The sequence below is a fragment of the Oceanithermus desulfurans genome, assembly GCF_014201675.1.
In the GTDB taxonomy this organism is placed as follows: Bacteria; Deinococcota; Deinococci; order Deinococcales; family Marinithermaceae; genus Oceanithermus; species Oceanithermus desulfurans.
The window spans coordinates 50102-275966 of record NZ_JACHEZ010000001.1 but is presented as its reverse complement, the minus strand read 5'-3'; the positions used below and the strand labels follow the sequence as shown (position 1 = coordinate 275966).

The 225865-nt window shown below is 69.4% G+C and carries 221 protein-coding genes, 5 tRNA genes and 2 pseudogenes (2 of these 228 cut by a window edge); 127 read left to right on the top strand and 101 right to left on the bottom strand.

Annotation, left to right across the window (positions count from 1 at the left end; genetic code table 11):
* From rplS to ffh, 7 genes are all read right to left on the bottom strand, one after another.
* Positions 1 to 313, bottom strand: partial view of a 50S ribosomal protein L19 gene (gene rplS / locus HNQ05_RS01515; protein WP_246104074.1) — the 5' portion only. Its footprint begins 146 nt before the window's first position; the window shows 313 of its 459 coding nt (coding positions 1–313); it begins with the start codon at positions 311 to 313; its stop codon lies off the left edge, out of view.
* A gap of 169 nt (positions 314 to 482) precedes the next feature.
* Positions 483 to 1967 (bottom strand): RCC1 domain-containing protein, encoded by a 1485-nt coding sequence (locus tag HNQ05_RS01510; RefSeq protein WP_147145361.1) that lies wholly within the window; start codon positions 1965 to 1967, stop codon positions 483 to 485.
* A gap of 97 nt (positions 1968 to 2064) precedes the next feature.
* Positions 2065 to 2799, bottom strand: coding sequence for a tRNA (guanosine(37)-N1)-methyltransferase TrmD (gene trmD / locus HNQ05_RS01505; protein ID WP_147145438.1), 735 nt, complete (start codon positions 2797 to 2799; stop codon positions 2065 to 2067).
* Positions 2800 to 2804: 5 nt separating this feature from the next.
* Complete coding sequence (rimM, locus tag HNQ05_RS01500) at positions 2805 to 3281, bottom strand: ribosome maturation factor RimM (RefSeq protein ID WP_147145359.1); 477 nt, start codon at positions 3279 to 3281, stop codon at positions 2805 to 2807.
* Positions 3278 to 3496, bottom strand: a complete 219-nt coding sequence (locus HNQ05_RS01495; protein ID WP_013457962.1) for a KH domain-containing protein — start codon at positions 3494 to 3496, stop codon at positions 3278 to 3280. The genes rimM and HNQ05_RS01495 overlap by 4 nt, the downstream gene beginning before the upstream one ends.
* Positions 3496 to 3792, bottom strand: coding sequence for a 30S ribosomal protein S16 (rpsP, locus tag HNQ05_RS01490; RefSeq protein WP_147145357.1), 297 nt, complete (start codon positions 3790 to 3792; stop codon positions 3496 to 3498). Before rpsP ends, HNQ05_RS01495 begins: the two co-directional genes overlap by 1 nt.
* Positions 3793 to 3799: 7 nt before the next feature.
* Complete coding sequence (ffh, locus tag HNQ05_RS01485) at positions 3800 to 5104, bottom strand: signal recognition particle protein (RefSeq protein ID WP_147145355.1); 1305 nt, start codon at positions 5102 to 5104, stop codon at positions 3800 to 3802.
* A gap of 223 nt (positions 5105 to 5327) precedes the next feature.
* On the opposite strand from ffh, the gene mgtE reads away from it, so the two are divergent.
* Together mgtE and HNQ05_RS01475 are read left to right on the top strand one after the other, a co-directional pair.
* Positions 5328 to 6680, top strand: a complete 1353-nt coding sequence (mgtE, locus tag HNQ05_RS01480; protein ID WP_371862318.1) for a magnesium transporter — start codon at positions 5328 to 5330, stop codon at positions 6678 to 6680.
* A complete protein-coding gene (locus HNQ05_RS01475; RefSeq protein WP_147145352.1) occupies positions 6677 to 7066 on the top strand; it encodes an inorganic diphosphatase in 390 nt (129 codons plus the stop codon). The genes mgtE and HNQ05_RS01475 overlap by 4 nt, the downstream gene beginning before the upstream one ends.
* On the opposite strand, the gene HNQ05_RS01470 is transcribed toward HNQ05_RS01475, so the two are convergent.
* The 3 genes from HNQ05_RS01470 to HNQ05_RS01460 form a co-directional block, all read right to left on the bottom strand.
* Complete coding sequence (locus HNQ05_RS01470) at positions 7050 to 8375, bottom strand: hypothetical protein (protein ID WP_147145350.1); 1326 nt, start codon at positions 8373 to 8375, stop codon at positions 7050 to 7052. The genes HNQ05_RS01475 and HNQ05_RS01470 overlap by 17 nt on opposite strands.
* A 106-nt stretch (positions 8376 to 8481) precedes the next feature.
* A complete protein-coding gene (locus HNQ05_RS01465; protein ID WP_147145348.1) occupies positions 8482 to 9354 on the bottom strand; it encodes a hydroxymethylglutaryl-CoA lyase in 873 nt (290 codons plus the stop codon).
* A 9-nt stretch (positions 9355 to 9363) separates the two neighbouring features.
* The gene (locus HNQ05_RS01460) at positions 9364 to 11025 is read right to left on the bottom strand and encodes an acyl-CoA carboxylase subunit beta (protein WP_147145346.1); all 1662 of its coding nucleotides are present in this window, start codon (positions 11023 to 11025) and stop codon (positions 9364 to 9366) included.
* A gap of 431 nt (positions 11026 to 11456) precedes the next feature.
* Here HNQ05_RS01460 and HNQ05_RS01455 point away from each other — a divergent pair, with 431 nt between their 5' ends.
* Entirely contained in the window at positions 11457 to 14057 is a 2601-nt protein-coding gene (locus tag HNQ05_RS01455) for a valine--tRNA ligase (RefSeq protein WP_147145344.1), read from the top strand.
* 42 nt (positions 14058 to 14099) lie between these two features.
* Here HNQ05_RS01455 and HNQ05_RS01450 read toward each other — a convergent pair whose 3' ends face one another.
* From HNQ05_RS01450 to hisA, 15 genes are all read right to left on the bottom strand, one after another.
* Positions 14100 to 14669, bottom strand: a complete 570-nt coding sequence (locus HNQ05_RS01450; protein WP_147145342.1) for a DUF6812 domain-containing protein — start codon at positions 14667 to 14669, stop codon at positions 14100 to 14102.
* 30 nt (positions 14670 to 14699) lie between these two features.
* A complete protein-coding gene (locus HNQ05_RS01445; protein WP_221266614.1) occupies positions 14700 to 15131 on the bottom strand; it encodes an RbsD/FucU family protein in 432 nt (143 codons plus the stop codon).
* Between the two features lie 11 nt (positions 15132 to 15142).
* Entirely contained in the window at positions 15143 to 16090 is a 948-nt protein-coding gene (locus tag HNQ05_RS01440) for an ABC transporter permease (protein ID WP_147145339.1), read from the bottom strand.
* Entirely contained in the window at positions 16087 to 17604 is a 1518-nt protein-coding gene (locus HNQ05_RS01435) for a sugar ABC transporter ATP-binding protein (protein WP_147145337.1), read from the bottom strand. Before HNQ05_RS01435 ends, HNQ05_RS01440 begins: the two co-directional genes overlap by 4 nt.
* Positions 17605 to 17680: 76 nt before the next feature.
* Positions 17681 to 18625 (bottom strand): sugar ABC transporter substrate-binding protein, encoded by a 945-nt coding sequence (locus HNQ05_RS01430; protein ID WP_246104072.1) that lies wholly within the window; start codon positions 18623 to 18625, stop codon positions 17681 to 17683.
* A gap of 110 nt (positions 18626 to 18735) precedes the next feature.
* A complete protein-coding gene (locus HNQ05_RS01425; protein WP_147145333.1) occupies positions 18736 to 20844 on the bottom strand; it encodes a single-stranded-DNA-specific exonuclease RecJ in 2109 nt (702 codons plus the stop codon).
* Positions 20841 to 21179, bottom strand: a complete 339-nt coding sequence (locus tag HNQ05_RS01420; protein ID WP_147145331.1) for a LapA family protein — start codon at positions 21177 to 21179, stop codon at positions 20841 to 20843. The genes HNQ05_RS01425 and HNQ05_RS01420 overlap by 4 nt, the downstream gene beginning before the upstream one ends.
* 73 nt (positions 21180 to 21252) lie before the next feature.
* The gene (gene secD / locus HNQ05_RS01415; RefSeq protein WP_147145329.1) at positions 21253 to 23412 is read right to left on the bottom strand and encodes a protein translocase subunit SecD; all 2160 of its coding nucleotides are present in this window, start codon (positions 23410 to 23412) and stop codon (positions 21253 to 21255) included.
* Positions 23413 to 23481: 69 nt separating this feature from the next.
* Positions 23482 to 23778 carry a hypothetical protein gene (locus tag HNQ05_RS01410; protein WP_147145327.1) on the bottom strand — a complete coding sequence of 99 codons (297 nt, stop codon included), beginning with the start codon at positions 23776 to 23778 and terminating at the stop codon, positions 23482 to 23484.
* A 13-nt stretch (positions 23779 to 23791) separates the two neighbouring features.
* Entirely contained in the window at positions 23792 to 25519 is a 1728-nt protein-coding gene (gene infB / locus HNQ05_RS01405) for a translation initiation factor IF-2 (protein WP_147145325.1), read from the bottom strand.
* The gene (locus tag HNQ05_RS01400; RefSeq protein WP_147145434.1) at positions 25425 to 25742 is read right to left on the bottom strand and encodes a YlxR family protein; all 318 of its coding nucleotides are present in this window, start codon (positions 25740 to 25742) and stop codon (positions 25425 to 25427) included. The genes infB and HNQ05_RS01400 overlap by 95 nt, the downstream gene beginning before the upstream one ends.
* A gap of 19 nt (positions 25743 to 25761) precedes the next feature.
* The gene (nusA, locus tag HNQ05_RS01395; protein WP_147145323.1) at positions 25762 to 26967 is read right to left on the bottom strand and encodes a transcription termination factor NusA; all 1206 of its coding nucleotides are present in this window, start codon (positions 26965 to 26967) and stop codon (positions 25762 to 25764) included.
* Positions 26968 to 26988: 21 nt separating this feature from the next.
* Positions 26989 to 27432, bottom strand: a complete 444-nt coding sequence (rimP, locus tag HNQ05_RS01390; protein ID WP_147145321.1) for a ribosome maturation factor RimP — start codon at positions 27430 to 27432, stop codon at positions 26989 to 26991.
* A 135-nt stretch (positions 27433 to 27567) separates the two neighbouring features.
* Complete coding sequence (mutM, locus tag HNQ05_RS01385; RefSeq protein ID WP_147145319.1) at positions 27568 to 28365, bottom strand: bifunctional DNA-formamidopyrimidine glycosylase/DNA-(apurinic or apyrimidinic site) lyase; 798 nt, start codon at positions 28363 to 28365, stop codon at positions 27568 to 27570.
* A 2-nt stretch (positions 28366 to 28367) separates the two neighbouring features.
* Positions 28368 to 29075 (bottom strand): 1-(5-phosphoribosyl)-5-[(5-phosphoribosylamino)methylideneamino]imidazole-4-carboxamide isomerase, encoded by a 708-nt coding sequence (hisA, locus tag HNQ05_RS01380; RefSeq protein WP_147145317.1) that lies wholly within the window; start codon positions 29073 to 29075, stop codon positions 28368 to 28370.
* Positions 29076 to 29170: 95 nt separating this feature from the next.
* Here hisA and HNQ05_RS01375 point away from each other — a divergent pair, with 95 nt between their 5' ends.
* The 5 genes from HNQ05_RS01375 to HNQ05_RS01355 are packed head-to-tail and all read left to right on the top strand — an operon-like array spanning position 29171 to position 32226.
* Entirely contained in the window at positions 29171 to 29731 is a 561-nt protein-coding gene (locus tag HNQ05_RS01375) for a hypothetical protein (RefSeq protein ID WP_147145315.1), read from the top strand.
* Complete coding sequence (locus tag HNQ05_RS01370) at positions 29721 to 30041, top strand: transcriptional regulator (protein WP_147145314.1); 321 nt, start codon at positions 29721 to 29723, stop codon at positions 30039 to 30041. Before HNQ05_RS01375 ends, HNQ05_RS01370 begins: the two co-directional genes overlap by 11 nt.
* Positions 30038 to 30910, top strand: a complete 873-nt coding sequence (locus tag HNQ05_RS01365; protein WP_147145312.1) for an ABC transporter ATP-binding protein — start codon at positions 30038 to 30040, stop codon at positions 30908 to 30910. The genes HNQ05_RS01370 and HNQ05_RS01365 overlap by 4 nt, the downstream gene beginning before the upstream one ends.
* A complete protein-coding gene (locus HNQ05_RS01360; RefSeq protein WP_147145310.1) occupies positions 30907 to 31635 on the top strand; it encodes an ABC transporter permease in 729 nt (242 codons plus the stop codon). The genes HNQ05_RS01365 and HNQ05_RS01360 overlap by 4 nt, the downstream gene beginning before the upstream one ends.
* 42 nt (positions 31636 to 31677) lie before the next feature.
* Complete coding sequence (locus HNQ05_RS01355) at positions 31678 to 32226, top strand: hypothetical protein (protein WP_147145308.1); 549 nt, start codon at positions 31678 to 31680, stop codon at positions 32224 to 32226.
* A 28-nt stretch (positions 32227 to 32254) separates the two neighbouring features.
* On the opposite strand, the gene rocF is transcribed toward HNQ05_RS01355, so the two are convergent.
* Positions 32255 to 33145 (bottom strand): arginase, encoded by an 891-nt coding sequence (gene rocF, locus HNQ05_RS01350; protein ID WP_147145306.1) that lies wholly within the window; start codon positions 33143 to 33145, stop codon positions 32255 to 32257.
* 117 nt (positions 33146 to 33262) lie between these two features.
* On the opposite strand from rocF, the gene HNQ05_RS01345 reads away from it, so the two are divergent.
* The 7 genes from HNQ05_RS01345 to fabF all read left to right on the top strand — a co-directional run bounded on the left by HNQ05_RS01345 (position 33263) and on the right by fabF (position 38288).
* Complete coding sequence (locus HNQ05_RS01345; protein ID WP_147145304.1) at positions 33263 to 33805, top strand: YceD family protein; 543 nt, start codon at positions 33263 to 33265, stop codon at positions 33803 to 33805.
* Positions 33806 to 33869: 64 nt separating this feature from the next.
* Positions 33870 to 34067, top strand: a complete 198-nt coding sequence (gene rpmF, locus HNQ05_RS01340) for a 50S ribosomal protein L32 (RefSeq protein WP_147145302.1) — start codon at positions 33870 to 33872, stop codon at positions 34065 to 34067.
* Position 34068: 1 nt separating this feature from the next.
* Positions 34069 to 35046 (top strand): beta-ketoacyl-ACP synthase III, encoded by a 978-nt coding sequence (locus HNQ05_RS01335; RefSeq protein WP_147145300.1) that lies wholly within the window; start codon positions 34069 to 34071, stop codon positions 35044 to 35046.
* Positions 35047 to 35048: 2 nt separating this feature from the next.
* Entirely contained in the window at positions 35049 to 35966 is a 918-nt protein-coding gene (gene fabD, locus HNQ05_RS01330) for an ACP S-malonyltransferase (protein WP_147145298.1), read from the top strand.
* A complete protein-coding gene (gene fabG, locus HNQ05_RS01325) occupies positions 35963 to 36700 on the top strand; it encodes a 3-oxoacyl-[acyl-carrier-protein] reductase (protein ID WP_147145296.1) in 738 nt (245 codons plus the stop codon). Before fabD ends, fabG begins: the two co-directional genes overlap by 4 nt.
* Before the next feature lie 53 nt (positions 36701 to 36753).
* On the top strand, positions 36754 to 36987 hold the full coding sequence (gene acpP / locus HNQ05_RS01320) for an acyl carrier protein (RefSeq protein ID WP_013457995.1): 234 nt from the start codon (positions 36754 to 36756) through the stop codon (positions 36985 to 36987).
* 65 nt (positions 36988 to 37052) lie between these two features.
* Positions 37053 to 38288 (top strand): beta-ketoacyl-ACP synthase II, encoded by a 1236-nt coding sequence (fabF, locus tag HNQ05_RS01315; protein WP_147145294.1) that lies wholly within the window; start codon positions 37053 to 37055, stop codon positions 38286 to 38288.
* A gap of 60 nt (positions 38289 to 38348) precedes the next feature.
* On the opposite strand, the gene HNQ05_RS01310 is transcribed toward fabF, so the two are convergent.
* From HNQ05_RS01310 to HNQ05_RS01285, 6 genes are read right to left on the bottom strand one after another with little or no spacing between them, the layout of a single operon-like run.
* Entirely contained in the window at positions 38349 to 38630 is a 282-nt protein-coding gene (locus tag HNQ05_RS01310) for a DUF3467 domain-containing protein (RefSeq protein ID WP_147145292.1), read from the bottom strand.
* Entirely contained in the window at positions 38627 to 38992 is a 366-nt protein-coding gene (locus HNQ05_RS01305; RefSeq protein WP_147145290.1) for a roadblock/LC7 domain-containing protein, read from the bottom strand. Before HNQ05_RS01305 ends, HNQ05_RS01310 begins: the two co-directional genes overlap by 4 nt.
* Before the next feature lie 15 nt (positions 38993 to 39007).
* Complete coding sequence (locus HNQ05_RS01300; protein WP_013457999.1) at positions 39008 to 39343, bottom strand: roadblock/LC7 domain-containing protein; 336 nt, start codon at positions 39341 to 39343, stop codon at positions 39008 to 39010.
* Positions 39340 to 39705, bottom strand: a complete 366-nt coding sequence (locus HNQ05_RS01295; RefSeq protein WP_147145288.1) for a roadblock/LC7 domain-containing protein — start codon at positions 39703 to 39705, stop codon at positions 39340 to 39342. The genes HNQ05_RS01300 and HNQ05_RS01295 overlap by 4 nt, the downstream gene beginning before the upstream one ends.
* An 8-nt stretch (positions 39706 to 39713) precedes the next feature.
* On the bottom strand, positions 39714 to 40307 hold the full coding sequence (gene recR / locus HNQ05_RS01290) for a recombination mediator RecR (protein ID WP_147145286.1): 594 nt from the start codon (positions 40305 to 40307) through the stop codon (positions 39714 to 39716).
* A complete protein-coding gene (locus tag HNQ05_RS01285; RefSeq protein ID WP_013458002.1) occupies positions 40304 to 40618 on the bottom strand; it encodes a YbaB/EbfC family nucleoid-associated protein in 315 nt (104 codons plus the stop codon). Before HNQ05_RS01285 ends, recR begins: the two co-directional genes overlap by 4 nt.
* A gap of 65 nt (positions 40619 to 40683) precedes the next feature.
* Here HNQ05_RS01285 and hemB point away from each other — a divergent pair, with 65 nt between their 5' ends.
* Positions 40684 to 41655, top strand: coding sequence for a porphobilinogen synthase (hemB, locus tag HNQ05_RS01280; RefSeq protein WP_147145282.1), 972 nt, complete (start codon positions 40684 to 40686; stop codon positions 41653 to 41655).
* On the opposite strand, the gene HNQ05_RS01275 is transcribed toward hemB, so the two are convergent.
* Genes HNQ05_RS01275 through HNQ05_RS01265 form a run of 3 tightly spaced genes read right to left on the bottom strand, consistent with a single transcriptional unit; the run spans position 41652 to position 44040 of the window.
* Positions 41652 to 42230, bottom strand: coding sequence for a hypothetical protein (locus tag HNQ05_RS01275; protein ID WP_147145280.1), 579 nt, complete (start codon positions 42228 to 42230; stop codon positions 41652 to 41654). The two genes, hemB and HNQ05_RS01275, sit on opposite strands and share 4 nt — an antisense overlap.
* Positions 42227 to 43672, bottom strand: a complete 1446-nt coding sequence (locus HNQ05_RS01270; RefSeq protein ID WP_147145278.1) for a 4Fe-4S binding protein — start codon at positions 43670 to 43672, stop codon at positions 42227 to 42229. The genes HNQ05_RS01275 and HNQ05_RS01270 overlap by 4 nt, the downstream gene beginning before the upstream one ends.
* An 11-nt stretch (positions 43673 to 43683) precedes the next feature.
* Positions 43684 to 44040 carry a hypothetical protein gene (locus HNQ05_RS01265; RefSeq protein ID WP_147145276.1) on the bottom strand — a complete coding sequence of 119 codons (357 nt, stop codon included), beginning with the start codon at positions 44038 to 44040 and terminating at the stop codon, positions 43684 to 43686.
* Between the two features lie 51 nt (positions 44041 to 44091).
* On the opposite strand from HNQ05_RS01265, the gene HNQ05_RS01260 reads away from it, so the two are divergent.
* Together HNQ05_RS01260 and HNQ05_RS01255 are read left to right on the top strand one after the other, a co-directional pair.
* Positions 44092 to 44517, top strand: coding sequence for an acyl-CoA thioesterase (locus HNQ05_RS01260; RefSeq protein ID WP_147145274.1), 426 nt, complete (start codon positions 44092 to 44094; stop codon positions 44515 to 44517).
* 842 nt (positions 44518 to 45359) lie between these two features.
* Entirely contained in the window at positions 45360 to 45641 is a 282-nt protein-coding gene (locus HNQ05_RS01255) for a GIY-YIG nuclease family protein (RefSeq protein WP_147145272.1), read from the top strand.
* A gap of 778 nt (positions 45642 to 46419) precedes the next feature.
* On the opposite strand, the gene HNQ05_RS01250 is transcribed toward HNQ05_RS01255, so the two are convergent.
* The gene (locus HNQ05_RS01250) at positions 46420 to 47415 is read right to left on the bottom strand and encodes a tetratricopeptide repeat protein (RefSeq protein WP_147145270.1); all 996 of its coding nucleotides are present in this window, start codon (positions 47413 to 47415) and stop codon (positions 46420 to 46422) included.
* 815 nt (positions 47416 to 48230) lie between these two features.
* Between HNQ05_RS01250 and HNQ05_RS12130 the strand changes: the two genes are divergently transcribed.
* The 13 genes from HNQ05_RS12130 (at position 48231) to HNQ05_RS01185 (ending at position 59150) form a co-directional block, all read left to right on the top strand.
* A complete protein-coding gene (locus HNQ05_RS12130) occupies positions 48231 to 49397 on the top strand; it encodes an HD-GYP domain-containing protein (protein WP_371862317.1) in 1167 nt (388 codons plus the stop codon).
* A complete protein-coding gene (locus HNQ05_RS01240; protein ID WP_246104069.1) occupies positions 49283 to 49867 on the top strand; it encodes a DUF5317 domain-containing protein in 585 nt (194 codons plus the stop codon). The genes HNQ05_RS12130 and HNQ05_RS01240 overlap by 115 nt, the downstream gene beginning before the upstream one ends.
* A gap of 30 nt (positions 49868 to 49897) precedes the next feature.
* Positions 49898 to 50923: an isocitrate/isopropylmalate dehydrogenase family protein gene (locus HNQ05_RS01235; RefSeq protein WP_147145268.1), complete on the top strand. Its 1026-nt coding sequence runs from the start codon at positions 49898 to 49900 to the stop codon at positions 50921 to 50923.
* 105 nt (positions 50924 to 51028) lie between these two features.
* Positions 51029 to 52174 carry a type IV pilus assembly protein PilM gene (gene pilM, locus HNQ05_RS01230; RefSeq protein WP_147145265.1) on the top strand — a complete coding sequence of 382 codons (1146 nt, stop codon included), beginning with the start codon at positions 51029 to 51031 and terminating at the stop codon, positions 52172 to 52174.
* Positions 52167 to 52808, top strand: a complete 642-nt coding sequence (locus HNQ05_RS01225) for a flagellar protein FliT (protein WP_147145263.1) — start codon at positions 52167 to 52169, stop codon at positions 52806 to 52808. Before pilM ends, HNQ05_RS01225 begins: the two co-directional genes overlap by 8 nt.
* On the top strand, positions 52798 to 53388 hold the full coding sequence (locus tag HNQ05_RS01220; RefSeq protein ID WP_147145261.1) for a type IV pilus inner membrane component PilO: 591 nt from the start codon (positions 52798 to 52800) through the stop codon (positions 53386 to 53388). Before HNQ05_RS01225 ends, HNQ05_RS01220 begins: the two co-directional genes overlap by 11 nt.
* A complete protein-coding gene (locus HNQ05_RS01215) occupies positions 53385 to 54239 on the top strand; it encodes a hypothetical protein (RefSeq protein ID WP_147145259.1) in 855 nt (284 codons plus the stop codon). The genes HNQ05_RS01220 and HNQ05_RS01215 overlap by 4 nt, the downstream gene beginning before the upstream one ends.
* Before the next feature lie 2 nt (positions 54240 to 54241).
* On the top strand, positions 54242 to 55792 hold the full coding sequence (locus HNQ05_RS01210; protein WP_147145257.1) for a type II secretion system protein GspD: 1551 nt from the start codon (positions 54242 to 54244) through the stop codon (positions 55790 to 55792).
* Between the two features lie 65 nt (positions 55793 to 55857).
* Positions 55858 to 57015 carry a chorismate synthase gene (gene aroC, locus HNQ05_RS01205; RefSeq protein WP_147145255.1) on the top strand — a complete coding sequence of 386 codons (1158 nt, stop codon included), beginning with the start codon at positions 55858 to 55860 and terminating at the stop codon, positions 57013 to 57015.
* A complete protein-coding gene (locus tag HNQ05_RS01200; protein WP_147145253.1) occupies positions 57015 to 57575 on the top strand; it encodes a shikimate kinase in 561 nt (186 codons plus the stop codon). Before aroC ends, HNQ05_RS01200 begins: the two co-directional genes overlap by 1 nt.
* Entirely contained in the window at positions 57562 to 58596 is a 1035-nt protein-coding gene (locus HNQ05_RS01195; RefSeq protein ID WP_147145251.1) for a 3-dehydroquinate synthase, read from the top strand. Before HNQ05_RS01200 ends, HNQ05_RS01195 begins: the two co-directional genes overlap by 14 nt.
* A 9-nt stretch (positions 58597 to 58605) precedes the next feature.
* Entirely contained in the window at positions 58606 to 59037 is a 432-nt protein-coding gene (aroQ, locus tag HNQ05_RS01190) for a type II 3-dehydroquinate dehydratase (RefSeq protein WP_147145249.1), read from the top strand.
* A gap of 36 nt (positions 59038 to 59073) precedes the next feature.
* Positions 59074 to 59150, top strand: a tRNA-Asp gene (locus tag HNQ05_RS01185).
* A 12-nt stretch (positions 59151 to 59162) separates the two neighbouring features.
* On the opposite strand, the gene HNQ05_RS01180 is transcribed toward HNQ05_RS01185, so the two are convergent.
* Both HNQ05_RS01180 and HNQ05_RS01175 read right to left on the bottom strand, forming a co-directional pair.
* On the bottom strand, positions 59163 to 60443 hold the full coding sequence (locus HNQ05_RS01180) for a (Fe-S)-binding protein (protein ID WP_147145247.1): 1281 nt from the start codon (positions 60441 to 60443) through the stop codon (positions 59163 to 59165).
* Entirely contained in the window at positions 60440 to 60733 is a 294-nt protein-coding gene (locus HNQ05_RS01175) for a rhodanese-like domain-containing protein (RefSeq protein WP_246104068.1), read from the bottom strand. Before HNQ05_RS01175 ends, HNQ05_RS01180 begins: the two co-directional genes overlap by 4 nt.
* Before the next feature lie 29 nt (positions 60734 to 60762).
* Here HNQ05_RS01175 and HNQ05_RS01170 point away from each other — a divergent pair, with 29 nt between their 5' ends.
* The 7 genes from HNQ05_RS01170 (at position 60763) to HNQ05_RS01140 (ending at position 70215) form a co-directional block, all read left to right on the top strand.
* Entirely contained in the window at positions 60763 to 62331 is a 1569-nt protein-coding gene (locus tag HNQ05_RS01170) for a DNA repair protein RecN (RefSeq protein ID WP_147145245.1), read from the top strand.
* Positions 62328 to 62663, top strand: coding sequence for a CidA/LrgA family protein (locus HNQ05_RS01165; RefSeq protein WP_147145243.1), 336 nt, complete (start codon positions 62328 to 62330; stop codon positions 62661 to 62663). The genes HNQ05_RS01170 and HNQ05_RS01165 overlap by 4 nt, the downstream gene beginning before the upstream one ends.
* On the top strand, positions 62654 to 63325 hold the full coding sequence (locus tag HNQ05_RS01160; RefSeq protein WP_147145241.1) for an LrgB family protein: 672 nt from the start codon (positions 62654 to 62656) through the stop codon (positions 63323 to 63325). The genes HNQ05_RS01165 and HNQ05_RS01160 overlap by 10 nt, the downstream gene beginning before the upstream one ends.
* Before the next feature lie 765 nt (positions 63326 to 64090).
* The gene (gene uvrA, locus HNQ05_RS01155) at positions 64091 to 66958 is read left to right on the top strand and encodes an excinuclease ABC subunit UvrA (protein WP_147145239.1); all 2868 of its coding nucleotides are present in this window, start codon (positions 64091 to 64093) and stop codon (positions 66956 to 66958) included.
* Between the two features lie 32 nt (positions 66959 to 66990).
* Positions 66991 to 68112 (top strand): glutamate 5-kinase, encoded by a 1122-nt coding sequence (proB, locus tag HNQ05_RS01150; protein ID WP_147145237.1) that lies wholly within the window; start codon positions 66991 to 66993, stop codon positions 68110 to 68112.
* 26 nt (positions 68113 to 68138) lie between these two features.
* A complete protein-coding gene (locus tag HNQ05_RS01145) occupies positions 68139 to 69398 on the top strand; it encodes a glutamate-5-semialdehyde dehydrogenase (RefSeq protein WP_147145236.1) in 1260 nt (419 codons plus the stop codon).
* 1 nt (position 69399) lies between these two features.
* Positions 69400 to 70215, top strand: coding sequence for a YihY/virulence factor BrkB family protein (locus tag HNQ05_RS01140; protein ID WP_246104067.1), 816 nt, complete (start codon positions 69400 to 69402; stop codon positions 70213 to 70215).
* On the opposite strand, the gene HNQ05_RS01135 is transcribed toward HNQ05_RS01140, so the two are convergent.
* Both HNQ05_RS01135 and HNQ05_RS01130 read right to left on the bottom strand, forming a co-directional pair.
* The gene (locus HNQ05_RS01135) at positions 70177 to 70938 is read right to left on the bottom strand and encodes a type III pantothenate kinase (RefSeq protein WP_147145234.1); all 762 of its coding nucleotides are present in this window, start codon (positions 70936 to 70938) and stop codon (positions 70177 to 70179) included. The two genes, HNQ05_RS01140 and HNQ05_RS01135, sit on opposite strands and share 39 nt — an antisense overlap.
* Before the next feature lie 16 nt (positions 70939 to 70954).
* Positions 70955 to 71203 carry a hypothetical protein gene (locus HNQ05_RS01130; RefSeq protein ID WP_183677513.1) on the bottom strand — a complete coding sequence of 83 codons (249 nt, stop codon included), beginning with the start codon at positions 71201 to 71203 and terminating at the stop codon, positions 70955 to 70957.
* 347 nt (positions 71204 to 71550) lie between these two features.
* On the opposite strand from HNQ05_RS01130, the gene HNQ05_RS01125 reads away from it, so the two are divergent.
* The 11 genes from HNQ05_RS01125 to HNQ05_RS01075 all read left to right on the top strand — a co-directional run bounded on the left by HNQ05_RS01125 (position 71551) and on the right by HNQ05_RS01075 (position 80692).
* On the top strand, positions 71551 to 72591 hold the full coding sequence (locus HNQ05_RS01125; RefSeq protein ID WP_147145230.1) for a GGDEF domain-containing protein: 1041 nt from the start codon (positions 71551 to 71553) through the stop codon (positions 72589 to 72591).
* Positions 72592 to 72611: 20 nt separating this feature from the next.
* A complete protein-coding gene (locus HNQ05_RS01120; RefSeq protein ID WP_147145228.1) occupies positions 72612 to 73748 on the top strand; it encodes a trans-sulfuration enzyme family protein in 1137 nt (378 codons plus the stop codon).
* Positions 73749 to 73766: 18 nt separating this feature from the next.
* A complete protein-coding gene (locus HNQ05_RS01115; protein WP_147145226.1) occupies positions 73767 to 74114 on the top strand; it encodes a hypothetical protein in 348 nt (115 codons plus the stop codon).
* An 83-nt stretch (positions 74115 to 74197) separates the two neighbouring features.
* Complete coding sequence (gene sufC, locus HNQ05_RS01110; protein WP_147145225.1) at positions 74198 to 74947, top strand: Fe-S cluster assembly ATPase SufC; 750 nt, start codon at positions 74198 to 74200, stop codon at positions 74945 to 74947.
* An 8-nt stretch (positions 74948 to 74955) separates the two neighbouring features.
* Entirely contained in the window at positions 74956 to 76365 is a 1410-nt protein-coding gene (gene sufB, locus HNQ05_RS01105; RefSeq protein ID WP_147145223.1) for a Fe-S cluster assembly protein SufB, read from the top strand.
* On the top strand, positions 76366 to 77694 hold the full coding sequence (sufD, locus tag HNQ05_RS01100) for a Fe-S cluster assembly protein SufD (protein ID WP_147145220.1): 1329 nt from the start codon (positions 76366 to 76368) through the stop codon (positions 77692 to 77694). It begins immediately after the preceding gene.
* A gap of 56 nt (positions 77695 to 77750) precedes the next feature.
* Positions 77751 to 78968: a cysteine desulfurase gene (locus HNQ05_RS01095; protein ID WP_147145424.1), complete on the top strand. Its 1218-nt coding sequence runs from the start codon at positions 77751 to 77753 to the stop codon at positions 78966 to 78968.
* Between the two features lie 68 nt (positions 78969 to 79036).
* Positions 79037 to 79468 carry a Fe-S cluster assembly sulfur transfer protein SufU gene (sufU, locus tag HNQ05_RS01090; protein ID WP_147145218.1) on the top strand — a complete coding sequence of 144 codons (432 nt, stop codon included), beginning with the start codon at positions 79037 to 79039 and terminating at the stop codon, positions 79466 to 79468.
* Complete coding sequence (locus tag HNQ05_RS01085) at positions 79465 to 79665, top strand: hypothetical protein (protein WP_147145216.1); 201 nt, start codon at positions 79465 to 79467, stop codon at positions 79663 to 79665. The genes sufU and HNQ05_RS01085 overlap by 4 nt, the downstream gene beginning before the upstream one ends.
* Positions 79653 to 80423 (top strand): alpha/beta fold hydrolase, encoded by a 771-nt coding sequence (locus HNQ05_RS01080; protein WP_147145214.1) that lies wholly within the window; start codon positions 79653 to 79655, stop codon positions 80421 to 80423. Before HNQ05_RS01085 ends, HNQ05_RS01080 begins: the two co-directional genes overlap by 13 nt.
* 2 nt (positions 80424 to 80425) lie before the next feature.
* Complete coding sequence (locus HNQ05_RS01075; RefSeq protein WP_147145212.1) at positions 80426 to 80692, top strand: hypothetical protein; 267 nt, start codon at positions 80426 to 80428, stop codon at positions 80690 to 80692.
* 6 nt (positions 80693 to 80698) lie between these two features.
* Here the strand turns inward: HNQ05_RS01075 and HNQ05_RS01070 are convergent, their stop codons facing one another.
* Positions 80699 to 82627, bottom strand: a complete 1929-nt coding sequence (locus HNQ05_RS01070) for a GAF domain-containing protein (RefSeq protein ID WP_147145210.1) — start codon at positions 82625 to 82627, stop codon at positions 80699 to 80701.
* Between the two features lie 90 nt (positions 82628 to 82717).
* Between HNQ05_RS01070 and HNQ05_RS01065 the strand changes: the two genes are divergently transcribed.
* The 6 genes from HNQ05_RS01065 to HNQ05_RS01040 are packed head-to-tail and all read left to right on the top strand — an operon-like array spanning position 82718 to position 91141.
* Positions 82718 to 83506, top strand: a complete 789-nt coding sequence (locus tag HNQ05_RS01065; RefSeq protein ID WP_147145208.1) for a c-type cytochrome — start codon at positions 82718 to 82720, stop codon at positions 83504 to 83506.
* Complete coding sequence (locus HNQ05_RS01060; protein WP_147145206.1) at positions 83503 to 87096, top strand: nitrate reductase subunit alpha; 3594 nt, start codon at positions 83503 to 83505, stop codon at positions 87094 to 87096. Before HNQ05_RS01065 ends, HNQ05_RS01060 begins: the two co-directional genes overlap by 4 nt.
* A gap of 10 nt (positions 87097 to 87106) precedes the next feature.
* Positions 87107 to 88618, top strand: a complete 1512-nt coding sequence (narH, locus tag HNQ05_RS01055; RefSeq protein WP_147145204.1) for a nitrate reductase subunit beta — start codon at positions 87107 to 87109, stop codon at positions 88616 to 88618.
* Positions 88619 to 88622: 4 nt separating this feature from the next.
* A complete protein-coding gene (locus HNQ05_RS01050; RefSeq protein ID WP_147145202.1) occupies positions 88623 to 89123 on the top strand; it encodes a nitrate reductase molybdenum cofactor assembly chaperone in 501 nt (166 codons plus the stop codon).
* Positions 89120 to 89809: a respiratory nitrate reductase subunit gamma gene (narI, locus tag HNQ05_RS01045; RefSeq protein WP_147145200.1), complete on the top strand. Its 690-nt coding sequence runs from the start codon at positions 89120 to 89122 to the stop codon at positions 89807 to 89809. Before HNQ05_RS01050 ends, narI begins: the two co-directional genes overlap by 4 nt.
* 21 nt (positions 89810 to 89830) lie before the next feature.
* Complete coding sequence (locus HNQ05_RS01040; RefSeq protein ID WP_147145198.1) at positions 89831 to 91141, top strand: MFS transporter; 1311 nt, start codon at positions 89831 to 89833, stop codon at positions 91139 to 91141.
* A 45-nt stretch (positions 91142 to 91186) separates the two neighbouring features.
* On the opposite strand, the gene HNQ05_RS01035 is transcribed toward HNQ05_RS01040, so the two are convergent.
* Genes HNQ05_RS01035 through pyrF form a run of 4 tightly spaced genes read right to left on the bottom strand, consistent with a single transcriptional unit; the run spans position 91187 to position 94553 of the window.
* Positions 91187 to 92164: an NAD(P)H-dependent glycerol-3-phosphate dehydrogenase gene (locus tag HNQ05_RS01035; RefSeq protein ID WP_147145196.1), complete on the bottom strand. Its 978-nt coding sequence runs from the start codon at positions 92162 to 92164 to the stop codon at positions 91187 to 91189.
* A gap of 3 nt (positions 92165 to 92167) precedes the next feature.
* Positions 92168 to 93205, bottom strand: a complete 1038-nt coding sequence (locus HNQ05_RS01030; RefSeq protein ID WP_147145194.1) for a stage II sporulation protein M — start codon at positions 93203 to 93205, stop codon at positions 92168 to 92170.
* Position 93206: 1 nt separating this feature from the next.
* Positions 93207 to 93758: an orotate phosphoribosyltransferase gene (gene pyrE / locus HNQ05_RS01025; protein ID WP_147145192.1), complete on the bottom strand. Its 552-nt coding sequence runs from the start codon at positions 93756 to 93758 to the stop codon at positions 93207 to 93209.
* 9 nt (positions 93759 to 93767) lie between these two features.
* Positions 93768 to 94553: an orotidine-5'-phosphate decarboxylase gene (gene pyrF, locus HNQ05_RS01020; RefSeq protein WP_147145190.1), complete on the bottom strand. Its 786-nt coding sequence runs from the start codon at positions 94551 to 94553 to the stop codon at positions 93768 to 93770.
* A gap of 95 nt (positions 94554 to 94648) precedes the next feature.
* Between pyrF and HNQ05_RS01015 the strand changes: the two genes are divergently transcribed.
* Positions 94649 to 94725 (top strand) — tRNA-Val (locus HNQ05_RS01015).
* A 48-nt stretch (positions 94726 to 94773) separates the two neighbouring features.
* Here HNQ05_RS01015 and HNQ05_RS01010 read toward each other — a convergent pair.
* From HNQ05_RS01010 to HNQ05_RS00980, 7 genes are read right to left on the bottom strand one after another with little or no spacing between them, the layout of a single operon-like run.
* Positions 94774 to 95547 carry a hypothetical protein gene (locus HNQ05_RS01010; RefSeq protein ID WP_147145188.1) on the bottom strand — a complete coding sequence of 258 codons (774 nt, stop codon included), beginning with the start codon at positions 95545 to 95547 and terminating at the stop codon, positions 94774 to 94776.
* Between the two features lie 2 nt (positions 95548 to 95549).
* Positions 95550 to 96041, bottom strand: a complete 492-nt coding sequence (locus tag HNQ05_RS01005) for a nitrous oxide reductase accessory protein NosL (protein WP_147145186.1) — start codon at positions 96039 to 96041, stop codon at positions 95550 to 95552.
* A gap of 12 nt (positions 96042 to 96053) precedes the next feature.
* Entirely contained in the window at positions 96054 to 96701 is a 648-nt protein-coding gene (locus HNQ05_RS01000; RefSeq protein WP_147145184.1) for a nitrous oxide reductase accessory protein NosL, read from the bottom strand.
* Positions 96673 to 97422, bottom strand: a complete 750-nt coding sequence (locus tag HNQ05_RS00995; RefSeq protein WP_147145182.1) for an ABC transporter ATP-binding protein — start codon at positions 97420 to 97422, stop codon at positions 96673 to 96675. The genes HNQ05_RS01000 and HNQ05_RS00995 overlap by 29 nt, the downstream gene beginning before the upstream one ends.
* Complete coding sequence (locus tag HNQ05_RS00990) at positions 97407 to 98654, bottom strand: NosD domain-containing protein (protein WP_147145180.1); 1248 nt, start codon at positions 98652 to 98654, stop codon at positions 97407 to 97409. The genes HNQ05_RS00995 and HNQ05_RS00990 overlap by 16 nt, the downstream gene beginning before the upstream one ends.
* A 58-nt stretch (positions 98655 to 98712) precedes the next feature.
* Entirely contained in the window at positions 98713 to 99291 is a 579-nt protein-coding gene (locus HNQ05_RS00985) for a response regulator transcription factor (protein ID WP_147145178.1), read from the bottom strand.
* Positions 99288 to 100172: a sensor histidine kinase gene (locus HNQ05_RS00980; RefSeq protein ID WP_183677511.1), complete on the bottom strand. Its 885-nt coding sequence runs from the start codon at positions 100170 to 100172 to the stop codon at positions 99288 to 99290. The genes HNQ05_RS00985 and HNQ05_RS00980 overlap by 4 nt, the downstream gene beginning before the upstream one ends.
* Positions 100173 to 100236: 64 nt before the next feature.
* Between HNQ05_RS00980 and HNQ05_RS00975 the strand changes: the two genes are divergently transcribed.
* Both HNQ05_RS00975 and HNQ05_RS00970 read left to right on the top strand, forming a co-directional pair.
* A complete protein-coding gene (locus HNQ05_RS00975) occupies positions 100237 to 101103 on the top strand; it encodes a cell division protein FtsX (RefSeq protein ID WP_147145176.1) in 867 nt (288 codons plus the stop codon).
* Positions 101100 to 102302 carry a murein hydrolase activator EnvC family protein gene (locus tag HNQ05_RS00970; RefSeq protein WP_147145174.1) on the top strand — a complete coding sequence of 401 codons (1203 nt, stop codon included), beginning with the start codon at positions 101100 to 101102 and terminating at the stop codon, positions 102300 to 102302. Before HNQ05_RS00975 ends, HNQ05_RS00970 begins: the two co-directional genes overlap by 4 nt.
* Before the next feature lie 46 nt (positions 102303 to 102348).
* Here HNQ05_RS00970 and hpf read toward each other — a convergent pair whose 3' ends face one another.
* Together hpf and ftsE are read right to left on the bottom strand one after the other, a co-directional pair.
* On the bottom strand, positions 102349 to 102900 hold the full coding sequence (gene hpf, locus HNQ05_RS00965) for a ribosome hibernation-promoting factor, HPF/YfiA family (protein ID WP_147145172.1): 552 nt from the start codon (positions 102898 to 102900) through the stop codon (positions 102349 to 102351).
* A gap of 51 nt (positions 102901 to 102951) precedes the next feature.
* A complete protein-coding gene (gene ftsE / locus HNQ05_RS00960; protein ID WP_147145170.1) occupies positions 102952 to 103635 on the bottom strand; it encodes a cell division ATP-binding protein FtsE in 684 nt (227 codons plus the stop codon).
* 90 nt (positions 103636 to 103725) lie between these two features.
* Here ftsE and HNQ05_RS00955 point away from each other — a divergent pair, with 90 nt between their 5' ends.
* The 16 genes from HNQ05_RS00955 to HNQ05_RS00880 all read left to right on the top strand — a co-directional run bounded on the left by HNQ05_RS00955 (position 103726) and on the right by HNQ05_RS00880 (position 124105).
* Positions 103726 to 105048 (top strand): S41 family peptidase, encoded by a 1323-nt coding sequence (locus HNQ05_RS00955; protein ID WP_147145168.1) that lies wholly within the window; start codon positions 103726 to 103728, stop codon positions 105046 to 105048.
* A 6-nt stretch (positions 105049 to 105054) separates the two neighbouring features.
* Positions 105055 to 105813 (top strand): ABC transporter ATP-binding protein, encoded by a 759-nt coding sequence (locus HNQ05_RS00950; protein WP_147145166.1) that lies wholly within the window; start codon positions 105055 to 105057, stop codon positions 105811 to 105813.
* On the top strand, positions 105779 to 107395 hold the full coding sequence (locus HNQ05_RS00945) for a putative ABC transporter permease subunit (RefSeq protein WP_147145164.1): 1617 nt from the start codon (positions 105779 to 105781) through the stop codon (positions 107393 to 107395). The genes HNQ05_RS00950 and HNQ05_RS00945 overlap by 35 nt, the downstream gene beginning before the upstream one ends.
* 127 nt (positions 107396 to 107522) lie before the next feature.
* Entirely contained in the window at positions 107523 to 108455 is a 933-nt protein-coding gene (locus HNQ05_RS00940) for a hypothetical protein (protein WP_147145162.1), read from the top strand.
* Positions 108456 to 108504: 49 nt separating this feature from the next.
* Positions 108505 to 108894, top strand: a complete 390-nt coding sequence (locus tag HNQ05_RS00935; RefSeq protein WP_147145160.1) for a DUF3197 domain-containing protein — start codon at positions 108505 to 108507, stop codon at positions 108892 to 108894.
* A 437-nt stretch (positions 108895 to 109331) separates the two neighbouring features.
* Complete coding sequence (locus tag HNQ05_RS00930) at positions 109332 to 110555, top strand: WD40/YVTN/BNR-like repeat-containing protein (protein WP_147145158.1); 1224 nt, start codon at positions 109332 to 109334, stop codon at positions 110553 to 110555.
* A gap of 316 nt (positions 110556 to 110871) precedes the next feature.
* Positions 110872 to 114438: a methionine synthase gene (gene metH / locus HNQ05_RS00925; RefSeq protein WP_147145156.1), complete on the top strand. Its 3567-nt coding sequence runs from the start codon at positions 110872 to 110874 to the stop codon at positions 114436 to 114438.
* Between the two features lie 182 nt (positions 114439 to 114620).
* Positions 114621 to 116159, top strand: coding sequence for an Ig-like domain-containing protein (locus HNQ05_RS00920; RefSeq protein ID WP_183677509.1), 1539 nt, complete (start codon positions 114621 to 114623; stop codon positions 116157 to 116159).
* Positions 116160 to 116278: 119 nt separating this feature from the next.
* Positions 116279 to 116920: a hypothetical protein gene (locus tag HNQ05_RS00915; protein ID WP_147145152.1), complete on the top strand. Its 642-nt coding sequence runs from the start codon at positions 116279 to 116281 to the stop codon at positions 116918 to 116920.
* Entirely contained in the window at positions 116917 to 117252 is a 336-nt protein-coding gene (locus HNQ05_RS00910; RefSeq protein WP_147145150.1) for a hypothetical protein, read from the top strand. Before HNQ05_RS00915 ends, HNQ05_RS00910 begins: the two co-directional genes overlap by 4 nt.
* Positions 117253 to 117319: 67 nt before the next feature.
* Complete coding sequence (locus tag HNQ05_RS00905) at positions 117320 to 118393, top strand: TIGR04053 family radical SAM/SPASM domain-containing protein (RefSeq protein WP_147145148.1); 1074 nt, start codon at positions 117320 to 117322, stop codon at positions 118391 to 118393.
* Positions 118394 to 118462: 69 nt separating this feature from the next.
* Positions 118463 to 119347 (top strand): DNA polymerase III subunit delta, encoded by an 885-nt coding sequence (gene holA, locus HNQ05_RS00900; RefSeq protein WP_147145146.1) that lies wholly within the window; start codon positions 118463 to 118465, stop codon positions 119345 to 119347.
* Positions 119348 to 119379: 32 nt separating this feature from the next.
* Positions 119380 to 120774, top strand: coding sequence for a TldD/PmbA family protein (locus tag HNQ05_RS00895; protein WP_147145144.1), 1395 nt, complete (start codon positions 119380 to 119382; stop codon positions 120772 to 120774).
* Positions 120771 to 122084 carry a TldD/PmbA family protein gene (locus HNQ05_RS00890; RefSeq protein ID WP_147145142.1) on the top strand — a complete coding sequence of 438 codons (1314 nt, stop codon included), beginning with the start codon at positions 120771 to 120773 and terminating at the stop codon, positions 122082 to 122084. Before HNQ05_RS00895 ends, HNQ05_RS00890 begins: the two co-directional genes overlap by 4 nt.
* 483 nt (positions 122085 to 122567) lie before the next feature.
* Positions 122568 to 123599, top strand: coding sequence for a dipeptidase (locus HNQ05_RS00885; protein WP_147145140.1), 1032 nt, complete (start codon positions 122568 to 122570; stop codon positions 123597 to 123599).
* 35 nt (positions 123600 to 123634) lie between these two features.
* On the top strand, positions 123635 to 124105 hold the full coding sequence (locus HNQ05_RS00880; protein WP_147145138.1) for a hypothetical protein: 471 nt from the start codon (positions 123635 to 123637) through the stop codon (positions 124103 to 124105).
* Positions 124106 to 124165: 60 nt separating this feature from the next.
* On the opposite strand, the gene HNQ05_RS00875 is transcribed toward HNQ05_RS00880, so the two are convergent.
* From HNQ05_RS00875 to HNQ05_RS00835, 9 genes are all read right to left on the bottom strand, one after another.
* A complete protein-coding gene (locus tag HNQ05_RS00875) occupies positions 124166 to 124801 on the bottom strand; it encodes a V-type ATP synthase subunit D (protein ID WP_147145136.1) in 636 nt (211 codons plus the stop codon).
* 12 nt (positions 124802 to 124813) lie between these two features.
* Positions 124814 to 126217 carry a V-type ATP synthase subunit B gene (locus HNQ05_RS00870; protein WP_013458084.1) on the bottom strand — a complete coding sequence of 468 codons (1404 nt, stop codon included), beginning with the start codon at positions 126215 to 126217 and terminating at the stop codon, positions 124814 to 124816.
* Between the two features lie 12 nt (positions 126218 to 126229).
* A complete protein-coding gene (locus tag HNQ05_RS00865; protein ID WP_147145134.1) occupies positions 126230 to 127966 on the bottom strand; it encodes a V-type ATP synthase subunit A in 1737 nt (578 codons plus the stop codon).
* Between the two features lie 19 nt (positions 127967 to 127985).
* Entirely contained in the window at positions 127986 to 128312 is a 327-nt protein-coding gene (locus HNQ05_RS00860; RefSeq protein ID WP_147145132.1) for a V-type ATP synthase subunit F, read from the bottom strand.
* The gene (locus HNQ05_RS00855; RefSeq protein WP_147145130.1) at positions 128309 to 129292 is read right to left on the bottom strand and encodes a V-type ATPase subunit; all 984 of its coding nucleotides are present in this window, start codon (positions 129290 to 129292) and stop codon (positions 128309 to 128311) included. Before HNQ05_RS00855 ends, HNQ05_RS00860 begins: the two co-directional genes overlap by 4 nt.
* A 10-nt stretch (positions 129293 to 129302) precedes the next feature.
* Positions 129303 to 129869, bottom strand: coding sequence for a V-type ATP synthase subunit E (locus HNQ05_RS00850; protein WP_147145128.1), 567 nt, complete (start codon positions 129867 to 129869; stop codon positions 129303 to 129305).
* 66 nt (positions 129870 to 129935) lie between these two features.
* The gene (locus HNQ05_RS00845; RefSeq protein ID WP_013458089.1) at positions 129936 to 130238 is read right to left on the bottom strand and encodes a F0F1 ATP synthase subunit C; all 303 of its coding nucleotides are present in this window, start codon (positions 130236 to 130238) and stop codon (positions 129936 to 129938) included.
* Between the two features lie 33 nt (positions 130239 to 130271).
* Positions 130272 to 132245: a V-type ATP synthase subunit I gene (locus tag HNQ05_RS00840; RefSeq protein WP_147145126.1), complete on the bottom strand. Its 1974-nt coding sequence runs from the start codon at positions 132243 to 132245 to the stop codon at positions 130272 to 130274.
* Positions 132242 to 132556, bottom strand: a complete 315-nt coding sequence (locus tag HNQ05_RS00835) for a V-type ATPase subunit subunit G family protein (protein WP_147145124.1) — start codon at positions 132554 to 132556, stop codon at positions 132242 to 132244. Before HNQ05_RS00835 ends, HNQ05_RS00840 begins: the two co-directional genes overlap by 4 nt.
* Before the next feature lie 162 nt (positions 132557 to 132718).
* Between HNQ05_RS00835 and HNQ05_RS00830 the strand changes: the two genes are divergently transcribed.
* The 7 genes from HNQ05_RS00830 to HNQ05_RS00800 are packed head-to-tail and all read left to right on the top strand — an operon-like array spanning position 132719 to position 138618.
* Positions 132719 to 133888 carry a 23S rRNA (cytosine(1962)-C(5))-methyltransferase gene (locus HNQ05_RS00830; RefSeq protein WP_183677507.1) on the top strand — a complete coding sequence of 390 codons (1170 nt, stop codon included), beginning with the start codon at positions 132719 to 132721 and terminating at the stop codon, positions 133886 to 133888.
* Positions 133885 to 134133 carry a DUF3248 domain-containing protein gene (locus HNQ05_RS00825; RefSeq protein WP_147145120.1) on the top strand — a complete coding sequence of 83 codons (249 nt, stop codon included), beginning with the start codon at positions 133885 to 133887 and terminating at the stop codon, positions 134131 to 134133. The genes HNQ05_RS00830 and HNQ05_RS00825 overlap by 4 nt, the downstream gene beginning before the upstream one ends.
* A 3-nt stretch (positions 134134 to 134136) precedes the next feature.
* Complete coding sequence (locus HNQ05_RS00820; protein WP_147145118.1) at positions 134137 to 134601, top strand: DUF3809 family protein; 465 nt, start codon at positions 134137 to 134139, stop codon at positions 134599 to 134601.
* 38 nt (positions 134602 to 134639) lie between these two features.
* The gene (locus tag HNQ05_RS00815) at positions 134640 to 135311 is read left to right on the top strand and encodes a metal-dependent hydrolase (RefSeq protein WP_147145117.1); all 672 of its coding nucleotides are present in this window, start codon (positions 134640 to 134642) and stop codon (positions 135309 to 135311) included.
* Positions 135312 to 135314: 3 nt separating this feature from the next.
* Positions 135315 to 136187 (top strand): serine/threonine-protein kinase, encoded by an 873-nt coding sequence (locus tag HNQ05_RS00810; protein WP_147145115.1) that lies wholly within the window; start codon positions 135315 to 135317, stop codon positions 136185 to 136187.
* Positions 136184 to 138118 (top strand): AMP-binding protein, encoded by a 1935-nt coding sequence (locus HNQ05_RS00805; RefSeq protein WP_147145113.1) that lies wholly within the window; start codon positions 136184 to 136186, stop codon positions 138116 to 138118. Before HNQ05_RS00810 ends, HNQ05_RS00805 begins: the two co-directional genes overlap by 4 nt.
* Positions 138115 to 138618 (top strand): DUF123 domain-containing protein, encoded by a 504-nt coding sequence (locus HNQ05_RS00800; RefSeq protein ID WP_147145111.1) that lies wholly within the window; start codon positions 138115 to 138117, stop codon positions 138616 to 138618. The genes HNQ05_RS00805 and HNQ05_RS00800 overlap by 4 nt, the downstream gene beginning before the upstream one ends.
* Before the next feature lie 265 nt (positions 138619 to 138883).
* Here the strand turns inward: HNQ05_RS00800 and HNQ05_RS00795 are convergent, their stop codons facing one another.
* On the bottom strand, positions 138884 to 140047 hold the full coding sequence (locus HNQ05_RS00795; protein WP_147145109.1) for an aminotransferase-like domain-containing protein: 1164 nt from the start codon (positions 140045 to 140047) through the stop codon (positions 138884 to 138886).
* A gap of 21 nt (positions 140048 to 140068) precedes the next feature.
* Positions 140069 to 140827 carry an exodeoxyribonuclease III gene (locus HNQ05_RS00790; protein ID WP_147145107.1) on the bottom strand — a complete coding sequence of 253 codons (759 nt, stop codon included), beginning with the start codon at positions 140825 to 140827 and terminating at the stop codon, positions 140069 to 140071.
* Positions 140828 to 140955: 128 nt separating this feature from the next.
* On the opposite strand from HNQ05_RS00790, the gene HNQ05_RS00785 reads away from it, so the two are divergent.
* The 3 genes from HNQ05_RS00785 to HNQ05_RS00775 all read left to right on the top strand — a co-directional run bounded on the left by HNQ05_RS00785 (position 140956) and on the right by HNQ05_RS00775 (position 143616).
* A complete protein-coding gene (locus tag HNQ05_RS00785; protein WP_147145105.1) occupies positions 140956 to 142116 on the top strand; it encodes an NAD(P)/FAD-dependent oxidoreductase in 1161 nt (386 codons plus the stop codon).
* A 10-nt stretch (positions 142117 to 142126) separates the two neighbouring features.
* A complete protein-coding gene (locus tag HNQ05_RS00780; protein WP_147145102.1) occupies positions 142127 to 142555 on the top strand; it encodes a helical membrane plugin domain-containing protein in 429 nt (142 codons plus the stop codon).
* Positions 142556 to 142629: 74 nt separating this feature from the next.
* Complete coding sequence (locus HNQ05_RS00775) at positions 142630 to 143616, top strand: hypothetical protein (protein WP_147145100.1); 987 nt, start codon at positions 142630 to 142632, stop codon at positions 143614 to 143616.
* Here the strand turns inward: HNQ05_RS00775 and HNQ05_RS00770 are convergent.
* From HNQ05_RS00770 to HNQ05_RS00730, 9 genes and pseudogenes are all read right to left on the bottom strand, one after another.
* Positions 143613 to 144746 carry a hypothetical protein gene (locus tag HNQ05_RS00770; RefSeq protein ID WP_147145098.1) on the bottom strand — a complete coding sequence of 378 codons (1134 nt, stop codon included), beginning with the start codon at positions 144744 to 144746 and terminating at the stop codon, positions 143613 to 143615. The two genes, HNQ05_RS00775 and HNQ05_RS00770, sit on opposite strands and share 4 nt — an antisense overlap.
* Positions 144743 to 145546: a discoidin domain-containing protein gene (locus HNQ05_RS00765; RefSeq protein ID WP_147145096.1), complete on the bottom strand. Its 804-nt coding sequence runs from the start codon at positions 145544 to 145546 to the stop codon at positions 144743 to 144745. Before HNQ05_RS00765 ends, HNQ05_RS00770 begins: the two co-directional genes overlap by 4 nt.
* Positions 145547 to 145624: 78 nt before the next feature.
* A tRNA-Trp gene (locus HNQ05_RS00760) sits at positions 145625 to 145700 on the bottom strand.
* Between the two features lie 319 nt (positions 145701 to 146019).
* Positions 146020 to 146934 carry a leucine-rich repeat domain-containing protein gene (locus tag HNQ05_RS00755; RefSeq protein ID WP_147145094.1) on the bottom strand — a complete coding sequence of 305 codons (915 nt, stop codon included), beginning with the start codon at positions 146932 to 146934 and terminating at the stop codon, positions 146020 to 146022.
* A 413-nt stretch (positions 146935 to 147347) separates the two neighbouring features.
* Positions 147348 to 148376, bottom strand: coding sequence for an ADP-ribosylglycohydrolase family protein (locus HNQ05_RS00750; RefSeq protein WP_183677504.1), 1029 nt, complete (start codon positions 148374 to 148376; stop codon positions 147348 to 147350).
* 10 nt (positions 148377 to 148386) lie between these two features.
* Positions 148387 to 150699 (bottom strand): glutamine--tRNA ligase/YqeY domain fusion protein, encoded by a 2313-nt coding sequence (locus HNQ05_RS00745; RefSeq protein WP_147145090.1) that lies wholly within the window; start codon positions 150697 to 150699, stop codon positions 148387 to 148389.
* A gap of 642 nt (positions 150700 to 151341) precedes the next feature.
* Positions 151342 to 151821, bottom strand: a pseudogene (locus HNQ05_RS00740) (transposase); the annotation flags it as partial.
* Positions 151822 to 152833: 1012 nt separating this feature from the next.
* Entirely contained in the window at positions 152834 to 155719 is a 2886-nt protein-coding gene (locus tag HNQ05_RS00735) for an adenosylcobalamin-dependent ribonucleoside-diphosphate reductase (RefSeq protein ID WP_147145086.1), read from the bottom strand.
* Positions 155720 to 155841: 122 nt separating this feature from the next.
* The gene (locus HNQ05_RS00730) at positions 155842 to 157281 is read right to left on the bottom strand and encodes a glycoside hydrolase family 13 protein (protein ID WP_147145084.1); all 1440 of its coding nucleotides are present in this window, start codon (positions 157279 to 157281) and stop codon (positions 155842 to 155844) included.
* A 107-nt stretch (positions 157282 to 157388) separates the two neighbouring features.
* Between HNQ05_RS00730 and gmk the strand changes: the two genes are divergently transcribed.
* From gmk to HNQ05_RS00685, 9 genes are read left to right on the top strand one after another with little or no spacing between them, the layout of a single operon-like run.
* On the top strand, positions 157389 to 158042 hold the full coding sequence (gmk, locus tag HNQ05_RS00725) for a guanylate kinase (RefSeq protein ID WP_147145083.1): 654 nt from the start codon (positions 157389 to 157391) through the stop codon (positions 158040 to 158042).
* Between the two features lie 2 nt (positions 158043 to 158044).
* Positions 158045 to 158347 (top strand): DNA-directed RNA polymerase subunit omega, encoded by a 303-nt coding sequence (gene rpoZ / locus HNQ05_RS00720; protein WP_147145081.1) that lies wholly within the window; start codon positions 158045 to 158047, stop codon positions 158345 to 158347.
* Between the two features lie 7 nt (positions 158348 to 158354).
* Positions 158355 to 159587, top strand: coding sequence for a bifunctional phosphopantothenoylcysteine decarboxylase/phosphopantothenate--cysteine ligase CoaBC (gene coaBC, locus HNQ05_RS00715; protein ID WP_147145079.1), 1233 nt, complete (start codon positions 158355 to 158357; stop codon positions 159585 to 159587).
* On the top strand, positions 159577 to 160035 hold the full coding sequence (argR, locus tag HNQ05_RS00710; protein ID WP_013458115.1) for an arginine repressor: 459 nt from the start codon (positions 159577 to 159579) through the stop codon (positions 160033 to 160035). Before coaBC ends, argR begins: the two co-directional genes overlap by 11 nt.
* Entirely contained in the window at positions 160032 to 160658 is a 627-nt protein-coding gene (locus HNQ05_RS00705; protein WP_147145076.1) for a MarC family protein, read from the top strand. Before argR ends, HNQ05_RS00705 begins: the two co-directional genes overlap by 4 nt.
* A gap of 11 nt (positions 160659 to 160669) precedes the next feature.
* The gene (gene thrB / locus HNQ05_RS00700) at positions 160670 to 161542 is read left to right on the top strand and encodes a homoserine kinase (protein WP_147145074.1); all 873 of its coding nucleotides are present in this window, start codon (positions 160670 to 160672) and stop codon (positions 161540 to 161542) included.
* Complete coding sequence (locus HNQ05_RS00695; protein ID WP_147145072.1) at positions 161527 to 162264, top strand: DUF4388 domain-containing protein; 738 nt, start codon at positions 161527 to 161529, stop codon at positions 162262 to 162264. Before thrB ends, HNQ05_RS00695 begins: the two co-directional genes overlap by 16 nt.
* 29 nt (positions 162265 to 162293) lie before the next feature.
* Positions 162294 to 162899, top strand: coding sequence for a TetR/AcrR family transcriptional regulator (locus HNQ05_RS00690; RefSeq protein ID WP_147145070.1), 606 nt, complete (start codon positions 162294 to 162296; stop codon positions 162897 to 162899).
* Positions 162896 to 163363 carry a methylated-DNA--[protein]-cysteine S-methyltransferase gene (locus tag HNQ05_RS00685; protein WP_147145068.1) on the top strand — a complete coding sequence of 156 codons (468 nt, stop codon included), beginning with the start codon at positions 162896 to 162898 and terminating at the stop codon, positions 163361 to 163363. The genes HNQ05_RS00690 and HNQ05_RS00685 overlap by 4 nt, the downstream gene beginning before the upstream one ends.
* Here HNQ05_RS00685 and HNQ05_RS00680 read toward each other — a convergent pair.
* From HNQ05_RS00680 to HNQ05_RS00660, 5 genes are read right to left on the bottom strand one after another with little or no spacing between them, the layout of a single operon-like run.
* A complete protein-coding gene (locus HNQ05_RS00680) occupies positions 163350 to 164486 on the bottom strand; it encodes an acetoin utilization protein AcuC (RefSeq protein ID WP_147145066.1) in 1137 nt (378 codons plus the stop codon). The genes HNQ05_RS00685 and HNQ05_RS00680 overlap by 14 nt on opposite strands.
* The gene (locus tag HNQ05_RS00675; RefSeq protein WP_147145064.1) at positions 164474 to 165103 is read right to left on the bottom strand and encodes a CBS and ACT domain-containing protein; all 630 of its coding nucleotides are present in this window, start codon (positions 165101 to 165103) and stop codon (positions 164474 to 164476) included. The genes HNQ05_RS00680 and HNQ05_RS00675 overlap by 13 nt, the downstream gene beginning before the upstream one ends.
* 33 nt (positions 165104 to 165136) lie before the next feature.
* Positions 165137 to 165769: a GNAT family N-acetyltransferase gene (locus HNQ05_RS00670; RefSeq protein WP_183677501.1), complete on the bottom strand. Its 633-nt coding sequence runs from the start codon at positions 165767 to 165769 to the stop codon at positions 165137 to 165139.
* Between the two features lie 2 nt (positions 165770 to 165771).
* Entirely contained in the window at positions 165772 to 166311 is a 540-nt protein-coding gene (locus HNQ05_RS00665; protein WP_147145060.1) for a ubiquitin-like small modifier protein 1, read from the bottom strand.
* A complete protein-coding gene (locus HNQ05_RS00660; RefSeq protein ID WP_147145058.1) occupies positions 166301 to 166525 on the bottom strand; it encodes a hypothetical protein in 225 nt (74 codons plus the stop codon). The genes HNQ05_RS00665 and HNQ05_RS00660 overlap by 11 nt, the downstream gene beginning before the upstream one ends.
* Before the next feature lie 41 nt (positions 166526 to 166566).
* Between HNQ05_RS00660 and glyA the strand changes: the two genes are divergently transcribed.
* From glyA to HNQ05_RS00645, 3 genes are all read left to right on the top strand, one after another.
* Positions 166567 to 167784 (top strand): serine hydroxymethyltransferase, encoded by a 1218-nt coding sequence (glyA, locus tag HNQ05_RS00655; protein ID WP_147145056.1) that lies wholly within the window; start codon positions 166567 to 166569, stop codon positions 167782 to 167784.
* A gap of 205 nt (positions 167785 to 167989) precedes the next feature.
* Positions 167990 to 169288, top strand: coding sequence for a ribosome biogenesis GTPase Der (gene der / locus HNQ05_RS00650; protein WP_147145055.1), 1299 nt, complete (start codon positions 167990 to 167992; stop codon positions 169286 to 169288).
* Between the two features lie 144 nt (positions 169289 to 169432).
* Positions 169433 to 170878, top strand: a complete 1446-nt coding sequence (locus tag HNQ05_RS00645) for a hypothetical protein (RefSeq protein ID WP_183677499.1) — start codon at positions 169433 to 169435, stop codon at positions 170876 to 170878.
* A 220-nt stretch (positions 170879 to 171098) separates the two neighbouring features.
* Here the strand turns inward: HNQ05_RS00645 and HNQ05_RS00640 are convergent, their stop codons facing one another.
* On the bottom strand, positions 171099 to 171851 hold the full coding sequence (locus HNQ05_RS00640) for an SIR2 family NAD-dependent protein deacylase (protein WP_183677497.1): 753 nt from the start codon (positions 171849 to 171851) through the stop codon (positions 171099 to 171101).
* A gap of 38 nt (positions 171852 to 171889) precedes the next feature.
* Between HNQ05_RS00640 and HNQ05_RS12380 the strand changes: the two are divergent.
* From HNQ05_RS12380 to HNQ05_RS00620, 3 genes and pseudogenes are all read left to right on the top strand, one after another.
* Positions 171890 to 172429 (top strand): annotated as a pseudogene (locus tag HNQ05_RS12380) (potassium channel family protein); the annotation flags it as partial.
* A gap of 82 nt (positions 172430 to 172511) precedes the next feature.
* The gene (locus tag HNQ05_RS00625; RefSeq protein WP_147145047.1) at positions 172512 to 172955 is read left to right on the top strand and encodes a potassium channel family protein; all 444 of its coding nucleotides are present in this window, start codon (positions 172512 to 172514) and stop codon (positions 172953 to 172955) included.
* 3 nt (positions 172956 to 172958) lie between these two features.
* Entirely contained in the window at positions 172959 to 174419 is a 1461-nt protein-coding gene (locus HNQ05_RS00620) for an NAD(P)H-hydrate dehydratase (RefSeq protein WP_147145045.1), read from the top strand.
* Here HNQ05_RS00620 and HNQ05_RS00615 read toward each other — a convergent pair.
* A complete protein-coding gene (locus HNQ05_RS00615; protein WP_147145043.1) occupies positions 174406 to 174825 on the bottom strand; it encodes a hypothetical protein in 420 nt (139 codons plus the stop codon). The genes HNQ05_RS00620 and HNQ05_RS00615 overlap by 14 nt on opposite strands.
* Before the next feature lie 154 nt (positions 174826 to 174979).
* On the opposite strand from HNQ05_RS00615, the gene sdhC reads away from it, so the two are divergent.
* From sdhC to HNQ05_RS00590, 5 genes are all read left to right on the top strand, one after another.
* Positions 174980 to 175342, top strand: coding sequence for a succinate dehydrogenase, cytochrome b556 subunit (gene sdhC / locus HNQ05_RS00610; protein ID WP_147145041.1), 363 nt, complete (start codon positions 174980 to 174982; stop codon positions 175340 to 175342).
* Positions 175342 to 175743 carry a succinate dehydrogenase, hydrophobic membrane anchor protein gene (gene sdhD / locus HNQ05_RS00605; RefSeq protein WP_147145039.1) on the top strand — a complete coding sequence of 134 codons (402 nt, stop codon included), beginning with the start codon at positions 175342 to 175344 and terminating at the stop codon, positions 175741 to 175743. Before sdhC ends, sdhD begins: the two co-directional genes overlap by 1 nt.
* 2 nt (positions 175744 to 175745) lie before the next feature.
* Entirely contained in the window at positions 175746 to 177485 is a 1740-nt protein-coding gene (sdhA, locus tag HNQ05_RS00600; RefSeq protein WP_147145037.1) for a succinate dehydrogenase flavoprotein subunit, read from the top strand.
* 10 nt (positions 177486 to 177495) lie between these two features.
* A complete protein-coding gene (locus tag HNQ05_RS00595; RefSeq protein ID WP_147145034.1) occupies positions 177496 to 178197 on the top strand; it encodes a succinate dehydrogenase iron-sulfur subunit in 702 nt (233 codons plus the stop codon).
* A gap of 85 nt (positions 178198 to 178282) precedes the next feature.
* A complete protein-coding gene (locus HNQ05_RS00590) occupies positions 178283 to 178870 on the top strand; it encodes a DJ-1/PfpI family protein (RefSeq protein ID WP_147145031.1) in 588 nt (195 codons plus the stop codon).
* Here the strand turns inward: HNQ05_RS00590 and HNQ05_RS00585 are convergent.
* The 7 genes from HNQ05_RS00585 to argF form a co-directional block, all read right to left on the bottom strand.
* A complete protein-coding gene (locus HNQ05_RS00585) occupies positions 178867 to 180501 on the bottom strand; it encodes a dynamin family protein (protein WP_147145029.1) in 1635 nt (544 codons plus the stop codon). The two genes, HNQ05_RS00590 and HNQ05_RS00585, sit on opposite strands and share 4 nt — an antisense overlap.
* Positions 180502 to 180562: 61 nt before the next feature.
* Positions 180563 to 180639 (bottom strand) — tRNA-Ile (locus HNQ05_RS00580).
* Between the two features lie 48 nt (positions 180640 to 180687).
* The gene (locus tag HNQ05_RS00575) at positions 180688 to 181275 is read right to left on the bottom strand and encodes a hypothetical protein (RefSeq protein ID WP_246104066.1); all 588 of its coding nucleotides are present in this window, start codon (positions 181273 to 181275) and stop codon (positions 180688 to 180690) included.
* A gap of 24 nt (positions 181276 to 181299) precedes the next feature.
* A complete protein-coding gene (locus HNQ05_RS00570; RefSeq protein WP_147145024.1) occupies positions 181300 to 181749 on the bottom strand; it encodes a hypothetical protein in 450 nt (149 codons plus the stop codon).
* A 93-nt stretch (positions 181750 to 181842) separates the two neighbouring features.
* On the bottom strand, positions 181843 to 182985 hold the full coding sequence (gene argJ, locus HNQ05_RS00565; RefSeq protein ID WP_147145022.1) for a bifunctional glutamate N-acetyltransferase/amino-acid acetyltransferase ArgJ: 1143 nt from the start codon (positions 182983 to 182985) through the stop codon (positions 181843 to 181845).
* A gap of 10 nt (positions 182986 to 182995) precedes the next feature.
* Positions 182996 to 184042: an N-acetyl-gamma-glutamyl-phosphate reductase gene (gene argC, locus HNQ05_RS00560; RefSeq protein WP_147145019.1), complete on the bottom strand. Its 1047-nt coding sequence runs from the start codon at positions 184040 to 184042 to the stop codon at positions 182996 to 182998.
* Positions 184030 to 184932 carry an ornithine carbamoyltransferase gene (gene argF, locus HNQ05_RS00555; protein WP_147145017.1) on the bottom strand — a complete coding sequence of 301 codons (903 nt, stop codon included), beginning with the start codon at positions 184930 to 184932 and terminating at the stop codon, positions 184030 to 184032. Before argF ends, argC begins: the two co-directional genes overlap by 13 nt.
* A 132-nt stretch (positions 184933 to 185064) precedes the next feature.
* Between argF and HNQ05_RS00550 the strand changes: the two genes are divergently transcribed.
* Together HNQ05_RS00550 and HNQ05_RS00545 are read left to right on the top strand one after the other, a co-directional pair.
* Positions 185065 to 185475, top strand: a complete 411-nt coding sequence (locus HNQ05_RS00550; protein WP_147145015.1) for a MarR family winged helix-turn-helix transcriptional regulator — start codon at positions 185065 to 185067, stop codon at positions 185473 to 185475.
* On the top strand, positions 185472 to 187178 hold the full coding sequence (locus HNQ05_RS00545) for an MDR family MFS transporter (protein ID WP_147145013.1): 1707 nt from the start codon (positions 185472 to 185474) through the stop codon (positions 187176 to 187178). The genes HNQ05_RS00550 and HNQ05_RS00545 overlap by 4 nt, the downstream gene beginning before the upstream one ends.
* A 532-nt stretch (positions 187179 to 187710) precedes the next feature.
* On the opposite strand, the gene bshB1 is transcribed toward HNQ05_RS00545, so the two are convergent.
* From bshB1 to HNQ05_RS00515, 6 genes are read right to left on the bottom strand one after another with little or no spacing between them, the layout of a single operon-like run.
* A complete protein-coding gene (gene bshB1, locus HNQ05_RS00540; protein ID WP_147145011.1) occupies positions 187711 to 188388 on the bottom strand; it encodes a bacillithiol biosynthesis deacetylase BshB1 in 678 nt (225 codons plus the stop codon).
* On the bottom strand, positions 188385 to 188999 hold the full coding sequence (gene plsY, locus HNQ05_RS00535) for a glycerol-3-phosphate 1-O-acyltransferase PlsY (protein ID WP_147145009.1): 615 nt from the start codon (positions 188997 to 188999) through the stop codon (positions 188385 to 188387). The genes bshB1 and plsY overlap by 4 nt, the downstream gene beginning before the upstream one ends.
* Positions 189000 to 189016: 17 nt before the next feature.
* Entirely contained in the window at positions 189017 to 189796 is a 780-nt protein-coding gene (locus tag HNQ05_RS00530; protein WP_147145007.1) for an ABC transporter permease, read from the bottom strand.
* Positions 189797 to 190585 carry an ABC transporter permease gene (locus HNQ05_RS00525; protein WP_147145005.1) on the bottom strand — a complete coding sequence of 263 codons (789 nt, stop codon included), beginning with the start codon at positions 190583 to 190585 and terminating at the stop codon, positions 189797 to 189799.
* On the bottom strand, positions 190582 to 191568 hold the full coding sequence (locus HNQ05_RS00520) for an ABC transporter ATP-binding protein (protein ID WP_147145004.1): 987 nt from the start codon (positions 191566 to 191568) through the stop codon (positions 190582 to 190584). Before HNQ05_RS00520 ends, HNQ05_RS00525 begins: the two co-directional genes overlap by 4 nt.
* On the bottom strand, positions 191535 to 192107 hold the full coding sequence (locus HNQ05_RS00515; RefSeq protein ID WP_147145002.1) for a cob(I)yrinic acid a,c-diamide adenosyltransferase: 573 nt from the start codon (positions 192105 to 192107) through the stop codon (positions 191535 to 191537). The genes HNQ05_RS00520 and HNQ05_RS00515 overlap by 34 nt, the downstream gene beginning before the upstream one ends.
* Positions 192108 to 192288: 181 nt before the next feature.
* Between HNQ05_RS00515 and alr the strand changes: the two genes are divergently transcribed.
* Genes alr through HNQ05_RS00500 form a run of 3 tightly spaced genes read left to right on the top strand, consistent with a single transcriptional unit; the run spans position 192289 to position 195728 of the window.
* The gene (gene alr, locus HNQ05_RS00510; RefSeq protein WP_147145000.1) at positions 192289 to 193362 is read left to right on the top strand and encodes an alanine racemase; all 1074 of its coding nucleotides are present in this window, start codon (positions 192289 to 192291) and stop codon (positions 193360 to 193362) included.
* Positions 193359 to 193736, top strand: coding sequence for an ACT domain-containing protein (locus HNQ05_RS00505; protein WP_147144999.1), 378 nt, complete (start codon positions 193359 to 193361; stop codon positions 193734 to 193736). The genes alr and HNQ05_RS00505 overlap by 4 nt, the downstream gene beginning before the upstream one ends.
* A gap of 18 nt (positions 193737 to 193754) precedes the next feature.
* Entirely contained in the window at positions 193755 to 195728 is a 1974-nt protein-coding gene (locus tag HNQ05_RS00500) for an ATP-dependent nuclease (RefSeq protein ID WP_147144997.1), read from the top strand.
* Between the two features lie 48 nt (positions 195729 to 195776).
* On the opposite strand, the gene HNQ05_RS00495 is transcribed toward HNQ05_RS00500, so the two are convergent.
* Genes HNQ05_RS00495 through crcB form a run of 5 tightly spaced genes read right to left on the bottom strand, consistent with a single transcriptional unit; the run spans position 195777 to position 198878 of the window.
* Positions 195777 to 196643: a complex I NDUFA9 subunit family protein gene (locus HNQ05_RS00495; protein ID WP_147144995.1), complete on the bottom strand. Its 867-nt coding sequence runs from the start codon at positions 196641 to 196643 to the stop codon at positions 195777 to 195779.
* 4 nt (positions 196644 to 196647) lie between these two features.
* Positions 196648 to 197205: a molybdopterin-dependent oxidoreductase gene (locus tag HNQ05_RS00490; RefSeq protein ID WP_147144993.1), complete on the bottom strand. Its 558-nt coding sequence runs from the start codon at positions 197203 to 197205 to the stop codon at positions 196648 to 196650.
* A gap of 58 nt (positions 197206 to 197263) precedes the next feature.
* Entirely contained in the window at positions 197264 to 198094 is an 831-nt protein-coding gene (locus HNQ05_RS00485; RefSeq protein ID WP_147144991.1) for a 2-keto-4-pentenoate hydratase, read from the bottom strand.
* Positions 198095 to 198144: 50 nt separating this feature from the next.
* Positions 198145 to 198486 (bottom strand): DUF190 domain-containing protein, encoded by a 342-nt coding sequence (locus HNQ05_RS00480; protein WP_147144990.1) that lies wholly within the window; start codon positions 198484 to 198486, stop codon positions 198145 to 198147.
* An 11-nt stretch (positions 198487 to 198497) separates the two neighbouring features.
* A complete protein-coding gene (gene crcB, locus HNQ05_RS00475) occupies positions 198498 to 198878 on the bottom strand; it encodes a fluoride efflux transporter CrcB (RefSeq protein ID WP_147144988.1) in 381 nt (126 codons plus the stop codon).
* Between the two features lie 151 nt (positions 198879 to 199029).
* On the opposite strand from crcB, the gene HNQ05_RS00470 reads away from it, so the two are divergent.
* The 7 genes from HNQ05_RS00470 to HNQ05_RS00440 all read left to right on the top strand — a co-directional run bounded on the left by HNQ05_RS00470 (position 199030) and on the right by HNQ05_RS00440 (position 206440).
* Positions 199030 to 201438, top strand: coding sequence for a DUF4900 domain-containing protein (locus HNQ05_RS00470; RefSeq protein WP_183677495.1), 2409 nt, complete (start codon positions 199030 to 199032; stop codon positions 201436 to 201438).
* Complete coding sequence (locus HNQ05_RS00465; RefSeq protein WP_147147762.1) at positions 201438 to 201878, top strand: pilus assembly FimT family protein; 441 nt, start codon at positions 201438 to 201440, stop codon at positions 201876 to 201878. Before HNQ05_RS00470 ends, HNQ05_RS00465 begins: the two co-directional genes overlap by 1 nt.
* On the top strand, positions 201875 to 202312 hold the full coding sequence (locus HNQ05_RS00460) for a type IV pilus modification PilV family protein (RefSeq protein WP_147147764.1): 438 nt from the start codon (positions 201875 to 201877) through the stop codon (positions 202310 to 202312). Before HNQ05_RS00465 ends, HNQ05_RS00460 begins: the two co-directional genes overlap by 4 nt.
* Positions 202309 to 203085 (top strand): PulJ/GspJ family protein, encoded by a 777-nt coding sequence (locus tag HNQ05_RS00455; protein WP_147147766.1) that lies wholly within the window; start codon positions 202309 to 202311, stop codon positions 203083 to 203085. The genes HNQ05_RS00460 and HNQ05_RS00455 overlap by 4 nt, the downstream gene beginning before the upstream one ends.
* A gap of 49 nt (positions 203086 to 203134) precedes the next feature.
* Entirely contained in the window at positions 203135 to 204289 is a 1155-nt protein-coding gene (tgt, locus tag HNQ05_RS00450; RefSeq protein WP_147147768.1) for a tRNA guanosine(34) transglycosylase Tgt, read from the top strand.
* Between the two features lie 98 nt (positions 204290 to 204387).
* Complete coding sequence (locus HNQ05_RS00445) at positions 204388 to 205608, top strand: uracil-xanthine permease family protein (RefSeq protein ID WP_147147770.1); 1221 nt, start codon at positions 204388 to 204390, stop codon at positions 205606 to 205608.
* A 67-nt stretch (positions 205609 to 205675) separates the two neighbouring features.
* Positions 205676 to 206440, top strand: coding sequence for a tellurite resistance TerB family protein (locus HNQ05_RS00440; RefSeq protein ID WP_147147772.1), 765 nt, complete (start codon positions 205676 to 205678; stop codon positions 206438 to 206440).
* A gap of 63 nt (positions 206441 to 206503) precedes the next feature.
* On the opposite strand, the gene HNQ05_RS00435 is transcribed toward HNQ05_RS00440, so the two are convergent.
* Positions 206504 to 207592, bottom strand: a complete 1089-nt coding sequence (locus tag HNQ05_RS00435) for a tetratricopeptide repeat protein (RefSeq protein ID WP_147147774.1) — start codon at positions 207590 to 207592, stop codon at positions 206504 to 206506.
* A gap of 179 nt (positions 207593 to 207771) precedes the next feature.
* On the opposite strand from HNQ05_RS00435, the gene pheS reads away from it, so the two are divergent.
* The 8 genes from pheS to lepA all read left to right on the top strand — a co-directional run bounded on the left by pheS (position 207772) and on the right by lepA (position 221008).
* Positions 207772 to 208788: a phenylalanine--tRNA ligase subunit alpha gene (pheS, locus tag HNQ05_RS00430; RefSeq protein WP_147147776.1), complete on the top strand. Its 1017-nt coding sequence runs from the start codon at positions 207772 to 207774 to the stop codon at positions 208786 to 208788.
* A 10-nt stretch (positions 208789 to 208798) separates the two neighbouring features.
* Positions 208799 to 211138 (top strand): phenylalanine--tRNA ligase subunit beta, encoded by a 2340-nt coding sequence (gene pheT, locus HNQ05_RS00425; RefSeq protein WP_147147778.1) that lies wholly within the window; start codon positions 208799 to 208801, stop codon positions 211136 to 211138.
* Between the two features lie 801 nt (positions 211139 to 211939).
* The gene (gene ispG, locus HNQ05_RS00420) at positions 211940 to 213154 is read left to right on the top strand and encodes a flavodoxin-dependent (E)-4-hydroxy-3-methylbut-2-enyl-diphosphate synthase (protein WP_147147780.1); all 1215 of its coding nucleotides are present in this window, start codon (positions 211940 to 211942) and stop codon (positions 213152 to 213154) included.
* Between the two features lie 3 nt (positions 213155 to 213157).
* Positions 213158 to 215401 (top strand): VWA domain-containing protein, encoded by a 2244-nt coding sequence (locus tag HNQ05_RS00415; protein WP_147147782.1) that lies wholly within the window; start codon positions 213158 to 213160, stop codon positions 215399 to 215401.
* 4 nt (positions 215402 to 215405) lie between these two features.
* On the top strand, positions 215406 to 217262 hold the full coding sequence (locus HNQ05_RS00410; RefSeq protein ID WP_147147784.1) for a S8 family serine peptidase: 1857 nt from the start codon (positions 215406 to 215408) through the stop codon (positions 217260 to 217262).
* Between the two features lie 45 nt (positions 217263 to 217307).
* On the top strand, positions 217308 to 218978 hold the full coding sequence (locus tag HNQ05_RS00405; RefSeq protein WP_147147786.1) for a S8 family serine peptidase: 1671 nt from the start codon (positions 217308 to 217310) through the stop codon (positions 218976 to 218978).
* 54 nt (positions 218979 to 219032) lie between these two features.
* Positions 219033 to 219119, top strand: a tRNA-Leu gene (locus tag HNQ05_RS00400).
* Between the two features lie 83 nt (positions 219120 to 219202).
* Complete coding sequence (lepA, locus tag HNQ05_RS00395; protein ID WP_183677493.1) at positions 219203 to 221008, top strand: translation elongation factor 4; 1806 nt, start codon at positions 219203 to 219205, stop codon at positions 221006 to 221008.
* 1004 nt (positions 221009 to 222012) lie between these two features.
* On the opposite strand, the gene HNQ05_RS00390 is transcribed toward lepA, so the two are convergent.
* A complete protein-coding gene (locus HNQ05_RS00390) occupies positions 222013 to 223227 on the bottom strand; it encodes a DUF3179 domain-containing protein (RefSeq protein ID WP_147147790.1) in 1215 nt (404 codons plus the stop codon).
* A gap of 94 nt (positions 223228 to 223321) precedes the next feature.
* Between HNQ05_RS00390 and HNQ05_RS00385 the strand changes: the two genes are divergently transcribed.
* The 3 genes from HNQ05_RS00385 to HNQ05_RS00375 form a co-directional block, all read left to right on the top strand.
* A complete protein-coding gene (locus tag HNQ05_RS00385; RefSeq protein ID WP_147147793.1) occupies positions 223322 to 224737 on the top strand; it encodes a tyrosine phenol-lyase in 1416 nt (471 codons plus the stop codon).
* Between the two features lie 94 nt (positions 224738 to 224831).
* Positions 224832 to 225179: a HesB/IscA family protein gene (locus tag HNQ05_RS00380; RefSeq protein WP_147147795.1), complete on the top strand. Its 348-nt coding sequence runs from the start codon at positions 224832 to 224834 to the stop codon at positions 225177 to 225179.
* Positions 225180 to 225240: 61 nt separating this feature from the next.
* Positions 225241 to 225865: the start of an arginine--tRNA ligase gene (locus tag HNQ05_RS00375; RefSeq protein ID WP_147147797.1), read on the top strand. Its footprint extends 1196 nt past the window's final position; 625 of the gene's 1821 nt are visible here — the first part of the coding sequence; its start codon is at positions 225241 to 225243; its stop codon lies off the right edge, out of view.

Sequence of the window (225865 nt, the reverse complement as noted above, 5' to 3'; positions counted from 1 at the left end):
GTTCGCGCAGGTAGTAGGGGCGGGCCTGCCGCACCTTGCCGTAGCTCACGACCTCGACCTTGTCGATCAGCGGCGAGTGAAAGGGGAAGATGCGCTCCACGCCCTCGCCGTAGGAAACCTTGCGCACGGTGAAGGTGGAGTTGAGGCCGTTGCGGTGGATCTTGATGACGACGCCCTCGAAGGCCTGCAGGCGCTCGCGCTTGCCCTCGACGACGCGGTAGGTCACGCGCACGGTGTCGCCCGAGCGAAACTCGGGGATCCCTTCGCGGTAGTGGGGTTGTTCGACGGCCTTGAGCAGGGCACCACGGTTCAGCTTCATGGGTTTCTCCTTTCCAGCGGAACCCCGTGGGTTCATGGACAAGTCATGGGAATCGCGCCCCTTGGGGGCAACACCCGCCAGTATAGTCGCCCGGGGAAGGCCGCGTCAAACCCTGCGGCTGCGGGTCGGCAGAAACCCGCAGCCGCACCTCGAAGCAGCAGGTTCAGGGCAGGGGGATCAACGTCGGTGAACTGCGGTCGTCGGTGTCACCGGTGCCCAGCTGGCCGCCGCCGTTCCACCCGAAGCCCCAGACCGTTCCATCGTTCTTGAGCACGAGCGAATGCCTCACGCCCGCGGCCGCCCGGGCCACTCCATCCATGACCTGCGTAGGCGAGCGGCGGATCGTCGTGTCTCCGGTTCCAAGCTGCCCCCAATCGTTGCTCCCGAAGGTCCAGAGGGTTCCGTCGGTCTTCACCGCGAGCGAGTGGCAGCCGTTGGCCGCTACGTGCGCTACGTCGTCCATGATCCAAACGGGGCTATGCTCATCTCCCATTCGCCCCGTGCCCAACTGCCCATCCGAGTTTGAGCCGCTGGCCCACAAACTACCGTCGTTCTTGAGAAAGAGCGTAAAAGCACCGCCGGCGGCCGTTTCCACCACGCCGCTCATCAGCTGCACCGGCGCGAGCTCGTCGCTGGTGGAACCCGTACCCAACTGCCCCGCGCTGCCGTCGCCGAAAACCCAGAGCGTTCCGTCGCTCTTGAGGGCCAGCGTGTGCCGGTAACCCGCCGTCACGTCGACGACGTCGCTCATTACCTGCACGGGGCTAAGCCGGCTGGTGGTGTCTCCGGTACCCAGCTGACCTTCGCTGTTGTAGCCAAAGGCCCAAAGGGTGCCGTCCTGCTTGAGCGCCAACGAGTGGTGCGACCCCGCCGCCGCCTTTTTTACCCCGGTCATGATCTGTACGGGAGTGTAGCGATCGTCCTTGTCGCCCGTTCCCAACCGACCGTCGTCGTTGCGGCCAAAAACCCAAAGCGTTCCATCGGTCTTGACGACGAGCGTATGGTAATTCCCGGCGGCCATCTGGGCAACGTCGCTCATGATAAGAACGGGGCTTAGCCGACGGTCGGTATCGCCGGTGCCCAACTGGCCGTAACCGTTGCCACCAAATCCCCAAAGGGTGCCGTCGGACTTAAGTACGAGAGTATGCGACCAGCCCGCGTCCATCTCGATGACCCTTGAACCACCGCCGGAAGAGGTGACGGTTAACGTAAAGGTCGCCTCCCGCCGCACCCCTCCCGAGGAAGCCTCCAGGATCAGTCCGTAGCTGCCCACCGCCACGGTCGCGTCGACCGAGACGGTCAGGGTGCGGGTCACGGGCGCTCCGGCTACGTCCACGCTCTCTGGAGACCACTGGATCCCCGAGGGAAGCGCGGAGGCGTCCTGCATGGCCAGCTCGAGCCCGACCCTCCCCTGAAACGCCCGATCCGGCTGTATCGTCAGGTTCAAGGTCCCGCTTTGCCCTTGGGGCACGGTAACCGCAGCCGGGGAAACATAAAGCGAAAACGCAGGCTGCTCCTCCAGCGGCCGCAGATTGCCGCAAGCGACCAGAAGCAGACCTGCCAACAGAAGAAGTGCGCGCCATGCCCTGCGAATGCCGGATTCACCTTTTGCACCATCCATTACCGAACAAATGGCTTGATCCGTCATAATGGCACCACCTTCTAAATTGTGGTTTTTTACACACACAGGCTAGCACGCCCGCCGCAGCCCGGGTAGTGACAAATGTCGTCCTGGATTGGGGGTGTTACGGTGCCGGCGCGTCCTCGTCGGCATCCAGTTGCGCGAGCAAGCGCAGATCCTCCGGGTTCAAACGGGCATGCGCGAGCAGATCGGGGCGGCGCTCGAGCGTCCGCTTGAGCGCCTCGCGCCGCCGCCACTCGGCCACCTTGCCGTGGTGGCCGCTGGTGAGCACCTCGGGCACCTTGAGCCCGCGGAACTCGGGCGGTCGGGTGTACTGCGGGTAGTCGAGCAGACCCCACGAGAACGAGTCGAGCCGGTGGCTCTCGGGGTCGCCCAGCACCCCCGGGACCAGCCTCGCGGTGGCCTCGATGACCGCCAGCGCCGCCACCTCACCGCCCATGAGCACGAAGTCGCCGATGGAGACCTCGCGGGTCACGAAGTTCTCGACGCGGGCGTCGATGCCCTCGTAGCGGCCGCTCACCAGCACCAGGTGGTCCTTGGCCGCCAGCTCCTCGGCCAGGGGCTGACGCAAGGGCTCGCCCGCTGGCGTGAGCAAAATCACCTCGTCGGCCGGGAGCTGGTCCTCGATGGCCGCGACGACCACGTCGGGGCGCAGCACCATCCCGGCGCCGCCCCCGTAGGGGTAGTCGTCGACCTGGCGGTGCTTGTCTTTGGCGTAGTTGCGGATGTCGCGGACGCGGATCTCGATCAGACCGCGCTGCACGGCCTTGGCCAGCAGCGCCTCCTGCATCCAGGGCTCGATGAGCCGGGGAAACAGGGTAAGGACGGTGTAGCGCAGCACCGCTACTCCAGCAGCCCCTCGGGAGGAGCCACCAGGCGGACCGCCCCCTCCTCCACTTCGACGTAGGGGGCCTGCAGGGGAACGAGCAGGCGGCGCGCGCCCCGCCGCACCACGAGCACGTCCTGGGCACCGGTGTCCATTACGTCCACGACCTCGCCCAGGGGCTCCTCGCCCAGAAAGACCGGCAGGCCGACGAGCTGGAAGTAGTACCAGCCCCCCTCGGGTTCGGGCAGGTTCTCGGGCTCGAGCAGGACGTCCAGCCCCGCCAGCTCTTCGGCCGCCTCACGCGACTCCACGCCGACGAAGTAGACGACCAGGTCCTCGCCCAAAGCCTCAACGCGCGCCACGGCGCGCCAGCCCAGACCTTCGAGGTAGACCCGGGACTGACCGAGCAGCGCTTGGGGGGCTTCGCTGCGGAACTTCAGGCCGCCCGCGAGGGCGTGCGGCCGGCCCAGACGACCGATGCGAACCAGGTTCACCGCACCTCGACGGAGACCTTGCCGCGCGCAAAGGCGCGCACGACCGTACGGATGCTCTCGATCACCCGGCCGCGGCGTCCGATGATGCGGCCCTTCTCCTCGGCCGGCACCTCGATGTAGTAGACGACCCCGCCCTTGGCGCGGCGTTCTTCCACCCGCACGCCCTCCGGGTGGTCCACCACGGCCTTGGCCAGGTACTCGACGACTTCGCGCATCAGGATTCGGCGGCGGCTTCCTCGGCGACCTCGGCAGGGGCGGGCTCGCCCTTGCGGTAGACGCCCGCCAGCTTGAGGATGCGGCGCGCGGTGTTGGTGGGCTGGGCGCCGACGGAGAGCCAGTACCGGGCGCGCTCGACGTCGACCTTGTACCAGTTCGGGGTGGTCTTGCGCGGGTCGTAGTACCCGATCTTCTCGATGTACTTACCGTCGCGCTTCTTGCGCACGTCGGTGACGACGATGCGGTAGTGGGGGTTGAACTTCGAACCGAAACGAGCCAAACGAATCTTTACCATGGGTCTCCTACCTCCTGCCGAAGAAGCCGCGGCGCTTGCGCGGGCTCTTGGCGAGCGTTTTCATCATGCCCTTCGTCTCCTCGAAGGTCTTGATGAGCCGGTTGATCTCCTGCACGCTGGTGCCGCTGCCCTTGGCGATGCGGCGCCGACGCGAGGCGTTGAGGATCCGCGGGTTCCTGCGCTCCGCGGGGGTCATGGACTGGATGATGGCCTCCAGGTGCTTGGTGGCCTTGGGATCGAGCTGGAAATCTTGCGGTAGGGCGCGGCTGAGCCCGGGGATCATCTTCATGAGCTCGGTCATCGAGCCCATCTTCTGGATCTGCTTCATCTGGGCGAGCAGGTCGTTGAGGTCGAACTCGTGCGGGGCCTTGTCGGGCTCTTCCAGCTCGGCGGCCTGGGCGCGCTCCATCAGCGTCTGGATGTCGCCCATACCGAGGATGCGCTGCGCCAGCCGGTCGGGGTAGAAGGGCTCGAGGCCGTCGAGCTTCTCGGAGGTGCCGCCGAAGTAGATGGGCTTGTCGGTGACGTAGCGGGCGCTGAGCGCCGCGCCGCCGCGGGCGTCGCCGTCGAGCTTGGTGAGGACGAGGCCGCTCACGCCGATGCGCTCGTCGAAGGTGCGGGAGACGCCCAGGGCCTCCTGCCCCATCATGGCGTCGACGACGAGCAGCGTCTCGGTGGGCTCGAGCACCTCCTTCAGCTCCGCCAGCTCGTCCATCAAGGCCTCGTCGATCTGCAAGCGGCCCGCGGTGTCGACGATGACCAGGTCACGGTAGTCCCCGGCCAGGTGCTCGCGCAGGCGGCGCGCGGTCTCGGCCGGCTTCTCGCCGTTTTGCACCTCCAGCACCGGCACCCCCACCTGCTCGGCGAGGATGCGCAGCTGGTCGCGCGCGGCCGGCCGCTGAGTGTCGGCGGCCACCAGCAGAGGTCGGCGGCCCTTGCTCTTGTAGAGCCGGGCCAGCTTGCCGGCGGCCGTCGTCTTACCGGTGCCCTGGAGACCGACCAGGAACCAGACGTTGCCCTCGTGCTTCAGCTCGGGCTGCTTCGGCTCGGAACCCAAGAGCTCGCGCAGCTCGTCGTAGACGATGGTGTAGATCTGTTCGGCCGGGGTGAGCGACTCGTAGACCTTCTGCCCCAGCGCCTTCTCCTGGACGCGCTTGGTGAAGGCCTTGGCGACCTCGAAGTTCACGTCGGCCTCGAGCAGGCTCATGCGGATCTCGCGCATGACCTTCTTGAGGTCGGCCTCGCCGATGCGCCCGCGGCCGCGCAGGCCGTCGAGCGTTTGTTGTAGTCTGCGACTCAGGTTCTCGAACATGACCCTCCAGGCTCCAGGCCAGCGCTAAGCATAGCCCGCTTACCTTGAGCGTGTCAACCGCAATTTATCTGAGGTTTTAAGCGATGGCGTCGGCGCGGTATGCGCCCATGGGCACGCGGTTATCCAGCGACGTGCAAACGGCGGATTTCGCGCTACGTGTTAGACTGAGCTTTGGCTTTCTCGAAGCCGAATCCCCGCTGCAGGAGGCTCCATGCGGACCCAGGTGCGCGAAAACTTGTTCGACTCCCTGACCCGCGCCTTGCAAAAAGGGGACGTGGCCCTCGTGCAGGCGCTGGGCGACAAGATCCACCCGCAGGAGATCCTGGAGCACTGGGACGACCTTCCGGGCGAGCACCAGTACGTCCTGCTCACCTATCTGGACGCCGAGGCCGCCGCGCAGATCTTCAGCGAGCTGGACCCCGAGGACCAGGCGGAGTTTCTGGAAACGCTGCCGCCCTGGCGGGTGCGCCAGATCCTCGAAGAGCTCGACCCCGACGACCTGACCGACGCCCTCCAGGCGGTCGAGGAAGAAGACCCGGCCCTGGCGCGCCAGCTCAAGGAGTGGCTCGACCCCAAGACCCGGGCCGAGGTCGAAGCGCTTTCCGCCTACGACGAGGACGACGCCGGCGGTCTGATGACCCCGGAGTACGTCGCGGTCCGGGCGGGCATGACCGTGGACGAGGTCCTCCAGTTCCTCCGCCGCGCCGCGCCCGACGCCGAGACCGTCTACTACCTCTACGTCCTCGACGACGAGGGGCACCTGGTGGGCGTGCTCAGCCTGCGCGACCTGATCGTGGCCGATCCCTCGATGCGGGTGGCCGAGATCATGAACCCCGACGTCATCCACGTGACCACCGGGACCGACCAGGAGGAGGTGGCGCGGGTGATGGCCGACTACGACCTCACCGTCGTCCCCGTCACCGACGACGCGGGCCGGCTCGTGGGCATCGTGACCATCGACGACGTCATCGACGTGCTCGAGGAAGAGGCCACCGAAGACATCCACCGCCTGGGCGCGGTCGACGCACCCGAGCTGGTCTACAGCCGTTCGAGCGCCTGGGAGCTGTGGAGCGCGCGGGCGCGTTGGCTGGTGATTCTGATCGTCACCGGGATGTTCACCTCGACGATCCTGGCGGGCTTCTCGTCGGTGCTCGAGGCCACCACGGCGCTGGCCTTCTACATCCCGGTGCTCCTCGGCACCGGAGGCAACACCGGCAACCAGTCGTCTACGCTGATCGTGCGCGCCCTGGCGACCCGCGACATCGACCTGAGCGACTGGCCCCACGTCCTCTTCAAAGAGCTGGGCGTCGGCGTCCTGCTGGGCCTCACCCTTTCGGCCCTGATCGCCCTCAAGGTGGCGCTCGACGGCTTTCTCGGGGTCACCCCGGTCGTGGCGCTCGCGCTCTTCCTGCTCGTCATCGTCGCCAACCTCGCGGGCGCGCTGCTGCCCATCGCGCTGGAAAAGCTGGGGCTGGACCCCGCCCTCATCTCGAACCCGCTCATCGCGACCATCTCCGACGTCTCGGGGCTGGTCATCTACCTGAGCGTGGCGCGCGTCCTCCTGGGAACCGGATGAAGCTGACCGTCGTGATCGAATGGCCCAAGGGGAGCCACGAGCGTTGGGAGTGGAAGGGCGGCGGCTTCGTGCGCACGCTCGAAGGCCTCGCCGCCCCGGTCAACTACGGCTTTCTCCCGGGCCTCGTCAACCCCGCCGACGGCGAGGAGGTGGACGCGGTGGTGCTCGGGCCTCCGCTCCGCGCCCGTACCCGTTCGACGGCCCGGCTCACCGGCCTCGTGCGCCTTGCCGACGGCGACCACAAGCTCGTGCTCACCCCGGACGAGGGGCGGTATCCCGAGGACGAGACCGCTTTGCTGGCCTGGTTCGAACCCGAGCGCGGCGCCCGTCTGGAAAGTGCGGACGCCGCAGCGCGCTGGCTCACCGAGCTTACTCACCCAACCTGAGCAGCCGGGCGTCGCCGGGGGCGACGTTGACCGTCAGGCTGCCGCTGCGAATAGCGAACGACTCGTCGCTGGCCACGTCCGCCGCAGCGCTAGCGCCGCTCCAGGCGGCGGGCAGGGTCACGGTAACGTCCACGGCGTGGAGCACGTCGGTGTTGAGGATGAAGACGTAGCGCCCTCCCTCGGCGTCGGTGTACCCGAACCCCTCGCCGGAGCTCACCTCGGGCCGGAAGGCGTCGTTGCGGGTGATCTTTAGCAGCGTCGGGCCCATCTTTTGCACCTTGGCGTTGGCGCGCGCAGCTTCCTCAAGCAACGGAGTGGGCCGGTAGCTGGCGTCGCGCAGGCCGTGGACCCAGCTCTCCGACTGGTAGAGGAAGTAGAAGATGCCCTTCGCCCCGTGGGCCAGCGCCGCCATCACCTCGTGGCGCAGCTCGGCGGGTTCGGGCCTGCGCCAGTAGTGGGGGTGCTCCGGCGGAATGGGCTCGAAGGCCTGGACGATCACCCACTGGGGCACGCCCGGTAGCGCCTCGCGGCTCATGTCGAGGTACGCGTAGTAGGTGGGCTGGTCGGCCCCGCCTGCGAAGCTGCCGTCGTCGGGGTTGCCGCGCGGCCAGGCGTCGGAAAAGTCGCCGACGGCCTTGTCCTCGGCCAGCGGGTAGACGTCCATGAAAAGCACCCGGCTGTTCATACCCGCCTGCAAGACGGCCATGTGGTTCACGTCGGCCCAGGAAGAAAGCGCGTACGCCCCCGGGTGGACCGCCTCGATGAAGGCGCGCGCCTGGCCCAGCTGCTCGGGCTTGACCACCTGGCCGTCGGGGCCCGGCTCGCCCTCGGGTACGGGTTCGTCGAAGACGACGTAGCCCAGCACCGCCGGCGAGTTCTTGAAGTATTCGAGGTAGTCCTGGGCGGCGGCCTGGTAGAGGTCGGCGTCGCTCAGCTCGTCGCGCAGCTCGCCCAAGAGGCTCTGGACGTGCCCGAGCGGGAGGATGAGCCTCACGCCGTTCTTCTGCGCCTCGTCGAGCAGAACGCTCAGCACCTCCTCGTAGCGGTCGCCGAAGGCGATCGGGTCCACCGACATGACGGCCACGTTGAACCCCCCGGCGGCCAGGTCGCCGAACTCGCGGGCGTAGTCGGCCCGGGCCTGCTCGGGGTCGGCGCGGAAGTCGGTTTCGCTACCTTCGTCGAAGATGGGCTTTTGACCGCGGACGAAGTAGACGCCGATCGGGAAGACGTCCTCGCCGATCGTGCCCGCGTCCGGGCCGGAACCGCCGGTGCCGGCGGAGCCGCACTGGGCCAGGGCCAGGACGAGCATCAGAGCGAGTGCAGGACGCACGAGGCGCCTAAAAGTAGAAAAGGCTACAGGGTTCATCACGCTTTGAAGGTAGCACGGGGTTTGGGATAGGGCGGGAGGCTGGGGGCTATCCGGCGTAGCGGGTGCGCAAGCGGTTGGCCTCCCGGGACAAGCGGTCGAGGGCGCCCGTGTCCACGCCCGTGGTGAACCCGCGTTCGGCCAGGTAGAGCAGCACCGCCTCGGTGGGCAGGTTACCCACCAGCTCGTCGCCGGCGAAGGGGCAGCCGCCGATGCCGCCCAGCGCTCCCTCGAGCCAGCGCACCCCCGCCTCCAGCACCGCGTCCACCTTGGCCCGCACCTCGTCCGGATCGGGCCGGCTGTGCAGGTGGGCCCCCAGGCCGGCGGCGCCGTGGGCAGCGGCCACCGCCGCCAGCACCTCGTGGATGCGCTCGGGTCCGGCCACCCCGTAGGTGTCGGCGATGGCGATGCGACGCACGCCGAGCGCCCGCAGGCGGCCGACGAAGTCGACCACCATCTCCGCGCTCCAGGGGTCGCCGTAGGGGTTGCCGAAGCCCATGGAGACGTAGACCACCAGCTCCAGCCCGCCGCCGCGCGCGAGCTCGAGCATCCGCTCCACCAGCGGCCAGGAATCTTCAATGGAACGCCGGGTGTTCTTCTGCTGGAAGGTCTCGCTGATCGAGAAGGGGTAGCCCACCGAGGTCAGGTTCTCCGCCGCCAGCGCCCGCTCCATCCCCCGCTCGTTGGCGACGATGGCCAGGTAGTCGCGCCCGGCCGGCGGCGGCAGCAGCCTAAGAACCTCTTCGGAGTCGGCCATCTGCGGCACCCACTTGGGCGAGACGAAGCTGGCCAGGTCCAGGTGGTCGAAGCCCGCGTCCAGCAACCGGCGCAGGAACGCGGCCTTCTCTGCGGTCGGGATCGTTCGCCCGAAGCCCTGCCAGGCGTCCCGGGGGCACTCGACGTAGGTCACGGGCTCGGCCATAGCCGCCTCCTACACCTGGAAGACGCCCGTCTGCAAGGGTGCTTCCGAGTCGTCCAGGCTCACGGCCTCGAGCGCCCGGATCAGGCGTTCGCGGGTCTCGTGGGGGAAGATGATCTCGTCCACCCACAGCCGCGCCGCGGCGTAGCGGGGGTCGAGGGTGGCGTCGTAGCGGCTCTTGATCTCCTCGTAGAGCCGCTCCAGCTCCTCGGCGCTCGGCTCCCGGCCCTTGCGCTTGAGTTGCGCCACTTCCAGCTGCAACAGGGTGCTGGCCGCCTGGGTGCCGCCCATCACCGCGTACTTGGCGCTGGGCCAGGCGAAGAGCAGCCGCGGCGCGTAGGCCTTGCCCGCCAGCGCGTAGTTGCCCGCGCCGAACGAGCCGCCCAGGATCACCGTGATCTTGGGCACCACCGAGTTGGAGACCGCGTTCACCAGCTTGGCCCCGCGGCGGATGATCCCCGCCTCCTCCGAGGCCTTGCCCACCATGAAGCCGCTGACGTCCTGCAGGAAAAGGAGCGGAATGCGCATCTGGTTGACGTCGAGGATGAAGCGCGCCGCCTTGTCGGCCGCCTCGGCGTAGATGACCCCGCCCACCTCGATGCGGCCCTTCTTCTTGATGACGAGCCGCTGGTTGGCGACGATCCCCACCGGGAACCCGCCTATGCGGGCGAAGCCGGTGACCAGCGTCTCGCCCCACCGTGCCTTGTACTCGTGGAACTCGGAGGCGTCCACCAACCGGGCGATCACCTCGCGTACGTCGTAGGGGCTCTCCCCTTCCGGGTGCACCAGGCCGTAGAGGTCGCGGGCGTCGTAGGCCGGCTCCCGGATCTCCTTGCGGTCCTGCGCCCAGCGGGCCCGCTTCGGCGCGGCGTAAAGGCCGGCGAGGGTGCGTACCCGCTCGAGCGCCGCCTCGTCGTCGGGCTCGTAGAAGTCTACCGTGCCCGAGGTCTCGGCGTGCATCTTAGCGCCGCCCAGCTCCTCGGAGCTCACCTCCTGGCCGATGGCCGCCTTGACCAGCGCCGGCCCCGCCAGGTAGAGGCCGGAGCCCTCGGTCATCACCAGGGCGTCGGTCATCACCGGCAGGTAGGCGCCGCCGGCCACGCAGTTACCCATGATGGCGCTGATCTGGGGGATGCCCGCGGCGCTCATGCGGGCGTTGAGGTAGAAGATGCGGCCGAAGTCGTCCTGGTCGGGAAACACCTCGTCCTGCAGCGGCAGGAAGACGCCGGCCGAGTCCACCAGGTAGACGGTGGGGATCCGGTTCTCGAAGGCGATGGTCTGCGCCCGGATCACCTTCTTGGCGGTGATCGGAAAAAAGGCCCCGGCCTTGACGGTGGCGTCGTTGGCGATGATCATCCACTCGCGCCCGTGAATGCGGCCGATGCCGGTCACGGTGCCGCCGCCTGGGGCGCCGCCCCACTCCTCGTACATCCCCCAGCCGGCAAAGGTCATCAGTTCGTCGAAGGGGCTGCCCTCGTCCACCAGCCGGGCGATGCGTTCGCGCGCGGTAAGCCGGCCCTTCTCGTGCTGGCGCTGGATCGCGCGCTCCCCGCCGCCACGCTGCAGCTCGGCCAGGGTCTCGCGGTAGGCGGTGATGCGGTCCACCCAGGCGCTGGCGTTGGCGCGGAAGGTCTCGGAAGCCCTGCCTTCGTCGTCAAGCGCGGTCGGGAGCATGGCCCCAGTATATCGGTTTTGAAGCGATCAGGCGATTTTTCGTTATACGTGGGAGCCCGCGCCTGGACGCTGCTATACTCGGATCAAGGCCTGCTCGGGAGGAGTAGGCGGCCCGCGCGGCCCCAGAGAGGGCCCCCACGGCTGGAAGGGGCCCGCCGCCGCACCGCCGAACGTCGCCCGAGGCGCCGCGGGAAGAACGGCCGCAAGGCTCAGTAGACCCCGCCGGGTGCGCCCGATACAGCGCGAAAGAGAGCGGGAGATGCGGTACGTGGCCTGTGGCTTGTAGTTAGTGGTTTTACCACCTACCACGAACCACGAGCCACGAGCCGGCGGCCGCAGGCCGCCTCCCGAAGCGCGGTGGTACCGCGGGGAATCCTCCTCGTCCGCGCACGGACGCGGGGCTTTTTCATGGCCCCCCACCGGAGGTACGCATGAAGGAACTGTCCAAAGCCTACGATCCCCACCAGGTCGAGCCCCGCTGGGCCGAACGCTGGGCCGAGCGGCCCTTCGTCGCCGACCCGCACAGCGGCAAGCCCCCCTTCGTCATCGTTATGCCGCCGCCCAACGTGACCGGCGTGCTGCACATGGGCCACGCCCTCGACAACGCCCTGCAGGACGCGCTGATTCGCTACAAGCGGCTGCGCGGTTACGAGGCCGTCTGGCTTCCCGGCACCGACCACGCCGGCATCGCCACCCAGGTGGTGGTCGAACGGCTGCTCGCCAAGGAAGGCCAGAGCCGCCACGAGCTGGGGCGCGAGAAGTTCTTGGAGCGCGTCTGGCGGTGGCGCGAGGAGTCGGGCGGGCAGATTCTGGAGCAGCTCAAACGGCTGGGGGCCAGCGCCGACTGGAGCCGCCTCGCCTTCACCATGGACGAGACCCGCAGCCGCGCGGTGCGCTACGCCTTCGTCCGCTACCACCACGAGGGGCTGATCTACCGCGGCGAACGGCTGCTCAACTGGTGCCCCCGCTGCGAGACGACGCTCTCGGACCTCGAGGTCAACAACACCCCCACCCAGGGCACCCTCTACACCATCGCCTACCCGCTCGAGGGCGGCGGCGAGATCCGCATCGCCACGGTGCGCCCGGAGACGATCTTCGCCGACGTGGCCATCGCCGTCCACCCCGAAGACGAACGCTACAAGGACCTGATCGGCAAGAAGGCGCGCATCCCGCTGACCGAGATCTGGATTCCCGTCATCGCCGACGAAGCGGTGGAGCGCGAGTTCGGCACCGGGGCCCTCAAGATCACCCCGGCGCACGACCCCACCGACTACGAGATCGGGCATCGGCACGGCCTGCCCGAGCCCAGCGTGATCGACCTGGAGGGGAAGCTGGTCAGCGAACGGGTTCCCGAGCGCTTCCGCGGCCTGGACCGCTTTGAAGCGCGGAAGGCGGTGGCGCGGGCGCTCGAGGAAGAAGGCTACCTGCGCGCGACCGAGCCCTACCAGATCGCGCTGGCCACCTGCGACCGCTGCGGCACCGCGGTCGAGTACGCCCTCTTCCCGCAGTGGTGGCTCAAGATGAAACCGCTGGCGGACGAGGTGCTGCCCAAGCTGAAGGAAGGCGACATCCGGTTCTACCCGGAGCGCTGGCGCAAGGTCAACATCGACTGGTTCGAGAACATCCGCGACTGGAACATCAGCCGCCAGCTCTGGTGGGGCCACCAGATCCCCGCCTGGTACTGCCCCGAGGGGCACGTCACCGTGCCGGAGCTGGAAACCTTCGACGAGGACCCCAAGGTCTGCGCCACCTGCGGCAGCCCCGAGCTCGAGCGCGACCCCGACGTGCTCGACACCTGGTTCTCCTCGGCGCTGTGGCCGCTCTCGACGCTGGGCTGGCCCGAGGACACCGAGGACTACCGCGCCTTCTACCCCACCAGCGTGCTGGTCACCGGCTACGACATCCTCTTCCTCTGGGTCAGCCGCATGGAGGTCTCGGGCTACCACTTCGACGGCCGCCGCCCCTTCGAGGCGGTGATGCTCCACGGCCTGGTACTCGACGAGAAGGGCAAGAAGATGTCGAAGTCGAAGGGCAACGTGGTGGACCCGCTCGAGCTGGTGGAGGCCTACGGCGCCGACGCGCTGCGCTTCGCCCTGATTCACCTGGCCACCGGCGGCCAGGACATCCGCTTCGACCGCCGCTGGGTGGAGATGGGCCGCAACTTCGCCAACAAGCTTTGGAACGCCGCCCGCTTCGTCTTCATGAACCGCGAGGGCTTCGAGGCGAAGGCCGACGCGCCCACCCTGGCCGACCGCTGGATGGCAGCGCGGCTGCGTGAGGGCATCCGCAACATCACCCAGCTCTACGACGCCTACGATCTGGCGCTCGCCAGCCGCGAGGTCTATCAGCTGGTCTGGAGCGAGTTCTGCGACTGGTACATCGAGGCCGCCAAACCGGCGCTGCGCTCGGGCAACGCCGCCACGCTGCGGGGACTGGAGACGGCGCTCGAGGCCCTGCTGAAACTCCTCCACCCCTTCATGCCCTTCGTCACCAGCGAGATCTACACCGCGCTGAAGCAGGACCCCGAGGCCGAGCTGGCGCTCGCCGAGTGGCCCGCCGCCGAGGCCTTCGCGGCCGACCCCGAAGCCCTGGCCGCCTTCAAGGTGCTGCAGGACGCGGTCACGGCCACCCGCAGCCTGCGGGCCGAGCTGGGCCTGCCGCCGCAGCAGGAGCTCACCGTCCACGCCGAGGGTCCGGGAGCCGCCGTGCTGCTCGAGAACGCCGACTTCTTCCGCTTCCTCGCCCGCGCCGAAGTGCAGCAGGGCCGGCCGCAGAAGGCCGTCAGCGCCGTCACGCCCCAGGTCACCGTCTGGCTCGAGCTCGAGGGGCTGGTGGACGTCGCGGCCTGGAAGCAGAAGCAGCAGAAGAAGGCCGCCGAACTGGAGCGCCGCATCGCCGGGCTCGAGAAGAAGCTCGCCAACCCCGGGTTCACGGAACGCGCCCCGGCCGAGGTGGTCGAGCGCGAACGGCGCAACCTGGAAGAGGCCCACAACCAGCTGGAACGCATCCGCCAGGTGCTGGCGCGGTTCTAGCCCGGCCGCGACGAAGACCCCCGGCCGCGGCCGGGGGTCGCGCTAGCGGAAAAGCGTAAGCCGGGTGTCTTCGTCGTCGAACCGCGGCGCCTCCATGATGCCCAGGATCCGCTGCACGTTGACGGTCACGAACTCGAAGGCCTGCCGCACCTCGAGCTCGCGCGCCGGGGTGTCGCCGGCCAGGGCGTAGAGCCGCACGTCGAAGAGCGTCTGAAAGGACTTGGCGCTCGCCAGGAAGTCGGAGAGCCGCACGCCCGCCGGGGTGACGAGGACGCCCACGAGCACGCAGCAGCCGAAGAGCAGCGCCATCCGCTGCTTCTTCACCGGCACGCCCGGGAGCTCCACCCGGTCGGGGCGGCCGCCCACGACCCAGAGGATCTCGCGCTTCTGCACCGCCAGGAAGTCGGCCGCGGCCCGCATCTCCTCGGCCCGCGGCGGGTGGTCGTAGCCCGGAGCGTAGACGAGCACGCCCGTCAGCGGAACGAGCGGGCGCTTGTCCTTGTTCAGGAAGGTGGCCGTGCCCCCGCCCTTGGGCAGGTGCATGGATCCGTAGATGCGGAACTCGGCGGTGTGGACCCGAACCTCGAAGGGCTCGGTGGATCGGGCGTACAAGGCATCACCCCTGGGGAACAGTGTACCGGGTCAAACCGGGAAGATGACCCCCTTCTTGAGGATGATGCAGGCGTAGAGCCGGGTCTCGCTGGTGGCCACGATGGCGTAGGCCTCGCGGGCGCGTTCGTAGTAGGCGAAGCGGTCGATCGCCTCCACCCGGGCGTCCTCGCCGGAACCGGCGAGCACGGCGTCGAACGCCTTCCAGATCTCGGGCTTTTCCGCCTCGCCGTTGTCCATGTACCAGACGTTGGCGTCGCTGAAGGTGTCGAGGGGCATCAGCTCGAGGACGGCCTCCACCAGCTCGGGCGTACCCAGGCCGTCGGCGCGGATCACCGGCGGACCGGAGGAGTGGGCCGGGTAGTTGCCGTCCACGATGGCGATCTCGTCGCCGTGGCCCATCTCGGCCAGCACCGCGAGCAGCTCGGGCGAAAGCAGCGGAGAAACCCCTTTGAGCATGGACATTTCGCTCCTCCTTAGACCTCGCTGGGGCGGTTCTTGAGGCTGTCGATCATCACCGCCAGGAAGATGACCGCACCCTTGAGGAAGCTCTGCCAGAAGGGCGGCACGTTGAGCAGGTTCATGCCGTTGTTGATCACGCCGATCAGCAGCACGCCGATGATCGTGCCCACGATCGTGCCCTTGCCGCCCATCAGCGATGCGCCGCCGATGATGACCGCGGCGATCGCGTCGAGTTCGTAGCCCATGGCGGCGGTGGGCATGGCCGCGCCCAGGCGGCCGGTAAGCACCAGACCGGCGATGGCGCAGGAGACCCCGGAGACGATGTAGACGAAGTAGAGCACCCCGTGGGTGCGGATCCCCGAAAGCGCGGCGGCCTGGATGTTGGAGCCGACGGCGTAGATGTTGCGGCCCAGCACGGTGCTGCGCAGCACCACCTCGGCCACCAGCGCGTAGAGCAGGAAGATGATAACGGCGACCGAGATCGGGCCGATCTGGCCGGCGCCGAAGAACTCGAAGGCGGGCGGGAAGTCGAAGATCGTCTTGCCGTCGGAAAAAACCATGGTCAGGCCGCGCGCCATGACCATCGTCGCCAGGGTGACGATGAAGGGGGCCATGCCGATCTTGGTGATCGAAAAGCCGTGGAAGACCCCGACCGCGACCCCGAAGGCCAGGTTGATGAGGATCACCGCCCACACGGGCACGCCGCCGTGCAGCATCAGCGCCATGAGCACGCCCGAAAGCGCCACCACCGAGCCCACCGAGAGGTCGATGCCGGCGGTGAGGATGACGAAGGTCATGCCGATGGCGATGATGCCCTGGATGGACGACTGCAGCAGGATGTTGAGCAGGTTGAACTTGGTCAGGAAGACGGGCGAGGTAAAGGCGAAGAACGCCCCCACGGCCAGGAGGCCCAGGAAGACGATGAACTCGCTGCTGGATAGAAGGGATTTGTTCAACTTCATGGCGCAGCCTCCCCCGGCGAAGCGGTTTGCAGGCAGTAGCGGAGCACGTTCTCTTCGGTGATCGCCTTCCCCGTCAGCTCGGCGGTGATGCGCCCGCCGGCCATGGTGTAGACGCGGTCGGCGCAGCCGATCACCTCCGGCAGCTCGGAACTCACGAAGACCACGGCCTTGCCCTGGTCGGCCAGCTCGGCGATCAGCTTGTAGATCTCGAGCTTCGCCCCCACGTCGATGCCGCGCGTGGGTTCGTCGAGCAGCACCACTTCGGGGTCGTTGATCAGTGCCTTGGCCAGGCAGACCTTCTGCTGGTTGCCGCCCGAGAGGTGGTAGACGTCCACGTCGATCGAGGGCGCCTTGACGCCCAGCTTGCGGCTGTAGGCCTCCGCGGCCCGGCGCTCCTCGGCCACCTGGGCGAAGCCCATGCGCACGAAGCGGCCGATCTGCAAGGCCAGGTAGGTCTCGTTCTTCCAGATGGGCTGGCCGAAGAAGAGGTTCTCCCCCTTGCGGTCCTCCGACGAGTAGATCACCCCGGCGCGGGCGGCCTCCTGAGGGTGGCGGAAGCGCACCGGCCGGCCGCGCAGGCGCACCTCGCCCGCGCGCAGCGGCCGCGCCCCGACGATCGCCTTGAGCAGCTCGGTGCGGCCCGAACCGAGCAGACCGTAGATGCCCACCACCTCGGAACGCCGCACGTAAAAGTCGACGCCGTCGAGGACCGCTTCGCTGAGGCCGCGCGCCTCGAGCGCCACCTCACCGGGGCGGTGGTCCCCCTTGTAGTAGATGTCCTGGAGGTCGCGGCCCACCATACGGGCGACGATCGCCTCCTCGGTCGTCTCGGCCGTGGGCATCTCGACGACGGTGCGGCCGTCGCGCAGCACGTGCACCCGGTCGGTGATCTCGAAGATCTCGTCGAGGTGGTGCGAGACGTAGACGATGCCGATGCCCTGCTCCTGGAGCCGGCGGATCACCCCGAAGAGGTTTTCGATCTCGGGCCCGGTGAGCGAGGAGGTGGGTTCGTCGAGGAGCAGCACCCGGGCGTCGTAGGAGAGGGCCTTGGCGATCTCCACCGACTGCTTCACGCCGATGGGCAGGCCGGACACGACGGCGCGCGGATCGATCTCCCCCATGCCGCTCGCCTCGAGGATGCGGGCGGCGTCGCGGTAGAGCCGTCCCCAGTCGACGAAGCCGCGCCGCCGCGGCAGTCGGTTGATGAAGATGTTCTCGGCGACGCTCAGGTGAGGGATCAGGTTGAGCTCCTGATAGACGATCGAGATGCCGGCGTCAAGGGCGTCCTTGGGGGTGCGGAACTGCACCTCCTCCCCGCGGTAGCGGATGCGGCCGCGGGTGGGCGGGAAGACGCCGCCGATCAGCTTCATCAGGGTGGACTTGCCGGCGCCGTTCTCGCCCACCAGCCCCAGGACCTCGCCCGGGTAAAGGGTGAGCGAAACGTCGTCGAGGGCGACGACGCCGGGAAAGACCTTGGTCAGGTTGAGGGTTTCCAGTACGGGGGTAGGTTTCATCGTGGGGTGCGGAGCCTCTGGAAACGGAGGTGGGCGGACCGGGGCGGGCGCGGCGCCCGCCCCGGTCCGCTGCGGATTACTCGGCCCAGTTCTGGCGCTTGTCGACGTTGTCCTTGGTCACCGGGGTGAAGGGGGTGTAGAAGTGCTTGGGCACCTCTTCGCCCTTCAGGTACTTGACCGCGAACTCGACGGCCTTCTCGCCCATGAGCACCGGCTCCTGCGAGATGGTGCAGTCGATGTAGCCCTGGCGGATCAGGTCGAGCGCCTGCTTGATGCCGTCGATGCCGACGATGTAGATGTGACCGGGATCGCCCACCTTCTTGAGGCGGCCCATCGCCTTGAGCGCGCGTGCCGCACCCACGGTGTTGTCGTCGTTGTGGCCGTAGATGGCGTCCACGTCGGGGTGGGCGAGCACCAGGTTGGTGGTCACGTTGAAGGCCTTCTCCTGGTTGAAGTCGGCGGGCTGGGAGGCGACCAGCTTGAGGCCCGGGTACTTCTTGAGCTGCTCGTGGAAGCCCTTGCCGCGGTCGCGGGCGGCGGTGGTGCCGACCAGACCCACCAGCTCGATGACGTTGCCCTTCACCTCGCCGTACTTGGCCTTCATGGCCTCGGCGATCAGGTCGGCGGCCAGCCGGCCCATGGCGACGTTGTCGGTCTCCAGGAACGAGGTCACCTCCACCCCGGTCACGCCGCGGTCGAGGGCGAAGACGGGGATGCCGGCGTCGAGGGCCTTCTTAACCGCCGGGGCGATGGCCTCGGCGTCGCGCGGGTTGATGATGATCGCGTCCACGCCTTTGGTGATCAGGTCCTCCACGTCGGCGACCTGCTTGGCCGAGTCGCCGTTGGCGTTGACGGTGATCAGCTCGACCCCGAACTTCTTCGCGCCGTTCTCGACCCCCTTGGTCATGCCGACGAAGAAGGCGTTGTTCAGGGTGCTGATCGAGTACCCGATCACCACCTTGTCGCCCTGGGCGAAGGCGCCGAGGGCGAGAGCGAAAAGGGCGGCTAATACGGCTCTCATGTATTTTTTCATTTCCTACCTCCTTATAGTTTTTTTACCACATGATTGGGCCATCCGAAGTGTAGCGCAGCGCGAAAAAGAAGTCAATAAACCTTTACCTGTGGTGATAATTATTCGTGGGAGGGGTGGGCCCGGACCGCCCACCAGTCCTCCAGCGCCCGGCCCAGGCAGCGTGGATCGCCGCGCCGGAAGGCGGTGCGCAGCCGCTCGAGCGCGGCCCGCGCCAGCCGCCAGCGACGGTAGGCCGGGGAGACCTCGAGCCAGCGGTGGGGTTCGTGGCCCCGGATCTCCGCGAGCAGGGGCGCGAGCGCCGCGTCGGCGGCCGCGCCGCCGCGAACGGCCTCGAGCAGCTCCCTACGACTCGCGGGAACGAGCAGCCTTGCAAGCGCCCGCTCGCTGACCGCCAGCCGCGCCCCCGGGCGCGCCACCGGCTCGGGGGGCACCGCGAACCAGACGTCGGCGGCCTCGGGAGCGACCAGCCGGTAGCCCTGGGCCTCCAGGTAGGCGCGCCCCTCCCCCGCGCCCCAGACGCCCCAGCCCTCACGCCGGGCCCGCTCCAGGGCGGCGCGCGCCTCGAGCGCCTCGACGGCGAAGTCCCCGTCCTCGCAGGCGAAACCCGCGGGCGCGCGATAGGCCACGGCACGCAGCTCCAGGTTGCGCACGCCGCGCCAGGCGTTCTCGACGAGCTGGGCCGCCACCTCCAGCTCGCGCCCCTCCTTGACCCCGTTGCCCTCGTCCTTCCACTTGATCACCCGCACGCCGCCGAGGCTGAAGGAGATGTGCCGCCCCTCCGAGAGCGGGCGTACCCGGGTGACGGGGCCGCTGAAGTAGAAGACGGGTTCGGGGTTGCCCTCGCCGAAGGGCTCGAGCAGCAACAGGCTCTTGTAGACCTCGTCCATCACGTCGTCAGCGAGCGGCCCGTCCAGCCGCACCGCGGGAACCGGCGCGGGGTGGCGCCGGACGTAGGCGTGGATCTGCGCCGCGAAGTCGGGGATGCGCTCGGGGTCGATCGAGAAGCCGGCCGCCCCCGCGTGCCCGCCGTAGCCCTTCAGGTGCTCGGCCGCAGCCGCGAGCGCCCCCACGGCGCTGATGCCGGGGGTGCTGCGCACCGAGCCCTTGCCCCGGGCGACGATGAAGACCGGCTTGTAGAACCGTTCGAGCACCCGGCTGGCGACGATGCCCATCACCCCGGGATGGCCTTCGGGGTCGTGGATCACGATCGCGGGGTCGTCGGGGTTCACGGTGGGCAGCACCCGCTCGAGCATCTCCTCCTCCACCTGCTGCCGCTCGCGGTTGAGGGCGTCGAGCCGGTCCGCGAGCTCCGCGGCTTCCAGCGGATCGTCGGTGGTGAGCGCCCGGAAGGCCGTCTCCGCCTCGCCCAGCCGCCCCGCGGCGTTGATGCGCGGGGCGATGCGGAAGGCCACCTCGACGGCGTCGAAGTTCGTGCAGTGGCGCTGCGCCAGCGTGCGCAGGCCCACGTGGCGGCTCTGCCGCAGCCGCCTGAGCCCCTCCTTGACCAAGGCGCGGTTCACGCCCAAAAGCGGCACCACGTCGGCCACGGTGCCGATCGCGGCCAGGTCGGCGTAGTCGAGCGGCGGCGGCTTGCCCAGCGCCGCGCGCACCGCCCAGAGGACGAAGAAGGCCACCCCCGCGCCCGTGGGCCAGGGCCGGCCCTCGAGCGCGGGGCTGTAGGCGGGGTGGACGATCAGACCCTCGGGCGGCTCGTCGGGGACCGCGTGGTGGTCGGTGACGATCACGGAGACGCCGCCCTCGGTGAGCGCGGCCAGCTCCGCGGCGTTGCTGACGCCGCAGTCGACGGTGACGAGCAGGTCGGCGGCGGCCCGGTGCTCGGGCACCCGCGCCATGTTGAGGCCGTAGCCGTCGTGGAGGCGGTGGGGAATGAAGGCGTGCACGTCGGCGCCCATCTCCCCCAGCCCCAGCGTCAGGATCGCCGCGGCGGTCACGCCGTCGGCGTCGTAGTCGCCGTGGATGCGGATCCGCTCGCCGCGCTCGACGGCCTCCACGATGCGCCCCGCCGCCTCGCTGAGGCCCGGGAGCGGCGGGGGCTCGAGCGGCGGGTCCAGGTCTTCGGGGTCGCGGAAGCCCCGGTCGAGCAACACCGCCGCCACCTCCGGCGGCACCGCGAGGCGCGCCATCAGGCGCGCCACCTCGCCCACCGCGGGCCAGGGCCTCAGGGTCCAGCGTTCGGGGCCGCTCACGCGCCGGCTTCGTCGGGGTCGGGCACGGGCCGGTCGGGGATGCGCGGCACCTCCTCCACCTGGCGGGGCCGCAGCTCGGCCAGTTCCGCTTCCATGCGGGCGCGCTCGCGTTTCCAGGCGCGCCGCTCGCGCGCGAGCGTCCAGGCGTAGCCCGGCAGGTAAACCCATCCGGAGAGGAAGCCGAGGCCGAAGACGAACCCCAGCGCCCACAAGAGCGGCACCGTTCCCAGCCCGGGGACGGCCACCCGGGCCGCGGGCTGGACCGCCTGCACCACCACGACGGCGATCAGGGCCAGCAGCGCCAGCAGGAACGAAAGCCAGTGTACGAGTCGCATACCCCCTCCTTGCTGCCCTGAGTATACGGCAGCAAGACGCCGCCCCCGCGGGGGCGGCGTCTTGTGCGGGCGCTCAGGTGCGCGCCTTCTTGCGCGGGGCCGGCTGGCGCATCTTCCACCAGGTGACCAGCGAACCCACCACGTAGATCGAGGAGAACGTCCCCACCAGGATGCCGATGAGCAACGCGATCGAGAAGTCGCGCAGCACCGGGCCGCCGATGAAGAGCAGGGCGAAGAGCGGCAGCATGGTGGTGAACGAGGTCATCACCGTACGCGAGAGCGTCTGGTTGATGGACAGGTCGACCAGCTCGTTGTAGGGGACGCCGCGGACCACCTTCTGGTTCTCGCGGATGCGGTCGGAGACGATGATGGAGTCGTTGATCGAGTAACCGATGATGGTCAGCAGCGCCGCCACGATGGGGATGGTGAACTCGAGCCCCAAGAGGCTGAAGGCGCCCGCGGTGATGGCCACATCGTGCCCCACGGCGATCACCGAGGCCACGCCGAAGATCCAGTCGAAGCGGAAGGCCATGTAGATCAGGATCAGCCCCAAGCCCACGAGCACCGCCAAAACGGTGTTGCGCCGCAGCTCGGCGCCGACGGCGGGGCCGACCACCTCCGACTGCAGCACCTCGGCGTTCAGCTTCTCCTCGAAGGCCTTGCGCAGCGCGATCACCCCGTCGTTGGAGAGCAGCCCCACGCGCACCGAGAACTCCTTGTAGTCGGCGAGCGGGCTCTCCACCTCGGTGATGATCGCCTCCTTGGCGCTGACGCCCTGGATCTGCACCTCGTCGAGGAAGCTGCGGATGCGGTCGACGCTCACCTCGGGACCGGTGCGCACCAGGTAGGCGGTCCCGCCGGTGAAGTCGATGCCGAAGTTGAAGCCGTTGAAGAAGACGACCACGCCCATCAGCACCGCGAAGGCGAGGGTCGCGGGGGTGAAGATGCGCGCCTCCTTGAGGAAGGGGATCTTGGTGCCCCAGATCCAGTAGGGCGGGATGACCTCGCGGGCCGCGGCGATCTTCTCGAGCATCCAGCGGCTGAAGACCAGGTTCGAGAAGACCGCGACCACGATGCCGATGGCCAGCATCACCGCGAAGCCGCGCACCGGGCCGGTGGAGTACTGGTAGAGGGCCGCGGCGGCCAGCAGCGTCGAGATGTTGGCGTCGAGAATCGTCACCGTCGAGTGCACGAAGCCGTCGGGGATGGCCTGGCGCAGCTTCTTACCCAGCTTGAGCTCTTCCTTGATCCGCTCGAAGGAGAGGACGTTGCCGTCCACGGCCGCACCCAGGGTGAGGATGAAACCGGCGATGCCGGGAAGGGTGAGCACCGCGCCGAGGCCCGAGAGCACCCCCATGATGAGCAGGGCGATGTAGAGCAGGCCGATGGCGGCCACGCTGCCGAACCAGAAGCCGTAGTAGAGGAAGAGGAGGACGAAGATCAGCAGCGCGCCCACGATGGAGGCGACGATGCCGGCGCGGATCGCGTCCTTACCCAGGGTGGGTCCGATCGCGCGCACCTCCTCCACGTGCAACGGCACCGGCAACGAGCCGGAGCGCAGCACCAGGGCGATCTGGGTGGCCTCGTCGAGGTCGTTGATGCCGGTGATGACCGCGCGGCCGTCGGTGATCGCGGTCTGAATGTTGGGAGCCGAGTAGATGGTGCCGTCGAGGACGATGGCCAGCCGGCGGCCGATGTTGTTGCGGGTCAGGTCGGCGAACTTCTTCGCGCCCTCGGGGGTGAACTCGAGCGCCACCTCGGGCCGGTTGAAGCGGTCGAACTGCACCCGGGCGTCCACCAGGTCGGAGCCCTTGAGCTCCACCGGGCCCAGGTCGTCGAGGGTCAGTTCGGATGTCGCCTTGCCCTGGGCCTCCTGCTTGACGATGCGGAACTCGAGCACCGCCTGCTGCCCGATCAGCTTGAGCGCCTTGTCCTGCTCTTCGGGCGAAAGGCCGGGCAGCTCGACGACGATGCGGTTGGGCTGGGCGATCTGGATCAGCGGCTCGGCCACGCCCAGGCCGTTGATGCGGTTCTCGATGACCAGCCGCGCCTTCTCCAGGTCGTCGGGGTCGGGGTTGGGGTTGTCGGTCTGCAAGACGACGCGCAGACCGCCCTTCAGGTCAAGGCCCAGGTTGATCATGGGCTCGTTCGGCGCCCAGGGCTTCCACATCGCGGCGATCGCCGCGACGAAAAGGACGAACAACAGAATGGCCGTGGTGTCGATCTTCTTCATAGGTACTCCCGCAGAATCTCAGGGTCGGACGGACTTGGGGTCGAGGGGCCTTTCCGCAAACCGCCGCGGCTAGCCGCCCTCGAGCTGCAGACGCATCCACTGCAGGAAGCGGCGGCGGACCGGCCGCAGCGGCGCGGCCGGGTAGAGCCGCTCGGAGGTTGGGCGCCGCCAAGACCGCTCCCGCTGCGGCCCCAGGGCGGGCAGCGCCTGGGCCGCGAGCAGCGGCCCGGCGCCGGCAGCGTCCAGGTAGGCCCGATCCGAACCCAGCCCCGGCCCCGACCCCGGCCCGGGGGCCGCCGGAGAATGCGGCGCCAGCCCCCAGGAAAGGCCGAGGACGAAGAGGGTGGCTAGGGCGAGGCGGCGCATGACTCTTCGCAGTCTACTGGGCTTCGCTGACCTCGACCTGGCGGACGGCCTCGAGCACGTCGCCCTCCTGGAAGTCGTCGAAGCCGGCCAGGCGGATGCCGCACTCGTAACCGGCGGCCACCTCGCGCACGTCGTCCTTGAAGCGCTTGAGGCTGTCGATGCGGCCGCTCCAGATCTCCTCGCCGCCCCGGAGCACGCGGATCTCGGCGTTGCGCACGATCTTGCCGTCGGTCACCATGCAGCCGGCCACCTTGCCGCCCTTGGGCAGCTTGAAGACGGCGCGCACCTCGGCGTGACCCACGACCTCCTCCTTCATCTCGGGTTCGGTCTGGGCGCGCACCATCTCGCGCACCTCGTCGATCAGGTCGTAGATGATGCGGAAGCTCTTGAGGAGCACCCCTTTCTGCTCGGCCTTCTTCTTGACCGAGCCCGGGGGGTTGACCCCGAACGAGAGGATCGCGGCGTTCTCGGTGGTGCTGGCCAGCAGGATGTCGCCCTCGGTGGGGGCTCCGACGGCCTCGAGCAGCACGTTGATCTTGACGTCCTCGGTCTCCTCCTTGGCGAGGATGCCCTTGATGGCCTCGAGCGAACCCTGGGTGTCGGCGCGCAGGATCAGGTTGATCTCGGCCTTCTGGCCCTCCTGCATCTGCCGCAGCAGGTCGGCCATGCTCTTCACCTTGCGGCGCTCGGCCTCCTCCTGCTCGCGCGCCTTGCGCTCTTCCCGGCGCTCCTCGGCGATGTGCTTGGCGGCCACCTCGTCGGGCACCCACTCCACGGTGGTGCCCGCCTCGGGCAGGTCGCGGAAGCCCAGCACCTGCACCGCGGTGCCCGGGGTCGCCTCCTTCACCTGCTTGCCGTCGGGGTCGACCATGGCGCGGATCTTGCCCCAGACGTCCCCTGCGACCAGGTAGTCGCCGACGCGGAAGGTGCCCTCGTGCACCAGCAGGGTCACCAGCACCCCGGCCTGCTTGTCGCGCTTGGACTCGAGGATCACGCCGCGCGGCTCAGCCTCGGGGTCGGCGCGCAGGTCCTCCATCTCGGCGACCAGCAGGATCATGTCGAGCAGCTCGTCCACGTTCTCGCCGGTCTTGGCGCTGATCGGCACCACGATGGCGTCGCCGCCGTAGGCCTCGGGAACGAACCCCTCCTTCATCAGGTCCTGCATCACCTTGTCCACGTCGGCGCGTGGCAGGTCGATCTTGTTGATCGCGAAGATCATGGGGACCCCGGCGGCCTTGGCGTGCGCAATCGCTTCCTTGGTCTGGGGCATGATGCCGTCGTCGGCGGCGATCACGATCACCGCGATGTCGGCCACCCGCGCCCCGCGCTCGCGGATCGTGGTGAAGGCCTCGTGGCCCGGGGTGTCGATGAAGACGATCCGGCCCTGGGGCGTCTCGACGGTGAAGGCCCCCACGTGCTGGGTGATGCCGCCGGCCTCGCGCTCGGCGATGCGGCTATGGCGCAGGTAGTCGAGCAGGGTCGTCTTGCCGTGGTCGACGTGCCCCATGATGGTGACCACCGGCGGCCGCTTGGGCAGGGCGGCCCGCGCCGCTTCGGCTTTCTTCTTTTCTTCTAGGCCCTTCTGCTCGGCGACGATCTCCTTGACCGCCGCCGCGGTCTCCTCGTCGAGGGTGGAGGCGTGGGACTTATACTCCACCCCCATCGTGTCCAGGAGCTCCATGAGCTCCTTGTTCTCCATGCCCAGCTCTTTGGCCAGTTGGTAAATGCGAACCTTCGCCATCTTCTCCTCCCAAATGGGCGGCGAGCGCTTCGGCCAGGGCGTGCGCCCCGGCTCCGGCCCAGCGCCTCAGTTTCTTTTCTTCCCGGCAGGTGGGATCGTCGGGGCAGACGTAGGCCCCGCGGCCCGGCGCCTTGCCGGTCGGGTCGACCCGCCAGCCCGCGGGCGTGCGCACCACGCGCAGCAGCTCGCGCTTCGGCCGCCGGCGGCGGCACGAGGCGCACATGCGCACGGGAACGTGGCCCTTACGCTTCACCTTCGGACTCGGCCTCCCCTTCCTCGGCCTCGGCGGTGTCGGCGAAGAGGCTGTCGAAGCGCGCCTTGGCGCCGGCGTCGACGGCTACCTCCTCGGTCTTCTCGGAGGCGCGCAGCAGCGCCTCGTCGAGGTCGGAGACCTCCTCGGCCTCCTTGAAGTCGATCTCGAAGCCGGTCAGCTTGGAGGCCAGACGCACGTTCTGGCCGCCGCGGCCGATGGCGACCGAGTGCTGGTCCTTGCCGACGGAGACGACGGCGCGCCCGGCCTCGGTGTCGAGGTCGATGTTGCCCACGGTGGCCGGCGAGAGGGCGTTGCGGATGAACTCGCGCGGGTTCGGGCTCCAGGGGATGACGTCGATCTTCTCGCGGCCCAGCTCGGCGCTCACCGCCTGGATGCGCTGGCCCTTGTGGCCGATGCAGGCGCCGATCGGGTCGACGTTGGGGTTGTGGCTGACCACGGCCACCTTGCTGCGGCTGCCGGGCTCGCGGGCCACGACCTTGATCTCCACCGTGCCCTCGGCGATCTCGGGCACCTCCTGGCGCATCAGGTACTTGAGCAGCTCCTCATGGGCGCGCGAGACGATGAGGCTGGGGCCCTTGGAGCTGCGGCGCACCTCCTTGAGGTAGACCTTGACGCGCTGCCCAGGGTGGTAGCGCTCGCCGGGGATCTGTTCCCGCGGCGGCATCAGCGCCTCACCGCGGCCCAGGTCGACGTAGACGTTGCCGCGGTTGTCGACGCGGGTCACCTGGCCGGTGATGATCTCGCCCTCGCGGTCCTTGTACTCCTCGTAGACGCGGTTGCGCTCGGCCTCCTTGAGGCGCTGGGTGAGGATCTGCTTGGCCGCCTGTACCGCGATGCGGCTGAACTCGTCGGGGTCGACGGGGAACTCCATCTCCTCGCCCACCTGGACCTCGGGGTCGTACTTCTTGGCCTCCTCGAGCGGAATGTCGCGGTCGGGGTTCTCGACCTCCTCGACGACGCGACGGATCTCCAGCACCTCGATCTCGCCGGTCGAGGGCTCGAGGTGCACCTCGACCAGGGGCCCGAGGCCTTCCTCGACCTCCTTGGGCTTGAACCCCTTGTGGCGCAGGTAGGCCTTGGCCAGGGCCTCTTCGAAGGCCTCGATCAGCTCGTCGGTGCTGACGCCGCGCTCGAGCGCGACGTGCTGCAGGGCTTCTACGAATTCTCTGTTCATCGTTCCAAAATCCTCCTGTACTCAGCGTGGCTCGCTGGGCCACTCGGCCAGCGTGGCCTTGAAACCGCCCAGCGGCAGGGTGCGGCGCTCGCCGCCGGCAAGCTCGAAGGTGACGGCGTCCCCGCCGACCTCCACGACGCGGCCGGTGAAGCCGCCCTCCTCGGTGCGCACCTTGACCTTGAGGCCCGCAAAGCGCTCGAAGTGGCGCCGGGTGAGGAGCGGGCGGTCCGGGCCCGGCGACTCCACCTCGAGGCGGTAGCTGCCGCGGATGGGGTCCGCGCGGTCGAGCTCGAGCCCGATGACCCGGTTGGCCCGCTGCAGGTCGGCGACGGTGATCGGGGCCTCGTCCAGGCGCTCGAGCCGAACCGTGAGCACCTGCGTCTTCCCCACTCCGTGCAGGCGGACCTCCAGCGGCTCGTACCCGAGCGGCCGCACCACGTTTTCGACCAGTTCCCAAAGATCCATGTGCTGCTCCGTCGTGCGCCCCCTTTTCAGCAACAAAGGGTGGGTTTCCACCCACCCTGCATACGCCAGGGGACTACGTGCATAGGATAGCACAAACGCCGCGATTTTTCAGCTTCGGCGCGGCCCCCGCCCCGGCTAAAGCCGCTGGCAGCGGGGGCAGACGTGGGTGGAGCGGCCGCCGAGGACGAAGCGCGCGACCTTCGCGCCGCAACGCGGGCAGGCCGCGCCGGCGCGGCCGTAGACGGCGTGCTCGATCTGGAAGTAGCCGGTCTCTCCGTCGGGCCGGGTGTAGACCCCGTCCCCCAGCGTCGAGCCGCCCAGCTCGACGGCGCGGCGCAGCACCGCGCGCACCGCGCGGTGGAGCCGGCGCACCTCGCCGGGTGCGAGCCGGTTGGCCGGCCGTGCCGGATGCAGCCGCGCTTTCCACAGCGCCTCGTCGGCGTAGATGTTGCCCAGCCCCGCCACCGGTTCCTGGCTCAGCAGCGCCGGCTTGATCGGGCGCGCCGTGCGCGCCAGCCGCGCCGCCAGAGCGTTCGCGGTGAAGCCGCGGGAAAGCGGCTCGGGGCCCATGCGGGCCAGGGTGGGCAGCGCCGCGTAGTCGCCGGCGGGCACGGCGACGAGCCGGCCGAAACGGCGCGGGTCGTTGAAGTAGACCGTCGCCCCCTCCAGCTCGAGCCGCGCGCGGGTGTGCGTCCCCGCGTCGAGGCGCAGGCTGCCGCTCATCCCCAGGTGGGCGATCAGCTCGAGCCCGCCCTCGAGCGCGAAGATCAGGTACTTACCGCGGCGGCGCAGGGCGCGCACCCGCCGCCCCGCCGCCGCTTCGGCCACGGCGTAGCGGGCCGGGTCGTCGTGCTCGATCCCCAGCAGCCTGCGGCCCGTCACCACCGGCGCCAGCATGCGCCGGACCGTTTCCACCTCGGGCAGTTCCGGCATCGTTAGCCGCGCCACCAGCGGCGGCCGTCGACCGCCCCCTCGTAGAGCGCCTTGCCCACGATCGCGCCCTCGACCCCCAGCCGCTCGAGGCCTTCCAGGTCGGCGTCGGAAGCCACCCCGCCCCCGGCGATCAGCTCGTGCGGCCAGGCCTCACGCACGCGGGCGATCACCTCCAGGTCGAGCCCCTCGAGGGTGCCGTCGCGGCGCACGTCGGTGTAGATGAGGGTGCGGAACCCCATCGCGTCGGCGCGACGCGCCAGCTCGAGCACGTCCCCCGCCTGGCCCTCCTGCCAGCCGGCCACCGCGGCCTCGAGACCGCGCCCGTCCACGCTGGGCACGACCCGTTCGGGACCCAGCGCCTCGAGCATGCGCGCCGCCTCCTCGGGCCGGCGCACCAGCACCGTGCCGATGACCACCCGCTCGGCCCCCAGCCCCAGCACCTCCCGGGCCTCCTCCAGGGTGCGGATGCCGCCCCCCACCTCGAAGCCCATGGCCAGCGCCGCCGCGATGCGGCGGATCTGCGCGCGGTTGTCCCCGCGCCCCAGCGCGGCGTCGAGGTCCACGACGTGCAGCAGCGAGGCGCCCTGCTCTTCCCAGTAGAGCGCCGCGCCCACCGGGTCTTCGAAGTAGACGGTCTCGCGCGCCGGGTCGCCCTCGACCAGCCGCACGGCCTTGCCGCCCTGGATGTCCACCGCGGGGATGACCTTCATGGCTCCAGCATACCCAGGCGGGTCCCACCGCGGAGACGGGGGGACGGGTCTTGACGGGGTTTACTTTGTTGCGTAAAGTAGTTTACGAGGTGAACATGAGCACGCAGGAGTTCCTTCCCGAAGACGCGCTGCGCGCGGCCCGGCACGCCCGCAGCAAGGCCCGGGGGGTGCTCGGCCGCTTCGTGGGGCAGCTGCTCGCCCTTTGGGGCGCCATCTACCTGGTGATGTACGGCGGCGGCGCCCTCGGCTGGCTGCCTCCCTGGGCCTGGGCGCCGATCGACCTGGCCGGGTTCGCGATCAGCTTCGGTCTGGGCGCCCGCATCGGCGAGGCCTTCCGCATGACCGAGGGGGGCCGGTTGCGGCGGATCTGGGCCTGGTTCGGGGTCGTGATGGCGCTGGCGGTCTTCGCCTTCGCCTTCCACGGCGTGGAGGACCCCCTCTTTTCCTTCAGCGTCAACCTCCTCGTCGCCTACGCCCTCGTTCAGAGCGGCGAGGCCGTCCAGCGGCCGGGGCTGGTCCGCGGCGGGCTGCTGCTGGCGCTGGTGAACGCCGCGTTCCTCGCGTTCTGGCCGGGCGCGTACGCCCCGGCGCTGGCCGGCATGGGGCTGCTCGCGCTCGTCGCGGGGCTGCGGCAGGTGGTGGGCCGTGCGCTTTGACGAACTCATCCACCAACCCACGCGCCTCAAGATCATGGCCTACCTCACCGGGCTCGGGACCGACGCCCAGGTCGAGTTCGGCACCTTGCTGCGCGAGCTGGACCTGACCGAAGGCAACCTTTCCCGGCATCTGAGCAAGCTCGAGGAGGCGGGGTACGTGACGATCGAAAAGGGCTACGAAAAGAAACGGCCGCGCACCTGGATCCGGCTCACCGGCCTTGGCCATGACGCCCTGCAGCACCACCTGGCGGCGCTCGAGGAGCTGGCGCGGCAGGCGCGCTACCCCGCCGGCGAACGGGAGGGGTCGTGATCGCCGCGGTGCGGGACGCCCACAAGCGCCTGGGCCGCGTTCAGGCGCTGCGCGGTGTCTCCCTGGAGGTGCACGAGGGCGAGCTGCTGGCCCTGCTCGGCCCCAACGGCGCCGGGAAGACCACCCTGGTCAGCCTGCTCGTGGGGCTGCGCGCCCCTGACCGCGGCGAGGTGCGCCTCGACGGTCGCGACCCGCGCGAGCCCGCAGCGCGGCGGGTGCTCGGGATGACACCGCAGGGCACCGGTTTCCCGCCCGCCCTCAAGGTCCGGGAGGTGGTCGAGCTGGTGCGGGCCCACTACCCCGACCCCCTGCCCACCGCCGAGGTGCTGGCGCGGTTTGGCCTGGAGGGGCTGGCCGGCCGCAGCGTCCAGGCCCTGTCGGGCGGGCAGGCGCGGCGGCTGGCGGTGGCGCTGGCCTTCGCCGGCAACCCCCGCCTGGCAGTGCTGGACGAGCCCACGACGGGCCTCGACGTGGAGTCGCGGCGGTCGCTGTGGCGCGAGATCCAGCGCTTCAAGCAGGGCGGGGGCACCGTGCTGCTCACCACCCACTACCTCGAGGAGGCCGAGTCGCTGGCCACCCGGGTGGTGGTGTTGGACCGGGGGCGCGTCGTCGCCGAGGGCGCGCCGGAGGCGATCAAGCGGCGGGTGGGGCTCAAGCGCGTGTGTCTGCGCGCGGCCGAGCTGCCCGAGTGGCCGGAGGTGGAACGGCGCGAGTTCGAGGACGGCCGGTACACCCTTTGGACCGCCGACGCCGACGCGCTGGTGCGCCGGCTGGTGCAAAGCGGGGTCGCGTTCTCCGATCTGGAGGTGCTTCCGGTCAGCCTCGAGGAAGCCTTCCTGGCGGTCCTGGACGAAGAGGAGGAACGATGAAACTCTGGTGGGCGCACACCAAGGCCGAGCTGCTGGTGCTCCTCCGCACCCCCGGCTTTCTCATCCCCACGATGCTCTTCCCCTCGATGTTCTTCCTGATGTTCGCCGCGCCCAACCTGACCAGCACGGTCGCGGCCAACCTCAGCACCGGATCGTTCATGGCCTTCGCCGTCTTCACCGTCACCTTCTTCCAGTTCGGCGTGGGCACCGCGAACGAGCGCGAGAACCCCTGGAGCAGCTACGTGCGCACCCTGCCCGCCCACCCCGTCTACCGCAACCTCGGCAAGGTCGCCACCGCGGCGGTGCTGGCGCTGCTGGCGGCGCTGGTGCTGGTGATCAGCGCGGGCTTCTCCACCCCCCTCGACCTGCCCCTCGCGCGCTGGCCGCGAATCTTCCTGGCCCTCGCGGCCGGCGGGGTGATGATGGGGCTTTTAGGCACGGCCCTGGCCTACCTGGTCGCCCCCAAGGCGGCGCTGCCGCTGGCCAACCTGATCTACCTTCCGCTCGCCTTCATGGGCGGGATGTGGATGCCCCCGGAATGGCTGCCCAAGCTGGTGCAGCAGATCAGCCCCTACCTGCCCTCGCGCCAGTGGATGGAGCTCGTCTGGCCGGCCGTGGTCGGGGATCCCTGGCGGCTGCAGTCCTGGATCGCGGTCCTCGCCTTCACCGTCGCCTTCGCGCTGCTGGCGGCCTGGGCCCAGCGCCGGGACGAGCTGATCCGCTGAACGTTAGAATGAGGACGATCGGAAAAGAAGGCGGTGGTCGCTTTGGCTGGAAAGCGCAGCAAGAAGAGCAAGAACGTTTTCGTGGGCTTCATGTTCCTGGGTTTGGGGTTCGGCTGGCTTACGGGGCACCTGGTGGCGGGGTTGTTCATCGGGATGGGGCTGGGGTTCATCGTACAGGGCTTTTTGGAAGAAAAGGAAACCCGCGGTCGCGGCGAACCTGGGGAGACCGAAGAACCCGGGCCCCCCGCGCCCGAAGCGGCCGCGGAGGCTCCGGGCGGCCCGTCGCACGCATCTGGGGAGCCGGCGGCCGCGGACGCCCGCGTACCCGACGTGGAAACCGTTTGGGCGCGCATCGTCGCGCACCAGGGCGAGCCCTTCCGCCAGCTCAAGGGGCAGACCTTTACCTACAGGGTCGAGGGCAACGCGGTCGTTCCGAGCACGGTAAACGTCAAGATCCAGAAGAGCCAGTTCGCCAAGGCCCTGCCCCACGTGCCTTTTCAGAGGGTGGCCGACGTGCCCAAGGACGTCTTCGGCCCCTCCTACGTCTACGCCATCCTGATGGACGAACGCATCCGCGACGGCGACTGGTGAGGCGGCGCGCCCCCGGACGCGGGCGGATCTAAAGGATTTTCTTGCCCAGGAGGCTCGCGGCCAGCTCGACGACGATCTCGGCGGTGCGGTTCTTCTCGTCGAGGATCGGGTTGACCTCCACCAGGTCCAGGCTGGTGACGATGCCGGCATCGGAGAGGAGCTCCATCAGCAGGTGCGCCTCGCGGTAGGTCAGCCCGCCGGGTACCGGCGTACCCACGCCGGGCGCCACCGTGGGGTCGAGGACGTCGGCGTCGAAGGAGACGTGCACCCGCTCCACGCGCTCGAGCTGGGCGATCACGTTGGCCGCCACCGTGGGCACGCCCATGCGGTCGATCTCCTTCATCGTGTAGACGGTGACGCCGGCCTGCTGCAGCAGCTCCCGCTCGCCGGGGTCGACGCTGCGGACGCCGACGAGCACCACGTCCTGCGGCTCGAGGGGCGCTCCCCCGCCGATCCGCACCAACCGGTCGTCGCCGTAGCCCAGCAGGGCGGCCAGCGGCATGCCGTGGATGTTGCCCGAAGGGCTGGTCTCGGGGGTGTTGAAGTCGGCGTGGGCGTCGATCCAGATCAGCCCCGTGCGGCCGCGCTGCACGCCGCGTACGGAACCCATGCTGATCGAGTGGTCGCCCCCCAGCACCACCGGCAGCGCGGCGTCGTCGAGGATGGGCAGCTCTCGGGCCAGCGCCTCGCAGGTCGAACGGATCGGCTCCAGGTGGTGCAACCCGCCGGGCGCGCCGCCGTTCTTCTTGAGGGTTTCGACGACCGGCACCTCCAGGTCGCCCAAATCGAGGACGGTGTAGTCGAGGGCGCGGATCGCCTCGTGCAACCGCGCGTAACGGATGGCGCTGGGTCCCATGTCCACGCCGCGCCGGCCGGCGCCGAGATCCATGGGCACCCCCACGATGACGGCCTGCTTCATGGCCTGTATTGTAGCAGAAGGAAACGCGAAGAATAGCGTCTGCATCTTATTTCTTCATTTATGCATACCTTTGCATACATCTTGACCCGGGACCGAAACGGGCGTATACTTACAAGGATGGACGTACGCGAACTGCAAAGCATCAACCTCGCCCAGATCCTCAAGGAACCCGGCACCGCCGAAGCCGAAGGCGTGATCCGCGAAGCAATCACCGCCGGCGAGGACGTGCTGCCGCTCCAGGGCGAGGCCGAATGGAGCGTCACCGTCACCAGCGCGGGCGAGGAGTTCTGGCTCTCCGGCGAGGTGCACGGCACCGTACTCATGGAGTGCCGCCGCTGCCTCAAGCCCACGCCCCAGCCGGTCGACGCCTACTTTCAACACCTGCTCGAGTTCCACCCCGAGGTCGAAGAGCTGACCCTGGTGCAGAACGAGGACGACGAGGACGTCTACCGCTTCGGCGAGCCGGACCTGGACCTCAGCTTCTTCCTGGCCCAGGCCTTCGCGCTGGCCATGCCCTACACCGCCCTCTGCGACGAGTCCTGCAAGGGGCTCTGCCCCGTCTGCGGCGCCGACCTGAACCTCACCGACTGCGGGCACGCCCAGGGAGACGCCGTCTCCGGGGCGCTGGCCGAGCTCGGTAAATTCCTGGACGAGGTGTAGAGAAAACCCCTTTTGGATGCTATAATGCGCGGGTCTGCCCCAAAGGGGCACTAGGAGGAGAGAGATGGCGAAGCACCCCGTACCCAAGAAGAAAACTTCCAAGGCGCGCAAGGGCGCCCGGCGCAGCCACCACGCCCTGAGCGCGCCCACGCTGGTCACCTGCCCGCAGTGCCACGCCAAGAAGCCGCCGCACACCGTCTGCCCCGAGTGCGGTTACTACGACGGCCGTCCCGTGCTCGACCTCGGCACCCCGGAGGCGTAACATGGCCACCGGGCTGCTTGCCCTGGGCACCTACGCACCTTCCAAGGTCCTTCGCAACAAGGACCTTGAGTCTTTTATGGACACCTCGGACGAGTGGATCACCACCCGGACGGGGATCCGTGAGCGTAGGGTCTCGGAGCTGAACGAGTACGCCTCGGACCTGGCCGTCAAGGCCGTGCAGGACCTGATCCGCCGCCACGGCGAACAGGCGCTCGAGGGCGTGGACCAGGTCGTCGTGGCCACGAACACCCCCGACGCCTTCTTCCCCAACACCGCCGCAATCGTCGCCGATCAGCTGGGACTCAAGGGGGCCGCAGGGTACGACCTGCTCGCGGGCTGCCCCGGCTGGCTCTACGCCCTGGCCCAGGCGGCGGGGCAGGTGGAGGCGGGCATCGCCCGCAAGGTGCTGGTCATCGGCTCCGAGGTGCTCACCAAGATCGTCGACTGGCGTGACCGCTCCTCGGCGGTGCTCTTCGGCGACGCCGCGGGCGCGGCCGTCGTGGGACCGGTCGCCGAGGGCCACGGCTTCCGCTCCTTCGTGCTGGGAGCGGACGGCTCCGGTGGGCACGCGCTGCATTTCGCCGCCATCGCCTCGAGCCTCCCCGACGGTACCCAGATGAGCTCCTCGGCGCGCATGAACGGCCGCGAAGTCTTCAAGTTCGCGGTGCGCGTCATGGACACGGCCACCGTCGAGGCCATCGAGAAGGCGGGGCTCCACCCCGACGACATCAGCCTCTTCGTGCCCCACCAGGCCAACGAGCGCATCATCGACGCAGCCCGCGAGCGCCTGGGGCTGGAATGGGACCGCGTGGTCATGAACCTCGACCGCTACGGCAACACCTCCACGGCCTCGATCCCGCTGGCGCTGCGGGAGGCGCTCGACGCCGGGAAGATCAAGGAAGGCGACCACCTGCTTTTCGTCAGCTTCGGCGCCGGCCTCACCTGGGCCGCCACCGTGCTCACCTGGGGGGGCGCCTAGCCGTGTTCGCCGCGCTCTTCCCCGGCCAGGGTTCGCAAAAGGTCGGCATGGGGCGGGCCTTCGCCGAGGCTTCGGCGACGGCGCGCGCGGTCTTCGACCGCGCCGAGGCCGCGCTCCCGGGGTTGCTCGAAACGATCTGGGAAGGACCCGAGGAGGCCCTGCGGCTCACCGAGAACCAGCAGCCGGCGCTGCTCGCGGTCTCGGCCGCGGCCTGGGCCGCCTGGCGCGAGGCCGGCGGTCCCGACCCCGCCTACGCCGCGGGGCATTCGCTGGGCGAGTGGAGCGCCCACGTGGCCGCGGGCACCCTCGAACTCGAGGACGCCCTGCGCCTGGTGCGAAGCCGCGGCCGTTACATGCAGGAGGCCGTTCCCGAGGGCGAAGGGGCGATGGCCGCGATCCTCAAGCTCGACGAGGCGGTGGTCCGCGAAGTGGTCGAGCGCACCGAGGGCGTCTGGATCGCCAACCTCAACAGCCCCGGGCAGGTGGTGATCAGCGGCCGCAAGGAGGCCGTGGAGGCCGCGGCCGCCGCGCTGAAGGAGCGGCGCGGACGCGTGGTGCCGCTCAAGGTCTCGGCGCCCTTCCACTCGGAGCTGATGGCCCCCGCCCGCGAGGCGCTGGCCCGCGACCTGGCGCAGGTCGAGCTGCGCCCTCCGCGCTTCCCGGTCTTCTCGAACGTAACCGCCCGGCCCGAAACCGACCCCGCGAGCATCCGCGAGCTGCTGCTCGCGCAGATCACCGCCCCGGTGCGCTGGGTGGAGATTCTGGAAGCGATGCACGAACGCGGGGTAACGACCTTCGTGGAACTGGGGTCGGGGAACGTCCTCACGGGCCTGGTCCGCCGCACCCTGCCCGAGGCCCGGGCCCTGAACGCGGAAGAGCCCGAGGGGCTCGCCGCGGCGCTGCAGGAGGTGGTTTCGTGAAGCATGCGCTCGTCACCGGCTCGAGCCGCGGCATCGGCCGCGCGATCGCCCTGGAGCTGGCCCGCCGCGGCTACGCGGTGGCCGTCCACTACGCCCGCGGCGAGGAGGCCGCCCGCGAGGTGGCCGCCGAAGCCCGCCGCCTGGGCGCGCCCCGGGTGGCCGTGCTGGGTGCGGACCTGAGCCAGAAGGACGCCGCCGCCGACCTGGTCGCCCGCAGCCATGCGGAGCTGGGCGGGCTCGACGTCCTCGTCAACAACGCCGGCATCACCCGCGACGGCCTGCTCATCCGCATGAAGGACGAGGACTGGGACGCGGTCATCGAGACGAACCTCTCGGCCGTCTTCCGGCTCACCCGCGAGGCCGTGAAGCGGATGATGAAGGCGCGCTGGGGCCGGATCGTCAACGTCGCCAGCGTCGTGGGGCTGATGGGCAACCCCGGCCAGGCCAACTACGTCGCCGCCAAGGCCGGCTTGATCGGCTTTACCAAGACGATCGCCAAGGAGTACGGCGGCCGCGGCATCACCGCGAACGCCGTGGCCCCGGGCTTCATCGAGTCCGACATGACCGCCGCCCTTCCCGAGAAGGTGCGGCAGGAGTACCTGAACGCAATCCCCGCCGGCCGCTTCGGCAAGCCCGAAGAGGTGGCGGAGCTGGTGGCCTTCCTGGCCTCCGACGCCGCCGCCTACATCAACGGCCAGACGATCGCCATCGACGGCGGGCTCTACCCGCACTAAACCCGGTTCAAACACGTTTTCTTGCGTGTGTTAAACTCCCGAAGGAGGTTCGCATGGACATTCTGGACAAAGTCAAGGCCGTTGTCGTGGAAAAACTCGGGGTGGAGGCCGACAAGGTCACGCCCGAAGCGCGTTTCATCGAAGACCTCGGCGCCGACTCGCTCGACATCGTCGAACTGGTGATGGGCCTCGAGGACGAGTTCGGCTTGGAAATCTCCGACGAGGAAGCCGAGAAGATCCGCACCGTCGGAGACGCCATCAAGTTCATCCAAGAAAAGGTCGCCTGAGCGCAGGCGATTGGGGCCGCGGACCGGTCCGAAGGGACCCCTCCGCGGCCCCGTATACTGAACCCATGCGAAGAGTCGTAATCACCGGCCTGGGCCCCGTGACCCCCATCGGGGTCGGCGCCGAGGCCTTTCATCAAGCCCAGCTCGCGGGCAAGAGCGGCATCCGCCGCATCACCCGCTACGACCCCGACGCCTACCAGCTGAACGTCAAGATCGCGGGCGAGGTGGACGTCGAGATCGGCGACTACCTCGACCGCAAGGAAGCGCGAAGACTCGACCGCTTCGTGCAGCTCGCGCTGATCGCCGCGGAGCTGGCGCTGCGGGACGCCGGCCTGGAGGCGGGGGAGCTCGAACCCGAAACCACCGGCGTGCTCATCGGCAGCGGCATCGGCGGCATCAAGACCTGGGAAGACCAGTTCAAGATCTACTTCCAGCGCGGCCCGCACCGCCTCAGCCCCTTCTTCATCCCCATGGTCATCTCCAACATGGCCTCCGGACACGTGGCCATGAAGTACGGCTTCCAGGGACCCAGCTCCACCGTCGTCACCGCCTGCGCCACCGGCACCGACTCGGTGGGGAGCGCGGCGCGGATGATCCAGCACGGCGAGGCCGACGTGATGATCACCGGGGGCACCGAAGCCGCCGTAACACCGATGGCCATCGGCGGGTTTGCCGTCATGCGCGCGCTCTCGACCCGCAACGACGAGCCCGAGAAGGCGAGCCGCCCCTTCGACAAGGACCGCGACGGCTTCGTGCTGGCCGAGGGCGCGGGGGTGCTGGTTCTCGAGGAGTATGAACACGCCAAGCGGCGCGGGGCCACGATCTACGCGGAGGTCGCGGGCTTCGGCCGCAGCGAGGACGCCCACCACATCACCGAGCCCCATCCCGAGGGCAAGGGCGCCCTGCTGGCCATGAAGGCGGCGATGCGCGACGGCGGGGTGACCCCGGAGCAGATCGGCTACATCAACGCCCACGGCACCTCGACGCCGCTCAACGACCGCGCCGAGACCCTGGCCATCAAGAAGCTCTTCGGGGAGCACGCCTACAAGCTCATGGTCTCCTCCACCAAGTCGATGACCGGCCACCTGCTGGGCGCGGCCGGGGCCATCGAGGCGATCGCCACCGCCCAGGCGCTGTCCAGCGGCGTGATCCCGCCCACGATCAACCTGGTCGAGTCCGAACCCGAGCTCGACCTCGACTACGTACCCGGCGAACCGCGCGAGGCGGACGTGGAGTACGCGCTCTCCAACTCCTTCGCCTTCGGCGGTCAGAACGCGGTGCTGCTGCTCAAGCGCGTCTGACCGCAGACTTTCGAAAAGCACCCGGCCGCATGCGGCCGGGTGCGCGCTTTGCGAACCGGCTCAGGCCTGGGGGCCTTCGGGCTTGGGCAGGCCGCCGGGAAGGTCGGGGATGGGACCGTACTGGGCCTCGTACTTGCGGATGTTCTCGGCCAGCGAGCGCATCAGCGCCTTGGCGTGCTGGGGGCTGGTGACGATCCGCGCCACCACCTGGGCCACCCCCTGGGGCTGCACCAGCGCGAAGTCGAGGAAGAACTCGGTCGGGGTGTGGCTGAAGACCGCCAGGTTGCTGTACTGCCCCTTGGCCGTCTCCTTGTCGATGTCGAGACGCAGTTCCTGGCTCACGCCAGCGCCTCCTGCAGGCGGGCGCGCACCTTCTTGAGCTGGAAGCGCACCCGGCCCAGGTTCTGGGCTCCCGCCAGCAGCAGCACCAGGCTGTAGGTGGTGCCCGAGGCCTGGATCGGCTCGAGCAGCATCGGCCCCTCGTCGAACTCGACCATGACCTCCTCGACCTCGCCCTTCTTCAGGTGGTCGGCCAGGGCGCGCGAGCTGGCCATCGCCGAGGTGGCGGCGCCGCCCACGAAGTCCAGGTCGGCCGCCCCCTCCTTGCTCACGCTTTCGATTACGAAGCCGTCCTCGCCCACCAGCGCCACGGCCTTGACGCCCTCGTCTCCCGCAAGTTGCTCGAGCAGTTCTTGAATGGACATCTCGCCTCCTAGTACCTACAGCTGATCCACCAGGCGCATGGCCAGGTTCGTCAGCGTCTGCCCCACCACGGCGCGTTCGCCGCCGCGCTCGATCAAGGCACCCAGGCAGTAGCCCTCGAAGCAGACGGCGAGGATCTCGTAGCTCGCCGTCGCCAGGGTGAAGCGGCGCAGGTCCTCGCCCAAAGCGCCGGTGATGCCCTGCATGGCCCGCACCAGGGCGGCCATCTCCGCCGCCATCACCGAGTCCGACAGGCCGCCGCGCCCCACCGACTCGATGACCAGTCCGTCCATACCGGCCAAAACGGCGCGGCGCACCGAGGGAAGGGCCTCCAGTTCACTGAGCCAGCTCACGACAGCACCCCCTTCAGCACATCCGCCGCCTGCGTCGCCTTGAGCCGCAGCTGCCCGAGGTTGACCTCGGGGCTGGCCACGCAGAGCAGAAAGTATTCGTCGCTGACCGGCCTCACGTACCCGACGATCGGGTCGCCCACGGCCAGCCACTCCTGGATCGCCGGGGTGCTCATCGTGGCCGCGTAACGCTCCCGCGTCGCCCGCAAGAGGCCGGCGTGCTCCGCCACGGCGCTTTCCAGATCGACGGCCTGCGCGCGTGAGAACCCCTCGATCATCAAGCCGTCGACGCCGCCCAGGGCGGCGGCGTAGAGCCCGCCCACCTCGACGACCAGGTTGCTCAGAACGGCTTCGAACTCTCGCATGACCCTCCCTATTCGGACACGGGCTGACGGTGCGCCAGCGCCCGGGCCAACGTGACCTCGTCCACGTATTCTAAAGTACCTCCGACCGGAAGTCCGTACGCCGGCCGGCTCAGCTTCGCCGGAGTGCCGGCAAGCCGCTCGCTCAGGTAGGCCGCGGTGGCCTCACCCTCGACGGTCATCGAGGTGGCGAGGATGACCTCGCGCGCCGACCGCGCCCGCTCGAGCAGGCTCTCGACGCGCAACTGCTCGGGCCCCACGCCCTCGAGCGGATTGAGCGCGCCGCCGAGGACGTGGTAGACCCCGGCGTACTCCCCGCTCTTCTCGATGGCCAGCACGTCGGCCGCGGTCTCGACCACGGCGATGACCCCGGCGTCGCGCGCGGGATCGGAGCAGACCGGGCAGAGCGGACCCTCCGCCAGGTTGCCGCAGCGCTCGCAGACGCCCACGTGGCGCCGCACCTCCTCCAGCGCCGCGGCCAGCTCGCCGGCCTCGGCCTTGTTCTGTGCCAGGTGGAGCCCCAGCTTCTGGGCGCTCTTGGGGCCCACCCCGGGGAGCCGGGCCAGCGCCCGGATCAGGGCGAGCAGCCGGTCGGGGTACCTCAAAAGAGGCCCCCCAGCATCTGCCCCATCTGGCCGAGGCCGCCCCCCATCTCCTTCTCCGAGAGTTCCGCGGCCTTGGCCTGGGCGTCCTGCACAGCCACCAGCAGCAGGTCTTCGAGGGCTTCCACGTCGTCGGGGTCCACGGCCTCGGGTTTGAGGCTGATCGCCACGATCTGGCCGTGGCCGTTGGCCGTCACCTCCACCAGCCCCCCGGCGGCGGTGCCCACGACGGTCATGCCGGCGAGCTTCTCCTGGATTTCAGCAGCCTTTTGCTGCGCTTTCTTCGCTTCTTTGAGCAGTTTCTGAAAGTTCATGCGCCCTCCGCCCCCCATTATAGGGAGGGGCGCAGCGGCGCGTGTTTTTTTGTAACGTAAAGGGCATGGAACGCCCCCGCAGGTTGCGCCTTCGCCCGAGCATGCGCCGGCTGGTACGCGAGATCAGCCTCGAGCCCCGTCACCTCGTCTGGCCGCTCTTCGTCCACCGCGGCGCCGATCCGGAGCCCATCGCCTCGATGCCGGGTCAGCTGCGGCACTCGCTGGACAGCCTGCTGACCGCCGCCGCCGAGGCCGTGCACCTGCAGCTCGGCGGCATCATGGTCTTCGGCGTACTCCCCCAGGAGGAGAAGAACGCCACCGGCAGCGGCGCTTACGCCGAGGACGGCCTGGTGCAGGAGGCCATCCGCCGCATCAAGGCCGAACACCCGGACCTGCTGGTGATGGCGGACACCTGCCTGTGCGAGTACACCGATCACGGCCACTGCGGCATCGTCCACGAAGGCACGGTGGACAACGACGCCACGCTCGAGCTTCTGGCCAAAACGGCGGTAAGCCAGGCCCGCGCCGGCGCCGACGTGATCGCCCCCAGCGCCATGATGGACGGGCAGGTCGCGGCGATCCGCGCCGCGCTCGACGACGCGGGGTTCACGGGCACCCCCGTCCTCTCCTACGCGGTCAAGTACGCGTCGGCCTTCTACGGCCCCTTCCGCGACGCCGCCGACAGCGCGCCCGCCTTCGGCGACCGCAGCAGCTACCAGATGGACCCCGCCGGCGGGTACTGGGACGCCCTGCGCGAAGCTGCGATCGACGATCAGGAGGGCGCCGACATGCTCATGGTCAAGCCGGCCCTACCCTACCTGGACGTGCTGCCGCTGCTCAAGCAGCGCTTCCACAAACCGCTGGCGGCCTACCACGTTTCCGGCGAGTACGCCATGGTCAAGGCCGCCGCCCTGAACGGCTGGATCGACGAGCGGCGGGTGGTGCTCGAGTCGCTCGTCGCCCTGCGCCGCGCCGGAGCCCAGTTCGTGCTGACCTACTTCGCTCCGGACGCCGCCCGCTGGCTGCTCGAGGGTTAGTCCGCCTTGCGCTCGCCCCGGGCGGCGAGAGCGAAGCCGATCCCTACGAGCGCCGGCAGGGCCAGGCCCAATAGGGCGTAGAGCAGGTAGCGGTTGGGCGTCGTCGTCTCGGGAAGCTGCAGTGCCAGCGTGGCCCCGGTGGGCGGCAGCGGCAGGCGCAGCGGCTTGGCCGCCACCGCGGCCTCACCCTTGAAGGTGGTGTCCACCACGGCCAAAACGTAGTCCCCCGGCGGTGGAGCCGGCAGCGCCCCCCGGTACCCGCCCTCTTTGGGCTCCTCAAGCGGCACGCTGGCCACCGGAACGCCCAGCAGGTCGGGGTCGCCGGCCCGGGAAACCGAACCGCCTCCCTCGTCGAGCAGCTGCTGCAGCTCGGGGGTGCGGACGTAGAAGCGCGCCTCCACCACCGCGCCGCGGATGGGCAGGGTGCTGACCTCCCCCACCATCTGCACGTCGATCTTGAGTTCCTGCCCCGCCGGGGTCACCACCACCACCACCTGCACCGGTTCGGCGTGCCCCCAGGCGAGGCCTGCCAGCAAAGCGAACAGTACCGTCCAAGCCCAACGTTTTGACGTCATCTCAACCCTCCCGGCTGGCTACCCGGATCCAGCAGCGTACCGCGCATCTCCATGGGTTGCGCCAGCACCCACAGCGTCAAGACCACCAGCAGCACCAAGTAGGCGAACATCGGCAGCGCCGCGCTCAGGCGGCCCAGCTTGCGCGCGCGGGCGAAGACCGCGTAGGCCGAACCCATCAGGCCCAGGTAGAGGATCGCCACCTGCAGGGGGTAGAGCAGGTTCTCCGGCACCAGCGCGGCGAGCTGCCAGTTGGGCTCGCCCACGGGCAGGCCCAGGTTGGCCAGCGCCTGCTGTGTCACCGGCACGATCGTGGCCCAGCCCGTCAGGAAGTGGTAGGCGTAGTGGCCGGCCCACATGGCGAAGGTCAGCGGCAGGAAGGCGGCGCCCCACCGCCGCAGCGAGACGAGCCCCGGGTCGCGCAGGCCCGCGATGCGGTCGGAGGCGCGGGCCACCAGCCACGAGAGCCCCAGCCCCGCACCCACCCAGAGCACGAAGGCCAGCATCAGCAGCAACGCCTCGCTCTGCGTACGCAGGAGCGCCGCGGCCTTCTCGGCCAGGTCGTAGTACGCGGGGATCATCGCGAAGGCGTTCATGAACCCCGCGAAGAAGAGCAGCAACCCCAGAAAGACGTAGTCCAGGCGGTAGCGCGCGCCCGTCCATTCTCGTGCGGGGTTGCGGGTCTCCCAGGTTACGTTGTCGTAGGGGCAGGCGCGCACGCAGTTGAAGCAGAGCGTGCAGTCGTAGTTGCTCTCGATCTGCGGCGCGTACAGCTTGGTCTCACATCCCGGGTAGCGGACGCCCTCGGCGGCGGTGTTGAACGCCAGCGGCCGCGGCCCTTCGGCGGTGTCCACCCGGCCGTTGACGCAGTAGTGCCCTTCGCAGTCCAGGCAGACCTGGCGGTCCCTGACGCCGATGCGGGTCGGGCTCGAGGTGGAGAGGGTGAAGTTGAAGTTGCCCAGCGGGCACACGTACTTGCAGAACGTACCCGCGGGAAACAGGGTGTCGATCACGAGCGCCGCGCCAAAGTAGCCGACCATCAGCCACGCCGTCAGCCAGGGGCTGGCCCAGAGGTCGAAGTACTCGTAGGCGAAGAGGTAGACCAGGGTAAAGGCGATGACGAAGTACTTGTTACGCAACGCCAAAGGCCAGGAGAGCCGGGGCGCGAACCGGCGCAGGCGCTCCGTGAGCCCGCGGGTCAGCATGAGCGGACAGGCGCTGCAGAAAAGGTTGCCCAGCACCGCGATGACGAGGACCAAGAGCCCCCGGTAGTGCAGCCACACCGAAACCGTGGCGAGGTTCTTGGGCGCGAGCTGACGCCCCACGAAGCCGTCGTAGATGGCCAGCACCGCCAGCAGCAGCAGGGGCAGCTGCAGCGCGAAGCGGCTGTAGCGCCAACGGACGAAGCGTCCGACGATGGGCAGTCGCAGCAGGTCGATTCGCAACAGGGCCCCCTTTACCGGATCGTAAAGCGAACTTCCTTGACGTACTTCTTCCCCTGCCGATCCTTGGCCGTGATGGTCAAGATCCAGTCGCCGCGCATGTTGAGGTCGAAGTCGCGTACCCGCCAAACGCCGTCCTCGTCGCGGCTCGCCTCGCCCTCCACAGGGATCATGCCCGCGTGGGTCATGTCCCCCACCACCTTGACGCTCACCACGTCCAGCGACGGCGGAACACGAACGGCGATCAACGACGGCCGCACCTGGGGAGGCCAGGGGGTGATGGACACGTCGGCGTCCAGGGGTTCGGCTTTCGTGGGCTTGCAGGCCGCCAGCAGCAGGACCAGCATCACGAACAGGGCTGCGCTTCGCATCCGCCCCAGCTTAGCACCCCCGGGCGCGCAAACGATGAAGCCGCCGGTACAATGACTCCCGTGGACCCGCTCGCCGACTTTCCCATCGTGGTCGAGGTGGACGTGCGCTACCGCGACCTCGACACCTTCAACCACGTCAACAACGCCGTCTACCTCACCTACTTCGAGCAGGCCCGGGTGGCCTACTTTGCCCGTCTCGGCTGGACCTCGCGCGACGACAGCGTGGTGGTGGCCCGGGCCGAGGTGAACTACCGCCGCGCCATCGTCCTGGGGCAGAAGGTCCGGGTCGGCTGCCGCGTCGCCCGCTTTGGGAACAAGAGCTACACGATGGAGTACCTGGTCCTCGCCGACGGCGAACCCGCCGCCGACGGCTCCACGGTGCAGGCTTTCTTGCAGCAAGGCCGCAGCGCTCCGCTACCAGAGGATTTGAAGGATCGCATCCGCAGCATCGAGCGGCGCGTGGGGCGCGAGCTCTAGCCGCTCATCATGCCCGTTAGCCTCGACATACCGCGCTACGTCGTCATGCCCGCGAAGGCGGGCATCTTGGTGTGTTCGGAGCAGAACATCGCGTCGGACGTGGGGCGGCCGGTGGACACAACGAGTCCACCAAATCGCGCGGTGCGCAGCGCCGCTTGCTCCAAGGTGAAGGGAAGGGGCACGTTGCGAGAGCGAAGGACAGGCTCGGCACCTTCGTCATGCCCGCCTTCACGAGGACAAGCTCCAGAAGTAACGCGCTGCACGAGAGTAACGAGCTATGTTGGGCAACGCCATTCACTGTTCGTCATGCCCGCGAAGGCGGGCATCTCTTTACGCGAACCGCAAGATGCCCGCATTCCACGCCTGTACCAGGACGAGCCACAAAAGCTGCGAGTTATGTTGGGCAACGTCACTCGCCATTCGTCACGCCTGCGAAGGCGGGCAGCTCTGAGTGGCTATCCAAGATTTCCTCATGCACGGAACATTGCAGACTCCCGCCTTCCCCGCCTTCGCGAGGACAAGCCGCGGGAGTGACGAGTACCGGTAGCCGTCACCAGGCACCGCGACAAAATACCATCACCATGTCCGTAAGCCTCGCCATGCTCACATCCTCTAAACAGCATACCCGGGTTGTGGACAGGAACTTTTGCATGCAAGGGGAGCGACGACTCGCTGGCCCATTCTGCATGCTGGGCTGTTCTCTACAAGAACTTCGTCATGCCCGCGAAGGCGGGCATCTTCTTGGAGGCTTCGATACTCATGCCAACACGTCGGGGTTCGAGCGCCTCTCGAAAGAGCAAACAGCAACCCCGGATGTACGCGCCTATAATCAAAGCAAATAAATGGAACCGGCCGTATACATCCTCGCAAGCAAGAAGGACGGCGTGCTCTATATCGGCGTGACCTCCGAGCTGAAGCGTCGGGTATGGGAACACAGAGAGGGCATCGGCGCTACCTTTACGAGGAAATATCACGTCCACAGGCTTGTGTATTACGAGCGCCACCCAAGTATGGAATCGGCCATTGTGCGCGAAAAGCGCCTCAAGAAGTGGGAGCGGGCTTGGAAGGTGCGCTTAATCGAGGCAATGAACCCCGGGTGGCGGGACCTATACGACCTTCTCTGACGCCCGTTCTACGGAGCCCCACTTCACCGTCACCCTTCATACTTACAAAATCTCGTCATGCACACGTAGCTTGTTGCATCCCGAACTTCGTCATGTCTGCAAAAGGTGGGCGGCTACCCATTGCGAACTGCAAGACTCCCGCCTACGCGGGAGTGACGCGGGCCGCGCCCGGGGTAGCGCGGCCCTGTGCAAGACTCCCGCCTTCCCCGCCTTCGCGAGGACGAATCGCGGGAGTAACGGGGATGACCGTCGGTTGCGTTGGGGTTACTGCGCAAGACTCCCGCCTACGCGGGAGTGACGAATCTTGGATGGTTGGCACTGCACGACGCGCTACATCAACCCCGTCATGCCCGCGAAGGCGGGCATCTTAACGCTGACTGCAAGACCCGCGTATCCCCCGCCTGCGCGAAGACGAGCCGCGGAAGCGACGAATACCGATAAGCCGGCGCCAGGCGCCGCGACGCAATATCATCGCCATATCCGCATGCCTCGACATGCGCCCGTCCCGTAAGCGGCATCTCCGCGTTGTGGACCGGGACTTTCGTATGCGCAGCAGCGACGAACCGGAGCCGCGTTGACCTACCTCGCCATACCATGCTTTTCACTTTGTCGCGCCTATATACTTCGTCGTGCCCCCCATACTTCGTCATGCCCGCGAAGGCGGGCATCTTCTTAGCTCCACCCAGCAAAACTCTCAGCGCGAGGAAGGGCGAACGATCCGGAGTTTCCACCTACCTGTTCACTGGGGGCAGCCGGTGCTAAGCCGGAACGCTGTGCCTCATCGAATCTCCGCCTCCGGTTGGGGGCGGAAAGGCGCCCGAACACCCGCCAGGGCAATCTCGCGAGCCTCCGCCGGAGCCCAGGAGAGGGCAAGCACGCCGCGGTAGGCCCTCAGGGCACGCTCTCGTTGCCCGGTCAGGTCGTAGAGCTGCCCCAGCCGGGCAAGCAGATAGCCAGGCAGGTATTCCGGCTTCGAGAAGTCGCCGCGGGACACCTCCTCCATTAGCCGCGCCGCGTCCTCGGCTTGTCCGGCGGCCAGGTAGACCTGCGCCGCCAGGAAGCGGGCCTCCGCCTCGTCGATTTCCATCAGTTGGGCGAGCAGGTTGCCCCAGGCGTCGTCTTCCTCGAGGCGCCAGGCCCTATCCATAACCGCGCGCGCGCGCTCGGCCTCGTTGGGCTCGAGGGGAACCGGACCACCGACCGCCCCAAGGTGTTCGAGCAGAACCGGATAGTCGAGAACGTCGACGAGAACGACCGAGCCGTCTGCATCCAACTCGGCGAGCCGGGCGGCCACCGCCGCCATGCGCTCTTCACGAAAACCGGTAGCGGGCCCTTCCCCCGCGAGTTCGCGCACGACGTGCAACCGCTCGCGCAGACCGGAGAGGAAGCCCTCGGAGGCGTACTCCTCCGGCAAGCGCGGCACGGTGAGGTATTCGACGATTTGGCGGTCCGCCTCCGCAAAGCGCTGCTTGGCTTCCTCACCCCGGGGCATGCTGCCCAGGTATTCGAGGAAGTGCTCGGCTTCGGCTTGCAGGGCCTCCGCACGATCGCCCAGGGCCACGAGCAGTACGCCCCTAAGAGCCGCCCACGGCTCGAGCGCAAACATCGCGAGGTCGTGCTGGTCCCGCCAGACCTTGGCCCCGAGGCCTTCGGGGCTGTACGAAGCCAGGTAGACGACCCCAGGCCGGTGGTGCTCGATCTGGCGCAGCAGGCTTACGGCGTTGTAGCGGGGCTGGGTCAGGTGCAGCGGACCCAGGCTGGGAAGCACGATCATGTGCCCATCATAGCCAGGCCACCAAGGCCGTAAGCCCCGTACAGAGCCGCCCGCGGGACAAACCCTTTTTATACCGCGCTTGGGTGTAGTAAAATACCCCCAAATGGGGGATAAGCGTTCCTATTTGTTCCTGCAAGTTCATTGACTTGTGAGCGTGATATCGCTGCCAGGAGCAATACATTTTTTCACACACAAGCCATTCAGGAACAGCAGGTGCTGTGCAAATCTTCAGCACTATGCTATTACTATGCTTTTCGGAAGATTTGTCGTATCCTCACGTTTTTTACCCAATATATATTTGCTATTTCCAGTTGACACATATACCAGCCTATGCTATCCTGAAATCAGGCAAAGGGGAAGACCCGAAAGGGCAACCCCAGGAAGCAACCGAAGAAGGAACCTTACGAAGGGGGAATGACGATGAAGAAGACTTTCGCGAAGCTGTTCACTCTGATCCTCAGCCTGGTGGCCCTTGGCGTTTCCGCTGGCGCGCACACTGCCTGGCGCTAGAACAACACACACCCAAAAGGGGGTATACTAACCCCCTTATTTCTTTTATATTGAGTATTGACGTGGCTAAGATAGCATTGCCGCCTAGAAAGATCTCGTTGTTCATCGCAACACTTGCGGTGGTTTTTCCTATTCTAATTTATGGGCTATGGTTATTTTCCAATAGTTTGAATATTAACCTCCAAGTTCATTTAATAGACCTGCTTTTTTGGGGTGCACTAATAGCATGGGCACAACTTACGGAAGTAAAATTGCCCTTCGCTGCAAGTTTTTCTCACTCGTATCTTTTTACGCTGTCCGCCGTTATGCTTTTTCCACCCTGGGTAGCTCCACTGCTTGTTTTTATTTTCTTCTTTAGCGGAGGATACAAAGACCCAGAATATACATGGTACAAAGATTTGTTTAACCGTCTGCAAACAGGTATTACGGTTGCAACTGCAGCCGCCTCGTACTGGTTTGTCATGCAAAATCTGCCCGTTTCTATTTCGGGTGTAGACGTATCACTGGCCGCGGCAATCATTGTCGCATCAACGGTTTCGTTCATAGTGAACGTCTCCCTCGTTTCGGTAGTCGTGCATTTATCCACAGGACTACCTATTCGAGATATTTGGTTTCACAACTACGGCTGGGTACTGGCTAGCTATTTGATCATGTCACCTGTCGTAGTCTTGCTGGCCCGCATGTACGAGTCCAACCCCCCACTATTGGGTAATTGGGGCGGTTGGTCCGTAATCCTCTTCCTCATCCCCCTCTACTACGCCCGGTTCCACTGGGACGAGGTGGTCAAACTGCGCGAAGCGTTCAACAAAACCGTGGACCTGCTTTCCAACACGATCGACGCCAAGGACTCCCACACCTTCCTCCACTCCGAACGCGTTACCGCCATTGCCTCGGCGCTGGCCCGCGCCTACGGCCTGGACGCCGCGCAGATCAACACCATCGAAAAAGGGTCGCGCATCCACGACATTGGCAAGATCGGGATCCCCGACGCCGTCCTCTTCAAGCCGGGCTCGCTGACGGAAGAAGAGTACAACATCATCAAGAAGCACCCCGAGTACGGCGTGCGCCTGCTCGAGCCCGCCTCCGACTACCTGAGCGAGACCTTCGACATCATCAAGTACCACCATGAACGCTGGGACGGCCGCGGCTACCCCGAAGGCCTAGCGGGGCAGGAGATTCCGCTGTGGGCCCGCATCGTCGGTCTGGCGGACGCCTATGAGGCCATGACGGCCGGCCGGCCTTATCAAAAGGCCAAGACGCCCGAAGACGCTCTGCGCGAAATCGAAGACCTGGCCGGCATTCAGTTCGACCCCAAGCTCGTCCGCCTCTTCCGGGAGATTTGGGAGACCAACCCCGCGTGGCGCGACAGGGAGGTGTTCCTACGACTCTATTCCTCGAAAGTGCCCTCGTTGGAGTCTTCCTCGCCGCCCTCTTTGGAGCGCGAGCCCGAGACTTCGCAGAAATCGAGCTAAAGGCCGCCTGGGCCTTTATCGCCGCGGCGCTGATCGAAGGTGGACTGGCGTGGTCCACCGCCAAGGGCTGGATTGCACCCCAGCTGGCGGCCCCCATCGCCAAGACCGCGGTGGTCGTGCTGGTGGGCTACGGCCTGTGGCAGAACCGCCAGCTGCGCACCATCTGGCTCGCGGCCTTCGGGCTCTTCTTGAACACCATCGCCATGACGGCCAACGGGGGGCAGATGCCGGTCTCGGCCGACGCGCTGATCGCCGCGGGGCTGGAGGGGTTCCTGCGCTTCATGCAGACTTCGAGCGACGCGGTGCACAACCTGATTGGGCCGGACACGCGGTTATGGTTCCTAACGGACGTCATCCCCCTCCCCTGGTTCAAGAAAGTGATCAGCCCGGGCGACGCGTTCCTGTTCATCGCGGTGCTGTTGTTCTTCCCCGAAGCCACCCAGCGGGTCATCCGCAACCGGCGGGCCTGAAGCAAGCCACTAGAATACATAAGGAGAGCTATGGAGAAGCGCGTGTACAAGATCACCCTCATCGAAGGCGACGGCATCGGCCACGAAGTCATCCCCGCGGCGCGCACCGTGCTCGAAGCCACCGGACTGAGCTTCGTCTTCGACGAAGCGGAGGCGGGCTGGGAGACCTTCGAGCGAATAGGCACCTCGGTGCCCGAAGAAACGGTGGAGAAGATCGAACGTTCCGACGCCACCCTGTTCGGGGCGGCGACGAGTCCCACCAAGAAGGTCGAGGGCTTCTTCGGCGCGATTCGCTACCTGCGCCGCCGGCTGGACCTGTTCGCCAACGTGCGCCCGGCCAAGTACCACCCCGTGCCCGGCGCGACCCCGGGCACCGACCTGATCGTGGTGCGCGAGAACACCGAGGGTCTGTACGTCGAACAGGAGCGCCGCTACGCCCGGGGCCGCGTGGCCATCGCCGACCGCGTCATCACCTACGACGCCTCGTACCGGATCGTTGAGTTCGCCCTCGAGCTGGCCGAACGCCGCCGCGGGCAGCTGGCCCTGGTGCACAAGGCCAACGTGCTGCCGCTTTCGGACGGGCTCTTCCTCGAGGCCGCCTACGACGCCGCGAAGCGCCACCCCACGGTGGAGATCGAAGAGGTCATCGTCGACGCCTGCGCCATGAGGTTGGTGCGTGACCCCAGCCAGTTCGACGTGCTGGTTATGGAGAACCTCTTCGGCGACATCATCTCCGACCTCACCGCGGGCCTGGTTGGCGGTCTGGGCATCGCCCCTTCTGGCAACATCGGAGAACGCGCGGCGATCTTCGAACCCGTGCACGGCTCGGCGCCCGACATCGCCGGAAAGGGCATCGCCAACCCCACGGCCACCATCCTTTCGGCGGCGATGATGCTCGACCACCTGGGCGAGGCCCGTGTGGCGCGCGTTATCGAAGAGGCCGTGGACCGCGTCCTCGAAGCGGGACCGCGCACCCCGGACCTGGGCGGCAAGGCGACGACGCAGGAATTTGCTGAAGCCGTTGCAGCCAAAACACAGGAGCTCCTTTCGGCATGAATTCACAGTCCCCTCAAATAGGGGTAGAAAAGGACCTTCGTGAAGATGAATACTGTGATAAACTGAGTGCCAGTAAAACTTCCTAACGTCCTGAAGGGGGGAAGCGTGCGAAATCTATTAAACCGATGGTTGCAACCGCGTATCGAGGCGTTGGGTCTCGAAATAGGTGCGGGCAACCTGAAACTCGTCGAGATCAGCGGGTCACCCCCGACGCTGAAGGGTTACGCGATCCGCCCGACGCCGCACGGCGCGATCCATGGCGGTAACATCGTCGAACCCAGTGCGATCGCGGCCGAGCTGCGCGAGATGCTGGCCGAAATGCAGACCCGCAAGCGCTACGTGGTGGCCGGGGTGTCGAATCTGGCGGTCATCACCCGCATCATCCAGGTGCCCAAGATGGGCGAGCGCGAGCTCGAAGAGGCCATCCACTGGGAAGCCGAGCGCTACATCCCCTTCCCCATCGACGAGGTCGTGCTGGACTTCGCGCCCTTGGACCCCCCCTCCGAGGTTCCCGACGACAGCCAGCTCGACGTCGTGATCGCTGCGGCCCGGCTCGAGACCATCACCCAGCTCGTGGAAACGCTGAAAGAAGCCAACCTCGAGCCCGTCGTCCTCGACGTGAAGCCCTTCGCGGGGCTGCGCACCGTGGAGGACTACCTCAACGGCGGCGGCAACGAGGGCAACGAGCCCATCACGGTCTTCCTCGAGGTGGGCGCCGAGTCTTCCTCCCTGGTCCTCACCCGCGGCAACCGCCTGCTCATGAACCGCAACCTCAACATCTCGGGCAACGACTTCACCGAGGCCATCTCCAAATCCTTCGGCCTCGATTTTTCCAGCGCCGAGGAGGTGAAGCGCGACTTCGGTCTGGCCACCATCCCCACCGAGGACGAGGAATCGCTGCTCGACTTCGACGCCGAGCGCGAACGCTTCAACCCCGCCCGGATGTACGACGCCATTCGTCCGGTTCTGGTCGACTTCACCACCGAGCTGCGCCGCAGCCTCGAGTTCTTCCGCGTCCAGGTGGGCGACATCCACATCGACAAGGGCTACATCTCCGGCGGCGGCAGCAAGCTGCGCGGCCTCCCGGGCATCCTCGGCGAGGCGCTGGGGCTGCAGCTCGACCCGGTGAACCCCTGGGCCGCGCTCCAGATCAACGAGTCGCAGTTCGACGTTTCGGACCTGCACCGGCTGTCCCCGGAGTTCACGGTGCCCGTGGGTCTGGGCCTGAGGGGGGTGGATCCGCTTGATTAAACTCAACCTCCTGCCCAAGCGCTTGCGCAAACGGGTGGAGCCCGGCTGGTGGCGCCTTACGGCCATCATCTTCCCCCTCGTCGTCTTCGCCGTCGTGGCCATGATCCACATGAGCGTGAGCAACCAGGTCGGCCAGCTCGAGGACGAGCGCGACAAGCTCAAGATCGAGGTCCAGGCCCTGCAGCCCTACATTCAGCGTCAGCAGGAGCTGACCCGGCGCAAGGCGGAGCTGGAAAAGATCATCAACGTCGACCGCGAGATCAAGGCACGCTTCATCCCCTGGTCCGACAACCTCGCGCGCTTCATTAACCAGATCCCCCGCCGCAGCGGCCGCTTCGAGGTCTTCCTGCGCTCGGTCAACACCCGGCTCGTACCCCAGGAAACCCGGGCCAACCTCGCGGAGCAGGGCCTTTACGACCGCAAGCCGGTAGCCGTCGAGTTCAACCTGCAGGGCGAGGCCCGCAACGAGAACGCGCTGGCCCGCTTCGTCCAGGCCTTCGAGGACAACCCCAACTTCGGCATCAACTTCCAGCAGGGCTCGCTCAACGAAAACGGCGGTTTCGACTTCACCGCCACCGTAGCCATCACCGAGTCCGGCGCCAAGCCCGAGGGGGGTGAGCGCAGTGCTCGCTAAGATCGGCCAACGCGAAATCGCGATCATCGTGATCGTGCTCAGCCTCCTGGCGGCGGGGGCCTGGTACTTCACCTGGTACACCAGCGCCCAGACGCACATCCAGGAACTCCAAGACGAGATCGGCCGCCTCGAGATCCAGAAGCAGCGGGGTCTGGCGGCGCGCCGGGCCCAGCCGCAGCTCGAGGCCACGATCCGCGACTACGAGGCCCAGATCGCCGAGTTCCTCAAGGCGCTGCCGCCGCGCGAAGAGTTCGCCTCGGTGCTGGACGCCCTTTCCCAGCGCGCCAGCGCCACCGGCGTGACCCTGCGCTCGATCTCGCGCTCGCCGGCGGGCAGTCCGGTCGAGGACGTACGGGCGGTCAACGTGACGCTCTCGCTCGAGTCGCCCTTCCCCGAGCTGTTCGTCTTCCTCAAGCGGCTGGAAACCATGCGCCGCTTCAGCACGATCGACGGCCTGGCCATGACGATCGGCGACGCCGAGACCACGAACCCCACCCTTAGCACGAACCTGACCATGACGGTCTACGTCTACGAGGGCACCCCGCCCAAGGACGGCGAGGAAGGAGGGGCCGGGCAATGAAGATGAGCCAGAGTACACGGATCCTCATTCTCTTGGCCCTGCTGGTGGCGGCCGTCGCGGTCTGGTACAGCCTGTTCTTCAGCCCCACCGCGGCGCCGCAGGCCGGCCAGCCCGCCCCTCAACCGGAGGCCAAGGCGCCGGCGCAGCCCGCCGCCGCGCCGCCGGTCACCACCAGCGCACGCGCGCTGCAGGTGCTCCCGATCCCCTTCCTGGTCACCGAGGCACCCGAGGAGGTGCCGCTTGAAACCGGCAAGGCCCAGCAGAAAGCGGTCCTGGCCAGCGCCAGCGTGCCGCCCAACCCCTTCGTGCCGCTGCGGCCGCCCAAGGCACCGGCCGCCGCCCGCCCGCAGGAGGTGCCCGAGAACCAGCAGCCGGTGACGATCGCACCGGAGCCGGAGCTCCCGGCCAACATCCCCCTGCCGAAGGTGGTCACGCCGGAAGGCGGTACGGTCACGCCGCCCCCGGTGGCCCTGGGGCAGGGCACTCTGCCGGTCAAGCTGACGCCGCTCGCGCAGGAGGTCGAGCCGCAGACCCCGCTCGAGGCCGCGCAACCCGAACCCGCCGCACCCGAGCAACCGGAAGAGACCCCACCGCCGGCCGAGCCGCCTCCGCCGCCGCCCAACCCATTGATCGAGTGGGCCAACCAGTACGGCCTGCAGCTCGACGGCGTCGCTCTGGGGCCGGTGAGCGTGGCCATCTTCAAGACCGTCGGCGGCTACCTGGCCCTGCCCGTGGGCCAGACCTTCCCCGACAAGAACGTACTCGTCAAGACCATTACGGCTGAACGGGTCCTGCTCGTCGACGACAGCGGCACCCACACCCTTACGCTCGAACTTGGAGGCGGTGAATGAGTATGAAACGACTGTTGGCCCTGATCGTCCTCATCTTCGGCCTGGCGCTGGCCGGAACGCTCCCCGACGACCCGCGCTTCGACGTGCCCGTGACCGTGCGCACCGGTCCGGGGGGCATGGCCCTCGAGGCCGTGCTCGACGGCGCGGCCCGTAGCGTCAACCTTACCCCCATGCTGCGGGAGATCCCGCCGATCACGTTGCGCCTCGACTGGATCGACAAACCCTTCCGTCAGCTTTGGCAGCTGCTGATCGATACCTACAGCGACGGCAAGCTGGACTACGTGCTCCTCGACAACGACGTCGTCCTCGTTGCGCCGCCCGAGGTGATCGCGCGGGTGGTCGGCGAAACCGAGCCCGCGCCGCCGCCTCCGCCGGAAAACGGTGAGGCCGTCCAGCCGATCGTGCGCAAGTTCTACCCCATCCGCAGCGGCGACCCCATGAAAATCGCGGAGTTCCTGATGAAAGAGGTGCAGGGCATCGTCGCTACCGTCGTACCCGGGCAGCAGGTACTGGCCGTGCGCGGTACCGACGAGCAGCAGCAGGAGGTGCAGCGCATTCTCGGCCAGATCACCACTCCGGTCGAGGAAGGGCCGCCCATCTTCCAGCGCACCTTCCGCCTCTCCCACGCCAAGGCCGAAGAAGCCGCCAAGGTGCTGGCCGAGGCCATGCAGGCCCGCCAGGCCCAGTCGCAGGTCAAGGTGGAAGCGGGCGCCGGCGAGCAGCAGGTTCAGGCCACGATTCCCGAAAAGAGCACGATCAGCATCGTGGCCGACACCCGCACCAACACCCTGATCGTGACGGGCACGGCCAAGCAGCTGGAGCTCGTCGAGGAGCTGATCAAGAAGCTCGACTTCCCGGTGCAGCAGGTGAACGTCCAGGTGCGCATCCAGGAAGTCACCCAGACCCTGGTGCGCAACCTGGGCCTCAAATGGAACACGATCTCGGGCGGCAACATCGTCTCCAGCATCGTGGACAACGGCCTGTCGCTGATCTTCGACGCCACCCGCAGCCTGGCCTCGCTCAACATCGTGGCCACGCTCGAGGCGCTCGAGAAGCAGGGCCTCTCGCGCACCGTCAACGACTCCAACATTACCGTCCTGAACAACCAGACCGGCTTCATCCAGTCGGGTTTCACGATCTTCATCAAGCGCGTCGTGGGCGATAAGGTCGAAAAGATCCCGTACGACATCGGCGTGATCGTCAAGGTCACCCCGCAGATCACCGCCGACGGCCAGATCGTCCTCCGGGTGGAGTCGGAAGTGTCCGACATCAAGGAGCGCAACCCGGTGGACGGCGACGTGGACGTCGTCTCGAAGCAAAAGTCCGAGACGACGCTGCGCCTCGACAACGGCCAGACCGTGGTGCTGGGCGGCCTCATCAAGACGAAGCGCGACAAGACCACCCAGGGCGTGCCGGTGCTGATGCACATCCCGGTGCTGGGCAGCCTCTTCAAGCAGACGACGGTCAACAACGAGGACAACGAGCTGTTGATCGTCATCACCGCCAACATCATCAACGACGCGACCGCGGCCGCCACCGAATCGAAGAAGTAACCCAGGCACCGCCTCCAAACCGCCCCGCCTTGTGAGCGGGGCGGTTTCCTTTTAAGCTGGGTAACGTGAATCTCAGATTTCTCTCCGCCGGCGAATCTCACGGACCGCAATTGACGGCCGTGGTGGACGGCCTTCCCGCGGGGATGCCGCTCAGCGTGGAGGACGTGGACCCCTGGCTCGCCAAGCGCCAGCAGGGGTACGGCCGCGGCCGGCGCATGGCCATCGAGCGCGACCGGGTGGTCTTCGCCTCCGGGGTGCGTGCCGGGCGCACCACGGGCGCCCCGCTGACACTCGTGATCGAGAACCGCGATTGGAAAAACTGGCGGGAGATCATGGACCCCGCACCGGGCGGCGAGCCGCGGGGGCGCGCGCTCACCGCGCCGCGGCCGGGGCACGCCGACCTGTCCGGCGGCATCAAATACGGGCACCGGGACCTGCGCGACGTGCTCGAGCGCGCCTCGGCACGCGAAACCGCCATGCGCGTGGCCGTGGGCGCGGTCGCCCACAAGCTGCTGGAGCTGCTGGGGGTGGAGAGCCTGGCCCACGTGCCCATGCTGGGTGGCGTGTCTTCGCGGGTGCCCTTCGCCTGGGACCTTCGCGGGCGCATCGAGGCGAGCCGGCTGCGCATGACCGACCCCGAAGCCGAGGAGGAGGCGGTGCGCCGCATCGACGCGGCCAAGGCCGCGGGCGACACCCTGGGGGGCCTGCTCGAGGTGCGCTACCGCGGGCTGGTGCCGGGTCTGGGAAGCTACGTGCAGTACGACCGCAAACTCGACGGCCGCATCGCCCAGATGGCGATGTCCATCCCCGCGGTCAAGGGGGTGGAGATCGGCGAGGGGTTCGCGGCCGCGGCGCTGTCCGGCTCGGAGGTGCACGACGCGATCCACCGCTCGGAAGAACGCGGCTGGTACCGCACGACCAACCGCGCCGGGGGGCTCGAGGCCGGCATGACCACGGGCGAGGAGCTGGTGGTGCGGGCGGCGCTCAAGCCCATCGCCACCCTGATGAAGCCCCTGCCCACCGTGGACGTGGTGACGCACGAGGCCGCGGACGCCGCGCGCGAGCGCTCGGACGTGACCGCGGTGCCTGCGGCGAGCGTGATCCTCGAGGCGGTGGTGGCCATCGCGCTCGCCGACGCCTACCTGGAAAAGTTCGGCGGCGACACCTTCGAAGAGGTCCGCGAGCGCGTGGACGCCTACCGGGAACGGGTGCGGGAATACTGATGACCCGCATCGACCTGCCGCGCCCCACGACCTGGGTGACGCTCACCGGGTTCATGGGCGTGGGCAAAACCCGCATCGGGCGGGAGCTGGCGCAGGAGCTGATGCTGCACTTCGTCGACCTGGACCGCTACATCGAACGCCAGACGGGCCTCTCGGTGGCCGACATCTTCCGCTACATCGGCGAGGCGGCCTTTCGCGAGATGGAGGCCGAGGCGGTGCGCGAGCTGGTCCAGCGCGACCACTTGGTGCTCTCGCTGGGCGGGGGCACCTACACCAACCCCGAAAACCGCCGGCTGTTGCTCGAGCGCGGACCGGTGGTGGCGCTGTGGGCGAGCCCCGAGACCATCCACTCGCGGGTGCTGCGCAAACCCGGGCAGCGCCCCCTGCTCAGCGAAGGGGACGCGCTCGAAAAGATCCGCCGCCTGCTGGCCGAACGCGAAGCCGTCTACCGCGAGGCGCACCTCCACGCCTCGACCGAGGGCCGCCCCGCGCGCGAGGTCGTTCGTGAACTGATCGAAAAACTCTGGGAACTGGAGGCCTCCGGTCGTGAACCGTCTTGACGTCGCCCCCCCGCACGACCACCCGGTCTGGATCGGACGGGGTCTCGACGTTCCCACGCCGCGCGGTCCGGTGGCGCTGATCTTCGACCCCAACGTCGCCCCGCTGGCCCGGCGCCTGGAAGCCGCGGCGCGGCCGCGGCTCGTCCTCGAGCTCGCGGGTGGGGAGTCGAGCAAGCGGCTCGCCGTCTTCGAGCGGCTGCTGCGGGAACTGGCGCGGGCCGGCCTCCCCCGCGACGCCGAGGTGTGGGCGGTGGGGGGCGGCACCGTGACCGACCTGGCGGGCTTCGTGGCCGCCAGCTACCTGCGCGGCTTGGCCTGGCGGGCCTGGCCCACGACCACGCTGGCGGTGGTCGACGCCGCGGTGGGCGGCAAGACGGGGGTGAACCTGCCCGAAGGCAAGAACCTGGTGGGCGCCTTCCACCCGCCGCGCGGCGTCTACGCCGAACTGGAGGCGCTGGCCGGCCTGCCCGAGGCGAGGTTCCGCGAGGGGCTGGTCGAGGCCTTCAAGCACGGTCTGATCGCGGGCGACCCGGCGCTGCTCGCCCCCTGGGAGCTGAGCCCCGACCACCCCGAGCTGGAGCCCTACCTGACCCGCGCCGTGGCCGTGAAGATCGCCGTGGTGGAACGCGACTTCAGGGAAAGCGGCGAGCGGATGAAGCTGAACCTGGGCCACACCCTCGCCCACGCGCTGGAGGCGGCGAGCGGCCACGGCCTGGCCCACGGCCACGCGGTAGCCTGGGGCCTGCTCTTCGCGGCGCTCTTGGGTCGCGAACTGGGCGGCGACGACCTCACGGAGCCGGTCTTGCGGCTGCTGGCCTGGACGCGCGCGCCCGCGCCCCCCGCGGGCGGCTGGGACGACTTCGCGGACTATATCGCGCGCGACAAGAAGAGCCGTCAAGACGGCCTCCGCTGGGTGGTGCCCTACGCCGCCGGCGACGTGCACGTCCAAGCGGTGGCCGAACCGGCGCTGCGGGCGGCCTTCGCCGCCTGGCAGGGATACGCGACGGGGTATCCTGGGTAGGAGGCGCGCATGATCCTGGTGCTCAACGGACCCAACCTGAACCTGCTCGGCCGCCGCGAGCCCGAGCTCTACGGGCGCATGACCCTCGAGGAGCTGGAAGACCAGATCGAGGCCTGGGCCGCGGAGCTGAACGTGGCCGTGACCCTGCGGCAGTCGAACTACGAAGGGCAGCTGATCGAGTGGATCCAGCAGGCCGAGGGCGAAGGGTTTGCGGGCATCGTGCTCAACCCCGCCGCGCTCACCCACTACAGCTACGCCCTCCTCGACGCCATCGCCGCCCAGCCGCTGCCGGTGGTGGAGGTCCACCTCACCAACGTCCACGCCCGCGAACCCTTCCGCAGGCAGAGCGTCACCGCCGCCGCGGCCGTGGGCCAGATCGCGGGTCTGGGGCCGCTCGGCTACAAGTACGCGCTGGCCTTTCTGACCGAAAAAGCGCGTTGACAGCGGGCCGGAGCCCGCCTATACTGCGTGGGGCAGGGCCCCGTGGTGTAGTCGGTTAACACACCCGCCTGTCACGTGGGAGATCGCGGGTTCGAGTCCCGTCGGGGCCGCCAAACCGCCGCCGCCTAGCGCGGCGGTTCTTCTTGCGCGTTCATGGCTTCCAGCACCACCTCGGCGATGTGGCGCACCCGCACCTCGGGGCCGTAGCGGCGCGCGCCCAGGTCGAGCTGCAGGAGGCAGCCCGGGTTCTCGACGGTGAGCACCTCGGCCCCGGTGTCGGCCACGCCGGCCATCTTGCGCTCGAGGATGCGCATGCTGGCGTCGGTGTGGGTGAGGTTGTACACCCCGGCGGAACCGCAGCAGTCGGTGCTGCCCTCGAGCGGGCGGTAGTCGGTGGCGAAACGGAGCACCCGCTCGGGTTCGTCCTTCACCCCCTGGGCGTGGCAGGCGTGGCAGGCGTGCTGGTGGGTGGTGGCGAAGGGGAAGCGGGTGGAGCCGGGCAGCCCCTCGGCGTTCACGAACTCGCTGAACATCCGGGTCTTGGCGGCCACGCGCTCGGCCAGGGGGCCGTAGACGGGGTCCGCGGCGAAGTGCTTGGCGTAACCCTTGAGCTCGGCGCCGCAGGCGGCGCAGTCGGTGAGGATGTAGTCCACCTCGAGGCGGCCGTAGTGGTCGAGGTTCTGCTTGGCCAGGCGCTCGAAACCGTACCAGTCGCCTTCCTCGATGTGGGGCGCGCCGCAGCAGGTGGTCTCGCGGGGAATGACCACCTCCCAGCCGCTGCGGCGGATGACCTCGACGGTGGCCTTGGAGGCCTCGGAGAAGACCAGGTTCATCACGCAACCCAGGAAGAAGGCCACCTTCCCCTTGGGCTTGCCGTCCGGATGCACGCGCCGGGGATGGAAGAGGCGCATGGCGGGGTGGACGGGGCGGCCGGGCAGCAGCGACTCGGCGAACTGCAGCTTGCCCAGCCCCAGGCGCTCGAGCAGCCTGGTCCGCCGCACCAACGCCTGCAGACCCAACCGCTGGTAGGCCACGAGCAGCACGTTCGCCAGGTCGATGAGAAAGGGGTAGTGGAAGAGGGCCAGCGCCGCCCGCACCAGGCGGCTGGGCGGCCGGCCCTGCTGCAGGGTCACCCGCGCGTCCAGCGCCGCCTCGCCCGGCTTGACGTCGTTGGGGCAGACGGTCTGGCAGGCGCGGCAGTCGAGGCAGTCGTAGGCGGCCTCGAGCACCGCCAGCGGGTCGTCCACCTGGTCCTGGGCGTGGGCCGCGTAGAGCATGACCCGGCCGCGGGGGCTCTGGATCTCCAGCTGGGTGTCGCGGTAGGTGGGGCAGACCGAGAGGCAGAGCCCGCAACGCACGCAGGCCTCGGCGTCCTGCACCAGGCGCTCGAGGTCCAGGGTGTTCACGCGCCGCCCCCGTCGAGTGCGCGCAGCCCCCCTTCGAGGACGTAGACGGGGCCGTAGCCGTCGGCCTCGAGGTAGAGCGCCGCCACCCGGCTCATCTGCCCTACCTCGCACAGCAGCACCAGGGGCCGGTCTTTGGGTAAGTCGTGGTCGCCCTCCTGGATGCGCGCCCAGGGAACGTTGACCGCGCCCGGCGTGGGCCGGGCCTTGAAGAGGGGCTCGGCCCGCACGTCCACCGGCAGCGCGCCCTCGCGGAGAAGCTCGTGGTACCGCTCCACGCCGATCGTTTCCACGTTTTTCAGTCTACGCTAGAATCGAGGGGATGCTCGAACGCCTGGAGGTCAAGAACCTCGCCACCCTGCCCGAGGCCGTGCTCGAGCCCGGCCCCGGCCTGACGGTGCTGACCGGCGAGACCGGGACCGGGAAGTCGATCCTCGTAGGGGCGCTGGGGCTGCTGCTGGGAGCCAAGGCCGACCCCGGCCTGATCCGCCCCGGCGCCGAGGCCCTGCTCGTCACCGCCTGGGTGGACGGGCGGCCCTACAGCCGCCGCGTCACCCCTGCGCGCAGCGTGCCCCGCGTCGACGGCGAGGTGGTCACGCTGGCCGAGCTGCAGCAGGCGCTCGAGCCCCGGCTGACCCTCCACACCCAGCACGCCGCGCTGGCCCTCACGCGCAAGAGCCGCCACCGGGCGACCCTCGACCGCCTGGTGGACGCCGAGGTGCGGGAGGCTTACGAAGCCGCCTACCGGCGCTGGAGCGCGCTCGAGGAAGAGCTGGCGCGGCTCGAGGCCCGGGTGGCCGAGCGCGAACGCCGCCTCGACGTGCTGCGCTTCCAGCTGAACGAGATCGAACAGGCCGCCCCGCAAGCGGGCGAGCTCGAGGCCCTCGAGGCCGAGGCCCGGCGCCTGGGCCACACCGACGAGCTGATGCGGCACCTGGGCGCGCTGCTCGACCTGCTCGCCGAGTCGGAGGAAAACGCCCTCGACCGCCTGCGCACCGCCGGCCGGGAGCTGGGGCAGGCGGCGCGGCTGACGCCGGAGCTGGAGCCGCTGGCCGCCGATCTGGAGGCGGCCGAGGCGGCGCTGGCGGCCGTGGTGCGCGAAGCCGAGGCCTACGCGGCCAACCTGGAGGCCGACCCCGAGCGGCTCGAGGCGGTGCAGCGGCGCATCGCCGAGCTGCAGCGGCTCGAGCGCAAGTACGGCGGCGACCTGGCGGCGGTGCTCGCCTTCGCGGACGAGCTGCGCCGCGAGATCGCCGAGCTCGAGGGTGCCGAAGACCGTCTGGAGGCGCTGCGTGCCCAGCGGCAGGCGGCGGGCGAGCGGCTGGAGGCGGCCGCGGCGGCGCTCTCCGAAGCCCGCGAGCGGGCCGCCGCAGAGCTGGGCCCGCGGGTGGAGGCGGAGCTCAGGGCCCTGGGGATGCCGCGCGCCCGCTTCAGCGCCCGGGTGGACCGCCTGCCCCGACCCCAGCCCCACGGCGCCGACGAGGTGCGCTTCCTCTTCGCCGCGAGCCCCGACCTGGAAGCGGCCCCGGTGGAAAAGGCGGCGAGCGGCGGCGAGCTGAGCCGCATCATGCTGGCCCTGGCGCTGCACACCGGCACCGACGCCCCCACGGTGATCTTTGACGAGGTGGACGTGGGCATCGGCGGCGAGGTGGCCGTGGCCGTGGCCGAGCGGCTGGCGCGGCTGGCCGGTGAGCGGCAGGTGATCGTGGTCACCCACCTGGCGCAGATCGCCGCGGCCGCCGGCGTGCACTACCGGGTCGTGCGCGAGGGCACCTCCGCCCGCCTCGAGCGCCTCGAGGGCGAGGCGCGGGTGCGCGAGCTGGCGCGCATGCTCTCGGGCTCGTACAGCGAAACGGCGCTCGAGCACGCCCGCGAACTCCTGGAACCGTGAACGCGCTGGTCGGCTTCGCCTGGCTCCTGGTCTTCTACGCCCTGGGCGAGGGGCTGGCGCGGGTGCTGCCCGGGGTGCCGCTTTCGGGCAGCCTTTGGGGGATGGTGCTGCTCTACGCCGCGCTGAGCGCGGGGGTCCTGGACGAACGCCGGGTCGAGGCGGCCGCACGGCCGCTGCTGCGCGGTCTCGGTCTCTACTTCGTGCCCGTGGGCGTGGGGGTGCTCGCCTTCGAAAACCTGCTGCGGGCGCAGGCGCCGGCGGTGGCGGCGGCGTTGTTGCTGGGCACCCTGATCACGCTGCTCGCGGCGCAGGGGGGTACCCGGTGGCGCTGATCGCGACCGTGCTCGTCTACCTCGCCGCCGAGCGTGTCTACCGCGCCCGCCCGCACCCGCTGCTGAACCCGGTGGGGCTTGCGGTGCTGGCGCTGATCGTGGGGCTCAAGCTTAGCGGGTACGGGCTCGAACGCTACCAAAACGAAACCCTGCCGCTCGTCTGGCTGCTCAAACCCGCCGTGGTCGCGCTGGGCTGGACGGCCTGGCGCGAGCGCGGCCGCCTCGCGGGCCGGCTGCGCCCCTTTCTGGGCGGCCTCTTCGCGGGCAGCCTGGCCAGCCTGACGCTCACCCCGCTGCTGGCACGGGCGCTGGGGGCGGGCCCCGAACTGCAAAAGGCGCTGGCGCTCAAGTCGGTCACCTCGGCGGTCACCGTCGACCTGGCGCCGCGCCTGGGGGTGAACGCCGAGCTGGCCGTACCGCTGATCATCCTCGCGGGCATCCTGGGCGCGGCCCTCGGCCCCTGGCTGCTGGACCGCGCCGGGGCGGCCGACCCGCTCGCCCGCGGTACCGCGCTGGGCACCGCGAGCCACGGCATCGGCACCGCCCGCGCCGCCGAAGAAGGGCCGCTGGCGCTGGCCGCCTCCGGGCTCGCCATGGCCGCGGCGGGGTTGGTGACGGCGCTGCTCGCGCCGCCGGTGTTTTTCTTGCTGGGCTTGAGTTGACGGCATGGTCCGCTTTGGGATCCACCGATCGCCTTCGATCAAAGACGCCTCTGCCCCGTACGACTTCGGGCGAATTCCTCCGCTGGACGACGGCGCGACGCCGGCTCGCGGCCGCTACCCGCAGCGCCCCGCTCCTCTTTCGAAACCCCCACCTGCTACGAACCATCTACGACGTACCACCCACCGTCGTTATCCGTCATTCCGGACGAGCGGGCCACCCGGCCCGCGAGATCCCGGATCAAGTACGGGTCAGGCCAGGAATCTTAATGCGCGAGTCTGAGCACGCATGGACGAGGGATCGGCTGCAGGGAAAACGGGAGTTGACGACGGCGCGTCGGTTCGTTCGGTCTACGCAGCCGCAACAAGCTCCCCGATCCCGGCGCCCCGCGCCCCGTCGGGGATGACGAAGTAGAGAGGGGGGTGGGGCAAGGACAGCCCGCCCTCGGCTCCCGGTCGCAGGGGTCGGTTGGCCGGGTGCGGCGGAAGAACGAAGCGGTAACCGCAAGATCCCCGATCTCGCCGGCCGCGTCGGGTCGTCGGGGAGGGCAAGCAACGGGCAGCGGAGCGAGGTGCCTCCAAGAATCCCGCTCGGGCCGCTTCGCACCTCGTCGGGAACAGCGACGGGGCGCGTGCGGAAAAGCGCGAGGCGCCCGGCCCGGCCCCGCCTGACGGGTTGGCCGCGGCAGGAACCGCTTCCCTGCCCGGGCCGAGGCGGCCGCCCGCGCCCGCTTCACCTGCGCGCCCGCAGGTGGTAAAATCGTTCGGATGGACCGAATCGTCATCAAGGGTGCGCGCGAGCACAACCTGAAAAACATTTCCCTGGAGCTGCCCCGCGGAAAATTCATCGTCATCACCGGCGTTTCGGGTTCCGGAAAAAGCACGCTGGCCTTCGACACCATCTACGCCGAAGGTCAGCGTCGCTACGTCGAAAGCCTCTCGTCCTACGCCCGCCAGTTCCTGGGCGTGATGGACAAGCCCGACGTGGAGCACATCGAGGGCCTCAGCCCGGCGATCTCCATCGATCAGAAAACGACCTCGCACAACCCGCGCTCCACCGTGGGCACGGTGACCGAGATCCACGACTACCTGCGCCTCCTCTTCGCCCGCGCCGGCGAGGCCCACTGCCCGGTCTGCGGCCGCAAGATCGAGCGCAGCTCGGCGAGCGAGATCACCGACCGCCTGCTCGAAGAGCCCGAGGGCACCAAGGCCATCCTGATGGCGCCGCTGGTGCGGGGGCGCAAGGGCGAGTACAGGAAGCTCTTCCAGCAGCTGCTCAAGGAGGGCTACGCCCGCGTCCGCCTCGACGGCGAGATCGTGCGCCTGGAAGAGGCGCAGGCGCGCGAGCTGAACCGTTACGAGACCCACGACATCGACCTGGTCGTCGACCGGGTCACCCTCACCGAAGAAGAGCGCGGCCGCATCGCCGAGTCGGTGGAGCTGGCGCTCTTGCGCGGCGACGGTCTGCTGCGCGTCGTCTTCCTGCGCGAGGGCGGCGAGGAGGAGCAGCTGTTCTCCGAGAAGTTCGCCTGCCCCGAGCACGGCGCGGTGCTCGAGGAGCTGGAACCGCGCATCTTCTCGTTCAACTCGCCCTACGGCGCCTGCGAGGTCTGCAGCGGCCTCGGCTACAGCCTCGAGTTCGACCCCGAGCTGGTCGTCAACCCCGCGCTCTCGCTCGCCGAAGGGGCGATCCAGCCCTGGGCCAAGGGGCGGGGCAGCCAGGTCAGCCACATGTGGGACCGGGCGCGGGCGCTGGCGGAGCACCTGGGCTTCGACATGAAGACGCCCTTCAAGGACCTCGCCCCCGAGCACCAGCAGGCCGTCCTCTACGGCCTCGACGAACCCTTTGAGGTCGTCTTTCGTCGCGGCGGGCGCGAGACGATGCGCCTCGAGGTGACCTATGAGGGCGTGATCCCCTGGCTCAAGCGCCGCTACAAGGAGGTGGAGTCGGAGGGGATGCGCGACTGGCTGGAGGGCTACATGAGCCTGAACGCCTGCGCCGCCTGCGGCGGAACCCGCTACAAACCCGAGGTGCTGGCCGTGAAGGTGGCGGGGCTTTCCATCGCCGAGGTCTCGGCCATGGCCGTGCGCGACGCCCTCGCCTTCTTCCGCGAACTGCCGGAGAAGCTGAGCGAGTACCAACTGCAGATCGCGCGGCCGATCCTACGCGAGGTCTCCGCGCGGCTCGGCTTCCTGGCCGACGTGGGGCTCGAGTACCTCTCCCTCGACCGCGCGGCCAACACCCTCTCGGGCGGCGAGGCCCAGCGGATCCGCCTGGCCACCCAGGTGGGCAGCGGCCTCACCGGCGTTCTCTACGTCCTCGACGAACCCTCGATCGGGCTGCACCCGCGCGACAACCAGCGCCTGATCGGCACCCTCAAGAAGCTGCGCGACCTGGGCAACACCCTGATCGTGGTGGAGCACGACGAGGAAACCATGCACGCCGCCGACTGGATGGTGGACATGGGACCCGGCGCCGGCATCCACGGCGGCCAGGTCGTGGCCGAGGGCACCCCCGAGCAGATCGCGGCCCACAAGGGGAGCCTCACCGGCGCCTACCTGAGGGGCGAAAAGCACATCCCTGTGCCCAGCGAGCGCCGTAAGGGCGCCGGCAAGGTGCTGATCGTCCGCGGCGCCCGCGAACACAACCTCAAGAACCTGGACGTGGAGATCCCCCTGGGGCGCTTCGTGGTCATCGCCGGTCCTTCGGGCTCGGGTAAAAGCACTCTGATGCACGACATCCTCTACGCCGCGCTCTCGCGCCAGATCATGCGCTCCAAGGCGATCCCCGGTCGGCACGACCGCATCGAGGGCGTCGAGCACCTGGACAAGGTGATCGAGATCGACCAGAGCCCCATCGGCCGCACCCCGCGCTCCAACCCCGCCACCTACACCGGGGTCTTCGACGAGATCCGCGACATGTTCGCCAAGAGCCCCGAGGCGCGCAAGCGCGGCTACGCGCCCGGACGCTTCAGCTTCAACGTCAAGGGGGGGCGCTGCGAGGCCTGCCGCGGCGACGGCACGGTCAAGATCGAGATGCTCTTCCTGCCCGACATCTACGTTCCCTGTGAGGTCTGCAAGGGCCGGCGCTACAACAAGGAGACGCTCGAGGTGAAGCTGCGCGGCAAGACGATCGCCGACGTGCTCGACATGACCGTGGAGGAGGCGCTGGAGTTCTTCCAGCACCACCCCGGCATCAAGCGCAAGCTGCAGCTGATGATGGACGTCGGCCTCGGCTACATGAAGCTGGGCCAGCCCTCCCCCACCCTCTCGGGCGGCGAGGCCCAGCGCATCAAGCTGGCCACCGAGCTGGGGCGCAAGGCCACCGGCAAGACGCTCTACATCCTCGACGAGCCCACCACCGGGCTACACTTCGACGACGTCAAGAAGCTGCTCGAGGTGCTGCACCGGCTGGTGGACAAGGGCAACAGCGTGCTGGTGATCGAGCATAACCTCGACGTCATCAAGACGGCCGACTGGATCCTGGACCTCGGTCCCGAGGGCGGCCAGCGCGGCGGCTACCTGGTGGCCGCGGGCACCCCCGAGGAGGTGGCCCGCCACCCGGACAGCCCCACCGGCGCCTTCCTGCGCCGCATCCCCGAGATCGCCGAGAGGATCGGGGTGGCGGCGGACTGACCGCCGGCCGCGATCGGTATAGACTCTTTTTCGTGAAACGCGCCGAGTTGCTCGCCCGCGCCCGCCGCATCGTCGTCAAGGTGGGCAGCGCCGTCATCGCCGGCGAACGGGGGCTCGACCCCGATCGCCTCGCCGATCTGGGGCGCGGCCTGGCGACCCTCGCCCACGGTCGCGGGGTGCTGCTGGTCTCGAGCGGCGCCATCGCCGCGGCCGCCCCCCGCCTCGCCCAGAAGCCGGAGACGCTGGCCGAGCTGCAGGCGGCGGCGGCGGTGGGCCAGCCCGAACTAATGCGCGCCTGGCAGGAGGCCCTGGCCGCCCACGGCCTCGGCACCGCCCAGGTCCTCCTGACCGCGGAGGACCTGACCGACCGCCGCCGCTACCTCAACGCCCGCGCCACCCTGGAACGGCTGCTGGGCTGGGGCGTGGTGCCGGTGATCAACGAGAACGACACCGTGATGACCGAGGAGATCCAGTTCGGCGACAACGACCAGCTGGCGGCCCGGGTGGCCGGGCTGCTGGGGGCGGATGCGCTGCTCGTGCTTTCGGAGGCCGAGGCGCTCTTCGAACGCGACCCGCGCCTCGACCCCGAGGCCCGTCCGGTGCGCGAGCTCAACGCCGTCACCCCCGAGGTGCTGGCCATGGCCTCGGACCGCCCCGGCAGCGCCGGGCGCGGCGGCATGAAAAGCAAGCTGCTGGCGGCGAAGATGGCGCTCGACGCCGGCGTCCCCTTGTGGCTGCTGCCGGGACGCCGCCGCGGCGTGCTGGAAGAGGCGCTGGCGGGGGCGGAGATCGGCACCCTGTTCCGCGCCCGCGAGCGGCGCTTCGGTGGCGAACGCCTCTGGCTGGCGCAGCTCTCGCGCCACGAAGGCACCCTCGTCGTCGATGCGGGGGCGGCGAAGGCGCTGCGCGAACGGGGGCGCTCGCTGCTGACCGTCGGCGTGCGCGAGGTGCACGGCCGCTTCGCCGCGGGAAGCCCGGTGCGCGTCCTCGACCCCGAGGGGCGGCTGGTGGGCGTGGGCCTGTGCAACTTCGACCATCAGGACCTGCGACGTGCGGCCGGCCGGCCCTCGCGGGAGCTGGCCGCGCTGCTGGGGCGCGATGCCCCGGAGGAAGCGATTCACCGCGACCACTTCGTGCTCCTGGAAGACCGCTGAGCGTCGGCGCGCGGTATCGTGGGTACATGAGCGACGTACGCGAAACCGTGCTCGAGCTCGCCCGAGCGGCCCGCGCGGCCGCCCGCAACATGCAGGCCGTCAGCGGCGCGGCCAAGGAGCGGGCGCTGTTGCGCCTGGCCGAGCTTTTGGACGAACGACGGGACGAGATCCTGGAGGCCAACGCCGCCGACCTCGCCGCGGCCGAGAAAGCGGGCCTCACCGGCCCCAAGCTGGGGCGGCTGGGCCTCGACGAGCGCACCCTGGCCGACCTCAGGAAGGGCCTGGCCCAGGTGGCCGCTATGCCCGACCCCGTCGGCGAGATCAGCGAGATGCGCACGCTGCCGAACGGCCTGCAGGTGGGCCGGATGCGCATCCCCCTGGGGGTCATCGGCTTCATCTACGAATCGCGCCCCGGCGCCACCGTGGAGGCGGCCGGGTTGAGCCTCAAGGCCGGCAACGCCATCGTTCTGCGGGGCGGCAAGGAGGCGCTGCGCTCCAACACCCTGCTCGTGCGCCTCTTTCAGGAAGCGCTGCGGGAGAACGGGCTGCCGCCCGAGGCCGTGCAGCTCGTAGGGGTCACGGACCGCGCGGCGGTGCTGGAGATGCTGCAGCTCGATGAGCTGATCGACCTGATCATTCCCCGGGGGGGCGAGGGCCTGATCCGGCTGGTCGCGGAACACGCGCGCATGCCGGTGCTCTACCACGCCAAGGGGGTGAACCACCTCTACGTGGACGAGGACGCCAACCTGGACATGGCCCTGCGCATCGCCCACAACGGCAAGGTGCAGCGCCCTGGCGTCTGCAACGCGCTGGAGGCGCTGCTGGTGCACCGGGCCGTGGCCGCCGACTTCCTGCCGCGGCTGGAGGCACGCATGGTCGAATCCGGGGTGGAGCTGCGCGCCCACGAAAACGCCCTTCCCTACCTGAAAAACGCCAAACCCGCGAGCGCGGACGACTGGGGGCGCGAGTTTCTGGACCTGATCCTCGCGGTCAAGGTGGTGGAGGATCTGGACGAAGCGCTCGAGCACATCGCCCGCTACGGGTCCCACCATACCGAGGTGATCGTCACCGAGCACTACGCCCGCGCCCGCCGCTTCCTGCGCGAAGTCGACGCCAGTCTGGTGCTTACGAACGCCAGCCCCCGCTTCAACGACGGATTCCAGCTGGGACTGGGGGCGGAGATCGGCATCTCGACCACCAAGCTGCACGCTTACGGGCCCATGGGGCTGCGCGAACTGACCACGACCAAGTTCGTGGCGTTCGGCGACGGGCAGGTGCGCGGCTAAGGTGCGCACCGCGGGACTGCGCCGCTTCGCCGCGCGCCTGGTGCGCGTCTACGGGCAGGCGCACGTCCCCTTCTTCGCGGCCTCGCTGGCCTACTACGCGCTGTTCAGCCTGCTGCCGCTGCTGCTGCTCATCGTCGGCGTCTTCGGCCTGATGCTGGAAAGCCGGCCCGACCTGGAGCAGGCCTTCATGCTGCAGATCGAGCACCTGGCCCAGAACCTCTTCCCCACCTCCGCCTCGGTGGGCGAGACCGTCACCCAGGCCCTGCGCAAGGGCGCGGCCAGCGCCACCCTGACCTCGGTGCTCGTCCTCGGCTGGACCGCGAGCAACTTCTTCGCCGCCCTCTCCTACGCGCTCTCGCTGATCTTCGGGGGGCGCGGTCCCGGCTGGCGCGGTCGGCTGCTGGGGCTGGTGGCGCCGCTCTTGCTGGGGCTCGCGCTGCTGCTCTTCAGCCTCGCCAGCCTGGCGGTGACGATGGTGCTCCCCTACCTTCCCGACGGCCCCTGGCGCGGCTTCGTCATGGGTTCGCTGCCGTGGCTGGCCACGCTGCTGGCCTTCTTCGTGATCTACCGCTTCCTTCCCTACCCGCCGCCGGACTCGCTCCACGCCCTGGGCGCCGCCTTCCTGGCCTCGAGCGCTTGGACCGGGCTCTCGCGGCTGCTGCCGGGGCTGATCTCCCGCACCCGTTACGAGTCGATCTACGGCCCGCTGGCCGGCTTCCTGCTGGCCCTCTTCGGCTTCTACCTGGCGATGTGGATCCTGCTCGGCGGCGCCGCGGTGCTACGCGCGTTTTTCCCAGATGATGCGGAGACCCTTTAGGGTGAGGTCGTCGTCCACCACGTCCAGGGTCTCGCAGACGCGTTCGACGGTGCGGGCGAACCCGCCGGTGGCGATCACCCGGGCCTCCCCCGCCTCGGCGAGGAACCGCCGCACCATGCCGTCGACGAGGGAGGCGTAGCCGAGGATCAACCCCGACCGCAGGGCGTCGGCAGTCGAGCGCCCCACGGCCCGCGCGGGCGGATGCGCGAGGTCGACCCTGGGCAGCTTGGCGGTGCGCAGCGACAGCGCCTCGGCGGCGGTGCGGGGACCGGGGGCGATGGCCCCGCCGCGGTAGACGTTCGGCGCCTCGACCAGGTCGAAGGTGGTGGCCGTCCCGAAGTCGACGACGACGTAGCGGCCCCGGGGGTCTTCGTAGTCCAGCGCGGCCACGGCATTGACCAGGCGGTCCGCGCCCACCTCGGCGGGGTTTGCGAGGTCGACGGTCAGGCCGGCGCTGCCGGCGTCGACGAGCAGCGGACGGAGCGCGAAGAGCCGCGCCAGGGCGAGTTCGATCTCGTGCTCGACCGGGGGCACCACGCTGGAAACGATGGCGGCGTCGGGGGCGTCCAGGTCGGAGAGGTCGAAGAGCTGGCGCAGCAGCGCGACGTACTCGCTTTCCATACGCATCGGATCGGTGGCTATCCTCCAGCGCTCGAGCAGCCGCTTCCCGTCCCACAAGCCCAGAATGGTCGCGGTGTTGCCGACGTCGATGGCCAGGAGCATGTACGCAGGATACCGCTTAATCGAAGAGGAACCCCAGGTAGAAGCTGGGCGCGAGGATCAGGAAGGGGCTCACGTCCATGGAGCCGGAGACTTCGGGAGGTTCGTAGAGGACGTGGTAGAGCATGCCGGGCGAGAAGTTCACCTGCGCCCCCGCGTAGATCCGCACGGTGAAGAACCGCTGGATGGCGAGCGCGAGGTGGTTGCACCGCAGCGCCAGCCCGGGCCGCTGCCACGGCACCAGCACCCCCGCGCCCCAGAACGCCACCGTCCGCCCGCCGCGGGGGGAGCGGCTCAAAGCAGCGCCGGTTGCCCAGGTGGGCCATCGCCGGGTTGAAGCCCAGGGGCACGTCGTCGAGCAGGCGCCCGCGCGCATCCAAGCGCGGGGGCTCGACGCCCAGGTCGGCCACGAGCACCGCGGCCACCGAAAACGGGGCCCCAAAGCGTCGGCGCCACCCCCATCATCGAGCCACATGCAGCCCCCCGCTCACGCCCGGGCGCGGTCCGCGGCCGCCATAGGAAGACACGCGCCGCTCGCCAAACCGGCCCTGCGCGCGCCTCGGTGGGCCCGCGCCCATTTTCGCGGGCGCGGCTGTGCTAGCGTTGGGAGAACCGATGCCCGAACGCGACCCGATCGACCGACTCAAGCGCGGGGTGTACTTCGGCCTCGCCCTGGCCGGAACGTTTTCGCTCGTCATCGGCTACGTCGTCCTCACCCACCCCACCCGCGAGAACGAGCTGCTGCTCGTCTACGCCGCGCTGCTCGTCGTCGTGGCCTTCGCGGTCGCCGTGGGCGCGCCCACCCGCTGGGTCGAGCGCTTCGCGCTTGCGATCACGGCTTTGTTCTTCCTGGTCATGACCTGGCTCAACCTGCACGGCATCGGCCACGGCGCAGGCGTCTGGCCGCCGCTCTTGTGGGGCGGCCTCGTCTACCTGCTGGCCTACGTGCTCTTCCCGCCCAAGCAGGCCTACGCCTTCGCCTGGCGCTACTACGTCGTGCTCCTGCTCGGCGGCCTGGTCGCGCTGCAACTGGGGCGCGCCCACGGCCCGCTGCGCGGGGAGCAGATCAACGACACCCTGCAGATCCTGCTCTCCAACCTCGGCTACCTCTGGGTCTCGCGGGTGCTCGTCGCCTTCGGCCTCCGCGCCGAGGCCGACCGCGCCCAGGCGCGCCAGATGCAGAAGCTCGTCGACACCGACGCGCTCACCGGCTGCCTCTCGCGGCGCCGCTTCCTCGAAGAAGCCGAGGCGCTGCTGCAGAGCGGGCGGACGGGGTCGCTGATCCTCTTCGACCTCGACAACTTCAAGCAGATCAACGACACCTACGGTCACCCCACGGGGGACCGGGTGCTGATGCGCAGCGTGCAGCGCACCCTCCACAACCTGCGCGAGGAAGACCGTCTGGGGCGGCTGGGCGGCGAGGAGTTCGCGGTGCTCCTGCCCGGCGTCGGGCTCGAAGAAGCCCTGCAGCTCGCCGAGCGCCTGCGCCGCGCCCTGGAGGCCCCCAGCGACGACGGTCCGCCGGCCACGGCCAGCTTCGGGGTCGTGGAGACCGGGTGGCTGAACAGCACCAGCGAGCTCCTCGCCCGCGCCGACCGGGCGCTCTACCGCGCGAAGCACGCGGGCAAGAACCGCGTGGCCGCGGCGCAGGGTTGAACGCGGCGGTATCCTGAGGCATGGACCCTAGCGACCTGCTGCACGAACCCCCGCTCACGTCTTTCGGTGAGGTCGTCCCGCCGGTGTTCCAGAACTCACTCTTCGCCTTCGCGACGACGGCCGCGTTCGAAGCGGCCATGAAGGGCGGCGACCGGCCCGTCTACACCCGCATCGGCAACCCCACGGTGCGCGTCTTCGAGGAGAAGGTGGCCGCGCTGGAGGGCACCGAGGACGCCCTCGCCTTCGCCAGCGGCAACGCGGCGATGGCTGCGGTGCTCTTCACCTTCCTGAAGGCCGGCGACCGGGTGGTGGTCGCCACCCCCGTCTACGCCGGCACCTACGGGATGCTCACCAAGCTGCTGCCCAAGTTCGGGGTCGAGGTGGACTTCGTTCCCGGAAGCGACACCGGAGCCCTCGTGGCCGCGCTGCCCGGGGCGCGGATGCTGCTGCTGGAGTCGCCCACCTCGTACACCTTCGAGCTGCAGGACCTGAGCCCGCTCACCACCGCGGCGCGCGCCGCGGGCGTGCTCACGGTCGCCGACAACACCTACGGCGCCGGGGTCTACCTGCGCCCGGCGCGTTTCGGGGTGGATCTGGTGGTGCACTCCGCCTCCAAGTACTTCTCGGGGCACTCGGACGTGGTGGCGGGGGCGGTGGCGGGTCCCGGAAAGCTGCTGAACGAGGTGCGCTCGCTGGGAACCGTCTTCCTGGGCGGCAAGCTGGCCCCCTGGGAGGCCTGGCTGCTCGTGCGCGGCCTGCGGACGCTGGAGCTGCGGCTCGAGCGCCACCGGGCGACGGCGCTGGAGCTGGCCCGCTACCTGGAGGCCCACCCCAAGGTGCGGCGGGTCCTGCACCCCGGCCTCGAGGGCCATCCGCAGCGCGAGCTGGCGCGGCGCTACCTCGAGGGGACGGGCGGGCTCTTCGCGGTGGAGCTGGCGGGCGAGACGGAGGCGCGCGCTTTCGCCGACGCGCTCGAGCGCTTCGCCATCGGCGTGAGCTGGGGCGGGCACGAGTCGTTGGTGCTGCCGCTGGCGGCCCAGCCACGGGTGCGGGCGGCCTACGGCTTCCCGCCGGGGCTGGTGCGGCTCTTCGCCGGGCTGGAGCCGGCGGAGGCCCTGAAACGCGACCTCGAGCAGGCGCTCGAGCGGGTCGGGTAACCTGAAGAGGAGGTCCGCATGAAACGAACCGGTCTGCTCTTCCTGGCCCTGCTGACGCTGCTGGTTTCCTGCGCGCCGCGGGTCTGGTACAAGCCGGGCGCCACCAGCAGCGAGCGCGACCGCGACCTGGAGGTCTGCCGCTACCAGGCCCAGGCGCGCTTCGCCGAGACCGTTCCGCCGCTCGCCGCCTTCCGCGTCTACGTCGACGTGCCCTTCGGCACCCCCTACGAGCTGGAGCGACGCGTGGAGGAGGCGGCCGACGACGCGGTGCATGACGCCTACGAGGACTACCGGGACACCTTTATACGCGGCTACGTCACCGACTGCATGGAGGCCAAGGGGTACGTGCTGGTCGAGGAGCGCTAGCCGGGCCTTGTGCTCGGAGGGCACGGCCGCTATAATCCTGAGTGTATCGGTCGGGATTGTAGCGGCCGCAGCATGGAGGAAGCATGACGAAGACACTCGAAATCCGTGACCTCTGGGTCAACGTCGAAGACACCCCCATCCTCAAAGGGGTCAACCTCACCCTCCCCCGCGGCGAGGTGCATGCCCTCATGGGGCCGAACGGAGCCGGTAAGAGCACCCTGGGGAAGGTCATCGCCGGCGATCCCGGCTACCAAGTGGTCAAGGGGCAAATCCTGCTCGACGGCGAGGACGTCGCCGAGCTCGAACCCGACGAGCGCGCCCGCAAGGGGCTCTTCCTCGCCTTCCAGTACCCCGTCGAGGTGCCGGGGGTGACGATCGCCAACTTCCTGCGGCTGGCGCTGCAGGCCCGCCACGGCAAGGAGGTGCCGCTCACCGAGTTCTACGGCAAGCTGCAGCGCGCCATCGAGGTGCTCGAGTGGGACGAGGCCTACGTGACCCGCTACCTCAACGAGGGCTTCTCGGGCGGCGAGAAGAAGCGCAACGAGATCCTGCAGCTGATGGTGCTCGAGCCCAGCTACGCCATCCTCGACGAGACCGACTCGGGCCTCGACATCGACGCCCTCAAGGTGGTGGCCAAGGGGGTGAACGCCATGCGCGGCCCCGAGTTCGGCGCGCTGGTGATCACCCACTACCAGCGCCTGCTCAACTACATCGTCCCCGACGTGGTGCACGTGATGATGGACGGCCGCATCGTCAAGACCGGCGACCGCGAGCTGGCGCTCGAGCTGGAGGAGCGCGGCTACGACTGGCTGAAGGAAGAAGTGGGCGCCTAGGAGGCCGCATGAGCGAAGCCGATCTGAAGCACATCGCCGAGGACTACAAATGGGGGTTCGCCGACGACGTCGAGCCCGAGCTGAAGCTCAAGGGGCTCTCCGAGGACGTCGTGCGGGCGATCTCCCGGGCCAAGGGCGAGCCCGAGTGGCTGCTCGAGTTCCGCCTGAAGGCGCTGGAGACCTACTTCGCCAAGCCCTGGCCCACCTGGGGCCCCGACCTGAGCGAGCTGCGCCGGCAGATGGACGACTTCTACTACTACGTCAAGCCGCCGGTAGAGGGCGAGCGCCGCAGCTGGGACGAGGTCCCCGACGAGATCCGCCGCACCTACGAGAAGCTGGGCATTCCCGAGGCCGAGCAGAAGGTCCTCGCCGGCGTGGGCGCCCAGTACGACTCCGAGATGGTCTACCACTCCATCAAGGAGGAGCTCGAGAAGAAGGGCGTGATCTTCAAGTCGATCGAGGACGGCGTCAAGGAACACGAAGAGCTGTTCCGCCGCTACTTCGCCAAGGTCGTGCCCCCCAGCGACAACAAGTTCGCCGCCCTCAACTCGGCGCTCTTCTCCGGCGGCTCCTTCGTCTACGTGCCCCCGGGGGTGGACGTGGAGGTGCCGCTGCAGGCCTACTTCCGCGTCAACACCGAGGGCTTCGGCCAGTTCGAGCGCACCCTGATCATCATCGACAAGGGCGCCAAGGCCCACTACATCGAGGGCTGCACCGCGCCCATCTACACCACCGAGGCGCTGCACACCGGCGTGATCGAGATCGTGGTCCTGGAAGGGGCCGAGAGCCGCTACACCACGATCCAGAACTGGCCGGTGAACATGTACAACCTGGTCACCCAGCGGGCGTTGGTGCACGAGAACGCCTACCACATGTGGCTCGACGGCAACCTGGGCTCCAAGGTGACGATGAAGTACCCTTCCTCGGTCCTGAAGGGCCGCGGCGCCCGCAGCGAGATTCTCTCCATCGCCTTCGCCGGTGACGGCCAGCACCTCGACACCGGCGGCAAGCTGATCTTCGCCGCGCCCGACACCTCGGGGTCGATCGTCTCCAAGTCGATCTCCAAGGGCGAAGGGCGCAGCAGCTACCGCGGCCTCATCAAGGTGCCCCAGAAGGCCGAGCGCGCCAAGGTGAACGTCGAGTGCGACGCGCTGCTCATCAACGAGGCCTCGAAGACCGACACCTACCCCTACATGGAGATCGCCAGCGAGACCGCCAGCGTGGGGCACGAGGCCACGGTGAGCCGGCTGGCCGACGACCAGATCTTCTACCTGACCACCCGCGGCATCCCCGAAGACGAGGCGGCGGCGCTGATCGTGCGCGGCTTCATCGAGCCGGTCGCCAAGGAGCTGCCGCTCGAGTTCGCCGTCGAGCTCAACCGTCTGATCGAGCTCGAGATGGAAGGGTCGGTGGGCTAGATGAACGAGACCGTGACCACCCTTTCGCTGGAAAACCTGCACCGCCGCGCCGAGCGCCGGGGCGAGCCGGACTGGCTGCGCGGCGCGCGCGAACGCGCCTGGCGGATCTTCGAACGGCTGGACTGGCCCACCCGCAAGAACGAGGCCTGGCGCTACACCGACCTGGACCCCGCCTGGTTCGACCTCGAACTCGAGGAGGTGCGCCCCGCCGAGCTGCGGGAGCGTGACGCGCTGCCGCGCGCGGTGCGCGAGCGGCTGGCCGAAAGCGACGCCGAGGCCGCGCTGGTCTTCGAGGACGGCCGCCTCGTCTACGCCCACCTGCCCGCCGAGCTGAGCGCCAAGGGCGTGGTCCTCAGCGACCTGGCCGGCGCGCTGGAGCGCCACGGCGAGCACGTGGAAGGCGCGCTCTACCAGGCGGTCACCGAGACCAGCCTGCAGGGACCCGAGGACAAGCTGGCGGCGCTGAACGCGGCGCTGTGGGGCTACGGCGCCTTCGTCTACGTGCCCGCCGGGGTGACGCTCGAGGCCCCGATCGGCGTCTTCCACTACGCCTCCCACCCCGGAAAGCTGAGCCTCAGCCGTACGCTGATCGTGCTCGACGACAACGCCGAGGCGACCTTCATCGAGGAATACCTCTCGGAGGCGCACGCGCGCACCCACGTGGCCACCGGCGAGCTGCTCCTCAGACCCGGCGCGCGCCTGCGCCACGCGGGGGTGCAGACCTGGGGCGCGGGGGTGCGCCACTTCCACCGCCAGCGGGCGCTGCTCGAGAAGGACGCGGTGCTGCTCGACCTGGCCGTCAACCTCGGGGGCACGCTGGCCCGCACCGAGGTGGCCAGCGAGCTGGTGGGGCCCGGCGCCGACTCCGAGATGCTGGGGGTCTACTTCGCCGGCGCCGGCCAGCACCTCGACCACTACACCACCCAGCACCACGTGAGCGCCCAGGCGCGTTCCGACGTCTACTACAAGGGCGCGGCGACGGCGAACGGGCGGGTCGTTTACCAGGGGCTGATCCAGCTCGAGCCCACGGCGCAGAAGACCGACGCCTACCAGACCAACCGCAACCTGCTGCTCAGCCGCGAGGCCCGGGCCGAGAGCGTGCCGCAGCTGGAGATCGCCGCCAACGACGTGCGCTGCAGCCACGGCTCCTCCACCGCGCCGGTGGACGAGGAACAGCTCTTTTACCTGGCCACCCGCGGCCTCCCCCGCGTCCAGGCGCAGCAGCTGCTCGTCGCCGCCTTCCTGGAAGAGGTGCTGGGGCGGGTGCCGCTCGAGAAGCTGCGCCACCACATCGCCGGCATCATCGAAGGGCGGCTCCGCGACGCCTGAAGCCCACGGCCCGCACCCTCCGGTGCGGGCTTAGACTGTCTAGCGAGGTGACGCGCATGTTCGACCCCCTGGAGGTCAAGCGGGACTTCCCCATCTTCGGCCACAACCCCGGCCTGGTCTTTCTCGACTCCGCCGCCAGCAGCCAGAAACCACGCGCGGTCATCGACGCGATCGCGCACTACTACAAACACGACCACGCCAACGTCCACCGCGGCGCCTACGCGCTCTCCCAGCGCGCCACCGACGCCTACGAGCACGCCCGGGCGCAGCTGGCCGGATTCCTGGACGCCGACCTCGACGAAATCGTTTTCGTGCGCAACGCCACCGAAGCCCTCAATCTGGTGGCCTACGCCTGGGGGCTCGAGCGCCTGCGGGAGGGCGACGAGATCCTGGTCACCGAGATGGAGCACCACGCCAACCTGGTGCCCTGGCAGCTGGTGGCCGCGCGCACCGGGGCGCGCCTGAAGGCCGTGCCCCTGACGGACGAGGGGCGGCTCGACCTGGACGCCTTCGAAACCCTGCTTTCGGAGCGCACCCGCGTCTTCGCCGTGACCCAGATGTCGAACGTGCTGGGCACGATCAACCCGGTGGCCGAACTGGCCGCGGCGGCGCGTGAGCGCGGCGCGCTGGTGGTGGTGGACGGCGCCCAGGCCGCCCCCCACCTGCCCGTGCGGGTGCGGGAGCTGAACGCCGACTTCTACGCCCTCTCGGGCCACAAGATGCTGGGGCCCACGGGCGCGGGGGTGCTTTGGGGCGACAGCGAAGCGCTGAAGGCGCTCCCGCCCTTCCTGGGCGGGGGCAGCATGATCGAAGAGGTCACGATCGAGCGCTCCACCTACGCCCCGCCGCCGCAGCGCTTCGAAGCCGGCACCCCCGCGATCGCCGAGGCCGTGGGGCTGGGGGCGGCCGCCGGCTACCTGATGGATCTGGGCATGGAACAGGTCTGGGCCCACGACCGCGCGCTGCTCAAGTACGCGCTCGAGCGGCTGAAGGAGGTGCCCGACCTGCACCTCTATGGGCCCGAGGGCCCCGACCGGGGCGGGGTGATCGCCTTCAACCTGGGCTCGCTCCACCCCCACGACCTCGCCACCGCCCTCGACGACCGCGGCGTGGCCGTGCGCACCGGACACCACTGCGCCCAGCCGCTGCACCGGCGGCTGGGGGTGGCCGCCACCGCCCGCGCCAGCTTCTACGTCTACAACACCCGTGACGACGTGGACCGCCTGGTGGAGGCGCTCTTCGAAGCGCGGGCGTTCTTCAAGGACTGGCTGTAAGGAGGGCCCCCCGGCCGCATCGGCCGGGGGGCGCGCACCTCCGCGACACCCACTAGAATGGAGTTGGCATGAGCCTGCTCGAAGAACTCTACCGCGAGACGATCATGCAGCACGCCCAGCGGCCGCACAACTTCGGTCCGCTGGAGGACGCCACCGTCAAGGTCGGCGGCCACAACCCCAGCTGCGGCGACCGGATCGAGCTCTACCTCAAGGTCGAGGACGGGCGCATCGCCGAGGCCCGCTTCACCGGCCACGGCTGCGCCATCAGCCAGAGCTCGGCCAGCATGATGACCGACCTGATCCGCGGCAAGACGCTGGACGAGGCGCTGGAGCTGGAGCGTAAGTTCAAGGCCATGGTGGTCGAGGGCAAGCCCCCGGCCCCCGAACTCGGCGACCTCAGCGCCCTGCAGGGCGTGGCCAAGCTGCACGCGCGCGTCAAGTGCGCCACGCTGGCCTGGAACGCCCTGGAGCAGGCCATCGAGGAAGCGCAGCCGTCATGAAGGCCTACCGCGCCAAACAGGTCACCCCGCTGCTCGCGGGCGACGCCCACCTGATGCAGCTGTGGAAGGAAGCCGCGGGCGAGGACAAGATCGTCGCCTTTCAGAAGGACGGAGAGAACTGGGTCGGCGTCAAGGACGCGGCCCTGGTCGCGCTCTTGGAGTCGCGCGGCCTGAAAGGGGAACCATGGAATGGTTGATCGCCGCTAAACCGGTGGTGCTGCTGCACGCCTTCCCCTTTTCGCCCGAGATGTGGGCCCCCCAGGTGGCCGAGCTGGAAGGCCGCTACACGGTCTACGCGCCGGCCCTGCCCGGCTTCGGCGGCCGCGAGCCGGGCGCGGCGAGCCTCGAGGCCTGGGCCGAGGAACTGGGCGAAGCGCTCGACGACCTGGGCTTCGAGGAGGCGGTCTTCGTCGGCCTTTCCATGGGGGGTTACCTGGCCTTCCGCGTCTGGGACCTCTTCCCCGAACGCGTCGCGGGGCTGGTGCTCGCCGACACCCGTGCCCAGCCCGACGACGCCGCCGGCAAGGCGAAGCGCGCGGAGCTGGCTGCGCGGGTGCGCTCCGAGGGCACCGGGGTGCTGGTCGAAAGCTTCGTCCCCTCGGTGCTGGGCCCGGGGACGCTCGCTGCGGAAACCGAAGAAAAGCGCGCGGTCGTCGAATGGGTCGAACGCTGGGTGCGCGAGGCCGACCCCGAGGGGGTGGCGCGGGCGCTCGAAGCGCTGGCCGCCCGCCCCGACTCGCGGCCGCTGCTTGGCGAGATCGAGGTGCCGACGCTCGTCCTCGTGGGCGAGGACGACACCCTCACCCCGCCCGCCGACGCCCGCGCCATGGCCGCGGCCATCCCCGACGCCGAGCTGCTGATCCTCCCCGGCGCCGGCCACATGGCCAACCTGGAAAGCCCGGAGGCGTTCAACACCGCGCTCCTGGGCTTCCTCGAGAAGGTCTACGGAGGCTAGCCGTGAGCGAACACGAATCGCTTTCCGTCCTCGACAACCTGACGCTCTTCCGCACCATGCTGGTCCACGCCGAGGAAAAGGCGGTCAAGGACCGCGACTTCGACGAGGCCGAAGAAATCCTCGAGCAGGCGCGCGCCACCATCGAGGCGCTGAAGCCCGAGATCAGCCCCGATCTCTACGACGAGCTGATCCGCGAGTGGGTGGGGGCCACGCTCAAGGTGGACCACATTCAAAGCGACTATCCTCCCAACGAGTTCGACGAGCGCTGAGCCGCCTCACTCCCCCGCGAGCAAGGTCTGCTTGCGCAGCTCGATCTCGCGGGCGCGCGCCTCGAACCCCATCGAACGCAGCACCGCCGCCAGGCGGTCGTAGAGGTAGGGGTCGCTGGGGTCGATCGCGATCAACCGGCGGTAGAGCGAGAGCGAAGCCTTCTCCTGACCCATCGCCTCCAGCAGTTCGCCCGCCCGCTCCCCCGCGCGAACGGCCAGCGCGCGCAGGTAGGCGCGTTCCGCCTCGACCCAGTCCGCATAGGGCTCGTCGGCCAGGAACTCGCCGCGGAACAGGTCGAGCGCGGCCAGGTAGCCGGCCAGCGCCCGGCCCTCGTCGTCCTGGTCGTCGGCCTCCCGGATCAGCGCCTCGAAGCGCTCCACGTCGTAGGCGTACCCCTCGGTGAAGCGGAAGAGGTAGCCCCCCTCCACCGAACGCAGCATCTGCGGCGAGCCCGCGTCGGGCTCGATCTGCTTCCGCAGTTCGTGCACCACCCGCGCCACCCGGCGGGCGGCGTAGGCGGGGTCGAGGTCGGGCCAAAGCGCCTCGGCGATCTCCTCGGGGGTCTGCACCCGTTCGGGGTGGGCGAGAAAGAGCTTGAACAGTCGCCAGGGCAGCGTTTGGAACCGCTGCGGCGGCAGCGCTTCGCCCTGGATCCTTACGGACAGCGCCCCCAGCGCCCGGACCTCGAGACGGGGCGCGGGGGGCGGGTCCTCCGCCGTCGCCGCGCGCGGGGCGAGCAACTGCCAGGCCATGCGCTGCAGCCACAGCAACGGGGCCATCGCCCGCGTCTGCGGCCTGGGCACGCGCGAGAAGAAGATGGACTCCACGGCCACCACCTCGCCCTGGACGACCACGGGGAGGCAGTAGCGCGGCCGGCCCTCCTCCACCCAGGGGCAGGGGCGGCCCCCCGCCCGCACCGCGTAGGGTTCGCCGATCCAGACCGGGCAGTCCTCGCGGTCGCAGTTCACCACCAGCTGCGCGGGAACGGCGACGCGGTGGCCCGACCGATCCTTGTACTGGGCCGCCTTGGCCCCGGAGAACGCCATCGCGGACCGCAGCAACGACTCGATGACCGCATCGCCGGCCCGGTCGCTCAGCCGGCTCTGGCGCAACAGCGCCAGCAGCTGGCGCTCGCCCATGCTGGTGAGCACGCTGTAAACGCCCGCGGCCACGACCGGGGCCACCGCCTCGAGCAGCTCGAGCGCCGCGCTCTCGTCGGCGTTCGCATCCTTGCTGGCCAGGTTCAGCACCCCGATGACCCCCTGCGGCAGCTCCAGCGGAAAGACCAGGTAGGTGCGGTAGCCCGCCTCCTTCACCTTGAGACGCAGGTACCGCTCGTCCTCGTCCAGGCGGTGCGTGACCAGGGGGGAGCGGTCCACGGCCACGATGCCGGGGTACCCCTCCCCCAGGGCGAACCAGGGGCGCTCGAGGAAGGCGGAACGGTTTTCCGCGTCGAGGGCGGTGAGGATGAGGTACTTGTGCTCGGGATCGGCGAGAAAGAGCTCCGCGGCGTCCATGCCCGCGGCCCGGCGCAGCTTTCCCAGGAACAGCTCCGCGGTCTGGAAGAAACGCATCGGCTCGTCGACCATGCGCTGGGTGGCCCAGGAAAGCGAGAAGAGCACCTCGCCCAGCTTCGGTCGCCGGCGTTCGTCGAGCACGACCTGGACACCGGAGTCCTGAACGATCGCCTGGCAGCGCAGCCGCTGCCCGCGCACCCGCAGCCGCACCTCGGCCTCGTAGGCGCCGCCGCGCAGACGGGCGAGCACCGGGCAGCGGGCGCAGACGGGGCGGCCGAAGTCGTCCGTGCCCCGGACCACCTCCCAGCAGTAGCGGCCCAGCGCCGCCTCGGGCTCCAGCTCCAAGAGCGCGAGGGCGCGCTCGCTGGCCTGGACGATTCGCCCGTTTTGGTCGAGGCGAATGCGTCGGAGCGGCATGCTTCAACTATACCGCTACCGGGACATTTGTCCCCTACGCGGAAACCCGGGGGAAGGCCGCCTCCTTAGCGTGGGCTGAGGAGGTGCACGATGCGAAAAACGCTGGTCTTGGCGTCGTTGCTGTGGCTCGCCGGCGCAGCCTGGGCGGGTGGAGCCGAACTGTACGCGCAAAACTGCGCATCCTGCCACGGCCCCGGAGGCGAGGGCGTGGCCGGGGTCTTCCCGCCGCTGGCGGGCAACCCGCGGGCCGCGGACGCCGCCTACGTGGCGCGCGTCGTCCGCAACGGGCTGAGCGGACCGCTCACCGTGGGCGACCGGACCTATAGCGGCAGCATGCCCCCCTTCGCACAGCTCTCGGACGCCGACGTGGAGGCGCTGGCCGGGTACGTGGCCGGCCGTCTGGCGGCGGTGGGAGCAGCCCCGGCGCCCGGGCCCGGAACTACGGCGGCCGCGGCGGCCGGCGACCCTGAGGCGGGCCGTGCCTACTTCCTGGGGAAGCGCCGCTTCGCACGCGGCGCCACGCCCTGCGTCGCCTGCCACGACGCCCCCGGCACCGGCGCCCTCGGCGGGGGCACCCTGGGCCCCGACCTCAGCGACGCGGGCGCGCGGTTCGGAGCGGGCCTCGCCCAGCTGCTCGAGCGCCCGGGCTTTAAGGTGATGCGTTCGCTCTATGGCGACCGCCCCCTCACCCCGGAGGAGGCGCGCGACGTGGCCGCCTTCCTCGCCTCCGGCAGCGGCGCGCCCGCGCCCGCCGCGCGCGGTTGGCGGTTCGCAGGCCTGGGGGCGCTGGGCACGCTGCTGCTGTTCCTCGTCCTGTTCCCCTTCTGGCCCCGGCAGCGGGAGAGCTACCGCGATCGTCTCTTGAGGAGGAAAGCATGAAGGACTGGATCAAAGAGCTCGAGTCCCCAGCGGAACGCAAGTGGGAGGAGTTCTACCGCAACCGCCACCAGCACGACAAGCGGGTGCGCACCACCCACGGGGTGAACTGCACCGGCAGCTGCAGCTGGGAGGTCTACGTCAAGGACGGGATCGTCACCTGGGAGCTGCAGGCCACCGACTACCCTCTGCTCGAGGAGGGGCTGCCTCCTTACGAGCCGCGCGGCTGCCAGCGGGGCATCAGCTACTCCTGGTACCTCTACAGCCCCATCCGGGTGAAGTACCCCTTCGCCCGGGGCGCGCTCGTCGACCTCTGGCGCGAGGCGAAGAAGCAGCACGCGGATCCGGTGGAGGCCTGGGCGGCGATCCAGTCCGACCCCGAGAAGCGCCGCCGCTACCAGCAAGCCCGCGGCAAAGGGGGCTTCCGCCGGATCACCTGGGAGGAGGCTTTGGAGATCGTCGCCGCCAGCACGGTGCACACGATCAAGAAGTACGGCCCCGACCGGGTGGTGGGCTTTTCTCCGATCCCGGCGATGAGCCAGGTCAGCTACGCCGCGGGCAGCCGCTTCCTGTCGCACCTGGGCGGCACCATCCTCAGCTTCTACGACTGGTACTGCGACCTGCCGCCCGCGTCGCCGGAGATCTTCGGCGAACAGACCGACGTCAACGAGTCCGCCGACTGGTACAACAGCCGCTTCATCGCGGTGATGGGCTCGAACCTCAACATGACCCGCACCCCCGACACCCACTTCATCTCCGAGGTGCGGCACGCCGGCGCGAAGCTCACCGTCTTCAGCCCCGACTTCTCCCAGGTCGCCAAGTACGCCGACTGGTGGGTTCCCACCAACCCGGGCCAGGACGGCGCCTTTTGGATGGCGGTGGACCACGTCCTGCTCAAGGAGTACTACGCCGACCGCGAGACCCCCGAGTTCAACCACTACCTCAAGACCTACAGCGACGCCCCCTTCCTCGTCGAGGTGCGCGACGGCCGGCCGTACCGTTACCTCCGCGCCGCCGAGCTCGAAGGCTACGCCGACGTCGAACACAACGAGTGGAAGCTGCTCGTCTGGGACCGCGAGCGCGGACCGAGCATGCCCCAGGGCAGCATCGGCTACCGCTGGGCCGAGAAGGAAAAGGGCAAGTGGAACCTGGAGATGAAGGACGGCAAGACCGGGGCGCCGATCGAGCCCGAGCTCTCCTTCTTGGAACGCCACGACGAGGTGCAGCAGCTCGCCTTCGACGACTTCGCCGGCGAGCGCACGCTCCAGCGGGGCGTGCCCGTCCGCCACGTCCAGACCCGCCGCGGGCGGGTGACGGTGGCCACCGTCTTCGACCTGCTCATGGCCCAGTTCGGGGTCGGCCGGGGCCTGCCCGGGGAGTACCCCGAAGGCTACGACGACCCCCAGCCCTACACCCCCGCCTGGCAGGAGGCCTACACCGGGATCCACCGCGACACGGTGCTGCGCTTCGCGCGCGCCTGGGCCGAGAACGGCCTCAAGACCGGGGGTAAGAACCTGATCATCATCGGGGCCGGCGTCAACCACTGGTACCACAACAACCTGATGTACCGGGCCGGCATCGTGGGCCTGATGCTGACCGGCGCCGTGGGCAAGAACGGCGGCGGGCTCGCCCACTACGTGGGGCAGGAGAAGGTGGCCAACCAGGCCTCCTGGGGCTCGATCGCCTTCGCGCTCGACTGGGGAATGCCCCCGCGGCACCAGAACACCCCGAGCTTCCACTACGTCCACACCGATCAGTGGCGCTACGAACGCGGCTCCAAGGACTACGACAAGACGCCCGGCGCCAACGAGCACCACACGATCGACCACCAGATCCGCGCGGTCAAGCGCGGCTGGCTGCCCTTCTTCCCCCAGTTCAACCGCAACTCGCTCGAGCTGGCGCGCGAGGCCGAGGCGGCCGGGGCCCGGAGCGAGGCCGAGATCGTCGGCTACGTGGTGGAGAAGCTCAAGAAGGGCGAGCTCAAGTTCGCCGTCGAGGACCCCGACGCCCCCGAGAACTGGCCGCGGGTCTGGTTCATCTGGCGCGGCAACGCCATCGGCACCAGCATGAAGGGGCACGAGTTCATGCTGCGCCACTACCTGGGCACCCACTCGAACGCGGTCGCGCAGGAGTGGGCCAAGGACGAGGTGCACGAGGTCGCGTTCCGCGAACCCGCACCGGAGGGCAAGTTCGACCTCGTGGTCGATCTCAACTTCCGCATGGACACCAGCGCCCTCTACTCCGACCTGGTCCTTCCGGCGGCGAGCTGGTACGAGAAGCACGACCTCAACACCACCGACATGCACACCTTCGTGAACCCGATGCAGCCGGCGGTGCCGCCCGTCTGGGAGTCGAAGCCGGACTGGGAGATCTACAGTCTTTTTGCCAAGAAGGTGGCCGAGCTGGCCCGGACCCACCTGCCCGAGCCGGTCAAGGACGTGGTCATGCTGCCGCTGCAGCACGACACCCCGGACGAGCTGGCGCAGACCGAGGTCCGCGACTGGTGGAAGGGCGAGGTCGAGGCCGTCCCGGGGAAGACGATGCCCAAGTTCCGGGTGGTTGAGCGGCGCTACACCGAGATCTACGAGCGCATGGCCTCGCTGGGGCCCGCGCTCGAGAAGAACGGCGTCGCCGCCCACGGCCTCAAGATCCCGGTGGCCGAGGAGTACCGGGCCCTCAAAGAGCACCAGCCGCGGAAGAGCGAGGTCCTGGGCGGGGTCTTCCCCGCGCTGGAGGACGGCCGTCAGGTAGCCGAGGCCATCCTGCGGCTCGACCCGGTGACGAACGGCGAGGTAGCCTACCGCGCGTTCCTGGAGGAAGAAAAGAAGACCGGCCTCAAGCTGGCCGACCTGGGCGAGAAGAACCGCAGCGTACGCATCACCTTCGACGCCATCGTGGCCCAGCCGCGGCGCCAGCTCACCACCCCGACCTGGTCGGCGATCCTCAACGACGGCCGCGCCTACAGTCCCTTCACCCTCAACGTCGAGCGGCTCGTCCCCTGGCGCACCCTCACCGGGCGCATGCACTTCTACCTCGACCACGAGGGCTACCTCGCCTGGGGCGAGCACCTGCCCACCTACAAGCCCCGCCCCGACGTGACCATGCTGCTGGAGACCGAGGTGACCGAGAAGGAGGCCAAGGGGCGGCTGATGAACTACATCACCCCCCACGGCAAGTGGTCGATCCACTCGACCTACTCGGAAAACCACCGGATGATGACGCTGTCCCGCGGCGGCTACCCCATCTGGCTGAACGACAAGGACGCGGCCGAACTGGGGATCCGCGACAACGACTGGGTCGAGCTCTACAACGACAACGGCGTCTTCGTGCAGCGCGCCATCACCTCGGCGCGCATCCCCCGGGGTACGGTCTTCGTCTACCACGCCACCGAGCGCACCGTGGGCATCCCCAAGTCCCCCTTGCGAAAGAAGCGCGCGGGGATGAACAACTCAATCACCCGGGCCCGCCTGAAACCGGTCCTGATGAACGGAGGGTACGCCCAGTTCACTTACTTCTTCAACTACTGGGGACCGACCGGCGTGAACCGCGACACCTGGGTCTTCGTCCGTCGCGTGGATCGCCCGGAGTACTAGGAGGCGCAGGATGAACGTACGCACCCACATGAGCATGCTCTTCCACCTGGACAAGTGCATCGGCTGCCACACCTGTTCGGTGGCCTGCAAGAACCTCTGGACCGACCGCGAAGGCACCGAGTACATGTGGTGGAACAACGTGGAGACCCGTCCGGGCACCGGCTACCCCACGGGTTGGGAAGACCAGCAGTTCTACCAGGGGGGTTGGCGTTACGACGGGCGCGGCGGGCTCTCGCTGCGGCTGCACAATAAGACCCAGGGCCTGACCCGGCTCTTCTTCAACCCCGCCCTGCCGGACCTCAAGGACTACTACGAGCCCTTCACCTTCCGCTACGGCGACCTCTTCACCGCCCCCGAGGGCGACGACCAGCCGACGGCGCGGCCCGTCTCGATGATCACGGGCGAGCCGATGGAGATCGAAACCGGCCCCAACTGGGACGACGACCTCTCCGGCTCGGACGTCTACGCCCGCAACGACCCCAGCCTGGAGGGGCTTTCCGAGCAGGTGCGCGCCCAGCTCGAGGAGATCGAGGGCGTGGTCTTTAACTACCTGCCGCGCATCTGCAACCACTGCCTGAACCCCGCCTGCGTCGCCGCCTGCCCCTCGGGGGCGATCTACAAGCGCGGCGAGGACGGGGTGGTGCTGGTCAACGAGAACAAGTGCAAGGCCTGGCGGATGTGCGTCGCCGCCTGCCCGTACAAGAAGGTCTACTACAACTGGTCGACGGGCAAGAGCGAGAAGTGCATCCTCTGCTTCCCCCGGCTGGAGACCGGTCAGGCGCCGGCCTGCGCCCACTCCTGCGTCGGCCGCATCCGCTACATGGGGGTGCTGCTCTACGACGCCGACCGCATCCCCGAGGCCGCGATGGTCGACGACCACGACCTGGTCGAGACCCAGCTCGAGGCCATCCTCGACCCCTTCGACCCCGAGGTGATCGCCGCGGCCAAGAAGAACGGCGTCACCGACGACTGGATCAAGGCAGCCCAGGACTCGCCGGTCTACAAGTTCGTCAAGGAGTGGCGCCTGGCGCTGCCGCTGCACCCCGAGTTCCGGACGATGGCCATGATGTTCTACATCCCGCCGCTCTCGCCGGTGATGAGCGTCGTGGAGGACCGCGCCCTCAACCTGGCGCTGGACACCAGCGGCCCCGAGTTCGAGCTCTTCGCCGACCTCACCAAGGCGCGCCTGCCGGTGCGCTACCTGGCCAACCTCTTCTCCGCGGGGAACGAGGGGATCATCGAAGGGGTGCTGAAGCGGCTCCTGGCCGTGCGCATCTTCAAGCGCGCCGAGTCCGTGGACGGCGGACTCAACGACGCGACCCGCGCGGCGCTGGATGAGGTGGGGCTGACCCCGGAGACGGCCGAGGCCATCTACCGGCTGACCACGCAGCCGACCCTGGACGAGCGCTTCGTCATCCCGCCCTACCACCGGGAAGCCTCGATCGAGGCCTGGAACGATCCGCTCGAGCGCAAGGGGCAGGAGGGCTTCGGCTACATCCAGCCTCCGGTGAGGGGGGAGTAGACCGATGTTCGAAGCCCTGGCGCTCGCCTTCACCTACCCCCGGGAAGGCCTGCTGGAGGCGCTCGAAGCGGAGCTCGAGCGCGCCCCCGCCGGCCCCGCCCGAAAGGCCTTCGCCCGCTTCGTGGCCGAGGTGAAACGGCTCGAGCTCGCCCGCTGGGAGGAGGTGTACACCGCGACGCTGGACATGAACCCCAGGCTGGTCCCCTACATCGGCTACGTCGTCTGGGGCGAGAGCTACCGGCGCGGTGAGTTCCTGGCGCGGCTCAAGCAGGCGATGGACCGGCTGGACCTGGACACCGCGGGCGAGCTGCCCGACCATCTGGTGCCGGTGCTGCGCTACCTGGCCCGCACGGACGAGCCGCTGCCCGAGCTCCTGGAGGTTCTCGAGCCCGCCCTCGCCCGCATCCGCAAAGACCTGCACGCGCTGGAAGCGACCAACCCCTACCTGCACCTGCTGGACGCGCTCCTGCAGCAGGTGCCCGCACCCGAGAGGAGGAAAACGTGAACTGGAACCGTTTACTCTTCGAGATCTTCCCGTACCTGGCGCTGGTCGTGGCGGTGGTGGTCACCCTCTACCGCTACGCCTACCGCCCGTTCTCGGTTTCGGCGCTCTCCAGCCAGCTGCTGGAACGCCGGCTTCTCTTCTGGGGGTCGCTGCCCTTCCACTGGGGCATCACCCTCATCCTCACCGTGCACCTGATCGCCTGGATCTTCCCCGAGGCCATCTACGCCTGGAACGCCTCGCTCTTCCGCCTGTACCTGCTCGAGGTCAGCGGCTTCGCGCTGGCGCTGTGGACCCTGGCGGGACTCGTCGTCCTGCTGTGGCGGCGGCTGGTCAACGCCAGGGTGCGCGCCACCGCGACGGCCATGGACTACCTCGTCCTCTTCGCGGTGCTCATCTCCGTACTCACCGGGCTCTACACCGCCTTGGCCTACCGGTTCGGCAGCAGCTGGTTCGCGGGAACCATGGCGCCCTACCTGACGAGCATCCTGACGCTGCGCCCCCGCCCCGAGCTCGTCGCCGACCTGCCCTTCGCCTTCCAGTGGCACGTCTTCAACTTCTGGGTGCTGCTGGCCCTCTTCCCGTTTTCCCGGCTCGTGCACATCATCACCGTACCCTTGGGGTACGTCGCCCGCCCCTGGCAGATCGTGATCTGGGTGCGCCGCCGTTTCACCCAGCCCAACCCCTAGTCGAGAAGGAGGAGGCATTCCGTGAGCACAGAAGCGTTCAAGAAACACCGCATCAAGTCCAACCCCGCCGAGGCCCTCATCGCCGCCACCATCGGCTTCTTCGTCGGGTTCGCGGCCGTGGCTCTGTTCAACGTCACCGCGAAGAACTTCAAGGACGCGATGGGGCTCGACCCCGTCCAGGTCGGGCTGCTCGTCGCCATGCCGATGCTCTCGGGGTCGCTGCTGCGCATCCCCTTCTCCGCCTGGGTCGACACCGACGGCGGGCGCAAGCCCATGCTGACCCTGCTCACCATGGCCATCGTCGGCCTGCTGGGTCTCATCGCCCTGATCGTGGCCTACTATCCGGACCGGCTCAACGAGGGCCTCTACCCCCTGCTTTTGTTGCTGGGCTTTCTGGCCGGCTGCGGCATCGCCACCTTCTCCGTAGGGATCAGCATGGTCGCCTACTGGTTCCCGCAGCACCGCCAGGGATGGGCGCTCGGCACCTACGCGGGCGTGGGCAACCTGGCACCGGGGATCTTCACCTTCCTGCTGCCGGCTGCGCTGGCGGGCTGGGGCCTGCTCGGCGCCTACGTCGCCTGGACGGGGCTGCTGGTGCTGGGCACCCTGATCTTCATCGTCATCGGCTTCGGGGCCCCCTTCTTCCAGCTCGTCAAACACGGCGTCCCCCGCGAGGAGGCGATCACGATCGCGCGCGAGCTGGGTCAGGAGATCTTCCCCGCCGGCTCGGTGCTGGAGACGCTGGTCATCAGCGCCCGCAACTGGCGTACCTGGGTGCTCGTGGCCCTCTACTTCACCTCGTTCGGCGGCTTTTTGGCCCTGACCGCCTGGCTCCCCACCTACTGGCGCGAGTTCCACCAGGAACCCGTGCGCACCGCCGCCTACCTGACCGCCTACTTCTCCATTCTGGCCTCGCTCATCCGCGTCTGGGGCGGCTCGCTCTCGGACCGCATCGGCGGCGAGAAGACGGCCATGCTGGCCTTCGGCTCGGTGCTCCTGGGGGCGCTGGTCATGGTGGTGGCCCAGAGCTTCCCGCTGGCCTTCCTGGGCGAGACGATCATCGGCCTGGGGATGGGCATCGGCAACGCCGCGGTCTTCAAGATGGTGCCGTTCTACGTGCCCGACGCGGTGGGGGGCGCCTCCGGCTGGGTCGGGGGGCTGGGCGCCTTCGGGGGCTTCGTCGTTCCCCCGATCATGGGCTTCTTCGTCAAGGAGCTCGGCCCCGCCCGCGGTTACCCCGAGGGCTTCACCGTCTACATCGCCCTGGGCGTCATCGCCCTGCTGTTCGTCTGGCTGCTGCAGTCGACCCGCAGGTTTTACAAAGCCGCCTGAGCCGGCTCCCGTCCGTGCGGCCGCGCGATGCGCGGCCGCACGGCTTCATTCGGGCTTGGGCTCGCGGCGCATCAACTCCTCGAGCACCCGCCGCGGGTCGTCCCCGCGGTACACGACCCGCCACACCGCCTCGGTGATGGGAAGCTCCTCGCCGCTGCGCGCGGCCCACTCGTGCAGCGCCGCGGTGGTGTGCACCCCCTCGACGACCTGCCGGCCCGTTTCCAGATCGGCCAGGGTCGCCCCGCGGGCGATGCGCTCGCCAGCGCTGCGGTTGCGCGAGAGCGGGCTCATGGCCGTGGCCATCAGGTCGCCGAGGCCCGATAGGCCGTAGAAGGTCTCCACCGCGCCGCCGTGCGCGGTGCCGAAGCGCACCATCTCGCGCAGACCCCGGGTGAGCAGCGCCGCCTTGGCGTTGTCGCCCAGCTCGAGCCCGTCGGCCATCCCCGCCGCGAGCGCCATCACGTTCTTGAGCGCGCCGCCCAGCTCCACCCCGGCGACGTCGGGAGAGGTGTAGACGCGGAAGGTGGGGCCGCCCAGTGCCCGCTGCACCCGCGCGGCGAGCTCCGCGTCCTCGCTGGCCACCACCGCCGCCGCCGGCAGCCCACGGGCCACCTCGAGGGCCAGGTTGGGCCCCGAAAGCACGGCCACCCGCGCCGCGGGCGCGGCCCGGCGCATGATCTGGGAGATGCGCAGCAGCCGGCCCTCGGCGAAGCGCACCCCCTTCACCGCGGAAACGTAGGCCTCCACCGGGGGCATCCCGGCCAGCACCGTGCGCACCCCCTTGGTGGGAACCGCCACCAGCACGAAGGCCGCCCCCTCGACGGCGCGCTCGGCCGTGCAGACGGGCCGCACCCCCTCGGGGAGACGAACCCCCGGCAGGTACGCCGCGTTCTCACGGGTGGCCAGCAGCGCCTCGGCGAGCTCGCACCGCCGCGACCAGAGCGCGACCCGGTGCCCGCTCCGCGCCAGCAGCACGGCCAGCGCCGTGCCCCAACCCCCGGCTCCAAGGACGGCGACGTTCACGGTCTACCTCAGCAGGTACAGCAGCTCGAAGGCCTCGTACCAGGCCCCCGCGAGCAGGAAGAAGGTGCCCAGCAGCAGGGTGAGGCCCAGGTAGCGCAACCCGGCGCGGAAACCGCCGCCACGGAAGGTCTCCCAGAAGAGCACCAGCCCTCCGAAGGTCACCAGGATGTACCCCTGGAGCTCGATCAGCAGCGTCGGGATGTGCCAGACGTAGACCGACCAGGGGATGACGGCGGGGCTGAGTGCGAAGCCGAAGACGTAGTAACGGGCGGCGTTGACGAGCAAGGCCGGAAGCCCCAGGAGCAGCGCGGGGAAGAAGCTGGTCAGCAGCAGGCCGTGGGTGAAGTTCCAGTAGAAGATCATCCAGGCCAGCCCGCTGACCCCGCCCTTCACCCCCTCCTCGAGCCCGATCGTCTCGATGGCGCCGCCGACGGCCTCCTGCAGCGCCCGCGCCAGGTCCGGCATCGCGTAGGCCAGCAGGGCGCCGAAGACGAAGAGGCCGTAGAGCAGCAGGTTGACCACCCAGTAGAGCCGCCGGTAACCCCGCAGCTGCGCCCAGGCGCCGTGCAGCCAGCGGCTCACGCCCCCCTGAACCGCGTTGAGGAGGAGCAGCAGGCTCACCGCCGCGAAGATCCAGCGGGTGACGGGGCTCTTCACCCATCCGGGCAGCAGGCCGCCGCTGGGGCGCCAGGCGATCCGCTCCACCCGGCCGTCGGTGACGACGACGACCACCTCGCCGCCGATGGAGCCGCTCACCGCCGGGAAGCGCACGCGCTCGCCCCCGGCGGGCAGGGCGTCCACCTGGGCCTCTTCGAGGTTGACCTCCAGCTCGGGCGGGGGCGGCGGGAAGGCCACCGTGCGCCGCAACAGATCGGCAATCTCCTCGGGCGTCTTGCCCTGCAGGTCCTGGACCGACACCGCGGGCGTCAGCTCCCCGGCGATCCAGCGGTTCACCGCGTCGCGCGCCAGCGCCACCGGATCGGCGGCTTGCGCCCAGGCTGCGGCCAGCAGCACCCCCACTCCCAAGATCCAACGTCGCATGCTACACCTCCTCGAGCGGCCGGCCCAGCCGGCAGAGCGGGCAGGCTTCGGGATCGTAGGCCGGCGCCTCGAGCCGGGCCAGGGCCACGAAGGGCGCGCCGAACCGGGCCGAGCCGCCGCTGCGGTCGATGATCGCCGCGGCCGCCTGCAAGACCGCCCCGCGCGCCTGCGCGGCCTCGATCGCCTTGCGCAGCGAGCCGCCGGTGGTCACCACGTCCTCGACGGCCAGGAAGCGGTCGCCCGCGTTCACCTCGAGTCCGGGACGGATCGTCATCCCGCCCTCCGGGGTCTTCTCCGCGAAGACCGCGCGCGCGCCCAGCGCCCGCGCCACCACGAAACTGAGCACGACCCCGCCGATCGCGGGCCCGATCACGAAGTCGAAGCGCTCGTCCGGAAACTTTTCGGCGATCGCCTCCCCCACCGCCTCGGCGAAGAGGGGGTGCTGCAGCAGCGCCGCCGACTGCAGGAAGACGGGCGAGTGGCGGCCGCTGCGCAGCAGGAAGTGCCCCTCGAGCAGCGCGCCGGTCTTGCGGTAGAGCTCCAGAACGTCCACGGTCCCATCCTACCCGGCGAGGTCGCGCAGGTAGGCCGCGGCCTGACGCCGGGCGGCCTCCAGGTCGGGCCGGCCGTCCGGGTAGAAGAGGCTGCGCGAGGCCGACCACAAGAGCCCCGCGCCCGGGAGCGGCGACGCGCCCTGCGCGCCCAGCCCCGGCACCAGGAAGAGGCTCGCGGGCAGAACCGGGCGCAGCGCTTCCAGGGCCTCGGGGTGGGTGCCGCCCACGACGGCCCCCACCCGACTCCAGGGCTCCGCCGGCCAGGCCTCGGCCCAGGCGGCCACCCGCTCGGCCACGCGCAGGTAGAGGGGCCGGCCGCCGGCGTCCAGGTCCTGGAAGTCGGCCGAGCCGGGGTTCGAGGTCTTGACGAGGACGAAGACCGCGCCGCCGCCGCGGGCCGCGGCGGCGAAGAAGGGCTCGAGCGCGTCCCCGCCCAGGTAGGGGTTCACCGTCAGGGCGCTGCCCGGCCAGCGCTCGAGCGTGGCCCGGGCGTAGGCCGCGGCGGTGGTGCCGATGTCGCCGCGTTTGGCGTCGTGCACGACCGGCAGCCCCAGCACCCGCGCGGTGGCGACGAGGCGCTCGAGCAGCGCCCAGCCGCTTCCTCCCAGCGCCTCGAAGAAGGCGTACTGGAACTTGACCGCGGCCAGGTCGGCGGCCAGCGCTTCCATGAGCCGGGTGGCGTAGCCTTCCAGGTGCGCGAGCGGGTCCGGCCCCGGGTGCCACGCCGGTCGCGGATCCACCCCCAGCACCAGCGGCGGCCGCGCCGCCACCTCCGAAACGAAGTCGAAGCCCATGCCCCCATGCTACTTCAGGAGGCAGCGAAGGCCGTTCACGGCGCGAAATCCGCCTTGACACCCCGCGCGCCGGCGTGCTAGCTTAAGGTTCGCGCGGGCGGTTAGCTCAGATGGCTAGAGCGCTCGCTTCACACGCGAGAGGTCGGAGGTTCAAGTCCTCTACCGCCCACCAAAGACCCGGCCCCCAGGGCCGGGCGTTTCTTTGCAGCCGCGCGCCGGCTCAGCGGTCCCTGCGCGCGAAGATCCAGCCCGCCAGCGCGAAGAAGAGGGCGACCCAGAATCCGAAGGTCGCCAGCATCAGGGCCGGTCCCCACGCCCCCAGGAAACGGTCGAGCAGGTAGCCGACGGGCCCCACGAGCACCGGCACCCCCAGCGTCTTCAGCAGCCCGATCCGCGCCAGCTCCATGGGGTTGGAGAGCACCGCCGCGAGGAGCGGTGCCTCCAGGGGCCAGTCGGCGAGGGCCACCGCAAGCCCCACGACGACCGGTTCGTAGAGCAGCACCAGCGCGGCCCAGAAGGCCAGCCCCAGGCCCAGGGCCCGCGGCGGCTCGGGGCTGAAGGCCGAGGCCAGCGCGGCCACCCCCGCCCAGTAGAGGCCCACCAACGCCAGCAGGCCAAAAAGCAGCAGCGCCGGCCCCGCGCCGAGGCCCAGCACGCCCCCCGCGAGCCCGGCCCCCAGCAGCAGCGGGGGCAGGAAGGCCGCGGCGACCCCGAAGGCGCCGGCGCGGTAGAGCCGCCCCGCCTTGCCGGGAAAGGCGGCCCAGAAGGCCCACTCCTCGCGCTCGGCGAGCATCGGCACCGCGAGCGCCAGCCACAGCGGCGGGAAGGCCAGCAGGGCGAGGGCGAAGGTGCTGACCAGGCCCACCTCCGGGCCCCGGGCCGCGAAGACCGCGGCGAAACCCGCGAGCGCCGGCGCCGGCGCCCAGGCCCAGGGGTTGCGCAGCAGCGCCTTGAGGTAGAGCGTGAAGAGGGCGGGGGCCTTGAGCTCGGACATGGTCAGTAGGGGGGCACCCAGGCGTGCTGCCGGCCTTCGGCCACCAGTTCGTCCCAGCGCATCCGCCGCACCCCCTTGAGCCGGCGCTCCTGGACGAAGCGGTCGGCGTCTTCGGGGCGGGCGAAGGCCACCAGCCCCCCACCCATCGGGGTACGGATGCGCCGGTGGTAGAGGAAGACGAGCCCGTCCACGGCGCGCAGCCCGGCCCGGTCCGCCTGCGAGGCGGCGAAGTCGGCGGCGTAGAGCTCGCGCGGCGCCACCTTGGGCCCGCCGTAACCGTTGAGGTGGTCCACCAGGCACTCGATGGCGTCGTAGCTGTAGACCTTGCCGGTGCGCGTAACCATCTGGGCGGCGTAGCGCGCGTCGATGACGGTCATGTTGCAGTAGGGGCAGACGTCCACCCCCACCCGCACCGGTCGCGCCTCGGCGAGCACCCCCAGGCTCCAGGGGACGCCGAGGCCGATCAGGCCCTTGAGCAGGTCGCGGCGCTTCATCGCAGGATCAGCCTACACGAGCCCGGTGTGCTTGGCGAGGAGCGGAACCAGGTTGGCCTCCGGGAGCGGGCTCAGGTCGAGCAGCTGACGGTAGGTGTAGAAGTGGTAGCGGCCGAGGCCCGGGCGGTTCCGCACGAAGTCGCCGGCCTTCTGGGGACTGGGCACGGCCACCAGGCGGGCCATCATCGTCGTCTTCAGCTTCTCGCCCCAAACGTAGGTGGCCTGGCGCGCGGGCATGAGGCCCAGGCGCTTGCAGCTCTTCGGCAGCGCCTCCACCGCCATCACGTAGAAGGTGCTGCCGTCGCCGTCGACCAGCCCCTTGGCGTAGGCGTAGTTGAACATGCAGGCCAGCGACTCGAAGTGCAGGGCCTTGCCGTCTTCGAAAACGATCTGGGCGTAGGTACGCTCGAAGAAGCCCTTGGGGAACTTCTTGCCGCGCCAGCCGCCCTCGGGCGTGGCCAGCGGCATGCCGCAGAAGGCGCAGCGCCCTTCCTGCCAGGGGATCTTCGCCGCCGGGTAGATTTTGCCCGTCCCCGGCTGCGGCGCACTCCCCATACCCTGCTGCGGGCCGCCGTGGCCCATCGCCAGGACCGGGCGGACCAGCGCCCCCAGCCCCAGCGCACCCATACCCTTAATCAGATGACGTCGACTCTTCTTCATAAAGCACCTCCTTAAGCGTGTCTACGGGTTCCCGCAGCACGCGGGCCCCCGGAAGCACCTCGTTCAGATCGCGGCCGTCGGCGAGGCGGTAACGGTAGAACGAGCCCACCGGACCGCGGGCGCGCAGCCGGCCGTGGGCCAGCAGCAACGCTTCGTCGGCGAGGGCCTCCACCTCCTCGGGCCGGTGGGCGCTGACGATGACCGTGCCGCCGCGGGCGCGGTGTTCGTCCACCCAGCCGCGCAACCGCGCGAAACCGCCGGGGTCGAGCGCGCTCGCGGGTTCGTCCAGCAGCCAGACGGGCGGCTCCCCCAGCAGCCCGGCGGCCAGCGCCAGGCGCTGGCGCATCCCTCCCGAGAGCTGCCCCACCGGCTTCGCGAGCACCGGCTCGAGCCCCATCCGCCGGACCGCCGCGCGCAGCGCCGCCGCCGTCGCCCCGCGCATGCGCCGGGCCGCTTCCAGCACCTCGGCCGCGCGCAGGTGCGGGGGCCAGGCGATCTGCTGCGGCACGTAGGCGCGCAGCGCGCTGGCCCGCGGCGAGCGCGCGGGGAAGCCGGCCAGCGTCACCCGACCGCCGCTGGGGGCGAGCCGGCCCGCGATCAGGCCCAGCACCGTGCTCTTCCCGGCGCCGTTGGGCCCCACGAGGGCCAGCGCGCCGGGACCGATCTCGACCGTGAGCGGCTGCAGACGGCCGCGTTTACTGGCTTCTACGAGCGCAACCATAACCCTCCTCCCAGCCCGGCGAGCGCCAGGATCCAGGCGACGCCCGCAAAGGGACGCCCCTCCCGCTCGAGCGGCAGCGGCGCCGCGTCGGCCAGCGTCATGAAGCGCAGCGCCGGCACCCGGCCCTCGACCCGCTCCCAAAGCAGCATCCCCGGCCCCAGAGCGAAGAGGCTGAGGTCGGGCTGCCGGCTCGTCAAGAGCGCGTAGCTGGAGCTGGGCACGTAGGGCAGGTCGGCCGCGCCGTCGCCGTCGAGGTCGAGCGGCCGCACCCGGTCGTAGCGGTTGCGGCGCATGGCCACCTGCGCCTCGGGGTCGTCGACGGCGAGGTCGTAGACGTTGCCGCGGAACCGGTTGCCCTCGAAGCGCAGCGCCGAGGCGACCTTGTCGCGCTCGCGGCGGACCAGCACGCCGAAGCCGTTGTTGATCAGGTCGTTTTCCCGGAAGACGTCGTCCGGGGACGAGACGACGAGCATGCCCACGGTGTTCCCGCTGACCCGGTTGCGCTCGAAGCGGCTGTCGCTTTGTTCCTGCACCAGCAGGCCGAACGCCAGCGGGCCCACGTGCCCGGCGAAGACGTTGTCGTGCACCCAGGCGCGGGATCCGTACATGATCGCGGAACCGACCCGCCCCGCTTCCACGCGGTTGCCGGCGACCTCGACGCCGCGGCTGAACATCAGGTGGAAGCCGTAGCGGCGGCTTTCCCGCGAGACGTTGCCGAGCGCGCGGCTGTCCGAGGCGTGCTCGAGGTAGAGGCCGTCGAGGAACCCCTCGACGCGGTTCCCCTGCACCCGCGCACCGGGGGTGCGGTAAAGGGTAATCCCGGGCGCGTCGCCCAGACCGTGCAGGGTGCAGTCCTCGACGCGCACCCGCGGCGAGTCCTCGGCCCGCACCCCCGTGGTCACCCCCGCGGCCTTCAGGCCGCGGACCGCGCAGTCGGTGCAGTCGACGAGCCAGACGGCCGCGTCGGGGGCGTAGAAGTCGTTTTCGCGGCCCACGTTGCGCACCTCGAGCCCCTCGACGGAGGTCCCCTCGGCCGCCAGTAGCAGCGCGCTGCCCGCGCCGCCACCGTCCAGGACGGCCCCGGGCTCGGCCACCAGGCGGACGTGCGGGACCTCGATCGTCCAGGGACCGGCGTGAACGCCGGGGGCGAGCGTCAGGGTGTCGCCGGGTTCTAACGGGGGCAGCGGATCGCCGGGCTGAAGCAGCAGCGCAGCTGCAAACAGGAACCACACGCATTACGTTTTACGTGAATCCAAGATGAGGAAAAAAGTACGAAGTTTTCTTAGGCAGCTAGTCCAGGCCCGCGTGGTACAGGGTGGCGAAGCGCAGCAGATCCTGGGCGCTGCGCAGGCCCAGCTTGAACATCAGGTGGCGGCGGTGGGTGTAGACGGTTTTTTCCTCGATCCCCAGCTGCTGGGCCACCTCGGCGTTGGACAGCCCCTGGCCGAAGAGCGCCAGCACCTGCCGCTCCGTGGGCGAGAGGCGCTCGAGCCGCGGGTGCGCCCCCGAGTCGGGCGGGGCCGACAGGTCCGCCAGCGCCGCGGCCAGCACTTCGGGCGGTTCGTTCTTGGAGAGGAAGGCCGCGGCCCCCACCTCGGAGGCGCGGGTGCGAAAGGCGGGCTCGTCGTACGCCGTAAGGATGATGACGGGCAGGTCGGGATGGCTGACCCCGATCTCCTCGAGGAAACGCAGCCCGTGCTGGTCGGGCAGGGAGAGGTCGAGCAGCACCCGCTCGGCCCAGTCGAGGTGCTGCTTCGCCTCGGTGGCCGTCCCCACGGCGCGGACGTCGGCGTCGGGCAGTGCGCCTTCGATGATGCGTACGAGCCCTTCGCGCACCATCGCGTGATCTTCTACGACGAGTATCTTCATGTCTCCACCGGCCACGAGGCCGCCAGGCGGATGCCGCCGTGGGGGCTGGGCTCCCACTCGAGGCGCCCCGCGCGCAACCTCATTCTAGCCTCGAGCAACCGTAACCCTTGTCCCGGTTCGATCGTACCCCCCTGTCCGTCGTCGTCCACGCTCACCCGGATCTCCCCGTTGCGCTCGATGCGCACCCAGACCCTGCGTGCGCGGCCGTGCCGCCGCGCGTTGGCCAGGGCGTGCTGCACGATGCGAAAGACCTCCACGGCCTCTTCGCTGCGCAGGTCGGCCGCGAGGGCGAGCTCGAGCTCCAGCCCCTGGCGCTGGGCCAGCTGCACCAGCGCCTCGCGCAGGTCCAGGTGTTCGAGCTCCGGCGGCGCCAGCCGGCAGATGACCCGCCGCAGGCTCTTCTCGGCGTCGCGCACCAGCCGTTCCGCCTTTTCCCGCTCGCCGCGCCCCAGCGCCCAGCGAGCGGCGATCAGCGTCTGCACCGCGTCGTCGTGCAGCGCCGAGGCCAGCTGGCTGAACTCGAGCTCCTGCAGGCTCAGGTAGTCGCGGCTGATGCGCAGCAGCTCGTTGATCCGCGCCACGATGCGGTCGGCGTGCTCCTCGCCCACCGGGCGCAGCCGCTCGCGGCCGGCGAGCAGCCCCTCGAGCTCGCGCTCCAGCCGCAGCCAGGGACCCAGCATGTAGCGCAGCGCCCAGTAAACGGTGATGCCGCTCAGGCTCGCCGCCACGAAGGTGATCCCCGCGTCCACCAGCAGGTGGTAGCGGTAGTAGAGCGCCGCGAAACCCGGATTGCCGCGGGCCCAGTAGTGGATGAAGAAGACCGCGAGCGGGCTCAGGTAGGCAAAGACCGCCGCGAGAATGATGGCCACGCGCAGGCGCATGCCCTTACGTTAACGCAGCCGCCGGTTCCCATGCCCTTAATTTGCCAGCGGGTAAACTACCGATGTGTACGCCCTCACCCAGGCCTTGCGCGCGTTCCGCCGTCACCCGACCAGCGCCCTCGCGACCCTGACCACGGCTACCGTCTCGTTTTCGCTCCTCTTCCTGGTGGGGCTTTTGCTTTGGAACCTGGACCGGATCGTGGGCTCGCTGGAGAGCGAGGTCGAGATCGTCGCCTACCTGAAGGACGGCTCCGACCCCCAGGCCGTCCTCGAGCAGGTGCGCTCCTGGCCCGAGGTCGAGTCGGTGCAGCTGATCGGCAAGGACGAGGCGCTGGCGCTGCTGCAGCTGGAGTACCCCTACCTGGCCGAGGCCTCCGACCTGATCGACAACCCCCTCCCCGACACCCTCAAGGTCCGCCTCATCGACCCCACGCTCACCCGCCAGGTGGCGCGCAAGCTGGGCGACCTGCCGCAGATCGGCCCCGGCAACGTCGACTACGGCGGTGAGGTGACGGAACGCCTGGTGCGCTTTCTCGGCGGCCTGCGCCTGGGCGCCAACGTGCTGATGCTGCTGCTGATCGTCGACACCTTCTTCAGCGTCATGGGCACGATCCGGCTCTCCATCGAGAACCGCCGCGAGGAGCTGCGGGTGATGCTGATGGTCGGGGCCACCCGCGGCTTCGTGCAGCGCCCCTTCCTGCTCGAAGGGCTGCTCCTCACCCTCTCCGCGGCCCTCTTCGCGCTGGCGCTGGGCAACCTCGCCTACCGCTTCGTCGCCGCCACCCTGCAGAACCTGCTGCCCTTCCTGCCCGTCCTCTCCCCCGACGACCTGCTGCGGGCCTCGGTGGGGCTGCTGGCGCTCGCCCTCTTTCTGGGCTTTTTCGGCGCCTGGCTCTCGGTGCGCACCTACCTGCGGGACACGGAAACATGAAACGCTGGCTGACCCTGCTTTTGGCCCTCGCGCTGCCCCTGGCCTGGGGCCAGGCGTCGCTCGAGGAGCTGAACGCGGCGCTAGAGCAGGCGCAGCAGCTCCGCCAGCAACGCATCGAAGCGGCGCGCGCCGCGGAGGCGCGCCTCAAGCAGCTGGGGGCGGAGGTGCAGCGGAAACGGCGCGAGCTCGAGGCGGTGGCCCGCGACATCACCCGCCTGGAGCGGGAAAAGCGCCAGATCGAGAAGTCGATCGCCGGCCTCGAGGGGCAGATCGCCGCCACCGAGCAGGAGATCGCGGGAATCGAGGCCAAGCTGGGACGCCTGAAAGGGCGGATGACCCGGCTGGTGGAGAAGCTCTACCGCGAACGCGCCGGGCGGTACCTGCCGCTGTTGCGCGCCCAGTCGCTCTCGGACCTGCTGATGCGCGCCGGCTGGGTGCAGTACCTGGGCGCCAGCGACGTCCGCCTCGTCGAGACCCTGAGCGCGCTGGTGCGGGAGCTGCACGCCGCCCGCGAACGGCTCGTGAACCTGCTGCAGGAGCTCACCAAGAAGAAGAGCGAACGCGAGGCGCGCATCGCCGCGCTCGAGGCCAAGCGCCGCCAGTACCGGGCGGTGCTCAACGAACTCAAGCAGAAACGGGCGGCCGAGGAGGTGCGCATCGTCGAGCTCAACAAGGCGGCCGAGGAGCTCGAGCGCCAGATGCAGGCGCTCGCCGCCCAGCTCGAAGCCGAAAAACGCCGCCTGGAAGAGGAACGCCGCCGCCGCGAGGCCGAGGCCCGCGCCGGTCGCACCACCGGCCCCAGCTTCGAGATCCCCCGCGAGCTCGTGGGCGAGCTGCTCTTCCCCATCCCCGGCGGCCGCATCGTGACCCCCTTCGGCAAGGCCGACAACACCTGGCAGGTGATCCAGGCCGATCAGAACTACGCGCCGGTACGGGCGGCCGCCGACGGTCAGGTCTTCGCCACCGCCTTCTACGCCAACTACGGCTGGAACGTGCTCATCCTGCACGCCGACAACCTGCTCACCCGCTACACCAACCTGCAGGAGCCGCTCGTGCGCACCGGCGACCGGGTGCTGCAGGGGCAGATCATCGGCTACCTGGGCGGCTCGGCGATCATCCCCCCGAACGAGATGTGGTTCAGCGTCATCCTCAGCCAGAAGGGGCGGCTCGTCTCGGTCGACCCCGCCAAGTACTACTGAGCGCCCGCCGCAGGTCGCGGCGGGCGGAGCGGGGCCGGCCCGGGGGCTAGGCCCCGGGCTCGATCAGGCCGTAGTTGCCGTCGTGGCGGCGGTAGATGACGTTGATCTCGCCGGTATCGGCGTTGCGGAAGACGAAGAAGGTGTGCCCCAGGGCCTCCATCTGCAAAGCCGCGTCCTCGGGCGTCATCGGCTTCATCTCGAAGCGTTTGACGCGCACGATCTCGGGCTCGAAGGGTTCCGCTTCCTCCTCGGGGGGCGGGGGCGGGGGCGTACCCGGCCCCAGGCCGCTGTGGCGCTTGCCCATCAGGCGCCCCTTGAAGCGCTTGAGCTGTTTTTCCAGGACCTCGATCGCGCGGTCGATCGCCGCGTACATGTCGGGGTCCGACTCTTCCACGCGGATGATGCCGCCGGGAACGTTGAGCTGGATCTCGGCCTTGGCGCGGCGCTCCACGTGGGGCGCGCCCGCGATCGACAGCACCACCTTGGCGTCGACGATGTTGTCGAAGTAGCGGTCCAGCCGTTCGGCCTTCCGCTCGACGTAGTTTTTGAGGGCTTCGGTAACCTCGACGTTGCGACCCACGAACTTGTAGATGTTCATACGTCCTCCTTTCGGACCGAACTTCACCCTCTCTTCCAGTCTAGCACCGGCCTAGAGGGCGTAGGTGCCGGTTTTTTCGTCGCGGACGAGCTGCCCGGAACGTAGGACGACGACCCGCTGCGGATAGGCCTCCACCAGTTCGCGGGAGTGGGTGGCGATGATCACCGTGGCCCCGGAGGCGTGGATGGCCTTGAAGATCTCGAGCACCTGCACCGCGTTTTCGGGGTCGAGGTTGCCCGTGGGCTCGTCGGCCAGGACGATGGGCGGCCGCCCGATGATGGCGCGGGCGATGGCCACCCGCTGGGCCTCCCCCACCGAGAGCTGGTAGGGGTAGGCGCGGCGCTTGTGGACGATGCCCACGGTGCGCAGCACCCGGACGATGCGCTTCTTCCACTCGCGCGGGGCCACCCCCAGCACCCGCAGGATGAAGGCCAGGTTCTCCTCGACGGTCAGGTCGGCGAGCAGCCGGTGGTCCTGGAAGACCATGCCGATGTTGCGCCGGTGCAACGCCACCCGGTTACCCCGCAGGTTGGCGAGGTTCTGCCCCGCCACGTAGACGGCCCCGGAGGTGGGCTCGAGCCGCTTGAGCGCCAGGCCCAGGAGGGTGCTCTTGCCCGCACCCGAGTGCCCCACCAGGAAGACGAACTCGCCCTTCCTGACCTCGAGGTTGACGTTGTAGAGCGCCATCGTCTTGGTGCGGGGGTACTCGACCGAGACCCGGTGAAAGTGGATCATTCTGGACCCAAGATACCCCACCCGGATGAGGCTTTGCGCAGGAAACCGCGGCTACCTTCTTCTCATGCGCCCCGGAGTAAAATGCCCTCCATGGCGCATCCTCGACTCCTCTGGGCCGGCGTGGCCCTGCTGACCGTGGCCGTGGGCCTCGCGCAGTTCGGCGGCGGCGCGGGCTTCGAACGTAACCCCAACGGCAAGGCCCTGATCGAAACCTACGAGATCATCCAGGAGCAGTACCTGAAGCCCATCGATCCGAAAAAGGCCGACGAGCTCCTGCAGGGCGGCATCAGCGGCGTCGTCGGCGCCCTGGACGACCCCTTCACCAGCTACAGCCCTCCGCGCAACGCCCACATCCGCGAAGAGGACGTACGCGGCGAGTTCTTCGGTATCGGCGTGCAGATCTCCCCGGCCAACCCCGACGGCACCGGGGCCAAGATCGTCAACGTCTTCCGCGGCGGCCCCGCGTTCAGCGCCGGCATCAAGACCGGCGACGTGATCGTCGAGGTCGACGGCGAGAACGTCAGCGAGCTGCCGCTCTTCGACATCGTCGCCAAGATCCGCGGCCCCAAGGACACCAAGGTATCCATCGGGGTGCAGCGCAAGGGCGTGAGCGCGGTGCTGCGCTTCGAGATCGTCCGCCGCAAGATCGAGATCGTCTCGGTCAGCAAGACGATGCTCCCGGACAACGTGGGCTACGTGGCCATCGAAACCTTCCTCAACGTCAAGGTCATCGAGCAGCTGCGCCAGGCGGTGGCCGATCTGAAGCGCCAGGGCGCCACCCGCCTGGTCCTCGACCTGCGCGACAACGGCGGCGGGCTGCTCGACCAGGGCTGTCAGGTGGCCGACGCCTTTTTGAAGCGCGGCGTGATCGTCTACACCCGTGACCGCCGCTCCACCCGCGCCTACTGCGAGGCGAGCCCGCGCACGATCTGGAACGGCGAGATGGTCGTGCTCGTCAACGGCAGCTCGGCCTCGGCCTCCGAGATCGTCGCCGGCGCCCTGCAGGACACCGGCCGCGCCCAGGTGGTGGGCGAGCAGACCTTCGGCAAGGGCGTGGGGCAGAACGTCTTCACGCTGGCCAACGGCGGCGAGCTGACCCTGGTCACTTTCGAGTGGCTCACGCCCAAGAAGCGCTCGATCCACGAACAGGGGATCACCCCCGACGTCAAGGTGCGCGACAACCGCTTCCCCACCCCCCTCGCTTTCGAGGGCCTGGGGGCCGAACCCGGCGCCGAGGTGACGCTCTCCACCGGCGGCAAGACCTTCACCACGACCGCCGACGAGGAGGGCAAGTTCAGCTTCAGCGAGGAGCTGCCCCCGCGCGCGCTCTCGGACGTGCAGGGCGAGGCCAAGGTGGACGTGGCGAACGACGCGATCCTGAAGAAGGCGCTCGAGCTGCTGGGCGCCCGCTAGCTCCGCATGATCCGGATCCAGGCCCTCAGCAAGCGCTACGGCCGCTTCACCGCGCTCGAGGGCCTGGACCTGCACGTGCCCACCGGCGAGACCCTGGTGCTCCTGGGGCCCAACGGCGCGGGCAAGACGACGGCGATCCGCGCCCTCACCGGCCAGTTGCGGCCCACCCGGGGGCGGGTGGAACTGGCCGGGGTGGACGTCTGGCGGCGGCCGGTGGCGGCCAAACGCCTCTTCGGCTACGTGCCCGACCGCCCCTACCTCTACGGCAAGCTCTCGGCCGTGGAGCTGCTGCGCTTCGTGGGACGGCTCTACCGGATGGAGGCGCGCCGCATCGAGACCCGCATCGAGGCGCTGCTCGCGGAGTTCCGGCTCGAGCGTTTCGCCTCGGCCCTGATCGAGACCTACTCCCACGGCATGCGCCAGAAGCTCACCTTCGCCGCCGCGCTTCTCCCCGAGCCGCGGGTGCTGATCGTGGACGAGCCGATGGTGGGCCTCGACCCGGTGGCCGCGCGCACCGTGCGCAACCTGCTGCGCGCCTACTCGAAACCCGACCGCGCCGTACTCTTCTCCACCCACCAGATGGAGCTCGCCGAGGCCGCCGCCGACCGGGTGGCGCTGCTGCACGAGGGGCGGCTGCGGCTGACCGGCGCTCCGGAGGCGGTCCGCGCCCAGCACGGCGACGCCAGCCTGGAAGAAGTCTTCATACGGCTCACGGAGGACGCCGCCCAAGATGCTGCGGCTGCGGCTGCGCATCCTGCGTCATAGCCTGGCCGCCCGCCCGTTCGCGGCGCTGGTGGCCGCCGCCCTGGGGCTGGGGGTGGCCGCCCTGGCCTTCTACGGCACCCTGGCCTTCCTGCGCTTCCTGTCCGCCTACCCCTTCGCCGCGGGCGTCGTGGAGGTGCGCAGCCTCGAAGGGCTCTTCCTGGTCCTCTCGGCGGCGGTGCTGCTCTCGGCGCTGCCGGGTGCGCTCGCGGTGCTCTACGACTCCCGCGACCTGCCGTTGCTGCTGGCCTGGCCGCTGCCGGCGGCAAGCGTCTTTACGCTCAAGGTGGTCGAGACCTACGCGGTGACGGCGCTCGTGCCCACGCTGCTCACGCTGCCGGTCCTCTACGCCCTGGGCGTCTTTCACGAAGCCCCCATCGGCTACCACCTCGTGGCCACCCTCGCGGTGCTGGCCCTCTACGCCCTGCCCGTGGGGCTGGGCGTCGGCCTGGCGCTGCCGCTGGTGCGCTTCGCCCCCGCGGGTCGCGCCCGCGAGTGGGCCGGGGCGCTCAGCGCCGTGTTGGGTGGGGCGATGATCTACGGGCTGCGCGCCCTGCGCCCCGAAGCCCTCTTCCGCCAGGAGTTCGCCAACGAGGCCGCGCTGAAGGCCTTCATCCAGCAGTTCCAAAACCCCGCCGCCCCCTTCCTTCCCCCGGCCTGGGCGGGGCGGGCGGTTCAGGAGGCGCTCGAGCGACCGGGCATCCCGCCCGCCCTCGTGGGCCTGCTCGTCCTGGCGCTGGGCGTGCTGGGGGCCAGCGCGCTCGCCGCCGGCTACGCCTACCAGGCCGGCTGGGTCCGCGGGCTCGAGGGCGCCAGTGTCCTCAGGGCTGCGCGGCCGTCGGCGGCCTGGGAACGCGCGCTCGCCCGTTTGGGGTCCGTGGGAGCGCTCTGGGTGCGCGACGTCCGGCTGTTTCTTCGCGACCCCAACCAGATCGCCCAGCTGGTGCTCGTGGCCGTGCTGGTGCTGCTGTACACGACGAGCCTTGCGGCCTTGCCGCTGGAGGGCGTGGTCTTCGTGCGCGTCGTGGGCTTCCTGCACCTCGCCTTCCAGGGCCTCGTGATCGCGGGGGTGGGCGTGCGCCTGGCCTATCCCCTCTACTCGTTCGAAGGGCCGGGCTACTGGCTGGTGCGGACCGCGCCGTTCGGGCGGCTGGGACTCCTGCTCTCGCGCTACGTCCTCGCCCTGTCGCTCCTGCTCCCCCTGGGGCTGGCGCTGGGCCTCTACGCACCGGCGGTCATCGGTCTGGACCCCGGCCTGCGCACGGTCTCGCTGATCTCGGCGCTGGCGGCGGTGGTGGGGCTGGCGGCCCTGGGGGTCGGCCTCGGAGCGGTCTGGCCCAACCGCGAGGCCAGCAACGCCAGCGAGGTGCCCATGAGCCTCGGCGGCCTGCTCTACATGCTGCTGGGCACCCTGTTCGCCTTCGGCATCGCGGCGCTGGACGCGCGGCCGGTCTACTGGGCGCTCGGCGGCCGTAGCGGCTTCCTGTCGAGCCCCGAGGGGGCGCTTTGGCTTGCGCTGCTGACCGGGATCACGCTAGTCGTTGCGGTCACGCCGCTGGCCTGGGCCTACGTCAGGTCCGACTAGCCGCCCGCAGACGCGGGGCGTTGCGCGACCGCGGCCGTTCCGGGGGCGCGGCTTTTCCGTGTTTTGCATCCGTACCTGTGATACAATTCAGGAGATTTCTATTAAACTGCCGCTACATCCTTACGCTTTGTTGCTGTTGGCGCTGGTGCTCGCGCCGCTCGTCGCGCCGGCCCAGCAGCCGCTGTGGCGGACCGGCGACCTGCTGTTCCCCGAGGCCTGGGCAGCGGCGTCGGCCAACCCCGCCGAGCTCGCCCTGCTCGCGGGGCACGAACTGTGGATCGACGACGCCCGGGTGGTGGGACGTTCCAGGGATGGCGGCTACATCGGCTTGCAAGCGGTCTACCGCAGCCGCCCCTTCTCGATCGGAGCACGGTTCCAACCCCATCGAAACTACGCCATCTACACGGCCTTCGCCCGGCAACCCTTCGGCCTGGCCCTTTGGGCTGAGCAAGGACGAGAGGCGGTCGCGCTGACCCAGGGGGACCTGCGTCAGGGTCTCCGGTGGGGGCTGGGCGCCGGATGGGCGGGCCCCGAAGGGCACCGCGCCTGGCTCTGGTGGTTCCTGGGGCCGCAGCCGCGGCACCACCTGGTGCGGCTCGGATACCGCGTCCCCCTCGGCGATGCCTGGGGGCTCGTCGAAATCGACGACCGGTTCGAACCGGAGCAGGGCGACTTCGACCTGACCCTGAGCTACGGTATCGAGCGCAACGCAGGCGAGGTGCGCCGGCGCTACGCGCTCGTCTTCGACCCCGGCATGACGGACGAGGGCTTCGGGTTCCACCTCACGGGGCGGTTCTCCGTGGATGCCCCTTTGTGGGGGCCGAAGTACCGGCTCATCGCGACGGGGGGCGTGCAAACCCGGGCGTGGTGGCTCTACGCCGGCAGGCACCGGGGACTGCGCCTGAGCGCCCGCTCCGCCCGCTTCGACAACCTCTTCGAAACCCGATGGGGACGTACGGTGTTGCGTTTCACGCTCCCCGGACTGGATCTGGGTCTTTCCGGCGACGACCTGCGGCTGGGCTGGCGGGTCGGCTTCCGGGCCCTGATCCGCTGGCCCTAGGGGCCCCTGCCCCTGGCGCTGCGCGGCGCGGGAAGGCAGAATGGTAGCCATGGAGCGGATTGGATTCAGAGGCCTGCCCAAGGATACGCTCGAGCAGCTGAAACCGCGGCTGAAGAAGCTGCACTTTCCCTCGCTCAAGGTCATCCTGGTGACCGACCGCCAGGGCCGCCGCGAGCAGGCGCGCTACCGCGTCTTCCTGGTAGGCGGCAAGCACGCCCTCCTCACCGAAGACGCCTTCGGTCCCGCTTACGGCGAAGAAGGGGTGCGCGCGCTGGCGCAGCTGATCGAGATGCTGCGCAAAGGAGGCGCGTTCAACTTTAAGGAGGCCGTGCTGCCGCCCGACGTCTACGCCGCCCTCGACGCCATGGACGAAGGCGCGGTGCGCGAACGGCTGCTCGCCAACGCCAACCCCGCGGACCCCGAGCTGTACGCGGCCTGAAACGCGTTTCTCCCGCCCCTCCGCGCCTGAGGCCGGAGGGGCCTTTTTTGTGGCGCACGACCCCAAACACGCACCGCAGGAAACGGGCTGGGGCGGGTTGCCGCGGTCAGGGGCACGCCGCCTTTCTTAGCGTCGAAGAGCAGCGGCCGCCCCCGCGCCTGAGCGAGGGCGGCGAGCTCGAAGAGCAACGTCATCCCTTCTGCGCCCTGAGCCCGAAGAAGAAGGAAAGCCCCCCACCCCGGCAGGCGCCCCGAAAGGCCGGAGAGGTGGGCGCATGGCCGGGCGCTCGGACCAGCGTCACGGCCGAGAACCCGTTCCGGACTTTCTGCAATTGCAGCTATTCCGTCCCCGTCGGCTAATCCTATTTCCTAGGACATACATAAACCAGCACCCGAGCTAAGATGGTTGGGGACCATCCTATTGCAGGGAGGCAGAGAATGGCCATTCTAAGAGCATTTAAATCGGCAGGATTGGTTTTATTGTTTTTCGCCGTTCAAGGCTGCAACCTACAGCTCTCGGGCGATAATACAACCTCACCCGCCTTTTCCATGCAACTAAGCCCCGACGCGCTGACCGTGGCCCCCGGATCCTCCACCCAAACCACCCTGACGGTCACCCCGCGAAACGGCTTCGTTGGAGTCGTGGACCTGCAACTAAGCGGCGGCCCAACGGGCGTCTCGGTCGCCCCCGCGAGCGTAACCGTCTCTGGCAGCCCGGTCAGCCAAACCCTCACGATCTACGCTACCGGCAGCGCGTCGACCGGCACCTATGACCTTCGCCTGGAGGGATCCTCGGGCAACCTCACCTCTTACGCAGGCTTCAACTTAACCATCGGGACCAACGCCGCACCCGGCACCCACTGGACGATTCGCGAATCGGGGACCACCAAGTTGCTCCGTTCGGTGGCCTTCGGAAACGGCACTTTCGTAGCCGGTGGCGAAGGGGGCACGCTGCTTTCTTCCGCCGACGGGGTTTCCTGGACCGTGCAGCCCACGGCGTCGCTCGACCCCATTCGAAGTGTGATCTTCGCACAAAACAAATTCGTCGCGTTGCAGGGACGTTACGTCCTGATTTCCACCGATGGAGCAACCTGGAGCTCGAACGAAGTAGAGGTTACGCCCTACGACGTGGCCTACGGCGACGGCCAGTTCGTTGGGGTGGGTTCGGGGGGCAACGTCCTGACCTCCTCCGACGCGGTTAACTGGACGAAACAGGGATCCATTACTTCCTACACGCTGTTGGGCATAGCTTACGGCAACGGCGTCTTCACCACGGTCGCTGGCGGCGGGAAGATCTTCACCTCTTCCGACGGGGTGAGCTGGACGGAACGCCAGTCTGGAACCTCGTACGCGTTGCAGGACGTAGCGTATGCCGAAGATCGTTTCGTCGCCGTGGGTGATGCGGGAAGAGTCCTGACTTCGGCCCACGGAGTTACTTGGACGCCGCAACTTTCGGGCACGAATCATGACCTTTACGGCATTGGCTACGGAGACGGCATCTTCGTGGCGGTTGGCGGAAGCGGCTCCATACTCACCTCGCCCGACGCCGTCTCCTGGACCGAACGCACTTCGGGTACCGGGTCAACCCTTCGGGGCGTCGCTTACGGCAACGGCAGCTTCGTCGCTGTGGGTAGCAGCGGGGCCATTTTGACCTCCCCTTGAACCCAAACCCGCATCCAAGCCGCAGGGTAGGGGCCGGCTACGGGAGCCGGCCCTAAAAGGTTATCGAAACACGCCTCGCTTACGTCGCCCGCAAACGCCCTTCGCCAAAGGCTGGACGACTGGGCTCGCCAAGCCGCGTCACTTGGTGGGCGGCAAGCGCGCCCCCGACGCCATGGACGAAGGGGCGCTGCGCGAACGGCTGCTCGCCAACGCCAACCCCGCGGACCCCGACCTGTACGCGGCCTGAAACGCGTTTCTCACGTCCCTCCGCGCCGTTTTGCTATACTTTGCGCCTAAGGCCGGAGGGGCCTTACTCATGGCGCACGACCACGAACACGCACCCAAAGGCTCCGGTTGGGGCGAGCTTCCCCTGCCGCGCACGCGCTACGACCTGACCGAGCGGGCGCGCCGGTTTCCTTACCTGCGTGCCATCTCCGAGCGGGTGCTCGTCTTCGACGGCGCCATGGGTACCGAGCTGCAAAAGTACGCCCTGAAGCCGGAAGACTACGGCGGCGCGGAGTACGACGGCTGCCCCGAGATTCTGAACCTCACCCGCCCCGACGTGATCCGCGAGATCCACGAAAGCTATCTAGAAGCCGGGGCCGACGTCATCGAGACCAACACCTTCGGGGTGATGCCCCACGTCATCGGCGAGTACGGCCTGGCGGACCGCGCCCGCGAGCTGGCCGAGGCCGGCGCGCGGCTGGCGCGGGAAGCGGCCGACGCCTTCGGCACTCCGGAGAAACCCCGCTTCGTCGCCGGCTCGCTGGGCCCCGGCACCAAGCTGATCAGCCTGGGGCAGATCAGCTGGGACGAGCTCTTCGAAAGCTACCGCACCGCCGCCCGCGGCCTGATCGCCGGGGGGGTGGACGTGATCGTCATCGAGACCGCCCAGGACATCCTGCAGGTGCGCTGCGCGGTGCAGGCGGTGCGCCAGGCCATGCGCGACGAAGGCCGCGAGGTGCCGCTGCAAACCCAGGTGACCATCGAGACCACCGGCCAGATGCTGGTCGGCAGCGACGCCGAGGCGGCGCTCGTAGCGCTCGAGTCGCTGCCGGTGGACGTGGTGGGGATGAACTGCGCCACCGGGCCCGACCTGATGGACCCCCACATCCGCGTCTTCGCCGGGCGCGCCAGCCGGCCGACCGTCTGCATGCCCAACGCCGGCCTGCCCCGCAACGAGGGCGGACGGGTGGTCTACGACCTGACCCCCGAGGAGCTGGCCCGCTGGCAGACCAAGTTCGTGACCGAGTACGGCCTGAACGTGGTCGGCGGCTGCTGCGGCACCGGGCCCGAGCACGTCCGCGCCCTCAGCCAGGCGCTGGCGGACGTGCCGCAGACCCGGCCGCGTCCGCCCCGGCTCGAACCCCCGGCGGTGGCCAGCCTCTACCAGGCGATCGAGTTGCGGCCTCAGGCCGGGGTGCTGATGATCGGCGAGCGCACCAACGCCACCGGCTCCAAGAAGTTCCGCGAGCTGCTCTTCGCCGGCGACCTCGACGGCATCGTCGAACTGGCTCAGGACCAAGTGGCCGGCGGGGCGCAGATGCTCGATGTTAGCGTGGCCTGGACCGGCCGCGACGAGAAGGCCGACATGGTGCGGGTCGTCGAACGCCTGGCGCGCGAGGTGGACGCGGCCCTGATGATCGACAGCACCCAGCCCGAGGTGATCGAAGCGGCGCTCGAGCGCGTACCCGGCCGCCCGGTGGTTAACTCGGTCAACTTCGAGGACGGCGAAGCGAAGTTCGATCGCATCGCGGAGCTGGCCCGCGCCCACGGCGCGGCGGTGGTCGCCCTGACGATCGACGAGGAGGGCATGGCCAAGACGGTGGAGCGCAAGCTGGTGGTCGCGGAACGCATCTACCGGCGGCTGGTGGAGCGCCACGGCTTCTTGCCCGAAGACATCCTCTTCGACCTGCTCACCTTCCCCATCACCCAGGGCGACGAGGACACCCGGCGGCTGGCGCTGGCGACGCTCGAGGCGATGCGCTACCTGAAGGACGCCCTGCCCGGCGTCGGCTTCGTGCTGGGGGTTTCCAACGTGTCGTTCGGCCTCAAGCCGGCGGCCCGCAAGGTGCTGAACGCCGTCTTCTTGCACGAGGCCCAGCAGGCGGGGCTGACCGCCGCCATCGTCCACCCCGGCAAGATCGTACCGGTCAACCAGATCCCCGAAGAAGCGGTGCGGCTGGCGCGCGACCTGATCTACGACCGCCGCGAAGAGGGCTACGACCCCCTCTTCGCCTTCATCGACTACTTCGAAAGCCACACCCTCGACGAGGCCCGCGAAGACGAAGCCGAGCGACCGGTCGAAGAGCGGCTGCACCGCCGCATCGTCGAGGGCCGCAAGAAGGGGCTCGAAGAAGATCTGGCGGAAGCGCTGGAAAACCACCGCGCCGAAGAGATCATCAACGAGATCCTGCTCGGCGGCATGCAGGAGGTGGGCGACCTCTTCGGCTCCGGCCAGATGCAGCTTCCCTTCGTCCTCAAGTCGGCCGAGGTGATGAAGGCCGCGGTGGCCTGGCTCGAGCCCCACATGGAGAAGAAGGAGGACGCCCACAAGGGCACCCTGGTGCTGGCGACGGTCAAGGGCGACGTCCACGACATCGGCAAGAACCTGGTGGACATCATCCTCTCCAACAACGGCTACCGGGTGATCAACCTGGGCATCAAGCAGCCGATCGACTCGATCCTGGAAGCCGTCGAGCGCTACCGCCCCGACGCCGTGGGCATGAGCGGCCTGCTCGTCAAGAGCACCGCGGTCATGAAGGAGAACCTGGAGCACATGGCGGCCCTGGGCCACCGCATCCCGGTCATCCTCGGCGGTGCGGCGCTCAACCGCCGCTACGTCGAGCGCGACCTGCGGGCCGTCTACCCGGGTACCGTCCACTACGCCCCCGACGCCTTCGCCGGCCTGAAGCTGATGGAGGAAATCGTCCGGTCGCGCGGCCGGGAAGAGGCCGCCGCCCCCGCCCGGGAAACCAGACCCCGCGCTCGGGTGGCCCCCACCCGCGCAGGGCCCCCCGGCCCGCCGCCGCGGGTACCCCGGCCGCCCTTTTTCGGCCGCCGCGTCGCCGCTGCGGGCGAGCTCGACCTCTTCACCATCGCCCGCTACCTGAACGAAAACGCCCTCTTCCGCGGTCAGTGGGGGTACAAGCGCGGGAAGCTGAGCCCGGAGGAACACCGCGCGCTGATCGAGCGCGAGGCGCGGCCGCGGCTGCGGCGCTGGCTCGGGCGCGCCGCCCGCGAAGACCTGCTCGAACCCCGGGCCGTCTACGGCTTCTGGCCCGCCGCCCGCGAGGGGGACGAGGTGGTGCTCTTCGACCCCGAGACCGGCGACGAGCTCGAACGCTTCGCCTTCCCCCGCCAGGCCGGCGGCGGCCTGAGTCTGGCCGACTACTTCCGCCCCCGCGGCGCGGAACCCTTGGAAGACGAGGCGAACTGGTTCCCCGAGAGCGCCTGGAACGCCGGCGCCCGCGACGTGATGGCGCTGATGGCCGTGACCATGGGCCCCCGCGCCAGCGCCTTCAGCCAGCGGCTCTTTGACGCCGGCGAATACGAAGACTACCTGCTCTTCCACGGCCTCTCGGTAGAGATGACCGAGGCCCTGGCCGAGTACTGGCACAAGCGCCTGCGCCAGCAGTGGGGCATCGCCGGCGCCGACGCCACCGACCTGCAAAAACTCTTTGCCCAGGGCTACCAGGGCGCCCGCTACGCCCCCGGCTACCCCGCCTGCCCCAACCTGGAGGACCAGGGCAAACTGGAACGCCTTCTCGAGTGGTCCGAAATCGGCCTGAGCCTAACCGAGGACTTCCAGCTGGTCCCCGAGCAGTCCACCAGCGCCTTCGTGGTGCACCACCCCGAAGCGCGCTACTTCGCCACGTCCTAGCCTCCCGAACGCCGGCAAGGCGGAAGCGCGACGCCGCCCTTCCGCATGACATATGCCTCTAAGCCCAGGCTTTACCGGACTATATAATCGGTAGGTCTTGGATGCGGTAAAGCGGTTACTCTGGCCCCATTCGGTTTCCACTTTCCCGAAAAACGATCCGAGATGATTGGAGAACGATGCGTATGGAGAAGTTTGGATTTCGTTTCGGTCACCCCCGCAGCTGGACCGCGGTGGCGCTAACGGCCGCCCTGGCCCTCTTCGTATCAGCCTGCGGCGGCACCCCCCCGTCCGACACCACCGCGCCGCAGCTGACGGGCCACACCCCCGCCTCCGGCGCCACCGGCGTGCTCCTGGCCAGCCCCATCGTGCTGGAGTTCGACGAGGCCATCGCCCCTGCGAGCATCTCGCCTGCCAGCTTGAAGGTTCTGGACGGCAGCCAGGAGCTCGGCTACACGGCCGCGCCCTCCGCCGACGGCAAGACCCTGACGCTCACCCTTACGTCCGCGCCCGCGGCGCTGCCCGCGCAGCTGACGGTGCAGCTCAACGGCCTGGCCGACGCCGCGGGGAACCCCGTCCAGGCTTCGTTCGCCTTCACCACCGCCGACGACTGGATCAAGCTGGGCGACTACGTCCAGGAAGACCTCTCCGGGGACGCCGACCACCCTTCGGCTGCCCTCGACGCCGACGGTCGATTGGTCGTGGCCTACGACTACGCCGCCAGCGCCGGCTACCGCATCGCCGTCCGCCGCTGGAACGGCAGCGCCTGGGAAAACATCGGGGCCCCCTTCAACTCCGGGTCCAGCGACGGCGCCCAAAACCCCGACCTGGTGCTCGACTCGACCGGCAACCCCGTGGTGGCCTGGGTGGAATACAACGCCACCAACCGCAACAACGTCTTCGTGCGTCACTGGGACGGCAGCCAGTGGAAGCCCTACACCAACAGCGGCGAGATCCTCGACCTAACGGATTCCAATAGCGCCACCACTCCCACCATCGCACTCACCAGCAACGACGATCCCGCCGTGGCATTTGCGGAACAATCCACGGTTTCCGGAACCACTGCCTGGCACGTGTACCACGGGGGCTTCGACGGCAATCTTGGCTGGATTTTCCAAAGCAGCCCCGACAACTACGCATCGGGTGAGGACGCTTCGAGCCCCGTCGCCGCCATGAACTCGGACAACGAGATGGTCCTGGCCTGGGTGGAAAACTCCGCCAGCGGCAAGGGCATCTACGTCAAGAACGTCGCCACGGGCTTCCTTGGCACGCTCCCCCTCAAGCACGCCGACGGCGACTTCATCCCCTACATGGACATGGCGCTCGATACCGACGGCAACCCGGTGGTGGTCTGGCGTGAGCAAAGCAACGGCAGCGGCCTCTACGCCAAGCGCTACGACGGCAGCGCCTGGCAGAACTTCGGCTCGAGCGACCTGGTGAACGCCAGCGGCTTCTACCTGGCCATGGCGCTCGACGCTTCGGGCTACCCGGTCATCGCCTACAGCGCCTCCAACGGCGGCAGCACCAACCTGCTCGTAACCCGCTGGGACGGCGCGGCCTGGGTCGCGCTTCCGGGCAGCGTAAACCTGGACCCAACGCAGGAACTGTACAGCTTCGACTGCGTTCTCGACGGCAACGGCAACCCCGTCGTGGTCTGGGGCGAAGACGACGGCAGCGGCGGCTTCGTGCTGCACGCCGCCCGCTACAACGGCCTGGCCAAGTAAACCGACCTACCCTTTGACGCGCGGGGCACGCCCCGCGCGTTTTAACCTATTCTGGTTGTTAACAGCGTATTAAACCTATATCGGTTGCTTTTCAGCACGCCCGCGGCTATACTGAAGCCGTGCCCCACCTGGTCCTCAATGGCGACCTGATCGCCTCGCGCGCCTACGGCGCCGGCGAAGCAGCCCGGTTGCTGGCCGACGTCGTTCATGAAGCCAACGGCCGGTTTGCCGGCGCGCTGGCGGCCCCGCTGCGGGTCGTGCAGGGCGACGCCTTTCAGGGGGTCGTGCGTGCGGGTTCCGTGCTGAGGGTGGTGTTCTTCGTGCAGGCCCGGCTGGTGGTCCGCTCGAACGGCCGCCTGAAGAGCCGCTTTGGCATGGGGTTCGGAGCCATAGACCAGAGCCTGGGCGGCGCATCCGACCCGTCCTTGCTCACCGGCCCCGCGTTCGTGTCCGCGACGGCGGCGCTCGAGGCCGCCCGCAAGGAAAAACGGCAGCTGATGCTGCAGGGGCCGGACCCGAGGCTCACCGCGGCGGCCAACGGCGCCTTCGGCCTGGTGGAGTTCGTGTGGAACCGCTGGAGCCCGGAGGTCTGGCGGCGGGCGCAACGCTACGACGAGCTGGAAGCCGTCAAGCCGCTGGCCGCCGAACTGGGCGTCAGCTACCAGGCGGTGCACAAGCAGCTCCACCAGCGGGGGGTGCTGGCCGTGCGCGAAGCGCTCGTGGGCCTGGAGAAATTGCTAGAACGGGAGGGAAAGCCTTGATTACCTTCGTCGAATACGCCCTGCTGTACCTGCTGGTCATCGAAGGCGGCAACCACGCGGTGCGCTTCGTCCTGGACCGGGTGCCCGGGGTGCAGGTGCAGGAGGCCCCGCCCGGGCTGGCGCAGGCGGGGCGCTGGATCGGCTACCTGGAGCGGCTGATGATCCTGACCATGATCCTCGCCGGCGCCTACAACGGGGTGGGCTTCGTCTTCGCGGGCAAGGCCATCGCCCGCTTCCAGAGCCGCGAACAGACCGAGTACTACCTGCTCGGCACCTTCGCCAGCTTTGCCTGGGCGGTGTTCTGGGGCGCGGTGGGAAACGTGTTGATTTAGTTTCTTCAAGGATTACAAGGGACATATACCCCGGGAAATCCTGAGCCGGACGCTTTACTTTAGGGGCATGCGCCCGGACTTTGACCGCTACCCGTTCCTAGTCGCCTGGGAGATGACCCACGCCTGCGATCTGGCCTGCAAGCACTGCCGGGCCAGCGCCGAGCCCGACCCGCTCCCCGGGGAGATCACCACCGAGGAGGCCTTCCGCTTCCTCGAGGAGATGGCCACCTACAAGCCCAAGCCCATCCTGCTGCCCACGGGCGGCGATCCGCTCAAACGGCACGACCTCTGGGAAATTCTGGAAAAGGCGCGCGAGCTGGGCATCAAGATCGGCATCACCCCCGCGGTCACCCCGCTACTCACCCACGAGGTGATCGACCGCTTCAAGGAGCTCGACGTGCACGCCATGGCCGTGAGCCTCGACGGCGCCAGCGCCGAGACCCACGACGAGTTCCGCGGCGTGCCCGGCACCTTCGAGCTGGCGGTGGACGCGCTCAAGTACGCCCGCTCGATCGGTCTCCCGACCCAGATCAACACCACGGTCACCAAGCAGACGAGGCCCGAACTGCCGGGGCTCGCCGATCTGGGCCGCGACCTGGGCATCTCTGCCTGGGAGGTCTTCTTCCTGGTTCCGGTGGGGCGCGGGGCCCTGCTGCAGCAGCTCAGCGCCGAGGAGTACGAAGAGGTGCTGCGCTGGCTCTACCAGGTCTCCAAGACCCACAAGCTGCACATCCGCACCACCGAGGCGCCCCACTTCCGCCGCGTCGTCATCCAGGAGCGGATGAAGAGCGCGGAGGCCGACCACGCCCTGGTGCAGAACAAGCGCGGCGTCCACATGCACGACGCCTACGGCTTCGTCTTCATCAGCTCGCAGGGCGAGGTCTTTCCCTCGGGCTTCCTAGCGATGAGCGCGGGCAACATCAAGGAGCGGAGCCTGCTCGACATCTACCAGAACTCCGAGCTCTTCCGCAAACTGCGGGACCGCAGCTACCTGAAGGGCAAGTGCCGCGTCTGCGAGTTCGGCAACGTCTGCTGGGGCAGCCGCGCCCGCGCCTGGGCCGAGACGGGCGACCCCTTCGAGTCGGAGACCCGCTGCGCCTACGTGCCCGAGGCCTGGAAGGCCGAGGTGGCGGGGGACTGACGCCCGAACCGCCTTTTGCGGCGGGGCCGCGGCCCCGCCCGTTTCGCTGGCCCACGATAGACTGGGGGCGTGATCGTCTCCTTCACCGGCGACCCCTTCCTGGCCCGGCGGGCGGCGCAGGCCGAGGCCGAGCTGCGCGGGCTCGAGTGGCGGCTGCTCCCCCCTGAGCCCATGACCGTGCAGCAGGCCGCCGGGGGCGGCCTCTTCGGCCCCGGAGGGGCGATCGTGGACCTGCGTGAGGTGGGCGAGGCCGAGTGGAAGGCGCTGCGCCCGGTGCTGGAGGCGCTGCCGCAGGAAAGCGTGGTCCTGCTCTACGACCCCAAGCCCACCGCGGCCCGCAGCCGCTGGCTCGGCAAGCACAGCGAGAAACGCGACCACCCCACCCCCCGCTACCGCGAAAAGACGCGTTGGGTAACGAACGAGATGAAACGGATGGGGCTGAAAGCTCCGGCGGCGGTGGCCCACTACCTGGGGGAGCTCGAGGCCGACCTGGAGGCCATTCACGCCGAACTGGAGAAGCTGACGTTGCTCGACGTCCCCCTCACCCTCGAGCGGGTCCAGGCGGTGGTGGCGCTCGAGCCCCCGCTTTCCAGCTTCGACCTGGTGGACGCCGCGGCCGCGGGCCGTTTCGAGCGCGCCATGAAGCTGCTGCGCGGGCTGCTGGACCGCGGCGAGGAACCGCTGCGCATCCTGGGCGCGCTGAGCAAGCACTTTACCCGCGCCGCCGTGCTCTGGGCCGAGCTCGAGCGCCGCAACCTGACCGACAAGGAAGCCGCGGCGCTGTTGAAGCTGCACCCCTTCGCCGCCAAGAAGCTGCTGGCCTTCGCCCGCAGGATCGACGAAGCCCGCCTGTTGCGCGCCCTCGACGCGCTCGCCGAGGCCGAGAAGGCCGCCAAGACGGGCCGTGACCCGGTGCTGGCGCTCGAGCGGGCGCTGCTGGCCCTGCGGGGCTGACCCACGGGTCAGTTTTCGTGTACCATGGTTCCATGCTCAACGAAAGCACGGCCGAACGACTGATCGCCCACGCCCTCGCCCAGGGGGCCGACTTCGCGGAGGTCTACGCAGAGCGCACCAAGAGCCGCAACCTGCGCCTGCTGGACCTGGAGGTGCAGGAGGCCACCAGCGGCATCGAGCGGGGCGCCGGGATCCGCCTCTTCTTCGGAACCCAGGTGGTCTACGCCTACACCAACGACCTCAGCGAGGCCAACCTGCTCGAGGTCACGGACACCCTGGCCCGCCTCAAGGGGGGCGGGGGCCGGGTGGACGCCCGCGGCGCCGGCGGCCTCGACTTCCGCAAGACCGCACCCGCAGGCCTGCACGCCCCCGAGCGGCCCTTCGAGGCCCACGACAAGCGCTGGCGCATCGAACGCCTGGCCGAGGCCGACCACGCCGCCAGGGTGGGACCGGAAATCAAGAAGGTGCAGATCCACCTGCTCGAGCGCGACCAGGAGATCCTGGTGGCGAACAGCGAGGGCGTCTGGAACACCGACCGCCGGGTGCGGACCCGCTACATGGTGACGGCCATCGCCGAAAACGAGCGGGGCCTGCAGACCGGCTTCGCGGGCCCCGGCCTGAGCGTGGGGCTCGAGCTCTTCGACCTGGAACCCCCGGCCGAACACGGCCGCGCCGCCGGGGAGCAGGCGCGGACCTTGCTGGGGGCGAAGCCCGCCCCGGCCGGGCCGATGCCGGTGGTGATCGGCAACGCCTTCGGCGGCGTCATCTTCCACGAGGCGCTGGGCCACCTGCTCGAAACCACCTCGGTCGCCCGCAAGACGAGCGTGCTGACGGACAAGCTGGGTGAGAAGATCGCCAGCGATGCCGTCACCTACGTCGACGACGGCACCCTTCCCCACGCCTGGGGCTCGTCGGAGTACGACGACGAGGGGGCGCCCACGGAGCGCACCGTGCTCATCGAGAAGGGCGTGCTCAAGAGCTACATGGTGGACCGCTGGGGCAGCCTGATGACCGGCTACCGTCCCACCGGCTCCGGCCGCCGCCAGGACTACACCTACGCCCCCACCAGCCGCATGCGCAACACCTTCATCGAAGCGGGCGACGCCTCCATCGAGAGCCTCTTCGAGGGCATCGAGTTCGGCCTCTACGCCAAGAAGATGGGCGGCGGCCAGGTCAAGCCCGGTTCCGGCGAGTACAACTTCGCGGTGCAGGAAGGCTACGTGATCCGTCACGGCCGCGTCGAGGAGCCGGTCAAGGGCGCGATGCTCGTGGGCAAGGGGCCCGAGAGCATCCAGCGGATCGTGGCGGTGGCGGCGGACCGCAAGAACGCCCCGGGGATGTGCGGCTCGCTCTCGGGCTCCATTCCCGTCGAAGTGGGCCAGCCCCACCTGCTCATCAGCGAGATCGTCGTAGGAGGCGAAGGATGACCCTGCAAGAAGCGCAAACCTACCTGCTCCGGCGCGCCCGCGAACGGGGCGTGGAGCTCGAGGCCCTGGCCACCGGCAGCCGCGAGCTGACGCTGCGCGCCCGGGGAGGCGACCTGGAGGAGATCACCGAGGCCGAAAGCGCGGGCATCGGGGTCCGCGTCGTCACCGGCGGCAAGACCGGCTACGCCTACACCGAGGAACTGACCCCCGAAGCCCTGGACTGGATGCTTGCCGAGGCCGTCGAAAACGCCGAGCTGCAGGCCGATACCGACGGCTTCCTTCCCCAGGGCCGTTCTCTGGGCCGCCACGACCTGCTGGGCGAGGGGCTTTCGGCCCCGGTGGACGAGAAGAAGCAGGTGGCGCTGGCGCTCGAGCGCGAGGTGCAGAAGGACCCGCGGGTGCGGCAGGTGGGCGCGGCCACCTACGCGGAACGCGAACACCAGACCGAGCTCGCCTCCACCCGGGGAGCGGCCGGCGGCTTTCGCAGCGGCTACGCCTACCAGATGGTCAACGCGGTGATGGGCGAGGGCGCGAGCGTCAAACAGGGGTACGAGCTCAAGGTGTCGCGCGAGGTCGCGGCCCTCGACCCCGCCAGCACCGCCCAGGACTTCCTTTACAAGACCGGCCGGCTCCTGGGGGCGCGCCCGCTGGCGAGCGGCCGCTACACCGCCTACCTGGAGCCCAAGGCCTTCCTGGCGCTGCTCGCACCCTTCGTTTCGATGTGGAGCGCGAAGCAGGTGATCGAGGGCAAGAGCCGCCTCGCGGACAAGCTGGGGCAGCAGGTGGCGAGCGCGGTCTTCACGCTCTACGACGACCCCGACCACCCCGAAGGCCTGGCCAACGCCCCCTTCGACGCCGAGGGCACCCCCACGCGCAGGGTCTACCTGCTGCGCGAGGGCGTGGTCGAGAGCTTCCTGCACAACAGTCAGACCGCGCGCAAGCTGGGGCACGAGCCCACCGGCCACGCCAGCCGCAGCTACAAGGGCGTGCTCGGGGTGGCGCCGCACAACCTCATCGTCGCCCCCGGAGCGGGCGTGCGGCTCGAGGAAGGCGTGCTCGTGACCGACCTGATGGGCGTGCACGCCGGGGCCAACCCCATCTCGGGCGACTTCTCGCTGCAGGCGCTGGGCCTCAAGGTCGAGGGGGGTGAAGCGGCCTACCCGGTCGAGAACTTCACCATCAGCGGCAACGTCTTCGAGCTGCTCGAGCGCATCGTGGCCGTGGGCCAGGACCTCGAGTGGAGCGTGATCTTCCTGGTGGGGGCGAGCCCCATGGTCGAGGTCGCCGACCTGGCCTTCGCCGGCGCTTGAACGAGCATTGGAATAGGCGTACGGGGCCTTGACCGGAAAGGTCCATCTACGGATCCCCTAGCTCCCCCAAAGTCCCCAGCCCGGCCCTCCCCCAGGGGAGGGCTTTTTTTCGCTGCGACGGGACCGGCGGCTTCTTGGCGCGACGAAGAAAAACCACGTGCCACAAGCCACGGGCTACAGGCTTTTTTTGCCACGAACCACGTACCGTCTTCTCCTCCGCATCGGGAAGGTGACCGCGGGCCGGAAGGGGGTCGCCGCTCAGAAAGTAGGAGGTGGGTTTTTTTACGGAGCGAAAGGTGAGCTCTGGGCTTTGGCAACGCCCACAACCCCCACCCCCTATGGGAAGGGTATCTTATTGCGCCGCAACCAAACCGGAGGCTTGGCCACGGCGAAACAAAAACACCACGAACTACAAGCTACGAGCCACAGGCCAATTCCTGCAAACCCTCCTTGCCGTAGGAACGACGGACTTCCTGCCGTACGATGGATGGCGTGAAACCCCCACCGCCCCCCCTCGTGGACGCCCACCTCGACCTGGCCCACAACGCGCTCGAGGCGGGCTTCGACCTGACGCTGCCGCTCGAAGAGCTAAGGCGGCGGTACCCCCAGGGCGACGTGCCCACGGTCACGCTGCCCGCGCTGGTGGAGGCGGGCGCGGCGCTCGTCTTCGCCACCCTTTTCGCCAGCCCCTACCACCCCGAGCACAACCCCGAGGGCTACACCACGCCGGACGAAGCCCACGCCCAGGCGCTGCGGCAGCTCGAGCTCTACCGCCGCTGGCACGAGGAAGGCCGGGTGCGTCTGATCACCACCCGCGCCGAACTGGACGGCCACCTGAAGGCCTGGGAAGGCGACGGCGTGCCCGGGCTGCTGATCCTCATGGAGGGCGCCGACCCGATCCGCACCCCGGACGAGCTCGGCTTCTGGGCCGACGCCGGCGTGCGCCTGGTGGGCCCCGCCTGGGGCGGCACCCGCTACGCCGGCGGCAGCTGGTTCGGAACCGGCGGCCTCACCGAGCTGGGCCGGGAGCTGATGGCGGCGCTGCAAGACGAGCCGCGCGTCGCCCTCGACGCCAGCCACCTCTCCGAGCCATCGTTCTGGGAGGCGCTGGAGCTCTACGACGGGCCCCTGCTCGCCAGCCACTCGAACCCCCGCCGCTTCGTGGACCACGAACGCCACCTCAGCGAAGCGATGATCAGCGCGCTCGGCGAACGCGGCGGGGTGATCGGGACCGTGTTCTATAACGCCTTCCTGGTCGCGGGCTGGCAGCGCGGCGACGCGCGGCCCGGCCTGGAGGCGGCCCTTCGCCACATGGCGCACGTCGCCGAACTGATCGGCTGGGAGCACGTGGGCATCGGCTCCGACTTCGACGGCGGCTTCGGCGCCCGCGAGCTGCCCGAACCGCTCGACCAGCCCGCCGACCTGCGGCGGCTGGAAGAGGCACTGCCCGCAGGCGTCTTCCCGGGCGTCCTCGGGGGTCACTGGCTCGCCTGGCTGCGCCGCTGGCTGCCCTGACAGCCGCCTCTCATGCGCGCGGGCTAGGCTGCGGTATGCGTTACGCGATTGGGTTGCTGCTGCTCGTGGTTCCGGCCCTCACGGCCGCTTCGGGAAACGCCGGCACCCCCGCCCCCGAACCGCTCGAGGCCAGGGTGCTGGAGGTCCGGGCCAGCGGGCGCCCCGGCGGTTACACCTTCGCGGTGCGGGTGCAGAGCCCCGACCGCGGCTGCGATCGATACGCCGACTGGTGGGAGGTGGTCACCCCCGACGGGTCGGAGCTGCTCTACCGCCGCGTGCTGCTGCACTCGCACGTCGACGAGCAACCCTTCACGCGCTCGGGCGGACCGGTGCTGATCGACCCCGAGGCCGAGGTGGTCGTGCGGGTGCACGTGAAGCCCCTCGGCTACGCCGCGAACGCCCTCAAGGGCAGCGTGGCGTCCGGCTTCGTACCGGTCGTCCTGCCCCAAGGGTTCGGGGCCGAGCTGGCCGGGTCCGGTCCCCAGCCCACCTCCTGCTGGTTCTGAGGGCGGCAAGGCGAGCGGGGCCCCAAAGGGCCCCGCGGCAAGGCAAACGGGATAACGGGTTCAGGCCGTGGCGGGCTGTTTTTCTTCCTTCTCGCTCTTGGCCTTGATGCGCTTGAGGCGGAAGGTGTCCTCACGTTCGCGCTGTTCGAGCACCAGCTTGATGAAGCGCATCTGGTGCAGCACGCCGGGGATCACCACCTGCTCAAGCGCGTTGACGCGGCGGGTGGTCTTCTTGATCTCTTCGCCGATGCGGCGCAGCCGCGTCTCGGTGTTGGCCACCTCGACGAGCGCCTTGGCGAAGCGGCGGAACGCCTCCTGCGCCTTCAGGGTCTGCCCACCCGTGGCGATGGGGCTCGCCGCCGCGCCTTCGGGCCAGTCCACGTTCAGCTTGGGCACCTTGGTGCCCCAGACGTTTTCGACCTCGGCCTCCACGCTGCCCAGCACGGGCATGCCCAGGGCCAGTGCGTCCACCGCCTCGGGACCGTCGAAGGCCTTGGCCAGGAAGAGGGCGAAGTAGGCGTCCTTGGCCGCGTCCTCGAGCCGCTTGCGCGCCTCGAGCGTCTCGTGCACCAGCGCGAAGAACTCCCCCACCAGCGCGTCGCGCTTCTTCTTGAGCAGGTCCACCCCCTTGCTGGCCAGCTGCAGCTGGCTGCGCTTTTGCAAGAGGGTCATCCGGGTGGGGCTGATCTGTTCCATGACGCCTCCCGGCTAGACCTGGCCCCAGATCTCTTCGAGCTTGGCGCCGTAGTACTTGCCGATGTGGTCGCGCGAGATGCGCTTCAGCTCGGACTGCGGCAGCGTCGAGAGCAGAGCCCAGGCCAGGTCGAGCGACTGCTCGAGGGTGCGGTTCGCCGAGCCCTGGTTGATGAAGTACTTCTCGAACTGGTCGGCGAACTCGAGGTACTTGCGGTCGTTCTCGGTCAGCGCGTCCTCACCGATGATGGCCACCAGCTTGCGGATGTCGACGCCGTTGGAGTAGGCGGCGTAGAGCTGGTCGGCCACCTGCTTGTGGTCGTCACGCGTCTTCCCCTTGCCGATGGCGTTGTTCATCAGCCGCGAGAGCGAAGGCAGGGGGTCGATGGGCGGGTAGAGGTTCTTGCGGTGCAGCTCGCGCGAGAGCTGAATCTGCCCCTCGGTGATGTAGCCGGTCAGGTCGGGCACCGGGTGGGTGCGGTCGTCGTCGGGCATCGAGAGGATGGGCAGCTGGGTCACCGAACCGCTCTTACCCTCGATCACGCCGGCGCGCTCGTAGATCGTCGCCAGGTCGGTGTACATGTAGCCGGGGTAACCGCGGCGGCCGGGAATCTCCTCACGCGACGCGGCGACCTCGCGCAGCGCGTCGCAGTAGTTGAGCATGTCGGTGAGGATGACGAGGACGTGGTAGTCGTGCTCGAAGGCCAGGTACTCGGCCACCGTGAGCGCCATACGCGGCGTCAGGATGCGCTCGATCGTGGGGTCGTCGGCCTTGTTGAGGAAGAGAACGCTGCGCGCCAGCGCGCCGGTGCGCTCGAACTCGTTCACGAAGAAGGAGAGCTCGCGCTGGGTGATCCCCATGGCGGCGAAGACGACGGCGAACTGCACGTCCTCCCCGGGCACCGTCGCCTGGCGGGCGATCTGGGCGGCCAGCTCGTTGGCGGGCAGGCCCGAACCCGAGAAGATGGGCAGCTTCTGCCCGCGCACCATCGTGTTCATCACGTCGATGGTCGAGATGCCGGTCTGGATGAACTCCTCGGGCTTGCGGCGGGCCACCGGGTTGATGGGCTTACCGATGATCGGCTCCCGTTTCTCGGGCGTGATCGGGGGCAGACCGTCGATCGGCTTGCCGATCCCGTTGAAGCGGCGGCCCAGCATCTCCGGGCTCACGCCCAGGCGGGCCACGTCCTCGACCAGGCTGACCGTGGTGGTGGCCAGGTCCAGACCGGTGGTCTCCTCGAACACCTGGATGACCGCGTACTCCTCGGAGACCTCGATGACCTGACCGCCGCGCACGCGCCCGGAACCGTCCTTGATCTCGACGATGGCGCCGTAGGCCAGGTCGCTGGCGTTCTCCACGAAGAGCAGCGGCCCCGAGATGTAGGTGAGGGAGGTGTACTCTTTCTTGAACAGATCCATGGTTCTTCTCCCTTAGGCCGCGGCCAAAAAGGCGCTCTTGATCTCGGCCAGAACCTCGTCCTTGTAGGCTTCGAACTCGTCCTCGGGGACGTAACGGGCGCGGGCGATCTTCTCGATCACCGCGTGCTGGATGATCTCGTCGATCGTCACGCCGGCCTGGATCGCCTCCGAAGCGGCCTCGTACAGCCCCATGATCATCTGCATGATGCCGTAGGCCTTGCTCAGCGAGCAGTAGGCGTCGACGGCGTCGAAGGCGTTCTGCTGGAGGAAGTCCTCGCGGGCGATGCGGCCCACCTCGATGATGAGGCGCTCGGCGTCCTGCAGCGCGTCGGGTCCCACGAGCTGGACGACCTCCTGCAGGCTGGCCTCCTGCTGCAGCAGCTCCTGCAGGCGGTTGCGCAGCTCGGGGTAGTCTTCGGCCACGTGCTTGCGGTACCAGGGGTCGAGGATGTCGATGAAGAGCGAGTACGACCCGTTCCAGTTGATCGCCGGGAAGTGGCGGCGGTAGGCCAGCGAGGCGTCCAGACGCCAGAAGGCGCCGACGATGCGCAGCGTCGACTGGGTGACCGGCTCCGACATGTCACCGCCCGGAGGGCTGACGGCGCCGACGATCGAGACGGCCCCCGGCTCCTTGTTGAGGGTGACGACGCGGCCGGAGCGCTCGTAGAACGCGGCCAGGCGCGCGGCCAGGTAGGGCGGGTAGCCTTCTTCGGCGGGCATCTCCTCGAGGCGGCTGGAGATCTCGCGCAGCGCCTCGGCCCAGCGGCTGGTGGAGTCGGCCATCAGCGCCACCGAAACGCCCTGGTCGCGGAAGTACTCGGCCAGGGTGACACCCACGTAGATGCTCGCTTCGCGCGCGGCCACCGGCATGTTGGAGGTGTTGGCGATCAGCACGGTGCGCTGCATCAGCGGGCCGCCGGTCTTGGGGTCTTCGAGCTCGGGGAACTCGACGAGCACGTCGGTCATCTCGTTGCCGCGCTCGCCGCAGCCCACGTAGACCACCACGTCGGCGTTCGACCACTTGGCCAGCGACTGCTGGGTCACCGTCTTACCGGAGCCGAAGGGTCCGGGGATGGCCGCGGTGCCGCCCATGGCCACCGGAAAGAGCACGTCGAGGATGCGCATGCCGGTGAGGAAGGGCTCGTTGGGGTCCTCCTTGGAGGCGATGGGGCGGGCGCGGCGCACCGGCCAGAGGTGGTACATCTTCAGCTCGGTGCCGTCCTCCAGGACGACGACCGGCTCCTCGATGGTGTAGGCGCCGGCGGGCTTGACCGACTTCACGGTGCCGCTGACCCCCGGGGGGACCAGGATCTTGTGGGTGAACTGGAACTCGGGCACGGTGCCGAGCACGTGGCCGCCCGAGACCACGTCCCCGGGCTCGACCGCAGGGGTCCAGTCCCAGGTCTTCTCGCGGTCGAGCGCGTGCACCACGACGCCGCGGTCGATGAAGTCGCCGGTCTTGTCCTGCAGCTTGTCGAGGGGGCGCTGAATGCCGTCGTAGATGGCGTTGAGCATGCCGGGGCCCAGCTCGACCGAGAGCGGGTTCCCGGTCGAGACCACCGGCTCACCCACCTGCAGGCCCGAGGTGTCCTCGTAGACCTGCACGAACGCGGTGTCGCCGTCGAGGCGGATGATCTCGCCGACCAGCCCCTCGTCGCCGACCTTGCAGATGTCGAACATGCGGGCGCCGCTCATGCCTTTGGCGATGACCGCCGGGCCCGCGATCTTGTAGATGGTTCCTTGGATCATTCCCGTTTGCCTCCTTGCGCTAAAGCTTGATGTCGTAGCCGATCGTCGACTTCACCAGCCGCCGCATGTACTCGGTGGCGTCTTCCTCGCCGGCCGCGAAGGCCTGCGCGAGCGAGGTGAAGGGGAGGAGGACCGGCAGGTCGCGCCCCCGCATGACCCGCTCCACCGCCTTGTAGGGCTCGGGCAGGAGCCCCTCGTCCACGGCGATGAGGGCGAACTCGTCGCTCTCGACCATCTCGGCCAGACGCTCGGTGGCCTCGGCTTCGTCCCGGGCGGTCGTCACCTCAAGGCCGCCCAGGCGAAATCCGGTGGCCGTTTCGGGATCGGTGAGCACGGCGATCTTCACGAGCAGAACACCTCCCGCTCCACGGCCTCGACCGGCAGGCGGTAGTAGGCGCGGCGCGCGATCAGCCGCAGGCGGGCCGCCTCCCACTCCATGGCGCGGACGAAGGCGGTCACCAGGCCGGCGCCCTCGGCGTCGAAGGCGCCGAGTCCGGCGCGCTCGAGCAGCAGGCAGCGCAGCGCGTGCTCGAGCTCGCCCAGGTCGCGCGCGGCCGCCAGGGGTTCCAGCGGCGTGCCCGCGAGCTCGTCCACGGCGGCGACCTCGCCGCCGGCGATGCGGGTGAAGAGCGCCTCGCTGACGTGGCGCCCGCCCTTGACGAAGTAGGCGTCGGCGTCGGCCGTGCCCCCCCGCTGCGCCAGCTTGAAGGCGGTGGAGAGGTTGACGCCGTCGATCTCGTAGGCCAGGTAGTCCTGCAGGAAGGCGTCGTCGATCCTTCCCGCCAGCTTGCGCAGCCCCTCGAAGTAGGCCCGGTCCAGGGCGACCTCGATCTGCTCCACCTCCCCGCCGGCGGCCACGGCCTCGCGCAACGCCGCCGAAAGCGGGTGACCGGGCAGCACCAGCGCCTGCACCACGCCCGCCGCGTCCGGCGCTTCGATCATCGCCTGCAGCACGGCCTCGGGCAGGGTGCCGCCGACGAGGCTCGCGCGGATCTCTTCGGCCGAGAGGCCCACTTCCTTGGCGCGCAGGATCGTCTTGATGTTCGCGAGGTCGGCGCGCGAGAGCAGCATGACGACGGCCTCGCGGGTCTCCCCGCCCACCAGCCCGGGCAGCGAGCCCACGACCTGCCGCAGCCGCGCGGCGACGGCGCGGTCGACCGCGCCCAGGTCCTCACCGCTCAGGTGCTCGGCGTAAGGGGTTTCGCCCAGCGCGCCGACGAAGTCGTCGAAGTTCAGGTTCAGGGCTTCCTGGAAGAAGCCCTCGGGCAGGAGGCTCGAGCGGCGGACGCGCACGCGCGCGTTCAGGTATCCAAAGTCGTCCGTCACCGGGACCTCCTCATGCCCACAGAACCTGCGAGACCTTGGCGGAAAGAACCTCCCACGCACGCTCCAGCCGATCGGGCAGCGTGTTCGCCACCCGGGTCTTGCCGCCCTTGGCCACGGCCACGACGCCAAGGCGCACCGCGTCGTCGGCCTGCACCGCCAGCCCCTTGCCCTCGGCCCAGCCCTTGAGCCGGGGAACGTCGTCGGGGTGGACGACGATGGCCTCGGCCTCGCCCACCGCGGCCACGGCCTCCTCGGCCAGGCGCTCGAGCAGGGTCGGGTACTCGGGGTTCTGGGGAAGCGCCTCGAGGCGGCCCTGCACCTCACGGTAGATCGTGGCGATGACCTCACCCTTGGCTTCGACGCGGGCGGTGGTGACCGCCAGCTCCGCCGCGCTCTCGGCGCGGTGCAGCTCGGCCTGTTTGCGCGCCTCGAGCTTGCGCTGCTGCGCCGCCACCAGCGCCTCGGCCTTCTCCTTGGCCTCGGCGACGATCGCCGCCGCCTCTTCCTCGGCCTTGGCCATCAGCTGCTGGATCTCGGCCAGCACCTCCTCCTGGAGGATCGTTTCTAGTTTAGACATGCACCGCCTCCCGTGACGGTTCGCCCGACGCCGCGTACGGCGCGGGCGAAGCCGTTATGCACCGCTCTAGAGCCTGCCGAGCAAGATGAACGCGATCACGAGACCGAAGATGACAAGGGTTTCCGGCAGCAGCAGGAAGATCAGCGCGGTACCGAACATCCCCGGCTTCTCGGCCACGGCTCCGACGCCCGCCGCACCGATGCGCGCCTGCGCCACGCCGGTGCCGAGCGCGCCCAGGCCGACCGCGAGGCCGATACCCAGGCCGATCAGACCCCTGCTGACGCCGCCGTCACCGCCGGCGGTGTTCTCCGCAGCCATCGCCAGAGCGCCCAGAACCATCATCCCCAGTGCAGTTAGAACTTTCTTCATGATGTAACCTCCACTACCCTTCTCTCTTGCTCCCTAAGATGCAGTGCCTGCATCGTTACGGACGGACTTGAACGGGCGGTACGGCCGCCCCGACTCCTCGTAGAAACCGAACTTGGTGAAGAACTCGACCCAAACCAAACGGATGGGCTGCAGGATGTGCCCCATCATCGTCAGCGCCAGGATGGTGAGGTGCGTCAGCAGACCCACGACCAGGCCGACCAGGACCCCGAGGATCCCCAGCTTCTCCGCCAGCGAGAAGCCCAGGTCGGTGGCCAGGTTGGCCATGATCGCCCCGGCCACGCCGACGGCGTAGATACGGATGTAGCTGAGGATGTGCCCGCCCTGGGTGGGCAGCTCGGCGATCATCAGGACCACCCGCGACATCACGATGCCCAGCAGGAAGACGGCGAAGCCGGCGTACATGACCAGGTTGTAGCCGCCGCTGGCGCCGGTAAGGAAGGTGTAGGCGAAGACGATCAGGCCCACCAGCCCGCCCAGGTAGCCCGTGGCCTCCCAGAAGTGCTTCATGTGGCCGTGGCGCAGGCTCAGCCAGGCGCGCACGCCCAGGCCGTGGAAGACCTGGAAGACGCCGAAGGCGATGGCGATCAGGATCATCATCGTGGCCGTCGCCGCGGTGTCGGCCCTGGGGATGGCGATGGGGATCAGCCCCGACCCGTGCCCGGGGACGTAGAAGACGCCCAGGTGCTCGAGGAAGTTACCGAAGAACTCGCCGTAGACGAAGCCCCAGACGACGGTCCAGAAGATCATGGCGTTGAGGACGAAGACCAGGTCCTTGACGACCGGGGGCTTCATGTGGATGCCGAAGAACTCGATGACGAGCGGCTTCTTCTGCTTGACCAGCCCGGAGAGCAGCCGCGCGATCAGCATGAAGAGCAGGGCGTAGCCCAGGTCGCCCACGATCATCCCGAACCAGAAGGGGAAGAAGACGGCCACGACCCAGGTCGGGTCCCAGGTGCCGTACTTGGGGATGTTCAGGAACTCGATGAGCATCTGGAAGGGCTTGACCATGGGGCCGTTCTCGAGCGTGACCGGCACCCGGTCGGCCTCGTGGTGCTCGTCGGCGGGCTCGAGGGTGTAGACGACGTGCTCCTTGTGGGCCGCGAGCGCCTCTTCCACCTTGCCTTTGAGCCGCGCGGGGATCCAGCCGAAGAGCGCAAAGCCGAAGCGGCCGGCGGCGATGTCGAGCAGCGCGCGCAGGCGCGCGGCCTCGTCCATCGCCCGGGTCCAGAGCGAACGCAGCGGGGCCTCCGCCTCCTTGCGCAGCCGGGTCAGCGCCGAGTGCACGTTTTCCAGCTCTTCAGGCGCCAGCTTGGCGCGTTCGCGCATGCGCACCCGCGCCTCGCCGAGCGAGAGGCCGGCGAACGGCCCGGTCAGGCGCAGCTCGCCGATGCCCTTGCGGGAAAGCGCGCCCCGCGCCGTCTCCAGGTCGCCCTGGAGAACGACGGCAAGCGCCGCCACCCGGCCGTCGAGCGGCTGGTGGGCGAGCAGGTAGCGGTCCTCCAGCGCCTCGCCGAGGGCCTCGGCGGCCACTTCCAGCTCGGCCTCCTTCTCGAGCAGGAAGGGCAGCACCGCCAGCCAGCGGCTGGTGTCGAGGCCGTGGGCCATCTCGGCCAGCGTCTCTACGGGCTGCTGGTAGAGGTCGATGAGGTCGATCTCTTCACGCAGCTTCTCGGCTTCGCGCGTGAGCACGTCGGCGCGGTGAACCAGGGGCTCGAGCTCCGATTCGGCCGCGGCCAGCCCCCCTTCGAAGGGGCGGGTGGCCTCCGGCGCCGAGCCGAGCAGCGCGAGGGCGTGCTCCGCCCCCTGGACCACGCGCTGCCAGCGCTTGGCCGCGTCCTCTTCCTCGGGACTGTAGGCGTACTCCGGCAGCTCTTCGGTGCGGAGCGCGTCGATCTGCACCACCCCGATGCGCTGCAGCTCCCCGAGAAGCTCGTGCACCCGGCGCTTGGGACCGGCGACGATCAGCTTCTCCATGGGTGCGATCACGGAAGGACCTCCTCGAGGACCGCGTCCACGGCCCCTTTGAGCTTGCCTTCAGCGGCCGCCTTGACCTTCTGCGCCTCCGCCTCGGCCTTGCGGCGGGCCTCTTCCTCGATCCGCCGCACTTCGGATTCGATTTGTTCGCTGTATTCGGCGGCGAGCCGTTCGACTTCCTCTTCGGCCTGCCTGAGGATGCGTTCGGCTTCCGCCCGGGCTTCGGCCAGTTTGGCCTCTGCGGTCTTCTGCGCCTCCTCGAGTTTTTGCGCCAACTCGCGCTCACGCTCGGCGAGACTCTTTACCAGTCCTAGGCCTTGCATACCGCCTCCTTATACCCCGCGAAACACGGCTAAACTCGCGTCTGCGACGCGTCCCGGCGCATAATACCCCAGGCCCCCTGAGGTGTCAACGCGCGCCCGTCAGGGGGCGAACCAACGTCTACCATCATACGCCAGCCCTCCGGCGCGTGTATGCTCGATGCCGTGAAGGTCGTACTCTCGCCCCGCGGCGCCGCCCGCGTCCTCGCCCGCCACCCCTGGGTCTGGCAGAGCGACGTGCAAAGCCTCCCCGACACCCCCGGCATCCACCCCGTCTACGGACCCCGGGGGCTCTTGGGCTGGGCCCTGACCAGCCCCCGTTCCCTGATCCAGGTCCGCGTCTTCCACTTCGGGCCCACCGACGACCCGCTGGCGGCCCTGTGGGCCAACCTCGAGCGCGCCCTGGCCTTCCGGATGCCGGCCTACCGGGCCGAGCCCCACGGGGGTTTCCGCCTGGTGCACGCCGAGGGCGACCTGCTGCCGGGGCTGGTGGTCGACAGCTACGCCCGCCACCTGGTGCTGCAGGCCCACGCCGCCGCCTGGGAACCGCTCCTGGGCGAGCTGACGCTGCGGCTCGAGGCGGCCCTGGAACCGGAAGGCCTCCTGGCCAAGCACGACGCGCCGCTGCGCGAGCGCGAGGGCCTGGAGCGCTACGTGCGCACCCTCGCCGGGCGGGTGCCCGACGCGGTGGAGGTGCGCGAAGGCACCGTGCGCTACCGCGTCCGCCTTCAAGGAGGGCAGAAGACCGGGGCCTTTCTGGACCAGCGCGACAACCGCCTGCGCCTCGAGGACTACCTGGAGGGCCGCGGCTACGCCCGGGCTCTGGACGTCTTCGCCTACCAGGGGCTCTTCGCGCTGCACATGGCGCGCCACGTCGCCGAGGTGGAGGCGGTGGACAGCTCCGCCGCGGCGCTGGAGGCGGCGCGGGAGAACGCGGCTTTGAACGGACTCGGGAACCTGCGCTTCACCGAGGCCAACGCCTTCGACCTGCTGCGCGAACGCCAGCGCGCGGGGGAGCGCTACGACGTGATCGTCCTCGATCCGCCCGCCTTCGCGGCCCGCAAGGCGGACCGGGAACGCGCGCTGGCGGCGTACAAGGAAGTGAACCTGCGGGCGCTGAAGCTACTGAAGCCGGGCGGGCTGCTGGTCACGGCCTCCTGCAGCCACCACGTGTCCGAGGCCGACTTCTACGCCATGCTGGCCTCGGCCGCCGCCGACGCGCACCGGGTCGTGCGCGTGCGCGAATCGCGCGGGCAGGGATGGGACCACCCCGTCTTGCTCACCGTTCCCGAGACCCGGTACCTTAAGCTGGCCTTGATGGAGGTACTCGAGTGAGCGAACGCGAAGAGTCCCGGGCCGAGGCGCTGCCCGACGAACTCCAACGCCGGTTGGGCGAGCTGGGGGAGTACCTGGTCTGGCGCATCGGCACCAACGAGGCCGAGGACGTGCTGATCGTGCGCGTGGGGCTGGCCTCGAACACCCCGCGGTTCAACGAGCTCCCCACCCTGCGCAACCTCGGCGAACGCAAGATCGAGGAGCTGGTCAAGGAAGGCCGGGTTCGGGTGGAGTGGGTGGAGTAGGCGATGGAGCTCGAGCGCGACGTCGCCTTCTGCCTCGCCGCCGCCGACCCTGCGGCCGCGCAGGCGCTGCTGGAGCGCCCGCAGGAGGCGCTGGGGCGGCTGGCGGTCTTCCGCGACCTCGAGCTTTCGGGGGACGAGCTGCGGGGCGCGCTCGTCGCCCCCTTCGCGCTGTTGGGCGAGGTGCGCTTCCCCTTCCGGGCGCGCTTTTCGACCCGAAACGACGTCGCCGAGCTGGAGGCCCTCGACCCCGGCGCCGACGACCTCGCCGCCGAGCTTTCGGGGCAGGCCCGCCGCGAGGGTTCGCGGGTCTGCTACCGGGCCCGGGTGCGCCTGCGGGTGCGCCTGCCCGAGGGGGAAAAATGGGGCGGCCGCGCCTTCAAGAAGATGGCCGAGGCCGCCTTCGCGCGCACCCTCGAACGCACCCTCACGGACGTAAACAGCGGCGCGCACGGCGGTTTGTTAGACTGAGAAAAGCATAAGAAGCGCTCGGAAAGGAGGGCTTGCACATGGCCAAAGTCACGTTCCTGGGACATGCTGCGGTTCTGCTGGAGGGTCGGGAGACCACGCTGGTGATCGACCCCTTCCTCACCGGCAACCCCGTGGCCACCGTGGGACCGGAGGCGGTTCGGGCGGACCTGGTCGTCCTCACCCACGCCCACGGCGACCACTGGGGCGACACCCTGGCCCTGGCCGGCAAGGGCGCGACCGTGGTCTCGACCTACGAGATCGCCGTCTACGCCGAAAAGCACGGCGCCCAGGCCTTCGCCATGAACATCGGCGGGCGCTACGCCTTCCCCGGCGGCTCGCTCAAGTTCTACCCCGCCTGGCATTCGAGTTCGTTCCCCGACGGCAGCTACGGCGGCATGCCCATGGGCGTCGTCGTCGAGCTGGACGGCAAGAAGATCTACCACGCCGGCGACACCGCGCTCTTCAGCGACATGCGCCTCATCGGCGAAGAAGGCCTCGACCTCGCCCTCCTGCCCATCGGCGACACCTTCACCATGGGCCCCGACGACGCCCTCGCGGCGCTCGAGCTGCTGAAACCCAAGAAGGTCGTGCCCATCCACTACAACACCTTCCCGGTCATCGAGCAGGACGGCGAGGCCTTCGTCGCCCGCGCCCGCACGCTCGGCGTCGAGGGCGCGGCCCTGAAACCCGGAGAGGCGATCGAAGTCTAGGCCATGAGCCTGCGTAGCCTGCGCCGCGAGGACTTCCGGCTCGAGCTGCTGCTCGGCCTCGGCAAGACGGCGCAGGTCTACCTGGCCCGCGCCCCCGACGGCACCGAGGTGGCCCTCAAGCTGCCCCGGAAGGAGGTGCGCGAGGACGAACGCCTGGCGCAGATGTTCGCTCAGGAGGTGCGGCTCTCCATGGGCCTCAAGCACCCCCACCTGCTGCGCGGGCTCGCGGGCAAGCCGTTCGGCGAGGGCGCCTTCGTGGCGCTCGAGTACATGCCCGACGGCACCCTCGACACCCTGCTGCGGCAGGGGCCGCTCGATCGGGAGCTGGCGCTGAACCTGCTCACGCAGCTGCTCGAAGCCCTGATCTACCTCCACGGGCGCGGCATCGTTCACCAGGACATCAAGCCCGCCAACGTCTTCATGTACGGGAAGGTCGCCAAGCTCGGCGACTTCGGGGTCGCCCGCACCCAGGACAACCCCAACCCCTTCGAACGCGCCGGCAGCCCCTTTTACATGGCACCCGAGATCTTTCAGGGGCACGCGGCCACCCCCGCCTCGGACGCCTACTCGCTGGGCGTCCTCGCCTACGAGCTGCTCACCGGCAAGCGCCCCTTCTACGGCGACAGCTACGAGGCGCTGATGGCCGCCCACCTCACCAAGGCGCCGCCGCGCCTGCCCGGCGAGCTCGACCTGCACCCCAAGCTGGTCCAGCGCATCCGCGGGCTGCTGGCCAAGGACCCCGCCCGCCGCACCCATCTGGAGAGCCTGCGGCGCACCCTCGGGGGCTACTACACCGTCGAAGCGGCCCCCGAACGCCCCCAGAAGAACCCGCGCGGGTTCCGTTTTCTCGGTTGGTTGAGGAGGAAGAAGCGATGAAGCCCGTCTGGACCCCCAGCGAAGCCTACACCCGCGGCAGCCACCTCGAGCGCCTGATGCGGCGGCTCGAGCTTCCCGACTACGACGCCCTCTACGCCTTCAGCGTCGAACGCCCCGACGCCTTCTGGAAGGCGACGCTCGAGCTGATGGGGATCGAGTGGTTCGAGCCCTACGAGCGCTACGTCGACCTTTCCCGCGGGGTGATGTGGCCCGAGTGGTTCCCCGGCGGCAAGCTCAACCTGGCCCACAACGCCACCACCCGCCATGCCCGCGGCGAGCGGGCGCGCCAGCTGGCGCTGATCTGGGAGGGCGAAAACGGCGCGGTGGTGCGCCTCACCTACCGCGAGCTCGACCAGCAGGTGGCCCAGGCGGCGGCGGCCCTGCGCGAGCTGGGCGTGGGCCGCGGCGACCGCGTGGGCCTCTTCCTGCCCATGCTGCCCGAGACCGCGGTGGCCTTCCTGGCCACCGCGCGCATCGGCGCGATCGCCATCCCCATCTTCTCGGGTTACGGCGCCGAGGCCACGGCCACCCGCCTCGCCGACGCCGGGGCCCGGCTGCTGGTGACCGCCGACGGCTTTTTGCGGCGCGGCCGGGTCGTGCCCATGAAGCCCGTGGCCGACGAGGCGCTCGAGCGCGCCCCCAGCGTGGAGAAGGTGCTGGTGGTGCGGCGGGTCGACGGCGGCTACCCCATGAAGGAGGGTCGCGACCTCTGGTGGGACGAGGCCGTGGGCCGCCGGCCGTCGGACGCCCCCACCGAGGTGATGGGGAGCATGGACCCCTTCATGCTCATCTACACCTCGGGCACCACCGGCCGGCCCAAGGGCACGGTCCACTACCACGCCGGCTTTCCCCTCAAGGCGGCGCAGGACATGGCCCACCTCTTCGATCTGCGACCCGGCGAGCTGATGTTCTGGTTCACCGACATGGGCTGGATGATGGGCCCCTGGGCCATCCTGGGCAGCCTGCTCCTCGGCTCCACCGTCTTCCTCTACGAGGGCGCGCCCGACTACCCCGGCCCCGACCGGCTGTGGCAGATGGTGGCGCGCCACGGCATCACCCACCTGGGCATCTCCCCCACCCTGATCCGCGCCCTCATCCCCTACGGCGAGGAACCGGTGAAGAAGCACGACCTCTCCTCGCTGCGGGTCCTCGGCTCCACCGGCGAGCCCTGGAACCCCGAGCCCTACCAGTGGTTCTTCCAGACCGTGGGCGGCGGTCGCTGCCCCATCGTCAACTACTCCGGCGGCACCGAGGTCTCGGGCGGCATCCTCGGCTGCACGGTCTACAAGCCCATCGCCGAGGCCTCGTTCAACACCCCCGCCCCCGGCATCAAGGCAGCGGTGCTAAACGACGAAGGAGAACCGGTGGTGGGCCAGGTGGGTGAGCTGGCGGTGCTCGCGCCCTGGCCGGGAATGACCAAGGGCTTCTGGAACGACCCGGAGCGCTACGAGCGTACCTACTGGAGCCGTTTCAAGGACGTCTGGGTCCACGGCGACTGGGCGCTGGTGGACGAGGAGGGCTACTGGTTCATCCTCGGCCGCAGCGACGACACCCTCAAGATCGCGGGCAAGCGCGTGGGCCCGGCGGAGCTCGAGTCGGCGGCGATCCGCCACCCGGCGGTCCAGGAGGCCGGAGCGGTGGGCGTGCCCCACGAGGTCAAGGGCGAAGTGCCGGTGCTCTTCGTGGTGCTGCGCCCCGAGTTCGAAGGCTCGGAAGAACTGGCCGCCGAGATCGCGGAGAAGGTGGCCGAGGTGCTGGGCAAGCCGATGAAGCCCGCGGCGGTCCACTTCGTCAGCGACCTGCCCAAGACCCGCAACGCCAAGGTGATGCGCCGCCTCCTCAAGGCCGCCTACCTGGGCGAGAGCACCGGCGACACCTCGGCCCTCGTCAACCCCGAAGTGCTGGACGAGGTGCGTCGGCTGGGGAAGTGAGCATCCACGCCTACGGCGAGCCGCAAAAGAGCGGGGCCTACGTGCTCGAGCTGGCGCTGGAGGCGCCGCTCGAGCTGAGCTTCGGCCGCTTCCAGGGCGGCCGGGTCTTCGCGCTCGCCCCCGGCCGCGTCTACTACCTGGGCTCGGCGCTCGCGGGGCGGCTGCCCAGCCGCCTGTTGCGCCACGCCACCCGCGCGGCCGGCCCGCCCCACCGGCTGCGCGCGGAGCTGCTGCGCCACTTCGAAGGCCTCGGCTGGGCCGTGCGCCCACCCGCGCGCAAGACGCTCCACTGGCACGCCGACCACCTGATGGAGTCGGACGCGGAGCTCGCCGCGGTCTACCTCTTCTACGGCGACGCGCCGCGTGAGGCCTTTCTGGAAGAGGCCCTGCGCGCCCTGGGGGCCGAGCCCCTGGCCCCGGGCCTGGGCGCGGGCGACCGCCCCGGCGGCAGCCACGTGCTCTGGGCACCCGCCCCACTTCCGTTGCTCCCCGGCTCCTGAAGGCTTCCGAGAAGACGGGTTTACGGAAGGCGAACCCAGGCGCAACGAGAAACGAAGACCTTTGTTGAAGGTTTTTGCGAGGAATTGCAGTTTTGTCTTGCACGCCCGTTTAACGCACGACCACCGTTCTATGGCCGCCCGCGACCTTGCAATGGGAGCGGGTGCGCGGTGCCCGAGGGCCGTTTGGACGCCAAATGAGCCTCTCGGGTTCACATTAGCAAGCAAGGGGCGGGCTTCGAACCCACCCCCTGATATAGGAAACACCTCAGGCCCGGGCAGCGAGGGCCTTTTCCAGCACCGCCGCCAGCCGGCGCACGCCCTCTTCCATCTGTTCCTCGGGCACGCTCACGAAGGTGAGGCGCAGCGCGTTGGCGAGGCCCCCGGTGGCGGCGAAGACAGGTCCGGGCACGTAGGCCACCCCCTGTTCGACCGCGCGCTCGAAGAGGGCCAGCGTGTCCACCCCCTCGGGCAGGGTGAGCCAGACGAACATGCCCCCGTGCGGCGGGGCCCAGCGCACCCCCTCGGGCATGTGGGCCTCGAGCAGTGCCAGCAGCTTTTCCGCGCGCGCCCGGTAGAGGTTCCGGGTGCGCTCTTCCTGACGCTCGATCACCCCCGCCTCGGCGAGCTCGGCGAGGATGGCCTGCCCGAAGGCCTGGCTGTGCAGGTCGGCCGCCTGTTTGGCCTGGGCGAGGGCGTGGATCACCTCTTCGGGCCCGATCACGTAGCCCATGCGCAGCCCCGGGGCAACGATCTTGGAAAACGTCCCCAGGTAGAGCACCCCTTCGGGCCAGCGGCGCTGCAGGCTGGCCGGGGGCGGGTCGCCAAAGTAGAGGTGGCCGTAGGGGTCGTCTTCCGCCACGAGCACGCCGCGCTCCCTTGCCCAGGCGAGCACGGCCTCCCGCCGGGCTTCGGGCAGCAGGCTGCCCGTGGGGTTCTGAAAGTTGGGCAGGACGTAGGCGAGCTTCACCGGCTCCTCGGGCAGCGCCTCGGGCACCAGCCCCCCTGAGTCGGTGGGCACCTCGCGGTAGCGGGCGTCGTAGACGTTCCAGGCCTGCAAGGCGCCCATGTAGGTGGGGCGCTCCACCAGCACCGCGTCGCCCTCGTCGAGGAAGACGCGGCCGATCAGGTCGAGCCCCTGCTGCGAGCCCGAGGTGACGAGCACCTGCTCGGGCGCGACCCCCCGGCGCCGGGCGATGTATTCGCGCAGCGGCGCGAGCCCCTCGGTGGGGCTGTACTGCAGCGCCGCGCTCCCCAGGCGCTCGAGCGCCTTCCGCGAGGCCTCGGCGATCTCGGGCACCGGGAAGGTCTCGGCCGCGGGAATGCCCCCCGCGAGCGAGATCACCCCCTCGCGCTGCCCCAGCTTGAGCAACTGCCGGATGATCGGGTTTTCCATGCGGGCCGTGCGGCCGGCGAAACGAAACACGGACACGGTTTCCCTCCCCTTCCCAGCTTAAACGTCGAGCACGGCCACGACCGGGACGTGGTCCGAAGCGTAGGCGTCGTAGTAGATGTAGGCGTCCCGCAGACGGGGCAGCAGGTCTTCGGAGATAAGGATGTAGTCGATGCGCCAGCCGATGTTCTTGGCGCGGGCGTTGAAGCGGTAGGTCCACCAGGTGTAGGCCCCCGTCTCGTCCGGATGCAGGTGGCGGAAGGTGTCCACCCAGCCCTTCTTCAGGAAGGCGTCGATCCAGGCCCGTTCCTCGGGGGTGAAGCCGGCGCTCTTCTGGTTCTGCTTGGGGCGGGCGATGTCGATCTCGCGGTGGGCGACGTTGAGGTCGCCCATGAGGACCACGCCCTTCCTGGCGCGCAGGCCTTCGAGGTAGGCCTCGATGGCCTGGTCGAAGGCGAGCTTGTACCCCAGCCGCGGCAGCCCGCGCCCGGCGTTGGGGAAGTAAGCGTTGACCACGTAGTAGTGCGGGTACTCAAGGGTGACGACCCGCCCCTCCTCGTCGAACGCGTCGTGGCCGATCCCGTAGCTCACGTTCAGGGGCGGGACGCGGGCCAGCACCGCCACCCCCGCGTACCCCTTGCGCTCGCCGGCGTTCCAGTACCAGCGGTAATCTTCGAAGCCTTGGGGTAGCTCGGGGGGATCGTCCGCGCGCGTCTCCTGCAGGCCCAGCACGTCGGCGTCGAGGCCGCGGACCACGTCCCAGAAGCCCTTTTTCAGCGCCGCACGCAGGCCGTTGACGTTCCAGCTGGCCAGCTTCATACCCCGATTCTACGGCGGGGACGGTCCGGCCAAGATGACCCAAAGAAAGACATACGTACCTGTACCTTGTATGAGTAGCTGCCTACTATGGTGGTGATTACCTGGCGCTACGCGCCCTGGAGGAAGCTATGGCAAAGAAAGTGGTCGTGGTAGGCGGTGGCAGCGGCGGTCTGGTCGCTGCCCGCATGGTGCAAACGGAAGCCACGCGGTTGGGGCGTGACCTCGACGTCACCCTGATCTCCGCCAGCGAAAAACATTACATGCCCCCGCTCTGGTCCGAAGTGGCCCTGGGCACCGCCAGCCCCGAGGAGACCTGGGCCCCCATCAAGAACGCCGAGAAGGCCTATGGGTTCAAGGTGGTGGTGGACCCGGTCAAGACCTTCGACCTCGCGGGCAAGAAAGTGGTCACCGAGAGCGGCCAGAACTTCGATTACGACTTCCTGGTCATCGCCCTGGGTACGGCCTACGGCTGGAGCGACTACAAGGGCCTCGACCGGTACGGCTATCACAACTACACCGAGGAAGGCGCGCTCGAGCTCAAGCAGCAGCTGGCCACCTTCAAGGGCAAGAAGATCGTCTTCCTGGTGCCCGAGCTGCCCTTCCGCTGCGGCATCTACCCGCCCGAGATGGCGCTCAACCTGCGCGCCTACTTCGAGGCCCGCGGTCAGCACCCGGAGATCACCATCCTCTACCCCGCCGACGCCATCCGCATGGCGCTGGGCGAGGGGCTGGACCGCTTCTTCAAGCGCCGCTTCAAGCGCACCGGGATCAACTACGTCACCGGCTTCGAGCAGCTGCTCGAGGTGACCGAGAACAAGGTCGTGACCAAGCACGGGGAATACGAGTACGACCTGCTCATCAAGTCGCCGCCTTCGCGGCTGCCCAAGGTGCTGGCCGACAACGGTCTGGCCCACCCCGGCGATCCGCGCTGGTCGGTGGTCACCGGTCCCCTCTTCAAGCACCCCGAGCATCCCGAGGTCTACCTGGTGGGCGAGCACGCGATGCCACCGGTCGGCCTGCTCACCGCCGGCGTGCCCATCCACAACGCCGCGGTGATCGCCGGCGCCAGCATCCTCAACGAGGCCCTGGGCGGCTACATGATCCCCTCCTACGGCGACACCCTCTGCATGGGCCACAGCTTCGAGTCGGGCTTCGCGGGCAACTGCGAGTACTGGTGGATCCCCGAGGAGGGCAAGTGGGGCCACGCCTGCTACACCGTGGCGACCGGCCCGATGGTCCGGTTGATGAAGGACTCGTTCTACCGGGGCTGGCTCGACGCCCTGAGGTAAGGAGGAAGCCATGGCCGAGATTACGATCACCGAAGAAGACGCCAAGACCGTAGAAGAACTCATCCGCTTGGCGCGGCAGTTGAAGGTGGGGGGCTACCTGGGCATCTTCACCGAGATGACCACCAACGGCGACCTGCTGCTCGAGCACATCGCCGGCGAGCGCGAGGTCATCCGCGGGGCCGCCCTGGCCGAGGCGGCGATGGACCCCATCAAGAACATGCCGCCCACGCACGTGCCCAAGATCCGCCACAACCTCGTGCACCTGATGGGCCCGCTCGTCGAGGCGCTGGCCCAGACCAACCCCAAGGAAACGCCCAAGGTGGGCATGTTCGGTGCGCTCAAATACCTGAGCGACCCCGGCGTGCAGAAGGGGCTGGGCTTCCTCCTGGAGCTCGCCAAGAACCTGGGCAAGGCGATGGACGAGTACGAACCCCGCTAGTCCTCCCTCCTGCCAACGGCGCCACCCGGTCCGGACGGGCGGCGCCGTTTGTTCGGTAACCATTACACTAAGGTATGCGCCTGCGATTCTGGAGTTACCCAGGTATACTTATGCTGCTGTTGCTATCCGCCGCCTGCACGGCCGGCCGCCCCGCGCCCGGCCCCGGGGACGCCCCTCCCGGCTCGGGCGGGCCCACCCTGGCCGGCTGCCCCGTCTTCCCGGCCGACCACGTCTGGAACACGCCCGTGGACGACCTGCCCGTCCACCCCGACTCTGCGGCCTACATCGCCAGCATCGGCCCCGACACCGGCCTCCACCCCGACTTCGGCGCGGGCCTGTGGGAGGGCGAACCCATCGGCATCCCCTTCAACCTGGTGGACGCCGTCACCCCCCGGGTTCCGGTCGCGTTCCTCTACGACGACGAGAGCGACCCCGGCCCCTACCCCATCCCCGCGGACCCGCGGATCGAGGGCGGTTCGGACCGGCACCTGCTGGCGCTCGACACCACGAGCTGCACCCTATACGAGCTCTACGCGGTGGAGCAGGGCACCGCGGGCTGGAGCGCGGGCAGCGGCGCCGTCTTCGACCTCAGGGGGTACGCCTTGCGGCCGGACGGCTGGACCTCCGCCGACGCCGCCGGGCTGCCGATCCTGCCGGGGCTGGTGCGCTACGACGAGGTGGCCGCGGGCGAGATCCGGCACGCCCTGCGGTTCACGGCCTCGCGCACCCAGCGGGCCTACGTCTGGCCGGCACGCCACTACGCCTCGAGCCGCACCGACCCCGATCTGCCGCCGATGGGGCTGCGCCTGCGGCTACGCGCCGACTTCGACACGAGCGGGTTCTCACCCGAGGTGCAGGTTCTGCTCGAAGCGCTCAAGAAGTACGGGATGATCCTGGCCGACAACGGCGCCGACGGGTTCATCAGCGGCGTACCCGACGACCGCTGGGACAACGACACCCTGGTGACCGAGCTGCGGCGCGTCAAGGTGTCGGACTTCGAAGCGGTGGACACCCGCCCGCTGATGCTCGACCCCGACTCGGGCCGCGCCCGCCAGCCCTAGCGCCGGACCTCGAAGACGAAGACCCCGCCCCCCGCTCCGCCCGCGTAGACCCGCCAGCCCTGCGGGACGGGGGCGAAGGCCAGGTTGGACGCGAGCGCCTCCGGCAGCGGCAGCCGGCGGCGCACCCGGCAGACCTCGGGGCCGCAGTCGACGACGACCAACCCGGGCTCGCCGAAGCCGGCGAGCACCAGCACGTCGCCCGCGGCGCCGCGGCCCAGGCGCACGGCCAGATCGAGGTTGCGCGAACCCAGTGCGTGGGCGGTGACCCCCAGGGCGTGGGTGCGGAGGCTCAGGTCGGGCAGGGCGTAGACGGCCAAAGGGCCGCCGAGGTGGGGCGTGTGCACCGCATAGGCGCGGTCGGGTGCGGCCGCGAAGGCGTTGAGCCAGCGGAAGCCGCGCCCCATGGGCCGCCCCTCGGCGACCGGCGCCAGCCCGCCTTCGCGCCACGCCAGCAGCACCAGTCCGGCGCCTGCGTCGGGGCGCGAGCGCGTCACCAGCACCCGCCCGGAGCCGGCCGGGAGCGCCCGCAGCTGCTCCAGCACCGCCGGAGATCCGGGGCGGTAGCCGGCCACGGCTTCGAGGGTCTCGGGATCGAAGAGGGTGAGGGCCCCGGCCTCGAGGCCGTCGCCCAGCACGCCGTGCGGGTAGCGGGCGGTGGGCCCGGTCAACAGGGCGAGCGCGGAGCCCCGGGGCCCCTCGACCCAGACGGGCTGGGCATCGGGGAGGGCGTCGGCAGAGCGCCGGAGCTCGAGCCCCAGGTCGCGGCCCAGCCGCAGCAGCTCCCGGCCCCCAGGCCCCAGCGCGAAGACCCTGCCCTCGCGACAGGCGGGGCGGGCGTCCGGGGCCACGGCGACGTCCGAGCGCGCGGGGTTTCCCAGGCGGCCGAGGCGGCCCGCGCGGGTCACCCCAAGCACGTCGGGGCCGCAGGCGGTGAGGAAGCCGGGCCGCCAGCGGCCGGCGATCGGCACGGCCCCGCCCGCCTCGAGCCGCCAGGCCGTTCCCGCGGAGGTGAGCGCGTAGACGCCGGACGGGACGGCCTCGATCCAGACCACCGCGGCGGGCAGCCGCAGCGGCGGCCCCGCGGCCAGCGCGAGCGCGGTCAGACCGATACCCGCCAGCGCCCGCCTCACGGTTTCGCGAACACCCCCACCTCGACCGCGCCGGTGTTGCCCCCGCTCGAGCTTTGCACCCGGAAGGTGAAACGCCAGCCGCGCGCCCCCGCCACCGAGAAGAGGTACATCCGGTCGGCTCCGCCGAGCTCGAAGGGTCCGTAGATCCGCCCCGCCCCGTCCTCGACGACGAAGCTCCGCACCTGGGCGCTCGAGCCCATGGTGCGCGTCCAGAAACCGAAGGCGGCCACCTCCACCGCGCGGCCCAGCTCGACGGTCAGGAAGGCGGCGTCGCCGTCGCCGTCCGACGACCACTCCGTCGCCGGGTCGCCGTCGATGGCGGCGTTCGCGCCCCAACGCGCGTCGTTGGCCGCCCCGCCGTAGTTGCTGGAAACGGCGACGACGCGTGCGCCGGCGGCCAGCGAGGCGAGGTTGACGGCCCCCTCGGGGTCGACCCGGGCTTTGGGCGCGGCGAAGCTGTAGGTCCGGCTGGCGTAGAGGCGGCCCGCCGGGTCGCTCCCCTGAAGCCGGTAAAAGTAGCGCCGACCCGGCTCGATCCGCCCGAAGACGATGCGGTGGTTGCGGTGCGCGGCCGCGCCCATCTGCTGGTCCAGGGCGATCCGGCCGAAGGCTTCGGATTCGCCGTAGACGACCACGCAGGCCAGATCGATCCGCGTTTCGAGCTCCAGGTAGGCCCCGCCGCCAGGTCCGAAGCGCACCTGGAGCGGGGCGGTGAGCAGGGGTTCCACCGGTTGCACCCCGGGCGGCGCGGCGAGCGCGAAACCCAGCAGCAGACCGGCGAACGGGATTCTTCGCAGCATGACCGCAGTGAACCACGAACCCGGCCCGGCCAAGGTAGCGCGCACGACAAGCGCCCTGGCCGTTCGGCCAGGGCGTTGTGGCGGGCCGCGGAGGACTCGAACCCCCAACCCCCGGTTTTGGAGACCGGTGCTCTGCCAGTTGAGCTAGCGGCCCCTACGCAACGGCGATTCTAGCATGCAGCCCGCGGGTCGGCAAGCAACGGCCAGCGGTCAGCACGCCCGGGACCCCTTGGCGAACGGCGCCTCTCCCGGCTGATGGGGAGCCCCCGCCCGAGACCCAGCAAGGCCGCTCTCAGGGGGTTCCGGACGCGTGCTCGGGACCTGAAACGGCCTGCCTGAGTCGATGCGGGCGCTCCGGATACGGTGGGGCTCCGACCTTGATGCGTTCGCGCAGCCCGGTACGTTCTACCGCTCGGCGCTTCCAGGCCGACCGCGGCGGCCCGAACGTGGGAAACCCTCCCCCCGGGAGCCCGTCACCCCGGTTCCCCAGCTTCGTAGGGATGGAAGTTCAACTGGATGACGTCCACCCCCTTAGAGCGCGCGCGATGGATCTTGGTCAGCTGGCGGCCGTGGCGCCCCGCAAGGGAGCGGAGCTCGTCGTCGCCCGGGGTGCCGGTCGGTGAGGTGAAGCCGGCGAGGGTCAGGTGCGGCAGCAGAAAGACGTCTTCGAAGCCGAAATGCTCCTTGCCCGCCATGACCCACAGCTTCTGCAAGTGTTTGAGCTCGCGCAGCCCCGCCATGTCAACGCGTAGCTCTTTGTGGCTACCGGCTACGTAGAAGGTTCGCATCTTCGGGAAGGTGCGGATCCTGATCATGCCGGTCGCCTTGGGAAGCTGCTGCAGGTGGAGGTGCTCGAGCCGGCTCAGACGGTCCAGCGCGCGGAGGTCCACCAGGTTCCTGACGAGCGAAAGTTCCATCGATTTTAGCTTGGGGTGGTCTTCAAGGCCCTCGAGGCTGCGCAGCCGGCCCTGCACCAACGTCAGCGACTGTAGGTGCTTCATGCTGGAAAAGAGGGAACCGTCCAGACCGGTGTAGCCCGCAATCCCGATCTCGATCAGGTCGGGCAGGCCGGACAGTTGCTTTTCCGCGGGCTTGACCTGGTGGATGTGCAACCTCCGCAGGCGCGGGAAGATCCTCAGATCCAGGCCGTTCTTCGGCCAGGCATCGACATAGAGGTGCTCCAGGTTCTTGAACTGCTCCAACCCTTCCACGACGCCCAGCGCGCCCAGCTTGATGCTCTTCAGCTCGAGCGCCTTTTCGCCCAGGTCGGGAATGCGGAAGGCCTGATCCCGTCCGCCGCTCAACTCCAGCACCTCGAACCGACGAGACCAAAACGAGCGCGTGGTCTCGTCGTTCCACCCAAACCTACAGACCAGGCGGTAGGCCAAAGGACCGGGCTTTGGATCAATTTTAACGAGAAGCTCCGTTTCTGGCTGGGGGTCTCGATCTATCGGCATGTGGATGGTTTCGTTGGGATTCTGCTCATGGTGTAGGCCACTTTGAGGCCGTGCCGCCGAGATGGATCGGCTCTTCCCCGCCGGACGCTCGCGAAGGGTTTCCTGCTCCGATCCGGACCGATACCGGATTTTAGCACGCGCTGCCGCAATCCGCGGCCATCGCCAAGAGCAAAGACCCGCGGCTCAGGCTCTTCCAAGGAAGCGATGCGGGCCCAAACTTGGGTGAAGCGCGAAATGGCCTGCTCACGCATCGCAGGGCTGAAGTTGCGTGCGCGTACGTCCTCCCGGGCACCGGTCTCCTTACCCGGGGGTCTGGGGGTGGGTCGGGTGGGCCGGCCGCCGCGCTACGCCACCCCGAGACGGCTGATCCGCTCGATCTCGGCGGCGGCACTCACCTGCCACCATTCCGAGGGCGTGCGCGAGCGCAGCTTGCGGTCGCCCAGGTACGCGCCCAGCCAGGCCCCGGCCAGCGCCGCCATGGTGTCGGTATCGCCGCCCGCGTTCACGAGGGTGAGGAAGACCGCCTCGGGCTCTTCGGGGTGGCTGAGGAAGACGGCGGCGGCGCTGGGGAGCGACTCGAGCACGAAAGCGCCGGTCCGGAAGTGCTCGAACGCCTCCTGAGGCCGTCCCTGAAAACCCCCCACCTCCCGCAGGAGACCCGCCAGCGTCACGCTCCTGCGCTTGCGGTGCCGGGTCGCGAGCGGGCGTTCCAGCCCGTCCACCGCCGCGACCGCCCAGGCCAGCGCGCCCGCGTCCGCCGGGCCGCCGCGCGCCAGCCAGCCCACCCAGAGCGCGTGAACGATCGAGCTGGCCACGGCGGTGGGGTCGCGGTGCGTCACCAACGCCTGCAGGAAGGCCGCCCGCCGGATCGCGTCCGGCGATTCGAAGAACAGCCCCACCGGCGCCGCGCGCATGGCCGCCCCGTTTCCCGCGGAGGCGCTTCCCGCCAGCCACCAGGCCGCGCCGCGGCCGAGCCGCTCCAGAGCCTGGCGGGTGGCCCAGCCCGCGCCCACCAGCTCCGGACCCGTGCGCAGGAAACGCCGCACCAGGTCCTCGGGGTCGAGGGTGCCGCGCTCGAGCAGGCTCGAGGCAACCGCCAGGGTGAGCTGGGTGTCGTCGGTGACCGTCCCCGCGGGGCGCTCGTGGTGCGGCAGCAGGCGGCGCACCGGCGCCGCGGCACGGCGAGAACCCGGACGGCCTTCCACCGGAGCGCCCAAAGCGTCGCCGATGGCGACGCCGAACAGCGTCCCGCGCACCCGTCCCACCGTCAGCGGTCGGGGTTCGAACGGCCACGAAAGCGGACGCTCGAAGGCGTCCAGGTTCCAGCCCTCCGCCTCGAGCGCCCGGCGCACCTGCTGCCAGGCGGTTTCCACGTCCTCAATTTTACGCGGAGCCGCGGTCCAATTGTTGGCTAAGCACGCTTTGAACCCGCTTCGGGTCGGCCCGCCCCGCGCTCGCCCGCATCACCTGCCCCACGAAGAAGCCCATCAGGCCGCGCTTGCCCGCCCGGTAGGCCGCCACCTCGTCGGGGTGCGCCGCCAGCACCTGGCGCACCAGCGCCGCGAGCGCCTCCGCGGAAAGCTGGTCCCGCGCCAGCGCCCGCGCCCGCTCGAGCGGGTCGCCGCCGCTGGCGAGCGTCTCCTCGAGCGCCTGCTTGGCGACGCGGCGGTCGAAGGCGCCCTTCTCCAGTTCGGCGAGCAGCGCCATCAGCGCCTGCGGCTCGACCGGCGCCTCGCCGGCGCGGATGGCCCGGCCCAGCACGTGCACCACCCAGGGCGCGGCCAGCGCCGGCGGGCCGAAGGCCGAGCAGTCCTCCAGGTAGGTGCGCAGCCGCTCGTCCCGGGCGATCTGCAGCGCCTCGGCCTCGCCCACGCCCAGGTGGCGGCAGCGCTGGTAGACTTCGCGCTCCTCGGGGCCGAGCGCCGCCGCCTTGTCCTCGGGCCTGGTCTTCTTTGCGGGCCTAGGCTCGCGCTTCGCCTCCTGCTTTTGCGCGCCCGCCTTCTTCCAGGTGTCCTTGAGGGTGATGATGCGGTTAAAGACCGGTTTCTCGCCGCGTCCCAGCTCCGGGTCGCGCCAGAAGTAGCCCAGGCGCTCGAACTGGTAGCGGGTCTCGGGGTCGTCGGCGGTCACGCTGGGCTCCACGTAGCCCTGCAGCACCCGAAGCGAGCCGGGGTTGTAGTGGTCCAGGAACGATCCCTCGCCGGCGTCGGGGAAGGGCACCTTGAAGAGCCGGTCGTAAAGCCGGAACTCGGCCGGCACCGCGCCCGCGGCCGCCACCCAGTGGACCGCGCCCTTCACCTTCACGCCCTCGGGGTTTTGGCCCAGGGTGTCCGGCAGGTAGACCCCGCGCAGCTCCACCACCTCGCCGGCGTCGTTCGTGACCGCCTCGTCGATCCGCACCACGTAGGCGTGGCGCAGGCGGGTGTGGCCGCCCACGACGAGGCGCTTCCAGCCCTTGGGGGGCTCGAGCGCGAAGTCGGACCGCTCCACCCACAGCTCGCGCCCGAAGGGCACCTTGCGGCGGCCGGGCTTGCCCACGTCGGGCGGAAAGTAGGGGGCCTCCAGCTCCTCGACCTTCCCCTCGGGGTAGTTGGTGAGCACCAGCCTGAGCGGCTCGGTCACCGCCATCACCCGCGGGGCGATGGGGTTGAGGTCGTCGCGGATGGCCCACTCCAGGAGGGCGATGTCCACGGTGCGGTCGGTGCGGCTGATGCCCACCTTGCGGGCGAAGGCGACGAGCGCCTGGGGCCGCACCCCGCGCCGGCGCAGGCCCGCCAGCGTGGGCAGGCGCGGGTCGTCCCAGCCGTCCACCAGGCCGCGTTCGACCAGTTGGATCAGCTTGCGCTTGCTCACCACGGTGTACTCGAGGCTGCGGCGGCCGAACTCGATCTGCTTCGGCCGCGGCCACTCGGGCAGGCCGCACTTGCCCGCCAGGTTCTCCACCAGCCAGTCGTAGACCGCCCGGTTGTCGATGAACTCCGACGAGCACAGCGAGTGGGTCACCCCTTCGATGTAGTCGGAGAGCGGGTGGGCGAAGTCGTACATCGGGTAGACCTTCCAGCGGCCGCCGGTGCGGTAGTGCTCGGCCTTGAGGATGCGGTAGAGGATGGGGTCGCGCAGCTTCATGTTGGGCGCGCTCATGTCGATCTTGGCCCTGAGCACGTGCGCCCCCTCCTCGAACTCCCCGGCCGCCATGCGGCGGAAGAGGTCCAGGTTCTCCTCCACCGGGCGGTCGCGGTAGGGGCTGGGCCGGCCCGGCTTTTCCACCGTGCCTCGGTAGGCGCGAATCTCCTCCTCGCTGAGCGAGTCCACGTAAGCCTTGCCCTCCTTGATGAGCTGCTCGGCCATCTCGTAGAGGCGGTCGAAGTAGTCGGAGGCAAAGTAGAAGTGTTCGCCCCAGTCCCACCCCAGCCAGGCCATGTCGCGGCGGATGGCCTCGACGTAGCGCATCTCCTCGGTGAGCGGGTTGGTGTCGTCCATGCGCAGGTGGCAGCGGCCCCGGTAGTCGCGGGCGATGCCGCAATCGATGAAGCTGGCGATGGCGTGCCCGATGTGGGGAAAACCGTTGGGCTCGGGCGGGAAGCGGGTAACGATCGTCTCGTACCTGCCCGAACGCAGGTCTTCGTCGATGATCTCGGTGATGAAGTTGGGGGGCACCAGACGCTCGGAGTCCGGAGGAATGCGCGAAGCCGGCATGGGCTTATGTTAACGGCTGGCGAACGCGGGCGCGGGCGGAGCGGGCAAAGCGCAGTACGTGGTGCGTGGTATGTGGAAACAAGGAAGCTTGTGGCCTGTAACTTGTGGCTTGTAGCAGGGCCGCTAGCGGCAACTTAATTTCGGCTTCGTGTCCAGCAAGGACCACAGATCTGGAGGGTCGGTGTGCAATGCGTGGTTCATGGAGCGTGGTAGCAGGACCGGCTTGTGCGGCTCATGGCCTGTAGCTTGTGGCCTGTGGTGGGCCAACCCTCGGTAACCGAATTTCGGCTTCCCGCCTGGCATGGACCCCGGTTCTCGGCGGCCTAGCCGCCTCGTGCGGGGATACGACTTGAATTAGGAAAAGAAGAGGCAGTTCGTTTCCCCGGCCAAGCGGGTCACATTGACCCGCGCGAGCCGGGGTCCATGCCGCGTCCGAACTCCACGGTTTGGTCGCCGCGAAATAATGCTCCCTCCCCTGGGGGAGGGTTGGGGAGGGGGTTGTTGGCGATGCCCGAGCCAAAAGCTGGTCGTTGATTCGTGACCAGCCCACATCCCACATCCAGCATTTCGGCATACAACCCCCCTCTGGCGGCTATGCCGCCATCTCCCCCAAGGGGTGATACCGTCTTCCCCGTCAACCCCTCAGGCCACCAGGGCCTCCCGGCCCTGCTCCCGGTAGTAGGCCTTCAGTCTGCCCATGAGCCGTCGCAGGATCTTGTGCGCCACGGCCACCAGGGCCTGCTTCTTGCTCTTGTGATTGGCCAGCAAGCGGTGGTAGAAAGCCTTCATCTCCGGGTCGTTCCTAGAGGCCACCAGGGCGGCCAGGTAGAGCTTTTTCCTGAGCAGGGCGGGGCCCTTCCTGGAGAGGCGGCTCTTCCTGACGCTGCTTCCCGAGTGCTGCTGTTCGGGTATCAGCCCGGCGTAGGCGCTGGCCTGCTTGGTCTTGCCCCAAAGCTCCGGGGGCAGGAAGGCCAGCACCGCAGCGGCCACCTGGGGCCCCACGCCCTTTTGCGCGAGCAGCACCCGGTACTCGGGAACGATCTGCAGCAGGCGCCGCGCCTCGGCCTCCGCCTTCTCCAAGAGGTCTCGGAGCTGCGCCCTTTCCTCTTCCAGCCAGGCGAGGGTCACGGGGCCGCAGCCCGGCGCGGCCTTCCAGCGGGCTCAGGAGGGCGGAGCGGCCCTGTTCGCTGTTGCGGAAGCGGTGGAGCCTGACCTCCCCTGAAGCCGAACGCAGCAGGGCCAGGTCGAGCGCTTCCTTGCCAACGTCGATTCCCGCGTAGGTCATCGCCTCACCTCCAATAGACCTGCTAGAACAGGTTTGCTAGATTGGGGGTTGGCCACCCGACCCCGTAAGCCGACCATGTAGATGCGGTCCTGAAAGACCGGGATACCGTGCGGCCGAGACCCCGGGGCGGGTGGCCGCCTATCACCCCTGCGGGCATGTCGAAAGCGGCCCAAGGGTTTTTGCGGCTGTTTCCCCCTGGGGGAAGGATACACGTTTCCCCGGGGGCAAGATACATAGGTTTTAAAATTGGTCGTCAGACAAAGTGTAGCGCTCACTATGCTGTAAGCTCTGGATCCCCCGCTTTCGCGGGGGCAGGTCCAGCTCGCGCAGGCCCCTGGCCTGCTTGGCTGGAATGACGAAAAAATGGCTGAACAAAATCCACTTGCAGCTCAAGGCCTAGGATCCAGACCGGGTCACCGACCCGTGACTGAGGTTGCACCAACATCCCGGAAAAGCGGCTTGTGGCCTGTGTCGGGGCCCGTCAGCAGCAACGGAATCTCGGGGTGCTACACAGCATGGACCCCGGATCTCGGCAATCTACGGTTACCTCGTCCGGGGATACGTTCTTGTTCAGGAAAAGAAGCTGATCGTGTCCCCGGCCAAGCGGCCATCTTGGCCGCGCGAGCCGGGCTTGACCCGGACTTGATCCGGGGGCCATGCCGCGCTTAAAATCCACGGTTCAGTCACCGTAGAGTAATGATCCCTCCCCTGGGGGAGGGCCGGAGTGGGGTTGTTGGTGATGCAAGAGCCAAAGGTTGGCCTTCCGCCCCGCGGCAGGTCTGCAGCCTGTACCCAAATAAATCGAGCGGGGGCGGCGACGCCGCCCCAAAAGCGCGAATGGAACCTAATCTAACCGCACTTCGAATAGCCGCAGACCTCGCAGGTCAGGCAGCCGTCTTCCACCTTCAGCGGCGCACCGCACTCGGGGCAGGCGCTGGCGCTGTTGCCCGGGCCGGCGGTCACCTGCACCTTGGGAGGCTGTTGGGCCACCGGCGCGGTCTCCGCGCCCGCCTCGGCCCCTTCGGGGAAATGGGGAATGGACTCGAGCGCCACCGCAATCAGGTCGGCCTTGCTGGCGACGAAGCGCTTGTGGTAGTTGCCGTAGAGCCCGCCGTTGATGCCGCGCAGGGTCTTGACGATGGCCTCGGGCGGCACGCCGTACTGGAGCGCGATGCTGACCACGCGGCCCAGCGCCTCGCTGTCGGCGTTGGCCTCGTCGCCGGCCTTGCCCGAGGTGATGATGACCTCGATGGGGTGCCCGCCGGCCATGTTGACGGTGACCAGGTAGGAGTGGCGTGAACCTTCGGAGCTGGTGAGCTTGACCATGTCGGTGAAGCCGAAGAGGCGCGCGGGGCGTTCGTGCACCGGCTTGCCGGGGTGCGCCGCGGGGGCCTCGGCCGCGGGTTCCGCGCGGTCGGCAGCGGCCGCGGGCGCGGCTTCGTCCGCCGCCTCCTCGTCCTTCGTCACCGAGAGCACCTGGTAGTCGCGGCTGCCGTCACGGTAGACCGTCACCCCCTTGCAGCCGGTGCGGTAGGCCTCGGTGTAGGCGGCCTCCACGTCCTCGACGCTGGCCTCGTGGGGCAGGTTGATCGTCTTGGAAAGCGAGTTGCCCACGTAGCCCTCGGCGTCGAAGGCGCGCTGCACCACGCCCTGCATGCGCACGTGGTCGAGCGGGCTGACGTCGTGGGCGCACTTGAAGACGGCGCGGATGGACTCGGGCACGACCTCGAGCCCCTGCACCGAGCCGTGGTTCTCCTGGATGGCGGCGATCAGCTTGTCCCAGTCCCAGGCGCCGTCCTTTTCCCAGTCGGGGTGGGGCGGGTGCTGCTCCATAAGCTCCTGGAAGAGCGGGTGCACCAGCGGCTTGTACTCGCCGCCGATGCGGCGCCAGACGAAGGGGCTGAAGACCGGCTCGATGCCGCTGGAGACGCCCATGAGCATGCTGGTGGTGCCCGTGGGCGCCACGGTGAGGACGGCCAGGTTGCGGCGCGGCTTGATGCCCATGCCGGCGAAGTACTCGGCCTCCTCCTGGTAGAGCGGGAAGACGCCGCGCTCGGCGCCCAGGGCCTCGGAGGCCGCCAGCGCCTCCTCGCGCATCACCGACATGATCTTCCACACCGCCTCGCGCGCGGCTTCGGAGTCGTAGGGGAGACCCATCTTGATGAGCGCGTCGGCCAGCCCCATCACGCCCAGACCCAGGCGGCGCAGCCGCTGGCTGGCCTCACGGTTGTCCTCGAGCGCAAAGACGTTGACGTCGAGCACGTTGTCGAGGAAGCGCACCGCGGTGCGTACGTCGCGCCGGAAGGCCTCGTAGTCGAAGGCGCCGTCCTCGACGTAGGCCGCCAGGTTGAGCGCGCCCAGGTCGCAGGGCTCGCCCACGGTGAGGGGGATCTCGCCGCAGGGGTTGGTGGCGCGGATCTGCCAGCGCTCACCCAGCCCCTTGAGCGCCGACTTCTCGTTGACGCGGTCGATGAAGATGAGCCCCGGCTCCCCGGTGGCCCAGGCGTGCCAGGCCACCTCGTGCCAGATCCAGCGCGCCGGTATGCCGCCCTCGTAGACCGGGACCGGCCGGGCGCCGTCCTCGGCCACGCCCAGCTCGGGCCACTCGCCGGTGTACTCGCCCTCGACCGGCTGCAGGTAGTACTTGCCCGGCACCGGGCGCAGGCGAACCGGCCAGAGCGCGTCCTTTTCCAGCGCCTCCACGAAGGCGTCGCTGGCCAGGATCGAGATGTTGAAGGTGGAGATGTCGCCCTCGGCCGCCTCGCGGTCGAGGTCCTTGGCGGTCAGGAAGTCGAGCACATCGGGGTGGGCCACGTCGATCGTGGCCATGCCCGCGCCGCGGCGGGTCCCCCCCTGCCGCACCACCCGCAGGACGGGGGCGTAGACGTAGCGCAGCGTGGCCACCGGCCCGGCGTCGGGGCCGCCGCGGTTGGCCCACTCGAGGAAGTTGTCGTAGATCTCGAGCAGGTAGCTGACCGGACCGCTGGCGGTGCCGCCCGAGCTCTTGACCTCGGCCCCTTCGTGCCGCAGCTGGCTGAAGTCCACCCGCGGCTCCTTGCCCGCCAGCGCCAGCCGCGCCGCTTCGGCCGCGGCGTCCATGATGCCGCCCATGTCGTCGCTGACCACGATGACGTCGTCGGGCCGTACGGGCACGGTCAGCACGCCGTGGCGGCGCGCCAGAGCGGTGAGCTCGGGCCCCAGGTCGCCGTAGATGACCCGCGTCCAGTTGCGCACCGGATGGGGCACCTTGTCGCCGTCGGGGTTGTTGGAAGGGCGCATCAGGCCGCGGATGAAGTCCTCGACGTCGCGGTGGCCGGCGTCCATGTAGGCGATGCCGCGCACCACCCCCACGGGCCTTTCCCGGTAGACGTAGGGGTCCAGGTTCACACCGTTGCCGCCGCCCACCTTGGTCACCAGGGCCAGCTTCTTGGCGACCTCCATGATCCCCTCGAAGCTTTCGGGCGGGTTGGCGGTCGCCCCCTGCACGAAGCAGTTGAGAACGTTGCCGTGCGCGGTTCCGGCCCCCGCGAGGACGCGGCCGCCGGGGCAGAAGCGCTTGGTGGCCATCAGCTCGTAGAAGGTGTCGGCCCAGCCTCCGCGGGTGGCGTCGTCCTCCGGCAGCGCCACCCAGTCGGCGACGCGGCGGAAGATGCCGAAGACGTCACCGTCTCCGGGCTGCAAGTACTGGCGTTCGGCAATGGCTTTGGCGTGCTCGTCAAAGATGGATGTGTTCATGCGTGCGAACCCCTCGTATGCAACAAAGAACGAAACGTTTTAACCCCGATTTAACACAACATCTGGTTGTGTACGCTGACCAATATACCACTCGTTGGGGGTATGGGGGTGCTCCTGTGCACCTAGTCGCGCGGCGCCCAGACCTCCAGCGTCCACGGGGGCAGCTCCGCCCCGCGCAGACGGCCCCCGCGGCAGTCGAGCCGGCCGTCGTGCAGCAGGCCGCGGAAGCGGGCGTGCGGCGCCGGACAGGGAAGGTCGAGCGTCCAGGCGCGGGCGTCGGCGTTGACCGTGACCCGGTAGCGCCCGCGCACGAAGGCCGCCCGGCGCCCCTCGGCCCACCAGGCGTCGAACCCAGCGGCGCGCAGGTCTTCGTGCTCCCGACGCAGGTTGAGGATCGCGCGGACCCGGTCGCGCAGCCCGTGGTTCCAGCGCTCGGGGTGTGCCCAGGGGAAGGCGCGGCGGTTGTCGGGGTCGTGGACGCCCGGAAGGCCGATCTCGTCGCCGTAGTACAGGTTGGGCGCCCCCGGCAGGACGACGAGGAGCTCGAGCGCCAGCGCCGCCCGGCCGGCATCGTCCCGCATCATGGTGAAGAGACGCGGGGTGTCGTGGCTGGTCAGCAGGTTGAGCTGCAAGCGGTTGGCCTCCGCGGGGTAGCGCCCCAGCACCGCGTCCACCCGCTCCGCCCAGCCCGCAGCATCCAGCGCCGGCACGTCCCCCAAACCGCTGCGGGCCGCCAGGTCGCGGTCGAAGGCCTCGCCGCCGACGAAGCCCAGCACCGCCCGCCCCAGGGGGTAGTTCATCACCCCGTCGAAGGGACCCGCGGGGGCCACCCAGTCGGGGGCCTCGTGCCAGATCTCCCCTACCAGGTAGGCCTCGGGGTTCGCCTCCTTGACCCGCCGGCGGAACGCCGACCAGAACTCCATGTCGGCAATCTCCTCGGGTACGTCGAGCCGCCAGCCGTCGGCGCCGAAGCGGATCCAGTACTCGGCCACGTCGAGAAGGTAGTCCCGCACCGCGGGCGTCTCAGTGCGCAGCTTGGGCAGCTCGGGGTTGTCCCACCAAGCCGCGTAGTTGGGCCGGCTGCCGTAGGCGTGCAGTGGAAAGCCCTTCACGTGGTACCAGTCGCGGTAAGGGCTCGCGGGGCCGTTCTCGAGCAGGTGCTGGAACGCGAAGAAGCCCCGCCCGGTGTGGTTGAAGACGCCGTCGAGGATCACCCGCAGGCCGCGTGCGTGGGCGGCGTCGAGCAGGTGCCGCAGCGCCTCGTCCCCGCCCAGGATGGGGTCGACGCGGAAGTAGTCGCTGGTGTGGTAGCGGTGGTTGGCGCTCGAGGCGAAGACGGGGTTGAGGTAGATGGCGTTCACGCCCAGCTCGACGAGGTAGTCGAGCTTCTCGGCCACGCCCCAGAGGTCGCCCCCTTTAAACCCGCGGACGGTGGGAGGACCGTCCCAGGGCTCGTAGGGGTCCGCGGGGCGCGGGTGCGCCGCGGGGCGGCCGGAACGGAAAAAGCGGTCCGGGAAGATCTGGTAGAAGGCGGCGTCGGTAACCCAGTCCGGTGGCTTCATCGTGCACCATGCTACCCCCAAGCCGCGGGTCGCTGCGCGGTTGCATAACCCCCGTTATCCATGCAATATTCAGGGGTACGCGCTTCCAGCGCGGCAAGGGGGAGACGGTGCGAGGAGACCTGTTCGTCATGACCGGCGCTTCGGGGGTGGGGAAGGGTACGCTGCGTGCCCGCCTGATGGAGCGCGTCAAGCTGCACTACTCGATCTCGATGACGACGCGCCCGCCGCGCGAAGGCGAGCGCCACGGGATCGACTACTGGTTCGTCGACGAGGCCACCTTCGAGCGCACCAAGCGCGAGGGCGGGTTCCTCGAGTACGCCACCTACGTGGACCACAGCTACGGGACGCCGCGGGCGCCGGTGGAGCGGGCGCTCGAGCGCGGCGAGGACGTACTGCTCGAGATCGAGGTGCAGGGGGCCCTGCAGGTGGCCGAGAGGATGCCCGAGGCCCAGCTGATCTTCGTCATTCCCCCCTCCCTCAGCGAGCTGCGGCAGCGGTTGCTGCTGCGCGGGAAGGACAGCCTCGAGAAGATCGAGAAGCGGCTGGCCCGCGCCCGCGAGGAGATCGCGCTGGCCGACCGGTTTCACTACGTGGTCGTCAACGACCTCCTCGCCGACGCGGTGGCCGACCTTGAACGTATAATCATGGCGAGGCGTCGTATAGTTAACCGGATGCGCCCGGCGCTCGCGCGCGCCCTGGAGCGCGATCCGGACCTCGAAGCCGAACTCGACGAGATCGCGAAGCGGATGCAACGGAGGTAACCGTGGCGGAACCTGGAATCGACAAACTGCTGGCCCTCACCGACAACAAGTACAAGCTCACCGTGGTCATCGCCAAACGCGCGCAGCAGCTGTTGCGCTTCAACTTCAAGAACACCGTCCTCGCGCCCCCCGAGTGGCCCAAGATGCGGACCATCGAAGGGGAGCTGCCCGACCCCAACCCGGTTACCTGGGCCATGCGGGAGCTGCAGACGGGCCGGCTGGTGATCGGGGAGAACCTCATCCCCGAGGACAAGCTGAGCCGCGTCATGGAAGAGGTCTACCCCACCGAGCCGGAGCTGGAGTAGTCCGCAGGTGAGCCGCAGCGCGTCGGGACGGGTCGTGGTCGCCGCCGGAGGAGGCGTGGCGGCGATGAAGACGCCGTTCTTGTTGCGCCGTCTGCGCGATGCGGGGTTCGAGGTGCGCGCCATCGCCAGCGACCGCGCCCTCGCCTTCACCACCGAGACCGCCCTGGCCGTGGCCGCCGGCGGCCCGGTGGCCACCGAGGCGCGCTGGTTCGCCGCGGAGGGGGACGCGCTCCACCTCGACCTGGCGCGCTGGGCCGACCTGCTCGTCGTCGCCCCCGCCACGGCGGCGGGGCTGGCGCGGGCGGCCGCGGGCCTGGCCGAGGACCTGACCACGGCCACGATCCTGGGCGGCGCCCGCCGGGTGCTCTGGGCCCCGGCGATGAACCCGGAGATGTGGCAGCACCCCGCCACCCGGGCCAACGTCGAACGCCTGCGCTCCTGGGGCCACGCCTTCGTGGGCCCCGAACACGGCGCGCTGGCCGCGGTGGGTGAGGGCGAGGGCCTGGGCCGCATGAGCGAGCCCGAGACGATCGTCGAGCACGTGCGCTACCATCTCACCCCCAAGGACCTCGAGGGCTACACCGTGCTGGTGACGGCGGGCCCCACCCGCGAGTACTTCGACCCGGTGCGCTTCATCTCGAACCCCTCCTCCGGCAAGATGGGTTACGCCGTCGCCGAGGCCGCACGCGACCGCGGCGCCCGCGTGCTGCTGGTCAGCGGCCCCACGGCGCTGCCCGAGCCCTGGGGGGTCGAGGTCGTGCACGTCGAGCGGGCCGAGGAGATGTACGCGGCGGTGCTCGAGCGTTTTCCCGAAACCGACGCGGTGGTCATGGCCGCGGCCGTCGCCGACTGGCGCCCCGCACGAACCGCCGACGAGAAAACCCCGAAGCAGGAGGGGGCAAACGTCGTCGAGCTCGCCCCCACCCCCGACATCCTCGCCGAGCTGGGTCGGCGCAAGTCCCCGCGGCAGGTGCTCGTCGGCTTCGCCATGGAGACCCGCGCCGGGCGCGAGCGCGCCCGCGCCAAGCTGGAACGCAAGAACCTGGACCTGATCGCCCTCAACTTCCCCACCCGGGCCGGCAGCGCCTTCGGCGGGGACCACAACGAGGTCGAACTCCTCTTCCCCGACGGCCGCGTCGAGGCGACCGGGCGCGTCACCAAGCGCAGCGTCGCCGAGCGCATCCTCGACCACGTCCGCGAGCTGCTGATCGCAAAGGAGGCCGAACGCGATGCCCAATAAGGAGAAACGGCACAAGAAGATCCAAGAAATCGTATCCAAGGAGGAGATCTCCACCCAGGCCGAACTGGTCGCGCGGCTGCAGAAGGAAGGCTTCAACGTGACCCAGGCCACGGTCTCGCGCGACATCAACGAGCTTCGGCTCGTGCGCATCCCCCTGGGGAAGGGCAAGCACAAGTACGCGCTGGCCCCGATCCAGCTCGAGGAGGACGTGGCCCGCGAGATCGAGGGCCGCTTCCGCGAGTTCGTGAAGGACATCGACCGCGGCGAGAACGTGCTCGTGATCCGCACCGAAGACGGCCACGCCACCGGCATCGCGCTCCTGATCGACAAGCTGCACCGTGACGACATCGTGGGCACCCTCGCGGGCGAGGACACCATCCTGGTCGTCGCGCGCACCTCGGACGACGCCGAAAAGCTCGTGGACGACTTCGCGGCCTTCCTCGCGTGACCCTGCTGGCGGCCAAGGCGCTGCTCACCCTCTTCGTCGTCATGGACCCGGTGGGGCTGGCGCCGGTCTTCGTCGCGCTCGCCGGCGGCCGCCCCGCCGCGGACCAGGTGCGCATGGCCCGGCGCGCCGTCCGGGTGGCCGGCGGGGTGCTGCTGGCCTTCGCCCTCTTCGGGCCGGCGCTGCTCGAGTACCTGGGGATCAGCCTCGACGCCTTCCGGGTGGCGGGCGGTCTGCTGCTGTTGAAGATCGCCGTGGACATGGTCTTCGCTCACCGCGAGCGCGAGACCGACGAGGAAAAGGCCGAGGCCAGCCTGCGCGAGGACATCAGCGTCTTCCCGCTGGCCATCCCGCTGCTGGCGGGGCCCGGCGCCATGACCAGCGTGATGATCCTCACCGCGGAGTCCCGCAGCGTCCCCGGCGGCTTCTTCGTCGTGCTGGGCGCGGTGGTGGTCGTGCTGCTGCTCGCCTACGCGGCGCTGGTGCTCGCCGCCCGCCTGGCGCGGCTGCTGGGGCGGACCGGCGTCAACGTCGTGACCCGGGTGCTGGGCGTGCTCCTCTCCGCCCTCGCCGTGCAGTACATCGCCGATGGCGTCATCGACTTCCTGGCCCTGGCGGTAGGCTAAACTCCTAAGAGATGGAGCGCGTCCACGTCCCCGCCACGCTCGCCAACCTCGGCAGCGGATTCGATGCGCTCGGGGTCGCGCTCGCGCTCTACCTGGAAGCCGAGGCCGAGCCCGCGGAACGCGACCGCTTCCACTACAGCGGCGAGGGCTACGTCCCCGACACCCCCGACAACCTGGTGCACCAGGCCTTTCGCGCGGCCTTCGCCCGCGCCGGCGAGGCCGCGCCGGCCGTCGAGATCCGCCTCTTCAACCCCATCCCGCTGGCGCGCGGCCTCGGCTCGAGCGCCGCGGCGCGCGTCGCCGGTGCGGCGCTGGCCGACCGCCTGCTGGACGGGCGCCTCGGCCGGGAGGGCGTCTTCGCGGTGGCCGCCGAGCTCGAAGGCCACCCCGACAACGTCGCGCCCGCGGTCTTCGGCGGCTTTCAGCTCGCCCTCGCCCGGCCGCTGACCCACGTCCCGCTGGCGCACCCCGAGGGGCTGCGCTTCGTCGTGGCCGTGCCCGGCCAGCCGCTGGCCACCGCCCAGGCGCGCGCCGCGCTGCCCGCAGAGGTGCCCCACGCCGACGCCCGCTACAACCTGGCGCGCGCCGCGCTGTGGGCCGCGGCGCTGGCTCAGGGGCGGCTCGAGCTGCTCGCCGAGGCGGCCCGCGACCGGCTGCACCAGCCCTACCGCCTCGAGCTGATGCCGGGAGCCGCCGAGGCGCTCGAGGCCGCCTACGCCGCGGGGGCGCTCGCCGCCTTCGTGGCGGGCGCCGGGCCCAGCGTGGCGGCGCTGACCGACGCGGCCGCGCCCGGGGTGGTTCGGGCGCTCGCGGACTACGCCGGACCCGAGGGACGGCTGCTGACCCTTAGCATAGGAGGGGGGCTGACGTGGAAGGCAACCTGAGCACCATGCCGCTGGTGGACCTGCTCGAGCTGCTGCACTCGGGCCGCAAGTCCGGCGTGCTGCGGATCGAGGGCCGGCCCCCGCTGGTGCTGCGCCTGCAGGCCGGCGAGGTGGTGGGCGGCGGCATCCTCGACTGGGAGGGCCTCGAGGCCATCGCCGCCTTCGACCTGCACACCCCCGAAGGCGCGTTCCACTTCGAACCGGGGCTGCAGTCGGGCAAGGTGATCCGCCCCATGCAGGCGCTGCTGGGCGAGTGGGCGCGCCTGAACGACGAGTGCCGCCGCTTCCTGCAGGCGATCGACTCCCCTTCACGGGTCTACGAGAGCCTGGACGCCACACCCCCCTTCGACGTCTTCGTGGGCGGGCGCAGCGTCCGCGGCGCCGCCAAGGCCTGGGGCGTCCCCCTGATCATCGCCATGGAGCGCGTCTGGACGGGGCTGCGCAGCGGCGACCTCACCCCGCTCGGGCGCTACGCCTGGTACGGCCTGCGCATCCGCCACCCCCAGGCTCGCCGCAAACCGCCCGAGGACGGCGACCTGAGCCAGCTCATGGACGGCCGCGTCAACCTGGGCGAGCTGGTCGCCGCGGGGGTGGAGCCGAACCGGCTGCGGCGCTACCTGATCGAGGGCATCGCCGCCGGCGACCTGCTCTTCCCCGGCCGCGGCTGGCTGTTGCGCGACCTGACCTGGGAACTCGAGCACACCCCGGCCCCGCCTTCGTGATCACTTTTTGAATCGGGTATACTATCTTCATGCAGGGCCTTCGGGAACGCCAAAAACAGCGCCGCCGCGAGCGGATCCTGCGCACCGCCGTCGAGCTCTTCAAGGAACGCGGCTTTCAGCAGACCACCGCGGTGGACATCGCCAAGGCCAGCCACGTTTCCCGCGGCACCTTCTTCAACTACTACCCCTACAAGGAGGCGGTGCTGCTCGACTACGGCGCCGAACTGCTGGAGCTCGCCTGGGGCGAGGCCAAGGCCGCGCTCGAGCGCGGCGTTCCTCCGGTGGAGGTGCTCGAGGCCTTCTGGAACCGCCTGGCCGAGCTGAGCGAGCGGGAGCTGGGGCGCGAGCTGCTCTCGCACCTGGCCTACGAGCTGGTCAACCCCGACCCCGAGCGGGCGCACGCCGCCTACGAAGCCCTGCCCCTGGCCCAGTTCGTCGCCGAGATCCTGCGCCCCCTGGCCCGCGCCGGGCGGCTGCGCACCGACCTCTCCCTCGACCGCATGGCCAACTCGATCGCCGACGCCTTCCTGCTCGCGGTGCTGCGCTGGGCGGGGCACACCCCCGACCGCAGCCTCGCCGGCGAGCTGCAGAAGTTCCTGACCATCGTCCTCGAGGGCGTGCTCGCCCGTCCGTGAACCTCGCCTGGGCCTTTCTGGAAACCCCGATTGGGCTGTTGCGCGTCGAGGCCAGCGCCGCGGGGCTGACGCGGGTGCACCTCGCGGGAGCGCCCCAAAACGAGGCGGAAGGCCCCGGCTGGGCGCACGTGACGCGGTTCCTGGACTTCGCGGAGCGCTACTTCGCGGGCGAACCCGTCGGCTACGCCGGAGCCCTCGACCTGAGCGGGGCCACGCCGCAGCAGGCGGCCCTGTGGCGCTACGTGCAGTCCATCCCCTACGGCCGCACCCAAAGCTACGCCCAGGTGGGGCGGGCGCTGGGGCTGCACCCCCGGGCCGTCGGAGCCGGGATGCGTGCCGTTCCCTGGCTGCTGGCCGTCCCCGCGCACCGGGTGATCCACGCCGACGGGCGCGTGGGCGGCTTCGCGGGGATGGAAGGGGTCAAGGCCTGGCTGCTCGCCTTCGAAGGCGTCAATCCGGCGTAAGGTACTTGCTGACCACGTCGAGCAGGCGGTCGACGTTGCTGCGGTTGTAGCGCTCGATCTCGGGACGCCGCGGCACCAGCGGCGGCCCGTGGGCGTCGTGCAGCTCGGCGCTGAGCGTCTGCCCCAGCCGCTCGCCCCAGCGCTCCCGCCAGCCCTCGGGCAGGCGTTCGGGGAGCCGCTGCCCCTTGAGCAGGAAGTAGAGCAGCGCCCAGACCCGCACCGCGGCGTCGAAGGAGTACCCCCCGCCGAGCGTGAAGAGCACCCGGCCCTCGGTGTACTGCTCCGCGCCTTCGAGGACGCGGTTGAAGATCCGCTCGTAAGCCTGGGTGGTGAGCATCAGGTCGGCCAGCGGATCGAGGAAGTGGGCATCGGCCCCGGCCTGGACCAGGATCACGTCGGGCAGGAACCAGGCCAGCGCCTTTTCGAAGACCCGCTCGAAGGCCTCGAGGTAGCAGGCGTCGCCGGTGTAGGGCTCGAGCGGCAGGTTCCAGCTGTATCCGGTGCCGCCGCCCTGACCCAGCTCGAAGACGCCGCCCGTGCCCGGGAACAGGTAGCGGCCCGACTCGTGCAGCGAAAGCGTGAGCACCCGCGGATCCTTGTAGAAGATCCACTGCACCCCGTCGCCGTGGTGGACGTCCACGTCGACGTAGAGGACGCGCATCCCCGCCTCCAGGAAGTGGTGGATCGCCACGGCGAGGTCGTTGTAGACGCAGAACCCCGAGGCGCGGTCGAACTGGGCGTGGTGCAGGCCGCCGCCCAGCTGCAGCACCCTGCGGGCGGTTCCGCCGCTCACCAGCCGCGCCCCGGTGAGCGTTCCCCCCACCAGCCAGCGCGCCGCGGCGTCCATTCCGGGAAAGACCGGGGTGTCGCTGGTGCCCAGGCCGTAGTCGTCCAGGTCGTCGGGGGGCACCCCCCGGCTCGCCGCCTCCACCCGGCGCACGAACCGCTCGGCGTGCACCGTGAGCACGTCCTCGCGCCGCGCCTGGACGGCCGCGACCGGGCCCCAGGCGGGGTCGAGCTCCGCGAGCAGCTCGACCAGCATGGCGAGCCGCTGGGGGCTGAAGGGGTGCTGCGGCCCGAAGTCGTAGGTCAGGTATTCGGGCCTGTAGACTACCGGGACCATGGCTTTTCGGGCGGCCAGAGCACCTCGAACCCCGCGGCCCGCAGTTCGTCGGCGAGCTTGCGGGTTTCCAGGCTTCCCACGCGCAACACGTTGCGCACCCAGCCCGGCTCGTCGGGGTAGGTGAGCAACGAGTGGATGTTGACGCCCCGCTCGGCGAAGAAGGCGGCCAGCTTGGCCAGCTTGCCGGGCCGGTCGGGCAGGCGCACCTCGACGCGGCCGCTGGGCAGCCGCGCCCCGGTAAGGGCCACCAGCGCGTCGAGCAGGTCGATGCCGGTGATGATGCCGACCAGCTCGCGGCCGTCCACGACCGGCAGGCAGCCGATCTTGCGGTCGCGCATCACCCGCGCCGCCTCCTCGACGGGGTCGAGCGGGTCGGCGGTGAGCACCGGGGTGTTCATCACCTCCTCGACCCGCGCCTGGGGGGTGAAGGGCATGGGCGAGAGCTCGCTGGTCGCGAGCCGCACGTCGCGGTCGGTTAGGATGCCGACGATCCGCCCGCCCTCGACGACGGGCAGGTGCCGGATGCCCTGCTCCCACATCAGGGCGTTGGCCTCTTCGAGCGTGGCCCCGGTGGAGATCGTGATCACCGGGGAGTGCATCACATCGCGTACGAGCATCGCACCTCCGTTTTCTTCAGTCTACCGCCCGGACTAAAAGGGGAAGTCCCAGGGGGCGGTGCCCTTGAGGCGCAGCTGGTGAAACCGCTCGACGGTCTCGGGCGGGGCCTCCGGCCCGATGCGCGCCATCAGCGCGTTCTCGATGCGGCCCGCGATCTCGGGATCGTCGGTGCGCCAGACGCGAAAGCCCACCTTGCGGTAGAGGCGGATCAGCGCCTCGCGGTAGGTGAAGGGGCTCACGCCGGTGCGCTCGGTGTCGTAGTGCCAGGAGAGCAGCTGGGCGATCACCACCTTGTCGTCGAAGAAGCCCGTCGCGAAGGTCTGCTCCAGCAGCCGCCGGGCGAGCCCCCGGCCGCGCCACGCCGGGGCCACCTCGACGGCTCCGAGCTCCCAGATGCGGCAGGTCGGATCGCAGCTCCAGCGCTCGAAGTGTTCGGGCTTCTGCAGGGCCACGTAGGCGACCGTGGTCCCCTCCGCGAAGGCCGCGCTGACGCACCCCTCCCCGGAGCGGACAAGCCTGACCAGGGCTTCGTGCTGCCGTTCGGGCGGGCGGAAGACGTCGAGTTCGGGATGGAAGGGGTGACGCTCGAGCGTCTCGGCGTCGCAGCAGATGCACAGCTCGACCGCGGCGTCCGCGGGCGGCTCGGCGCGCACGGGCTCCGGCACGGCTAGCCCCCGCCGCGCATCGCGCTGGCGCTGATGCGCTCCGCCCAGCGGCGCGCCTCCGCGCCGCCGACCTCGACCTCGAGCCGGCCGGTGCAGAGCCCGCCCACCACCCGCGGCGGCAGGCTGCGGAAACGCACCCAGGCGCCGTCGCAGCGCCAGCGCCCGCGTTCCTCGACCGCTCCCCAACGGCGCAGGTAGGTGGCCAGCAGCCAGGGCGAAAGCCCGCCCAGCTCGGCGCGCCAGACGCCGTCGCGGTCGGGCCCCGCGAACCCCAGCGCCCCGCCGGCGACGGGCGGGAAGAGGTCGAGCACGTCCTCCGGCCCCACCGGCGTGGCCAGGCCCTGGAGGTAGCGCACGTCGCGGCCGTTGACGAAGACCGAGACCCGCTCCGAGAGCACGCCCGGGGCATCGAAGAGTTCGCCTTGCATCTCGGGGTGCTGTGCGAGCAGGCGCTCGAGCACCTCGCCGACGGTGGCCCCGTCCAACTCCAGGTGCTTCACCCCGGCCACGTCGCGAAAGGTGGCGTAGAGGTTAACCCGCACGGCGCCGCCCCCACCACCAGGCCGCGCCCATGCCCAGCACGAACCCCAGGGCCAGCACGGCCAGCAGGAACCAGGCGGTGGCCACCTCGTGCACCCCGAACCACCAGAAGCGCGTGCGCTGGGCGAAGTTGAGGCCGACCACCACGGCCAGCAAGAGGAGCACCACCAGGGTCAGGTAGAGCCGGACCTGCACCCACCACGGCGTGGATTCCATGCGTTCATGATAACGCGCCGGGCGGTTATAATCGCCTCGACATGAGCCCCCGAGACGAAACCGTGTTCCAGCTCATCGAGCTCGAGGCGCGCCGCCAGGCGGAAGGCCTCGAGCTCATCGCCAGCGAGAACTTCACCAGCGCCCAGGTACGCGAGGCCGTGGGCAGCGTCCTCACCAACAAGTACGCCGAGGGTTACCCCGGCCGCCGCTACTACGGCGGCTGCGAGGTGGTGGACCGCGTCGAGACCCTGGCCATCGAGCGTGCGCGCGAGCTCTTCGGCGCCGAGTGGGCCAACGTGCAGCCGCACTCGGGCTCGCAGGCCAACATGGCCGTCTACTTCACCCTGATGGAGCCGGGCGACACCCTGCTGGGCATGGACCTGGCCGCGGGCGGGCACCTCACCCACGGCTCGCGGGTGAACTTCTCGGGCAAGCTCTACCGGGTGGTGAGCTACGGGGTGAACCCCGAAAGCGAGCAGATCGACTACGACGAGGTCGAACGGCTGGCCCGCGAGCACAAGCCGCGGGTCATCGTCGCCGGGGCCAGCGCCTACCCGCGGGTGATCGACTTCGAACGTTTCCGCCGCATCGCCGACGCGGCGGGCGCCTACCTGGTCGTGGACATGGCCCACTTCGCCGGGCTGGTGGCCGCCGGCGTCCACCCCAACCCGGTGCCCCACGCCGACGTGGTGACGAGCACCACCCACAAGACGCTGCGCGGCCCCCGCGGCGGCCTCATCCTCTCGCGCGACCCCAAGCTGGGCAAGAAGATCGACAAGACCATCTTCCCGGGCATTCAGGGAGGGCCGCTCGAGCACGTGATCGCCGGCAAGGCCGTGGCCTTCTTCGAGGCCATGCAGCCCGAGTTCGCGACCTACGCCCGCACCGTCGTCGAAAACGCCCGGGCGCTCGCCCGCGAGCTCTCAGGGCGCGGCTACCGCATCGTCTCGGGCGGCACCGACAACCACCTCTTCCTGGTGGACCTGCGCCCCGCGGGCCTGACCGGCGCCGAGGCCGAGGAACGCCTGGGCCGCGCCGGCATCACCGTCAACAAGAACGGCATCCCCTTCGACCCCCAACCGCCGCGCGTCACCAGCGGCATCCGCGTGGGCACCGCGGCGATCACCACCCGCGGTTTTCAGCCGGGCGAGATGGCCCAGGTGGCCGAGTTCATGGACGCCGCGCTGCGCGAAACCCGGCCCGCCGAGGAGCTGCGTGAAGGGGTGCGCGCCTTCGCCCTGGCGCACCCGATGCCTTAGGCGGCCTGCAGCCCGCCGCAACACCGCGACACGCCGCTTCACGCACCCGAACCCGGCCTTCAAGCGCACGCACCCGGTAACTCCCGCCCACCTCCCGCATCGCTGCGGCGTAAGGGCCCAGGCTCCCTCGAACGCCTCCACGCCCCCTAGGCAGCGCCGCGCGCGTACGGTAAACTAAAGCTTCGGGTCGGGAGCCCCAACGAACATGCGCAAGGTCGTCATCGTCGGTCGCCCCAACGTGGGCAAATCCAGCCTCTACAACCGCCTCCTCGGCCGCCGCGACGCGGTGGTGGCCGACGAAGCCGGCGTGACCCGCGACCTCAAGGAGGCCGTGGTCGAGACCGAACGGGGCCGGTTCAAACTGGTCGACACCGGCGGCCTCTGGTCGGGCGACGCCTGGGAGCCCAAGATCAAGGCGAAGGTGGACCGGGCGCTCGAGGAAGCCGACCTGGTCCTCTTCCTGGTGGACGGCCGCGCCGAGCTGGCCCAGGCCGACTACGAGGTGGCCGACTACCTGCGCCGCAAGAACAAGCCGGTGCGGCTGGTGGCCACCAAGGTGGACCATCCCAAGCACGAGGCCTACCTGGGTGAGCTCTACGCCCTCGGCTTCGGCGATCCCATCCCCACCTCGGTGGAGCACCGCCGCGGCCTGGAGGAGCTCGAGGACGCCATCTGGGCGGCCCTCCCGACCGAGGAGGGCGAGACCGAGGTCGAGGTCCCGCCCATCCGCATCGCCATCATCGGCCGCCCCAACGCCGGCAAGTCGAGCCTGCTCAACGCCATCCTGGGCGAGGACCGGGTCATCGTCTCCGATCAGCCGGGCACCACCCGCGACAGCATCGACGTCGAGCTCGACTACGGGGGCACCCGCTTCGTGCTGGTCGATACCGCCGGCATCCGCAAGCGACCCGAGACCGCGGTGGAGCACTTCGCCATTCAGCGCGCCCACCGGGTGATCCAGGAGGCCGACGTGGTGGTGCTGGCCGTGGACCCCTTCGAGCTGGGCGACCGCGAGCTGAAGATGGCGAACGAGGCCCTGGACGCCGGCAAGCCGGTCATCCTGGCCGTCACCAAGTGGGACGCCGTACCCAAAGAGGAACGGCGCGAAGTGCGGGCGCAGATCCGCGAGAAGCTCGCCCACCTCGAGCACCTGCCCGCGGTCTACACCTCGGCGGCGACCGGCCAGAACATCCACAAGATCTTCCAGCTGGCGACGCGGCTCTACCACAAGGCGCGCGAGCGCTTCGACACCGCCGACCTCAACCGCTGGGTGCAGCTCTGGCTCACCAAGACCCGCGTGCCCAACTTCCGCGGCCGCCCCCTCAAGATCTTCTTCGTGACCCAGCCCGAGGTGGCCCCGCCGCTCTTCGTCTTCTTCGTCAACCAGCCCGACTTCGTCACCCGCGCCTTCGAAAACTTCATCAAGAACCGCATCCGCGAGGACCTGGACCTGCGCGAAGTGCCCTTCAAGCTCGCCTGGCGCGGGCGCAAGCCCCGCTCCTGATCACCGGTAAAACCTTTTGTAGCGCAGCCGACACGCGCGTCGCGCACGCTACTACGGCCGCCCTTCCGCCCCCCTAACCTGCAGGGGTCCCGCATCCTTGCGGAGCGAAAGGAGCAAGCCATGTCAACAAGCAGACGAATCGCGATGGGATGGACGGTTCTGGGAGCGCTGGCCCTGGCCGGCGCAGGGCTGAACGGCGGACGGGCCGACTTCGGGCCCATGCAGGTGATGGAAGAGGGGTACTGGTACTCGCGTTACAACCTGGGGAACCTGGTCATGCGCTCGGGACTGGGCCTCACCTTCAAGCCCCCGATGGAGGTCGTGAAGCGCATGATGCAGGCGGTCGATGCCAACCCGGGCGACGGCGACACCCCCACGGTTCCCAAGGGCGTGACCCTCCTCAAGCTCGTCTACACGAGCGGCGACCCCCACTACACCGCCAAGCTGAACCCCAACGACTTCGACACCCAGCACTGGGATCCGACGGGCTTCGAAAAGCGCACCACCGCCTCCGCCAGCGGCTGGACGATCATGAAAGAGGCCGAGTGGGCCAAGCAGTTCCACGTGGACGACCACTTCGGCACCCCCGAGAGCAACTTCGGCGCCCAGTGGCGCTTCGTGGGCATGATCATGAACGCCAGCGCCAAGACGCAGGCGAGGTACCTGGCCACGCAGGTGGCCCGTACCGACGGTCTGATCCCCAGCAGCGACGGCAGCCTCGACTGGACCGGGCAATGGGTGATGCTCGAGGCCTACGCCAACCTGGCGGGCTACCTCGACCGCCCCGCGCTGCCTCTGAGCGCCAGCAACCGCTACCGCGACCCCGAAAGCGCTCGCTTCTTCGCGGCCGCAGCCGACCGCCTCTACGCCGCTCTGACCCACCGCCAGCCGCAGGGCCCGCGGGAACTCTCGCAGGCCGTCCAGGCACTGGTCTGGTACGCCGCCCTGGGTTCCGAAGAGGCCGACGCCGCCAGAGGACGGCTCCGCAGCCTGGCCCTCCAGCTGAGCAACGTCGAGACGGCGAACGCCGGCGAGGCCGGTTACCGGCTGCGTGGCCTCGTCGAAGCCTGGCGGGTGACCGGCGACGCCTTCTTCCGGCGGGCGGCCGTTCGCGGCTTCGACCGGCTGATCGGCGGGTACGACTTTGCCCGGGGGCGCTTCACCGCCGACTCGAGCCACAGCATCGACGACGTGGCCGCCATCATGGGCGCCGTCAACGCCAGCCGGCTCTTCCTGGGCGACGCGATCGATCAGGGCTTGGCCGACCGGCTCTACGTCAACTTCTTTGAAAGCGCGGTCAACCGGGGCGGGCTGCAGCAGTCGGTACCGCCCGTCCCGGTGGCCAAGGGCGCGTTCGAGCAGCAGGAACCGCCGCTGTTCTATGGCTACCCCTCCATTCCCAAGCCGCCCATGGCCGGTGGGACCTACGGAATCGCCCCCGTCTTCGCCACCCGCATCGCCTGGAACGAAGACCGGCGGCGCTTCGAGGCGGACGACCCGCGATTCGACACCGCCGGCGCCATGCACGCCTCCAACGAATTCATCTGGTTCCACAACGACGAGGTGAACGGCTTTCCCGAAGTGAAGTAAACCTTGCCCCAAAGAACCCCGGCGCCGCGTGCGGCGCCGGGGTTCTGCCGGTGTCGCATCCGTTAACGCCCTACGATGTCGAACAGCAAGGGGGTGTCGCCCTCGTGGGATGACTCGGCCAGCACTTCACCGCGGGAGCTAACGATCATCGCCCCGCCGAAGCTCCGCTCCTCGCCCTCCGCTTCGAGGGCGTCTCCCTAAGTCCTTCCACGGCTTGGTATCACTCCGCTTCCTCACGGGGCCCCGCGCCGCCAGCCAGCAGGCGTTCCAGGCCGCGGGCAGCCCCCGCCCGAAGCGAAAGGTCGGCCAGCGGGGTGAGCGGGGTGGGTTCGGGGTTGACCTCGATCAGGTAGGCGCCCGCGCTCTTCGCGATCCGGCCCAGGCTGGCCGCGGGCTCCACCACCGCGCTGGTGCCGATCACCAGCGCCACCTCCGCGGTCATGAAGGCGCGCTCGGCCCGGGCCAGCAGCTCGGCGTCCAGGAACTCGCCGAACCAGACCACGTCCGGGCGCATGCGGCCGCCGCAACGATCGCAGACCGGCGGCGGGGCGAACTCGGCCGGCGGCGGCAGCGGCCGGCGGTGGCCGCAGCGCTCGCAGCGGGCGCGGGCGAGGCTGCCGTGCAGCTCGACCACCCGGCGGCTGCCCGCGCGCCGGTGCAGGCCGTCCACGTTCTGGGTGACGAGCAAAAAGCCCTCGCCCTTCTGCCGCTCCAGCTCCGCGAGCCGCCGGTGGGCGGGGTTGGGTTCGGCCTCCATCACCTGGGCGTAGCGCATCGCGTACCAGCGCCACACCTTCTCGGGGTCGCGGGCGTAGGCCGCGGGGGTGGCTAGCTCCTCGGGCCGGAAACCCTCCCAAAGCCCGCCCGCACCGCGAAAGGTGGGGATGCCCGACTCGGCGCTGACGCCCGCGCCGGTCAGCACGGCCACCCTCCGCGCCGCCGCGAGCCGCCGCCGGGCCTCCTGAACTTCCATGTTCTTAGAATAGCGCCGCGGGATGCTAGATTGGACGTATGGCGCGTACGCAACGGCTGGAGGTCCGCCTGGCCCTGCCTCTGGCCCTGGTCGCCACGGTGACGGCCGTGGGCACCCTGGGGTACTGGCTGCTCTGGCGACCCTACGGGGCCTCCTGGCTCGACGCGCTCTACATGACCTTCATCACCATCACCACGATCGGCTACAGCGAACCCTTCCCGCTCGACGAAGGGGCCCAGATCTTCACGATGGTCATCGGGACCACGGGCATCGCCAGCCTGTTCTACGTCTTCGGCGTCTTCATGGACTACCTAGTCGAGATGGGGGCGAGCGGCGAACGGAGGAAGCGGCAGATGGAGCGAAAAGTGACGGCGCTGTCGGAACACGTGATCCTCACCGGCCTGGGCCGCGTCGGCCACCAGGCGGCCGAGGAGCTGAGCCAGGCGCGCGAGCCCTTCGTGGTCGTCGAGCGCGACCCCGAACGGGTGCAGTGGGCGGTGGACCAGGGCTACGTCGTCCTCGAGGGCGACGCCACCGAGGACGAGACCCTGAGGAAGGCGGGCATCGAGCGCGCCAAGGGGTTGATCGCGGCCACCGGCGACGACGCCGCCAACCTGTTCATCGTGCTGAGCGCGCGCCCTCAACCCCGAGCTCTACATCGTGGCCCGCTCGGAGGACGCCGGGGTCATCCCCAAGATGCTCAAGGCGGGCGCCAACCGCGTGATCGACCCCTACGCGATCGGGGGACGGCGGCTCGCCAGCCTGGTGCTGCACCCCGCGGTGGTGGACTTCCTGGAGACCACGCTGCGGCGGGGTGGGGCGCCGATCTCGATCGAGGACATCCTGATCACCCGCGACAGCCCGCTGGCCGGCAGGTCGATCGCGGAGCTGAACCTCAACCGCCACTACGGCATCGTGGTGCTCGCCATCATCCGCGGCGACGAGACGCTGGTCTCGCCCGCGGCCGAGTGCGTCTTCAAACCCGGGGACCAGGTGATCGTGATGGCGACGGTGGAACAGCTCGAGCAGTTCGTGCGCGAGATGGAGCTCCAGGAGGGCGTGAACCGCAGGGAGCGCCTCGAGCGCGAAGCGAAGGGAGCGTAGACGATGCGGCTCTTCACCCCCGAGGCCATGCGCCAAGCCGACGCGCGCGCGGTGGAGCTGGGCTACCCCAGCCTGCTGCTCATGGAGGCGGCGGGCCGGGCCGTGGCCGAGGCGGCCCGGGCCGCCTGGCCCGAGGCTGCGAACTACGTCGTGGTCGCCGGAAAGGGGAACAACGGCGGCGACGGGCTGGTCGCCGCCCGCTGGCTGCGCCTCTGGGGGCGGGAGGTGCGCGTCTTCGCCCCCGAGGGGCACCGCGGCGACGCGGCGCTCGCCCGCGCCGCGCTGGAGGCCCACCTGGAGATCGAACCCCTGGAGGCGCTGGACCTGCGCGAGGCCGACGTGGTGGTCGACGCCCTCTTCGGCACCGGCCTGACGCGCCCGTTGGAGGGCGCATGGGCCGAGCTCGCGGAGCGCATCAACGCCGCGGGGCGGCCCGTCGTCGCCGTGGACGTGCCCTCGGGCCTCCCCTACGCCCCCCACGTGAACGCCGACGTGACCGTGGCGCTGGCGGGCCTGAAGCCCGACCACGTCTTCTACCCCGGCCGCAGCGCCTGCGGCCGCATTCAGCTCGCCCCCATCGGCCTGCCGCCGGCGCTGCTGGAGCCGCGCGAGCTGCCGGAGCTGCTCACCCCCGCGGCCATGCGGGCGCTGCTTCCGTCGCGGCCCGGCCACGCCCACAAGGGTTCGGTGGGCCGCGTCCTGGTGGTGGGCGGCGCGGTCGAGTACACCGGGGCCCCCGCGCTTGCGGCCCTGGGGGCCTACCGCGCCGGGGCAGGGCTGGTGACCGTGGCCTACCCCAGCGACGCCCGGGTGGAGCCCCCGCTCGAGGCCGTGCGGCTCCCGGTCAGCCGCTGGCAGGACGCCCGCCTCTTCGAGGCCAAGGCCGAGGCCCTGGCCGTGGGAATGGGCGGCGGCAGCGGCGGCGGGGCCGCGGCGCGGGCGGCGCTGAAGCTCAAGAAGCCCACCGTCCTCGACGCCGACGCCCTCTACCCCGAGGTGGTGAAGGCCTACGCCGCGGCCGCCGTGCCCACGGTGATCACCCCCCACCCGGGCGAGGCGGCACGGCTGCTGGAGACCGGCGTGGGAACGGTGGTGCAGGACCCGCTGGGGGCCGCCTGCGAGCTGGCACGCCGCTTCCGCACCACCGCGGTGCTCAAGGGCGGGCCCACCGTCCTCTGCGAACCCGGCCGCGCGGCCGTCAACACCACGGGCAACCCGGCGATGGCGACGGGCGGGGCCGGCGACGTGCTTGCGGGCGCGATCGCGGCCTTCCTGGCCGCGGGCCTCGCCCCCTGGGGCGCGGCGCGCCTGGGCGTCTACCTGCACGGGCTCGCCGGCGACCACCTGGGCCGGACCGGACTGACGGCGCGCGAGCTGGCCGAGGCGCTGCCCGCGGTTCGGGAAAAGCTCGAGCTCGGCTACCTGCGCCCCTACTGGGAGGCGGGTCTGCTCAGCTCGCGGTAGCGGCGGCGCGGGCCTTCGCCAGGAAGCGCTCGCCCAGCAGCACCCGTTCGAGCAGCGCCTCCTCCCGGGGGAAGAAGTGGCCGTAGCGGCTGCGGCGCAGGTCGTAGACCCCCAGCTCGAACAGCTCCTCGACGCGGCCGACGAAGGCCGCCGCGGAAACCGCGCCCACCGTAAAGGCCACGACGGTGAGGCGCGCCTCGTCGGGAAAGGCGTGAAGCAGGAGCGAGCCCTGCGAACCCAGGAACGCCAGGGTCACGCCGTCGTCTTCGATGCGGTGGCGGCGCAGGCCGCCGCCCAGGGGCCAGGCGGCCGCCAGCTCCGCGGCGCGGTCCTCGACCTCCTGGCCGTCGAGGCTCAGGTGGCGGGCGTCGATCGTGATCCGGGTGCCGTAGGCCAGCTGCTGCAAGGCGGATCCCTCCTGGGGTCACCTTACCATTCCAGCTCCGGTGCTAGGCTGCCGGCAGGGGGCTTTCGCCCCTTGGTTGGCGCGTGCCCGCGGGCGTTAAATAGATGAGACGGCCGCGTGCGGTGCTAAACTTATGGGCGTAAAAGGAGGCGATATGTACCGCGGAAGAGAAGGGCAATGGGCTTTTTACCTCCACCGGATCACCGGGGTCGCGATCCTGCTCTACCTATTGGTTCACGTAGGCGAGCTCACGGCCGCGATGTTCGGTGCCAAGTACTCCAACGCGATCCTCGAGTTCTTCCACCAGCCCCTGTTCCAGCTCGGACTGCTCGGCGTGATCGGAGCCGTGCTCTACCACGCCCTCAACGGACTGCGCATCCTCATCATGGACTTCACCTCCTGGGGGACGCGCGTGCAGCAGCAGCTGTGGTACGGCGTCCTGGTGCTGTTTGCGCTCCTCTACATCCCCACGATGATCAAGATCCTGCCCGAAATCTTCGGGGGCGGAGGTCACTGATGGCGATCAAGACCCGTAACTTCAACGAAGCCCGCCAGCAGGCCAGCACCAACGTCGAGCTCATCTGGTGGGTCTTCATGCGCGTCTCCGGGGTGCTGCTGGTCTTCCTGGTGCTGGGCCACATCTACATGAACAACATCATGATCAGCAACACCTCGATCGACTACGACTACGTCGCGTCCAGATTCTCGCAGCCGCTGATCAAGGTCTACGACCTGGTCATGCTCGCGCTGGCGATGCTCCACGGCACCAACGGCCTGCGCTACGTCATCGACGACTACGTCCACCACGCCGGCTGGCGCAGCTTTATCAAGTTCGTGCTTTACTTCCTGGTTGCGTTGCTGATCGCCACCGGCACCATGCTGCTCTTCAGCTTCCCGTTCAACAAGGTAGGAGGTTAGCCGTGGCACACGTACATGATGTTCTCGTCATCGGGGCCGGCGGCTCGGGCTTGACCGCAGCGCTGTTCGCGGCGCGCCACGGCGCCAACGTCGGGGTCGTGAGCAAGCTCTACCCCACCCGCAGCCACACCGGTGCGGCCCAGGGCGGTATCGGCGCGGCCCTGGGCAACGTCGAAGAAGACCACTGGGAATGGCACATGTTCGACACCGTCAAGGGCGGCGATTACCTGACCGACCAGGACGCCGCCGAGGTGTTCGCGCGCGAGGTCATCGACGCCGTGATCGACCTCGAGCACATGGGCCTGCCCTTCGACCGTCTACCCAACGGCAAGATCTCGCAACGGCGCTTCGGCGGGCACACCCGCGACTACGGCAAAGCGCCGGTGCACCGCGCCGCCCACGCGGCCGACCGCACCGGGCACATGATCCTGCAGACCCTCTACCAGCAGTCGATCAAGCAGGGCATCACCTTCTACAACGAGTTCCACGTCCTCGACGTGATCTTCACCGAAGACGGCCGGGCCATCGGGGTGGTGGCGCTCGAGTTCGCCACCGGCGAGCTCCACACCTTCATGGCCAAGGCGATCGTGATCGCCACGGGCGGCTTCGGCCGCATGTTCAAGGTCACCTCGAACGCCTTCACGCTCGCCGGCGACCTGCAGTCGATCCTCTACCGCAAGGGCTGGATCCCCCTGGAGGACATGGAGTTCTTCCAGTTCCACCCCACCGGCCTCTACCGCCTGGGCATCCTGGTCACCGAGGGCGCCCGCGGCGAGGGCGGCATCCTGCGCAACGCGAGCGGCGAACGCTTCATGGAGCGCTACGCCCCCACGATCAAGGACCTGGCGCCGCGCGACATGGTCAGCCGCGCCATGTACCTGGAGATCAAGGAAGGGCGCGGCTGCGGGCCCAACAAGGACTACATCTGCCTCGACCTCACCCACCTCGACCCGGACATCATCGAGCACAAGCTCCCCGACATCGCCGAGTTCTCGCGCACCTACCTGGGCGTCGACCCGATCAAGGAGCCGATCCCGGTGGTGCCGACCGCCCACTACGCCATGGGCGGCATCCCCACCACGCTGAACGGCGAGGTGATCAAGGACGGCGACGGCACCGTGATCCCGGGCCTCTACGCGGTGGGCGAGGCCGCCTGCGTCAGCCTCCACGGCGCCAACCGCCTGGGTACGAACTCGCTGGGCGACCTGGTGGTCTTCGGGCGCCGCGCCGGCCTGGCCTCCGCGCGCTTCTCGGAGGTCGAGTCCTTCATCGACCTGCCCCCCGACGCCGCCGACCCGAGCCGCGAGCTGATCGACGGCATCAAGTCGCGCAGCCAGGGCGAGACGCCCTTCGCCATCCGCAAGGACCTCCAGGAAACCATGATGGACAACGCCTCGGTCTTCCGCACCGAGGAGCTGCTGGGGAAGCAGGTGGGCATCGTCCAGGAGCTGATGGAGCGCTACCAGAACGTCGTCATCCAGGACAAGGGGGACCGGTTCAACGCCGACCTCATCGACGCGCTCGAGCTGGGCTTCCTGCTCGACAACGCCGAGGCGCTGGTGCACTCCGCCAAGAACCGGAAGGAGTCGCGCGGCGCGCACGCCCGCGAGGACTACCCGGACCGCGACGACGACAACTGGCTGAAGCACACCCTGGTTTACCGGGAGACCCCCGGCAAGGTGCGCTTCGCGTACAAGCCCGTGGTGCTGGGCCGCTTCGAGCCCAAGCCGCGCACCTACTAGGGAGGGGACGATGCGCGTAAATCTGAAACTCTTGCGGTACAACCCCGAAGCGGATCAGGCCCCCCACTGGGAGAGCTACCAGCTGGACGCCGATCCCATGGACCGGGTCCTTGACCTGCTGCACAAGGTGAAGTGGGAGACCGACGGCACCCTCGCCTTCCGGCGCAGCTGCGGCCACGCCATCTGCGGTTCCTGCGCGATGATGATCAACGGCGTCAACCGGCTGGCCTGCAAGACGCTGGTGCAGGACCTGAGCGGGGACACGATCACCATCGAACCCATCCGCGGCCTCCCGGTGGAGAAGGACCTGGTCGTCGACATGGAGCCCTTCTTCAAGGCCTACAAGGCGGTCAAACCCTACTTCATCAACGACGACCCCCCGCCCGCCCGCGAGCGCCTGCAAAGCCCCGAAGAACGCGAGATCTTCGACGAGGGCACCAAGTGCATCCTCTGCGCGGCCTGCACCACCTCCTGCCCCGTCTTCTGGATCAACGGCACTTACATCGGCCCCTCGGCCATCGTCAACGCCCACCGCTTCATCTTCGACAGCCGCGACCAGGGCAATGCCGAGCGCTTCCGCGCCCTTTCGGGCGGCGGCGGCGTCTGGCGCTGCCGCACCGCCTACAACTGCACCGAGGCCTGCCCGCGCGAGATTCCCGTCACCCACCTGATCGAAGAGGTGAAGCGGGCGATCATGCTCAACCAGGTCTGAGGATCCGCAGGCCAAGCGCGCGGGGCCGCCGGCCCCGCGCCTTTTCTTTTGTAGAATGGTGGGCGAACGGAAAAGGAGGTTTGAGGTGGCGCAGAAGAAGATCCTGATGTTCGTCGGCGACTACATGGAGGACTACGAAGCGATGGTGCCCTTCCAGATGCTGCTCATGGCGGGGCACCAGGTGGACGCGGTCTGCCCCGGAAAGAAGCCGGGCGACACCGTCAAGACCGCCATCCACGACTTCGAAGGCGACCAGACCTACAGCGAGAAGGTGGGGCACAACTTCGCGGTGAACGCCGACTTCGACCTGGTGAACCCCGACGACTACGACGCCCTGCTCATACCCGGCGGCCGCGCCCCCGAGTACCTGCGGCTCAACCCGCGCGTGATCAAGCACACCCAGGCCTTCGCCGCTGCGGGCAAGCCCATCGCCGCGATCTGCCACGGAGCCCAGATCCTGGCCGCGGCGCGGGTGATCGAGGGGTACGAGATCAGCGCCTACCCGGCCGTGGGGCCTGAGGTGGAGCTGGCGGGTGCGAAGTACATCGGTCCGAACGACACCTTCACCAACGCCCACACCGACCGCAACTTCGTCACCGCGCCGGCGTGGCCCGCGCACCCCGAGTGGATCCGCCAGTTCCTGAAGGTGCTGGGCAGCCGCATCGAACCCTAGGCTTCGAGCTCGATCCTGAGGGCGCCGGCCCGCCGGCGCAGCTCCTGCAGGCGCTCCCGGAGCGCCTGCAGCGTTTGCTGGCGGTCCTGAAGCTCGGCGCAGCGGTCGCGGTAGAGCGCGCGGAAGCGCGCGGCCGAGCGGCCCAGCTCGCCCTCCAGGGTGGCCTCGAGCCCCTCGCTGAGCTCGCGCTCGAGGCGGTCGAGCCCTTCGTCGACCCGCCGCTGCGCGGCGCGCTTGCGCCGCGGCAGGATGGAGAGCCCCAGCACCGCCGCCACCAGACCGGCGGTGACGCCGGTCACGTCGGCGGCGAGACCGTGCAGCGCCAGCGCCAACCCCGCACCCAGGCCCACCGCGCCCAGCTCGGCCAGCGCGGTGTGCTGCAGCGCGCGGCTGAGCAGCCCCTGGAGGTCGCGCGCCTCGGCCTCGGAATCGTAGGCTTCCAGCGCCCGCGTCACCTGCTCCGAGAGGGTCGGCGCCCCGTCGTCGTAGGCGCGGGCGCCGCCCCGGGTGTTCAGGAGGTCGAGGGCGGAGGCCAGGAGGTCGCGCTCAGCGCGGGCGAGCCAGGCCAGGCTCTCCTGGATCTTGCGTTCGAGCTCGCGGTGGGCCTCGCCCACCACCTCGGCCTCAAAGGACTTCTGGATTTTGCTCGCGTTCATCAGGTCGAAGAGGCGGCCGAAGCGCAGCGTCTCGTCGAGCCAGCGCGCCGCGCGCCGCTGGACGGCCGCCACCACCTCGCGCAGCTGCGCCGTCTGGCCCCGGAACTCTTCGCGTACCCGCCGCTCATGACGCGCGAGCAGGGCTTCCAGGCGGGCGCAGGTCTCCAGTTCGGCCGCCAGCGCTTCGGCCTCGCGCCCGAGCCGCTCCCCGCCCTGCTCAAGCAGGCGCTCGAGCACGCCCAGGGGCGAGCCCAGCTTGATGCGCGCCGCTTCCTCGCGCAGCACGCGCTCGATGAAGGCTTCCAGCTCCTTTACGCCCCCGTCCTCCCCGGCGCGCGCCCGCCGGGCCGAAACCCCGAAGACCGGGGGCTCGACGCCCAGCGTGCGGGCGGCCTGCTCGCGGACGTAGGCGAGCACTTCTTCGGCCTCGTCGGGGCCCAGCAGGTCGAGCTTGTTCACCACGAGCACGACCTTCTTGCCCCAACCCCGGATCAGCTCGAGAAAGTCGCGCTCGCTGGCGGTGTAGGGTCGGTCGGCGCTGGTGGTGAAGAGGATCAGGTCGGCACGGGGGAGGAAGCGCTCGGTCAGGATCTGGTGGTGCTCGATCACCGCGTTGGTGCCCGGGGTGTCCACCAGGTGGACGTCCTTGAGCAGGGGGTGGGGCAGGCGCAGCACCACCAGACCCGGCTCCAGGGCCCGGCTGCCCGGCTCCTCGCCGTAGGCGATCCACTGGATGCGGTCGGTCGTCGGGGTCACCCCCTCGCGCAGCAGCTCGCGGCCGAGGAGGGCGTTGAGCAGGCTCGACTTGCCGCTGTTGAACTCGCCCGCGACCACGAGCAGGAAGGGGCCTTCCAGGTCCTGAAGGGCCTGGCGCAGGGGGGTTGTCGTCTCCCCGGCCCGCGCGAGCGCTTCCAGACCTTCGGCGAGCAGCCCGCGCACCTCGCCCGCCAGGCGTTGCAGTTCGGGGTCGATCACGCCTTCATGCTACCAGCCCACGGTGAAACGCCAACAAAAAAGCCGGGTTTCCCCGGCTTTTTGGTGGGCGATGGTGGACTTGAACCACCGACCTCACGCTTATCAGGCGTGCGCTCTAACCAGCTGAGCTAATCGCCCTCGCATGCAGCCCAGCACGGGATATGGTATCAACCCCGCGGGGGGCTGTCAAGGCTTGGCCACGCGCTCGACCCGCTGCCCGACGGCGTCCACGGCGATTACCGTGGCCGAGGCGGCGGGCACCTGGATCATGAAGCTGACCTCCTTGCCCCGCGGCAGCGGCAGGCGGCTGAAGGTCTTGCCGTACTTGACGACCACGCGGTCCACCTCCACGTCGTCGGTCGCCTTACCCACGATACGGAGCAGCTTGTCCTCGGTCAGCTCGACGCGCTCGAGCACCAGCTTGGGCTTCTCGGTGTCCAGGGTGAGCGGCAGCTTGAGCTGGCGCACCTGGCCGCCGGTGTCCTGCGCCTCGAGCTCGAGCTCGACCTGGCCGCCCTTCTTGGCCTCCACGAGGAAGCGGAACTGCACCAGCTTGCGGCCCCGCTCGGCCTGGGGCAGCACCTCCTGCCCGCCCACGCGCACGCTTTCGACGCCGGAGTCGTCGAAGGCGTAGCCCTCGACGGTCACCTTCTGCCCTTCGCTCACCGCGCCGCTGCGCGGCTGGGTGATGCCCAGAAGCGGGGCCATCGCGTCGCCGCTGCGGGAACATCCGGCCAGCAGGAGCAAAAGGAGAAGGGGGAGATACCTGCGCATCTCCCCCATCGTACCAGCCGAAGATTAGCGGAAGTTGACGCCGAAACGGCCGCCGAAGAAGGGGCTGAAGGCGAAGTACGAGTCGTACTCGGCGCCGATCTGGGCTTCCGAGAAGACCCCGAAGTTGGTGTCGGGAATCATCCATTCGACGCCCAGCAGGCCGTGACCGTTCACGCCGAAGGCGCTGCCGTAGATGCTGTAGTTCACGAAGTAAGCCGAGGCGCCGGCCCCGTAGTAGTAGCTGAGGTCCAAGCCCTCGACGTCGATGGGTCCGCTCCCCATGATCATGTCCGCCGAACCCGCCACGCCGAATCCGCCGAAGACCGGCAGTCCGATGCTGAACCGCATGCCGCTGTCCATGGTGTACTGCACACCGATGGCTTCGGGGTAACCCGAGAACACACCCATGTAGCTCTTGGCCGAGGCGAAGGACAACACCATCATCAACGCTGCAACTGCCAGAACCTTCCTCATACCATCACCTCCAAGTTATGTTACGCATTAAAGTATAGCACAGCACGGGGGCGAAACATCCCACGGGAACGGGTTTTCCACCCCTACCGGCGGCTAGGTGGTGTACTCGGCGTTGATCTTGACGTAACCCTCGGTGAGGTCGCAGCCCCAGGCCTCGGCCGCACCCTCCCCCTCGCGGAAGTCGACGTCCACCACGACCTCCTCCGCCTGCATCGCCTGCGAGAGGGCGATGCCGCTGTAGGGCACCGCACCGCCGTCGTAGATCACCGTCTCCTGCAGGCGGATCTCCAGCCGCTCGGGCTCGAAGCGGGCCCCCGAATACCCGAGGGCCACCAGGATGCGCCCCCAGTTGGGGTCGTTGCCGTGCACGGCGGCCTTCCAGAGCGCGCTCGCCGCCACCGCGCGCGCCGCGGTGCGCGCCTCCGCTTCGCTCGCCGCTCCGCGCACCCGCACCGTGATCAGCTTCTCGGCCCCCTCGCCGTCGCGGGCGATCTGCCGCGCCAGATCCCGGGCCACGGCGAAAACCGCCTCCCAGAAGGCCCCGTCGGCCACCGGTCCCGCGCGGCCGCTGGCAAAGAGCACGGCCATGTCGTTGGTCGAGGTGTCGCCGTCGACGGTGACCTGGTTGAAGGTGGCCCCCACCACCTGCGGCCAGCGGCGACGCAGCGCATCCGGGTCCACGGCCGCGTCGGTGAACAGGTAGGCCAGCATCGTCGCCATGTTGGGGTGGATCATCCCGCTGCCCTTGGCCACCCCCACCACCCGCGCCCCGCCGGGCAGCGACCGCTCGCTCAACTTGACGCGGGTGTCCGTGGTGAGGATCGCCTCGGCGAAGGCGTCCAGGTCGTGCGTGAGCTCGATCGCACCGATGTGGGCCTCGACCTTGGCGACGGGAAGGGGCACGCCGATCACGCCGGTCGAGGCGGTGAGCACCGTCCGGGGCTCCACCCCCAGGCGCTCTGCGGCCAGCTCGGCGAGGCGCCGGTCGTCAAGGACACCCCGTTCGCCGGTGGCGCAGTTGGCGTTCCCGGCGTTGACGATCAGGCCCGCGACCGGGGCTCCGTCTGCGTAGAGCCGCCGGCCGCGCCCCACGCAGGGCGCGGCGGCGCGGTTGGTGGTGGCCACGTAGGCCCATGCGGCCTCGGGTTCGATCCGCACCAGCGCAAGGTCGGGGCGACCGCTGGGTTTGATGCCGCTGGCCGTCGCACCGGCCGTGAATCCTTCGGGTAAGCGCATGCCGTACCTCCTAGGGCCAAAGCCCGTGGGTCTCCAGACCCAGCCCCTCGTCGTAGCCGAGCACGACGTTCATGTTCTGCACCGCCTGACCCGAAGCCCCCTTGACCAGGTTGTCGATGGCCGCGAAGACGACGATCTGCCCGGTGCGCTCGTCGAGCCTGGGGCTGATCCAGACGGTGTTGGCTCCGTAGACCCCCTTGGTCTGGGGCAGGTCCTCGCTCAGGCGGACGAAGCGCTCTCCGGCGTAGAAGGTCGCGAACAGCTCCGCGAGCTCCCCCGGCGCGACCCCGCGGGGCGGGTCAACGTAGGCGGTCACCAGGATGCCGCGGGTCATCGGCACCAGGTGGGGCGTGAACGAAAGCGGCCGTGCTTCGGCGGGCCCGTGGGTCCGCAGGGACCGCCCCTGGGCGCGCAGCCGCGCCAGGTTGAACTCGATCTCTGCGGTGTGGCGGTGCCGGCCCGCGGGCTTGTAGGGCCGCAGGTTCTCGTTCACCTCGGCGAACGCCGTGCCGCCGGCGTCGCGCCCGGCCCCCGAGACGCCGCTCATGGCGGTGACGACCACGCGCCCGTCGAGCTCCGCGGCCACCAGCGGCGCCAGCGCCAGGCTGGCCGCGGTCACGTAGCAGCCCGGGTTGGCCACCAGCTCGGCGCCGGGCAGGTCCTCGCGGAACAGCTCGGTGAGCCCGTAGCGGGCGCGGGGGTACCAGTCGGGGCTGGCGTGGCGGATGCCGTACCAGGCCTCGTAGACGTCGGGCGGCAGCCGGAAGTCCCCCGAGAGGTCGATGACCCGCCGGCCCTCCTCCACCAGCTGCGGGGCCAGCTTCATGGCGATGCCGTTGGGGAGCGCCATGAAGACCAGCTCGGCCTCGGCCACCGCCTCCTCCACCTGGACGAAGGGGGTGTTCAGGTCGATCTGGGGCCAGGCGGCCGAGAGCGGGCGGCCGGCGTAGGCGCGGCTGCTGAAGCCCACGAGCCGGACCCCGGGGTGGCGGCCGAGGATGCGGATCAGCTCCGAGCCCCCGTAGCCGCTGGCCCCCAAGATGGCTACCCGGACCAAGGGCGGCCTCCCAGGTAGTGCGCGAGCACCGCCTTGACCGTATGCAGCCGGTTCTCGGCCTGGTCGAAGATGCGGCTCCGGGGCCCGTGGGCCACGGCCTCGACCACCTCTTCGCCGTAGTGGGCCGGCAGGCAGTGCAGGAAGATGGCCTGTGCTCCGGCGGCCTCCATGAGCTCGGGGGTGACGGTGTACCCCCCAAAATCACGCAGCCGCTGCTCGGCCTCGGCCTCCTGACCCATCGAGGTCCAGACGTCGGTGTAAACCGCGTCGACCCCCTGCACCGCCTGGTAGGGGTCGCGGACGAAGCGGGCCTGCGCCCGCTCGAGCAGGCCGGCGTCGGGCTCGTAACCTTCAGGGGTGCTCACCACCACCTCGAGCCCTGCGAGCGCCGCGGCCTCGAGGAGTGAGGTCAGCACGTTGTTGCCGTCGCCCACGTAGGCGAGGCGAACCCCGGCGAGCCTACCGAAGTTCTCCTTGAGGGTCATCAGGTCGGCAAGCGCCTGCAGCGGGTGGTGCGCGTCGGAAAGCGCGTTGATCACGGGCACGCCCGCAAACTCCGCGAGACCGGCCACCGTTTCATGTTTATTCACGCGCGCCGAGACCCCCTCGACCCAACGGCCCAGGTTCTCAGCTACGTCGCGCACCGGCTCGCGCACGCCCAGACCCACCTGCCGGGCGTCGAGGTAGACCGCGTGCCCTCCCAGGTGCACGGCCGCGACCTCGAGGGTGGTGCGCGTCCGTAACGAGGGTTTTTCGAAGATCATGGCCAGCGTCTTACCACGAAGCTCACTACCCCGATAACGCGCGTTCTTGAACTGCTCCGCGGTTTTGAGCAAGGCGTGCAGCCGATCGGCATCGAGATCGGAGATCGACAAGAGGTGGTTGGACATACAGGATGCGCCTCCCAAGACAACGTGCTTCAGTATAGGCGGGGTTCGCATGTTTATTCAACCCAATCCTACGCTTTCAAAGCGTTATAGTTTCACTTGAAACATTTCAATCGTCGTGCTATTCTCTTCCCCGTGGAAGCCTGGCCCCTGCTCACCCGCATCTGGAAGCTGCAGCGCGCCCTGGCGCAGGAAGCGGCGCCCTGCATAGGCGAGTATGGCCTCAACCCCAAGGAGCTGATGCTGCTCGCGTTCGTGGAGAAGCGGCCCCACGCGGGGCAGCTCGCCCGCGAGCTGCACCTGCCCGCGCCCAGCGTCACCCACGCCCTCAAGCGCCTGGAAAAGGCGGGCCTGATCGTCCGGGAGCACGACCCGGAAGACCTCAGGCGCTTCCTCTTCACCCTCACCCCCAGGGGGCAGGAGGCGCTGGAGGCGGGGCGCGGCTGTCTGGTCGAACGCCTGCGCGACCGGCTCGTCCGCCTGGCCCCCGAGGAACGGGCGACGCTGATCGCCCTTTTAGACCGCATGCTGGAGGAACACGCATGAACCGCACCCAACGGCTAACCCTGATCGGCATCTTTCTCGGCATCTTCCTGGCGGCGCTCGATCAGACGATCGTCGCCACCGCGCTGCCGCGCATCGTGCAGGACCTGGGCGGAATGGACAAGTACGCCTGGGTGGGCACCAGCTACCTGCTCGCCTCGACCATCGCGGTGCCCATCTTCGGCCGCCTGGCCGACCTGGTCTCGAGCCGCATGCTGCTCCTCTGGGCCATCGTCATCTTCCTGGTGGGCTCCATGCTCTCCGGCCTCTCGGGGACGATGGAGCAGCTGATCGCCTTCCGCGGTCTGCAGGGTATCGGCGGCGGGGCGCTCTTCGCGGTGGCCACCACGACGATCGGCCTGCTCTTCTCGCCGCGGGAACGCGGGAAGTTCCAGGGGCTGTTCGGCGCCGTCTTCGCCATCGCCAGCGTGGTGGGCCCCTGGCTGGGCGGGCTCTTGACCGACCACCTCTCCTGGCACTGGGTCTTCTACATCAACGTGCCGGTGGGCGCCGTGGCCGTGTATTTCATCGCCGTGCACATGCCGGTGCTGCGCCCGGCCTCGACCCACCGCTTCGACCTGGGCGGCGCCCTCACCCTGGCCCTGTGGACGATCCCGCTGCTGCTGGCCACCTCCTGGGGCGGGCACGAGTACCCCTGGACGAGCCCGGTCATCCTCGGCCTCTTCGCCTGGGCGGCGGCGGGCCTGGCCCTCTTCGTCTACGTGGAAACGCACACCCCGGAGCCGCTCTTCGACCTCACCCTCTTCCACAACCCCGTCTTTCGCTGGTCCAGCGTGGCCCTCTTCTTCTTCGGCGCCGCCTTCCTGAGCGCGATGTTCTTCCTGCCCCTCTACCTGATCCAGGTCAAGGGCATCTCGGCGACGATGAGCGGCCTCACCATCACGCCGCTCACCCTGGGGGCCATCGTCGGCGCAATCGGCTCCGGGCAGATCGCCAGCCGCTGGGGACGGTACAAGCCGCTGATGATCGGGGGGATGAGCTGGCTGCTGCTCAACTTCTTCGCCATGCACTACCTGATCCAGATCGACACCCCGCTGTGGCAGGTGCTGGCGCTGATGGTCAGCATGGGGCTGGGCCTGGGTCCGGGGATGCCGCTCTTCACCCTGGCGGTGCAGAACGCGGTGCCGCCCGAGCGCATGGGCACGGCCTCGAGCGCCACCCAGTTCTTCCGCCAGATCGGCTCGACGATCGGCATCGCCCTGATGGGCGCGGTGCTGGCGGCGAGCCTGCAGACCCAGCTCACGGCCAACCTGCCGAGCGGGCTGACGGACGGCAAGGTCGACCTGGGAGCGATGCGCGACCCCGGCGCTCTGGAACGCGGCTTCGAAGCGGGGCTGCAGCAGACCCTCGACGAGCTGGAAAAGGCCCTCTCCGGCGACGAGGCGGCCAAGGCCGCGCTGCTGCAGAACCCGCTGCTGCCGGCCGAGCTGAAGCAGATGCTCCAGGGCCCGCCCCCGCCCGCGGCCTACCGCGAGATGGTGCTCGCCAAGGTCAAGGAGGAGCTCGCCACGCAGGCCGAGCAGCTCAAGCGGCAGGTCACGGAGGCGCTGAACCTCGCCATCACCGAAGCGATGAAGCAGGTCTACCTCTACGCCGCCTGGCTGGTGGTGCTGGGCCTTGCGGCCACCTTCCTGATCCCCGACGCCAAGCTGGAGGGTCGTGCCCACTTCAGCCCCGGGGACTAGGCGCACCTCCCAGGGTGCCCTTCCCCAAGCCGCCGGGGTGAGGGCTTGATTTGGGAATCCATGAGCTGCCAGTACCTTCCGCCTCCCCCAAGGGGGAGGCGGCGGGCGGTACGTGGTGCGTGGTGAACGGGTTTTGGGAAGTGGGATGTGGGATGTGGGAACGGCGTAAAACGGGTTCCTGCAGACCGCGAGCTACGAGCCGCAGGCTACCTACCCCTTTCCCGATTCCCCGGGCGAGACCGGCCCCGCCGGCCGAGACCCGGGGTCCATGCAGCGGGCGACGCCTACGGCAGGTCTACCCGCAACAGGCCATCCACGGGCTACGAGCCACAATCCACGAGCCGCGAGTCGCCCTCCATAACCCCACCTAGCCCTCCCCAAAGGGGGCAAAGGGGGCGGGCGTCTTCAAGTTTCTACAGCCGGTAGGGCGCCCCGGTCCCGACGCTTGACCCGGTCCTGGGCCCCAGCTTTCTCTGGGGCGACGAGGAAAGCCGCCCGCGTCGATGGGGGCGTAGGTGTTCGGACGGTGCCGCTAGGGCAGGTCGACGAGCCACGGCCGGGGGCTCACGAACGGCTCGGCGTAGGCCACCCCCGCGAGCTGGCCCCAGTAGCGGCGCAGCGCCCGGCGGGCCTCCAGCCCCGCCGGGCCGACGGTTTCGCTGACATCCTCCCCGGCGAACTGGCTGGCGAAGGCCCGCACCGCCGCTTCCCAGACCTCGATCACCCTGCTGACGTCGACGAGCAGGTCCGGGCGTACGGGGTCGTTACCCGGATAGTGCAGCAGGCGTTCGGGCTTGTGGGGCCGGCCCTCGACGTCCGCGCGGGCGAGCCCGGCCAGGTGCAGCGCCCGGTGCACCAGCGCCGCGGCCCCCACGTGATCGGGGTGGCGGTCCTCGGGGTGGGGCGCCAGCAGCACCCGCGGCTTCAGAGCGCGGATCCGCTCCGCCAGGACCGCCGCCATGCCGGCGTCGTCCGTGAGCCCTCCGTCGGGAAAGCCCAGGTTCTCGCGCAGCGCCAATCCCAGCACCCGCGCCGCCGCCTCGGCCTCGCGGGCGCGGGTCTCGGGGTCGCCCTTGCTACCCAGCTCGCCGCGGGTGAGGTCGACCACGCCCACTGCGCGGCCGGCCCGGGCCGCCTTGGCCAGCGTACCTCCGGCGCCCAGCTCGGCGTCGTCGGGGTGCGGGGCCACCACGAGCAGGTCGAGCGTCACGGGTACCTCGGCTTCTTGTCGGCCTTCTCCCCCAGCCGGCGCTCCCTGCCCTGCTGCAGCCGCACCACGTTCTCGCGGTGGGTCCAGAAGACGAGGGCGACCAGCAGGGCCAGCGCCGCCAGCTCCCAGGGTGGCCGGCCTGCAAAGGCCGCGTAGACGAGGCCCGCAAAGGTGCCCGTCAGGCTGCCTGCGGAAACGTAGCGCGTCAATGCGATGACGACGAGGGCCACGATCAGCCCGAAGAGGGCGACCTCGGGATCGAGGAAGAGGACGGTGCCGAAGCTGGTGGCCACACCCTTGCCGCCCTTGAAACCCAGGAAGACGGAGAAGTTCTGCCCCAGCACCGCGGCCAGCGCCACGCCGCCCAGCAGCCAGCCGTCGACGCCCAGGGCCCGGGCGATCAGCACCGCCAGCCCCCCCTTGAACATGTCGAAGGCGAAGACGACGAGTGCCGGACCCCACCCCAGCGCCCGCAGCACGTTGGTGGCTCCGATGTTGCCCGAGCCGACCTCGCGGATGTTCACCCCGTAGAGGCGCGCGATCAGCACGCCCGCGGGAACGGATCCGAACAGGTAGGCGAGCAGCAGGGTGACGAGGGCGTAGAGGCTCACGCCCGCATTCTAAGACCTCAACTCGAAGCCGAGGTGTAGAAGCGCAGGGCGAAGCGCCAGAAGGCCCGGGAGAGCGCGAAGAGCCCGAGAGCCACGAGAAAGATGGCCCAGGACGCGCCGCCGGCCGCCCGCCCCAGCGCCAGCTCCGCCGGCGCCGTGGTCATGAAGTAGACGGGCAGCACGAAGGTAAGGAAGAGCCGGAAAGGGCGCGCGTACGCCTGCACCGGATACTGGGCGCTCCAGATCATGGAGCTGAGGAAGAAGACGACGTTGAAGATCTTGACGAACCAGATCGAGGTCGTGGCGAACAGGAAGGCCAGCGCGTACGCCAGCAGCAACGCGCCCGCGGCCGCGACCGCGAGCACCAGCCAGCCCGCGGGGGAAAGCCCCGACGCCGCTCCGGCGTAGCCCACGACCCCCAGGGCCAGCGCCAGGTACGGCAAGCCCACGACCCCGACCTGCTGCACGCTCATCCAGAACTGGCTGTCCACCGGCTTGAGGAGCACGAAGTCGAGGGTGCCGTCCTGCACCATCTCCGAGATGCGGCGCAGGTTGGGCTGGAAGATGAGGACGAAGAAGGCGTCCACCATCTGCGCGAGCCCCAGCACCAGCAGCGCTTCCTGCCAGCGCCAGCCGCCCAGGTCGTAGCCGCTGGCGTAGAAGAGGTAGACCCCGAAGAGCTTGCCCCCGGTCTCGACGAAGGCCGCTACGATGGAGACCGCGAAGGCGGCGCGGTACTCCATGCGCGCCGCCGCGGAGGCGGCCCAGAAGATGCCGATCAGTCTCAGGTAACGCACCTAGGCCCCCATGGCGCTGTAGCGGCGGCGGCCCAGCCACCAGAGCAGCCGCGTGGTAGCGAAGAAGACGAGCGTCCAGGCCCCCAGCACCGCGAAGCCCCGCGGGTCGGGGGAGTCGAGCCCCGACCAGTACGAGGCCGGCAGGTAGACGAGGTGGGGGAACGGCGTCCACAGCAGCACCCGCTGCACCGCCTCGGGGTAGAGCGAAAGCGGCGCCAGCATCCCCGAGAAAAAGAGCACCAGCACGTACCAGAGCTCGAAGATCTCGGTCGCGTCCTCGAACCAGAACGAAAGCAACCCCACCGCGTAGGCCACCAGAAAGCTGAGCAGGAAGGCCAGCGTGCTGGCGGCGAGCCCCAGGAGCAGCGGAGCCCAACCGGGCCAGACCAGCGCCCCCGGAAAGAGCAGCGCGAAGACCAGCCCGATCAGAATCAGCAAGGGCAGGCGCACCCCTCGCTCGGCGACGTGGTCGGCGAAGATCCGCCAGGCGGGGTCGAGGGGCTGGAGCAGGTGGAAGGAGAGCTTGCCGGTGCGTACCCAGTCGCTGAAGGTCCAGTTGGCCCAGACGACGCTCAGCTGCCGCGCGACGAAGACGGCAAAGAAGTAGCGCGCGTACTGGAGCGGGGTGTAGGCGGTGTACCCCTGGCGCGCCGCCTCGCTCCAGGCGGCCATGAAGAAGAAGGGGACGAGCCCGCCCAGAATCCAGAAGACGATCTCGGCCCGGTACTCCAGCATGTAGGCGAAGTAGACGGCCAGGAGGGTGCGCACCTTGGCGAAGCGTTCGCTCATACCGCCCCCTCCGCAAAGATGCGTCCAATCACCTCTTCCAGCGGCGGCTCGTCCACGGTCAGGTCGCGCACCTCGAAGCGGCCCAGCAGGTCGGCGACCACCCCGGTCAGCGCCCCCTTGTCCACCAGGAGGCGCACGCGGGAGCCCTGCACCTCCTCCACCCGACCGTAGCGCTCGAAGGCCCCGGCGGGAACCGGCGCGGTCAGCTCGAGGCGCACCTCCTTGAAGGGGGCGTAGCGCTCGACCAGCCCCCTGAGCCACCCGTCGTAAAGCAGCCGCCCCTCGTGGATCACGATCACCCGCTCGGCCAGTGCCTCGATGTCGGCCATGTAGTGGCTGGTGAGGAGCAGCGTCGCCCCGTAGCGCTCGCGGTAGGCCTTCAGGAAGCGGCGTACCGCCAGCTGGGCGTTCACGTCGAGGCCCAGGGTGGGCTCGTCAAGGAAGAGCACCCGCGGCCGGTGCAAGAGCGAAGCCAGCAGCTCGGCCTTCATCCGCTGCCCCAGGCTGAGCTTGCGCACCGGCTGGCGCAGCACCTCCTCGACCTCGAGCATCGCCGCCAGCTCCGCGGTGCGGCGCTCGGCCTCGGCCCAGGGGATCTCGTAGACCGCAGCGTTGACGCGCAAGGAATCGAGCACCGGCAAGTCCCAGATGAGCTGCTGCTTGTTGCCCATCACCAACGTCAGGTTCCGCAGCAGCGCCGCTTCGCGCCGGTAGGGGTCGCGCTCCAGCACCCGCGCGCGGCCGGCCGTGGGCTGGATCAGCCCGGTCAGCATCTTGAGCGTCGTCGTCTTGCCCGCGCCGTTGGGGCCCAGGAAGCCCACCACCTCGCCGGGCGCGATGGCGAAGCTTACCCTGCGCACGGCCTCGATGCGGCGGTAGCGACGGCGCACGAAGTGCCGCAGCGTGCCCGCGAAGCCGGGGTCCTTCTCGGCGACCAGGAAGGTCTTGCTCAGCTGTTCGGCGAGGACGGCCGGGGCTGCCAAAGCGGCTCGCTCACCCCCTCGCGCGCGTTGAGCCAACGCGCCATCGCGAAGAGCAGATCGGAAAGGCGGTTGAGGAAGCACAGCACCTCGGGGTTGACGTCCTCGGCGCGGGCGAGGGCGACCACCCGCCGCTCGGCGCGGCGCACCACCGCGCGGGCCACCTGCAGCGCGGCGGCCGCCGGGTGCCCTCCGGGCAGCACGAAGCCGGTAAAGGGCGGGCCCTCTTCGGTGTAGCGGTCGGTCCAGGCCTCGAGCAGGGCGGTGTCGTCCTCCTGCATCCGCCGCACCTTGGCCTCGTGGGGGCCGCCGGCGCGGGTGGCCAGGTCGGCCCCCAGGTCGAAGAGCGCGTTTTGAATCGTCGCCAGGTGGGCGTCCAGTTCCTCGTGGGCCTGCGGCAGCAGGCTGCGGGCGAAGCCGATCTGGCTGCTGGCCTCGTCCACCTCGCCGTAGGCCTGGACCCGCGGGTGGTCCTTGCCCAACCGCTCGCCGCCGTAGAGCCCGGTTTCGCCGGCGTCGCCGGTACGGGTATAGAGCTTCATACCCTAAAGCCTACCGCCTCCCCAGGCCCGCAAAGGGGTGCAGGCCCGCTTTCGCGGGCCTGCGGAGGGAGGGATCAATCAGTGGATCTTGGACGCAGCAAGGTGAGTGTACCCCGCGGCGTCAGGACAGGTGTCCCTGATGCGCGTTGCGGCCGCGCGGAGGGGCCGGTAGGCTTGGGGCATGCGGCCGACCTGGCTGGAGATCGACCTGGGGGCGCTGGGGCGCAACTACCGGCGGCTCGCCCGGCGCGCTGCGGGCGCGCGGGTGATCGCGGTGGTCAAGGCGAACGCCTACGGCCACGGCGCGGCGGCGGTGGCGCGGGCCCTCCTCGGCTGCGGCGCCGAGCGGCTGGCGGTGGCCACCAGCGGCGAGGGGGCCGGGCTGCGCCGGGCGGGGATCGACGCGCCGGTGCTGCTCCTCGGCTCGCTGCATCCGGACGACGCCGAGGACGCCGCCCGCTGGGGGCTGACCCCCACGCTGGCCACCCTGGAGGCCGCGCGTGCGTACGCCGCCGCGCGCCCCGGCGGCGGCGTGCAGGTCAAGGTGGACAGCGGCATGGGCCGGGTGGGGGTGCCCCCGGGGGAGCTGGCGGGTTTCGTGGCGGCGGTGGAGGAGCTGGGCCTGGAGGTGGAGGCCGTCTACACCCACTTCGCCGTCGCCGACGAGGACGAGGTCGAGACCCGAAGGCAGCTCGCGGTCTTCCTGGAAACCGCGCGCGCCCTGCCCCGCCGCTACCCGCTGCACGCGGCCAACTCGGCCGCGATCCTCGCCGGCCTGGGAACCGAGCTCGACTTCGTGCGGCCGGGGGTCGCGCTGTACGGGCTGCCGCCGGACATGCGGACGGCGCAGGGGCTCGAGCCCGTCCTCGCCTGGAAGGCGCGGCCCACCCAGGTGAAGCGGCTCCCCGCGGGCCACGGGGTGGGCTACGGCCTCAGCTACCGTTCGCAGGGCGAAGAGTGGATCGCCACGCTGCCCTTCGGCTACGCCGACGGCTTTCCCCGGGCGCTTTCGAACCGCGGCTGGGTGCGCTGGCGCGGCGGCTACGCGCCGGTGGCGGGGCGGGTGAGCATGGACCAGACCACCGTGCGCCTGCCCGAGCCCGTGGGGCTGGACGAGGTCTTCTGGGTGGCGACGCCCGACCTGGACGAGCGCACCAGCCTGACCGGCCGGGCGCGGGCGCTGAACACGATCCACTACGAGCTGGCCACGGCGCTCAGCCCGCGGCTGCCGCGGGTCTACCGGGAGGAAGAATGAGGCTCCGGCTGGTGGGGGAGCGCTACGCGGTCTGCACCGCACCCCACCCGCTCGCGCCCGGCCCCGGCGCACTGTCGGCGGTGCTGCGCGATACCGACGGCTACACCTGGGTGGGACCCGAGGCGGCCGCGCCTCGGGCCGTGACCTGCCGCGGCGGATGGCGGTTGCTGGCGGTGGAGGGCCCGCTCGACTTCGGCCTCACCGGAGTGCTGGCCGCCCTAACCACCCCGCTCGCGGAGGCGGGGGTGCCGGTCTTCGTGCTCTCCACCTGGTCCACCGACTTCCTGCTCGTGCCCGTCGACAGGTTGGAGGCGGCCCGCGCCGCGCTCGCCGCCGCGGGCCACGTTCTAACCGACGCCGAGGATGCGCGGTAGCTCGGCCTCCAGGGGCCGGTGTTCCGGCTCGAATTCGGCAAGCAGGCGCTCGGCGCGCGCGGCGGTATTGCGCGATGCAGACGGGTACACCTGGGTGGGGCCCGTGGCGGGCGTGCCCACGCGCTAGATACCATTTACTACGAACTCGTAACGGGGCTTGCTCCGGGGCTACCTCGTATACATCCGCCCTTTAACGGCCTAGTGCTGAAATCGGTATTTGACCAGCCCATTGGCCAGAAGCGGGTTACTATAATTACTATGGCACTTATCACCCGAGTGGCCATCCGAAATTTCCGCTCATTTCGAAATCTGGAAGTAAAACCTTTCTGTCCATACACTTCGATCACTGGACTTAATAATGCAGGAAAATCTAATGTTCTTCGGGCATTGAACCTCTTCTTCAACGAAGAGATAGAGCCTGGAAAATCCCTCGATTGGGAGCGTGATTACAATATATTTGTTTCTCGGAAACAAAAAAAAGAGATATCGGTAGAAGTTGAATTTAGTTTGCCTGATATATTTAATTTCCCCAAACCGCTCAAGGCTGTAATAGATATACCCGCGGTCAGTAATAATGGCTCCTTCTCAATCAAAAAGGTATGGCACGTCCAAGAAGATTTGCCAAGCATTTACTTGAACGGTAAGAGTATAGAAGATGACAAAGCGGCAAAGGGTATAAGGGGGTTCTTAAGCTTAATTAAGTATGTATATATTCCTCATTATGTTTCACCTCTAAAGCTTTTTGATGCGGATAGCGTCAGCTTTATCGCTGAAGCATTACATAGGTTGCGAAAGGGTGGAAAAAAGAAAACGGGCGAAGATAGCCTTGATAATTTCCTTGGTGACCTTCGCAAGCAAATTGGGCACCTTTGGTCAGAGGTTTCTACCGCTCTCAATAGGTCAACTGGAGCAAGCGTCGAACTATCGGCAGAGCTACCATCTTCCCTAGAAGAGTTAGTGTCAAACTTAAAACTACGGCTCTCAATGTTATATGAACAGAATCATGTCATCGGGGCGGAATTGCAAGGCGCAGGAGTTCAGCTTTTCACGGCGCTACTCCTTCTTTATTCTTTACACCGCAGCCAGCCGGGAAGATCATTCGGCTGGCTACAAGCAATTATTTGGGGCGTAGAAGAACCAGAAAATTCGTTACATAAATCCCTGGAGGCGGAAATCGCTGCATTCTTTCAGCGCAACGCGCGGGAAAACCCGCGCTTTCAATTTATTATCACGACACATTCAGAAATATTCGCTGGATATTCTAACTGCATAATTTCATTAAAAAAAGAGGGGTTATCGGAAGCTATCTCTACAGTATTCCAAGGAAAGGACGGAATAAGAGAAGGATTGAAGGAGATGGGAAAAGCCGGCATCGGTATATATACCGAGCCTATACTGACCAATCCCACTAGCACAATAGTCCTTGTAGAAGGAAAATCAGACAAGTTCATCGTACAGCAAGCATTGAGATGCCTTCAGGTACCTAAAGAGCAATACATGGTTTTGTCTCCGGAAGATCTGGGAATGCATTCCGGCGGCACCCCCAATATCGAGAAAGTGCTGGATAAGTTAAGCAAGCACTTCGCCTACAGACCTGGCAACCTGTGTATTCTCCTTGACTGGGAAACCAAAGAGAAAACATACAACAAGATAAAAAAACTTATTGAGAAATTAGGTGATAAAAACAAAAATGGATTTTATATTGTTAAGTTAGATGATAAGAACGCTGATCCGAAGGTTAGCAAAGGATTCAAAGGCATCGAACGTTTTCTTAGTTATAGCTATCTTCGCAAACTGTGTGAAGATCATAGTATAACGCTTGTCAAGGAAACCAAAGAGGGTGTGTTAGTTATTGAAGATCCGAGCAACTATAATCATGGCGTGAAGAGCAAGTTGCAGCAAGTATACATGAATGATACTAAACTTTCTTGTGAATCCATACAACCGCTAATTAAAGCATTAAAGCCGGTGCTTAAATGCCTGAATACTTGAATGGTAAATGGATGCTCACACACTTAAACATATAGATAGTCTGGTAGACTAGCGGATACCGAGCACACGCGACAGCTCTGCCCCCAACTGCAGCCACTCGAGCTCAAAAACCTCCTGTAGCTCAGCCGGGTCGCCTGTGTTGCCCTCGAGCAGCATGAAGAGCTGATCGGGTGTGATCGGCGCCCGGGGCAGCCGGGCAAGGAGCGCGAAAAAGCCGACGGGAAGCGAAACGAGCGGCTTTCTCGACCCGAGCGCGTCGCGCACGAGCAAGATGAGCTCTCTGTAGGTGTATTCCTTCGGCCCCACCAGGTCGTAGGCTTCACCAATCGTCACGGGCTTTTCTAGGCTTTGGGCCATCGCCTGGGCGACGTCGCCGGCCCAGACGGGCCGGAACGGGTAGTCGCCGGTGCCGATGATGGGAATAAAGGGAAGCGGCATGCGCACGAGGCCCTTCAGGATCTTGCCGAAGAACTCGTCGCCCTCACCGAAGACGAGGCTGGGGCGGAAGATCGTCCAGTCGAGGCCGCTTGCCCGCACCAGCGCCTCGCCCCGCGCCTTGCTCGCGTGGTAGCGGCTGGGCGCGTCCGGCCGTGCCCCCAACGCCGAGACGTGCACGATCCGCCGCACCCCTGCCGCGACCATGGCCCCGAGCACCTGCTGAACCCCGCGGACGTGCACCGCCTGGTAGCGCTGCTCCCCCTCGCGGATGATCCCGGCGAGGTAGACCGCGGCGTCGGCGGCGCCCATGGCTTCGAGCCCCTGCCCCGAGGCCGCGTCGCCTACCCGGTAGCGCACTCCGGCGAGCGGGCCCCGCCCCCGGCGCGAGAGCGAGGTGACCCGGTGGCCGCGCGCGAGCAGCGCCCGGGCAACGTAGCTGCCCAGAAAGCCGCTTCCACCCACCAGGACGACGTGCATGACCCTATCCGTAGCGCTCCCCCCGCCAGGGGTCGCCCCGACGGTGGTAGCCGCGCATCTCCCAGTAGCCTTCGACCTCGCGCTCGAAGAGCTGGATCTTGGCGAGCCACTTCACGCTCTTCCAGCCGTAGCGGTGGGGCACCACCAGCCGCACCGGGCCGCCGTGCTCGTGGGGCAGGGGTGCGCCGTCCAGCGACCAGGCGAGCAGCACCACGGGCGCGGTAAGGTCTTCGAGCGGCAGACTGGCGCTGTACCCGCCCCGCGACCAGGCGAGCGCGTGGGTCGCGCCCGCTGTGGGTCGCGCGCGCTCGAGCACCCGCGCGAGCGGAACCCCCTGCCAGCGGGTGGCCGTGCGGGTCCAGCCGGTGACGCAGTGAAAGTCGTGCACCAGCATCTCCTCTCCCAGCGCCCGCAGCTCTTCCCAGCCCAGCTCGAGGCGGTGTTCCACGGCGCCCAGGAGCCGCAGCCGGAACGCCCCGGCCGCGAGGGGCGCGACCGGATCCACGGTAAACAGCGGGAAGCGGCGCGTCGGCGTCTGGCCCGGAGGCAGGTCGTCCCTCATGCCCGCAATCTATACGAAAGCGGGCGGGACCGGCCCGCCCGAAAGCACATTCGCCCACCTACTCGAAGCGGACCTTCACCTCGCCGCCCCAGCGGCCGAAGCTGTAGCCCACCCACAGGGTCTGCCCCGGCTGCGGGCGCAGCGGCTTGCCTAGGCTGCCCAGGCTGACGAGGTCGCCGGGCTTCAGCGCCTCGCCGCGGCGCGCCAGGTCGCCGGCGAGCCAGATCACCGCGTTGAGCGGGTGGCCCAGGATCGCCTTGCCCGGCACCTTCATCACCAGCGCGTCGTCCACGCTCACGTAGACCTGCATCTCGGCCAGCGCCCGGGCAAACTCGGGGGTGGCCTCGACGGGAATGGGGCGGCCCAGCACCCCCAGCCGCGCGCCCACGTTGATGGCTGTGATCGTCGCGCCGTTCAGGGGCTCGCCCTTCTTCAGCATCAGGTCGGGCAGCTCGATGAAGGGGATGACCGCGTCCAGGTGGCGCAGCACCTCCTCGGGCGTCTTCGCCTGGTTGACGCCGGCGTCACCAACCCGCACCATCAGGTCGGCCTCGGCAATGGGCACCGCGCCGAAGCGGGCGGGCACCACCGCGCCGCCCGCGAGCAGCATGCGCTCGAGCAGCACCCCCCGCAGGGGGTGGTCCACCCCGAACCGTTCCTGCACCGCCCGGCTGGTGAGCCCCACCTTGTACCCCACCGGGTCGCCCGCGATGGGGATCAGCCCCCGCACGAAGGCGGCCTGGAAGTCCAGCCCCTCGTCCACCGTCGCGACCGCCGGCGCGGGCGCCGGCGTCTTCCCCAGCCAGTACAGCACCAACCCGTCGGGCGAAACGGCCCCCGCCGAAACGCCCACCAACACCGCCACGAACGCCAGCAGCTTGATACGCATCCTCCTGCCTCCCTTCGACTTTGTATTTTTATACCACCGGCGCCCGGGGCCTATGCCCCGCCCTCGGCGGTGTAGCGCACGACCTCGACCTTCTCGAGGGTGACGAGCCCGCCGCCCAGCACCTCCCCCAGCCAGGGCAGAAAGCCGCGGATGCGCGCCTCCTCGTCGACGAGCTCCACGACGATCGGCAGGTCCTCGGAAAGCCGCAGGATCGCCGCCGAGTGGATGCGGCTGCCCGCGCCGAAGCCCATGATGCCGCGCAGCACGGTGGCGCCCCGAATCCCCCGGCGGCGCGCCTCCTCGACGATCGCGGCGTACGCCGGCCGGCCGTGCACCTTGTCGCTCTCCCCCAGGAAAACCCGCGCCAGTACCGCCGTACCGTTCAGCTGCATAACCGCCCTCCTCACGCGCTGCGAAGCACGGCCACCGCGGCCATGCCCAGGGCCACGAGCAGCACCCCCAGCACCAGGTTCAGGCCCACGTAGGCCAGCGCCTCCGCCCCCTGCCCTGCCCGCAGCAGCTCCAGGGCTTCGAAGGCAAAGGTCGAGAACGTGGTGAACGCCCCCAGGAAACCCACGGCGACGAAGAGACGCAGCTCCCCGGTCCAGCCGCCGATCAGGCTCGCCTGGATCACGAACCCCAGCAAGAAGCTGCCGATCAGGTTGACCCCGACCGTACCCCAGGGGAAGCTCGAGCCGGCCCACTGCTGCACCCAGCCCGAGACCCAGTAGCGGCCGAGCGCCCCGAGGGCGCCGCCCGCCATGATCCATATCCAGCGCTCCACCCTCAAGAGTATAGTCCGCGGCCAGGCGCCGCGTGACCCAAACCGCGGCGGAGCTTGCGGTACACTAAAGGCCATTGAGGCGAAGCCAGGTTGGACGTGTACCGGATCCAGCGGTGTTTGGATTAGAATTGTATAAATCGGAGGCGGAAGCATGAAAAAACCTCTCGGCATTGCCCTGGTCGTCACCCTTCTGTTCGCGCTATTGCTCTTCCTCGCCATTGTGGCCATCAGCAGCAGCCTTTCCCTCTCCGGCAAACGGGTGACCTCCAACCAGAAGGCGGCGCTCGAAGCCCAGTACGCCGCCGAGTCCGGGCTCGCCCTGGCGACGACGCGGCTGAGCCTCACCGGCCGCGAGGTGGCGGACTTCATCGAAAACGCCAGCGACTTCGAGATGCCCTCGGGGACGGACTGGGCCTCGCTGCGGAGCTATCTTCAGAAGTTCTGCGGGGTCACCAACGACCCCGACGACCCCGCCTTCGTACCCACCGACAAACCGGCCGTCGGCCGCGTGATCTGCACCGCCGACCCCGACCGGCTCGACTGGTCCGACCCCCGCGCGGCCCCCTACAGCATCTTCCTCGACGGTCACATCGACGCCGCCCGCTACCCCACCGGCACCGCGCCCGAGGACTACTGGCGCGCGCGGCTGGGCCCGCAGACCTTCGAGCGCACCCTGAAGACCCGCGGCCGCCTCACCACCGCCTACCGCGTAGCCTACGGCTTCGTTCCCTGGCGCGCCGAGGTCCTGCCCAACGCGACGGTGCGGCTGACTTTCCGCGCGCTGCCGACGGTGTCCAGCGGCTACCTCGCCAAGGAGGGCGCCGACGTCGCCCGTCACAAGATCGAACAGGCCTTCACCGGCGAGCTGCGCATCGACCTGCGCCCGCCCAGCTTCTCCCACTTCATGCTCTTCACCAACTACCAGCGTGCCGGGGCCGGAGCCGGGGCGGAGCGCGTCTACTTCTACGACGGCACCCTCTTCGACGGGCCGGTGCACACCAACGACAAGTTCAACTTCACCGGGCGGCCCTGGTTCGGCGACAGCGTGACCAGCGTCGGCTGCGAGGCCGAGAACGCCGCCAAGGACGACTGCCTGGACGCGCGGCCGGGGTACTACTACTGGGACGCCGGCGCCCGCAGCCACGTCAAGGTCACGCCCCCCATCGACCCCATCCCCCCGGCCTGGGCCGAGCCCGCCTTTGAGGGCGGGCTCGCCTGGGACAGGGACTACATCGCGCTCCCGAAGACGAGCAGCGACCAGTACCGCGCCGCCAAGAACGGGGGCCTCTTCATCGAAGACGACGACGCCACCTCGTCCACCGGAGACGTCAACGTCGAGGCCGTCACCCTGAGCACCGACGTGGTCGCCGGGGTGAAGTACCAGTTCGTCCAGGTGCACGGACGCCGGAACGTAGGCACCCGCACCGTACCCGGCCGCTGCGTCGCCGATCCGCCCCCGCCTCCGCCCGGCCCACCCGGCCCGCCGCCACCCCCGCCGCCGCCGCCACCGCCCCCGCCACCCCCGCCGCCCGAGGGACCGAGCGTCGAACGCTGGGCACCGCCGCTGCTCCAGACCGCGTTGCGGGCCGCAGCCCGGCTGGGCGCTCCTGGCCCGGGACGCACCGTCGCCATCTGGTTCGCGGACGGCCTAGCCGCGACGGTCCGCGCTCAGGCCGGGACCTGTCCGCCGGGGCAGCACTGGGTCGGCCCCACGACCGAGCCCGACATCCGGCGCTTCACCTACGCCTTCCGCATCGACGCGGCCGGCCGCGTCGAACGCAACGACGGCTCCGGCTGGTACAGCGTGGGTACCGGCTTCAACGGGGTGATCTACGTGGGTCGAGACGTCGCCGGGGGCCGCACCTCTTCGTTCACCCTCCAGGGGGGCGGGGTGGCGCAGCCCACGAGCGACCTTCGCCCCTGGAAAACCCACCGGCCGCGTTTGAGCGTCAGCCACCCCGGCCTCTGCCCCTACACCGTCACCGCTTACGACGGCGGCTACGACTGCATCCAACCCTCGATCGCCGACTTCATGCAGGTCACCGTCGTGGGCCGCAACATCGGCCTCAACCGCGACCTCATCTACGAAGACCGCCCCTGCACCTCGGCCCCTGAGCGGCGGGCCGACGGGTCGGTGGCGCCGGCCAACTGCCCCAACACCGATGCGCGCAACGTGCTGGGCGTCTACTCCGACCGCGGCGCGATCGTCATCAGGGGCAACGCCCCCTACAACCTGCACGTCGACGGGGTGCTCATGTCGGCGAGCCGCAGCGTCTACTACCAGCGCTGGAACAGCGGGCCCCCCAAGGGCTACCTCCACCTGACCGGCGGGCTGATCCAGAACTGGTACGGGCGGTTCGGCAAGCTCAAACCCGATCTGACGATCCGCAACGGCTACGGCCGCAAGTTCACCTACGACCCGCGGATGCGCAACAACGGGCTGGTGCCGCCCTTCTTCCCCACCTTCGACGGCGATCTGCCCTGGGGAAGCGCAGCCGAGTTCGCCGGCCCCGCGGGCGGTTCGGGCTCGGGCTTCTGGAAGCCGGTCGAAGGGCCGTGATGCACCGAAGGGGATTTTCGCTCGTCGAGCTGCTCATCGTGCTGGCCATCCTCGGCGCGGTGCTGGCGCTGGGGTACGCTTCGCTGCGCCCCCTGATGCAGCGCAGCCGCGTGGGCGAAGCCACGGCGACGGTGGCCGCCTCGCTGCAGCGCGCCCGCAGCTTCGCCCAGCGCGCCAACCTGCCGGCGCGCTGGGAGCGCACCGGCGACGCCAGCTACCGGCTGACCCTGGGCGCCGACGCGGTGGACGCCCGTCTGCCCGCGGGCCTCACCTTTGCCGAACCCGCGATCGGTGCCCGGATCACCTACACCGCGCCTTACGGCGAGGTCGACGCCGTTCCCCACCGCGTCACCATCCAGGGGCACGGGTTCGAAGCCGAAGTGCGCGTGGTCGGCATTACCGGAAAGGTCATCCGCTCGAACGTGAGGAGGGCGCCATGACCCGCAGGGGATTCTCACTGGTCGAGGCCCTGGTCGCCATGGTCATCCTGGGGGTGCTGCTGGCCGCGGTGCTGGGGCCGATCGGCGGACTCTTCAAGATCAGCAGGAGCAACCAGCAGACCCTGAACAACACCACACTGGCCCAGCAGGTGGCCGAGCGCATCGTGAACGCCTGGACGGATCCCGCACGCTTCTCCGGCGGCTGCCTCGACCTCGCCGCCGAACCGCTGCCCGCGGGCGTGAGCGTGACCGTGCAGGACCTGGACGCCCTGGCCGCGCCCACCTCGGCCCCCCGGACCCTCGCCGCCTGCCCGGGCGCCGCGGCCTCGAGCGCACCGCTACGGCGCGTGCACATCGTGGCCGACGGCGGCGGACCCAAGGCCGAGGTGGTGCTCGACGTCGCCCGGCCGCCGGTCGGCGGAGGCGGGCCGTGAGCGCCCAACGCCGGGGCTTCACCCTGCTCGAGGTGCTAATCGCCCTGGCGATCCTCGGCTTTCTGGGCCTCGTCTTCGTCCGCATCTTCTCCTCCACCTTCGACGCCACTGGAAACATCAGCGCCCGCAACGAGCTGCTGCACGAGGCGCAGATCGCCGAACAAATCGTCGCGGCCAAGGTGAAGCTGGCCTGGCACGTCTACCCGCCGGGAACGACCGTCCGCATCAACGGGGGCGCGACCACGCGCAACGCCCTGGCGGCACGCCCCCGCTGGACCGTGGGCACCGACCCCTTCCTGGCGCTGGTGCTCCCCCCCAGGACCGCGGGCGCCGCCTGCGGTGCGACGGCCACCGAAGGCTGCTACCGCTTCTACGCCTACTACGCCTTCCCCCGCAGCCACTACCTCGCCAGCATCGCCCCGACGAGCGCGCAGGCGCTCCCCTCCGACCCGCGCAACGACGGCACCTGGGTCCTGATGGAGTACCGCACTGCCCTGGTGGGGTTCGCACCCAACGCCGCCTGCAGCAACACCCCGGTGCCCGATGGAGGCCTTCCCGGGTCGGGGCGGCTGCTGGTGGAGTACGTCCAGCCCGGCACCTCCGCGCCCGCTTACGCCCCCTTCACGGTGCTCGCCGACGGTTCGGTGGAGCTGCGCCTGCGGATGCTGAAGCGAACGGCTGAGCGTACGGTGCGGGTGCCGCCACCGGACGACCCGCCGCTCACCCTCAAGGCCGTCCCGCGCAACGACCGCGTCGGCTGCAGCGGGCCCTAGCGCCGGTTGCACAACCCGGACCCGCCCCCTAAAGTGGGGCAGGTACGCCATGGCTTTCGAGTTCCGCGTTCTTCACCAGCAGGGCAAGGCCCGCACGGGTCGGCTCGCCACCCCCCACGGCGAGGTGCCCACACCGCTCTTCATGCCCGTGGGCACCCAGGCCACGGTCAAGGGGCTTTCGAACCGCGAGCTCGTCGAGATCGGCAGCCGCATCGTCCTCGCCAACACCTACCACCTGCTCCTGCGGCCGGGACCCGAGCGGGTCGCGCGGCTCGGGGGGCTACACGGCTTCACCGGCTACGACGGCCCCTGGCTCACCGACTCCGGAGGCTTCCAGGTGATGAGCCTGGGGCACCGGCGGGTGATCAGCGAGGAGGGGGTGGCCTTCTCCAGCCACCTCAACGGCGACCGCATCCTGCTCACGCCGGAGCGCAGCATCGCCGTGCAGGAACAGCTGGGCGCGGACATCGTCATGGCCTTCGACGAGTGCCCGCCCTTCCCCTCGGAGCGCGCCTACCTCAAGCGTTCGCTCGAGCGCACCCTGCGCTGGCTCGAGCGCTCGCTCGCGGCCAAGACGCGCAGCGATCAGGCCCTCTTCGGCATCACCCAGGGCGGCGTCGAGCCCGACCTGCGGCGCACGAGCACCCTGGAGACGATCCGATTCGACCTCCCCGGCTACGCCATCGGCGGTCTGGCTGTGGGCGAACCCAAAGAGGCGATGGTGCCGGTGGTCGACCTCTCCACCGACCTGCTGCCGGCGGACCGCCCCCGCTACCTGATGGGCGTGGGCCATCCCGAAGACCTGGTGGCGGGGGTGGCCCTGGGCGTGGACCTGTTCGACTGCGTCTACCCCACCCGCACCGGCCGCTTCGGCTACGCCCTGGTGGACGAGGGGCGGCTCAACCTGGGCTCGGCCCGCCACAAGGACGACCCCGCCCCCATCGACGCAGCTTGCGACTGCTACACCTGTCGCAACCATTCGCGCGCCTACCTGACCCACCTGGTGCGCACCGAGGAGCTGCTGGGGCTGCGGCTGCTCTCTCTGCACAACCTGCGCTACCTGCACCGGCTGATGGAACGGGCGCGCGCGGCGATCGAGGCCGGAACCTACGGCGATTTCGCCCGCGGCTTCGCCGAGCGCCGCTGGCCTGAAGGAGCGCCCGGCTGGTTCGCAGACGCGCTGGTCCGCGCCGGGGTGTGGTAGACTGGACTCCCGGTATGGGATCGCCCCAGGGCCGGAGACACGAACCGCCAAACGCCCTTTGGGGCGTGTTTTTTTGATCCCTGCCGGGAGGAAAGGGTATGGAACGACACGCACCGAACCAATGGATCCTGGGTCTGCAGCACACCGTCGCGATGTTCGGAGCTACCGTGCTGGTGCCGCTGCTCACCGGCCTCGACCCCTCGGTGGCGCTGGTGAGCGCGGGCGCGGGCACGCTGCTCTTTCACCTCATTACCGGGGGACGGGTGCCCGTCTTCCTGGGCTCGAGCTTCGCCTTCATCGCGCCCATGGTCGCCGCCGGCAAGGCGGGGTTCTCGGTCGCCGCCATCGGCGGCGGCATCGCCGCCGCGGGGCTGATCTACGGGCTGATGGCGCTCCTCGTCATGGCCATCGGCTCCGAGCGCGTGCGCCGGGTCTTCCCCCCGGTCGTCACCGGGCCGGTCATCGTCGTCATCGGCCTCACGCTGGCGCCCGTGGCCATCGACATGGCCACCAAGGGCTGGCTGCTGGCCATCGTCACCCTGGCGGCCGCCATCGTCGCCGCGGTCTTCTTCCACGGGCTGTTCAAGATGCTGCCCATCCTGGTGGGGGTGACGGTGGGGTACGTCGTCGCCCTTTTCAGCGGTGCGGTCGACCTCACCCCGGTGCGCGAGGCCGCCTGGATTGGCCTGCCCGCCTTCACCTGGGCGCGGTTCGAGCTGGGCGCGGTCTTCCTCATCGCTCCGGTGGCCTTCGTGACGGTGATGGAGCACATCGGCGACATCCTCACCAACGGCCGGGTGGTGGGCCAGGACTTCTTCAAGAAGCCAGGGCTGCACCGCACCCTCCTCGGCGACGGCGCGGCCACCGCGCTCGCCGGCCTGATCGGCGGCCCCGCCAACACCACCTACTCCGAGAACACCGGCGTCCTCGCGGTGACCAAGGTCTACGACCCCGCCATCCTGCGCATCGCCGCCGTCTTCGCCATCCTGCTGGGGTTCAGCCCCAAGCTGGCGGCGCTGCTGCAGACGCTGCCCGTCGGGGTGCTGGGCGGGATCTCGATCCTGCTTTTCGGGATGATCGCGAGCGTGGGCATCCGCACCCTCGCGGAGGCGCAGATCGACTTCACCCACTCGCGCAACATGATCGTGGTGGCGCTCATCCTGGTCCTGGGCCTGGGCGGCGCGGTGGCCGACCTGGGCACGATCACCGTGGCCGGCGCCGAGGTGCCGTTGCAGGCCAGCGGGATGGCGCTGGCGGCGCTGGTGGGCGTGGTCGTCAACCTGCTGCTGCCGCCCGAGATCGACGAGCCCGAGGCCTGAAGACGGGGTTTTACGTCGCTTTAAAACCCCGCGGGTAGAATGGGCTGCTTAGGCAGAAAGGAGCGGCATGGGGGGATTCAGCGACGTACTGGGCGCCCTGCTCGAGAGCCAGCTCTCGGGCGGGGCCGCGGAAAAACTGAAACGGGGGCTGCAGGGCGGCGGGCTCGAGCGGATGCTGGGCCAGGCTCTGGGAGACGGCGGGAGCGGCGCCCTGGGCGGGCTGCTGGGCGGCTCCGGCGGCGCAGCGGGGATGCTGGGGCAGCTGCTGGGCGGGTCCGGCGGCCGCGCCGGCGCCAGGGGGCTCGAGGCCCTGGCCGGCCGGCTGCTCGGCGGCGGTTCGGCCTCCCCGCGCGACCTCGGCGGCGGCCTGATGAGCCTCCTGGGCGGCCTGGCCATGGCGGCCATGACCACGGGCGGCCGGCGGCCGGCACGCGCGCCCCTGGGCCTGCGCGCTCCCGAGACCCCCGACGAGGAAGCGGAGCTCGAGAGCGCGGCGCAGGTCGTGCTGATGGCCATGATCAACGCCGCCAAGGCCGACGGGCGCATCGACCCCCAGGAGGCCGAGCGCATCGTCGGCCAGCTCGACCGGCAGGGGGCGGACCCCGAAGTGCGTGACTTCGTTTTCCGCGAGATGGCGGGGCCGCTCGACACCGGCCCCATGGTGGCGGCGGCGCGCGGCAAACCCGAGCTGGCGCTGCAGGTCTACGCGGCCAGCCTGCTGGCGGTGGAGGTGGACACCGCCGCGGAAAACCGCTATCTGGACGAGCTGCAGCGGGCGCTGGAGCTCCCACCGCAGGCGGTGGAGCAGATCGAGCGGTCGATCAAGGCTTAGCCGCGGCGCCGCAAGACCGCACCTCCGACGGCCCCGTCCGTCGGAGGTTTGGTGCGTTCGTCGCTACTCGCCGGCCGCCTGCCGCGCCAGCCGCAGGAAGTAGCGGGCGGAGGTGTCGTCGGGGTTGAGCTCCACCGCCTTGGCGTAGGCCTCCACCGCCTCGGCGTAGCGCCCCTGCTCGTAGCGCACGCGGCCCAGCCAGCGCCAGGCCTTGGCGTACTCGGGGTCGGCCTCCACCGCCCGGGCGAACCAGCGCTCGGCCTCCTCGAGCCGTCCCGCCTCGTAGGCGGCCACCCCCTTGAAGAAGGCGTCGGCGGCTGAGAGCCCCACGCCCGCGGCCTCCCGCGCCAGCTTGAGGAAGTGGCGGGCGTCGGCGGGGTTGCCCTCGAGCGCGATCACCTTCTCCCAGTGAGGAATGGCCTTGGCGGGCATGCCCGCGTCCATGTAGCTGCGGGCGAGCCAGCGGTGGGCCTCGGACCAGTCGGGGGCGAGCCCCGCGGCGGTCTCGAACTGCTGGATGGCCGTCGGGTAGTCGCCCGCCTCCCAGGCGGCGTAGCCCTGGTAAAAGGCCTTCACCGCCTCGGGGCCGTACTGGGCCATCTTCTCGGCCTGCTCGGCGAAGTAGGTGTTGCGAGGACTGGGGTTCACCTTGGCCGCGAGCTGCCAGTACTCGGCGGCGCGGATGCCGTCGCCCAGCTCCAGGTAGAGGCGCCCCAGCCAGGCCAGGGCCTCCTCGCTCTCGGGCTCGAGGACGAGTGCCTGCTCGAAGTAGTCCAGGGCCGCCTTCACGTCGCCGCGCTGGTAGGCCAAAAAGCCCAGCGCCCGCAGCGCCTCGGCGAGCGGCGCGGGATTGGACTCACCGGCGAGCGCCAGGTAACGCTTCCAGGCCTTCTCCGCCCGGATCCACCAGCCCGTGGTGGTGTAGATCTGCGCCAGCACCCGCCACACCTCGGGTTCGTCGGGCTCCAGCTTCGCCGCCGCCTCGGCCTTGGCGATGGCCTGGGCCCAGAGCGGCTTGTCGGGAAACTGGACCTCGTAGGTTTCCTGCGCTTCCTCAGCCAGGGCGCGGGCCTCGTTCAGAAGCTGCACCGCTTCGGGGCTGAGGGCCAGCACCGGCAAGAACAGGAGCACCAGCCAAATCCCTGCGCGCATTCGCCTCGCCTCCTCTCCCCAGCCTAACCGCGGCGCATGAGACCCTGGCGAAAAGCGGGACCGCGGCGGTATACTACGCCCAGTATGCGGACCTGCGGGTTCTTTTTTAGCAACTAGCGGAAGCTCCACCGGGCTTCCGCGGGGCGGCATGGGGCCGCCCCAAATTCTTGGGAGGCAGCATGTTGGAAGAAGCGTTGGCCGAAATTCGTGCCGCAGCGAGCCTGGAAGCGTTGCAGGAGATCAAGGTTCGCTTCCTGGGCAAGAAGGGGCGGCTCACCCAGGCCTTCAAGGCGATGAAGGGGCTCGGCCCCGAGGAACGCAAGGCGCGCGGGCAGGAGCTCAACCGCATCAAACAGGCCATCGAGCAGGCGCTTGCCGAACGCGAGGCCGAAATCAAGGCGGCCGAGCTGGAGGCCAGGCTGGAACGCGAGCGCGAGGACGTCAGCCTGCCGGGCCTGGCGCTGGCGCCGGGCGGCTACCACGTCGCTACCCAGATTCTCGATGAGCTGGTCAACGTCTTCCGGCGCATGGGCTACCAGGCGGTGACGGGCCCGGAGGCGGAGGACGAGTTCCATAACTTCGACGCCCTCAACATCCCGCCCCACCATCCGGCGCGCGACATGTGGGACACCTTCTGGCTCGAAGACGGCCACCTGCTGCGCACCCACACCTCGCCGATGCAGGTGCGCTACATGGAGGCCCACACCCCGCCCTTCCAGATCGTGGTGCCCGGCAAGGTCTACCGCCACGAGGCCACCGACGCCACCCACGAGGCGATGTTCCACCAGCTCGAAGGGCTGGCGGTGGGCGAGGGCATCACCCTGGCCCACCTCAAGGGGGCGCTGCTCACGATGGCGCGGGCGCTGTACGGCGAGGAGGCCCGGGTGCGGCTGCAACCCAGCTTCTTCCCCTTCGTCGAACCGGGGGTCGAGTTCCTCGTCTGGTGGACCAATCCGCGCACCGGCGAGGGTAGCTGGCTCGAGCTGGGCGGGGCCGGCATGGTCCACCCGGCGGTCTTCAAGGCGGCCGACGACGCCCGCGAGAAGGCCGGCCGGCCGCGCGTCTACGAAAACGTGACCGGCTTCGCCTTCGGTCTGGGCGTCGAGCGCATCGCCATGCTGCGCTACGGCATCCCCGACATCCGCTACTTCTACTCCAACCGGCTGGCCTTCCTGCGCCAGTTCCCGCGCCCTTAGGAGGTCTGCGATGAACGTACCCTATTCCTGGTTGCGCGAATTCCTGCCCGGCCTCCCCGAGCCCGAGGCCGTGCGCGAGGTGCTCGACCGCCTGGGGCTGGCGGTGGAGGAGGTGCGCCGGCTGCCCGCCCCGCCCGCGGGCGTCGTCTTCGGCCGGGTGCTGCAGGCCGAGGAGGTCCCGGGTACCGAACTCAAGAAGCTCGAGGTCGACGTGGGCCGCGAGGTCGTCACCCTGGTGAGCGGTGCGCAGGGCGCCCGCGCCGGCATCGGCCTGGCGGTGGCCCGCCCGGGCGTGGTCCTGCCCGACGGAACCGAGATCGGCGAGCGCAACATTCACGGCGTGACGAGCGCGGGCATGGCCCTCAGCCCGGCGGAGCTGGGCGTGGGCGAGTACGCCGGCGGGCTGCTGGAGCTGCCCGCGGACGCGCTCGAGCCCGGCCGCGAGCTGGCCGAGGTCTGGCCCGAGGAGGTCGTCTTCGAGCTGGAGCTGACCCCCAACCGCGCCGACGCCTTCAGCGTGCTGGGGGTGGCCCGCGACCTGGCGGCCAAGCTGGAGCTCGAGCTGGTCGAACCCCCTGTGGACGTCGAGGAAAGCCCGGTCGCCCGCTTCGTAACCGTGGAGGTCGAAGACCCCGAGGGCTGCGACCGCTACCTGGCCCGCTACGCCGGCGGCCTGGAGATCGGCCCCAGCCCCCTCGAGGCCCAGCGCCGGCTCCTGGCCGTGGGGCTCAGGCCCATCAACAACGTGGTGGACGCCACCAACTACACCATGTGGGAGCTCGGCGGCCCGCTGCACGCCTTCGACCTGGAGGAGGTGGCGGGGGGCATCGTGGTGCGCCGCGCGAAGGCCGGCGAGAAGATCGTCACCCTCGACGGTGAGGAGCGGCGGCTGGTGCCCGACGACCTGGTGATCGCCCGCAAGGTCGCCGGCGGCACCGAGCCGGTGGCCGTCGCCGGGGTGATGGGCGCGGCCAACTCCGAGGTCACCGAGAAGACCCGCGAGGTGGTGCTGGAGGCGGCCCACTTCGACCCGGTACGGGTGCGCCTGACCGCCCGCCGCCTGGGGCTTTCCACCGACTCCAGCTACCGCTTCGAGCGCGGGGTCGACCCCAACCTGCCGCCGCGGGCGGCGGCGCGCTTCTTGCACCTGCTGCAGCGCTGGAGCGGTTGCACCGTCGGCGACGTGGTGGTCGACGTCGGCGGCGACAAGCCGCGGCGCGAGGTGCCCTTCCGCCCCGGCTACGCCAACCGGCTGCTCGGCACCGGCTTCGACGCCGCGAGCCAGCTGGCCGCGCTCGAGCGCCTGGGTTGCGAGGTCGCCGGCGAGGCCGAGCCCTACGCGGTGCGGCCGCCCACCTGGCGGGTGGACCTGAACATCGAGGAGGACCTGGTGGAAGAGGTGGGGCGCATCCTCGGCTACGAGCACGTGCCCACCGAGCCGCTGGCGCTGATTCCCGCCCCCGACAACCTGAACGCCGAGGAGCCCTACCGGCGCGAGGAGGCCCTGCGCCGCGCCATGCGCGGGCTGGGGGGCTGGGAGGCCATCAACTACACCTGGCTGAGCCCCGCCTACCTGAGCCTCGCCCGCGCCCCCGAACCGCGCCGCTTCCTCAAGAACCCGATGGACCAAAGCAAGAACGCCCTGCGCACCGCCCTCTACCCGGGGCTGCTCGAAACCCTGGCGGCCAACCGCGAGGAGCGCCACCGCTTCTTCTTCGAGCTGGGCCACGTCTTCCTCGACGTCGAGGAGACCCGGCTGGCGGCGGTGCTGGGCGGGCCGCTGGTCGAGGCCGGCTGGCAGCCCGCCTTCGGCGAGGGCTACCCGGCCGTCAAGGGGGTGCTCGAGGCGCTGGCGGCGCGCGCCGGAGCGCGGGTGGAGGTGCGGCCCCAGCCGCACCCGCCCCTGCACCCGGGCGTGAGCGGCACCGTCTTCTGGAACGACGAGCCGCGCGGTTTCATCGGCCGGCTCCACCCCCAGGTGGAGGAGGCGCTGGAGCAGGGCCCGGTTCACCTCTTCGAGCTGGTGCTGCCGCTGCCCGAGGCCGAGCGCAGCTTCCGCGACCTGCCCAAGTTCCCGCCGGCGCGGCGCGACCTCGCGGTGGTGGTGCCCGAGAACGTGCCCCACGTCGAGATCCTCGACCTGGTCCGCCGCTTCGGCGGCCCCTACCTTGAGGCGGCCGAGCTCTTCGACGTCTACCGCGGCCGGCCGCTCGCCGAAGGGCAGAAGAGCCTGGCCTACCACCTGTCCTTCCGCCACCCGGACCGCACCCTCACCGACGCCGAGGTGGACGAGGAGATGGGCCGGATCGTTACCGCGGTTCTCGAGGCGGGGTACAAGATCCGCGAGTAGCCCCCAGGCGGCCCGCCCGCCGCTCCGGTTCGCGGGCGGGCCGCCTTTTCAAAACCGCCATGCACCACGCACCGCCGTTATCCGTCATTCCGGACGAGGGGTCCCAGGCCCGCGAGGTCGCGGATCGAGTCCGGGACAGGCCCGGAATCTAGATTTACGGATTAGAGCCCGACCGCTCAAAGCACGAAAGTTGCGGTCGGTGCATCGGTTCGTTAGGCTTACGCAACAACCATAAGATCCCCGATCTCGGCGCTCTGCGCCTCGTCGGGGATGACGAAAGGAAGTGTGGGATGTAGGGGGTGGGATGCAGGTGACGAAGGAGGCACAAAAGTGCCGGGTCTTCGGGGCTTTGGAGTTATAAAGAGACAGGCTGGCGGGTTTACGACCGCTAACCGTCGCGCCTTGCACTTCCTCTGTCCATATTTCCACTTACACACCACGTACTACGTACCACGCACCGCCGTTATCCGTCATTCCGGACGAGGGGGCCGCATGGCCCCCGAGAGCCGGAATCTTGCTGGGTGTGCGGTCGCAGAACCGTTCGCTTGAAATACGGTTGGCAACGTCAGCGCATAAGTTCACCCGTAACCACCCGCGGCAACGATAAGATCCCCGATCTCGACGCTCCGCACCTCGCCGGGGATGACGAAAAAACGGCGGCAGGTAGTGGGTAGTGGGTGGTAGGCGGTTAGCCGCTATAGGGACCAGCAAGCGAACGGAGTTCCACAAGCCACAGGCCACAGGCCACGAGCCGCCTCCCTTCCCACCCCCTTCATTCCCTCCCCTGTTACCCTTGAAGACGTGAAACGAAGCACCCCGACCGTGCGCGTGGGCTCCGTGGCCCTGGGGGGCGGCGAGCCCGTGCGCGTGCAGTCGATGACCAACACCGACACCGCCGACGCCGCGGCCACCGCGCGCCAGGTGGCCGGGCTGGCCCGCGCGGGCAGCGAGATCGTGCGCATCACCGTCAACAGCGAGGCCGCGGCCCGGGCCGTGCCCGAGATCCGCATGCGCCTCGAGGACGAGGGCCTGGACGTGCCGCTGGTGGGCGACTTCCACTTCAACGGCCACCTGCTGCTGGCGCGCTACCCCGAGATGGCCCGCACCCTCGACAAGTACCGCATCAACCCGGGCACCGTGGGGGCGAAGGCCAAGGCCGCAGACAACTTCCGCACGATGGTGGAGGCGGCCATCGAACACGGCAAACCGGTGCGCATCGGCGGCAACTGGGGCAGCCTCGACCAGGCGCTGCTGGCCGAGATCATGGACGCCAACGCCCGGCGCCCCCAGCCGAAGACGGCCCACGAGGTGCTGCTCGAGACCCTGGTGGTCTCGGTGCAGCGCTCGGCCGAGCTGGCCGAGGAGATCGGCCTCGCGCGCGACCGCATCGTGCTCAGCGCCAAGGTTTCGGCCCCGGCCGACCTCTGGGTCGTCTACCGCGAGCTGGCGAAGAGCCCCTACGCCCTGCACCTGGGCCTCACCGAGGCGGGGATGGGCGACCGCGGCGTCGTCTTCAGCACCGCGGCGGTGACGCCGCTGCTGGCCGAGGGCATCGGCGACACCCTGCGGGTCTCGCTCACGCCGGTGCCGGGCGAGCCGCGCACCCGCGAGGTGGAGGTGGCCAAGGAGATCCTGCAGGCCGTGGGGGTGCGCCGCTTCGCTCCCTCGGTGAGCGCCTGCCCCGGCTGCGGGCGCACCACCAGCAGCTTCTTCCAGGAGCTGGCCCAGGAGGTGAGCCGCTACCTGGCGCTCAAAATGGACGCCTGGCGCACCCGCTACCCGGGCGTGGAAGAGCTGAAGGTGGCGGTGATGGGCTGCGTCGTCAACGGTCCCGGCGAGTCCAAGCACGCCGACGTGGGCATCAGCCTGCCCGGCTCGGGCGAGGCGCCCCGGGCCCCGGTCTACGTGGACGGCGAGCTCTACACCACCCTGAGCGGCGAAGGCATTCCCGAACGGTTCGTGCAGATCCTGGAGGACTACGTGGAGCGCCGTTTCGGCGCGGCGCGCGGAGGCTAGGCCTTGGGCTTCGAACAGCCGGGCTTCCTGATCGCGCTCCTGCTGCTCTTGGGGGTGCGGGAGCCGCTCCTGCGCCTGGTGGTGCTGTTGCTGGTGCTGGGGGCGGCCGGCCCCACGCTGCCGCTTGCGTACGAACGCACCGCGGTGCTGATCGACCAGAGCCCTTCGGCGCCCGCCGAAGCCGGCCGCGTCGCGGCCGGGCTGGAGGCGCCCGGCACCCGCTTTTGGGCCTTCGCCGAGCGCGCCGAGCCGCTGCCCGGCCCCGGCGCCCGCCGCAACGACCTGGGCCGGCACACCCGGGTGCAACCCGCTGTGGACGCGGTCCTCGCGCGCTCGCCCGACCGCATTGTGCTGATCTCGGACGGTCTCTGGAGCGGCCGGGTCTACAGCCCGGTGCCCGTCTACGTCCTGCACGTCGCCCCGCGGCCGAACGCCCGGATCGCCCGCCTGATCGCTCCGGCGGCGCCCAGGCTTGGCGAGACGGTGGAGGTGCGCGCCGTACTCGAGAGCACCGAGCCCACTTCGGCGCAGCTGAGCTTCCAGGGCGGCGGAACGACGACCCGGTACGAGCGCCCGCTGCCGGCGGGCACCAGCTCGGTGCCCTACCGCTTCGAGCTGGAACGGCGCACTACGGTGCGCGTGCGGCTCGAGACCCCCATCGGCCGCGACCGTGCCGAGGTGACGCTCGACCCCCTTGGCCCGGGGCGGGCGCTGGTGGTGGACGACCCCGCGGCGGCCACCTACCTGCGGGCCGCAGGCTGGGACGTGGCCGAGGGGACCCCCGCCGACCTGGCCGAGACGCCCGAACTGCTGGTGATCGGCGGCCCCGCGGAGGCCTGGAACGTCGCGGATCGGGCGCGGCTCGAGCGCTACCTGCGCGAGGGCGGCGCGGTGCTTTGGACCGCCACCCCCAAGGGCCTCTTCTTCGGCGGCTGGCAGCGCACCCTGCTGGCGGAAAAGATCCCCCTGGAACCCGAACCCCAGGAGGGTGCGGCACTGGTGCTGGTCCTGGACGTCTCGGGCTCGATGGGCCTCGGCACGCCCAGCAAGCTGGCGCGCGCCGTCGAGGGGGCCCGCAAACTCGTGGACGCCGCCGGCCCCGAAGACACCCTGGGCATCGTCACCTTCGCCTCCCGCAGCCGCTGGCTGCTCGCGCCCAGGGCCATGACCTACCGCGCGAAACGCGAAGCGGAGACCCGCCTGGACGCGCTCGAGGCCCGCGGCGGAACCCAGCTGGCCACGGCCTACGCCGCCGCCGCCGAGGCCCTGGAGCCCCTCGACGCGCGCACCCGCTGGATCCTGGTCCTTTCGGACGGCCAGCTCGAAGACGACCCCCAACGCACGCTGGCGCGGGCCCGTCAGGCGGCCGCCCGGGGGGTCAAGACCCTGACCCTGGCGCTGGGCGCCGACGCCGACCGCCCCTTCCTGGCGCAGCTGGCCCGCGAGGGCGGCGGCCGCTTCCTGGACCTGGCCGAGCCCGCGGCCCTGCCGCAGGTGCTGGCGCTCCTGGGGGAGGAGGCCTTCAAGCCCCCCGTGGTCGAAGGCCGTTTCCGCCTCCAGTTGCGCGATCACCCGGTAACCCAGGGGCTGCAGGAGCTCGCCCCGGTCCCGGTGCTGCTGCCGGCGCGCGCACCGGGGTGGGCCCAGGTCGTCGTGCAGACGGCTTCGGGGCGGCCCCTGCTCGCCCTGGGCGAGGTCCTGGGCGGCCGCGTCGCGGCGCTGGCCACCGACCTCGGGCGCAGCTGGAAGGACGACCCCGGGGCCGCACGGCTGCTCGCGCAGCTGGCGCGCTGGCTCACCGCGACGCCGGCGCGGCCGCGCTACGACTGGTCCACCGAGGAGGAGGGACCGGTCCTCTGGGTCTACGGCCGCTTCGATCCGCTGCCGCTGGCCCAGTGGCAAGGGCGGGTGGAGCCGCTCGAGCCCACCGCCCCCTTCACCTTCCGCCTGCGGCTGCCCCGCGGCTTCGCAGGCAGCGTGCGCGTCACCAGCGGAGACCGCACCGTCTTCACCGTCACCGCCCCCAAAGCCAGCGAATGGCCCGCGGTCGACGGCGCCCAACACCTGCGCGAGCTCGCCCGCGCCTCGGGCGGGGCCTGGCTCGCCGACCCCGCCGAGCTGCCGCCGCCGCGGCGCAAGCCGACGCCGGTCGGCCCCTACCTTTGGGGTCTGGCGCTGGCGCTCTTCCTGCTGGAGCGCTGGCGTGAAGGCGCGGCCCACCGCAAGGGCGCGCCGGAGGTAGGCTAGGGGCATGCGCCGCCTTGCCGTCGCGCTGCTGCCCGCGCTGCTGGCCGCCTGCTCCAGCGGCCTTCCGGAAGCGCCCCGGAACCTGACGCTCGGCTACGACGGGCGCGGAACCCTGGACCTGCCCGTCCCCGACGGAACGATCTGGCAAATCCGGGGCCCGCAGGAGCTGCGCGTGGACCCCGCCCGGGGCATCGGCCCCGCCGTGCTGGCCCTGGAAGCCCCGCTCGAGCGCGCCCCCAACCTCCCCGCCGAACGCTTCACGCTCACCTGGCAGGGCGACCTGCAAGGAACGCTCACCGTTCGCTGGCCGCTGGTCCGGGTGGAGGGGCGCGTCGTCGAAGCCCCCGCCGCGGTCGCGGGACTGGAGCTGCCCGCACGGCCGCTTCCGGAGCCCGCCCCCGCCCCCGCCCCCACCCGGGTGCTGGTGCGCTACCGCGACGCCGCGGCCGCGCCCCTGAGCGCGAAGACCGTGGGGACGCCGACGCTGCGGGTCCTGGAGACGACCGACCCCGCGGCCCTGCTCGCGCGGCTGCAGGAAGACCCCAACGTGGTCTGGGCCGAGCCCGACGGCGTGGTCCGGGCCCTGGGCGAACCCGGTGACGAGTACTACCCGCTCGAGTGGCACCTGCGCCGCACCGGGGCGCGCTGGGCCTATCTGGGCGGCTACCCCGGCAGCGTCACCGTCGCCGTCGTCGACACCGGCGTACGCTACGACCACCCCGACCTGACGGACCGCCTCTGGGGACCGGCCGACGGAGCCTACGACTTCGTCGACGGCGACCCCGACCCCACCGACCCCGGCGACAACCGCAACCCCCAGGCCGGCAGCCACGGAACCCACGTGACCGGGATCATCGCCGCGCGCACCGGCGTGAACCCGCTGCCCCCCAGCTGCTACGACCCGAACGGCGACCCCATCTGCTCGGAGACCGGGCTCGCGGGCCTGGCCTGGCCGGCGGACGTCAAGGTCCTGCCGCTGCGCGTGCTCGACGAAACGGGCAACGGCCTCTTCAGCGCGGTGGCCGCCGCCGTGCGCTACGCCGCGGGGCTGCCCGTGGAGTGGGAGGGGCAGACGCTCAGCAACCCGCACCCCGCGCGGGTCATCAACCTTTCGCTCGGCTCCACGCTGTACTCCAACGCCATGTGCGAGGCCGTCGCCGACGCCCGCGCCGCGGGGGCGATCGTCGTGGCCGCCGCGGGCAACAGCGGCGGCACCGCCTACTTCTACCCGGCGAGCTGCCCCGGGGCGGTCGCGGTGGCCGCGGTGGACAACGCCGCGGGCGAGCCCAAACCCACCTGGTACACCCAGCACAACGACCGCGTCACCCTCAGCGCTCCGGGCGGCGACGTCCAGCAGGACGCCGACGGCGACGGTTACCCCGACGGGGTGCTCTCGACGACCTGGAACTTCCAGACGAACCGGCCCAACTACGCCTTCTACATGGGCACCTCGCAGGCGAGCCCCCAGGTGGCGGCGGCGCTGGCGCTGCTGCTCGCGCAGGACCCCGGACGCAGCGCCGAAGCGGCCCTCGACCGGCTCACCGCCACGGCCACCGACCTGGGCGAACCCGGCCGCGACGCCTACTACGGCTACGGGATTCTCAACCTTCCGCAGGCGCTGGCGCTCGAGCTGCCCCCGGGCCCCTACCGCGTCCGCTTCCGTGGACCCTTCGAACGCTGGGTCACCCCCGACGCCGACGGGAACTTCGTCACCTACCTGCCCAGCGCCCCCTACGCGGTCCTCGCCTGCCGCGACGACACCGCCAACGGCTTCTGCGACACGGGGGAGCGGCAAACCGAGGCCTCCGTCCTGGTCGCCCCCGAACCCCTTTTCCGCCTGCCCGCCTTAACCCTGCCTTAACGCGCGTTAACCTGCGGGTTACCTCCCAGCGGGTAAAGTAAGGCCATGTACAGGAAAGTCGGTACCGCCCTGCTCTTTTTGCTGTTCGTACTGGCGGGTTGTCGCATCAACACCCCGCCCGAGGTCGTTTCCTTCACCGCCGCGCCGGCGACGGGGTACGCCCCGCTGTCGGTGCAGTTCACCGTCTCCGCCCTCGACCCCGACGGGGACACGCTCAGCTGCACGCTGAACTTCGGGGACGGAACAACCCCGGCCCAGTTCGCCTGCAACAACCTGCTGACGGTGCTGCACAACTACGACGCCGGCAGCTTCACCGCGACGCTCACGGTCAGCGACGGGCGCGGCGGAACCGCCAGCGCCAGCACCCAGATCACGGCCACCGCCCCCACGCCCCCCGCAGACGCCTGCCCCGCCCCCGGGAGCCTGAGCCTGGCCCTCCAGGCGCCGGCCGCCGACGAGGCGCCCTCGGGTCTGGGCCGCTTCGACGGGGTGGCCTACGTTCCCGGCGAGCTGCTGGTGCTGCGCCCTGACGGCGTGACGCTGCAAAGCGCGGAGGTGGCGGCGCTGGAAACCGAGCTGGGGCTCGAGCGCCTGGCGGCCCCCGGCCTTGACGGCTGGGTCCGCTACCGCACCGAAGCCGGCAGCGAGGCGGCCGTGGCCCGGCGCATCCTCGCGAGCGGCCTCGGTGCCTACGTCCAGCCCAACTACCGGTACAAACTGCTCTATACGCCAAACGACCCTGAATACACTACTACCTTTACGACAGCGTACGGTTCTGCTAGCCAGTCGCTCCAATACGCCCTGATGGGTGTCGAAACGGCCTGGGATAAGCTCTCGCCAGGGGGTTGCCGACCGGTGGTGGGTGTAATCGATTCGGGAGTGGCTAACGATCACCTCGACTTAGGCGACAACGTCATCTTCGGTTACGATTTTGTAAATAATGACAACGACCCGTATCCTGTCACCGGCGATGATCACGGCACCTTGGTTGCCAGCATCATTGCGGCACAAACCAACAACAACCTAGCCCTGGCAGGTATAAGTAATAATCGCGCTTATATCATGCCGCTCCAAGTCTTCCAAGGCGGCACGGGAACAAGCTCGTCGATCATCGATGCAATTAATTGGGCCAGGCAGCGGGGTGCCCATATTCTGAGCATGAGCCTTTGCTTGCTGAATGACAGTGGGACGGCTTGCGCCGATATGACTTCGAACCCAGACGCCGCTACCGAAGCTGAACTGCAAGCAGCCTACAACCAGGGCGTCGTCAGCCTGGCGGCTTCTGGAAATTACAACGACAACTTTGTCGGTTACCCTGCAAGCTCCCAGTACACGATTGCGGTGGGAGCTACCGATAACAGCAACCCCCCTAATCGAGCACCCTTTTCGAATTATGGCTCCGCGCTTGATGTCGTCGCTCCAGGAATCGCGGTTCCGGGTGCCCTTATCCCTGACAACAACAGCCAAGCGCCCTCCGGGGCCGGTGATGGCACTTCCTTCTCCACCCCTTACGCAGCGGGCGTCGTCGCCCTCTACATCAGCCAGTACTACGCCGCCAATAACGCCAGCGCCCTCCCCACTCCAGACCTGGTCAGTACCTGCCTACGCTCAACTGCGCTGGACATCGGAGATCCAGGGTTCGATACCACAACAGGGGCCGGACTAGTACAGGCCAATCAGGTTTTGGATACGACAAACACGATCTGCTACCCGTAAGTGCCCTTGGCACCTGCTCCGTCGCCCGGCTAGGATGGACGTAGCGTCCGCCGGGCCGGGATGGCGGAATCGGTAGACGCAACGGACTTAAAATCCGTTGGGGGTTTCCCCGTGCGGGTTCGAGTCCCGCTCCCGGCACCAGACCCCCGCCAAGCGCGGGGGTTGCCTCTTGCGGCCCGGGGGCCGCCTGTTCAGACCTCTGCGGGGCCTGTAGACTAGAGCTTGTGCAGGAGCGCATCCGCAACTTCTCCATCATCGCCCACGTGGACCACGGCAAGTCCACGCTGGCCGACCGCATCTTGCAGAAGACGCGCGCCGTCAGCGAGCGGCAGATGCGCGAGCAGTTCCTCGACTCGCTCGACCTCGAGCGCGAGCGCGGCATCACCATCAAGGCCGCGGCCGTCCGCCTGGGCTACCAGGCCGAGGACGGCCGGGAGTACGTGCTCAACCTGATCGACACCCCCGGCCACGTGGACTTCCACTACGAGGTCAGCCGGGCGCTGGCGGCGGTGGAGGGGGTGCTGCTGGTGGTGGACGCCACCCAGGGGGTCGAGGCGCAGACGGTGGCCAACTTCTTCCTGGCGCTCGAGCACGACCACGTCATCATCCCGGTGATCAACAAGATCGACCTTCCTTCGGCCCGGCCCGAAGAGGTGGCGCTGGAGATCGAGGAGACCTTCGACATCCCCGCCGAGGAGTGCCTCTTCGCCAGCGGCAAGACCGGCGAGGGGGTGGACACGGTGCTCGAGGCCATCGTGAAGCGCATCCCGCCCCCCAAGGGCGACCCGGACGCGCCCCTGAAGGCGCTGATCTTCGACTCCATCTTCGACGCCTACCAGGGGGTGGTGCCCTACGTGCGCGTCTTCGAGGGCACCGTGAAGCCCGGCGACGTGATCCGCATCTGGTCCACCGGCAAGACCTTCGAGGTGGACCGCACCGGCGTCTTCCGCCCGGGGGCGCTCGAGCGCACCGCCGGGCTGGGCCCCGGCGAGGTGGGCTGGCTCACCGCCGGCATCCGCGAGATCGGCGACGCCCAGGTGGGCGACACGATCACCCTCGAGGCCCACCCCACCGACGCCCCCTACCCCGGCTTCAAGCCGGCCAAGCCGGTCGTCTTCGCCGGCCTCTACCCGGTGGACACCCAGGAGTACAACAAGCTGCGCGACGCGCTGGAGAAGCTGAAGCTCAACGACGCCGCCCTCGACTTCGAGCCCGAGACCTCGGAGGCGCTGGGCTTCGGCTTCCGGGTGGGCTTTCTGGGGCTGTTGCACGCGGAGATCGTGCAGGAGCGGCTCGAGCGCGAGTTCGACCTCGACCTGATCGCCACCGCCCCCAGCGTGATCTACCAGGTAACGCTGAAGAGCGGCGAGGAGATCGAGGTCCACAACCCCTCCGACCTGCCCGACCCCACCCTGATCGAGGAGATCCGCGAGCCCTACGTGCGCCTCTCGGTCTACACCCCCGAGGACTACGTGGGCCCGATCATGCAGCTGCTGCAGGAAAAGCGCGGCCAGATGATCACCATGAACTACCTGGGCAAGCGGGTCGAGCTCGTCTACGAGGTGCCCTTCGGCGAGATCCTCTACGACTTCCACGACCGCCTCAAGTCGCTCAGCCGCGGCTACGCCAGCATGGACTACGAGCAGATCGGCTACAAGCCGGGCGAGCTGGTCAAGGTCAACATCCTGGTCAACGGCGAGCCGGTGGACGCGCTGGCCTTCATCGCCCACCGCGACAAGGCCCAGACGATCGGTCGCGCCATCGTGGAGAAGCTGAAGGACGTGATCCCGCGCCAGCAGTTCGCGGTGCCCATCCAGGCCGCCATCGGCGGCAAGATCATCGCCCGCAGCACCGTGCGCGCGCTGCGCAAGGACGTGCTGGCCAAGTGCTACGGCGGCGACATCACCCGCAAGAAGAAGCTGCTGGAAAAGCAGAAAGAGGGCAAGCGGCGCATGAAGGCCATCGGCAAGGTCGAGGTGCCGCAGGAGGCCTTCCTGGCCGTGCTCTCGGCGGGCAAGGAAGAGGGCTAGCTGTCCCGTCTCCCCACGTGGTTCACGCCGCCCCACCGCCACCGGCTTCTCTGGTCACTCCAGCAAGAGCCGGGGCCCGAGGCTTGTCCAAAAGGCGGGGCCGGGGCACCGCGCCCGTCGCGGAAAGGCGAAAGCGCCTTCCCCAAAGGGGAGGGCCGGGGTGGGGGTTTTAGAACCGGCTCGTGGCCTGTGGCTTATAGCTTGTGGATTTTGTTCGCAGCTGACAGAACGTTTGTGGCGTGCATCTTGCATCCAATAAAAGCTCCCTCCCCTTGGGGAGGGCGGGGTGGGGTTTGTGGGCGCAGCATGAGCCAAACATCCGACGCTGATTCACGGCCCACCCACACCCCACACCCTACCTACACCCTGACAAACAAACCCCTCCGGCGGCTCCGCCGCCACCTCCCCCCGTGGGGGAGGCAGAAAAGAGGCGCGTGGCCCGCAGTTTGTGGCTTGTAGATTTTGTCCGTAGCCGACAGAATGCCTCTTGCATCTCGCGCCAAACAAAGCTTCCTCCCCCTGGGGGAGGGCCGGGGTGGGGGTTTTGAAAATGGGCTCGTGGGCTGTGGCCTGTAGCTCGTGGTTGGTCCCGTTGCGGGTAGCCCTGGCGTCGGCGTCGCCCGCGGCATGGGCCCCGGATCTCGGCCGGCAGGCCGGCCTCGATGCGGGGAGGCGGAAAAGGGGGTGGGTGGGGCGTGGCCTGTGGCCTGTGGCTTGTAGCTTGTGGTTTGTGGCTTGTGGTTTGTGGCTTGTGGCTTGTGGTTCGTGGCCGGTACCCGCGGCCTGCGGAAACCCGTCTTGCCGTTCCCACCTCCCACACCCCACGACCTATTCGCCACCTACCACGCACTACGTACTACGTACTACGCACCGCCTCCAACCACCCCCCTCCGGCGGCTGCGCCGCCGCCTCCCCCAAGGGGGAGGCCGGGAGGAATCCGCGGCTTCCGGTCTGCGGAACAGGGTCCCCCCGGCCGTCGGCTCTGTGAACGGCGTCTTGGGAGGTTACGGCTGGGGCCCCGTTCCGTAGACGCGGGTGTTCCGGAAGAACGCCGCCCAGGCGAACCACAGGGTGTTGTCGTGGGCCACCGGCTCGAGCCGCTTCCCCGCCAGCGGCCCGGCCACGGCGCGGCCCAGCAGGTCCCAGCGGCTCTTCGTCTGCAGGTCCACGAAGCCTGCGTCGTCCCAGACGAAGGCGAGCTCGCGGCCGCCGAGCCTCCGGTCGAAGACGCCCGCCGCCCCCACGTCGCGGCCGCGGGCGACGCTCGAGCGGTCGAGGGCGCTGGCCGTGCCCGGCCGCCAGAAGACGACCAGCGGCACGCCGCCCACGCCGTCGTTGACCACGCGCACCTCGCGCAGCAGCCCGTAGGGGTAGGCCACGGTCTCGTTCCCCAGCCGCACCGCCACCACCCGCTCCATCGCCGGCAGGCGGGCGTCGGGCTGGCCGCGGAAGAGGAAGGGCCGCCCTTCGGGGGCGTCGTAGGCGAAGTAGGGGTTCTCGCCGTAGTTGCGCTCGAAGCCGGTGTCGCGCGAGAGCACCCGGCCCTCGGGGAAGGCCCGCGCGAACGCGCCGAAGCCCAGCATCTGCAGCGGCAGCGTCGTCAGCCGGACGCCGCGCAGGGTGCCCACGACCCCCATCCCCAGGATCTGGGACCAGAGGGTGGCCGTGGCGTTGTCGAACATCAGCAGGTTCGACTTGTAAAGCATGCCGCTCGTCCCAAACGTGACCTCGAGGGTCCACCCCTCCCCCGCCCGCGCAAGCAGAGCCCCCGGGTTACGCGCGCGCACCGCCTGCGCCTGCGCGTCCGAAAGGCGGAGCTTGCGGTCGAAGGCCAGGCCGCTGTTGCACAGCGGGCAATAGCTCACGGCCACCGGCCGCCCCGCCACCACGTCGTTGACGATCTCGTGCCAGACCAGGATCTGCAGCGGATAGGCGCGGGCCTCGCCCGCGAGCTCGAGCACCAGCACCGGCTCCCGCGCGTCCAGCCAGCCGCGCGCCCGTTCGACGCTCTCGAAGCGCGGCGGCGGGCTCGGCCCCACCGCGCCGTTGTGGCTGCCGGAGAACCCCAGCGCGGGGATGCCCTGAGGCGGCGGACCGCCCGCCTCGACCTGTTGCAGCGAGACGAGCGGCCCCTCGCGGGGGATCTCGAGCAGCTGCCAGGCACCCTGCGCCAGCGCCGACCCCAGCAGCAGCCACCCCAGCCACGCGGCCCGTTTCATGCCCTCACGCTAACGGGCGGGGTGGGGGTCGGGCGTCGTCTAGCCGACACCGGGTGCGCGTGTTAGCCTGCGGCTGAACGCCAAGGAGGTTCGCATGAGCGAGAAACACGTGGTCACCATGGGGCAGCAGTTCGGGCGCCGCTCCTGGGCCGAGCCCTGGAAGATCAAGATGGTCGAGCCCATCAAGACGATGAGCGCCGAAGAGCGCCAGAAGGCCATCGAAGGAGCCGGATACAACACCTTCCTGCTCAGGTCCGAGGACGTCTACATCGACCTGCTCACCGACTCGGGCACCAGCGCCATGTCCGACCGCCAGTGGGCGGCGCTGATGCTGGGCGACGAGGCCTACGCCGGCAGCCGCAACTTCTACGACCTGGAAGAGGCCATCCGCAGCTACTACGGCTACAAGTACGTCGTGCCCACCCACCAGGGGCGCGGCGCCGAACACCTGATCAGTCAGGTGGCCATCGAGCCGGGGCAGCTCGTGCCCGGCAACATGTACTTCACCACCACCAAGCTGCACCAGGAGCTGGCCGGCGGCAAGTTCGTGGACGTGATCATCGACGAGGCCCACGACCCTGCGAGCCAGCACCCTTTCAAGGGCAACGTCGACCTCGACAAGCTGGAGGCGCTGATCCAGCGCGCCGGCCCCGAGAAGATCGCCTACGTCAGCGTGGCCGGCACGGTCAACATGGCCGGCGGTCAGCCCATCAGCATGGAGAACATCAAGGCGGTGCGGGCGCTAACCGACAAGTACGGGATCCGCGTCTACCTCGACGCCACCCGGATGATGGAGAACGCCTACTTCATCCAGGAGCGCGAGCCGGGCTATCAGGACAAGAGCGTCGCCGAGATCCTGAAGGAGTTCTGCAGCTACACCGACGGCGCCTGGATGAGCGCCAAGAAGGACAACCTCGTCAACATCGGCGGCTGGCTGGCGCTCAACCACGAAGACCACTTCGAGGCCGCCCGCAACCTGGTGGTGGTCTACGAGGGGCTGCACACCTACGGCGGCATGGCCGGGCGCGACATGGCGGCCCTGGCCATCGGCATCCAGGAGGCGGTGCAGGACGACTACGTGCGCGCCCGCGTGGGCCAGGTGCGCTACCTGGGCGAGCTGCTCACCGACTGGGGCATCCCCATCGTCCAGCCCATCGGCGGGCACGCCATCTTCCTCGACGCCCGCAAGATCTACGAGCACATCCCCCAGGACCAGTTCCCCGCCCAGGCGCTGGCCGCCCACATCTACGCCGACTCCGGGGTGCGGGGGATGGAGCGCGGGGTGGTGAGCGCGGGCCGCAACCCCGAGACCGGGGAGCACAACTACCCCAAGCTCGAGCTCGTGCGCCTCACCATCCCCCGCCGCGTCTACACCCAGGCGCACATGGACGTGGTGGCCGAGTCGGTGAAGGCCGTCTACGACCGCCGCAAAGAAGCCAAGGGGCTGAAGATGGTCTACGAGCCCAAATACCTGCGCTTCTTCCAGGCGCGCTTCGAGCCGTTGGCCTGATTGCGCCCCAGCCCCGCGTCCCGCCCCCCCTGAGGGCGGGACGTTTGTCACCTCGCTTTCCTTCGCCGGCTTTGGGGCATGATACCCTTGCGTCATGGAAACGCAGACCGCCGCAGGACTCACCGTGACCGAAACGGCAGCGGCCAAGCTGGCCGAAGTGCTCGAGCAACTGCAGAAACCCCAGGCCGCGGTGCGCGTCTACGCCCAGGGCCACGGGCACCACGTGCAGTACGGCATGAGCGTGGACGAGCACGCGCTGGACGGCGACGTGGTGCTCCAGGCCGGCGCGGTGACGATCCGCGTCGACCCCGTCAGCTGGACCCAGCTGGAGGGCGCGACGATCGACTGGACCCGCAGCGAACGCGGCGAGGGCTTCGTCATCGAACCGGCCCACGCCCACGAGGGTTGCGGCTGCGGCGGGGGCTGCGGCTGCAACCACTGAGGCCGTAGGCGCAGGCGAAGGGCGGCCCGGAGGCCGCCCTTCCGGTTAGAATGGCCCCTTGATGACCGGCGTCAAGGCCCCCCTCCAACAAGCCGTCGCTCGGGCCCTCGAGGCCCTGGGCGTGGACGAACCGCCCCCGATCGAGATCCAGGAGACCCCGCCCAACCAGCCGGGCGACTACGGCACGCCGGTGGCCTTCCGCCTGGCGCGCCGGCTGCGCAAGCCGCCGCCGCAGATCGCCGCCGAGCTGGCCGACCAGCTGAGCCCGCCCGAGGGCGTCGAGCGGGTGGAGGTCGCGGGGGGGTACGTCAACTTCTTCCTCGACCCCGCCTGGCTGGCCAGCGCCGCCGCCCGGTCCGTGGGGCCCGCGCCCAAGCAGGACGGCAAGGTGCTGGTGGAGCACACCTCGGTCAACCCCAACAAGGAGCTGCACGTGGGGCACCTGCGCAACGTGGCGCTGGGCGACGCCATCGCCCGCATCCTCGACTTCGCCGGGCGCGAGGTCGAGGTGCTCAACTACATCGACGACACCGGCCGCCAGTCGGCCGAGAGCCTGTTCGCGCTCGAGCACTACGGGTTGGTCTACGACGGCTCCAAGAAGTACGACCACTGGGTGGGCGAGGCCTACGTGCGGCTGCACCGCGAGATGGAAGACGAGGAGGCCAAGGCCCGGCTGGAGCCGGCCA

Bases quoted from the DNA above. Each gene is read 5' to 3' on its own strand.
- HNQ05_RS01510 (WP_147145361.1), bottom strand. From the start codon at position 1,967: ATGACGGATCAAGCCATTTGTTCGGTAATGGATGGTGCAAAAGGTGAA.
- HNQ05_RS01495 (WP_013457962.1), bottom strand. From the start codon at position 3,496: ATGCGCGAAGTCGTCGAGTACCTGGCCAAGGCCGTGGTGGACCACCCG.
- rpsP (WP_147145357.1), bottom strand. From the start codon at position 3,792: ATGGTAAAGATTCGTTTGGCTCGTTTCGGTTCGAAGTTCAACCCCCAC.
- ffh (WP_147145355.1), bottom strand. From the start codon at position 5,104: ATGTTCGAGAACCTGAGTCGCAGACTACAACAAACGCTCGACGGCCTG.
- HNQ05_RS01475 (WP_147145352.1), top strand. From the start codon at position 6,677: ATGAAGCTGACCGTCGTGATCGAATGGCCCAAGGGGAGCCACGAGCGT.
- HNQ05_RS01470 (WP_147145350.1), bottom strand. From the start codon at position 8,375: ATGCTCGTCCTGGCCCTGGCCCAGTGCGGCTCCGCCGGCACCGGCGGT.
- HNQ05_RS01465 (WP_147145348.1), bottom strand. From the start codon at position 9,354: ATGGCCGAGCCCGTGACCTACGTCGAGTGCCCCCGGGACGCCTGGCAG.
- HNQ05_RS01460 (WP_147145346.1), bottom strand. From the start codon at position 11,025: ATGCTCCCGACCGCGCTTGACGACGAAGGCAGGGCTTCCGAGACCTTC.
- HNQ05_RS01455 (WP_147145344.1), top strand. From the start codon at position 11,457: ATGAAGGAACTGTCCAAAGCCTACGATCCCCACCAGGTCGAGCCCCGC.
- HNQ05_RS01445 (WP_221266614.1), bottom strand. From the start codon at position 15,131: ATGTCCATGCTCAAAGGGGTTTCTCCGCTGCTTTCGCCCGAGCTGCTC.
- HNQ05_RS01440 (WP_147145339.1), bottom strand. From the start codon at position 16,090: ATGAAGTTGAACAAATCCCTTCTATCCAGCAGCGAGTTCATCGTCTTC.
- HNQ05_RS01435 (WP_147145337.1), bottom strand. From the start codon at position 17,604: ATGAAACCTACCCCCGTACTGGAAACCCTCAACCTGACCAAGGTCTTT.
- HNQ05_RS01430 (WP_246104072.1), bottom strand. From the start codon at position 18,625: ATGAGAGCCGTATTAGCCGCCCTTTTCGCTCTCGCCCTCGGCGCCTTC.
- HNQ05_RS01420 (WP_147145331.1), bottom strand. From the start codon at position 21,179: ATGCGACTCGTACACTGGCTTTCGTTCCTGCTGGCGCTGCTGGCCCTG.
- secD (WP_147145329.1), bottom strand. From the start codon at position 23,412: ATGAAGAAGATCGACACCACGGCCATTCTGTTGTTCGTCCTTTTCGTC.
- HNQ05_RS01410 (WP_147145327.1), bottom strand. From the start codon at position 23,778: ATGCGCCGCCTCGCCCTAGCCACCCTCTTCGTCCTCGGCCTTTCCTGG.
- infB (WP_147145325.1), bottom strand. From the start codon at position 25,519: ATGGCGAAGGTTCGCATTTACCAACTGGCCAAAGAGCTGGGCATGGAG.
- HNQ05_RS01400 (WP_147145434.1), bottom strand. From the start codon at position 25,742: ATGTGCGCCTCGTGCCGCCGCCGGCGGCCGAAGCGCGAGCTGCTGCGC.
- nusA (WP_147145323.1), bottom strand. From the start codon at position 26,967: ATGAACAGAGAATTCGTAGAAGCCCTGCAGCACGTCGCGCTCGAGCGC.
- rimP (WP_147145321.1), bottom strand. From the start codon at position 27,432: ATGGATCTTTGGGAACTGGTCGAAAACGTGGTGCGGCCGCTCGGGTAC.
- mutM (WP_147145319.1), bottom strand. From the start codon at position 28,365: ATGCCGGAACTGCCCGAGGTGGAAACGGTCCGGCGCATGCTGGCGCCG.
- hisA (WP_147145317.1), bottom strand. From the start codon at position 29,075: ATGAAGGTCATCCCCGCGGTGGACATCCAGGGCGGCAAGGCCGTGCGG.
- HNQ05_RS01375 (WP_147145315.1), top strand. From the start codon at position 29,171: ATGAGCACGCAGGAGTTCCTTCCCGAAGACGCGCTGCGCGCGGCCCGG.
- HNQ05_RS01360 (WP_147145310.1), top strand. From the start codon at position 30,907: ATGAAACTCTGGTGGGCGCACACCAAGGCCGAGCTGCTGGTGCTCCTC.
- rocF (WP_147145306.1), bottom strand. From the start codon at position 33,145: ATGAAGCAGGCCGTCATCGTGGGGGTGCCCATGGATCTCGGCGCCGGC.
- HNQ05_RS01345 (WP_147145304.1), top strand. From the start codon at position 33,263: ATGGACGTACGCGAACTGCAAAGCATCAACCTCGCCCAGATCCTCAAG.
- rpmF (WP_147145302.1), top strand. From the start codon at position 33,870: ATGGCGAAGCACCCCGTACCCAAGAAGAAAACTTCCAAGGCGCGCAAG.
- HNQ05_RS01335 (WP_147145300.1), top strand. From the start codon at position 34,069: ATGGCCACCGGGCTGCTTGCCCTGGGCACCTACGCACCTTCCAAGGTC.
- acpP (WP_013457995.1), top strand. From the start codon at position 36,754: ATGGACATTCTGGACAAAGTCAAGGCCGTTGTCGTGGAAAAACTCGGG.
- fabF (WP_147145294.1), top strand. From the start codon at position 37,053: ATGCGAAGAGTCGTAATCACCGGCCTGGGCCCCGTGACCCCCATCGGG.
- HNQ05_RS01305 (WP_147145290.1), bottom strand. From the start codon at position 38,992: ATGTCCATTCAAGAACTGCTCGAGCAACTTGCGGGAGACGAGGGCGTC.
- HNQ05_RS01295 (WP_147145288.1), bottom strand. From the start codon at position 39,705: ATGCGAGAGTTCGAAGCCGTTCTGAGCAACCTGGTCGTCGAGGTGGGC.
- HNQ05_RS01285 (WP_013458002.1), bottom strand. From the start codon at position 40,618: ATGAACTTTCAGAAACTGCTCAAAGAAGCGAAGAAAGCGCAGCAAAAG.
- hemB (WP_147145282.1), top strand. From the start codon at position 40,684: ATGGAACGCCCCCGCAGGTTGCGCCTTCGCCCGAGCATGCGCCGGCTG.
- HNQ05_RS01275 (WP_147145280.1), bottom strand. From the start codon at position 42,230: ATGACGTCAAAACGTTGGGCTTGGACGGTACTGTTCGCTTTGCTGGCA.
- HNQ05_RS01265 (WP_147145276.1), bottom strand. From the start codon at position 44,040: ATGCGAAGCGCAGCCCTGTTCGTGATGCTGGTCCTGCTGCTGGCGGCC.
- HNQ05_RS01260 (WP_147145274.1), top strand. From the start codon at position 44,092: ATGACTCCCGTGGACCCGCTCGCCGACTTTCCCATCGTGGTCGAGGTG.
- HNQ05_RS01255 (WP_147145272.1), top strand. From the start codon at position 45,360: ATGGAACCGGCCGTATACATCCTCGCAAGCAAGAAGGACGGCGTGCTC.
- HNQ05_RS01250 (WP_147145270.1), bottom strand. From the start codon at position 47,415: ATGATCGTGCTTCCCAGCCTGGGTCCGCTGCACCTGACCCAGCCCCGC.
- HNQ05_RS12130 (WP_371862317.1), top strand. From the start codon at position 48,231: ATGCTTTTTCCACCCTGGGTAGCTCCACTGCTTGTTTTTATTTTCTTC.
- HNQ05_RS01235 (WP_147145268.1), top strand. From the start codon at position 49,898: ATGGAGAAGCGCGTGTACAAGATCACCCTCATCGAAGGCGACGGCATC.
- HNQ05_RS01215 (WP_147145259.1), top strand. From the start codon at position 53,385: ATGAAGATGAGCCAGAGTACACGGATCCTCATTCTCTTGGCCCTGCTG.
- HNQ05_RS01210 (WP_147145257.1), top strand. From the start codon at position 54,242: ATGAAACGACTGTTGGCCCTGATCGTCCTCATCTTCGGCCTGGCGCTG.
- HNQ05_RS01200 (WP_147145253.1), top strand. From the start codon at position 57,015: ATGACCCGCATCGACCTGCCGCGCCCCACGACCTGGGTGACGCTCACC.
- aroQ (WP_147145249.1), top strand. From the start codon at position 58,606: ATGATCCTGGTGCTCAACGGACCCAACCTGAACCTGCTCGGCCGCCGC.
- HNQ05_RS01170 (WP_147145245.1), top strand. From the start codon at position 60,763: ATGCTCGAACGCCTGGAGGTCAAGAACCTCGCCACCCTGCCCGAGGCC.
- uvrA (WP_147145239.1), top strand. From the start codon at position 64,091: ATGGACCGAATCGTCATCAAGGGTGCGCGCGAGCACAACCTGAAAAAC.
- HNQ05_RS01145 (WP_147145236.1), top strand. From the start codon at position 68,139: ATGAGCGACGTACGCGAAACCGTGCTCGAGCTCGCCCGAGCGGCCCGC.
- HNQ05_RS01135 (WP_147145234.1), bottom strand. From the start codon at position 70,938: ATGCTCCTGGCCATCGACGTCGGCAACACCGCGACCATTCTGGGCTTG.
- HNQ05_RS01125 (WP_147145230.1), top strand. From the start codon at position 71,551: ATGCCCGAACGCGACCCGATCGACCGACTCAAGCGCGGGGTGTACTTC.
- HNQ05_RS01120 (WP_147145228.1), top strand. From the start codon at position 72,612: ATGGACCCTAGCGACCTGCTGCACGAACCCCCGCTCACGTCTTTCGGT.
- HNQ05_RS01115 (WP_147145226.1), top strand. From the start codon at position 73,767: ATGAAACGAACCGGTCTGCTCTTCCTGGCCCTGCTGACGCTGCTGGTT.
- sufC (WP_147145225.1), top strand. From the start codon at position 74,198: ATGACGAAGACACTCGAAATCCGTGACCTCTGGGTCAACGTCGAAGAC.
- sufB (WP_147145223.1), top strand. From the start codon at position 74,956: ATGAGCGAAGCCGATCTGAAGCACATCGCCGAGGACTACAAATGGGGG.
- sufD (WP_147145220.1), top strand. From the start codon at position 76,366: ATGAACGAGACCGTGACCACCCTTTCGCTGGAAAACCTGCACCGCCGC.
- HNQ05_RS01095 (WP_147145424.1), top strand. From the start codon at position 77,751: ATGTTCGACCCCCTGGAGGTCAAGCGGGACTTCCCCATCTTCGGCCAC.
- sufU (WP_147145218.1), top strand. From the start codon at position 79,037: ATGAGCCTGCTCGAAGAACTCTACCGCGAGACGATCATGCAGCACGCC.
- HNQ05_RS01085 (WP_147145216.1), top strand. From the start codon at position 79,465: ATGAAGGCCTACCGCGCCAAACAGGTCACCCCGCTGCTCGCGGGCGAC.
- HNQ05_RS01080 (WP_147145214.1), top strand. From the start codon at position 79,653: ATGGAATGGTTGATCGCCGCTAAACCGGTGGTGCTGCTGCACGCCTTC.
- HNQ05_RS01070 (WP_147145210.1), bottom strand. From the start codon at position 82,627: ATGCCGCTCCGACGCATTCGCCTCGACCAAAACGGGCGAATCGTCCAG.
- HNQ05_RS01065 (WP_147145208.1), top strand. From the start codon at position 82,718: ATGCGAAAAACGCTGGTCTTGGCGTCGTTGCTGTGGCTCGCCGGCGCA.
- HNQ05_RS01060 (WP_147145206.1), top strand. From the start codon at position 83,503: ATGAAGGACTGGATCAAAGAGCTCGAGTCCCCAGCGGAACGCAAGTGG.
- narH (WP_147145204.1), top strand. From the start codon at position 87,107: ATGAACGTACGCACCCACATGAGCATGCTCTTCCACCTGGACAAGTGC.
- HNQ05_RS01050 (WP_147145202.1), top strand. From the start codon at position 88,623: ATGTTCGAAGCCCTGGCGCTCGCCTTCACCTACCCCCGGGAAGGCCTG.
- HNQ05_RS01030 (WP_147145194.1), bottom strand. From the start codon at position 93,205: ATGCGACGTTGGATCTTGGGAGTGGGGGTGCTGCTGGCCGCAGCCTGG.
- pyrF (WP_147145190.1), bottom strand. From the start codon at position 94,553: ATGGGCTTCGACTTCGTTTCGGAGGTGGCGGCGCGGCCGCCGCTGGTG.
- HNQ05_RS01010 (WP_147145188.1), bottom strand. From the start codon at position 95,547: ATGTCCGAGCTCAAGGCCCCCGCCCTCTTCACGCTCTACCTCAAGGCG.
- HNQ05_RS01005 (WP_147145186.1), bottom strand. From the start codon at position 96,041: ATGAAGCGCCGCGACCTGCTCAAGGGCCTGATCGGCCTCGGCGTCCCC.
- HNQ05_RS01000 (WP_147145184.1), bottom strand. From the start codon at position 96,701: ATGAAGAAGAGTCGACGTCATCTGATTAAGGGTATGGGTGCGCTGGGG.
- HNQ05_RS00995 (WP_147145182.1), bottom strand. From the start codon at position 97,422: ATGGTTGCGCTCGTAGAAGCCAGTAAACGCGGCCGTCTGCAGCCGCTC.
- HNQ05_RS00985 (WP_147145178.1), bottom strand. From the start codon at position 99,291: ATGAAGATACTCGTCGTAGAAGATCACGCGATGGTGCGCGAAGGGCTC.
- HNQ05_RS00980 (WP_183677511.1), bottom strand. From the start codon at position 100,172: ATGCGCCTGCGCGTGGCCATCATTCTCGCGGCGGTCTTTGCCTACCTG.
- HNQ05_RS00970 (WP_147145174.1), top strand. From the start codon at position 101,100: ATGAAACGCTGGCTGACCCTGCTTTTGGCCCTCGCGCTGCCCCTGGCC.
- hpf (WP_147145172.1), bottom strand. From the start codon at position 102,900: ATGAACATCTACAAGTTCGTGGGTCGCAACGTCGAGGTTACCGAAGCC.
- ftsE (WP_147145170.1), bottom strand. From the start codon at position 103,635: ATGATCCACTTTCACCGGGTCTCGGTCGAGTACCCCCGCACCAAGACG.
- HNQ05_RS00955 (WP_147145168.1), top strand. From the start codon at position 103,726: ATGGCGCATCCTCGACTCCTCTGGGCCGGCGTGGCCCTGCTGACCGTG.
- HNQ05_RS00950 (WP_147145166.1), top strand. From the start codon at position 105,055: ATGATCCGGATCCAGGCCCTCAGCAAGCGCTACGGCCGCTTCACCGCG.
- HNQ05_RS00945 (WP_147145164.1), top strand. From the start codon at position 105,779: ATGCTGCGGCTGCGGCTGCGCATCCTGCGTCATAGCCTGGCCGCCCGC.
- HNQ05_RS00935 (WP_147145160.1), top strand. From the start codon at position 108,505: ATGGAGCGGATTGGATTCAGAGGCCTGCCCAAGGATACGCTCGAGCAG.
- HNQ05_RS00930 (WP_147145158.1), top strand. From the start codon at position 109,332: ATGGCCATTCTAAGAGCATTTAAATCGGCAGGATTGGTTTTATTGTTT.
- metH (WP_147145156.1), top strand. From the start codon at position 110,872: ATGGCGCACGACCACGAACACGCACCCAAAGGCTCCGGTTGGGGCGAG.
- HNQ05_RS00920 (WP_183677509.1), top strand. From the start codon at position 114,621: ATGGAGAAGTTTGGATTTCGTTTCGGTCACCCCCGCAGCTGGACCGCG.
- HNQ05_RS00905 (WP_147145148.1), top strand. From the start codon at position 117,320: ATGCGCCCGGACTTTGACCGCTACCCGTTCCTAGTCGCCTGGGAGATG.
- HNQ05_RS00895 (WP_147145144.1), top strand. From the start codon at position 119,380: ATGCTCAACGAAAGCACGGCCGAACGACTGATCGCCCACGCCCTCGCC.
- HNQ05_RS00890 (WP_147145142.1), top strand. From the start codon at position 120,771: ATGACCCTGCAAGAAGCGCAAACCTACCTGCTCCGGCGCGCCCGCGAA.
- HNQ05_RS00885 (WP_147145140.1), top strand. From the start codon at position 122,568: ATGGATGGCGTGAAACCCCCACCGCCCCCCCTCGTGGACGCCCACCTC.
- HNQ05_RS00880 (WP_147145138.1), top strand. From the start codon at position 123,635: ATGCGTTACGCGATTGGGTTGCTGCTGCTCGTGGTTCCGGCCCTCACG.
- HNQ05_RS00875 (WP_147145136.1), bottom strand. From the start codon at position 124,801: ATGGAACAGATCAGCCCCACCCGGATGACCCTCTTGCAAAAGCGCAGC.
- HNQ05_RS00870 (WP_013458084.1), bottom strand. From the start codon at position 126,217: ATGGATCTGTTCAAGAAAGAGTACACCTCCCTCACCTACATCTCGGGG.
- HNQ05_RS00865 (WP_147145134.1), bottom strand. From the start codon at position 127,966: ATGATCCAAGGAACCATCTACAAGATCGCGGGCCCGGCGGTCATCGCC.
- HNQ05_RS00850 (WP_147145128.1), bottom strand. From the start codon at position 129,869: ATGTCTAAACTAGAAACGATCCTCCAGGAGGAGGTGCTGGCCGAGATC.
- HNQ05_RS00845 (WP_013458089.1), bottom strand. From the start codon at position 130,238: ATGAAGAAAGTTCTAACTGCACTGGGGATGATGGTTCTGGGCGCTCTG.
- HNQ05_RS00835 (WP_147145124.1), bottom strand. From the start codon at position 132,556: ATGCAAGGCCTAGGACTGGTAAAGAGTCTCGCCGAGCGTGAGCGCGAG.
- HNQ05_RS00820 (WP_147145118.1), top strand. From the start codon at position 134,137: ATGGAGCTCGAGCGCGACGTCGCCTTCTGCCTCGCCGCCGCCGACCCT.
- HNQ05_RS00815 (WP_147145117.1), top strand. From the start codon at position 134,640: ATGGCCAAAGTCACGTTCCTGGGACATGCTGCGGTTCTGCTGGAGGGT.
- HNQ05_RS00810 (WP_147145115.1), top strand. From the start codon at position 135,315: ATGAGCCTGCGTAGCCTGCGCCGCGAGGACTTCCGGCTCGAGCTGCTG.
- HNQ05_RS00805 (WP_147145113.1), top strand. From the start codon at position 136,184: ATGAAGCCCGTCTGGACCCCCAGCGAAGCCTACACCCGCGGCAGCCAC.
- HNQ05_RS00790 (WP_147145107.1), bottom strand. From the start codon at position 140,827: ATGAAGCTGGCCAGCTGGAACGTCAACGGCCTGCGTGCGGCGCTGAAA.
- HNQ05_RS00785 (WP_147145105.1), top strand. From the start codon at position 140,956: ATGGCAAAGAAAGTGGTCGTGGTAGGCGGTGGCAGCGGCGGTCTGGTC.
- HNQ05_RS00780 (WP_147145102.1), top strand. From the start codon at position 142,127: ATGGCCGAGATTACGATCACCGAAGAAGACGCCAAGACCGTAGAAGAA.
- HNQ05_RS00775 (WP_147145100.1), top strand. From the start codon at position 142,630: ATGCGCCTGCGATTCTGGAGTTACCCAGGTATACTTATGCTGCTGTTG.
- HNQ05_RS00765 (WP_147145096.1), bottom strand. From the start codon at position 145,546: ATGCTGCGAAGAATCCCGTTCGCCGGTCTGCTGCTGGGTTTCGCGCTC.
- HNQ05_RS00745 (WP_147145090.1), bottom strand. From the start codon at position 150,699: ATGCCGGCTTCGCGCATTCCTCCGGACTCCGAGCGTCTGGTGCCCCCC.
- HNQ05_RS00735 (WP_147145086.1), bottom strand. From the start codon at position 155,719: ATGAACACATCCATCTTTGACGAGCACGCCAAAGCCATTGCCGAACGC.
- HNQ05_RS00730 (WP_147145084.1), bottom strand. From the start codon at position 157,281: ATGAAGCCACCGGACTGGGTTACCGACGCCGCCTTCTACCAGATCTTC.
- argR (WP_013458115.1), top strand. From the start codon at position 159,577: ATGCCCAATAAGGAGAAACGGCACAAGAAGATCCAAGAAATCGTATCC.
- thrB (WP_147145074.1), top strand. From the start codon at position 160,670: ATGGAGCGCGTCCACGTCCCCGCCACGCTCGCCAACCTCGGCAGCGGA.
- HNQ05_RS00690 (WP_147145070.1), top strand. From the start codon at position 162,294: ATGCAGGGCCTTCGGGAACGCCAAAAACAGCGCCGCCGCGAGCGGATC.
- HNQ05_RS00680 (WP_147145066.1), bottom strand. From the start codon at position 164,486: ATGGTCCCGGTAGTCTACAGGCCCGAATACCTGACCTACGACTTCGGG.
- HNQ05_RS00675 (WP_147145064.1), bottom strand. From the start codon at position 165,103: ATGCTCGTACGCGATGTGATGCACTCCCCGGTGATCACGATCTCCACC.
- HNQ05_RS00660 (WP_147145058.1), bottom strand. From the start codon at position 166,525: ATGGAATCCACGCCGTGGTGGGTGCAGGTCCGGCTCTACCTGACCCTG.
- glyA (WP_147145056.1), top strand. From the start codon at position 166,567: ATGAGCCCCCGAGACGAAACCGTGTTCCAGCTCATCGAGCTCGAGGCG.
- der (WP_147145055.1), top strand. From the start codon at position 167,990: ATGCGCAAGGTCGTCATCGTCGGTCGCCCCAACGTGGGCAAATCCAGC.
- HNQ05_RS00645 (WP_183677499.1), top strand. From the start codon at position 169,433: ATGGGATGGACGGTTCTGGGAGCGCTGGCCCTGGCCGGCGCAGGGCTG.
- HNQ05_RS00640 (WP_183677497.1), bottom strand. From the start codon at position 171,851: ATGGAAGTTCAGGAGGCCCGGCGGCGGCTCGCGGCGGCGCGGAGGGTG.
- HNQ05_RS00620 (WP_147145045.1), top strand. From the start codon at position 172,959: ATGCGGCTCTTCACCCCCGAGGCCATGCGCCAAGCCGACGCGCGCGCG.
- sdhC (WP_147145041.1), top strand. From the start codon at position 174,980: ATGTACCGCGGAAGAGAAGGGCAATGGGCTTTTTACCTCCACCGGATC.
- sdhD (WP_147145039.1), top strand. From the start codon at position 175,342: ATGGCGATCAAGACCCGTAACTTCAACGAAGCCCGCCAGCAGGCCAGC.
- HNQ05_RS00595 (WP_147145034.1), top strand. From the start codon at position 177,496: ATGCGCGTAAATCTGAAACTCTTGCGGTACAACCCCGAAGCGGATCAG.
- HNQ05_RS00575 (WP_246104066.1), bottom strand. From the start codon at position 181,275: ATGCGCAGGTATCTCCCCCTTCTCCTTTTGCTCCTGCTGGCCGGATGT.
- HNQ05_RS00570 (WP_147145024.1), bottom strand. From the start codon at position 181,749: ATGAGGAAGGTTCTGGCAGTTGCAGCGTTGATGATGGTGTTGTCCTTC.
- argJ (WP_147145022.1), bottom strand. From the start codon at position 182,985: ATGCGCTTACCCGAAGGATTCACGGCCGGTGCGACGGCCAGCGGCATC.
- argF (WP_147145017.1), bottom strand. From the start codon at position 184,932: ATGTCCAACCACCTCTTGTCGATCTCCGATCTCGATGCCGATCGGCTG.
- HNQ05_RS00545 (WP_147145013.1), top strand. From the start codon at position 185,472: ATGAACCGCACCCAACGGCTAACCCTGATCGGCATCTTTCTCGGCATC.
- HNQ05_RS00525 (WP_147145005.1), bottom strand. From the start codon at position 190,585: ATGAGCGAACGCTTCGCCAAGGTGCGCACCCTCCTGGCCGTCTACTTC.
- HNQ05_RS00515 (WP_147145002.1), bottom strand. From the start codon at position 192,107: ATGAAGCTCTATACCCGTACCGGCGACGCCGGCGAAACCGGGCTCTAC.
- alr (WP_147145000.1), top strand. From the start codon at position 192,289: ATGCGGCCGACCTGGCTGGAGATCGACCTGGGGGCGCTGGGGCGCAAC.
- HNQ05_RS00505 (WP_147144999.1), top strand. From the start codon at position 193,359: ATGAGGCTCCGGCTGGTGGGGGAGCGCTACGCGGTCTGCACCGCACCC.
- HNQ05_RS00495 (WP_147144995.1), bottom strand. From the start codon at position 196,643: ATGCACGTCGTCCTGGTGGGTGGAAGCGGCTTTCTGGGCAGCTACGTT.
- HNQ05_RS00490 (WP_147144993.1), bottom strand. From the start codon at position 197,205: ATGAGGGACGACCTGCCTCCGGGCCAGACGCCGACGCGCCGCTTCCCG.
- HNQ05_RS00485 (WP_147144991.1), bottom strand. From the start codon at position 198,094: ATGCGTATCAAGCTGCTGGCGTTCGTGGCGGTGTTGGTGGGCGTTTCG.
- HNQ05_RS00480 (WP_147144990.1), bottom strand. From the start codon at position 198,486: ATGCAGCTGAACGGTACGGCGGTACTGGCGCGGGTTTTCCTGGGGGAG.
- HNQ05_RS00470 (WP_183677495.1), top strand. From the start codon at position 199,030: ATGAAAAAACCTCTCGGCATTGCCCTGGTCGTCACCCTTCTGTTCGCG.
- HNQ05_RS00465 (WP_147147762.1), top strand. From the start codon at position 201,438: ATGCACCGAAGGGGATTTTCGCTCGTCGAGCTGCTCATCGTGCTGGCC.
- HNQ05_RS00460 (WP_147147764.1), top strand. From the start codon at position 201,875: ATGACCCGCAGGGGATTCTCACTGGTCGAGGCCCTGGTCGCCATGGTC.
- tgt (WP_147147768.1), top strand. From the start codon at position 203,135: ATGGCTTTCGAGTTCCGCGTTCTTCACCAGCAGGGCAAGGCCCGCACG.
- HNQ05_RS00445 (WP_147147770.1), top strand. From the start codon at position 204,388: ATGGAACGACACGCACCGAACCAATGGATCCTGGGTCTGCAGCACACC.
- HNQ05_RS00440 (WP_147147772.1), top strand. From the start codon at position 205,676: ATGGGGGGATTCAGCGACGTACTGGGCGCCCTGCTCGAGAGCCAGCTC.
- HNQ05_RS00435 (WP_147147774.1), bottom strand. From the start codon at position 207,592: ATGCGCGCAGGGATTTGGCTGGTGCTCCTGTTCTTGCCGGTGCTGGCC.
- pheS (WP_147147776.1), top strand. From the start codon at position 207,772: ATGTTGGAAGAAGCGTTGGCCGAAATTCGTGCCGCAGCGAGCCTGGAA.
- pheT (WP_147147778.1), top strand. From the start codon at position 208,799: ATGAACGTACCCTATTCCTGGTTGCGCGAATTCCTGCCCGGCCTCCCC.
- HNQ05_RS00410 (WP_147147784.1), top strand. From the start codon at position 215,406: ATGCGCCGCCTTGCCGTCGCGCTGCTGCCCGCGCTGCTGGCCGCCTGC.
- HNQ05_RS00405 (WP_147147786.1), top strand. From the start codon at position 217,308: ATGTACAGGAAAGTCGGTACCGCCCTGCTCTTTTTGCTGTTCGTACTG.
- HNQ05_RS00390 (WP_147147790.1), bottom strand. From the start codon at position 223,227: ATGAAACGGGCCGCGTGGCTGGGGTGGCTGCTGCTGGGGTCGGCGCTG.
- HNQ05_RS00385 (WP_147147793.1), top strand. From the start codon at position 223,322: ATGAGCGAGAAACACGTGGTCACCATGGGGCAGCAGTTCGGGCGCCGC.
- HNQ05_RS00380 (WP_147147795.1), top strand. From the start codon at position 224,832: ATGGAAACGCAGACCGCCGCAGGACTCACCGTGACCGAAACGGCAGCG.